Below are 222,119 nucleotides of genomic sequence, written 5' to 3' on the forward strand. Positions count from 1 at the left end.
CCGCCTGTCGGCAAATGCCCCTCTTCACTCGAACTCTCGGACCGGTCGCTATCTCACGACAGACCCGGCGCCGTTCCAGCTCTCAGATCCTCCCAACTAACCACCAGAATGGTTTCTGACCCGCTGCTATTGCCGGATAGCAGGACTTTCTTGGTCACGTCATCGACTACCGGAATCCAGGGCATCGGGGGCACGATACCCACAGCGATTTCTCCGCCCGCGCCAATACAGATACAGGGGTTCTTCTCTCCACGCCTACGGGCAGCAGCGATCTGTTGTTCGAGCCAGTCCCAATCATGGCCAATCGATGCCACGGGTGCCAATGTGTGGGCGAGTTGGGGGTGCCAACTATCGACGATCTTAGGGATTTCAATCAGCAACTTATCGATCAGAATCGCCGGGCTCAGCTTATCGACCGCAGCCAAAGCGGTGTCCTTCCCATCGCTCAAAGGCAGCAGATCGCCAAAGCTTGCGGTGATGGCTGTGGTCGCGGCTCTGCCATCTCGACCATCGCCGGTCGCCGCTACGACAGACCATTTCAACCAGTCTCGCGCCCTTGCCACCGCGAAATCACGAAGAGATGCGACCTGCGGATTGTCCTGCCTTGCGTCGAACTGCGGGTCGAAAATGGGATAAACCTGCCAGCCTACGGCAAATGCCGCATGCATCAATTCCTCATTGTCACCGATAAAGGTCCGCAAGATCCAGTCGGCAAAGGCTGACACCGACGCAAATGCCTCTTCTCCGGTTTCGGATCGGCGAACGGATATGGTGGGCGGGGCGTCATCCATATCTTCGGCAGACAAATAGCGGAGCGCAACCTCCTGCAACATGGCGGCCATGTCGACCTCCGCCCAAAATGAACCGGCTTGCAGCATGCGCTGTTGTTCTGGCTCGGCATCCGCAATCTGGGCGGAAAGCGAACCAAATCGGCCGAGCACTAATCCCAATCTGAACAGAGCCGAAAATGTCCACTGACCCTTGATCAGCGGTGGCGTAGACGCAATCTCGTCGAGCAGAAGCACGCCGAGGATCGGATGGCGCCAGTCCATGCCTGGTCTGGCGCAGCTCGACATGAAATTCCGCATGCGGTCAACTTGGCGAACGGCATCCCGCGCATAGTCACCCAACACGCCCCAGAAATCGACCGAAACCGGCATGATGTGGCGATCCAGCGTCAACCCCGGATAACGCCAGCGCTCGATGTTCCTGATGCCTTCCCATCCTTGGGCAAGCGCCCATTCCGGCGAGCCATATCCTTTTAGATACTCGACGGCAGCGCCGCCGTCACATGATAGCCAGTCCCAGGATGCCGACAGTTCGCCCGTCCGACCATCTTTCAGGATGAAATCGGATATGGGCGAACGGTTGTTCTCCATAAAGCCCTCAATTTGCGCCCTCTCCAAAAAACTGAATGGATTCACGACGCCGGCCAAGATCAGATAGGGCGAGGTGGCCATCCTAGGATAAAGATGGTTGTAGGCCACCATTGCAAAGCCAGAGCCCCCGGAACGCTCCGCCTCGCGGACCATCAGATTGGCAGCGGTCGAGCACACGTCATGAATATCGTCTTCGTCCAGGTCCTGCGATGGTGTGAAGGACAGTGTCGCTGTCACGATTCCATTGGCAGTCAGTTCTTTCTGGCCGATCGCGCTCCATGCGGTCGGAATATGGACGATCAGTCTAGGGCCTTCTTCGCCATCTTCGAAGCGTAGGCACAAAATGCGTCGCCGGGACCAGCTGTTGAGTCCGGTAACGGCATGATCGAGAAGCGTCGAAAAATTACGCGACACGATCACCATCATGATATCGTTCGCGCTGGAAAACGGCGAATGGTTCAACGCCTCATGCTCATAGGCCATGATCTCCGTCACCGCCTCGCGGGCGCTGCCATCCTGGTTCTTTACCTCGAACAAGACGAACCGGGAGGTATCCCGCGCACAGTAAAGCAGGTCGACAAAGAGGCTCTCTCCCTTCTCGCGAGAGATACTGCGGTTGTTTTTACTGACCAGCTCAAGCGTGTGAAACGCTCCGAGTACATGCTGGGCTGCCCTAAGGTTTCCCAGCCGCGTCAGATAATCGATGGGAAAGGGCGGCTTGATTTCGGGTGATCCGGTCCATGCCAGCGATTCTCGGACCTTATCGGTGCCGATAATGACGTCCGACAATCTGTCCTGCGCAATGATTAATTCGAGCCAGTCCTGAACCTGCTGCTCTTTGTCGAACTTCGGTTTGTTTAGCTGCCCCACCATCGCCCTTTCGATCGCTATTCCATAATGGGCCTTACGCATTTTCCAAAAAGAGCGTCCGCTTTCAAGCGGCAGACACGATGACCGGAACGACCGCAACGGGCGCTAACCTTCCGTTCGTTGGATAGGAAGGTGTTCGTTGCGTCAGTCTGCCTCTTCGTCTTGAGGGAGCGCGTTGTAAGGCCGGTATGGCCTCCATATGCATGGCTCTGCTTGGGGAGGCGTTTGCCGCGCTGCGGCCGCTTTCGCTCGCAAACCTCGCGCCGATACACGGCTTTTGGAGATCAGATCATGGCGTCGGAACGGGTGATCCGGAGCGGGCAGTGCCATTGCGGGGCGGTGCGTTTTGAGGCGGAGCTTGTCGATGATCTTGCGACGGCGCGGCGGTGCACCTGCTCTTTTTGCCGGATGCGGGGTGCGGTCGCCGTCTCGGCGGTGACGGGCGGTGTCCGGATTCTTCAGGGCGAGGCGTTTTTGACGCGTTATCGCTTCAACACTGGCACGGCGGAGCATTTTTTCTGTTCGCGCTGTGGGATCTACACGCACCATCAGCGCCGCTCCAACCCGCTTCAGTACGGCGTCAACGTCGCGTGTCTTCAGGGGCTGAGCCCGTTCGATTTCGCCGAGGTGCCGGTCACGGACGGCGTCGAGCATCCCTCCGACACCGGTCGGCCGTCGCGCCTCGCCGGCGTTTTGCGCTTCATTCCCGCGGAAGACGACGCGACGTCGTGAACGGGCGGCGAGCGAGATGAGAACTGACGCTGCGGCCTGACGGGGCCTCGGCGACCCCCCACCCACCGCGCCGGACGGCGCGTCGACCTCCCCACAAGGGGGAGGTGGGAGCGTGCGGCGCGGCCTTGCTGGAGAAGTGGGCGCCGAAGGGGGTGGAGTGGCGCCCGGACCGCGAGGGCGGCGGGAATGGATTTGAGAGTGGCACGGGTTTGAGCGTGGCACGGCCGTCCCCCTCCCCCTTGTGGGGAGGGGTTAGGGGTGGGGGTCCGCTAAGAAAACCGGCGCTGGGTGGTTGGAACGAATTCGGCGACCCCCACCCGCCGCTCCTGGCGGAGCGTCGACCTCCCCACAAGGGGGAGGTGGGAGTGCGCGGCGCGGCCTTGCTGGAGAAGTGGGCGGCGAGGAGGGTGGAGTGGCGCCCGGACCGCGAAGACGGCGGGAATGGATCCGCGTGCCTGGATTTGAGGGCGGCCCGGATATGAGAGCGGGCCCAGAGTTCAGAGGGGGCACGGGTTTGAGAGTGGCACGGACGTCCCCCTCCCCCTTGTGGGGAGGGGTTAGGGGTGGGGGTCCGCTGGAAGAAACAACGTCTGAGATCTGACGGGGCCTCAGCGGCCCCCACCCGCCGCTCCTGGCGGCGCGTCGACCTCCCCACAAGGGGGAGGTGGGCGTGTGCGGCGCGGCCTTTCGGGGTTATGCGGCGGCGGCGTTTGCGGGGCGGGGGTGGATGGCGATGCGGTTGCCCCAAGGGTCGGTGAAAGAGCGGTCGGTGAAAGAGGGGGCGGTGAAAGAGGGATCGGTGACGGTTTTTGCGCCGAGGCGGGCGGCTGCCTCCGGGGTTGCGGCGAGGGCGAGTTCGCTGAGGCCGGCCGCATCCGGGCTGCGCCGGCCGGCGCCGCGGCTGTTCCAGACATTGGTGCCGATGTGATGGTGGTAGCCGCCGGTTGAAAAGAAGCGCGCGGCGGGAAGCTCCGAGACGAGGTCGAAGCCGAGCTCGCCGGCATAAAAGGCTTCGGCCGCCGCGAGATCGCCGACCTGCAGATGCACGTGGCCGATGACGGTGCCGTCGGGCGCGCCGGACCAGCGGCCGGGGGCCTGGAGGAGGCTTTGGACGTCGAGCCGCAGCGTGTCCATCACGATCATCTGGCCCTCGAAGGTCCAGTCGGTGCGGGGCCGGTCGGCGTAGATCTCGATGCCGTTGCCTTCGGGGTCCCGGAGATAGACGGCCTCGGAGACGAGATGGTCGGAGGCGCCTTCGAGCCGTCCGCCGGCCTCGCCGAAATGCCGGAGCCAGCGGCCGAGATCGTCACGATGGGGGAGGAGGAAGGCCGTGTGGAAGAGGCCGGCCTCGAAGGGCAGGGAGCGCGCCTGCGCGTCGCGGCGGAGCTCGATCAGCGGCCGGTCGCCCTCGCCGAGGAGGCGGCTTTCGCCGTCGCCGGCGATTTTTTCAAGCCCTATGACGCGCTCATAGAAATCGCCGACCGTGTCGAGATCGCGGACGGTGAGGGCAATGTGGTCGATGGAAAGCGGGGCGTTGCTGGTCGCCATGAAACATCTCCTTGGGGCGCGCCGCGGAAGGGCGCGCCGGGTAATGGTGCGCGTGCTGGGGGGCGCGTGCTGGGTGCGCGTTCATGGACGGAATTTAGGGCGGGCGGTCTGTCGCGATAACGGGCTTGATGGGCGAATGACTGTCGCCGTATTGTGGACAATATGGATTATGCGGACGGGATCCGAAGCTTTGTCGCCGTGGTCGAGACGGGCTCCTTCACGGCGGCCGGAGAGCGGCTCGGCATCTCCAACAAGCTTGTCAGCAAATATGTCGCCGCGCTCGAAGAAAGGCTCGGGCGCGCGCTCCTCTACCGCACGACCCGCTCCGTCTCGCTGACGGAGGATGGCGAGCGCTGGCTGCCCTATGCGCGAAACGTGCTGGATTCGCTGGAGGCGGCGGATGCGGCGCTGATCGACAGCGACACCGGGCTCGCCGGGCGGCTGCGCATCACCTCCGGCACGACCTTCGGCGAATTGTGCCTGGCGGACGCCGCCCAGACCTTCATCGACACCTATCCCGGAATGCGTGTCGATCTCGTTCTGTCGGACGAGATGACGGATCTCGTCGCGGGCGGGTTCGACCTTGCGGTGCGCATCAGCGTGCCGCGGGATTCAAGCTACAGGATGCTGCGCATCGGGGCGATCACGTCGCAGATCGCGGCAAGCCCCGCCTATCTCGAAGCACATGGCACGCCGCGCCATCCCGACGATCTCGCCGATCACCAGGCGATCCTCGATTTGAACGACGACCCGCCGCGGCGCTGGCGTTTTCGCGACGGCAAGAAAGAGAAGGTTGTGGAGGTGGCGGGGCGGCTTGCCGTCAACAGCGCCTCGGCGGCGATCCGCCAGGCGATCGCCGGGCACGGGCTGGTGCGTGCGCCCGATATCTTTCTCTCACCGCATCTCGCGCGCGGCGATCTCGTGACGGTGCTCGATGCGTTTTCGGGAGGCGGGATGGCCGGCGGGATGGCCGGCGGTATGGGGGGCGCGCGCGCGATCCATCTCCTGACCGCACCGAGCGCCTTCCGCTCCGACAAGGTCGCGGCCTTTGCGTCCGTGCTCCGACAGCATCTCGACCGGCTGAGGGGGCGGGCGTGAGCGGAGAGGTGCGTCGTGCGCCGCGGCCTTGCTGGAGAAGCGGGTGCCGAAGGGGGGCGTTGCGGGGCAGGCTGTGCGAAAACTGTCCGTCACGGATCGTGGTCAGCTTCCGACCAAAATACGTTGTTGGTCGAACGACGAGGCAATGGCTGCTTTTGCCACAACCCGTCATGCGGCGATCGCCGCAGAGCGGGGGAACTTCGCGCCTCGTTCTCGGTCATGTGATCTCCTGGCGTGATCGGGAGCCGACGTGCGGCGGCGGCGGTGCCGCAGCCGCTGGCACGTCGCTGTCAGTCTTCGATCCGTATGCCCATCAGGCGATGCACGATCGCGAACACGTTCTTGCCGGGCGGCGCGGCGAAATCGGGCGCGGCCGTCATTAGAATGTCGGCAACAGAGGTGACGATCGCTCCCGCTCCTTCGATCCGGCGCAACGCGGCCGTTTCGGTTCGGTCGCTACGAGCCCCGCAGGCGTCGAGCGCCACGACGGCGCGATAGCCAGACTCGATTGCGTCGAGTACGGCGAACTGGACCACCGCCTCGGCGGAGTAGGCGGCAAGAACGAGCGTGCGCCGGCCGGTTGCTTCGAGCGCGGCGACGAACGCGTCGTCGCCGAACGGGCTCGCACAACGCCGCGTAAATACGCGATCCTCCGTTGCCCGGGAGGCAAGTTCGGGCAGCGGGATCGCCGGGCCGCCGTCCTCGGGCACCACGCTGAACAGGAGCGGCCAGCCGAGCAGTTCCGCCGCGCCGGCAAGCGCGGCGGCGCCGGCTGCGATCATCACAGGCGGGTTGGTCCGGCTGTTGCGGACCAGCGCCGGCTGCAGGTCGGCGAACAGCACGACCGCGTCGGCTGGATCGACGGTGCGAGTCAACGCGGTCACCAGGCGTAGGCCATGGGCGCCTCGCCGCCGGGGCCGGGCCAAATCTCGTCGAGGCGCTTCAGCGTGTCCTCCGACAGCGTGACGTCCAGCGCGGCGATGTTGTCGCGCAGCTGGTCGAGCGTGCGCGGGCCGGTGATCGCTGCGGTGACGACCGGATTGTGGAGCAGCCACGCCAGCGCCACGTGCTGGGGTTCGGCCCCGATCTCGCGGCAGAGTGCCTCGTACTGCTCGACCTGCGGGCGTAGCTTCTCGAGCTGCTGGGTCAGCCTGTCGCTCGACCGGCGGCCCTCGTCGTGCTTGGCCAGGATGCCGGTCAGCAACCCTTGGCCGACCGGGCTCCACGGGATCAGCCCGATGCCGAGCGCACGCAGCGCGGGGACCATCTCCAGCTCGATAGTCCGCTGGGTCAGGTTGTAGAGGCTCTGCTCCGACGCGAGGCCAAGCAGTCCGCGCTTCTCCGCCTCGTACTGCGCCTGCACGATATTCCACGCGGCGAAGTTGCTGGAGCCGACATAGGTGATCTTCCCCTCTCGGATCAGCTGCTCCATCGCCTGCCACACCTCGGCCCAGGGCGTGTCGGGGTCGACATGGTGCATCTGATAGAGGTCGATGTGATCGGTGCCGAGCCGCTCCAGGCTCGCCTCGCACGCGCGGCGGATGCGGTAGGCGGAGAGATACTTGTCGTTCGGCCCGGTTTCCATCGGCTGATAGACCTTGGTCGCCAGCACGATCCGGTCGCGCTTGCCGCTTTTCGCCAGCCAGCGGCCGATGATCTCCTCGGAAATGCCGTAGCCCTTTTCCATGTCGGGCTTCTGCGGCCCGCCATAGACGTCGGCGGTGTCGAAGTGGTTGATTCCGGCGTCCAACGCCTCGTCCATGATGCGGAAGGCCGTGGCCTCGTCGGTCAACTCGCCGAAGTTCATGGTGCCGAGGATCAGCGGGCTGACCCGGAGGCCGGTGCGGCCGAGATGGCGATAGTTCATGGTCATGCCTCCCCGGTCTGACGCTTCTTGCCGAACACGGGGAAGGCGGACGCCTCCCCGTAATTGTCGCTCGCGTCGATCGCCTTAAGCGTCGCCATGTCGTCGTCGGAGATAACGAAGTCGACCGCGGCGTTGCTGCGCAGGTGCTGCGGATTGCTGCTCTTGGGCAGCGGCAGGAGCCCCAGCTGGAGGCAGTAGCGGATGCCGAGCTGCGCGACGCCGACGTCGTAGCGATCGGCGATCCGGCGCAGCTCCGGATGGTCGAGGATCGCGCCGTGGCCGACGGGCGAATAGGCCTCGACCAGCATGCCCTTGTCGCGGCTGTAGTCGATCAAGTCGAACGGCGTGTTGCCGACATGCGCGAGGACCTGATTGACCATCGGCGCGACGCTGCCGTTCTCTGTTAGGTTGTCGAGATCGGCGCGTTCGAAGTTCGACACGCCGATCGCGCGCAGCTTGCCGGCCTTGTGCGCCTCTTCCATCGCGCGCCACGCCGCCAGATTGCCCTCGTCGAACCGCTCGCCCTGGCGAAACTCGGCCCAGGGCTGGGGGCTGTGGATCAGCATCAGGTCGATGTGGTCGAAACCGAGCGTGGTGAGCGACCCGTCGATGCGCGCCTTCGCCTCGTCATAGCTCTTGGCCTCGGCGACCAGCTTGGTCGTAACGAACAGTTCGTCGCGCGCAACGCCGCTGGCGCGCACCGCCTCGCCAACGCCACGTTCGTTCTCATAGGCCTGGGCGGTGTCAATATGGCGGTAACCTGCGTCGATGGCTGCACGGACCACCTGTCCGACGGCATCGTCGTCGATGCGCCAGGTGCCGAGCCCTAGCTTCGGGATCTGAACGCCGTTCGACAGGGTGTAGGTTTCTTGGAGAATCATGGTCTGTCTCGCTTGATGCTCGGCGACGACCGCAGCCGGTCGCGCGTGCCGATTGAAGGGGGATGGCTGGCCTCAGGACCTTGCTTGCCCTGGGCGCGGGCCATAGCCCGGCTCCTTGGCGAGCTGGTCCCACTTGCCGAGGATGTCGGGCTTGAAGACCTGCTCGGTCCAATCGGCCGACGCGACCTCCTCGAAGCCGACCGACACCGCGTCGTCGCCATAGCCGAGGATGCCGGTCACATCGCGCGTGATGGCGTCGGCAAGCAGCCGCTTCTGGTCGTCCGACTTGCCGGGCCAGAGCTTCACGATAACGTGCGGCACCGGATCACTCCTTGCCGAGTGGCGACATATACTGCTCGTCGCTCACCTTCTCCATCCAAGTCACGTTCTTGCCGTCGATCGATTCCTGGATCGCGACGTGCGTCATGCCCTCGTGCGGGGTGGCGCCGTGCCAGTGCTTGTGCTCGGCCGGGCACCACAGCACGTCGCCGGCGTGGAACTCGTACTTCGGGCCGCCCTCGATCTGCGTCCAACCGACACCCTCGGTCACGATCAGCGTCTGCCCGGCCGGATGCGTATGCCATGCGGTGCGGGCGCCGGGCTCGAAGTGGACGATCGCGCCCGTCACCCGCGACGGCGCCTCGCGCTCGAACTGCCCGGTGATGGTCGCTTTGCCGGTGAAGTATTCCGCCGGACCCTCGACCGTCTTCATGTTGTCCTTGCGCTCGATGCTCATGGTGCTGGTTCCTTCCTGCGCGTGCGCCGCGCCTGTTGCCGAGATCAGGACGGCCATCGCCGCTGCTTGGAGCTTGATCATCGTCGGTTCTCCCTCGGGCGGCGCGCCGGAATGGTTGCCGCTACACCTCGGAGATGGGGTGGCGGCCCACCCGGATTAGTATGCGCCTGATGGATGATCTGATGAGCCACGCTCAGCAATGTGCTAGGGCACTAACATGAGCCTGAGCCGTGCCGACTTGGCGGACTTCGCCTATTTCATCGCCATCGCGAAGCATCGCAGCTTCCGAAAGGCCGCCACGGAGATGGGGGTGTCGTCCTCCGCGCTGAGCCATGCCATGACCGCGCTGGAGGAGCGACGCGGGGTTCGGCTGCTCAACCGGACGACGCGAAGCGTGACCCTGACCGCCGCGGGCGAGGAGCTGCAGGCCGGCATCGCAGGTGCGTTGGATGTGATCGGGGAGGCGGCCGAGCGCCTCGACCGCTACCGCGACATGCCCGCCGGACGGATCAGGATCAACGTTCTCGAGGACGCGGTGCCGCTGCTGATCGAGCCGGTCATGCCGGTGTTCGTCGAGCGCTATCCGGAGGTCGAGGTCGATGTCAGCGTCAGCAATCGGTTGATCGACGTGGTCGACAGCGGCTTCGATGCCGGCATTCGCTACGGTGGCACGGTGCCGGAGGACATGATCGCCCAGCGACTGTCGCCCGACATCAAATGGGTCGCCGCCGCTGCGCCTGCCTATTTGGAACGGTTCGGCGAGCCAGCGACGCCTAACGACTTGGCCAACCATCGCTGCGTCCGCATCAAGCTCGGCAACGACCAGCTTTACCCATGGGAGTTCGAGCGCGATGGCGAGGAGTTGGCGATCACCGTGCCGGGTCCGTTGACTGCGGACGCGAGTCACACGGTCTTAGGCTTCGGGATCAGCGGTGCCGGTATCATTTACGGTTCAGAGCCGATGCTGCGACCACACGTCGCGCTAGGTACCCTGCAGATCGTGCTCGCAGAATGGGCTTCAATTGGAAGTGGATTCCACGCCTATTATCCGAGCCGGCGGCAGCTTCCGACCGGGTTGCGACTGTTGATCGACTTGATCCGGGAGCTTCAGCCGCTGAAATGATCGAACGATAAGTTTTATGAGGCGGAAATCGGACCGGAACACCGTTTCCTGTGTCTTCACGGCGTTGCAGCGAAGTGAACCTAAGTCTGCTTATTGTCCTTCGTCGGGCAAAACCCGTTAGTCGGAAATCGGCCCAACTCTAGGAGTTCTGCGCCACCGGTTGGGCAAACGCGAATGACCGCTCCTGAATGGAGCTGCCGTTTGGTATCCCGCTTGGGAATGGCAGCAAAGTCCCATTGTTTGCCTTCCGCGTCCTGACTCGATCCTGCGACCGTTGGTCGAATCTTTGGCAGGAAAAACTGTCTCCATGTGGTCGAAAACGCTAAACTCTCTCGGGCAGAAGGGAGTTCGGATGGGCTTTATCGAAGGCGTAAATCGTGGGCAGGCGGCTCTCCTGCCGCCTTGCGTTGATGACTATGTAGCGCCCGACGGGCCCTACGTTGAGAGATCACGAACCGCGACGGGAGCTCGATGAGATGAGGCCGGGCCGATGCTGACGATTGCCCAATTCGCCGAAGGCGTGATGCGCCACGGGGAGATGACGGTCCTGATTTATGAGCCGCAATCCGTGTGCTACCTGATGAGCGGCCAGCCAGTCTGCGCGAGAATCCACAATCGTGGCGAAACGACACGCGAACTTGCGCTCTCTCTTGTTTCAGCGCGCTTCGGCGAGATCGCCAGAAGCAATGTATCGCTTCCGCCGCGCCGAAGCGCGTATTTTTGGGGCCATCAGCCCGAGCTCGCCGAAGGCGACCGTATCATCCTCACCGTTGAGGCCGACAACCCGAGCGAGAGGCTGACGGCAACCACGACCGTCTACGCCCACGACCGCGCCCGTGTCGGCTCAGAACGGACGTTCCCCGGCGCGAGCGAAGCTGAGATCAGCGCATTCGAGGCGGCGGCGAGGATGCGCTTTTGCGACGACTACCGGGAGTTCCTTTCGACCCGCAACGCGCTTCGGCTGGTCTTCTTCCGCGGGGCGGACTGGCAACCGATCGAAGAGTGGGTCTCGGCGCTGAACAAGGCGGAAGAAAGCCTGCCGGACGAGCTTCAGTTCGAGGACCTCACCGACATCTTAGGCATCGGTACGCCCGATCTGGGCCTCAATCAGCCGGAGCCCGTGCGGGCCGACCCTCGGCTTCAGTTCTACGATCTGAGGCTCTACCCTTACGGCTATCTCCTGGGCGACGATGGGGGCGGCAATCCAGCCGTCCAGGTGCCGAGCGGCAAGCACGCCGGCACGGTGATGAAGATCGACCACGACGTGTCCGGGCTCATGACGGACCTTTTCGAGGAAGATCTCGCGGAGGGGATGCGGGAGGAACTGCCGTTCCAGAGCCTTGATGGTGTCTCCAGTGACGATTGGTGGGACGCGATGATCGAGAACGGGGTCGTGTATCAGACATTCCCGAGCTTCAGCGACTTTCTCGACCGCCACGTTCGCCGGCAGACGGTGCTTATGGAAACGCTATCCCAATTCCGCGTCTGAAAGCTCGGCCTGGGTCGCAGGGCCCGGCACGTGCCCGGGGTCGTCCAAGCTGCTATCGGCGCGCGAGGCGGGTCAGAAACTGCCAATCCCTCTCGAAAGATTTCAGGCCCTCCGAAAGATTTCAGGCATCGGGAGTGGGTATTAAACTGCACTCTTTGTCCGATGAGTGGCTGGTGCTCGCGGGGGAGGCATTCGAATATCGTGCGAGCCTGCCAAACCGCTCATTCGCTGCGAAAGCGGATGTGGGGGCGGCCGGTGTCGTCGGCGGGGCTTACCTCCGCCTTGATGCGGAAGACGTCGCGCAACAGGGGCTCGGTCAGGACGTTCGACGGCAGGTCGCAGGCGACGAGGGCGCCGCCCGCAATCACGGCGATGCGGTCGCAGAACATGGACGCGAGATTGAGATCGTGCAGCGCCACGACGCTGGTGAGGTCGAGATCGCGCACCATGCGCAGGATCTCGATCTGGTGGTGAATGTCGAGATGGTTGGTCGGCTCGTCGAGGAACATGATCGTCGGCGATTGCGCGAGCGCGCGGGCGATATGGACGCGCTGGCGCTCGCCGCCCGACAGCGTCTGCCAGGGCTGGGCGCGACGCTCGGCCATGTCGACGCGCGCGATGGCGGCGGCGACGGCGGCCTCGTCGGCGGGCGACCAGCCGGAAAGGGCCGAGCGATGCGGCGTGCGCCCGAGCTTCACCACGTCGCGCACGCTGAGATTGGTGTCCGATGCCGCACTTTGCTGAACGAAGGCGAGCTGGCGCGCGAGAGCGCGGCGCGACAGGTTTCCGATCTCGCGCCCCTCGATCTCGACTTGTCCCGAACGCGGCCGCTTCAGCCCGGCGAGAAGCCGCAGGAGCGAGGATTTGCCCGAGCCGTTCGGCCCGATGAGCCCGAGCGTCTCGTTCTTTTCGACGCGCAGGGAGACATCGCGCACGATGGTTTTTCGTCCGACGCCCCAGGTCAGATTGTCGGCGCGGATCGTCATGCGCGTCATGTCGTGGGCCGCGCGCGATAGAGGATGATGGCGAAGAACGGCACGCCGACGAGCGCCGTGACGACGCCGATCGGCACCGTCTGCTGCGTGGCGACGACGCGCGAGGCGATATCGGCGAGCACCATGAAGACGGCGCCAAGCGCGGCCGAGGCCGGCAGAAGGCGCAGATGCAGCGGGCCGACGATGTAGCGGGCCGCATGGGGAACGACGAGGCCGACGAAGCCGATCGCGCCGACCATGCTGACGATCGTCGCCGTGATCAGCGCCGTCACCGCGAAGAGAACGAGGCGGATGCGCGCCACGGGCACGCCGAGCGCCGCCGCATCCTCGTCGCCGAAGGTGAAGGCATCGAGCGAGCGGGCCATCCACAAACAGACGGCGAGGCCGAGTGCGATGACGAAGGTGAGAAGCTGAAAATCCGGCCAGCGCACGCCGCCGAAACTGCCGAGAAGCCAGAACATCACGTCGCGCGCCTGCTGGGCGTTGCCCGACGTCGTCACGATGTAGGAGGTGAGGGCGTTGAAGAGCTGCGCTGCCGCGACGCCCGCGAGGATCGTATGGTTCGGGCCGCTGGTGGCGCCGTTGGAGAGAAGCGCGACGAGGGCGAAAGCCGCAAAGGCGCCGGCAAACGCGCCCATCGACAGGGAGAGGCTGCCGGCCCCGATGCCGAGGACGATGACGCAGACGGCGCCGGTCGAAGCGCCCGCGGAGACGCCGAGAACGAAGGGTTCGGCGAGCGGGTTGCGCAGGAGCGCCTGCAGGATGGCGCCGCAGAGCGCGAGACCGGCCCCGGAGAAGGCCGCCACCAGCGCCCGGCTGAGGCGCAGATCCCAGACGACGGATTCCTGAATGGGCGGAATGTCGGCGCCGGTGAGCCCGAGACCGTTGGTGATCGCCAGAACCACCGTCCCGAGCCCGATCCTGAAGTCGCCGATCGTCGTCGCCAGGGCGACCACGAAGGCGAGCGCCACGAGCATGAGCGCGAGGAAGAGGGCGAGCCAGCCCGCCCCGTCTTCCGCGATCTCTGCCAGAGCCCCTTCTTTAGTCTCTGGCGCTGTCTCTGCCGTCGTCACTGGAGGTCAAGCGTCCGCAATTGCTTGGCGACCTCTTCGGCGCCGTAGAGGGTCTGGATGCTCGGATTCATGGCCGCGCCTCTCATGACGACGATGCGGCCCTTTTTGACCGCCTGCATCTGGCTGACGGTCGGGTCGGAGGTCAGATAGGCGATCTTCGCATCCGCCGCGTCGAGCGCCCAGCGCTTGCGATCGACCTGCGAGGCCACGATGACGGTCGGATCGGCGGCCATGATGCCTTCCCATCCGAGCGTCGGCCAGTCGGCTTCCGTCTCGATCGCATTCGAGCCGCCGAGGAGATCGGCGATATAGCCCGACGGGCCGTTGCCGCCGCCGAGATAGGCATCGTCCGCGGGCGACGGGCTGGAGAACCAGAAGACGAAGGTGGGGTTTGCGGGACCGGAGAATTCGGCACGCAACGCCGCCTCGCGCGCCTTCAGATCGGCGATGAGGGCCTCGCCGCGATCGGCGACGTCGAAGATCCGCGCCAGATCGTCGATCTCCTGATAGAGGAGATCCATGGTCCACAGCGCGTCGCGGCTGCCATAGGCGTCGTTGGCGTCGAGCGTCGTCGAACAGGCGCTCGACGCAAGATAGGTCGGGATGCCGAGGCGTTCGAAATCGTCGCGCTTGGCGACCTTGCTGTCCGGCCCGAGGAGCGTCGTCAGCATCGCGGCGACGAAATCCGGCTGTTTCGACAGGACGGATTCGAGCGTCGGAAATTCGACCGTCAGGACATCGACCTCGTCCTTCGCCGCGCGCAGCTCCGGCAGCACCTCGTTCGGCCAGAAGGCGGTGGCGGCCATGCGGTCCTTCAGCCCGAGGAGGAGCATGATCTCGGCGGTGTTCTGCCCGAGCGCGACGGCGCGCTCGGGCGCCTTGTCGAAGGTGATTTCCCGGCCGCAATTTTCGATCGTCAGGGGATAGCTCGTCGCTTCCGCCTGCGCCGACGCGCTGAAGGCGGCCATGAGAACGGCGAGCGAGAGCAGAATCCTGTTCGGCATGTTCGGGTCCATTGTGCACAGGGAAACGTGGCGCCTGCCTATTCGGACATGCTTCAGAAAACAAGACTCTCGCGTTCATGATTTTGTGGGGCGGCGCGGTGGTGGGGGCGCGCCGGGGCCCTGAGCGCGCGTGAGTGCGGACGACCCGGAGCACTATTTCAAGGTCTCCGTCATTGGCTGGGACATGAACATCGGCCGCGATGTCGGGCAAAGCCTGCCGGGCTTTCTCGGCTGCCAGTGGTGAGGGGGCGCGCAAGGGGGCTCGCTTTGATATCGCACCGCTTTCTAGGCTTTGTGGGGACTAAATGAGTTCGCCTGGCCGGAAGCGGGCTGGCCGGCCTGGAGGGAGTGAGGAGGATAGTTGACGCGTAGCCATCTGAGCCTGTGACAATTGCTCAACTCGCGGCGAGGGTGTGACAGAATCAAACTAGGCCCTGGTTGCCACTATCACTTCGAGGGCAGTGTGTACGCGACCGACAGCACCCTGGTACAAGAAAGAGTGCTATTGATTCTCAGTTTTGATGTGTGTGCATGTCTGAAAAACAGCGTCTACGCGACCCAATTCATGGCTTGATCGTTTTTCATAGAGACAACCCTGTCGATCAAGTCGTCTGGCAGCTTATCCAAACAGTTGAGTTTCAAAGGCTGCGTCGTGTGAAGCAACTCGGTGTCTCTGATTTTGTTTTTCCGGGCGCTACTCACACTAGATTTGCACACTCAATCGGGGTTTTTCATAACGCCAGAAATCTAATGGAAGTAGTGAAGCGAGAAGAGGGAAAGCTTGATGAGCGGCGCACACTGGTAACGCTAATTGCAGCCCTTCTTCACGATGTCGGGCACGGCCCTTTCAGCCATACATTTGAGGGTGCTCGTGAATTACTTGCGCAGAGTCGAGGCGACAAAGCGATCGATAAACACGAGAAATTCTCAGCTGCTATTATTCGTGCGCCAGAAGGCCAAATTAGACCGATCCTTGACCGGTGGGATGAGGGCTTGGCCGAAGATGTCGCCAGTTTGATTGAAGCTGAAGACCCCATCGACATTTATCATGCCGTCGTCTCCAGTTCGTTCGATGCCGATCGACTCGATTATCTTGTTCGAGATCGTTACATGACTGGCACCGGGGCGGGATCGATCGACACTGAGTGGCTGATCGACAATCTGACGAAATATGACATTAACGTTTCGCAAGATGATGATGAAGAAGTCCGGACGGTCCCGACGTTTGTTTTCCGAGCGAAGGGGCGGCAAGCGGCAGAAGATTTTCTACTTGCGCGTTATCGCCTCTATTCCCAGGTTTATCTTCATAAAACAACTAGGGGATTCGAGAAAATTCTGTCAGCTATATTTCAGAGGATTGGTAGTGATGACGTCTCGCATAGTCACGTGGGCCTTACGGAGTCCCATCCGCTCTGGCGCTTTTTCCGCATCGGTGGCGAAGAACTATCAACCTATCGCAGGTTGGACGACACCACCGTCTGGGGAGCGATGGAGCAGTTCGCGCATTGTGATGACGAACGAGTGAGTCTGTTGGCAAGGCGGATGCTCAATCGAAGGCGATTGTCTGTCGTTGATGTCTCTGCTGGCTTCGGTCATGACCCGGAACGCATGTTGAACGCAGAGAAACGGCTCGATGACTTCGCGCGGGATCGGCTGGGGATAACCATATTTAAGGACGAGGCGCCCTATAACCTCTACTCCCGAACAGGGGGAGAAATGACGAAGGCCCACAAGATGGTCAGGGTGCTCGCTGGTGATGGCGTCCCGAAGGAGATCACCGATTTTCCTGACACGATCATAAGCAAGGGCCTCGTTCCAAAGCGCAAGCTGTCACGGTACTATTTTTTGGACGAATCAGAGCGTGCGGAGGCCGACAAGGCGATGAGAGGAAGATGAATCATGGCTGATAAAGGTCAGATCCTTGTGCGCGAAGTTATAGAGGCCGCAGGCGGTGAAGTCGTGGGGCGAATTCGCTTGCAGAAAATCGTCTATCTTCTTGAGCAGCTCGGGCTCAAGAGCGGATTTAGCTTCTCCTACTACCATTACGGCCCCTATTCCGAGGGGCTGGCGGAAGCTGTAGAACGGGCGCAATTCTTTGACAAATCCGTCCGGGAGGACACGGGATACACCGCGTATGGAAATCCCTTTAGTATCTATTCAACCTCGAATACTAGCTCGCACGCCGAATTTGTCGGAGCTCTGAAGGCTGACGAAGCCCGACGACTTATCCAGCTTATGAAGGCGGAGCAGTCAGTTGTCATTGAGCTCGCGGCCACTATCCATTGGCTGAAGCATAAGGAGAAGATTACTAACTGGAAAGCTGAACTGAAGAGGCGTAAGGCGTCGAAGGCCGATGACGTAAAGATTCAGCAAGCGGAACGTCTTCTGGATGCGCTTCATCTTGATGTTTCTTAGGCGGGTAAATTTTATTTCTGCCGCGTTGTTAGGATCGCCTGCGCGGGATAGGTGCTAAGAACTGTCCGCTACCACCGTTCATTCGGTGGTCTTGCGATTCCGACTGTCGTCCCTTGTCCCTCCATGCGGGCAAGCTATCCAGCAGAAACGAGCTCGCAGTTGAATGGGCCTTTGGTGGCAACCTCTGTCCACGTCGAATGGGGTCCGGCAGCGCGCTTCGCTAGAGTACTCACATTCGCCCGCCAGAACGCTCCCATTGGCGCCTCACACCCTTTAGCAGGGCTTTCAAATCCAGAAGGACGGCTCCGGAAGGACGGCGGCGGGGAGATCGTGGTCTTCGGTGGGCTGGCCGGCGCGTGTCGCCGGGCGCTCCAGAGCTGCGACTGGGGGAAGGTTGACGTTCCGTGGGGAGGCTTCTCAGTCGCTCCCTCCCGCCTTTTTTGGGGGGGGGCTGGGGGCTCGAGGTGGAAAGGCCGTCGCTGTTGCGAGCGATGACCTATTCGGCAAGCCGACGCTTTGCCTCAGGAACGGCGAAATCGAGAAGGACCTTGAGCGACGTCCGCCAGGCTTCGGGATCATTGTAGCGGCCCGCAAAGGACGCAACGACGAGGCCGGGATCGGGCTGCACGGTCAGCCTCTGGCCCCCGTTTCCGACCGCAATGGCGATAATGCGATCCTTGCCGCCTGCAAGATACCAGAGATAGCCGTACCGCGTCGTTTCGTTGACCTGTGCGCGGGGCTGAAACGAGAGCGCCAGCCAGTCTGAGGGCACGATCTGCTTGCCCTTATAGCGGCCTCCATCGGCGACCATCTGCCCGATCTTCGCCAAGTCCGGCAAGGTCAAGCGCAGCCCTGACGCCGCCGAAGGTTCGCCGTCCGAGCCTGCGATCCATTCAACGTTCTCAATGCCCAAAGGAGCGAAGAGCTTTTCCTTGGCAAAGGCATCGAGTTTCATGGCGGTGCCGGTCTCGATGAGTTTGCCCAAAAGCGCAACCGCTCCACCGCTATAGATCCAGCTTCCCCCCGGCGGCTCGCGGATGGGTTGTTCCAGGACGTAGCGATAGCGGTCAGGCGCCATTTCCATCGCGACTTCGCTGTTGTGGGGGTCGTCGTAGGGCAGGTCTTCGTCCCATTCGAGCCCCATCTGCATGGACAGCGCGTGCCGGACCAGAATCCGGTCTCGTCCTTGTTGTTCAAGAAGGTCGGGGTACTGAGGAAAGTGAGCATAAAGCGGCTCTTCCGGCCCCGGAACCTTGCCCTCGGACAACGCAATTCCATAGAGCAGCCCGACCACGGACTTCGTCACCGAACGCAGATCGTGCAATGTGTCCGGCCCATGGGTCTGGAGCCCAAGCGGCCGGCCCCAGCGTTCGTCCTCGCCGGGGAAGTACACTTCTGCGAGCCTTTCGCCCTTCAAATCCACGATGGCGCCGTGGAGCCCCGGGAGGGCACCGGCCTCGAAGCCGGACCGCAGCTTCTGATCGAGTGACTGAGCGTGAACTGGCAGCAGAGCGCCGATCCATAGGACGGCCGCGGCGAGCGGCAAAATAGCTGACCTCTTGAGCATGCAGAAACGTCGCATCCTCTCCCGCGAAACACAATCGGGCAAAGAAGGGGCGGGCGGGCAAGAATGAAGGGTCTCGGCGCTTGCCATGCCGAGACCGACGATCCGATCCAGTTGCGGCGCCCTTTGGCAGATCTCTGAGAGGGATCTCAGATGGATTTCAGATGAATGTCAGTGGCAGCCGTATTTTTCGACGAGATGGTCGACGATCACGGGGGCGGCCTCCGTCTGCGTCCAGGTGGCGGTGTCGGGCGCGGCCTTCTGGAAAGCGGCGATCAGCTCCTGGGCGCTGAGGCTGCCGGAGATGTCCTGGCACAGGAACGGCTTTTCGCCGGCGGCGAGGCGGGCGCGCTCGGCCGCCGCAAAACCTTCCACGAGCCCGCTCAGATAGGCGACGACCTTGTCGCGGGCCTCCTTGGAGGTGTCCGCCTGCACGAGACCCTGGACGACGGCCGCGACCGTGACCCGCGCCTTGGGGGAGGGCGCGGCCGCGGCGGGAGCAGCACAGGCGAGAGTGGCCAGGCCTGCCGCGAGCGCAAGGCTGAGAGAGCGGCGGCCAAATGACATCGAGACGACCATCGGGAGCTCCATTGATTTGCCGATTCCTCCTTCTATAACAGAAAGAAATTTCTGTAAAACAATAAAATAATCTTGCCGCGCAGGGAAGCCTGCGCTAGAGACGACGCGTCTCTCGTTGCTGGAGGTTTCCATGCAAGCTGATCTCGATGCCTCTCTCGGGCTGGAGCCGGGGCGGCCGCGCGAGGCGGCCTGGCGCATCCGCCTGCTTTGCCGGGCTCTCGCCGCGACCTGCCTGATCGTTGCGGTCACGCTGCCCGCGACGATCCTCTTGATGTGGATGTTTCAGGACGGGGAAACGCTTTATCGCGCCGCCCTTTCGGACCCTTCGGCGCAGATCTCCGCCCATGTGCCGCACGATCTCGCGCTCTGGCAGCGGCTTGCCGGTGCGGCGCTGACGCTTATCCCCGCGGCCATCACGGCCGTGGGGCTTCTCAGGGCGCGGCGGTGTTTCCGCCTCTTTGCCGCCGGCACCTATTTCGACCCGGAGGTGGTGCGCGGGTTGCGCGGATTTGCCGGCATGACGGCGGTTTCCGTGGCGCTCGGGCTTTTGATGCGCGCGCCGGCGAGCGCCGTCATTTCGCTGTCGAACCCGCCGGGCGAGCGCTTCGTGACGCTCGGGCTCGCAAGCGGCGACCTGAGAGATCTCTTCTTTGCCGGCATGGTGTGGGCGATTGCGGCGGTGATGGCGAAGGCGGTCGTTCTCGCCCGCGAAAATGCCGCGTTCGTGTGAGCGGGGCGGGAGGAATGTCGATCGTCGTCACGCTGGATGTCATGCTCGCGATGCGCAAGATGAAGTCGAAGGATCTCGCCGAGGCGGTCGGCATCACCGAGGCGAACCTGTCGCTCCTGAAGCAGGGACGGGTGAAGGGCGTGCGCTTCGAAACGCTGGCCGCCATCTGCCGCGCGCTCGACTGCCAGCCGGGCGATCTCTTGCGATATGACGACGAGGCCGGCCCGGCTGGCTGAGAGGTTTTTCGGGTTTTTGGTCGCCAGGCGGGGCGGCAGCGGGGGAGCCCGGTGCCGCCCGGTCATGCGTGAGACGGCGTTCTAAGCGTCGAAGCTCGTCGAGCGGGAGAGGCCGTCCCAGGCGGCGAGCTCGGCCTGCATGGCCGTCAGCTTCTGCTCGACGAGCCCGAGCGCATCCTCGCCCAGAAACAGGCGCAGGGGCGGGGTCTCGGCCGCGACGAGAGCGAGGAGGGCATCTGCGGCCTTTTTCGGATCGCCCGGCTGGTTGCCGCTCTTGGCCTGGCGGGCGGCGCGGATCGGGTCCATCACCTCGTCATAATCGGCGATGCTGCGCGGTGTGCGGTCCATCGAGCGGCCCGCCCAGTCGGTGCGGAACTGGCCGGGGGCGAGCGCCGTCACGCGGATGCCGAAGCCGGCGAGCTCCTTGCCGAGCGCTTCCGAAATGCCTTCGAGGGCGAATTTGCTGCCGCAGTAAAAGGCGATCCCCGGCATGGTGATGAAGCCGCCCATGGAGGTGACGTTGACGATGTGGCCGCGCCGGCGCTGACGCATGCCGGGGAGCACCGCCTTGATCATGGCGACGGGGCCGAAGACGTTGGCCGCGAACTGGCGCTGAAGATCGTCGATGGAGGATTCTTCGAGCACGCCTTCATGCCCATAGCCGGCATTGTTGACGAGAACATCGACGGGCCCCGCTGCCGTCTCCGCGCCGGCAACGGCATCCGGGATCGCGGCATAATCGGTGACATCGAGGAGGAGGGGATGGGCGCGGCCGGGTGCGGCGGCGGCGAAGCGCTCGCCGTCTTCCGCGCGCCGCACCGTGCCGACGACGCGGTGGCCGGCGGCAAGCGCGCCCTCCGCGAAGGCGCGTCCGAGACCCGAGCTGACGCCGGTGATGAGAAAGGTTTTTGTTGCCATATGGCTCATGCTAGCTCCTGATCTGATCAACAGATTATATCATGATATAATTCCGCCATGCCCCGCCGCAAGTCCACACCCTCCCTCTCCGATGCAAAGGCCGGTCCGGCCGCACCCGCGGCTGCGCCTTCCGGGGCGAGCGCCTCCGGGGCCAAGACGTCCGCGAAACCCCGTCCGAGCGCGACCACCCGCGAGCGCGTGCTCGCGGCGGCCGAGCGACTGCTCGAGAAAGGCGAGCCCGCCTTTTCGATGCGCGAGCTGGCTGCCGAGGCGGGCGTGAGCTTTGCCACGCCCTTCAATCAGTTCGGCAGCAAGGCGGCGATCATGTACGCTTTGTCGGCGGAGCTGATCGCGGCGATGCATGCGCGCCTGGCGGCACGTGAACCGGGGGGCGACGCTGCCGCGCGCATTCTGGCGGCGGTTGCGATCGCCGCCTCCGTGATGCTGGAGCGGCCAGCGGTGAACCGAGTGATCATGGCAACGCTCGGTGCGCCCGAAGGCCATCCGGGGCAGGTTCTGGCGCTGTCGCGCGCCTATTGGGCGCGGGCTCTGGGGGAGGCCGAGGGGTTTTCAGATCCGCGGTTCGCGCGCGAGACCCTGCCCGATCAGCTGGCCTTCACGTTTCGCGGCATCCTGTCTTTCTGGACGGCGGGCGAAATTTCCGACGCGGAGCTTCGTGCCCGCACGGCCCGTGCTGCCGCAGCCTCGCTCCTGGGCTTCGCCGGCCCGGACCTGCACGACACGTTTCTGCGGGTTTTGACGCGTGCGGAGGTGTGAGGGCGCGCGATCGAGGCTCTGCGCCTGAGAGGGAGGACCGCCCGGATCGCCCCCGGGGAAGCGGCATGCATAAGACCCGCACCATGCCGGCCCGCCCGCTCAGAGCTCACCCGCATCCGTGCGCCTCACACCCGCAGCAACGCCTTCAGATCTGGGAGGCCGGCGGCGGGGAGGGCGTGGTCTTCGTCGGCCTGCCCGGCGCGGGCGATCCATGCGGTGCGGAAGCCATCGGCGGTGGCGCCGGCGATGTCCCAGCGGTTCGACGATTGAAACGAGATCGCTTCCGGATAGACGCGGAAATAGGTGGTGGCGAGCTCGCAGGCGCGTTCATCCGTCTTGTCGAGGCGGACGTCGTCGACGGTTAAGGCCCGTCCTCCTCGGCGATAAGTTCGATATCTCGCGCCCGAAGAGCCTTGAGGAGTTTGGCTCCAGGCTTGCTGTTTTCGAGCCCGCTGATCCGCTTGAGATTGGGAACGAGATCGAGATCGTTCGCGGCCTTCGCCGTGACCGGAACGGGGTCGTCTCCGGCTCCGGGGTCCCAGAACGGAAACAGGTGCTCGATGTAGCCCGGACCGCCATCGAGACCGCTCGATTGATGAAGCCTCTCGACCGTCGCGAGAAGGTCGTCGGGGATTGCGAGATCGCGGAAGTATCTGGCGACTTCGGGAATGATGGCATAGCCGTCGTCCTCGACGGAGATCTCGCGCTTGTCGAACTCTTCCGCGAATTCGTGAACATCGAAGCGCGGCCGAAGGTCGTCTCGGCGATACATCAGCTCCTCGATGACGAGAAGCTTGAACCCGAAATCCTTGAAGCGTTTGTCGGCAGGTTTGGGCATCGCAAAGCGCCGCGGTCGCTCGGCATAGGATCGGGCTTCGTCGAGGAGGGTTGCGATGGGCGCGGTGGTGTCCCCGGGCAAAAGCTTGACGACCGTCTGCAGCGCGCGGCGCGTGGTGTGAGACACTGCAACGCGGCGCACGGCCTTGGCGCGCCGCCGGGCGAGCCAGCCGTCGAAATCCTGGCGCACCGCGTCCAGCTCGCGCTCGGACTTGACCAGCCGTTCCTCGTCGTTCGCCTTTTCTTGCGCAGCGGAAAAGCCAAGCGTTCCCCGGTAGGTGTTGGTCTCGATGCGGCGACGTTGGCGCTCCACCTCCTTCGCTAGCCGGTCGATCGTGTCCTCTTGCGTCGTGGGTTCAAGTCCGAGCGCGGCAAGAACGAACTCTTCGACGAAAGGCACGGCACGTTCGCGGGGCCAGGATCGCCCGTCGTAGAGAGCTTTTGCGAGAATCGTCGGCGCCTGCGAATGGCGGGGATCGTCGCGGCGCGCATAAAAGCCGAGCATATCTTGCTGCATCCAACCCATGGCGCCTTCGGACACGCTTCGACGTTCCAGAACATAGAACCGGATGATCTCGGCAAAACGCTCGGCGCTTTCCGGCGCATCCGCCAGCAATGAGAGTGCTGCGATGCTATTCTGCCGCGGAAAGGCGCGGAAAAGCCTGGGTACGCGCAACGCCGCTTCCACGGCCTGCGGCCACGGGCGTCCTCCGAAAGGGCAGTGCCAACTGTAAATGTCGATCATGGCACCCGCGACATCGCCGAGGGTTCCGGTGTGGCGAAGCCGTGGCTTTGGGCACAGCCGCCGGTCGGGCATTTCGAGCGCACGATCGATCCAAGCGAGATGCTCCTCGTGGCGTGCCAAGAGGTGTTCAAAGGCTTCGGCGCGCCGACGCCCGAGAAAGGAACCCGACGAAAAGGCAAGCACGAAGCGATACTGATCGAGTGTGTCGGGCAGGAGCGTCGAAACGCCGTCCTCTTCCTTGAGGAGGGCGTGGACGGCTTGAAAATAGTGGCCGTAAAGCGCGGATATGACGCTCGCGTCCTTGGCAATCAGGTCGTTCAGCTCCGCACGAAGCTGCTGGACCGCATCGAAATCATCCGCGGGTGCGCGTAGGAACGACCGCACCGTCTCAACCAATGCTGCTTCATGATCCGCCAAACCGATCACTCCCCCGATACGCTGTGGTCTGCAAAACGACGATACGGGATACGCGTTGCGAAATCAGGCGCTCTTCCTGTGCTCAGCCTCAGTTTTGCTGTTGGGCGGCGACGAATTCTTCGAAGCGTTGCTGCTCAAGGTCGTTTCGGCCAGCACCGCTCAAACCCGCATCCGCGCGCCTTCACACCCGCAGCAACGCCTTCAGGTCTGGGAGGACGGCGGCGGCGGGGAGGTCGTGGTATTCGTCGGCCTGGCCGGAGCGGTTGATCCACACGGTGCGGAAGCCATAGGCGGTGGCGCCGGCGATGTCCCAGCGGTTCGACGATTGAAACGAGATCGCTTCCGGATAGACGCGGAAATAGGTGGTGGCGAGCTCGTAGGCGCGCTCATCCGTCTTGTAGAGGCGGATGTCGTCGACGGAGAGGACGGCATCGAAGAGGCCGTTGAGCCCGGCGGCCGCGATCGCCGCATCGAGCATGTCGCGCGTGCCGTTGGAGAGAATGGCGAGCTGGCAGCCGGCCGCGCGCAGACGGCTCAACGTCTCCGGCACCTCCGGATAGCAGTCGAGGCTGCGATAGGCGGCAAGAAGCGTCGGCTTCATGGAGGAATCGAGCGCGGGATAGGACTGGAAGGCGTGGTCGAGCGCGGTTTCCGTCAGCGTCCAGAAATCGACGTAGCGCCCCATCAAAGAGCGCACCCAGGAATATTCGAGCTGTTTGGCGCGCCAGTGATGGGAGAGTTTTTCCCAATCCGGCCCGACGGCTTCTGCATGCCGGCGCACGGCCGCATGCACGTCGAAGAGCGTGCCATAGGCATCGAAGACGAAGATCGATGGCTGCATGCGGCTTCCCCTTGTCTCGCGCCCCTTGTCTCGCGCGCCGTCGGCTTTCGGGCGCCAAATCGCCGGCGCGCCCGCATTCCGGGCCCGCCCGCAGATGCCGCCGGCCGGCGGCTTGTGACGAGATAGGGTCTAGCAAGACGGCGGCATTCAGGCTACCGCCAGGAGTTCATATTGGCGGCGACGGGCGTCTTCGCCGCGCCCCGGCCGTGCCGCGAAAGACGTGGCGCAACCTCGTTCAAACGGGGCCGGGACGGGCGTTTTTGAAGGCGCGGGCCGTTCGCCGCAAAAAGCGACAGACGAGAGGCACGACATGGCTGAGTGGTCGAAAACCTGGACCTTTGTGGATGGCGACTGGCATGAGGGGAATGTCCCGCTCATCGGCCCGCGCAGCCATGCCATGTGGCTCGCCTCGATGGTTTTCGACGGGGCGCGGCGCTTTGAAGGCGTGATGCCCGACCTCGAACTGCATTGCGCGCGCGTCAATGCCTCGGCCACGGCCTTGGGGCTCGAGCCGAAGGTCGACGTGGAGACGATGGTGGGGCTCGCCAAAGAGGGCGCCAAGAAATTCGACGACGAGACGGCGCTCTATATCCGCCCGATGTACTGGGCGGAGGAGGGCGGCTTCATGTCGGTGCCGCCGCTCGCCTCGTCGACGCGCTTTTGCATGTGCATCTATGAGACGCCGGTTCTGGAGCCGAAGGGCTTTTCGCTGACGCTTTCGCCCTATCGCCGGCCGACCATCGAATGCGCACCGACGAACGCCAAGGCGGGCGCGCTTTATCCCAACAACGGGCGGGCGATCTTGGAGGCGAAGTCGCGCGGCTTCGACAATGCGCTGGTGCGCGACATGCTGGGCAATGTCGCCGAGACCGGCACCTCCAACATTTTTATGGCGAAGGACGGGGTGGTCTTCACGCCGGCGCCGAACGGCACCTTCTTGAACGGCATCACGCGCCAGCGCGTCATCTATCTTCTGCGCCAGGCGGGCGTGGAGGTGCGCGAACAGGCGCTGACGATCACCGATTTCATGGCGGCCGACGAGATCTTTTCGAGCGGCAATTATTCCAAGGTCGTGCCCGTCAATCGCATCGAGGACCGCGATCTGCAGCCTGGCCCGATCGGCAACCGGGCGCGCGCGCTCTACTGGGAGTGGGCGCACGCCTGAGGCCGCCCCTGCTATTGGCGGCTGTCGTTTGCGACCGGTGTTGGAAGCGGCCGGCCAGAACCCCAGATAAAGCTGACGTCTGTTTTCAAGGGAGTTGTGTATGTCCCGCTTTCTGCCTGCCGCCGTTTCGGCCGCCGCCCTGTCCGGGCTTCTCCTTCTCGGCGGGACGGCGCCGGCCGACGCCACCTGGCTGCGTTTCGACGACGGCGTGGGGACCTGCAAGGCGCTGACGGCGCGCTATGATGCGAAAAGTCTGTGGTTCGGCTGGGTCGCCTCGCAGGGCCAGGGGCCGGCGGGCGGCGAACGCGGCAGCCGCCGCTTCTATGCCGAGGGCTGCTTCCGCACCAAGATCGAATGCCAGCGCTTCGTCAACGAAGGGCTGAGCTTCTCGCGCGGCCGGCTCATCGCCATGCAATGCGAGCCGGGCGTGCCGCCGCGCGCGCTCCGCTGAGGTTTTTTGGGGGCAGACTCCCACTTTTTGGGGGGACCCCCACCCCTAACCCCTCCCCACAAGGGGGAGGGGGACCGTGCGGCTGACGCCGGAGTTTTTGGTGCGCCGCTGCGGGCTTGCGGAGGGGCCGGCCCTCTGCCGGGTCGATCGACCCTCTTCTGGTTCGACCGACCCTCTTCGCGTGCGAGATGTCGTCGTTTTGGCGGGTGGTTCTGCCCGGCGGATGTGCGCTCCCCCACCTCCCCCTTGTGGGGAGGTCGACGCGGCGGCGAAAGCCGCAAGTGTCGGGGGACGGCGCTGATGGCCGTTCTCCGAAGTCAGTTTTTTGGCCCGATTGCAGGTGTTTTGGGCGGACTCCCACTTTTTGGGGGGACCCCCACCCCTAACCCCTCCCCACAAGGGGGAGGGGGACCTTGCGGCTGATGCCGGAGTTTTTTGGTGCGCCGCTGCGGGCTGGCGGAGGGGCCGGCCCTCTGCGGGGTCGATCGGCTCTCTTCTGGTTCGACCGACCCTCTTCGCGTTCGAGATGTCGTCGTTTCGGCGGGTGGTTCTGCCCGGCGGATGGGTGCGCTCCCCCACCTCCCCCTGTGGGGAGGTCGACGCGGCGGCGAAAGCCGCAAGCGTCGGGTGGGGGTGATGGCACTGATGGCCGTTCTCCGAAGTCTGCAGTCGGGAAGGCTCCCACTTTTTGGGGGGACCCCCACCCCTGTCCCCTCCCCACAAGGGGGAGGGGGACCGTGCGGCTGACGCCGGAGTTTCTGGTGGGTCGCTGGGGGCTTGCGGAGGGGCCGGCCCTCTGCGGGGTCGATCGACCCTCTTCTGGTTCGAGCGACCCTCTTCGCGTTCGAGATGTCGTCGTTTCGCCGGGTGGTTCTGCCCGGCGGATGTGCGCTCCCCCACCTCCCCCTTGTGGGGAGGTCGACGCGGCGGCGAAAGCCGCAAGCGTCGGGTGGGGGTGACGGCGCTGATGGTCGTTCTCCGAAGTCAGCAGTCGGGGAGGCTTCCACTTTTTGTGGGGGACCCCCACCCCTGTCCCCTCCCCACAAGGGGGAGGGGGACCGCGCGGGTGATGCCGGAGTTTTTGGTGCGCCGCGGCGGGCTTGCGGAGGGGCCGGCCCTCTGAAGTCAGCACTCGGGCAGACGCCCACTTTTTTGGGGACCCCCACCCCTAACCCCTCCCCACAAGGGGGAGGGGGACCGTGCGGCTGACGCCGGAGTTTCGTCGGTCCGCCCGGTCAAGGGGCGCATGATCAAGGGGGCGCATGATCAAGTGGCCGGATGATCAAGAGGCTGGCCGGTCAAGGGGATGATCCGGGGATAAGTCTCGCCTGGGCGCGGTTCAGCTTTCCGGGGCTGCCTTTCCGGTCCACGCCTTATCCTCCGGTGTTGTCCGCGCCGCTGCTCTGGCCGCTTTTGTCGGCGCCGAGGGGCGGGATGGCTTTGAGGTAGGCGGCGATGGCGGCGCGGTCTTCGGGCGGGAGTTTGGCGAGGTTTTCCTGCACCGGCACCATCGGCCCGCCGACGCTGTCGAAATCGGGCGTGAAGCCGCTTTCGAAATAATAGGTGAGGTCGGAAAGGCTCCAGCCGCCGATGCCGTCATCGGACGGTGTGATGTTGGGGATGCGGCCTTTGCCTTCCGGGTTCGGCGCGCCGGCGAGCCAGCGATCGGTCTCAAGCCCGCCAAACGCATCGCGCGGCGTGTGGCACTGGGCGCAATGGCCGGGCCCTTCGACGAGATAGCGCCCGCGCATGAGCTCGTCGTTGCCCTCATCGACGGCGATCACCGGCGCGTCGGAGAGATAAAGCCGCTTCCACAGGCCGATGCCGCGGCGCAGCGAATAGGGGAAGGGGAGGTCGTGGCCCGCGACCCGGTTGCCGCTCGCCGGAAGCGTGTCGAGATAGGCCTTGAGATCGAGAAGATCGGTGAGGCGCATCTTGGCATAGGAGGTGTAGGGAAAGGCCGGATAAAGATGCGCGCCGGACGGCGAGAGCCCGCGCTTCATCGCATTGACGAAATCGATGTCGCGCCATTGGCCGATGCCGGCCTCGGGGTCTGAGGAGATGTTCGGCACGCGGAAGAGGCCGAAATCGGTGTCGAGCTCGAGCCCGCCGGAAAGCACGAGCTTTGCCTCGCCTTCCGCTTTCGGCGCGGCATGGCAGGAGGCGCAGCTGCCCGCCAGGAACAGGCGCTCGCCATTGGCGACATCGGGCTCATGCGCGGGGAGCGCCGTTGCCGCAATCGGCTGCGGCATCGTTACGACATAGAAGCCGGCACATGCCGCGGCCGCCAGGACGACGACCGCAGCCAGAAGCTTTTTCGCCACGAAAGCCTCAGTCCTTTTCGACGCGATAATCTTCGTGACAGGATTTGCAGTTCTTCGCGACCTTGCCGAACGTCTCCTTGAAGGCGTCGAGATCCTGCGGCTTCGCTTTCACGGCCGCGGCGGTCGCCTCTTGCAGATCGCCGATCTTGGCGTGGAAGCCGTCCATATCCTGCCAGATCTTGGGCGAGGCTTCGGTGTCGCCCGTGTCGGAGCCTTCCGGGAAATAATGCCCGAATGTGTGGGCGCCGGCATCGAGCGTGGCGAGGACGAGCTGGCCGACCGCGGGATTGTAGGGGATTTCGCCCTTGATCATGCCGCCGCCGACCTTGGCGGAGGCCCCGAAGGATTCCATGATCGTCTGGCGCGTCTTGATGGGATCGTCGGTGCCGCTCGATGCCGCATCTTGGGCATGGGCGGCGAAGCCCGCGACAGAGGCCGCGGTGAGGGCGCCGGCGATGGCGAGGGAGATGCTGCGAAGCATGAGGCTGCCTCCTGTTTGTCTTGGACAGGTCTAGTTATAGGGGGCGGTTTCGCGGCAGCCAGCGGCAGAGACCGCGACGGCGCCCCTTCACGCAGGCGTGACGGCGCGCGAGCGATCGGGAGGGTTCGTGATGGCGGCATTGAGAAGCTTTTGGGCGGCGCAGGGGCGCGGGGCGCGAGGTGAACTGCGCGCGGCGGCGAAGGCCGGGGGCTTGGTCGGGGTCTCCGCCGCTGTCGGGGCGGCGGCTCGGGCGGTGGTCTTGGCGGGGGGCCTGGCGACCCTCGTGGTGGCGGGTGCGCTCACGGCGACGCCCGCGGCGGCCGTGGTCGGCCATCCGCCGGCACCCGAAGGCGGCGGCGCCTGCGAGGATGGCGGCTGGAGCTGGGTCGGGACGTTTTCGGGCACGAGGGAAGACCCGATGAACGACTGGCGCCGCCCGGTCTTCCTGCGCGCCTGCTTTCCGAACGAATACACCTGCCGCCGCTGGGTGAACTCGGTGCAGACCTGGGCGGAGGCGCCGGGGCTGATGCGGTGTGAGAGGCTGGGGCGGTAGGCTGATGCGCCTCGGAGCTTGATGAGCACCCGCTCGGACGCATCACCCCTAAAAACAATTTACCCCGGCCGCATGTCAGAGGCAGAGACGGTACCGGGGTTTACGGTAGATATATGTATCCGAGGTGGGGAGAGGTTCAAGTTTTTTTTTGGGGGGGGGGACAACTGACCCAGACCTGACTGTTCGGCAACCGGATCACGCATCCTGAGCCGATACTTCATCGGGGCGGCGATTGAATTTCCCGTTTTCGTCACCCGCCTGCCAGCCCACCTCTGAAACGGAATTACTCTTAAGTGACACCCCTTTGGCGGCGCGAAGGCTTACTTGGTCGTGCCTGCGTTCAATCGGGCCCCCCTCTTGGTCATCTCCTGGGTATCGGCTCAAAGCTTCCTTCGGTTGTCTGCGGATTAAATGTCAGTTCGAACGCCTCGAACGGCTGCAATCTTGGCGCCATGTCAGACCAGTCAAATTGGAGCGGGTCGCTATAGGTGATTGGGAAATAGCCCCCCTCCGGCTTCGGAAGCTGCGCTTCGCAACGAAAGCCAAGCCGACCAGCCTCCGGTACATGCGCATCCAGATCGTCAGAGTGCAGCCACACCTGGAAACACACTGATCCCGCCATCAGCAGGAAAATCATATAAGGCGATCGTGAGCCAATATCTCTTCGTCGCAGCAGGGTTCCGGCGAGCGCAGGCGGCGCATTACCCACAAAGGCATAAGAAAATCCGACCTGCAAAGGTCCACCATGCGGCTTGGCGTTTCGGTCCGCAAGGCTGTCGATAGCGCCTTTGAACCTAGGCAGTTCCTCGAAAGGAAGCATCGACAAACCAATCTTCATCAAGGCTTTGTAGGCGTAGAGAGGAACAAACACGTCCCCTTCGACAGGCATGGTCAACTTGATCAGGCCGGTAGCCTCGTTGATGCCCACCAGTCTATTAGCATCGCCCTCAGCCTTGATGCTGAGCTGCCGCTTCCCTTCTAGAATAGCGTGACGCATGGTCGATTTCGATCCGGATAGTCCTGTCTTTCGGACACCAGTGCGGCCTCGCACGCCACCAAGTGTCAGGAACGGGCCTACCGCTTTACACAAGGCATCCTCGTAGACCGAAAACTCGCCATTGCATGCCCGGCATTCATCGAGTGAGAATAATGTCCGGTTGCCAAGCGCAGCTGGGAACGTATGGGCATTCGTTCGCTTACCGAAGGCACTCAGGTCAGTCACGCCGCAATATCGGCAGCGTGTTCGCTCGCCGAGGAAACGCCGCACGCTGCCGGGCTCAACCATTTCTTGTGCAATTCGTTCATACATTCTGCGTCTGCCTTGATTTAATGATTAAGGCATAGACCGCCTAAAACATGATACGCTTTAATCTGCCCCATAATCGACCCGAAACTGCCCAGGAGATCGGATCGATGAAGGTTCCGCCCTTGCCAAAATATAGACTTGCTTTTAAGAATCGTTGTATTCTGGTTCATAGAACGAAGCCGGCTTTCTGGTCGTATCAGCAAAGGGTCGAGCGACCGAAAAAGATCGACTCTACAAAGACAGCTATCCAACATACCTTCCAGAAAGCTGCCATTCACCTTCCGGCCCATTTCGGCCACTTGCTAGGAAGTGCTGCCTTCGCCCCACGAACGCCCAACAACCACCGCGGCCTCACCCCTAGACTATATCGATGCAGTCGAAGGCGCCGAGCGCGTGGTCTTCGCGGGAATTCTGGTGGTCGGACGCGCGGGTTCGGGCCGAGCGTTCAGCGGATGGCAGCTTAGGCTAGGCACCGTAGGCGGTCGCGATGCGCGTCCGCAGCTGCTGGAATCCGGGGTCAGCCTCGCTGGCCCAGCGCGCCGAAAACCCAATGAACGATGTCGATCTGAATTCAGCTTGAGCGAGGCGTTTGCCTTGAGCTCGGCGCGCATCCGTCTTTTTCAGAGCAATTCGAGCGTTGGTCGAAACTCCTGCGCTGATGTTTCGGCGAGGGTGGCCGCGCAGCTGGAGGGGTGGTTTTGCAGGTAGTTTTCGATGAGGCGGAAGCCGAGGGAATAGCCGAGCCATCTTGGCAGGTCGCCTCGGCCGTAGAACCAGGCTTCATGGTTATAGTCTGTTCTGTCCCATTCGTCCGCCACGCGCGCCGAATGGGGGCGGATGTCGTCGTCTGGCAGCCGCTCCCAGGGTTCTGGCGGGCCGCCAAAAAGCTCTTGAACGAAATGGCCTGCCAGTCCTTCCGAGACCAGCGCCTCGCCCAATGACGAGCCATAGCCGGGTCCGTCCCAACGCGCGGCGTGATGAAGCTCGTGGGCGAACATGCGCTCCAGAGACATGTCCGCGTTGGGGAGGAGGGCTGGATTGCCGGGATCCACGGTGACGAAAATGACGCCAGGCTTGGGCGAGCGACCGACATGTCCCTTCTCGGGGATGACCCATGTCCCGCTTTGCACCACGACATCCAGGGGCCGGAGCGGCATGAGGGCCGCCGCCTTTTCGTGCGTCGCCGTCAGGGCGTCGCAAAGCCAGGCGCGGATGTCCGCGAGGGTGCCGCGCGCATCGAGGACATGGAGTGTGAGCGAGGACATGCCGGCAGCATAGCGCATCATCCTGCCCGGCGAACATTGGCTCTCGGATTGTCCGAATGGCGCCGGCTCGCTGGCGGACGTTCGTTGCCGCATTGGGGGGGGTCGAAAGCGGTCGGTTCGCGCGCCCCGAAGCCGATCCTGGGAAATCGGTCGCTCAGACGGCGATGTGATGGCTGACCAGGTCACGGCCGACAAGGCGGTGAACCATGATCATTGGAGGTTCGTGGACGACGGGCACATCCGGTCCGCCGAACCAGAGCGGATTGGCGGGGCAGATCGAGCCGCAGATATGCGCGGGAACTCCGCCGAGCAGGCTGGTCATAGGCCGGTGAACGTGGCCGGACGATATGGCGAGCGGCCGGCGCGGCCGTCGCTGAAGCAGGTCGCCGAACTCCCTTGCTCCTTGCGCCATGACCGCGTCCATCGGTGCGATGCCGCTGGCAAAAAGGTGATGATGCGAAAAGACGAGCGATGCATCGGCCCCCGGCGCGTCCAACACCTCTTCGATCCAGTTGAGGTGTGGGACGACATCACCCGCGGACGTGTCGTTCAATGTCGTATCGATGCCGATGAGCCGCACACCACCGATCTCGGCCACAAAGTGCATGGCATCGCCGCGCGCAACAGAACCGGGACGGTCGGAAAACACGGCACGCATGGCGCTGCGATCATCCGAGTTGCCGGGCAGGAGCAGGACGGGGCAGCGCAATTCGCCGAGGCGGGCAGCGATTTCCCTGTATTCTTCGCTTGAGCCGTCTTCGATGAGATCACCCGACATGACGAGCGCGTCCAGATCGAGCCCGTCGAGCCATGACAGCGCGCGGGCGAGCCTTGTCATGTTGTCATTGTCCGGCGCTGCATGGATGTCGGAGATCTGCGCTATGATCATCGGGGCGTCCTCCATCGGCGGCGGCAGGACGTTACCACATGGCCGAGGCCGGATGACGGAAACGCGAGGTTCCCTGAAACGCTCGCCAATCATACGCGGGCGCCTATGATGCGGAGGACAGGGGATCTGGATGACACGGGATGCGGACGCCAGGCGTCGGGTTTGTCCGGGGCGGCGGCTCCGCAACTGGCCGAGATGAGGGGCATTCGATCATGACCACGGGCGGCGCAGACGCGGCGGAGGGGCCGTTCGCGTTTCGGCTGAAACTTCCCGCGGGCATCGAGGCGTGGATCTATCCCTCCGCCTTGGTCGTGGCGGTGGTCTTCAGCGCGCTCGTTGCCTATCACCATGCGCATCAGCCCGTCGCGCTCGCGGTCATCCTTCTCGTCGGTCTCGTTCTGTCGGATCTCGCGCATGAGCTCGCGCATCTGATCACCGCGCGCGGCTTCGGGCTCGCCTGCGATCGGATCGTTTTGTCGGTCGACGGGGCCTTCGTTTTTCTCGAAGAGCCGAAGTCGCGGAGAAGTACCATCGCGATCGCCTTCGCCGGCCCGGCGGCGAACCTTGTCATTGCGGGCGTCGCGTTCGCGATCTGGGGCTTGAGCCCGTCTGCGCCGGTGCAGCATCTGCCGGGCTTCGCGACGCCGCTGCCCGCGTCCCCGACGCTCGCGCACGAGGCGGCGTTCTTTCTCGGCCTCTTCAATCTGGCTTTCGGGCTCGCCAATCTCGCGCCGGCCGTTCCAACCGATGGCGGCGTCATTCTCTGGTCGGTGTTGCCACGACGGGTGTCGGAAAGGACTGCGCGCCTGATCGTGTCAGCCCTCGGGCTCGTCTTTGCCGTCGTCTCGACCGTGGTGCTGATCGCGAGCGTTCTTGCGATGGTGCCGCTTTATCTGCCGCCGTCCTTCGGCGACAATTTCCGCGAGTTCCGCCGCGCCTGGCGGATGGTGCCGGCGGAAGGCGGCGCCTGAGCTTCCGCCGCGGCGGCCTTATGGCCGCTCTCTCCTCACCGATAGACCATGTCGATGCAGTCGAAGGCGCCGAGCGCGTGGTCTTCGCGGAAATGCTGGTGGTCGGCCTGGAGGCGGTCGGCGGCTTCTTCGGCGAAGCGCACGAGATCGGCGATGAAGAGTTTTCGCGGCGTGGCGGCGGCGATGATCGAGGGCTCGACGTCATAGTCGATCTGGCCGAGATCGTCTGAGAGCGCATGCGCCTTGGCGAGCGCCGCGCCGCAGACTTCGGCGTAATCCTTCCAGGTGCCGTAGCTCAATTCGTCGAGATCGATGTCGTCGCGGAAGGGGGCGCGCTCGCGGCTCATGAAGCTCTCGCCGTCGATTTCGACCGCGCCGTAAAAGATGTCGCCATGGGCGAGCTGCACGGCCTGGCCGTGGACGATGCGGTCGGCCTTGGCGCCGGCATGAAATTCGGAGGGCGGGGTGAGCCCGTCGAGGGCGGAGCGGCGGGCGCGCTTGAACTCGATGATGATGTCGTCGGTGGCGTTCTTCGACGGGCCCTCGATGAGGACGTAATAGCGGGGCAGGCCGAGCGAGGCCGTGCCCTGGCCGTGGCGCACGCACACATCCTTGACCTTGAGCTCGCCGGCGCGGTCGGGCGCGTCGATCCCGTTCGATTTCGCCAGATCGTCGACCGCCTTCTGGAATTTTGTCACCTGACCCGAGATCGGCTGCAGCTCGTCGCTCGCCTTGAAGCCGCGGCCGGAGCTTTTGAGGTAATCCGCCCACAGCCAGTCGTGGCGGTCCTCCCAGGCTTCCTTGAAGAGGCGGCGGATGACTTTCGGCGAATTGTCCATGCGGTAATCGTCGTTCTTCTCCGTCGCGTGCTCGGCATAGGCCTCCATCGCCTTGAGGTAGCCTTTGACGAATTTTGTCACGACCTTGCGCCGCTTCTTGCGGGTGAGGCCGCCTTCCTCGCGCGCGGCGATCCAGAAGCCGACGGCGCCGCGTTTGATGTCGAAGGTGAAGGGTGCGTAGATCGTCTCGTCGAAATCGTTGACGCCGAAGATGGGCGCGCCGTTTTCATCCGGCATGACGCCGAAATTCTCCGGATGCACGTCGCCGAGCGCCATGACGGAGGGCATGTTGGCATCCTGGCCCGCGAGATCGCGGTAGAAGAGAAGCGCCGTGCCGCGGAAGAACTTGAAGAAATCGTCGGCGAGCTCGTCGAATTTTTCCCGCGCGCCGTGGTTGCGCTGCTCGATGCGCTGGGCGTGGTCTTCCCGCAGGGTGGAGCGGACATGCTCGCGCCGCGCCTGGCCGGTGAGGAGCACGGGCGGGACGATATGCTCGCCGGAGGCGATGCGCTGGGCGAGGTCGCGAAAGGCGTCGCGCTGGCCACTCGCCTTGCGGGCGGGCTTGATGTCGGCGGATTGGGTTTCCGTATCCGCCGTTTCGGTCGCGGGCGTGTCGGTTGACGGCTTTTTCTTCGCTTCGGCCATGGTCGCTCTTTCCTCTGGCGTCAGCTTGAAAACGCAAACCAGGAGTTGCCGTTCCGAGGGCGACTTTCCGGGGGACCGTTCGGGGGGACTGTTCCGGACGCGGGCTCTCCAGGGTCGTGACGCTGCAGGCCTGTCTCTGAGGCCGGACCGTCGCGCCGGCTGTGGGCTTCCTGCACCAATCTCTCTGAAATGTGCCATTCCGCCGGGGAATGTCTGTCTGCCTGCGGCCTCTGCCTTGCGTTTTCAGCTTCAAGCAGGCTTTGGATGCTTTCCAGGTTCGGCGACCCCAGTTTGCACGTGCCGCTAGGTGTTGCCTACGGATTGCGTCTGCCCCCGCAGGAGGCGATGGGGGGTGGAGGTGAGAGCGGACATTTGGGTCGCGATGGTGGGCACGATCGCGGCGGAATGAAAGGCTGGAAGCGGCAGATCGGCATGGGCGGGCCGGATCGACCGGGACCGGATGCAGTGGGAACAGAATGTTGACGGGACCGAACCCGAGAATGTCGCCTCGCCTTATGGGGATTGTTCGAAGCAGCCTCGCGTTGATCGTGGCGGCGCTCATCGTCATCGCTTCGGGCGCGCCGGGCCGCGCCGTCGAATTGAGCGAGACCGAACGCCAATGGGTGGCCGAGCATCCGACCGTCACCGTCGGCGTCGTCGCCGACAACGAGCCCTATTCGTTTTTCCGCAACGGCTCGATGATGGGCTGGACGCTCGATGTGCTCGACCGCATCGAGGTGGAAAGCGGCCTCACCTTCGTGCCGCGCATGGGCACCTGGCCGGAGATTTACGGCAATTTCCGCGCCGGCCGGCTCGAGGTCGTTGCCGACATCTCCCTGACCGAGGCCCGCCTGCCTTTCATCGCCTTCACCGATCCCTATCACCAGCGCCGCACGGTGATCTTCCAGAACGTCGACCATCCGCTCGCGCCGCCGATCGATGTGGAGGCGCTGTCGAAGAAGCGCATCGGCGTCATCAAGGACATTTATTACGGCGGCGCCCTGCGCAAGGCGGGCATCGAACCCGTCGAATACGACACCTACCGCGATTTGATGGCGGCGCTCGCCTTCGGCTGGGTCGATGCCGTGATCGCGGCGGAGATGACGGGCAATTTCTTCGCCCGCGAGAACGGCTTTTCCAATGTGGAAGCGGTCGGGCCGGTGCCGATCGCCGGCGTGTCGCTCGAAGATTTCCGCCTGGGCGTGCTGAAGGCGGAAGCCGAACATGTCGGGGGAGATGCCGGCAACGCATCGCAGAGGGCCGCTGAGGGCGTGGCGGCCGAGGCCGCGCGCGACCGCGACCGGGAGATGCTGCACGAGATTTTGGCGAAGGCCGTCGCCGCGCTGCCGACGGAAGAGCTCGCCGCCATCACCGAGCGCTGGCTCAGCTATCGCAGCGGCCGGGTGTTTTCCGCAGGGCCCTTGCGGCTTCTGCCGGAGGAGCAGCAATTCGTCGCCAATGCGCCGCCTTTGAAGGTCGGCTTCATCAGCGATTACGAGCCTTTGAGTTTCTTGCGCGACGGCAGGGGGCAGGGGTTTGCGGTCGATCTGATGCATGAGATCTCCGCCGCGACGGGGCTTGCCATGATCCCCGTCTACGACAGCGGGGCGAACATTCTGCAGGCGTTTCGCGACGGCGACATCGACATCATGAGCAACATGTCGCGCACGGCCGAGCGCGAAGACTACACGCTCTTCACCCGCGAATATCACCGCATCCCGAATGCCGTCTTCGTGCGCTCCGGCTTCGGCCCCTATCGTGGTCTCGAATCGCTGGAGGGCCACAGCGTCGGCATCGCCGAAGAGATCTATTATGCCGACGCGCTGAAGGCGCGCGTCGCCGATGTGCGCACTTACGCGACGCAGGAAGAGATCCTGCAGGCGCTGGCGCGCGGCGAGGTGGATGCGGCGATCCTGGCGCTGTCCAACGGCAGCGCCATCATCCGGCGTCTCGGGCTCATCAACATCGATATCGGCGGCGAATTTCTGATGCCGGGGGTGGAGCGCGAGGATCTGCGCTTCGGCGTGTCGCCCCGCTATCCTTATGCGCGCAGCATCATCGACCGGGCGATGAGCGCCATGTCGGCGACGCGGTGGAACGAGCTCGAAACGCGCTGGCTCGGGCCGACCGTCGCCGGGATGGAGCGCCAGCGCCCGCTTCTGACGAGCGAAGAGCGCAGCTATCTCGATCGGAAGGGCGTCTTGAAGGTCTGCGTCGATCCTCTGACGCCGCCTTACACCTCCGTCGACACGGATGGCGATTTCACCGGCGTCGCCTCCGAGGTGATGGAGCGGCTCGCCCGCCAGGGCGGCTTTTCCTGGCAGGTGGTGCCGGTGCCGATCTGGGGCGGCGGCCTTAAGAAGGCCGAAGATTACGAATGCGACGTCCTGCCCTTCGTCACCGACAGCGCGGCGGCCGACGACCGCTGGACGTTCACGCTGCCCTATCTCGTCTTGCCGATGGCGGTGGCAAGCTCGCTCAACGAGCCGATCGTCAGCACGATGAACGATCTGGCCGGCAAGCGCGTCGGCATCGCCCCCGGCGAAAGCCCGCTGCGCGTTCTGCAGGAGCGCTATCCGAACGTCGACCTGGTGGAGGTGGCGAGCGAGGCGGCGGCTTTGACCGGCGTGCGCCGGGGCGAGCTCGACGCCGCCCTCGGCACGCTGCCGAGCCTCGGCTATCTCCTGGCCTCCAAGCGGCTTTACGACGTGAAGGTGGCCGGCCGCATTTTTGAGGATTGGCGCGCCTCGATCGCCACCCGCGCCGACGAGCCGATGCTGGCGGCGATTTTTGCAAAACTCGTCGCCGGCCTCGACGAGCAGGACGTGCAGACGATGCTGAGCCGGCAGATGCTGGTGCGCATCGACCAGCGCGTCGATTACAGCCGCCTGCTTCTCCTCGGCGGGGTGGCGCTCGTCACCCTCGTTCTCGTCGTTTACTGGAACCGCAAGCTGCGGCGCCTCAACGCCGCGCTCGAACGCGCCAACCAGAAGCTTCAGGACGTGTCGATCACCGATGCGCTGACGGGCCTATATAACCGCCGCCATTTCGACGCGCGTGCCGCCGACGAATTCGGCCTGTGCCAGAGGAATGGCTGGCTGTTTTCGGTGGCGATGATCGATGTCGACCATTTCAAGAGCGTCAACGATGCGCGCGGCCACCTCTTCGGCGATCAATGCCTGCGCCACATCGCCCGCCTGGCCCGCGAGATTTTCGGCGAGGACGGCGACATTCTGGGCCGCTATGGCGGCGAGGAATTCATCATCTTCACGCTCGGCGGCGCGAGCGAGGATTTCTTCGACCGCCTGGAGCTTCTGCGCCGGCGCGTGGAAGGAGAGCCGTTTTCGACCGGCGAGGAGACCTGGCGCCTGACGGTGAGCCTCGGCGGCTATGCGGCGATCCCGGCCCCAGAGGCGAAGCTCAGCGATTTCGTGCGCGAGGCCGATGCACGGCTCTACGAAGCGAAAGCGCGCGGCCGCAACCGGGTCGTCGGCGAGACACGGGCGGAGAAGGGCGCCGACGCGACGGCGGAAGGGCGCGGGGAGATGGAGGGGGCGGAGTAGGGGGAGCGGCTATGATGCAGCCGTGAGACGCGCGGCCGCTGTGTTGCGACTCGGGCGGTTTCCTGTGGGGCCGAGATCGGACTGTGTCGCCCGATCGAAGTCCGCGTCCTGCAATCAAGCGCCCCTGCGACCAGCTTCTATCGCAAGCACGGGTTCCAAGCGATTGGATGGGAAAAGACGGAGATCATGCCTGCGGTCGAAGAGGAATGCCTGGTGATACGCCAGACCGTATGATCCTTGGTTGCTTGCGAGTATTCGTGGGCGACGGTTGGGCGGGGAGCGACATAACGTTTTGAGAGAATGTCGCGCGAAGCCCGATGTTTGGAGGGGGTGAGATCACCCACCGGCGAGCGCTAAGCATCGTGCGTTGTCAACGTATTGAGAGAGTGGCCTAAAAAGTAGTTTAACCTGCGAGGGCGTCTTCAATCAGGGTTTTCAATTCAGGAGCTAGTACGAAGCCCTCCGGAATCGTGAAGCTATTGAGCAGACTCTCATCCCTTCCGGCTCTCTTGACGATAGGCTTCAGCGCGGCGTGCAGCATTTTTCCCTTTACCGTCGAGGGAGAAATTCCTCCTGCGGCCGTCCACAATGCTTCCGCATCCGGCGACCCACCGTTGGGCCATATCACGCGAACAACGTTCTGACGCTTAGCGAGGAAGGTCCGGTGTGCCCGACTTACCTTCTTGGCTGCATCCTGCCTCCAGTTTTCTGCGTCTTTTAGAGAAATTCCGTAGAGAGCTGCGAGATAAGTGGCCTGACAGAAATAGGCTTCGATGTCCGAGTCTGTTGTAACCCATGGGTATACGCCCGGTGTCTTGAAGCTTTGTCTCCAGCGCTCGGTCTCTTCGGGTGTCATGAAGTCCCCGTCGCGATGCAGAAGTGCCTTGATCTTAAGTTCACCGTCAACGAGCAGCCCCTCCAAAAACTTGTCTCGAGGTAAATTCTCAATTCCGAAGCACCTGCAGACTGCGACTTGCCGTGCAAGGTCAGGCCACTGTCGAAGAAGCGCCCTCAGCGGCTTGTCATCCTCGTCCTCAACGAAAAATAGCGCCCCCTTGTCGAGCCCGCCCCAGCCAAGCAATCTTCGTATCGCCGCGTCATCCCGGGTTTCGACCATCCCGTCTTTCATCCAAACAAGCTTCGCTGTTGGGCTCGCCGCTCGGACAATATGTGGGCTATGAGTAGTAAGGATGACCTGCGTGTCGTATTCAGGCGCCGCTCGCTCAAGCGCCTCGATCAGACGTTCCTGCTTGTCTGGGTGGAGATGCGCGTCCGGCTCGTCGATGAGCATCACCTTGGGCTCAAATAAGATCAGGTAAGCGAAGATCTGCACGACCTGGAGTACGCCCGTAGCAGCCGTTTCCAATGGACGGGTCTGGCCTGCGGAGCCGTCGGTCCGGATCGTCGCGGAGATATGATAATCCTCCCGTTCGTCGAACGCGACGGCTACCTCGACGCCTGGATGCACCTGCTGAACCAATCGGTTCAGTTTTCGCAGCCGCTTGACACCTTCCGTATCGTCGCTTTCGTCGAGCCGCCGGCTTCTAAGGTTTAGCAGAATGTTTCGAAGCACTCCGCCGGCATCGCCGCTAGCGGCCTGACGCCGGAGAGTTGGTTGAGCGAGGATAGATTCCTTCTCCGATAAGCCCGCAAGTCCAGGGATATAAGCTGTAATGAATTGGAAGCGTTGCTTGTAGGGGGTGACCGCGCCACCACCATCCATGTACGCCGTAATTCCGCCTCGGTTGCGAGCCGCGCGAATACGGATTGTGGCTGACGCAGCTTCTCCACCAATCGGGCGATGCGAGAACACGACCTCTACAGGCGAAGAAGTTGCATCCGACTTTAATTCACCTTTGTGGAGGGTCGATAGCGGCTCACTGGAAGGGAGATAGTCAAGTCGCTCAAACGAGATCATCTCTTTGGTATTTTTTGGCAGAACATAGCTCGCTGCGCGTGCGGCCCAGTGAATCGCCTGAAGAACGGAAGATTTGCCGCATCCATTTGGTCCCACGAGAATCGTTACACGGTCGAGTGGAATCGTCGCTGCCTTCGCAGCTTTGAAGCTGCGCACCGTAATCGACTCTAGGGTGCTCCAGCGTCGTGCCCTACTAGAGCGAGTGTCAGCCATCCCGATCGGAGTTGACGATACGTCTCCGGCAGCGGCAGAGAAGCCGGCATTTTCAGCCGCTACAGGTTTCTTCGGTACATCTTCGACATACCCTTGGATGCCGATGGCCTTCAGATATCCCTCAAGCGCAGGGGATGGTTCAGGTGATTTCTCCTTTTGCGAGCGGTCTGTCTGCGAAGTGGAAGAAGAGCTATCGTTCACTTGATCGCCGTCCGTCGTCATGCATAAAGTTTGGACGTATATTCTGGATAAGTAAACACTCCCCATATAACGCGAAATATAAGGTTTTTAAAGCAAGTCCAGTTTTATAGGGATTTCTATCGAGATAAGTTCTAAACTGATTTATCATTAGAAAGTGCTCGCCATTGGGGCTGGGCAGAGCTCATGCGTGGAGTTCCCGGCTTCGTAGAGCTCGGCGACGTCGTCCCAGGTGACGAGGCTGTCGAACCAGGCCTTGAGGTGTTTCGGCCGCGCGTTGCTGTCGTCGAGGGAGACGACGAGGATCACAGCTGCGATCGTCGCACCATCCGGACCCGGAGTGCGCAACGCGACTTCGCGGTTCGTCCCATCTCCCGTCGCCGTGCTACGGTCGATCACCGACGCGAATGCGGCGTTCCAGTTCTTCGTAATCGATCCGCGCCTCGGCAAGATGTTCCTGATCGTCTGCCTCCTCAAGACGTGCGATGCGCTCCAGCATCAACGCGCGCGCTTTCTCGGGGTTTCCACGTTCGTAGGCGAGCACTCCGCGCTGAAACAGCATGTCCTGGACGCGATCGAGGTCTTTGTCGTTTTCGCCGATCTCCTGGACACGGATGAGGTAGGGTTCGATGTTCTCGCGCCGTTCGAGCGCATGGAGGTTCTGGGCGATGTTGGTCAGAACGGACGCGAGAACGGAAGCGGTCGGCCCATGAAGCCGCTCACCGATCGCCAGCACGGAGCGATTGATGGCCAGCGCCTCCTCGTGGCGTCCCGCCTCGTGCAATTCGTACGCCTGACTTTGCCTGAGGCCCGCACTCTGGTCCTCCGAGAAGGTTGCGAGCGTGTCGGCGATCGCAGCGGCTGCGCCATATTGATCGGCGGCCAACGAATGCCATGCGTTGTTGCCAGGCAGCGTCGCATAACCGCTGGCGAGTTCCGCGTAGGTGAAATGGTCGTACAAGCGACGCTGAGGCGGACGGTCTTCGCCGATCCCGATCTCCATCAATTCGCCGAGCGGCTTGAGCCCGTCCTCGAATTCCATCAGCGGCGCTCTATTCACGATACGCCCCATCATGGACAGGATTTCCCGGCGCTGCCCAAGCAGGTCTTCGCGCTCGCCCGCATAGCTGCGTAGCACGCGCAGCGCCTGCATGGCCTCGGAGGCGCTGAAGCGTGCATCAGGATCGTCGAGGTGCCGACGCATGTCGGCAACGCGTTCCACGAAAACCTCGTCGTTGTGAGGCGATACCTGCTCGAATTCGACATTGGCCCCAGCGGTCATGGCATGCGTTCCGGGTACGGTTCCAAAGAGAAAAGCGGACAGAAGAAGGACGAAACGGATCCCCCCGGCGAGGAAACGCCGATCGCTGCGCGCCGATGCCGCCGGCTGCATGACGTTCGCTCCGGCCCGGTCTCGTCCGATCATACGGTGCTCCCCTATCTTGCCGACAGAACCTCGCGATCCAGACGATCCAACGGCGAGAAGACTTTGAATGATCGAGATGGGCGGTGCAAATTTTCAGCTTCGGGCGCGCGCGCTCTTTCATCGCTTTTCTGCCATCAATTCCGCGTCGCCGATCTCCAGGCAGATGGTGTCGTGGCGACGCTCGCCTTGAAGGCGCGTGCAAAATGGCTCTGGCTTGAGAAGCCGCAGGCTGCCGCGATTTGCACGAGAGGGTCGGTGCCGCGCAGCAGCTCCTTGGCACGGTCGATGCGCCGTTCGGTGATCCAGGCGTGCGGGGCCATGCCGCGCGAGGCGCGGAACATCCGGTGGAGGTGGAAAGGCGAAAGACCCGCGAGCGCGGCAAGGTCCGGCAGGCGGATCGTCGCGTCGAGATGTGAGCCGATATAATCGTCGATGCGGCGCAGGATATGGGGGGCGAGCCCGCCCCGCAGAGAAATCCGGCGAGAGCCGATCTGCGCAACGATTTCGGCCATGGCGGCGTCGGCGAAGAGGATGTCGCCGGCGTCGGCCGCGCGGGCAAGGGCATAGAGCGGTCCGGCCAGGGCCGGCATCTCGGCGAAGGTGATTTCCGGCAGGTCGAGCCGGCGGGCGTCGCAATCGTGAATGCGAGAGAAGTCGGCACGAAGACGGTCGTCGGGCAGGTAGAGATGCACGAAGCTCGAGTGCGTCGTGATCTCCCAGTCCGAACTCTGCCCATCGGGGAAGATGCAGACCGCGCCGGGCCAGCCGCGCGCGCCGCGCCCGTCGATGCGCCGCGTGCCGGTGCCGCCTTCGAGGTAGAGGCTGAAGGCATGGCCTCGCGCCCCATCGTAGGAGACGCGGTCGTCGTGGTTCTGCCAGATCGTGACGCCGCGGCCCCCGCCGAGATCGAGCGTGGCGGCCGCGCGGGCGACCGGAGAGCCGAGAAGGAAATCGCGAACAGAGGCCATGAGCTCCTCTAGGCCAGCCGTGCACGGCAGGGAATGGCTGGATCGCAATCCGCCGCAAGATCGTGCAAGAGGCCGGGCCCAGGACGGCGTAGATGACGCGCCACAGGAGCGTCAGATGACCACCCCATTCCTCTTCGTCGCGACCGTTCTCGTCTGGGGAACGACGTGGATCGCCATCGCTGCGCAGGTCGGCGACGTTCCCGTCACCGTCTCGATTTTTTACCGCTTCGCCCTGGCCGGAATGTTGATGCTCGCCGGCCTTGCGGTGATACGCCGCCTGCGAAGGCCGGCCGTCTGGCGGTTCGTCGTGGTGCAGGCGCTCTGTCTTTTCTGCCTGAATTTCGTGGGGCTCTACACCGCAACGTCGCTCGTGCCCTCGGGCCTCGTCTCGGTGATTTTTTCGCTGGCCTCGATCTTCAACGCCATCAATGCGCGGCTCTTCTTCGGCGAGAGGATCAGCCGGCAGACGGTGCTGGCCGGAGGCTTGGGCGTCACGGGCGTCGTCTGTCTCTTCTGGCCGGACATCGACATGGGCGGGGGCGCCGAGACTTTGCGCGGCATTGGCTGGGCCGTGCTCGGCACGGCGTTCTTCTCCTGGGGCAATATGGCCTCGCGGCAGAACACGCGTCTCGGCATCACCCCCGTCACCGCGAATGCCTGGGGCATGGGGATCGGGGCGCTGTGCCTTCTCGCGATACTGACCGCGACGGGAGAGCCGCTGGTCCTGCCTGCAGGAGGCGTCTACTGGACGGCGCTGCTCTATCTCGCGATTGTCGGCTCCATCGTCGGGTTCACCGCATATCTCATGCTGGTCGCCCGCATCGGATCGGCGAAAGCGGGCTACGCCACTGTTCTCTTCCCGATCGTCGCGCTCGCCGCATCGACCCTCTTCGAGGGGTATGCGTGGACCCCGATATCGATCCTGGGGATAGCGCTTGCCGTCGTCGGAAACATCGTCATGTTCTGGAGACGGTGAGCCCGGCATGACGGACGCGGGTTTTGCTCGCGTCGCTGACGACGTGCGACCGACGCCCCACCGACGCCCCCACCGACGCCCCCACCGACGCCCCCCACCGACATCCAGTGACGCGCGGCCGCTGTGAGCGGCGATGGCATGCCCGCAATCTCGCGCCTCGCCCACAAAAAAAGCCCCGGCCACATGGGCCGGGGCAGAGCTCCCGCAAGGAGCTTGAAGCGCATTGCGCCGACGGCCTGGTCGGCCGAAAAACCGATTTCGCGGCTTCGTAAAACCCGACGACGTCGTCCCAGTCGAGGAGGGCGTCGAACCAGGCCTTTCGGCCCTTTGCCGGGTTCCGTCTTTGCCACGGGCCGCGCCCGCCTGTCGGCCTGTCCGGTGGCCCCGACGCGGCGCGGAACTCGGCCGGGGAGCATGTGTTGAATGGGCGAGGACGGACGTCGAGACAGAAGTGGCATAAGATCGCTCTGACGGCCTCGGCCGCCGCGTGTCCGCCTCTCTCGCATCGAAGAAACCACACGCGACCATGACTGAAACACGCCGCCTTTTTTTGAGCCTTGCCGCTGTCTTCCTGGTGCCGCTCCTTGCCGGCTGTGACGGCTTTCCCAAAGACATCGCCGGGACCATGCAGAACGTGAAGGAGAGGGGCGTGCTGCATGCCGGCATCGTGGCCGACGGTCCGGCGGAGGGCGAGGAGCGCGCGCTCGCCGAACGGGTCGCGCAGGCAGCAGACGTCATGGCGGAGTTCGAGGTGGGCAGCGACGAAGTCCTTCTGCACCGCCTCGAGGACGGCGACATCGACCTCGTCCTGGGCGAGTTCGCCAAGGCCTCGCCCTGGAAGAAGCGGGTGGCCTTTACCGCGCCGGCGGAAGCGAAATCGCCGTCTGCGCATGAGCCTGTGCTGCGGGCCGCCGTGCGGCCGGGCGAAAACCGCTGGCTGATGTTCGTCCAGAAAACTTTGAGGCAGAAGACCTGAGACAGGAGGACCGCGATGCCGCCGGTGCCCGATAAGCTGAAGTCGGACCTGAACCGGGCCATTCACCTGGAATGGTGGACGCTCGGATGGCAGGCCTCGATCGTCGTCATCATGTTTCTCGTCATGGGATCGAGCCAGGCGATGAAATCGGCCTGGGCGGAGGATCTTCTCGGCCTGTTGCCCGCAACCGTGTTCCTGCTCGCCGTGCACTTCGAACGCAAAGCTCCGAACCGGAAGTTTCCCTACGGCTTCCAGCGCGTCAACAGCCTGGCCTTTCTCGCCTCGTCGAGCGTGCTCGCCTTCATGGGGCTTTATCTCCTCTACGATTCCGGCAGCAAACTCATCGCCATGGAGCATCCGACGCTTGGCCCCCTGGAGGTGTTCGGAGAGACGATCTGGATCGGCTGGGCGATGATGGCCGCTCTCGCCTATTCGGTCGTGCCGCCGGTCATCCTCGGGCGGCTGAAGAAGCCGATTGCCGAGCGGCTCAAGAACAAGGTGCTGCACACCGATGCGCTGATGCAGAAGGCCGACTGGATGACGGGCGTGGCGGGCATTCTCGGCATCGTCGGCGTCGGCTTCGGCCTGTGGTGGGCGGATTCCGCCGCGGCCGCTCTGATCGCCTTCGACATCGTTCACGACGGCTATCGTGCCGCGCGCGTGGCGATGGCGGAGCTCATCGACGGGATGCCGCGCGAACTCGGCAGTACGGCCATTGCGGACGACGCAAAGGCCCTGCGTGAGGGGCTCCAAGAGCGCTTTCCGGAAGCCGAGGTGCGGCTTCGCGAGACAGGGCGCTACATCGCCGCCGAGGTGGTCGGCGCAGAGGCGCCGGCAAAGGCGATGGCCCTGAAGGATTACTGGGCGGGAGACCCGGAGCGCGCATGGCGTCTCGCCAATCTCTCCTTTGCGCCCCGCGAGGGAGCCTGACGCCGGTCTCCCTGGGCTTGCGACCAAGCCGGAAGGACGACGCGCCGCCGGCGCGCCCGCAGCTCGTCACAAATCGGATCCCCACAAAAAAGCCCCGGCCACAGGGGCCGGGGCAGAGCTCCCGCAAGGAGCTTGAAACGCCTTAGAACGCATTGCGCCGACGGCGTTTTCAGCCGGCGGCCTGTTCAGCCGAAAAGCTTATTTCGCGGCTTCGTAGAGCTCGGCGACGTAGTCCCAGTTGACGAGGTTGTCGAACCAGGCCTCGAGGTATTTCGGACGCGCGTTGCGGTAGTCGATGTAATAGGAATGCTCCCACACATCGACGCCCAGCAGCGGCGTGGCGCCGTGGACGAGCGGGTTCTCGCCGTTCGGCGTGTTCATGACGGAGAGCTTGCCGTCCTTCATGGCGAGCCACGCCCAGCCGGAGCCGAACTGGCCCTTGCCGGCATCGATGAACTTGGAACGGAACTCGTCGAACGAGCCGAGATCGGACTGGATCTGCGAGGCAAGACCGCCCGGCAGGGAGGTGCCGCCGCCGCCGGCCTTCATCCACTTCCAGAAATGGATGTGGTTGTAGAACTGCCCAGCCTGGTTGAAGAGCTTCGGGTTGTCGGTGTGGCTCTTCTTGACGATCTCCTCAAGGTCCATGTTCTCGTATTCGGTGCCTTTGATGAGGTCGTTCATCGTCGTGCAATAAGCGTTGTGGTGCTTATCGTGATGATATTCGAGCGTCTCCGCCGACATATGGGGGGCGAGCGCGTCGTAGGAATAGGGCAGGTCCGGCAGGGTGAATGCCATCGATCCATCTCCTTGTCTTGAGATTGCAGTCGGGTGCGTAGTCAACACGACCGGCCCGGGGCCGGTTCCAGGCTACATAAGTGCGATGGCCTCTTTGACAACGGCTTTCCGCAAGGGAAGGCCTCTGATACCGGCCGCGGCCGCCTCTCGGGCCGCTTGTCCCGGCAGGGCCGCATCGCTAACGTCCCGGGCACCATCGAGCGGCCGAGGGAATCGAATCGAATATGGCGCAGAAATTCCACGTCCTGGGAGCACTCCTCGCTTCCGTGTGTTTTGCTGGAACGACACAAGCATCTGAGTTTACTGGGGTTTTGAGCGAGGCGACGAGCTTCGCCGGCGAGCGTCCCGGCGCGCCTCCGACCTTGGTGAAAACGCCCCTTCCGCGCCTGGCGCAGGCCGAGATCTCCGTTACGCCGGCGGACGAGAGCGAGGCCACGGGCGGCGAAACGGCGCCTGAAAAGGCCGCCGACACGGACAGGGATGCGGCCGGCGACGAGGTCGCCGAAGAGCCTGCCGACGAGATCAACGATAAGGGCGGCGCGGCCGATTCCGCCGGGGCGGAAAAAGGTGCCGCGGACGGCGCGAAAAGCGAGGTGCCCGAGGGCGAAGCCTCAGACAGTGAAGCCTCGGAGAGCGAGGCCTCCGGTGGGGCAGAGAGCACGCCGGCCGAGTTGAAGGCGGAAGACGCCTCCGAGGCCGGCAGTGCGCCCGCAGCGGCCGAAAGCCCGGCGGAAGACGGCCTTTCGACGGAAGACGGGGCGGCACCGGTCGACAGTGCGGTGCCGGCTGAGGGCGAAGGCGCGGATGCGGCCTGTGCCGGGGCGGAAGAGGCCTTTGCCAAGGCGATCGGCGCGGACGGCGCGGACGCGCTCGAAGCCTATGTGAAGGATTTTCCGGACTGCAGCCTGAGCGATGTCGCGCGCACGGAAATCGACCGGCGCGAGGCGGCGGCAGAAGAGGTGGAGCGCGTCTCGCGCGACGCCGAAAGCCGCATCTCCGACATGCAGAAAAAGCTCGACGAAGAAACCCGCAAAGGGGTCGCGGCCGCCGCGGAAAAGCAGGCGCCGTTCCTGGCGCTCGCCTGCGATACGCTCGCCGCCTCTCCGGAAGATCCCGAAAGGCCGGCGGATGTGCCGGGCGTGCCGTTCGCCATCCTCGATGCGCCGCGCGCGATCGAGGCCTGCGAGACGGCGCTTGCCGCCAATCCCGATGAGCCGCGGCTCGAGTTTCAGCTCGGCTACGCGCTCGACAAGGCCGGGCGCGACGATGAGGCGATGGCGCATTACCGCAAGGCGGCCGATGCCGATTACACCCACGCCTGGACGCTGATCGGCACGATGTACGATTTCGGCGAGGGCGTGCCGGAGGACGACGCGGAGGCGATCACCTGGTACCGCCGCGCGGCGGAAGCGGGCGATGCGCTGGCGCAGCGTTATCTCGGCACGAAGTATCGCAACGGCGAAGGCATCGAGGAGAATTGGGAGGAGGCCGCGAAATGGTATGGCCTCGCCGCCGAACAGGGTGATGCTTTTGCGCTGAACGAGATGGGCTGGCTCTATGAGACCGGTCGCATCGTCGAGCAGGACGACGTCAAGGCGGCGGCCTACTACCGGCAGGCGGCGGAGAAGGGCAACCGCACCGCGCAGCACAATCTGGGCCTTGCCTATCTCTACGGCCGTGGCGTGGCGCAGGATCCGGTGACGGGTGCCCTGTGGCTGTCGCGCGCGGCGGAAGCGGGCGACACGGATTCACAGAGCGAGCTTGCCGGCCTCTACCGCGAAGGCCGCGGCGTCGACAAAGATCCGGAACTCGCGCTCACCTGGCTGCGGCGGGCGGCTGACGCCGGCAACGCCTCGGCGCAGAACGAGCTCGGCCTTGCCTACGAGCGCGGCGACGGCGTGGAGAAAGACATGGTCCAGGCGGCGCGCTGGTACCGCAAGGCGGCGCTCGCCGGCGAGGGCTCCGCGCAGAACAATCTCGGCGTTCTCTACCGCGACGGCAACGGCCTGCCGCAGGACGACGAGAAGGCGGTTTCGTGGCTGCAAAAGGCGGCCGACCAGGGCAACGCCGTGGCACTCGCCAATCTCGGCTTCATGTACATGGAAGGCGGCAATGGCGTTGAGGCGGACCCGCTGCGCGCCGCCAATCTGATGCTGGAAGCCTTGGCGCAGGGCGAAGACAGGGCCGAAAGGCTCTTGATCGACGACAATGCCCGCGGCCAGCCCATAGCCTTCCGGCGCGCCGTGCAGGAGCGGCTGCAGGACAAGGGGCTTTATAACGGCCCGATCGACGGCATTCTGGGGCGCGGGACACAGGCGGCCTTGCGCCGCTTCCAGGAGCTGCGCGGCTGAGACGAATCCCGGGGCGCTTCGGCGCCTCGGGCTTTCTTGTGAGCCCCGGGGTCTTTTGTGGGCCCCGGGGTTTTTTGTGCCCCGGGGTTTTTTGTGCATGCGAGCGCTCGGGCGATCGCCCGTGTCAGGCCCCGTCGGCGGGGACAAGCCGTGTCGTGGCGACGCCGAAGATGGCGGCGATGAACATGACGAGGCAGATCGCGCCGAAGACGAGGCTGCCGGCAAAGAGGCCGAAGGCGTTCGACGCAAAGCCCATCGACAGAACGGCGAGCCCTGCCGTGCCGTAGCCGCCGAGGAAGAAGGTGGCGTTGACGGAGCCGAGGATCTCTTCCGGCGTGTGCCGATTGACGAGCTGGACGCCGGTATATTGCCCGACGCTCTGAGCGATGCCGGCCGCCGCCGCGGCGAGTGCGAAGAGCGGCAGCGACACGGAGACTTCGCTCAAGAGCACGAGCGCGAGGCTTGAAAGCGCCAGCGCCAGGCTGAGCCAGGCGGAGCGCCACACCGTCAGTTTGCGCGCAAAGACGCCGCCCAAACCGCCTGAGGCAAAGACCAGGAAGGCGGCGGCGCCGGCGACGATCGGACTTGCGTTGTGGAGAAGATCGGCGAGCATGGAGGGCGCGAGCGAGATGAAGAGCGCAGAGAGCGCGAACGGCCCGGCAAAGATGACGATCGCCGTCACGAGGATGGGCCGGTTCTCCGCCGGCAGGCGCGGCATTTGCCAGATGCGCGCGCTCTGAGACGGTCGCCGGAGCGGCGGCAGATTGCGGGCGAGGACGAGAAGGAGCGCCGCGAGCAGGCCGGCGAGGAGGACGAAGACGAGCCGGCTCGGCGCGGGGGCGAAGCTTGCTAGCGCGCCGGCCGTCAAGGGGCCGAGGCCGAAGCCGAGAACGACCGACAAAGTGGCATAAAGCGAGATATGGCCGATGCCGCGCCGGCGCCCGGCGAGGAGAATGGCCGCCGTGCCGGCACTGACGCAGCCGCCGGAGGCAAGCCCGATCAAAAAGCGCGCGACGCACAAGACGGCGACATTGGGCGCGAAGGCGAAAAGAAGCGCGGCCGCAACCGCAAGCAGGAGCGCCGGCAGAAGCACGAGGCGCGGGCCATAGAGGTCGGAAAGCCGGCCGCAGCACAACAGCGCGAGCAAGACGCCGAGATTGTAGAAGACGAAGATGACGCCGATCGTGCCCGGCGCGAAACCCATCGCATGCTGCCAGATCGGATAGATCGGCACCGGCGCATTGGCGGTCGCAAAGACGACGAGAACCGCCGCCATCAGGGCGAAGAGCGGCAGGGTGGGTTCTGCAGATGCGGCGGAAGGGGCGGCGGCACCGGCGGGGGGCGTGGCCGGCGGCTGGGACGAAGATGGCATGGCGGGATCGTGCTCTGGCGGAGGCGGGCGAACGGACGTCCGCGGGAGATACAGCGGAGTTAGGCGAAGACGCCGCTGCGGCAAGGTTTTGGGGTTGCGAGGCCTCGCGTGCCGGACCGGACGACCTCACTGGGCCGGCGCGCGCGCCCTGAAACGCGTGAGACCTTTCTTGCACGTATCGACGCGAGGTTTCGCGGCAGGCCTCCTGCGTGGCTGATCGAGGCGTGGTCTTTTATAGGCGAACTGCGGCGGGCGGAATTTATTCCTCACCTGCCGCCGTCAGCTCCCGTGGCGCCTTTTCGGCCGGCGCCTTGCGGGGCTGAAAGCTGAGCCGCAGGCCGAGCGCTTTGGCGACCTTCAGGATGGTGTCGAGCGTCGGGTTGCCTTCCCCCGAGAGAGCCTTGTTCAGGCCTTCGCGGCTGATGCCGGTGTCGCGCGCGAGCTGGCTCATATTGCGGGCGCGCGCGACGACGCCGAGGGCATGCGCGACGAAGGCCGGATCGTCGCCGCCTTCGTCCATGACGGCTTCGAGGTATTCCGCGATCCGAATCTCGTTCGTCAGAACCTCGGCAGGGTCGAACGGGCGCAGTGTTTCCACGGTCATATCTGATCTTTCCACTTGTGAGCCAAGGCCTTCGCCTTCTTGATATCGCCGGCCTGGCTGCTCTTGTCGCCTCCGCACAGGAGCAGGATCACGACGGCCGGTCCGAAAGGGCGCTGCACGGGTGGAAGTATCACTGTCGCCGCAACGATAGCGCCAACGCCCTTTTACTCATCGGCAGCTGTGTGACTTCGCCGGTGAACCGCTCATGCTGCGCGTATTGGCAGATTTGGCAATCATAATTACACTTGAGGATAATATAGAAGATCGATTCGCAGTAATGGCAATCAATTTTCATCCTCACGCTGGCACTGTCTTAATTTGCGATTTCAGGGGATACGAGGAGCCCGAAATATGCAAAAAGCGACCAGTCGTCGTGATTACGCCGAGACTGCCATACCGTAGCGGCTTGGCGACTGTAGTGCCGATCAGCCTCACTGCGCCAAAGCACGATCAACCATATGTCGTGCGGCTGTCCAAAAACTATCATCCCGAAGAATGCGACGAGCTGCCATGTTGGGCCAAGTGCGATCTGGTCGCGAGCGTAAGAATGCAGCGACTAGACCGCTTTAAAACAGGGCGTCGCAAGTGGGAAACGCCAAGGATGAGCGGAGAAGATCTGCAGGCCGTTCGTCTCGGAGTCGTGCATGGCTTAGGGCTCGGGGGCTTGCTTAAATGGCCCGATTCTACTAAATAAAACGCGTATCCCGTATATCGGGCTTTAAGACCTAGATCACTAGGCAGGCTGCCCACCGAACGATGACAAGTTCAGGGTAGCCTAGGTATTGTCACATGTCCCAGAACCCCGCTTCGGCGGGGTTTTGTGTTTCTGAGCTCATTTCACAATCTTACCTTTGCCTCGCCACCTGCGCATAGAACACGTTCCCCCGCTTGTCCCGCGACGGACGCACCACGCCCTTCTCCATCTGCTGCGGCAGAGCCCAGCCTACGCGCCCTGTGGCGCCGACGACCTGTCTCCGGTCTCGCTGGTTTCCTGAGGGGATGCTCTTTCATCTGATAGCCGTCGCGTGCAGGGCAGGAGTTGCCAACTGGAGTTATCAGACGCGGCGTGGTCGGTCTGCCGGGGCGTCGCCTGGCGTCGGCCCGCTCGCTTGACTTTGGGGGCGGAAGGCCTAGCCTGAGGGCATCATGATCCGAGCGCTTCTTTCCATTCTGCGAATGCTCCAAGGCCAGCCCGTCACGGGACTGTAGCCCGAAGCTCGGCCGTTGCGCCTTCCGAGCTTCGGGGGTGCGCAGCGATTTTTCATGATCCGTCATCTGTTTGATCTGTGACCCGGTCTGAGACCGGGACGATCCGCGATCTGAACGATCGGCGCGAAGGCGTTTCTTCCAAAACTCGTTTGCGTGGTCCGGCGAGAAAACTCGTCGGCCGAAGGGTCGTGCAACCATGTCTCAGATCGCCGAAAAAACTCAGATCGTCCAGAAACCTGTCGTCCAGAAACCTGTCGTCCGGAAACCCAAAGCCCTGCCGCGTCTCGTCATCGGCAGCGAAGATCATGCGCGCCTTTATGCGATCGCCAACAGCCTCGGCGGACCGCTCGCCGAGCTCGGCGAAAAGCTCCTGAGCGAGCTCGACCGCGCGCGGATCGTTCCTCAAGAGAAGGTCCCTGCCAAGACGGTGCGCATGGGCTCGACCGTTTCCTTCGCCACGAGCGACGGTTTCGAGCGGACCTACAAGCTCGTCTATCCCGAAGAGGCCGATGTCGCGCAGGCGCGCATCTCGGTGCTGACGCCGATCGGCGCCGCGCTCATCGGGCTCTCGGAAGGCCAGACGATCCCCTGGGAGGCGCGCGACGGCCGCGCCCTGTCGCTCACCGTCCTCAAGCTCGCGGACGAGGGGTGAGCCCGATGTTGTGCCGTGATGTCCGCGCCTGCCGCGGAGCGGAGGTTTTGAAATTCTGCACGTCTGGCCGGGCCGGCATCAGCCAGCCCGGCCGTGGGTCCTTCACGAAACGACATAACCGGGACACCAGACATGCCAGATGCGATTTTTCCCAAAGTTACTCCGCGTGATTTCTCCATCCTCGAGAACCTGCTCGAGGCCCGCCTCGGCAGCGACGAGCTTCTCGTGGCCGCATTGCGACGCAAGCTGCGCGAGGCGCAGCTCGTCTTCTCCGAGGATCTCCCTGCCGATGTCGCAACGATCGATTCGCGCATCCTATTGCGGGTCGACGAGCGGCTGCCGGAGGAACGAACCCTGGTGACCCCCGCCCATTACATCCCGGGCGTGGGTCATCAGTCGATCGCCACCCCGCGCGGCGTCATGCTGCTCGGACTCACGGAAGGCGAGAGCGTCGACGTCGATCACCTCGACCGGATCGAACGCGTCGAGGTCCTGAAGGTGCTGTACCAGCCGGAGGCGGAACGCCAGCGCTGGGCGCGCATGACGCGTCCGCATCTGGTGCCCGTGCGAAGCGCCGCGAGCAAAAGCGGGGCTGCAGGCGGGGTCACGGGCGGGATAGCGTCGGGCGGACGGCCGGGCGCTGCCAACACAACGCTCATGTCGTCGCATGACGACGATCCCGGGCCGGCAGCCGCCTGAACCCGGCCCGGGGGCAGGACCTCCCGGGTCAGGACTTTGCGGAGAAGCGCGCGAGGATGCGTGCGAGGAAGCCTGACAGCGTCGCCCGCATGCGCCGTTCGCGCGCATGGAGAAGATGGAAGGGCCGCGCCGGGCCTTCGTAATCCGGCAGGAGCCGCACGAGCCGGCCGGATGTGAGATCGTCGGCAACGGCGCTTTCATAGCCGAGCGTGATGCCGAATCCGTCGAGCGCCGCCTGGTGGATCGCCCGCCAGTCGTTGATCGACAGACGGCTCGCGCTCGGCACCCCGACCGTCTCTCCGCCCTTCGAAAAGGGCCATTCGCGCCCGAGCGCGCCGGACCAGGGGCTGAAGCCGAGGCATTCGTGGTTGCGCAGATCCTCGGGCGTTTCGGGCGTGCCGTGTTCGGCGAGATAGGCGGGCGCGGCGCAGGCGACGAGCCGGTAGGGCGTCAACGGATGGGCGAGAAGGGCGTGCGTCTGCGTCGACTGGCCGGCCAGTGGGCCGGACAGCTGGCCCGACAGCGGACCGATGCGGAAGACGAGATCGAAACCCTCTTCGATCGGATCGACATAACGGTCGCTCAAGACGAGGTCGCAGGTGACCTGCGGGTGGGCGCGGAGATAGGCGGTGACGAGCGGCACGAGCACCTGGGCGCCGAAGGTCACGGGCGCGTTGATCCGCAACAGGCCGCGCGGTTCCGAACCGGTTTCCGACGCCTGCGCTTCGGCGTCCGCGACATCGGCGAGGATCGCCTTGCAGCGGTCGCGGTATTGCCGGCCGAAATCGGTGAGGCTGTGGCGCCGTGTGGTGCGGTGGATGAGGCGGGTGCCGAGACGCTTTTCGAGCGCCTCGATATGCTTGGCGACCATCTGGGGCGAGATGGCGAGGACCGTCGCGGCGGCGGAAAACGAGCCGAGCTCGGCGACGCGCACGAAGACGGACATGCTTTCCAGCCGATCGGGCATTCACCACTCACACTTGGGACAGGAACAACCAGAGAGGCATTTATCACTCCTGGTTGGTCACCGAAACTCGGCGCCCTGATTTTCAGGAACCTGGTTTTCGAGGAGTGAGGCATGGCCTTTTACATCGTGACGATGACGCATCCGGACGGTCCCGGCTGGAACGAGCATGTGCTGGAGCATGTGGAATATCTGCTCGACCTGATCGACGAGGGCACCTTGAAGGCCTCGGGGCCGCTGAAGGGCACGCCGCTGCGCGCCGGCTTCCTGATCATGGTCGCCGACAGCCGCGAAGAGATCGAGAAGATCGTGGCGGGCGATCCGTTTGCGCGCGAGGATCTGATCGTGGAATTGACGATCGAGGAATGGGACCCGCTCTTCGGCGCATTCGGGGCGGAATCGAGCAAGGTGCTGCCGCCGGACATGAAGCCGCTGGCAGCCCGGCTCGGCTATCAATGATTGGCTATCAACGAGGTGAGGGCGCGACATGCTCTATGAACTTGCGACGCTCTCCTGCCCGGTGCTGGGCGTTACCAAGGCGGCCGAGGGCGCGCGGCGGTGGATCGGCGATGAGGATGCGCTCGGTGCGCCGCTCGGCATGTGGCGCTCCGACATCGGCACGATCGGCGAGCTTTTCGTGCTTCGCTCCTTCGAGGCGGAGGAGGAGCTGCGCGCCGAGCGCGAGCGCGCGCTGATGAGCGAGGACCCGTTCTTCGGCCGCGACACGGCGAAGGGGCTCCGGATGGAGAGTTTCGCGCCCTTTCCCTTCCTGCCGGCGATCAACCCCCGGCAATATGGCGGCCTCTTCGAGTTTCGCACCTATCATCTGCGGCCAGGCGGGCTGCCGCGGACGCTCGCGGGCTGGGAGGCGGCGATTGGCCCGGCTGCGGCCTATACCGATCACCTCGTGACGAACCTTTACGCCTTGGACGGGCCGCCGCGCATCACGCATATCTGGGGCTTTTCGAGCCTCGAAGAGCGCGCGCGCCTGCGCTCAGAGCACTACGCCGCCGGTCTCTGGCCGCCCAAGGGCGGGCCGGAGGAGATTGTCGAGGCGACCTCGACGATCGCCAAGGCGGAAGAGGGGTGGCCGATCGGGTAGCAGAACCGGGAGGCCGCCCGGTTCTGCCGTTCTGTCGTTCCCGAGACGGGAAAAGCGACCTCACACAGCCGGGAGCGGGGCTTTGTCGGTGAGGCCCATCACCTTGAGGGCGAAGGCGTATTCGATGGCGACTTCCTTCAAGGCGTCGAAGCGGCCGGAGGCGCCGCCGTGGCCGGCATCCATATTGGTGCGCAGGAGAAGGATGTTGTCGTCGGTCTTGGTGTCGCGGAGTTTGGCGACCCACTTCGCCGGTTCCCAATAGGTCACGCGCGGATCGGTGAGCCCGGCCATGGCGAGAAGCGGCGGATAGGCCTGCGCGGTGACGTTGTCATAGGGCGAATAGGCGAGGATCGTCTGATAATCGGCCGCGCTTTCGACCGGGTTGCCCCATTCGGGCCATTCCGGCGGGGTGAGCGGCAGCGTGTCGTCGAGCATGGTGTTGAGGACGTCGACGAAGGGCACGTCGGCGATGACGCCGCCGAAGAGATCGGGCGCCATATTGGCGACGGCGCCCATCAGCATGCCGCCCGCCGAGCCGCCATGGGCGACGATCCGGCCGCGCTTGGTCAAACCTTCGGCCACGAGATGCTCGCCGGCGGCGATGAAATCCGTGAACGTATTGGCCTTTTTGCTGCGCTTGCCCTCTTCGTACCAGGCAAAGCCCTTGTCCTTGCCGCCGCGGATATGGGCGATCGCATAGATGAAACCGCGATCGACGAGCGACAGGCGGGTCACGGAAAAGCCGGCCGGAATGGCGATGCCGTAGGAGCCGTAGCCGTAGAGAAGGCAGGGCGCGGAACCGTCGAGCGGCGTGTCGGCGCGGTAGAGAAGCGAGACCGGCACCTCCTCGCCATCCGGCGCTTGGGCGATGATGCGGCGCGAGACGTATTTCGCCGGGTCGTGGCCCGACGGCACCTCCTGCTCCTTGAGAAGCGTGCGGGCGCGGCTCTCCATGTCGTAATCGAAGATGCGCGAGGGCGTCGTCGGCGAGGAATAGGAGAAGCGGATCGTCGTCGTGTCGAATTCGTAGCCGGGATCGAGGCCGAGCGAATAGGCCTCTTCGGCGAAGGCGATCTCATGCTCCTCGCCGTCTTGAAGCCGCCGCACGACGATGCGCGGCAGCCCGGCCTCGCGTTCAAGACGAACGAGGTGGCCGGCAAAGAGGGCGTGCGACAGGAGAAGGCGCCCCGGCACATGGGCGACGAGCGGCTGCCAGTTCTCCGGCGAAGGCGACGCGACGGGCGCCGTCAGAATCTGAAAATCCTTGGCGTCACCGGAATTGGTGCGGATGAAGAGCGTGCCGTCCGCCTCGTCGACATAATATTCGATGCCGTCGCGGCGCGGCGCGATGAGGACGGGCTCCGCCTCCGGCCGGTCGGCCGGGATGAGGCGCGTCTCCGAGGTCTCGTGCGTGTGGCAGTCGATGAGGATGAAATTGCGCGACCGCGTCGCGCCGAGGCCGACGAAGAAACCGGGATCCGCCTCCTCATAGACGAGGACGTCGTCCGTGACCGCGGTGCCGAGCCTGTGGCGGAAGACTTTCGACGGCCGGTGATTGGCGTCGAGACGCACATAGAAGAGATGCGTGTTGTCGGCCGCCCAGACGGCGCCGCCGCTCGTATCGGGGATGACGTCGGCGATGTCTTCGCCCGTTTCCAGATTGCGGATGTGGAGCGTGTAGAATTCCGAGCCGGCATCGTCGAAGGCCCAGGCGAGGCGGGAATGGTCGGGCGAATGCGCCGCGCCGGCGATCTTGAAATAGGCATGGCCTTCGGCAAGCGCGTTGCCGTCGAGAAGGATGGTTTCTTCACCGCCCGAACGCTTCTGGCGCACGAAGAGCGGGTGCTGGCCGCCCTCGATGTAGCGGACCGCATAGGAATAAAGTCCGTCAGGCGCCGGAACGGAGGAATCGTCCTCCTTGATGCGCCCCTTCATCTCAGCAAAGAGCTTTTCCTGAAGCGCTTCCGTGTCGGCCATCTGGGCGGAAAACCAGGCGTTTTCGGCCTCCAGATAGGCGCGGATCTCAGGATCGAGCACGGAGGGATCGCGCATCACCTCCTGCCAGTTGTCGGCACGCAGCCAGTGATAGGGATCGTTGCGGGTGTGGCCGTGGCGGGTGATTTCATGCGGCCGCTTTGCGGCGCGCGGCGGGGAGGAAGGAATGTCGTTCATGGGCGCGAGGTAGGCTCGTTTGTTTTCCGGGGCAAGGGAATGGGTCGTGCGGCGTTAACCGAGGGCCTCGCAGGGACGGTGCGCGAACCTGCGGGAACCTGCATTGCCCCTGCGGCATCCGCGCACGGGGTGACGGCTGCAAGACAAAGCCGAGCGTTGCGTGTGGAGAAACAAGCGCTCGCATAAAAGACCGATGACCTCAGTGTTTCTGCCGTCAGGAATGGCTGAAGCTCCGCCAGAAGCGCGATGTCTTGTGCCGTCTCTGCCGCCCGACATACTTGCGATCGCGCGACTTCGACTGTGCTCGAGATCACACTTCTGCGAGGAAATGCGGCGGCGGCTGGACAAGGAAGGCGGCACCCGGTCTTTCTCCTGTCGCGATTTGCCGGAAAGCATGGGTCATGCTTGAAAATCGCCGCTCTCTAAGGATTGCCAGAAGCGCCCAAATGCTTAGCTTGTCCGGCTGAGGCGGCAAAGCTGGCAGCTTGCCCCGCTCTGGATCGCCCGCTATCCGTTCCTGGTCCCTCGAACGTCACCCCGCTGATGCAAGAATCCCAAATCGACTGGACTTATCTCGTCATGGCCGCCCCGTTTCTGGCGGCGTTCGTGGCGCCGCTTTTGAAGCGGCTGTTGGGTTCTGGCGCGTCCTGGATTCTGGCGGCGGCACCCGCGGCGATGTTTGTCTATTTCCTTGGCCTGATCGCGCCGATCGCGTCCGGCAGCGTCATCGCCAACGGCTTTGCCTGGGCACCGTCGCTTCAGATCAACTTTTCCTACCGCCTCGACGGGCTGTCGCTGCTGTTTGCGCTTCTCGTCTCGGGCATCGGCACGTTCATCCTGATTTATGCGGGCGCCTATCTCAAAGGCCATGCGCATCAGGGGCGCTTCTTCTCCTTCATCCTCCTCTTCATGGGGGCGATGCAGGGGCTGGTGCTCGCCGACGATTTCATGACGCTCTTCGTCTTCTGGGAGCTGACCTCGATCACCTCCTTCCTGTTGATCGGCTTCGATCACACGCGTGAGGCGGCAAGGCGCGCGGCACTGCAGGCGCTGGTGATCACGGCGGGAGGCGGGCTCTGCCTGCTGGCCGGGCTTTTGATCATGACCGGGCTCGTCGGCGTGCATTCGATGTCGGAGGCGATCGCGCTCGGCTCGAGCTTTGCGGAGAACCCCTATTATCTGCCGGTGCTGATCCTGCTTCTCGGCGGCGCCTTTACGAAATCGGCGCAGTTTCCGTTCCATTCCTGGCTCGCCAACGCCATGGAGGCGCCGACGCCGGTCTCGGCCTATCTGCATTCGGCGACGATGGTGAAGGCCGGCGTCTATCTGCTTTTGCGCGTCCATCCCTTCATGGGCGAGACGGTGCTGTGGACGACGATCCTGCCGCTCTTCGGCGGCGCGACGCTTCTCGCCGGCACGCTTCTGGCGCTCCGCCAGACGGATCTGAAGCTCATCCTCGCCTATACGACGGTCGCCTCGCTCGGCCTTCTCGTCATGCTGACGGGGACGAGCAACGAGACGGCGATTTTGGGTGCGCTCGTCTACCTTCTCGCCCATTCGCTCTTCAAGGGCGGCCTCTTCATGATGGCGGGCTCGGTCGACCACGAGGCGGGCACGCGCGATCTGCGCGAGCTCGGCGGTCTCGGGCTCAAAATGCCGGTCACCTTCCTTTCGGGCCTCGTTCTCGCCTGGGCGATGGGCGGGCTTTTCGTGACGCTCGGCTTCTTCGCCAAGGAGGCGATGTATGAAGGGCTTCTGCACGGAGAGGGCACGACGCCCGTAACGCTTGGCGTCGCCGTCTTCGGCAACGGTCTCATGTTCGCGGCCGCCTTTGCCGTCGGATTGCTGCCTTTCATCGGCAAGCGGCCCGAGAATCTTTCCGGCGCGCATGAAGGCCCGATCGGGCTGTGGATCGGCCCGCTCGTCCTCGCCTGTCTCAGCGTCGCCGGCATCGTCTTTGCGGCCTTCACGCAAGAGGCGCTGATCGGCCCGACGCTTGCCGCCGTCGCCGGGGCAAAGCCCAATCCGGATCTCTCCTACGCCATCCACGTGAACGAGGCTTTTGCCGCCTCCGGCGTCACCTGGGCGATCGGCATCCTGGCGCTTCTCGCCCTGCGGCCGGTGCGGCGCGGGCTCGCGGCGATCCTCGATGCGATCGGCTGGGGTCCCGACCGGGGCTTCGACCAGCTCGTGAACGGGCTCACGACCGGCTCGGCCGCGGTGACGCGCTTCATCCAGAACGGCGATCTGGAACGCTATCTTTCCATCACCTTCACGGTGCTGGCGCTCGTCCTGGTCGTGCCGCTTCTGGTCTTCGGCGAATGGCCGCATGCGCCTGAGACCTTCGCGCTCGCGCCGCATGAATGGGCGGTGATGGGGCTTGCGGCCGTCGGTCTCGTCGCCGTCATCGTGGCGGAGAACCGGCTGACGGCGATCGTCTCTCTCGGCATCCAGGGCTTTGCCGTGGCGCTGATCTATATGCTCTTCGGCGCGCCGGACCTTTCCTTCACGCAATTCATGGTGGAGACGCTTTCGGTCGTCATCCTGGCGCTCGTGATGACGCGTCTGTCGCTGATGACGGCCGACCGGCGCAATTATTTCCAGCGCGCCAAGGACGGAACGATCGCGCTCGCCTGCGGCATCGGCACGGCGGCCTTGCTGATCGCCGTGACGAACCAGCCCTTCGATTCGCGCCTGTCGGATTTCTTTGCGGAGCATTCGCGAACCATCGCCCATGGCCGCAACATCGTGAACGTCATCATCGTCGACTTCCGTGGTCTCGATACTTTGGGTGAGATCGCGGTCGTCATGATCACCGGTCTCGCCATTCTCGCTCTGCTGCGCTTCCCGGCGCCGTGGCGTCAGACGAGAGCCGTGGAGGAAGAGAAGTGAGCACCGTCATCTTTCGCGCGATCGCGCCTTATCTCACGGCCTTGATGGTGCTGTTTTCGGTCTTCGTGCTCTTGCGCGGCCACAACAATCCGGGCGGCGGCTTCATCGGCGGGCTGATCGCGGCTTCCGCCTTCGCGATCTACGGCATCGCCTATGGCGTGCCGCCGGTGCGCCGGGCCCTGCGCTTTCATCCGATGGGGATCGCCGCTTTCGGGCTCGTCGTGGCGACCCTTGCCGGGGTGCCGTCGCTTCTCGGCGGCAAGCCGTTTTTGACGGTGCTGTGGGCCTATCCGACGATCTTCGGCATGGAGGTCGCCGTCTCCACGGCGACGTTCTTCGATATCGGCGTCTATCTGGTGGTTCTCGGGACCATCACCTCCGTGGCGCTGTCGCTGGAAGAAAGGGAGCGCTGATGGAAGGCCCGCTTGCGCTTCTCGTCGGCTGCTTCTTCGCATCCGCCGTTTATCTGATGCTGTCGGATTCCCTGATCCGCATCCTGCTTGGCGTGACCATCCTCTCGAACGCCGTCAATCTTCTGATTTTCACGGCTGGGCGGATCGTCAAGGAAGTGCCGCCGATCATTCCCGAAGAGGCGATGGTGCCGCCGTTTGCGACCGCCAATCCGCTGCCGCAGGCGCTGATTTTGACGGCGATCGTCATCTCGTTCTCGTTCTTCGCCTTCCTGCTGGTTCTGGTGTTCCGCGCCTATCAGGGGCTCGGCACGGACAAAACCGGGAAGATGCATATGGCCGAGCAGCCGGGTGATCCGGTTCCGCCCAGGGGCTATTGATGGCAGAGAGTGCAGGCCATGCAGCGGTGGACGTCGCGTCCGCCATGGTGACGGCGCCGATCGCGCCCCTGGACGCGATCATCGTCGCGCCGACTTTGATCACCCTTCTTTTCGGATCCGTCCTGTTGATGGCGCGCAAGCGCCCGGAAACGCAGGCACCGCTCGGCATTGCCGGGCTCCTGTTTTTGACGGCGGCGACGGCCGGCATTCTGGCGCGCGTCGTGACCGGCGGGCCGCTGACCATGACGATGGGCAGCTGGCTGCCGCCCTTCGGCATCACCTTTGCCGTCGATGCGCTCGGTGCCTCCTTCGCCTTCGTGTCGTCGGTGGTGGCGCTCGTCGTCGGTGTTTTCGCAAGCCGCGGCCTGCGGCGCGTGGAGAGCCGCTACGGGTTTTATCCCTTTCTGCTGCTGATGATGACGGGCGTGTGCAACGCCTTCCTCACCGGCGACATCTTCAATCTCTATGTCTGGTTCGAAGTGATGCTGATCGCCTCCTTCGGCCTCATCGTCCTCGGCAATTCCAAAGAGCAGCTCGACGGCGCGGTGCGCTATGCCGTCCTCAATCTTCTGGCTGCGGCCTTCTTCCTGACGGCGACCGGCTATCTCTACGGCGCGCTCGGCACGCTCAACATGGCCGAGATCGCGATCAAGCTGCGCGAAGGCGTGCCCGGAATGCCGATCAACACGATCACGGCGCTTTATATTCTGGGCTTCGGCATGAAGGCGGCGGCGTTTCCGGTCGCCTTCTGGCTGCCGGCCTCCTATCACACGCCGTCGCCTTCCGCGGGCGCCGTCTTTGCCGGGCTTTTGACCAAGGTCGGCGCCTATGCGCTGTTGCGCACGCTGATCATGCTGATGCCCTCGGAAGAGGCGCTCTACGACACGTTTCTGACGGCGCTCGCCATCGGCACGATGCTTCTCGGCTCGCTCGGTGCGATGGCGCATTCCGATTTCCGGCGCATCCTCGGCTATCTCGTCATCTCCGGCATCGGCGTGATCCTGGCGGGGCTTGCGATCGGCACGGCGGAGGGGCTGTCGGGCGGCATCTTCTATGCCTTCCATTCGATGATCGTCATGTCGGCGCTCTATCTCGCCTCCGGGCTCGTCGGCCAGCTCGGCGGCAGCCAGGATCTGCGCAAGCTCGGCGGGCTCTACGGCGCGAGCCCGCTGTTGGCCGGGCTGACGCTGACCCTCGTCTTTTCCGTCTCCGCGCTGCCGCCGTTTTCCGGCTTCTGGGCGAAGATCCTGGTGACCGAAGCGGCGATGGTGGACGGGCGCTGGTGGCTTGCCGGCATCGTGCTCGGCACGGGCCTTCTCAACGCCCTCGCTTCGGGGCGCGCCTTCACGCAGATCTTCTGGCGCGGCGGACCGGTGGGGACGCCGGACGGCGCGGAAAAGAGCGTGCCCGGCGAGATCGTCGCTGAAGACCGGGCGGTGCTCTTCGGCTCGCTTGGCGCTCTCACCTTGATGAGCCTCGTCATCGGCCTGTGGCCCGCGCCGCTGATGCGGCTTGCGGAAGCCGGTGCGGCCGGGCTTCTTGATCCGACCCTTTATATTCGCGCGGTGTTTGGAGGCGCTTCCTGATGGTGCTGTTTCCCGTCAACGTGCTTCTGGCACTCGCCTGGGCGTCGATCACCGGCAGCTTCACGCTGCCGAACCTGCTGTTCGGCTTCGTGCTCGGCGCCATCGCGCTGTGGCTCATTCGCGAGCAGATCGGCACGCGCGGCTATATCGGCCGCTCGCTCAGGGTGATCAATCTGTTCTTCCTGTTCATCTACGAACTGGTCATGTCGGCGCTCAAGGTGACCTGGATCGTCCTGCAGCCGAAGATGCCGATTTCGCCCGGCCTGATCGCCTATCCGCTCAGGGTGAACCGCGATTTCGAGATCACGTTGCTTGCCAATCTCATCACGCTGACGCCCGGCACCTTGTCGGTCGACGTGTCGGAGGACCGGCGCACGCTTTACATCCATGCCATCGACGTGCCCGATCCGGACCAACTGAAACGCGATATCGCACAAGGCTTTGAGCGAAAGATACTGGAGGCGTTCCGATGAGTGCTACCGAGTTTCTCGAAATCTGTGTCGCGATTTCGCTGGCGCTTCTCGTGCTTTCGTTTGCGCTGATCACCATTCGGATCGTGCGCGGCCCGACCTTTGCGGACCGGGTTCTGGCGCTCGACATGCTGGTGTCCACCGGCATCGGTTTCATTGCCGTGATCGGCGTGAAAACTGGTTTTTATCTTTATATCGACATTGCAATCGCTCTTGGTCTCGTCGGTTTTCTTGCAACCGTAGCGTTTGCCCGCTTCGTGATGCATTGCGGAGACGTGCTCGGAGGCGAATCAGCAATGTGCTACGGCTCCGATTCGGAGAAGCAGCGATGAGCGGCTTTCTCGACGTCTTGGTCGGCGTGATGATTGTGATCGGCGCGCTTTTCGCAGTCGTTGCGAGCGTCGGCCTCTTGCGTTTTCCTGACCTTTACACGCGCATGCACGCGGCCAGCAAAGCGGGAACCTTGGGCTCCGGGCTGATGTTGTTGGCCCTTGCCTTAGAAGCGCCCCATTTAGACATCTTCACTCGCGCCGTGGCAGGTGTGGTGTTCTTCCTTCTCACCGCTCCGGTTTCCGCGCATCTTCTGGCCCGGGCTGCCTACCTCACTGGTGTAAAGCCGGTTCCTGAGACGGAACCCGACGACTATTCGCGGGCTATCGGGGTGACGCGCTCCGATCCGGAAGGCGAGCGCTGAAACAAAGACTGCCATCTTCCGTAAAAGCGGGGTGGCACTTTGTTGGCGAATTCCTATCTTTCCAGGAATGAGCAAGCGAGTGCTGACATATTTTCACACCTTCTTGTTGCGCGCGGTGAAACGCCGCTAAGATTGCTGTGATGTAAGGTTTTTTCTTCTTGTCAGACCGCGCCACCAGCAGTAGCAAGGCGCACTTGATGACTTGCAGTGTGTTGCTGCAAAGGTCACATAGCGAGGATTCAATGGCAGAGGCTATCCAGAACGACAACCTGATCGAGCTCACGGCAGACATCGTATCTGCCTATGTGAGCAACAACACAATTGCGGCTGGCGATATTTCCGGTCTGATCGGCAATATCTATCAGGCGCTGCAGACGACCGCCGATGGCGGCGCTGAGCCTGAGCCGGAGCCGCAGAAGCCGGCTGTTCCGGTCCGTCGCTCGATCAATCCGGACTACATTATTTGTCTGGAAGACGGAAAGAAGTTCAAGTCGCTGAAGCGTCACCTGCGCACGCATTACGACCTGTCCCCGGAAGAGTATCGCGAGAAGTGGGGCCTGCCGGCCGACTATCCGATGGTCGCTCCGAACTATGCAAAAGCCCGCTCGCAGCTTGCCAAGCAGATGGGTCTTGGTCAGAAGCGCGGCCGCCGCTGAACGACGTTTTCTTCCGAACGTGTCAGACGCCGGCCCTTATGCCGGCGTTTTACTTTTCCGGTCGGCGGCTCCCACGCCGGCGCTATGCTTTCCCCGGACGCCGGCTCCCAGGCCGGCGTTTTGCTTTTCCCAGACGCCGGCTTTCATGCCGGCGTTTTGCGTTTCAAGGTCTGGGCCTGGCAGAGCCGCGCAAGCTCGCCGCTTTCGACGTCGAGCGCTGTCTTGAGCGCGATGTGGCGATTGAGATCGTAGCTCCCATGGCCGGCCCGGCCTTTCCTGCGCTCCGCGCGCAGGGCGCATTTGAGACGCGCAACGATGCTGCGCGCGCGCTCCGTGTCATTCGTCCCGAGCTCTTCCGGCAGACGATGGATCAACCGCGGCAGGTCGCTGTCGCGGCAATAGGTGCCGGCGCCGCTTTTGGCCAAGCGGGGAGGCGCCGGGTTCTGGCGCCGTTGGCGGCGAGTGGGCCTGCCGGCCCCGCCTGAGATTTGGGGATCGTAAAAGCACTGCGCATCGACCATGCCGGGAGCTCCTGAAGCTTTCGCGGCACGATCGCAGCCCCCGGAGCGGCGGGGATAAGTTCGGCGCCTCCCGGCGCGACAAGGTGTGCGGTAAGCTTAAAAACATATCCCCGGTTGCGCTTCTTCGCGATATAGGAAAGAAATCCTATTATCGGAGGAGGGGCCATGCAGAACCATTTTTACGACGATTTGCGGGGGCCGCAGGGGGCTTTCGGGCCTTATCGGGGCGAGGGCGGCCGCGCCGTCGCCGGGCGTGCCGCTACCGGACGGGCCGCCGCCGGGCGTGCTGTCGTCAGGGATCGGGAGGCGGATGCGGAGAGTTCCGTCTGCCGCTTTGCCGAGGCGGCGCTCGGGGCGGTCTTTCGGGTCGGGCACCATGACCTGCGCAAGGCCGGACGGGGCGTCGCGCGGGTGGCGCAGACGCGGCAGGCGGCGATGTATCTCGTCCATGTCGGCTCCGGCCTGACGCTGACCAAGGTCGGCGCGCATTTCGGCCGCGACCGCACCACCGTCGCCCATGGCTGCCGGATGATCGAGGAACGCCGCGACGAGCCGGTCTTCGACCAGGTGATGGAAAGCCTCGAATTCGCGCTGCGGCGCTGGATGGAGGTTTTCGGCGAGGATGTGAGATGAGCCGCGGGAAGAGACGCGGCGGGGCGCTCGAAAGCCTGATCGAGATGCTGCTGGCCCATCGGGAGGCACAGCTGGTGGAGGCGGATGCGGCGACCTTCTGCTGCGAGGGCGTGCCGGGGCGGCGGCGCGAGATCCCGGCCGCCCTCGTCAAGAAGCTTCTGGCGGCGGGCCTCCTCTGCGAGGCCGGAGAGACGGGGCTTGTCGCGAGCGCGGAGGCCGCGGCATGGCTTCGGCGCCAGAAAGCTGGTGAGCCCGCCTTTCTGGCGCAGCACAAATGCCTGGAACGGCAGAAGGGCGGCTCATCCTCGGCGCCCGCGCCGCTCACCGATCTCGACGAGAGCCCGATCGGCCTCCTCGCCCGCAGGGGCGGCGAGGAGGGCGCGCCCTATCTCGGCGCCCCCCTGGTGGCGGCGGCGGAGCGGCTTCGCCGCGACTTCGAGCGCGCGAGCCTGCAGCCGCGCATCACCGCCAATTGGCAGGCCGACCTCAAGGCGCCGAAAGGCTCCCGTCAGCGGGGCGGTCAGGCGGATCTGACGGAGATGGCGATCGCCGCCCGCGCCCGCTTTCATGCCGCCATGGACGCGGTCGGCCCCGAACTCGCGGGCGTGCTTGTCGATGTCGCCTGTTTCCTCAAAGGTCTGTCGAGCGTGGAGCGCGAGCGCGGCTATCCGGCGCGATCGGCGAAGCTCGTCCTCAAACTCGCGCTGCAGGCGCTCGCCCGCCATTACGGCCTAGACGAAGAGGCCGAAGGCAAAGCGCATGTGGCGATGCGCCATTGGGGCGCCGAGGGCTATCGGCCCACGATCGGCGAGTGAGAGGACGAAGAGAAAAGAAATGCGCCGCGAGCGGGGGTGGCTATTGTGCGAGCCGGCTCTCCGCGTCGCGGCGGATGCGCTGCAGCATGGCGGAGAGGCCGTTGGAGCGCTGCGCCGTCAGATGTTCGCGCAGGCCCATGCGGGCGAAGACGGCTTCGGCATCGGTCTTCAGGATCTCTTCGGGTGTCGTGCCGGAATAGAGCGCGAGCACGATGGCGATGAGGCCGCGCACGATATGGGCATCGCTGTCGCCGCGGAAGACGAGGACCGCTTCGCCGTCCTTCACCGCGTCTTCGCTGACGAGCCAGACCTGGCTCGCACAGCCGCGGACTTTCGTGGCCTCCGTGCGTTCCTCGGCCGGCATCTCCGGCAAGGCCCGTCCGAGCTCGATCACGTACCGGTAGCGATCCTCCCATTCGTCGAGGAAGGCGAAATCGTCGATGATGGACTGAATGCTCATGAAGGCCTGTCGCGTTCTTGCGTGTCCGCCGGGAGGTGTGCCCCCCGACCGTCGCCGGGCGTCTCAAAAAAGGTGGTGCAAGGCAAAATAGGCATATGAGCCCGGGGCACAAGCGCCGAAGGCCGGATGCGGCCTTGATGCGCGGTCCTGACAAGCGGCCCCTGACACGCGGCTCTGTTTGCGCGAATGGGCCGCGTTAACGGCAATCCAAAACATGATTACCACTTTGTGAAGTTTTGGCTTATTGTTGAAGCTAAGTTCTACGTTTTGCTGGAGCGAAACCCATGCAAGAGCAGCGCGCCCTCAGACGGCACCATTTGGACAAACGGTCGACCGTCATGTCGCATCGGCTCTATGCCAATTGCCAGGTGCGCAACATCAGCCCGACCGGTGCCTGCATCGAGTTGGACAGCCGGGCCGTTCTGCCCGCGAGCGTGCGTCTGCCGATGCCCAATTGCGGCACTGCCTCGGCGAAGCTGGTGTGGCAGCGCGGCAAGCTCGCCGGCGTCGCGTTCGACCAGCCTTTGAACGGCGATGTACTGACCCAGTACATCGATGCGCGCGCCCCCGTCCGCCAGGAGCGGCAGGTGGCAAGGGATCTCGCCTCGACCATCGGCAAGCCGGCCGCACGCGCGCATCTGCGCCTCATCGATTGCTCGGCCGACTGAGCCTCGCCCAACAGGCTGTTCTCGCGCGGCGGCGTGTGGCTGCGCGCCGCTGAACGAATCCGGCCGTTTGAAAAGGATTGGCGGATGGAAGCCACATGCTCCGTCCGCAGTGTGAGCCGCGTTGTGCTTCAGCCGATGAGCAGCGCGAGCGCGACATAGGCCGCGAGACCGCCGCCCATCGTCACGACGACGTTGTTGGAAATCCGGGCGATGGCCACGGCGAGCGCCGCGGCGATCCAGGTTGTGGCCTCCGTGCCGGCGAGGGACGTGGCGACGAGCGCGACGACGATCAGGCCCGGCAGATCATCCAGAACGAAAGCGAAGCGGGACTGACGCAGGCGGTCGCCGGCGAGGAACCCGAGAAGGCGCGTCGCGAAGGTGGCGACCGCGAGCCCGGCGATCAAGATCCATTGCGCAGAGCTCATGCCGACCTCCGATAGCGGCGCAGGAGAGCCGCAAGGGCGAGGCCGGCGAGAGACGCGACGAGGATTGCCGACGCCCGCGAGATCCCTGCCGAGACGAGGCCGATCGCCAGCACGAAGGTCATTCCCCAGGGAAGAAACGCGGCGATGCGTCTGGGCGCCATGCTCCGCGCCATCGCAATGAACGCCGCGGTGAAGGCGAAGCCGAGCCCGGCCGCATCGAGGTCGGGCAGGACCGCGCCGATCTGCGCGCCGATCGCCGTCGATGTGAACCAGGTGACGAACATGACGCTGCCCGCCCCGAGGAGGAAGGGCGCGCCGATGCTCGGATCCTTGCCGCGCTCCGACAGGGTGAGCGCCCAGTTCTCATCGGAGGTGAGGTGCAGGGCGAGGAGACGCCGCCATGGCGGCAGGCGGGCCAGGAGGCCGGCGAGCGAAGCCGTGATCCCGAGATAGCGCAGATTCATGATCGCGCCCGCGACGATCGCTCCGCCGAGGCCGCTTCCCGCCGAGAACTGATCGACGGCGACGATCTGCGACGATCCCGCGTGAACGCCGGCACTCATGAGCCCGACGCCCCACCAGGGAAAGCCTGCCTGAGCCGCCAGGACCCCGAAGGCGAGGCCGTAAAGTGCGGCGCCGACGGCGAGCGGCAGGATGGAGAGCATGCCTCGTTTCATGCCATCGGTTTATCTGTCCGGGGCGAGACGATGAATGCGCCTGTTGCGTTTTCGGTGATAGGATCAGCGCATAATAGGCAACCTCTCGAGTGAAAAAGATCATGGATGACAAAGATCGTGCGCTGCTTGTCGAACTTCAGCGCAATGCCCGGCTGCCGATCGCCGAACTGGCCGATCGGGCGGGGCTTTCGAACGCATCCGTTCAGCGGCGATTGAAGGCGTTGCGCGAGGAGGGCGTCATCCAAAACGAGGTGGCGCTGCTCGACCGGCAGAAGCTCGGTCTCGGAGTGACCGCCGTGATTTTAGTCGACCTGGAGCGCGACCGGCTCGACCAGATCGACGCCTTCAAGCGCAAGGCGCGCGCCGAACCGCAGGTTCTGCATCTCTACTGTATCGCCGGCGAGATGGATTTCGTGATGATCGCCGTTGCGCGCGACATGGCCGATTACGAGGCCCTGACGCACCGGCTGTTCTTCGCCGATGCCAATGTCCGGAAGTTCCGAACCTCCATCGTGGTTTCGACGGAAAAGGCGAGCTCGGAATATCCGATTCTGCCGTGAGAAAGCGGGCGCGGCGTCAGTGGCCCTCGGGCGGACGGAGATCGCCGGCCGGCTGCGCGGCGGTCGCGCGCTAGAGAAGGCGTGGGCGGGGCTGCGGCAGGTCGATCTCCACGTGCCTGGCGCTCGGGGAGCCGTCGTCGCTCGATGCGGATTGCGAGCCGTCGAACCGCGCTTCGTTTGTTTCTTGGGTTTGAGCGTCGATGCCGTCCTCTGCCGGCTCCGACACGGGCAGGCGCGCGCTCGCCGGGATCGCCTCGATCGGGGGCGCGCCCCGGCCGCTCCACGGCACGGAAAGGTCGCTTGCGCTGAGGCTGCCGTGATCGACGTCGCCGTCATCGTTGCCGCCGGTGCTGGCGGAGAGGGCGGCGGAGGCCATGTCGCGCCCGGTGGCGATCTTGCGGCCGAGAAGGGTGAAGGTCTCGCGACTCGTGGCGCAGGCTTCCGGATGCCGATCGCACACGCCGCTCACATCCTTGGCGAGAACCTGGAAGGCGAGGGCGGATTCCAAAAGGGTGACGCGCGGAGGCGGACCGCCATCGGGCGACGGAGGCAGAACCAAGATCAGTGCCGTCAACCAGAAGATTGATCGGAACAAGAACATAACCTTACCCTGTTTGCGGATTCTTCCGATCCAGCGCCGCGAAGGAACCATGAAGGCTCCAAAATCGCGTTCATCCGATATCTACAATTCGACGCAAATCCGGCTCATTCCAGGCACTAAGGGGCTATTTCCTCGAGCTGTTCCCGAAAGCTTGCTGGGGTGGTTAATACATGCTTTGTGCCGGTGATCGGCGCGACCGCCAGCCGCGGTTTGGCAGAGTTCAAGTTTCCTTAAGCCAAAGCGGCGAAGTTGAGGCACGACAAGCCGGTCTGAAGGAGGCCGGTCGACGATGGGGTTGGTGTGTGAGTGTGATGGCCTCCGAGGCGGATCGACCGATGTCCCGGACGACGAGCCGGGCTGCAGGCGGACGCCGGAAGCGACAGACGCGGGGTGACAAGACCGCGGCGGCGAAGCCGGCAGCGACGAAGGCGTCCTCAGCCCTCGGCGAGCGGAGCCGGCTCGGCCTCGTCCTGCGCCATGGCCCGGCGGCCGCGCTCGGGCTTCTGGCCGTGGCCGCCATCGTCAATGCGCTCGTCCTGCAGCATGGGCGCCATCCCGATCCGCTCTTTGCCACGCGGGAGAGAGAGCCCGTCTCGACGCTCCAGGCGGGGGAGAAGGGCGATCTCGAAATGATCATCCGCACCGGCCTCGTCGTGCCGCGCGAACGCCCGGACGCGGTTGGGGCCGCAGAGACGGCCGCCCCTGCCGAGACTTCCTCGGAACGCCCCGCTTCGGACTCGGCCCCCGACCCGGTCGTCTTCGCCGTGCAGCAGGCCCTCGCCGATACTGCCTATGGCCCGGTGACGGCAGACGGTCTCAAGGGCCATGAAACGACCGAGGCACTGAGGCGCTTCCAGCTCGATCAGGGGCTCAAGGTGAACGGCGAGATCGATCGCGAGACGCTCGACCGGCTGGCCGCGATCGGCGCCATGCCGGACAATCCGTAAGCCCGTGTTTCCACTCATGTGGTTTCGGGCCGGCTGCGAAGCTGGACCCTCACGGCCATGGTGAGGCCATGGTGAGCCCATGGTGAGATTGCGCACCGACATCTTCGTGCAGGCGTTGATTCGCCGTGTCTCGGCCACGGGTGCCTTTGCCACCGTAGCGCGCAAAGGCGCGCTCGAAGCTGGCACGCTCTTCATCATCGTCGATCGTCTCGACGGACGTCTCGATCTCTATGGTCCTGCACCACAAAGCTTTTTCATGGATGAGACGGAGATGCCGGCCGATCGTTTCTTCACACCACTTGTGCGCGAGGGCGAACGCGGCAAGATTGAGGAAAGGTTGGTGAGCGAAAGCCGTTTCGATCCTGACTTATGGGTGGTGGAGATTGAGGATCGGGAAGGACGTTCCTTCGTCGCGGTGGCAGACAGCGACGCTTCGTCGGGGCGGCCATAACCCAGAATCGCTTTATCCCCGTTCAGCAGTTGTTAACCATACTGCGGCGACAGTGGGTTCGCCGGATCAACGGACGGCCCTTCTGAGGAGGTGGATATGGCCGAAATCCTGAACTTTCCGACGCTGAGCGAAAGCCAGGCGCGCAAGCCTGCACATAGCGGCCCGTGCCAGATTCTGATGTTTACCGGAGTGCGGGTGGAATACCGCGACGAGCCGGGCAGCGTGGCGCTTTCGCGTCGGGCGCGGGCGGCGACGAAGCCGAAGAAGCGCCGCGCAAGCTAAGACAATTGTGGCGGCGCCTGCGTTTCAGCCGGCCGGCTCAAGCGGGGCCGGCACGCATTCCGCCGCCTTGAGATGTTCGATCGCGACCTGGCGTTCGCGCGGGGTCGGCGCATAGAAACGCACGAGCGCGATGAGATCGGGCTGTGCCGCTTCCACGACGATGGTCTCATCGAGGGCTGCGGACGTGCTTTCCTTCAACTGAGCATTCTGAATCGGATCGACGATCAACATGTCGAGCCGTCCGTCGATCGCCGTGCGGTCGTTGACGGAAAAGAGGACAGTGCCGCGCCGCTGGTAGAGCGCCAGCGACCAGAAGCTGTTCGGCCCCGAAAAGGACAGAGACGCCGGCGCATCTTTCAGCGAGATGCGGCAGGCGCCGTGCACGAAAAGCGGATCGAGCCCTGCGATCGCCGGTCCCTTGCCGTCGGGCGGCAGGAGCGTGAAGCCGGCTTCCGTCGTGACGGCGGCAAGCTTCGACCAGCCGTCGCTCGAGGCGAGCCGCGGCACCAGGAAGATCACCACGATATGGATCGAGGCGGCGAGCAGGAAAATCGCGAGCAGCCAGGCGAGAAGGCCGCCGAAGAAGCCGGCCGGGACGAGCCGCCGACGGCGGCCGATGCGCTCCTCGTAGATCATCGGCAGCCCTTCGGAGTGATCGCCGGAACGGTGAATTGCGTGAGCGCCGTCACCGTGCGGGCTGTGGTGTCGTAGAGGCGCGCGGCGAGCCGGATCTGGCCAGCACCTTCCGAGGAGAGCCAGTTGCCCGGCTGCGGATCGGGCGCCAGCGTGATGGTGAAGGTGCCGTCCGCCTTGCGCACGATCTCGTCGCTGCCGAGCGCCCGGCCACCGCGTTCCGCCGGCGGCAGATGTCCGCCCGCAGCGGTTTCCACGGCCATCGTCCAAAGCCGGGCCGCCGGCATCTGGCCGGAAATTTCGTAGCTGCATGCGCCGTTGAGATCGCCGCCCGTATCGTCGGAGCGGGCAAGGAGTTTCAGGCCTTCGCTCGGGCCGAGCGCGAGCTCGCCGGTGCGTGCAAGACGGGCGCGCGAATAAGGATCTTCGTCCTCCGTGCCGGCGCGCGGCCAGCCCTTCCAGGCACCGCTTTCGATCGTGTCGATCGGCGTGAGGTCGCGCAGGCTCAAGAAAGCGCTGCCGACGCCCAGGACGAAGGCGATGGCGACGCCGAGAATGATGACGAGGGCACGCAAGGCAGTGGGCCTAGCGGGTGGCCGTGCCGCCAGACGCGGCGGCGGAGGCCTCGCGCTTCAAGGCGGGAGCTGCGATCTCGGCGGTTTTGGCGCGCTCTTCCAGACGATCGAGAATGTCTTCCGTCGGCGGGGCGAGGCGGCCCGAACCCAGAAGCTCGCCGCCCTCCGGCAGGCCCTCCGCGACCGGCACCTCGTCTTCCGCCGGCGGTGGCAGCGGGATGCCCGGAAGCGGCCGATGCTCGATATTGGCTTCCGCGACGCGCATGTATTTCTGCCAGGTCATGGCGGGCAGCGTGCCGCCGGTGAGACGGTTGGTGCTCTTGAAATTGTCGTTGCCGAGCCAGACGGCGGTGGAGAAATCGCCGGTGTAGCCGACGAACCAGGCGTCGCGATAAGCCTGGGTGGTGCCGGTCTTGCCGGCGACAGAGACGCCCGGAATGAGGGCGCGGCGGCCGGTGCCGTGCTCGGCGACGCTGTGCATCATCTTGACCATGCCGAGGGCGACCTCTTCCGACAGAACGCGTTTGGGTGGTCCGTTGGCGCGGTTGAAATCATAAAGCACCTCGCCCTCGGGATTGAGGATGCGTGCGACGCCGTGCGGGCGGGCGCGAAAGCCGCCGGAAGCGAAGGCGGCATAACCCGTCGCCTGGTCGAGCACCGTCACCTCCGACGTACCGAGCGGCAGGGAGCGGGTGACGCGGATCGGCGTCTGGACGCCGAGACGTTCCGCCATTTCCGCGATCGGCTGGCGGCCGAAGGCGATCGAAAGGCGCACCGGGATGGTGTTGATGGAATGGGTGAGGCCCTGCATCAAGGTGATGCGGCCGCGGTAACGGCGCGAATAGTTCTGCGGCGACCAATTGCCGATGGAGACCGGCGCGTCGAGGATGACGCTGTCGGGCGTATATCCGCGTTCGAGCGCGGCGGCATAGGTGTAGGGCTTGAAGGAGGAGCCCGGCTGGCGCTGCGCATTGGTGGCGCGGTTGAAAGTGGAGGCGCCGTAATCGCGCCCGCCCACCATGGCGCGCACGGCGCCCGACAGATCCATGGAGACGAGCGCCGCCTGTTTGACGCCGTAGGCATCGCCCGATTCCCGCAGCGAGGATTCCACCGCGAGCTCGGCCGCGCGCTGCAGGCGCATGTCGATCGTCGTGCGCACGATGAGATTGCGCTGGCCCGGAGGGGCGAGGCGCTTCACCTCCTCAAACACCCAGTCGAGGAAATAATCGGGCGAGGGCGTCGCCTCGCGCGAGACCGGCGTCGCCGGATGGCGCCTCGCGCTGATCACCTGGCCCTCGGTCATGAAGCCGGCCTGGACCATATTGGTCAAAACCTCGTTGGCGCGTCCGCGCGCCGCCGGCAGGTTGATGTGGGGGGCATAGCGCGTCGGCGCCTTGAAGAGGCCGGCGAGCATCGCCGATTCTTCGAGCCGGAGATCGGTGACGGGCTTGCCGAAATAGAACTCCGCCGCCGCCCCGACGCCGAAGGCGCCGCCGCCCATATAGGCGCGGTCGAGATAGAGCTTCAGGATCTCGCGCTTGGTCAGATTGGCTTCCAGCCACAGGGCGAGGAAGGCTTCCTTGATCTTGCGGTCGAGCGTGCGCTCGTTGGACAGAAAGACGTTCTTGGCGAGCTGCTGGGTGATCGACGAGCCGCCCTGGACGACCCCGCCGGCACGGGCATTTTCCACAAGCGCGCGCAAGGTGCCGATGACATCGATGCCGAAATGCTCGAAGAAGCGCCGGTCCTCGGTCGCGAGCACGGCCTGGATGAGATGGTCGGGCAACTGGTCGAGGGAGAACTGCACCTCCTGCAGGACGCCGCGCTTGCCGATCTCGTTGCCGTAGCGGTCGAGCATGGTGACGGAATAATCGGACTGGGCGCGCCAGTCGCGCTTGACCGCATCGAAGGCGGGGATGGCGAGCGCCAGCATGACGATGAGGCCGGCGCAGCCGAGGGTGACGCTCTCTGACAGGAGCTCGAAGACGGGCCGCTTCCAGCCGGTGGCATGGAAACGGCGAAAGAACAGAATGGTGCGCTCCCAGGCCATGCCGGAGCTTTGGCCGAGCTCGAAGAAGAAGGTGTCGATCGCGGAATCGATCTCCAGCGCACGCAGCCAGTGCGGAAGCTTCTTCTTCGGTGTAAACGGATCGCGCATCGGGTGTTTTCACAAGAGGCTCGGCCGCGAGCCTTGTCAGGCACGGTTCTAGCACGATTTGGGTCTTTGATAAGTGGCGGCAGGGCCTTGCCGCCGATCGGCAAGGAAGCGGTGCGCGATGGTCACAGGAGCAGGGATGCTCGAAAAAGAGCCGTTCTGGCGCCAGAAGGCGCTCGAAGAACTCACTGACAAGGAGTGGGAGGCATTGTGCGACGGCTGCGGCCGCTGCTGCCTCAACAAGCTCCAGGATTACGACACGGGCGAGATCTCGTGGACGAATGTCGCCTGCCGTCTCTACGACGAAGACGCCTGCCGCTGCCGCGATTACGAGAACCGCATCGAGACCGTGCCCGACTGCCTGCCGCTGTCGCCCGAGGCGGTGCGCGAGATTTCCTGGCTGCCGCCCTCCTGCGCCTATCGCCTCGTCGCGGAAGGCCGCGATCTCTATTGGTGGCACCATCTCGTCTCCGGATCGCGCGAGACCGTGCACGAGGCGGGGATTTCGACGCGTGGGCGCACGGTGTCGGAGAGGGACGTGCCGATCGAAGACTGGGAAGATTTTCTTGTCGAATGGCCCGTCGAGGAACCGGCGCGGTAGACGCGGGAACGCGTCCTGCGCGCATTTTTCGGCAGTGAGGCGGCGTTCTTCGGGCTGAAGTTGAAAAGCGGCCGTCGCATGGTCTGCGATGCTTGACCGCGCGCTGCGGGCTTCCATCTCCTCCGGAATGTCAGACAATTTGATGCTTTCCGTTCTCGATCTGGCGCCCGTGCCGGAGGGGACGAGCGCAGCGGAAGCGTTGCGCGCCACCGCGACCTTCGCCGAGGCCGCCGACCGTTTCGGTTATCACCGCCTGTGGTACGCCGAGCACCACGGCATTCCCAACATCGCCTCCGCCTCGCCGGACGTCCTGATCGGCCATGCGGCGGAGCGCACGACGCGCATTCGCGTCGGCTCCGGCGGCGTGATGCTGCCCAACCACGTGCCCTTGCGGGTGGTCGAAACCTACCGGACGCTGGAGGCGCTCTATCCGGACCGCATCGATCTCGGCATCGGCCGGGCGGGCGGCAGCGACAGCCGCACGCTGTCGGCGCTGCGGGCGGTCGACGGCGGCCAGTTCGCCCAGCAGATGGCCGAATTGATCGCCTTCGAGACGGGCGGTTTTCCCGACGGGCATCCCTTCCAGGCGATCGAGGTGGTGCCGGGCGAGGTGGCGCTGCCGCCGATCTGGCTCCTCGGCTCGTCGGGCGCGAGTGCGGAATTTTCAGGCCTCAACGGTTTCGGTTACGCCTTCGCCGGGCATTTTTCGCCGGCGCCGGCAGCCCCGGCCTTTCAGGCCTACCGCCACGCCTTCAAGCCCTCGGACGATTTTCCGGAGCCGCGGACGCTTCTCTGCCTCGCCGCCATCTGCGCGCCGAGCGAGGAGGAGGCGGCCTATCTCGCCGGGTCGATGGAGCTCGCCTGGCTGCGCCTGCGCCAGGGCGGGCTGCGCAAGCTTTCAAGCCCGGAGGAAGCGGCCAATTACGCCTTCACGCCGCAGGATCGCGCCACCGTGGAGGCCTATCGGCGGATTGCCATCACCGGCACGCCGGACGAGGTGAGGCGGGAAATCGAGGCGCGCGCGGCCGCCTGCGACGCCGACGAGGTGATGGTGACGATGAATGTCTGGGATCCCGAAGCCCGGGTGCGAAGCCTCGATCTTCTGGCACGCGCTTTCGATCTGCCGCGGCCTTCACTCGCACCGGTTAAGACCGAATTCGCTTGAGGGATGCGTACGACAATTTTTTCGCGTAAAAGGAGAGAATGACAGCGAAGATGAAAACTGTCCAAACGGCGTTCACCAATTGAGAACCGGATTGATGAAAGCGTAGGCGCCGACATGATGCCCAGTCCGAGAAAACCTTTTTCCGCGATTCTGCAGAAGGCGTTGGATGACGTCCTGAGCTGTGCCGAATTCTGGGCCTGGGCGACGGATAAAGATCTGCGCGTCACGTATCTCTCGGCGAATTTCGAGCGGATCACCTCACTCCCGGCGGACGATTTCGTCGGATTGTCGCGCTACGACATGATTCCGGCCGGGATGACCGACGCGATGGCACGCCGGCATCGCCACGAGCTTGAAAAGCGTCTTCCCTTCGTCGGCCTGCGCTATGAATTCAACGATATCCGCGGCACGCGCTGCTTCGAGACGAGCGGCACCCCCACCTTCGACCGGCGCGGCCGCTTTCGCGGCTATCAGGGCATTGCCCGCGACGTCACCGAAGAGGTGCGCGACCAGGAGCGGCTGGAGGAGCTCGGCCGCGAGCAGCGCATCTTGAACGTTCTCTTCAACCATGTGGAACGCATGGCCAATATCGGGGCCTGGCGCTACGACCCCGAACAAGACGTGCTGACATGGTCGGAACAGCTCTATCGCCTCTATGGCATTCCCCTCGGCGCCAGGGTGACGCTGAAGGAGGGGCTCAGCGTCTTCGCGCCCGATGTCGCCAAAGTGCTGCAGGCGGCGATGGAGGAGGCGATGGGCGGCGAGCGCGCCTTCGATCTGACCTTGCCGTTTTTGTCGACGCGCGGCGAGGAGCGCTATGTCCGCGTGCTCGGCGAATGCGAAAGGCGCAACGGCAAACCCGTCAGCGTTTTCGGCACGATCCAGGACGTGACGAGCGAAAAGCGCCGCGAAGAGGAGAGGCAGCGTCTGGCGGTGAGCGATCCCCTGACCGGGCTCGGCAACCGCAACGCCTTCCGCATGGAGCTCGCCGAGGCCTTGAAGAAGCTCGGCGCGCGCAAGCGCGAGGCGGCGTTGTGCATCTTCGATCTCGACGCCTTCAAGGACATCAACGATTTCTTCGGGCACGACATCGGCGACAAGGTGTTGCGCGAAGTCGCCGACTGGCTGCGGAACACGGCGGAGCCCGGCGATCTGACGGCGCGCTCCGGCGGCGACGAATTTGCGCTTCTGACGAGCGCGGCCACGGCCGCCGAGGCGGAAGAGGCGCTCCGCCGGCGTTTGCAGCCGCTCGTGCGCCGCAGCGATTTCGGCCATTCCATCACCTACAGCTTGAGCGCCGGCATCGCGGTCTTTCCCGATGACGGGACGACGGCCGAGGACCTTCTGCGCCATGCGGACCTCGCACTCTACGAGGCGAAGCGCGGCCGCCGATCCACGATCGAGCGCTATGAGCCGCAATTGCTGCGCGAAGCGCAGAACCGCTTCCGCCTTCTCGCCGATTTCCGCGAAGGGCTCGCTTCCGGCGAGATCGAGGCGTTCTATCAGCCGCTCGTCGAGTTTTCGTCGAACCAATTGTCCGGTTTCGAGGCGCTGATGCGCTGGCGCCATCCGGAGAAAGGCATTGTGCCGGCCTGCGAATTGATGCCGGTCTTCAAAGACAAGGTGCTGTCCGTCGAGCTCGGCGAATACATGCTGAGGAAAATCGTCGGCGATCTGAAAGCGTGGCGCGACGCCGGCATCGATTTCGGCCGGATCGGCTACAACGTCACCGCCGCCGATCTTCAGCAGGAGGGGTTCGCCCCGAGATTGCTCGGCGCGCTCGCCGGAGCGGGGCTCTCATCCGGCGACATCGTTCTCGAAGTGACGGAGACGAGCGTCATCGACGAGGACAACCAGGCGATCCGCGCGCATCTCGAAGCGCTGCGGGCGGCGGGCGTCGGCGTGGCGCTCGACGATTTCGGCACCGGCTTTTCCTCCCTGACGCATTTGAAGAGCCTGCCGGTCGGCGTGCTCAAGATCGACCGCAGTTTTGTGAAGGATCTGACGTTTTCGCCCGGCGACCGCGCCATCGTGCGCGCGCTCATCGGGCTCGGCAGCGAGCTCGGCTATCACATCGTGGCGGAAGGCGTGGAGACGGCGGCCGAAGCCGCCTTCCTGCACCGCGCCGGCTGCCGCTATGGCCAGGGCTATTATTTCGGCCGACCGATGCCGGCCGACGACGTGCCGGAATTCATCGCCGAATGGGATGCTGCTGAAGAGGCGGTGAGGAGGGCGTGAGGGGGCGAGGCTGCGGAACGCCGAAATCTCTCTGACTGGCGCCTATGAGAATGCTTCTTCCCGGCTATAGGGAATGTCCATGCGAATATGCATGGCATGCTCAGAGACATCCAATAGTTTGGCCATCTGAGACGGGCCGTTCACGCCGCTTTTCTGCAGGCTTTCGATCAATTTGTTCGGCATGAGGACAGATGCGGCGAATTTGTTGGCCTGCGTTTCCTCGCGTGGGCCAATGCGCCGGTTCCTGTACTTACCCGTATCGGTGCTTCGGTAAGCGCAGTCATCCCCGACGCCGGTCCCGATCAGGTGACGGTGGAGCATGTAGTGTCCGAGTTCGTGCGCGAGCGTGAAACGCTGGCGCGTGCGCGGATGGTTCGCGTTGACGACGATCTCAAATCTCCCGCCGTCTCTCGGCTCCACCATCCCGGAAATGCTTTCCGGCAAAAACGCATAATGAACAGGAACGCCGAGAGCATATGCCAAACCTTCCACGTCCACCGGGTGGCGCTCGCGGAAACGATTGATGACCTCGTACTGCTCAGAAAGTCTCATCTCTCCCCGTTCTCGTCTTCTTGAGCGGCGGCGATAGCGTCTGGATCGTCAACCGCGTCTCTCGCCAGCTCCAGATACGCGTCCATTATGGCCGGCATCTCGGCCTGCAGATATGCGACCGCCTCGCGCTCGGCAACGTCGCGCGCAATCCGAGTTGCGACCTCTTCGGCGGTTTTGCGCGCAGTTCTCTTTACGTCAATATAGGCGACGATGCCGCTGAGGGCGAGGAGGATGCCGACAAGACCGAGAAGAACCGAAACAATTCCGAAGAGGCCAAAATCATTCGCCAGCCGGATAATCGAATCTCCCGTTTCTTCCGTCATGGTGCGGCTTCACTCGTCCTTTTGCGCCTTTGTGCTCTTTTCGGAGGTCTCTGCGGCGCCTTTCGGATTTTTATAAAACGGCTTCGATGTGACAAGGGGAAGTATTGCTGTTGTCGCTGCGTCTCAAAGTGCGTGAAAACTGATCCTCTCGGCTGTGTTTTGCGGCAAGCTGAATAAGCGTGGTCTGTCCTCTGCGAGGCCGCCGCGTTCTTCCGCCGCTTTGCCTCGTAGATTCAGGTGCGGGGCTCTTTTGAAACCTGATCTGGATAGGCCTTCGGCGAGGACTCGCTGCTTGACGGGGCACTTCCTCAGAGCTAGGAAAAAATTCCTTGACGGCCGTACGGTGCTTTGCTAGGGTTCAGGCACGGTCGGAGATGTGCGGCTGACGCACGGTTTGGGGCCGATCGTTTTCCGAGATTTTTGGGGTTTGCGCGGCGCTGCTGGGGCGGGGCCGGGGAGTGCGCTTGTTCTCGTCGGCTTGCCCGCTTGCCCGCTTGCTCGCTTGTCCGCTTGCCCGATCGCGCTTTGTCGCTCGCTCATGGCTGGCGGGCTGCGGGTCCGGGCGGCGGTGTGACGAGCCGATCGGGCGGCGGGCCGGGCTTTTCAATACGTTCAGATGCGGAGGGGTTTTGGCCGAGGAAGCTGACTGGGCCGCGATCCGGGCCGCCTATGAGGCGGGCGCGGAGCCGCTCTCCGCTATCCGCCGGCGCTTTCATGTGAGTGCCGGGGCGATCGCCGAGCGCCGCCGCCGCGAGGGCTGGACGCCGCGCTCCAGCGATCTTGGGGAGATCAGCCGTCGGAGGGCAGTCGAGAGGGCGAAGGCCGAGAGCGAAGGCTGGTCTGGAGAGGGATCGACGAAGATTGCGGCCGGCGGGCATGCCGATGCTGCCGTCTCCAGGGCGCCCGGGACTGTGGCGCAGGGGTCCCGTCGTAAGGCGGGGGCGCGGGCGCGTCCGAGAACGCCGGAGCGGCCGCCGGGGCGGGTCGAGCGGCTCCTACGGCTCGTCGATGCCGAGCTTGGCCGGCTCGAACAGCGGTTTTCCGGGGAGGGCGAGGTGGACGAAAAGGATGTGCGGCTTTTGTCGGAGGCGGCGCGCATGCTCGACCGGGCCGAGGCGCTGGCGCGCAAGGGCGGCGACAAGGCGCCGAGCGAGACGGACGATCAGGATTGGCTGCGCGCCGAGCTGTCGCGGCGGATTGTGTCGTTGAAGAAGCGGGCCGAGCGGCGGTGATGCCGCGCAGAGGCCCCTGAGCGTCGCGACAACACGAAAAGGTGGCCTGGCCGCCGGGGAGGCGGCGATGCGGCAGAAATGTCCGCCGGGCCTGCGCGCCGAATGGACGGCGCTCGTCGGCGCCGAGGATCTCGACGCGGCGATGTCGGAAAAAAGTACGGACGAGCTTGCGCGGCTTCTCGACTGGCGGCTTTGGGCCCGGCCCGACCAGCTGCCGCCCGAGGGCGACTGGACGGTCTGGCTCTATCTCGGCGGGCGCGGCGCCGGCAAGACGCGCGCCGGGGCGGAATGGGTCAAAGGGCTGGCGCTCGGTCAGCGCCCGTTTGCCCGCGAGCCGCTGGAGCGCATCGCGCTCGTCGGCGAGACGCTCGCCGATGTGCGCGACGTCATGGTGGAGGGGCCGTCGGGGCTTTTAGGCCTTCACCGGCCGAGCGAGCGGCCGAGCTTTTCGACGACGCGGCGCCGGCTCCTGTGGCCGAACGGGGCGCAGGCGCTGATGTTCTCCTCGCAGGATCCCGAAAGCCTGCGCGGGCCGCAGTTTCACGCCGCCTGGTGCGACGAGCTCGCCAAATGGACCTATGCCGAGGCGACCTTCGACATGCTGCAATTCGGGCTGCGGCTCGGGCTGAACCCGCGCCAGCTCGTGACGACGACGCCGCGCAACGTGCCGCTCGTCAAACGGCTTCTGGCGGCGCCGCGAACGGCCGTGACCAAGGCGACGACGGCGATGAACGCCGACAATCTGGCGCCGGGTTTTCTGGAGGCCGTCGTCGGCCGCTATCGCGGCACGAGGCTCGGGCGCCAGGAGCTCGATGCGGAATTGATTTCCGACCGGCCGGACGCGCTCTTCAAGCGGGCCGATATCGAGGCGGGGCGGGTCGAGGCGGCGCCGGAGCTGATCCGCGTGGTCGTCGCCGTCGATCCGCCGGCCTCGTCCGGGCGCGAGGCCGATGCCTGCGGGATCGTGGCGGCCGGGCGCGGGGCGGATGGGTTCGGCTATGTGCTCGCCGACAAGACGGCGCAGGGGCTCTCGCCCGCCGGCTGGGCGGGGCGGGCCGTCGATCTCTTTCACGCGCTCTCCGCCGACCGGCTGGTGGCGGAGGCGAACCAGGGCGGCGACATGGTGGCCGCCGTCATCCGCCAGGCCGATCCGGGCGTCCCCGTGCGCCTCGTTCATGCAAGCCGCGGCAAGGTGGTGCGCGCCGAGCCGGTCGCCGCCCTCTACGAGCAGGGGCGCATCCGCCATGTCGGCGCACTGCCGGAGCTCGAAGACGAAATGGCCGATTTCGGCCTCGGCGGGCTCTCCTCGGGCCACTCGCCGGACCGGGTCGACGCGCTCGTCTGGGCGCTGACCGACCTGATGCTCACGGGCGGTGGCGAGGCGCGGGTGCGGCGGATTTGAGGGGGCGCGGAGGTTTTCCTTCCTCCTTGCGTGGAGGGTTAGGCGCCGGAGGGAAAAACGAAGTCTCGCGCCTGACGGATCCTCGGCGACCCCCACCCGCCGCTCCTGGCGGAGCGTCGACCTCCCCACAAGGGGGAGGTGGGCGTGTGCGGCGCGGCCTTGCTGGGAAACGAGCGCCGGGGAGGGCGGAGCGGCGTTGGAGGCGCGAGAGTAGCGCGACCGGATTCGAGGGCGTGCCTGGGTTTGAGAGCGGGCACAGATTTCAGAGCGGACACGGGTTTGAGAGTGGGCACGGGTTTGAGAGTGGCACGGACGTCCCACTCCCCCTTGTGGGGAGGGGTTAGGGGTGGGGGTCCGCTAAGAAAAACAAAATCTGAGATCTGACGGGTCCGCGGCGACCCCCACCCGCCGCGCCTGACGGCGCGTCGACCTCCCCACAAGGGGGAGGTGGGAGCGTGTGGCGCGGCCATGCCGGGAAACGAGCTTCGAAGAGAGCGGAACGGAGCCAGAGTGGCGAAACTGGTCTGAAACAGAGTTGAGGTGAGGGCACGGACTTTTCCCCTCCCCCTTGTGGGGAGGGGTTAGGGGTGGGGGTCGACCAAGGAAACTGACGTCCACCAAGAAAACCGGCATTGCCGTGACCGGATAGACTTCGGGTTGGTCAACGAAACCGCCGTCGCAGTGATTGGATCGACGTCAGCGACCCCCACCCGACGCTCCTGGCGGAGCGTCGACCTCCCCACAAGGGGGAGGTGGGGAGTGCGCGGCGCGGCCGTGTTGTCAGGCCGCTTCCGCCATTTTCTGGCGCGCTTCCACCACAGAGGCGAAGTTGGTTTCGGCCCAGTCGATGAGGGTCAGAAGCGGGCCGGCGAGGCTTTTGCCGAGGGGGGTGAGCGAATAGGTGACCTGCGGCGGGACGGTCGGCTGGACGTCGCGGTCGATGAAGCCGTCGGATTGCAGCCGGCGCAACGTCTGGGTCAGCATGCGCTTGGAGATGTCCGGCACGGCGCGGGCGAGCGCGCTGAAGCGTTTCGGGCCGCCGGCGAGCGCCGCCAGGATGAGGATCGACCAGCGGTCGCCGATATGGTCGAGGAGGTTGCGCACCGGGCAGCGCGTCGCGTCGAAATCGAATTGCATCCAGCTTTCGAATTTTTCACCGAGCGCGCGGTGCGGCTCCAGCTCTTGCGCCATCTCGACCTCCATAAGGGGCTTGTCGGTAACCTGGTGACGGGAAAGTGCCGTCTTCTCTGATCGATATACGGTCTCTAAATGAGACTATGTCAAGACAAGAGACCGGAGAATTCCGATGAGCACCAATCCACGTTATGCCGTCACCGGCGCGAGCGGCCAGCTCGGCCGCCTCGTCATTGCCGACCTCGTTCGCCGCGTCGGCGCCGAGGCGATTGTCGCGATCGTGCGCGATCCTGCGAAGTCCGCAGGGCTTTTCCCTCAGGGCGTCACGATCCGTGAGGGCGATTATGAGCGCCCGGAGACGCTTAATGCCGCCTTTGCCGGTGTGGAGCGGCTGTTGCTGATTTCCTCGAACGCTGTCGGACGCCGCGCGGGCCAGCACCGCAATGTCGTGGAGGCGGCGAAGCGCGCCGGCGTTCAGCGCATCGCCTATACGAGCCTGCTGCATGCCGATCGTTCGTCGCTCGGACTGGCCGAGGAGCACCGCGACACCGAAGCGGCGCTGGCCGCAAGCGGCCTCGCCGTCACGCTGCTGCGCAACGGCTGGTACACGGAGAATTACGCCGCCTCGATCCCGCCGGCGCTGGAGCACGGCGCCCTGATGGGGAGTGCCGATGGCGGCCGGATTTCAAGTGCTGCCCGCGCCGATTATGCGGAAGCGGCGGCGGCCGCGCTGGTCGATGACACCGAGCCGCGCCAAGTTCACGAACTCGCCGGCGACGAGGCCTATACGCTGACGGAGTTTGCTGCCGAAATATCGCGCCAGTCGGGCCAGACGGTCGCCTATGCCGACATGCCTGAGGCGGAGTATCGCGAAGCGCTCAAGAGCGCGGGCCTGCCGGACGCGATTGCCGCGATGCTCGCCGATTCCGATGCCGGCGCCGCGCGGGGCGATCTTTTCGACGATGGCCATGAATTGTCCCGGCTGATCGGCCGGCCGACGACGCCTTTCGCGGCAACGATCGAGGCGGCTCTGAAGGGCTGATCCGGCGGGATCTCCCTGTTTGGGCCATCCCGCAAGCTTATCCCTCACCCGGCCGGTTTCACCGGTCCCCCTCTCCCCGGCGGGGAGAGGACGGGTGCGGGGTTAAGCGTCGGGAGCGGCCGCGCGTCTCGAAATGCCGCCTGAACAAGGGAGACACGCATGCGCTGGTGGAGACAAGCGCCGGAGGCGAAAGCCTCGCGCACGGGACCGCTGATCGCCTTTGCACGCACCGGCGCGCCGGTGTGGACGCCGCGCCATTACGCGGCGCTCGCCCGGCGTGGCTATATGGAAAATGCCATCGTCTACCGCGCCGTGCGGCTGATTTCCGAGGCGGCGGCCTCCGTGCCGCTGCTTCTTTATGAGGGCGCGCGGGAGCTCGCCGAGCATCCGCTTCTGGCGCTTCTCGCCCGGCCCAATCCGCGCGAGGCCGGGGCGGAGCTGTTCGAGGCGGCCTATGGCCATCTCCTGACCGCCGGCAATGCCTATCTGGAGGCGGTGGCGGGCTCAGACGGTGAGATCCGTGAAATCTATGCGCTGCGGCCGGACCGGATGAAAGTGATTGCGGGACCGGACGGTTGGGCGGAAGCGTATGAATATACGGTCGCCGGGCGCAGCCTGCGCTTTCAGATGCCGGAGGAGGGGCTGTCGCCGATCCTGCATCTGACGCTCTTTCATCCGCTCAACGATTATTACGGCTTTGCCCCGCTCGAAGCCGCACAGAAGGCGCTCGACCTCCACAACGAGGCGTCGGCCTGGAACAAGGCGCTTCTGGAGAATGCGGCACGACCTTCCGGTGCGCTCGTCTATCAGGGGCCGGAGGGGGCGAACCTGTCGGAAGACCAGTTCGCCCGCCTGAAAGGCGAGCTCACAGAGAATTTCGAGGGCGCCGCCAATGCCGGACGGCCGCTTCTCCTGGAGGGCGGGCTTTCCTGGCAGGCGATGAGCCTGTCGCCGAGGGACATGGATTTTCTGGAAGCGAAGAACGCCGCGGCGCGCGAGATCGCGCTCGCCTTCGGCGTGCCGCCGATGCTTTTGGGGATTCCGGGCGACAACACCTATTCCAACTTCCAGGAGGCGAACCGGGCGCTGTGGCGCCAGACGGTCTTGCCACTGATCGGGCGGATGACGGGTGCGCTGTCGAATTGGCTGGCGCCGTCTTTCGGCGAGCGCCTGCGCCTTTCTTATGATGCCGATCAGATCGATGCGCTCGCCGCCGACCGGGCGGAACGCTGGAAGCGGCTGTCGGAGGCGAGTTTTTTGACCGACGACGAAAAGCGCGAGGCGCTGGGTTACGGGCCGCTCGAGGCGTGACGGTTTTCAGGCCTTCATCAGGGCGAGGCCGCAGGCGATGCAGGCGGCCGAGATCCATCGCCAGCGGCTGACGGGTTCGCGCAGGACGAAGGCGGCGATGAGTGCGGCAAAGAGGATGCTCGATTCCCGCAAGGCTGCGACGAGCGCGATCGGCGCCTGCGTGAACGCCCAGACCGCGATCCAATAAGAGCCGAGCGACATCGCCCCGGCGGCGACGCCGCTTGTCCAGGCGGGCCGGAGGCCGACGAAGGCGGCGCGGCCATGCCGGAGGGCGATGAAGGCCGTGAGGAGGGCGGTATCGCCGATGACCATCCACAGGACGAAGCCGGACGCTGTGCCGGCGACACGCGCGCCGAGGCCGTCGAGGAGCGTGTAGCTGGCAGTGAAGCCGGCCGTGCCGAGGGCGAAGAAGAGGGCATGCCCGTCCATGCGGCCGGAGGTCGAGCCCTTCGCCGCCATCAGGAGAATGCCGGCCGAGATGGCGCCGATGGCGACGAGAGCGGACGGCGCAAAGGAGGCTCCGAGGAATGCGACCGAGATGACCGTGACGAAGATCGGCGCGGCGCCGCGGGCGAGCGGATAGGCCTGGCTGAGATCGGCGCGCGCATAGGCTTCGATGAGAAAGAGCTTGTAGCCGGCATGAAGGGCGGCCGCAGCCGCGATCATCGGGAAGGCGGCCGCCGCCGGCCGGTCGACGAAGGGCAGCGCGACAGCGGCGATCGCCGCCTGCGCGATGGCGAGGAGCAGGATCGTGGAGACGCGGTCGAGCCCGACCTTCACCACGGAATTCCATCCGGCATGGAGAAGGGCGGCGAGGATGACCGCGGCGAAGACGTGATTGTCCATGCAGGCTTTCCAGGAGAGGGGTCTGCGGCCGCAGGCAGCGCGGCGTGATGTGTCGTTTCCTCTTCTGGATGATTGCGCTTTCTTAGAAAAACGATGATTTTTGGCGCTTGGTGTGAGGAAAACGCACATGAAGCGCGGTGCTCTTCCGCTCAATGCCCTGCGCGCCTTCGAGGCGACGATGCGGCATGGCCAGATGCGGCTTGCCGCCGACGAGCTCGGCGTGACGCATGGCGCCGTCAGCCGCCAGGTGCGGCTTTTGGAGGAGATCCTTGAGGTTCCGCTGTTCGAGGGGCCGCGCAACAAGCTGGTGCCGACGCAGACGGCGCTGGAGCTCGAACCGGCCCTGACCGAGGCCTTCGACGGCATCGAGGTGGCGGTCGCCCGCGCCATGCAGAGCGAGAGCCGGTTTCTCGACGTCTCCTGCACGGGCACGCTCGCCATGCGCTGGCTGATCCCGCGGCTCGTCGATTTCCAGGCGGCGCATCCGAAGATCGAGGTGCGGCTGACCGGCGAATACGGGCCGGTGGATTTCTCCCGCCATCGTTTCGACGTGGCGATCCGCGTCGGCCGCGCGCCCTGGGGCGACGCGGAGGTGACGGAGCTGTTTGCCGAGGCGGCCGGACCGGTGGTGAGCCCGAAATGTGCCGCGAGCGTCGATCTCGACGCGCCGGAGATGCTTCATGCGCTGCCGGTGCTCCATACGAAGACGCGGCCGGCGGCCTGGGCCGATTGGTGCCGTGAGATGGATCTGGCGCCGCCGGCGGGCGGGCGCGTCTTCGAGCATTTCTACTTCCTGCTCGAAGCCGCGACGGCCGGGCTCGGCGTGGCGATCGCGCCCGAAGTGCTGGTGCGCGACGATGTTGCGGCGGGACGGCTTCTGGCGCCTTTCGGCTTTGCCCCGACGGGACAGACCTATGTCGCACTGAGGCCGCGCCGGCCGAACCGCGATGCGCAGCTTTTCATCGCCTGGCTGGAAAACGCGGCGGTCGCGCCCGGCCCGGCAGGCTGATCCGGGCGCCGGCCGGTTCTCCGGCTGGGCGAACATGACAGGAAGCGAAGGGGTGACGATGCCTGAGCTCACCAAGACCTTCGCCGAACGGGGCGATCTGGCGCATCTGGCGCTGTTTCTGTGGGCGTCGGGCGCCTCCGGACTGCTCGTCTGGAGCCTGCGCGAGCTCGCCGCCTCCAACCGGCGTTTCAACGATTTCGTCAAGGAGATCGCACAGCTGAACCGGCTGTTCCGCGACCATTCCTGAACTTTCGAGGCCACGATGAAGAGACTTTGGAACGCGCTGTTGCCGGCGCGAACGGACCATCGCGCCGTCTTTTCGGAATTCGCCGTCAGGCTTCTGGGGGCGATCGCCGAGCAGAGAGTCGCGCGCCACGGAAACGGCGCTGCCGGCGAGACCGGCAGGCCGCGCTTCCGGGTGGTGCGATGAGGGCGCGCACCCGGCACGGGCCGGACATCCTCCCCGCCACCGCCGCTTTGCGGGAAAGCCTGCAGGAGATCGGCGCCGATGGGCGCTTCTCCGGCTATGCGAGCCTTTTCAGCCGGCGCGATCTGGCCGGCGATATCGTCATGCCGGGCGCCTTCGCGAGTTCTTTGAAGGCGCGCGGGGCGGCCGGCATCCGCATGCTCTTCCAGCACGATCCGGCCGAGCCGATCGGCGTCTGGGAAGAGATCGCCGAGGATCGGCGGGGGCTTTTCGTGCGCGGACGGCTGACGCTCGACGTGGCGCGGGCGCGCGAGGTGCATGCGCTGTTGAAGGCGGGCGGGCTCGACGGGCTGTCGATCGGCTACCGCACGCTGCGCGGTCGCAAGGACCGGCGGGCCGGCATCCGGCGCCTCTACGAGATCGACCTCTGGGAGGTCTCGATCGTCACCTTTCCGATGCTGACGGAGGCACGCATCGCCTCCGTCAAGACAAGCGAGGCGGGGCTTTCCGCAAGGTTTTTGGACGCCGCGCGGCGCCTGACACCCGCCCGGCCGAAAGCTGCTGGGCCGAAAGCTGTCAGGCCGCGGCGTGCGGCACCGGCCTTTTCCTGAAGACGCGAAACCAAGAGGACGAAATGACGATGTCTGCCCGAACGGCCGAGCTGCGCCCGGCGCTGGAAAACAAGATGCAGGGCGATGGCCTTGCCGAGACCAAGGCGGGGCTGACGCCTGAAGTGGGCGCCGCCTTCGACGAATTCATGAACGCCTTCGAGGCCTTCAAGGAGGCCAATGACGAGCGGCTCGGCGAGATCGAGCGGCGCCTTGCCCCCGATGTCGTCACCGAGGAGAAGGTGGCGCGCCTCAACGACGTGCTCGACCGGCAGGAACGGGCGATCGAACGCCTGACGCTCGAGGGGCGGCGGCCGCGGCTTTCCGGCGGCACCGGGGCGGAGCCGCGTCTGGAACGCGCCGGCGCCGATCTCTCCGGCCATGGCGCCGCCTTCTCGCGGTATCTGCGGGCGGGCGAGACCGCGGCTCTTTCACGGCTCGAGCGAAAGGCGATGGCGATCGGCACGTCCGATGGCGCGGATGGCGGCTATCTGGTGCCGGACGAGACGGAAGCGGAGATCGGCCGCAGGCTTGTCGAGGTGTCGCCGATCCGCGCCATTGCGAGCACGATCACCGTTTCGGGCAGCCTCTACAAAAAGCCGTTCGCGGTGAGCGGGCCGGCGACCGGCTGGGTCGGCGAGACGGATGCGCGGCCCGAAACCGACACGCCGGTTCTCGACGCGCTCGAATATCCGGTGATGGAGCTTTATGCGATGCCGGCGGCGACGGGCGCGCTTCTCGACGATGCGATCGTCGATCTCTCCGCCTGGCTGGCCGGCGAGGTCGACCAGGCTTTTGCCGAACAGGAGAGTGCGGCCTTCGTCAAAGGCGACGGCAACAAGAAGCCGACGGGATTTCTCGCCGTGCCGAATGTTGCCGAAAGCGCCTGGGAATGGGGCAAGCTCGGCACGCTTTCGACCGGCGTTTCCGGTGGCTTTCCGGCCGACATGCCGAGCGATCTTCTGATCGACCTCGTCTATGCGCTGAAGGCCGGCTACCGCCAGAACGCCCATTTCGTCATGAACCGGCGCACCGAGGCGGCGATCCGCAAACTGAAGGACGCCGACGGCAATTATGTCTGGGCGCCGCCGGCGGGGCTCGGCAGCCGCGCCACGATCATGAATTTCCCGGTCGTGGACGCCGAAGACATGCCCGACATCGCCGCAGGCTCCCTGTCGATCGCTTTCGGTGATTTTTCGCGCGGCTATCTGATCGTCGACCGCCAGGGCATCCGCATCCTGCGCGATCCCTATTCGGCCAAGCCCTACGTGCTTTTTTACACCACGAAACGGGTCGGCGGCGGCGTTCTTAATTTTGAAGCGATCAAATTTGTCAAGTTCAGCGCAAGCTAGGCGTGCGAAGAAGGGTCGTCACCGACCTGAGGATGCTGTCCTCACGAGACCCGGGGTCCCGCTCCTGCACCCCCATCCTCCGACGGGGCCCCGGCCTGCGGCCTGCCTTCGGGCAGGCCGCTCCTTTTTTCCAAGGTGACATATGCAACGCATTCTTCTGGAAGGCCCGGAGGTGGAGCCCGTGTCGCTCGCCGAGGCGAAGGCGCATCTGCGCGTCGAGCACGAGGCCGAAGACGAGCTCATCTCTGCTTACCTCGTCGCCGCACGCGTGGCGCTCGAAGGCGATCTCCGAAAAGTCCTGATCGCGCAGGCATGGCGCCTCGTCGTGACGGACCGGCCGCAAGCCGGGCGTCTGCGCCTGCCGATCCGCCCGCTTTTGTCGGTGGATGCCGCGCGGCTCATGACGGCTTCAGGCGAAAGGCTCCTCGAAGAGGATGAGATTTCGCTTGGGGGCGCGGCGGACGAGCTCCGGCTCGACACGCGGCTTTGGGGAATGATCCGCCTCGAAATCGACGTCACCGCGGGGTTCGGCGAGACCGCAGCCGAGGTGCCGGCGCCCTTGCGCCAGGCGATCCTGTTGCGTGCCGCCCATTGGTACGAGCATCGCGGCGCGGCCCTCGAGGCCGATGGGCCCGGCGCGCTGCCGGCGGGCTACGAGCGGCTGATTGCGCCGTTTCGCGAGCTGGTGCCGGCATGAGCGCGGCGCGCCGACGGTCGAGGCAGTCCGGAATGCAAGCTGTGACGCGACCTTTGACGAGGCCGGGCCGGCTTTCCCAGCGCATGGTCTGGGAACGGCCGGTGACCGCGCCCGACGGGCTCGGCGGCGAGAGCCTCGATTATCTGCCGATCGGGCATGTCTGGGCCGATCTCCGTCCCGGGACGGCGCGCGATGTGGCGCTCGGCGAAGGCCGGGTCGGCGAGGTGACGCACGAGATTTTCGTGCGGCGCGAGGTGGGGCTTCTGGCGGGCGACCGGCTGCGGCTCGGCGCGCGGCTGTTTCTCTGCGTCATCTGCCACGACCCCGACGCGAGCGGCCGCTTCACCCGCGCCGAAGCCGTGGAGGAAGTCTGATGGGCGCCGAAGAGGCCCTGCAGCGGGCGATTTATGAACGGCTTGCGGGCGATGCGGCGCTTGTCGCCCTGATCGGCGCCGACAAGGTCTTCGATCATGTGCCGCGGAATATGAGCGCGCCTTACGTGCATCTCGGCGAGATGGAGGTGACGCCTGTGGCCGCCGGCAGCGGTGCGGAGACGAAGCTCGTCGAGATCGTCTTCTCGCTCGTCGCCTTTTCGCGCGGCCGCGGCCGCCGCGAGACGCTCGGGCTGGCCGCGGCTTTGCGCGATCTGCTGCATGACGCCGAGTTCGCGCTCGCCGGCTTCACGCTCGTCGGCTGCCGCTTCGTCCAGATGAAGACGAGCGGCGCCGGCGAGGTCAGCGGCCGGCGCGCGGTGCTGAAATTTCGCGCCGTGATGGAGGAGGCGTGAGCCTCACTCGGCCTCCCAGGTGAGGCCGGTGAGGTGTTGGCTGAGGGTCCACAGGCGTTTGGCGGCGTCGGGATCGACGGCGTAGGCGCGCACGCCGGTCGTCAGACGCGTCGAGGGGTCTGAGGCGTTTTCGGCGGTTTCCGGCGCGATCGGTGCGATGTCGCAATCATCGCAATAGACGCCGCCCATGCCGTCGAGATCCGGGCTGACGGCGCACCAGACGGAGGTGGCCGCCCCCTGCGGGATCGTCTTCAGCGAGCGGGCCGGATCGATGACCGGTTCGCCGTTGTCGTCGATGGCGCCCATATCGCGCAGCCTCGACGGATCGAGATGGCGGCCGAGATCGGTCGCGACGATGCCGCCCGGATGCAGCGAGAAGGCGCGCACGCCATGGCTTTCGCCCCGCCCGTCGAGCTCCAGCGCAAAGAGGATGTTGGCCGTCTTCGACTGGCCGTAGCCGAGCCAGGGGTCGTAGTCGCGCCGCTCGAAATTGACGTCGTCGAACACGACGGGCGAGAAGCGGTGGCCGCGCGAGGAAAGCTCCACGACGCGTGCGCCGCCCGCTGCGCCGGCCGCCTTCAGGGCCGGCCAGAGCCGCGCCGTCAGCTGGAAATGCCCGAGATGGTTGGTGGAGAACTGGGATTCGTAGCCGCGCGCATCGCGCGCCAAGGGCGGCGCCATGACGCCGGCATTGTTGACGAGAATGTCGAGGGCCCGGCCGGAGGCGAGAAAGGTCTCGGCGAAGGCATCGATGGAGGCGGGGTCCATGAGGTCCATCGGCGCCGAGGAGACGCGCGCAAGACCGGCGAGGGCGCGCTCGGCCTTTGCCTGATCGCGCACCGGGACGACGATCTCGGCACCGGCGCCGGCAAGCACGCGCACCGTCTCGAGGCCGATGCCGGCATAGCCGCCGGTGACAATGGCTGTCTTGCCGGAGAGGCCGATGCCGGAAACGACCTCTTCGGCGGTGGAGGCGGCACCGAAACGGGAGCCGATCGGGGCCTGGGAACTGGGCATGGGGCGAGAACTCCGTTTGGGACGAGACCGGGAGATAGGGTCTCGTCCGGGCGGCGGCTTGCCTGATCCTGTCAATTGCTTGTCCGCTTGAGCGAAGCTTCTTCGCCGGCCTCCCCCGGGCGGCGCTCCGAAACGTCTGCCTGAAATCAGCGGGAGAACCCATCATGAGTGCCCAGAAAGGCAAGGACCTGCTCCTGAAACTGGAGCGGGAGGGACAATTCGTGACTGTCGCCGGGCTTCGCGCCAGGCGGATTTCGTTCAATCAGGCGAGCGTCGACATCACCAATACCGATTCCGCCGGGCGCTGGCGCGAGCTTCTGGAGGGCGCGGGCGTGAAGCGGGCGGGGCTTTCGGGCTCCGGCGTGTTTCGCGACCAGGCGAGCGACGCGACGATCCGCGAGATCTTCTTTGCCGGCACGATCGTCGCCTGGCAGGTGGTGATCCCGGATTTCGGCACGGTAACGGGGCCGTTTCAGGTGACGGGGCTTGAATATTCCGGCGAGCATGACGGCGAGGTCGCCTACGATCTGGCGCTGGAATCGGCCGGCGAACTCGCCTTTGCGGCGTTGTGAGCGGAGGCGGAGATGGCGAATTTCCATCGCGGCGAGATCGATGCGGTGCTCGGCGGCGAGACGCGCAGGCTCTGTTTGACGCTTGGCGCGCTCGCCGAGCTCGAAGCCGCCTTCAAGGCCGACGATCTGGTGGCGCTTGCGGCACGCTTCGAGACGGGCCGGCTGTCGGCCCGCGATCTCATCCGCATCCTGGGTGCGGGTCTGAGAGGCGCGGGCGAGGCGATCTCCGACGACGAGGTGGCGGTGTTGCGGTCGGACGGGGGCGCGGCCGGCTTTGCCAGGATCGCGGCGGAGCTTTTGCGGGCGACTTTTGGGGCGCCGCAGGAGGGTGGGGACGGCTCACGCGGGCAGGGCGACCCCCCAAAAAACCCTCTTTAGCCGCAGACGGCAGGACAGGCGGCGCAAAAGCCTTTCCCTGGCAGGAGGCGATCGCCTTCGGCCTTGCCGTTCTGCGGCTTTCTCCACGCGATTTCTGGGCGATGACGCCGCGCGAATTTTCGGCCTGCCGCACGGCTTTGTGCGGCAGAGGCGCGACCCCGCTCACAGCGGGCGAGCTCGCGCAGCTGATGGCGCGCTTTCCCGATCGGTAGGACATGATGGCAGACGATTTCGATTTCGGCTCGGACGAGTTGTCCGGGAGTGCTGAGGCACTGTCGGCGACGCTCGGCGACCTTCAGCATCTGGCGGACGGGTTCGGGCGCTCCATGACGAGCGCCTTCCGTCAGGCGGCGGTGGAGGGACGACGCTTCGACAGCGTCCTGAAGAGCCTGGCGCTCGGCCTGTCGCGCCGCGCGCTCAATGCCGCGCTCGCGCCGATCGCCGGCGGTTTGTCCGGCGCTCTAACGTCGGCGTTTGGCTCGTTTCTTGGTGGTTTCGCCAAAGGCGGCGTGTTTGCGGGCGGCAAGGTCACGCCCTTTGCTTCCGGCGGGGTCGTTGCCGCGCCGAGCTATTTTCAGACGGGCAGCGGCATCGGCCTGATGGGGGAGGCGGGGGCGGAGGCGATCCTGCCCTTGCGGCGCGGCGCTGACGGCAGGCTCGGTGTTGCGGCCGCGGGCGCCGGGGGGTCGCCGGTCCACGTCACCTTCAACGTGACGACGCAAGATGCGGCGAGCTTCCGCCGGTCTGAAGCCGAAATGACGGCGATGCTGGCGCGTGCCGTGTCGCGCGGCCGGCGGGGGCTGTGAGCCGCCATGTCCGCAGGGTTTCACGAGGTTTCGTTTCCGCTGGCGCTCGCCTTCGGTTCGTCCGGCGGACCGGAGCGGCGCACCGAGGTGGTGACGCTCGCCTCCGGGCGTGAGGAGCGAAATCAGCGCTGGGCCGATTCCAGACGCCGCTACAATGTCGGCTCAGGCGTGCGCTCGCGCGCCGATATGGAACGGCTGATCGCTTTTTTCGAAGAACGGCGCGGCCGGCTCTATGGATTTCGCTTCCGCGACCGCAGCGATTTTTCCTCCGCGCCGGTGCCGGCCGAGCCCGGCCCCTTCGATCAGCGGATCGGCACGGGCGATGGCGAGACGACAGAATTTCTCCTCGTCAAACGCTACGGCGACGGGCTCGCCCCGTGGTTGCGTGTAATCGAAAAGCCGGTGGCCGGCACGATCCGTGTTGGCGTCGGCGGGGTGGAGAAGGGGGCGGGAGCATTCTCGCTCGACGTCGCCACCGGGCGCATCGCCTTTTCCTCCGGCCATGTGCCGGTGGCAGGAGCGGCTGTCACCGCCGGCTTCCTCTTCGACGTGCCGGTGCGCTTCGACACCGACCGCCTCGACATCGATCTTGCCGCCTTCGAGGCGGGCGAGGCGCCCTCCGTTCCGATCGTGGAGATCAGGCCGTGAAGGATTTTTCTGCTGCGCTGACGGCGCATCTCGAGGCAGGCGTTACGAGCCTGTGCACCTGCTGGACGCTGATCCGCGCCGACGGGGTGAGGCTCGGTTTCACCGATCACGACCGGAGACTCGGCTTTGGCGGGGTGACCTATGAGCCGCAGAACGGGCTGACGGCTTCCGGCGGCGTCGCCCATGCGGGGCTCGAAGTCGGCGGCCTCGATGTCGCCGGGGCGCTGAGTTCCGAACGGCTGTCGGAGGAGGATCTCCTTGCCGGGCTCTATGACAATGCCCGAGTCGAGATGTGGCTCGTCAATTGGGCGGCGCCCGCGATGCGCCATCTGATGCGGATCGCCTCGATCGGCGAGGTGACGCGCGAGGACCATGCCTTCAAGGCGGAGCTGCGCGGGCTCGCGCACGCGCTCGACCAGGAGAGCGGCCGGCTCTTTGCGCATCTCTGCGACGCCGATCTCGGCGATGGCCGCTGTCGCGTCGATCTTGCGGCCCTGCGCGTCGAGGCGGTCGTGACGGCGACGGATGGGGCGGGCTGGATCGAGACCGGCGAGCTTGGCGCAGAGGGTGGCGCAGGAGAGGGGGTGGCGGATGGCAGCCTGGCGCGGGGGCTTCTGACGTTTCTCTCCGGCGCCAACGAGGGCCGCGCCATCGAAGTGGCACGCCACGCTGTCGAGGGAACGGCACACCGCCTGACGCTGTGGCAGAAGATGGAGCGGGCAATCGCCGTCGGCGACCGGTTTAAGGTGACGCCCGGCTGCGACAAGCGGCTTGCGACCTGCCGCGAACGCTTCGCCAACACGCTCAATTTCCGCGGCTTTCCGCATATGCCGGGCAACGATTTCGTCTGGTCGGTGGCAAGCGGCGGCGAGGTCAGCACCACGACGCCCTTCATCGGGCGCCCGGGCCCAAACGAATGAAGACCGAACGGGTCAGGGCCGGCGCATGGAAAAGGTGACCCGTGCGGCGATCGTGGGCGCGGCAAGGCGCTGGATCGGAACGCCCTATCGCCATCAGGCCGCCCTGCGCAGCGTCGGTGCCGATTGTCTCGGCCTCGTGCGCGGCGTGTGGCGCGAGATTTATGGCGAAGAGGCCGAGATGCCGCCCGCCTATACGCCCGACTGGGCCGAGGCGCGGGGCGAAGAAACGCTGAGAGACGCCGCGCGCCGGCATCTCTGCGAGATCGAGATTTCAGCGGCGCTGGCCGGCGATGTGCTCCTCTTCCGCTGGCGCAGGGGGCTGCCGGCGAAGCATGCGGCGATCCTTTCCGGCGAGACGACGATGATCCACGCGCATGAAGGGGCGGCGGTGGCCGAAGTGGCGCTGGTGCCCGCCTGGCGTCGGCGCATCGCCTATGCCTTCGCGTTTCCCAATCTCGACGGCAACGATGCGGAGAAGGGCTGATGGCGACGCTTCTGTTGAGCGCGGCGGGCGCGAGCCTCGGCAGCATTTTCGGCGGGGTGGGAGCGATCGCCGGACGCGCGCTCGGGGCGCTTGCGGGCTATGCGATCGACCGCAGCGTCTTTTCCACCGAGCGCAAGGCGGAAGGCGCGCGGCTTTCCGACCTGACCGTGCAGAGTTCGACCGAAGGCGCCCCGATCCCGCGCGTCTATGGGCGCGTGCGTCTGGCCGGCCAGGTGATCTGGGCGACGGATTTCGAGGAAGTCGCGACGACCGACACGCAGCGCGCGGGTGGCAAGGGCGGCGGCAGCAAGGTGACGACGACCACCTACAGCTACTTCGCCAATTTTGCCGTGGCGCTGTGCGAAGGCGAGGTGGCGCATATCGGCAGGATCTGGGCGGACGGAAAACCGCTCGATCCCTCGCTCGTCACCCTGCGCATCTATAAGGGCAGCGAGGACCAATTGCCCGACCCGCTGATTGCCGCGCATGAGAGCGACCCGCCCGCGTATCGCGGCACCGCCTATGTCGTCTTCGAGCGTCTGGCGCTGGCGGAATTCGGCAATCGCATCCCGCAGCTCTCATTCGAGATTTTGCGCCCCCTCGGCAGCATCGAAAAGGATATCCGCGCCGTCTGCGTGATCCCGGGGGCGGGCGAGTTCGTCTACGACACGGCACTTCGCCTCAGTGAGGGCGATCCCGGGACCTATGCCACCGCCAACACCTTTGCGCGCCGCGAGGAGGCGGATTTCGAGACCTCGCTCGACGAGCTCATGGATCTCTGCCCGCGCCTTGAATGGGTGACGCTGGTCGTCGCCTGGTTCGGCAACGATCTGCGCGCGCCCGAATGTCTGATCCAGCCGATGGTCGACGATGCCCATAAGCGGATCTCCGGCGGCGACTGGTCGGTGGCGGGGCTTACCCGCGGCGAAGCGGAGGTGGTCTCCTATATCGACGGACGTGCGGCCTATGGCGGCACGCCGAGCGACGAGACGGTCGTCCGGGCGATCCGCGAATTGAAGGCGCGCGGCCTGAAGGTGGCGCTTTTGCCTTTCGTGCTGATGGATGTGGCGGCGGGCAACGATCTTCCCGATCCGAGAAGCGGCGAGGCGGGGCAGCCGCCCTATCCCTGGCGCGGGCGCATCACGCTCTCCGTGGCGCCGGGGCGTGCCGGTTCGCCCGACAAGAGCGCGGCGGCGGCAGACGAGATCGCGGATTTTCTGGGCGAGGCGTCGCTCGGCCAGTTTTCGGCGGGCGCCGGGGGTGTTTCCTATTCCGGGCCCACGGAATGGCGCTATCGCCGCTTCATTTTGCACAATGCGTATCTGGCGAAGGCGGCGGGCGGGGTCGACGCGTTTCTCGTCGGCTCGGAAATGGTGGCGCTGAGCCAGATCCGGGCGGAGGCGAACCGCTATCCGTTCGTGGAGGCGCTGCGCGTGCTGCGTGGCGAATGCCGGCAGGTTCTGGGGTCGGCCACAAAAATCTCCTATGCGGCCGACTGGTCGGAATATTTCGGTCATCAGCCGGCGGATGGCTCCGGCGACGTCTTCTTCCATCTCGACCCGTTCTGGGCGGAGGCCGATTTCGTCGGCATCGACATTTACTGGCCGCTTGCCGACTGGCGCGACGAGCCGGGCCATGCCGACGAGGCAGCGGGGAGGTCGATCTACCGCTGCGATTATCTGCGCAAGAACCTCGCGGCCGGCGAAGGCTTCGACTGGTATTACGCCTCCGACGAGGACCGGAAGGCGCAGCGGCGCAGCAGGGTCACCGACGGGACGGCGGGAAAGCCCTGGGTGTTTCGCTTCAAGGACATCGAGAGCTGGTGGGAAAACCGGCATTACGACCGGCCCGGCGGCGTGGAACAGGCGACGCCGACGGCCTGGGTGCCGTTGTCGAAACCGATTTGGTTCACCGAATTCGGCTGTCCGGCCGTCGACAAGGGCGCGAACCAGCCGAACGTCTTTTACGATCCGAAATCCTCGGAAGGCGCGCTGCCGCATTTTTCCGCCGGCGAGCGCGATGATCTGATCCAGCGGCGCACCATCGAGGCGCTTCTGTCCGCCTATGACCCGAGCCATGCCGCGTATGCGGGGATGAACCGGGACGGGCCGAACGGTCCGATGGTCGATCCGGCGCATCTCACGCTCTGGACCTGGGATGCGCGGCCCTATCCCTGGTTTCCCGCGCTCGAGGATGTCTGGGGCGATGCGCCGAACTGGCGGTTCGGACACTGGCTCAACGGACGGCTCGGCGCCATGGACCTTGCCCGTCTGATCGAGGCGGTGCTGTCAGATCACGGTTTCGATGCGGCGGAAGTCGCCGATGTGCACGGGCTCGTGGAGGGGTTTGTCGTCGGCGAGCGGTCGTCGGCCCGCGCGACGCTCGAACCGCTTTTGTCCGCCTATGGTGTCGATGCGGCCGACGCCGGCACGACAATCCGGTTTCGCGGGCGGGCGCGGCCGCTCGATGCGAGCCTGTCGGACACGCTGCTGATCGATGCGGCTGAGACGCCTCTGACGACGCGGCGGCGGGCGCAGGAGACGGAGCTTGCCGCGGAAGTGGCGTTGCGCACCCTGTCTCCGGACAACGAGTACCGCATGGCGGCGGCGCATTCGCGCCGGCTCGCCGGGGGAAGCCGGCGCGTCCTGACGCTCGATCTGCCGATCGTGGCGCGCGATGCGGAGGCCGAAGCGCTCGCCGAGGCGATGCTCGCCGATCTGTGGCGGGGGCGCGAGGAGATCTCCTTCGCGCTGCCGCCGAGCTTTTCCGCGCTCGATGCGGGCGATGCGGTGCGGCTGACCCTGGAGGGGAGGTCCGACACGTTTCTGGTGACACGAATCGCCGATGGCGAGGCACGCGAGGTTGAGGCGCGGCGGGTGACGTTGCGGCGGAAGGCGATGGTGCCGGCCACGCCGACCCCGCCGGGGATCGTGACGCCGCCGGCCTATGGGCCACCGCTCGTCCATGCGATGGAGCTGCCGGCGCCGGCCGACGGCGAGAAGGCGCATCAGCCGCGGCTTGCTGCCTTCGCCGAACCGTGGCCCGGCACGCTCGCCGTCTATCAGGGCGAGGCGGGGGGCGGTTTTTCCTTTCTGTCGACGATCGCAACCCGGGCCACCTGCGGCCGGCTCGCGACGGCTCTGAGGCCCGGCCCGCTCGGCCGCTTCGACCGTGCCAATGCGCCGGAGGTGACGCTCTATGGCGGGGCGCTCGCCTCGCTGCCGGAGATCGATGTGCTGGCGGGCGGCAATCTCGCGGCAGTCAAAGCCGACGACGGGAGCTGGGAAATTCTGCAATTCGCCACGGCCGAGCTGATCGGGACCCGCCGCTATCGTCTCGCCCGGCTGTTGCGCGGGCAGGGCGGCAGCGAGACCGCGATGGCGGCGGGTGCGAGCATCGGCAATGCTTTCGTGCTGTTGAACGACGCCGTCGCCGTTCTGCCGATGGGGCTCGACGCGATCGGGCGGGACAAGCGTCTGCGCATCGGGCCGATCGCCGAAAGCCATGCGGCGGCGAGTTTCGTCGAGATCGCCGTCACTCCGGAGGGGCGGGGGCTGAAGCCGGCGAGCCCGGTGCATCTGCGGGCAAGGCGCGTTTCCGCGACGGGCGATGTGGCGCTGTCCTGGATCCGGCGCACGCACTTTGGCGGCGACAGCTGGGCGCTCGCCGACGTGCCGCTCAACGAGACACGCGAAGCCTATCGTCTGGAGATTTTGGACGGCGGTGCCGTGCGGCGCGAGTTGGAAACGGCAGCCCCGAATTTTGCCTATGCCGCCGCCGCGCAGCTCGCCGATTTCGGCGCTTTGCCGGAGGTGCTGACCGTGCGTGTCGCACAGCTCTCGGAGACGATCGGGCCGGGCTTTGCGGCCGAAGCGACGCTTCGCCTCTGACGGGCGGCGGCGCCGAGACAAGGCTTTTCAAAAACAGAGAGGGAGAGCGGCATGATCGCCGTCAAGGACCTGCGGACGATCGCGAGCGCGAGGGCGCGCACCGGCATTCTGGAAGGCGTGGCCGAGGGGCTTGCCCGGCACGGAGCCGCTTTCGGGCTCGACCGGCCGGAGATGCTCGCCGCGTTTCTCGCCCAGATCGGCCATGAGAGCGGGCGTTTTCGCTATCTGGAAGAGATCTGGGGGCCGACGGCAGCGCAGCGGCGCTACGATATCCGCGCCGATCTCGGCAACAGCCCGGAGACGGACGGCGACGGCTATCGCTACCGCGGCCGCGGGCTCATCCAGGTGACGGGGCGGGCGAACGTGGCGGCCTTTGCGGCCTGGGCGAAAGAGCGTTTTGCCGATGCGCCGGATTTTTTAGCCGAGCCGAACCGCCTGGCGGCTTTTCCATGGGCCTTCGTGTCGGCGCTCTGGTACTGGGAGAGCCGCGATCTCGGCCGGATTGCCGCGGCGGGCGATCTGATCGGCCTGACGCGGGCGATCAATGGCGGGACGAACGGCCTCGCCGACCGGCGGCGGCTTTATGTGCGCGCCGCGCTCGTGCTCCTCGGCCAGGAACTGACGAAGGGGGCGGTGAAACGCTTTCAGGCCGCGCGCGGCCTGACCCCTAACGACATCGCCGGAGCGAAGACGCTTCACGAGCTGCATGCCGCGCTCTCGGAACTGCCGGCGCTGAAGGCGGGCGCCGCGATGCGCCCGGCGCCTCAGGCGGGCCGCGCTGGTCCGCCCTGGGGCCTGATCTTTCTCACACTTTGCGTCCTGGCCGCTCTCGCAGCGACCATTTTTCTGTCTGGAGGAAAAATCTCATGACCACCGTCACTCAGCCGACGCTCCTGCCGACCAACAAGCTGACCGCGGCGACGTTTGCCGCCTCGCTCGCCAATCTCGCCCAGCTTCTCGTGGCGCGGCATTTTCCCGAATTCGCCGATCCGGAGATCTGGGCCCCGCTCGCCCCGGCGCTGGCGCTGATCGTCGGCTATTTCGTGAAGGACCGGGCGAATGTGTGAGGGGATGCGGAGACTCTCGAATGTTTGCATCCGGGAGCTGCACACAATCAACTTGAAATAGGCAGTCGCCCCGTCCACACTCGTGTGGACTTCCACAGTGGTGTGGCGGGCGATATGTTTCGATGAACTCTGCTGAACTCCGCAAGCTCTTGAAAGACCATGGCTGCAAGTTCGAGACTCATAAAGGCGGCAGCGGGCATCAGACCGTTCGGCGGGGTAACCGCAAGGCGGTCATTCCGATCCATGGCTCGAGCAAGGAACTCGGAAAGGGCCTCGTCGCCCGCATCCTCAAGGATCTCGGGATAAAGTGACGTGTCCATGTACTACGAAATCGCCATCGAAATGGACGAAGCCGAAGACGGGACTTTGAGTTGGCTCGTCTCGGTGCCTGAATTCCCCGAGATCACGACTTTCGGTGAGACGAAGGAAGAAGCCTGCCAGAGTGGTTTGAAGGCCATCGAGGAGGCGATCGCCGCGCGCATTGCAGATGGAGAGGCGATTCCTGCGCCGCATCACGAACCGAGCGGACATGGTTATCCTGTGCAGTTACCGGCGCTGATCTTTCTCAAGGCGCTGCTGTATATGCTCGCCAAGTCCAAGGGCGTGACCCGCGCGGAGCTTTCAAGAAGGCTCGGCTGGCATCGCGAGCAGGTGGACCGACTGTTTCGTCTGGATCACAAATCGCAGCTCGATCAGCTCGAGGCGGCTTTTGAGGCGCTCGGCGTACCGCTTGCCTTCGATATCTCGTTTCCGGAGGCCGCATAGGGCTGGATCTTCCCCAGAAACTCTCCGCCCCATTCAGCCCGCATTCAGCCGCTCGTGCTATGAGACAGGCATGATGATGTTGCGCCCCTTCCTGTCGGTTTTCGCCCTTCTTCTGTCGCTTCTGGTGGCCGGGGAGGCGGCTGCTGCCTGTCTTGGCCCCGGTGAGGCGCGCCAGGTGGTGGCGTCCGGCCAGGCCGTGCCGCTGTCGCAGGCGCTCCGGCGCGCCGGAATTTCCGGCGAGGTCGTCGACGTCAAATTGTGCGAGGCGGGCGGCGGCTATGTCTATCAGGCCTCCGTGCTCGGTCCGGACGGAAGGCTCCAGCGCGTCAACATTCCGGCGCGTTAGGCAAAGAGATAGGCTTTCGAAGACGAATCGCAGCCGATGAACATTGGCCGATGAACATTGGCCGGCGAACCCGGGCCGGAGAACACGGAACGGCGAAAATGGCCGGTCAAAAGAGGCGGTCGATAGCGGGCGCCAAATCCCGAGCAGAGACGAAAGGCGAAGGCTCTCATGCGCATTTTGGTCGTGGAGGACGACGAGAATCTGAACCGTCAGATGGTGAGCGCGCTCACCGAGCAGGGTTATGCGGTCGATGCCGCGCTCGACGGCGAGGATGGCCATTTTCTCGGCGAGACGGAGCCCTACGACGCGGTGATTCTCGATCTCGGCCTGCCGCAGATGGATGGGCTGTCGGTTCTGGAAGCCTGGCGCCGCGAGGGGCGCACCATGCCCGTCCTCATCCTGACTGCGCGCGACCGCTGGTCCGACAAGGTGCAGGGGATCGACGCCGGCGCCGACGATTATGTCGCCAAACCCTTCCATATGGAGGAGGTTCTGGCGCGCGTGCGCGCGCTGGTGCGGCGCGCCGCCGGCCATGCCTCGAACGACCTCACCGCCGGGCCCGTGCGCCTCGATCTGAGGGCGAGCCGCGTGACGGTCGACGGCAATCCGGTGAAGCTCACCTCCCACGAATACAAGGTGCTCGAATATCTCATGCACCATCGCGGCAAGACGATCTCGCGCACGGAGCTGACGGAGCATCTTTACGATCAGGATTTCGACCGTGATTCCAACACGATCGAAGTTTTCGTCGGGCGTCTCAGAAAGAAGCTCGGCATCGATCTGATCGAGACGGTGCGCGGGCTCGGCTACCGCATCGATCCGCCGGGGGGCGAGACCGACGGCGCCGATGCTTGAGAGGCTGCATCCGAGAAGCTGGAGCCTCAGGCGCAGCACGTCCGAGGGACGGGCCAAGGGGCAGGGCTCGCTCAGCCTGCGGCTCGCCATCATCGCGGCGGCCGGCACGACGGTGGCGCTGCTTCTTGCCGCCATTCTCTTCATTTCGCTTTTCCGCGACAGCCTGCAGCGCAGTTTCGATTTCCGCCTGGTGGCGCTGCACAAGGCGCTCGTCGGCGCCGTCGTCGCCTCGGGCGAGGGGCCGAACGAAACGCAGGTGGCACTCGGCGAGCCACGCTTTTCCCTGCCGCAATCGGGCTGGTACTGGCAGATCCGCGACATGGAGACGGGCGCTGTTCTGACCGCCTCGCCGTCGCTCTTCGGCGATCATCTCGCCGTCGACGATCTGCCCGACCCGGACGGGCGGCCGCGCCGCCTCTCTTTCGACGGGCCCGGGGGACGCGGCCTCAGAGCCGTGGAACGCCAGATCACCAAGCCGGACGGCAAGCGCCTTGCGGTGCTGGTGGCCGGCGATGCCCGCGGCGTGGCGCGCGATATTTCCAGATTCACCACCATCGTGGCGATCACGCTCGGCATCTTCGGACTGCTTCTCGCGATCGGCGCGGCCGTCCTGATTCGCTTCGGGCTTCGACCCTTGCGCGATGTGCGCGCCGCCTTGCAGGAGGTCCGACGCGGCGAACGGGTCAGCCTCGGGGGGCAATGGCCGGACGAAATCGCCCCGCTTGCCGAAGATCTCGATGCGCTCATCCTCTCCAACCGCGAGATCGTGGAACGGGCCCGCCGCCATGTCGGCAATCTTGCGCATGCGCTGAAGACCCCGCTCGCCATTCTGCAGAACGAGGCGGAGGCGGGCGAGCGCGAGCTTGCCGAGCGCGTCGGCCGCCAGGTGGAGGTGATGCGCGGCCAGATCGGCCATCATCTCGACCGGGCCCGCATCGCCGCGCAGACGAACGTCATCGGCGCGATGACGCCGGTGGCGCCCGTGGTGGAGGCCCTGGCGCGCGTCATGCAGAAGGTGCATGGCCGCGACCGTCCGCTCGAGATCAGCGTGCATTGTCCGGCAACCCTCGTCTTCCGGGGCGAGAAGCAGGATCTCGAAGAGATGGTCGGAAACCTCCTCGACAATGCCTGCAAATGGGCGGGCTCCGAGGTGACGCTCTCGTGCCTGCCCGCCGGCGACGGCAATGCGCGGCGCGCGCGGCTCATCATCACCGATGACGGGCCGGGGCTTGCGCCGGACGAGCGCAAGAAAGTGCTGGCCCGCGGCATGCGGCTCGACGAGACGAAGCCGGGCTCCGGTCTCGGCCTGTCGATCGTGGACGAACTCGCCCGCATCTATGGCGGCGCTTTGACCTTGGAGGCGGCGCCCGAAGGGGGCCTGAAGGCCGTGCTCGACCTGCCGGTGGCGGAAAAGAACGGATAGGCCGTCGGAACGTCTGCTCCTTGAAAGGTGAAGAGGCCTCCGACCGCAATTTTGCCATCCTGCTCTGGAACCGGTTCGCTCGATCTGCCATGGATTGGCCGAGGGGTTTTTTCGAGAGGATTGTTCAATGAGACTTGCAGTGACGAGTGCCGCGATCGGTGCTCTGTTTCTCACCGCTTGCCAGACCGAGCCCGGGGGGATGGGGCAGCGCGAAGGCATCGGAACCCTCGGCGGTGCCGTGGTCGGTGGCGTTCTCGGCAACCAGATCGGCCATGGTTCGGGTCGTGTCGCGGCAACCGCGATCGGCGCGCTCGCCGGCGGCCTGATCGGCAACCGCGTCGGCGCGAATATGGACCAGCAGGCCCGTCAGCAGGCGCTTGCCGCCGAATACCAGGCGCTCGAATACGGCGCGCCGGGCCGTCCGGTCCAGTGGCAGGCGAGCACGGGCAATTACCGCGGCGAGATCGTTCCGGGACAGACCTACCAGATCAATTCCGTCGATTGCCGCGACTATGCGCACACGATCTACATCGAAGGCTCGCCGCAGGTGGCCCGCGGCACGGCCTGCCGTCAGCCGGACGGCACCTGGCGTCCGGTGAGCTGAGCTCGGCAGATTTCAGTGTGATCACAGGCCGCGGTGTTGTGCCGCGGCCTGAAAAAGTGACCTGCCGCGAGGTTCTTGGGCATCCTATCTAGACGAAAGCGTGTTCGTCGCATTGTGACCTGGACTTTGGACGGGTACATCTAGCCCAAGTTAAGAGCTTGAGATCTCATGCTTCTCTGGTTGGCGATTGCAATCTTCACGGTCATCGCAGTTCTGGCCGTCGTTCTTCCTCTCCTGCGGGAGGGAAAACCCGTCGATTCGCGTGAAAACTATGATGCGGCAGTTTATCGTCGACAGCTCGACGAGCTCGAGCGCGATCGCGAGGCCGGACGGATCGGGCCGGAAGAGGCCGAAGCGGCGAGGGCCGAGATCGGCCGCCGGCTGATCGCTGCCGACCGCCGCGAGGCGGCGCGCACGGCCGCCGCAGGGGGCGGCTTCCGGCGCGCGGCGACGGCTGCCGTCGCACTCGTCGGCATCCCGCTCATTGGCCTCGGGCTTTATCTCGCGCAGGGCTCTCCGGGCCTTCCCGACGAGCCCTTGCGGGCGCGTCTCGGCGATGCGCCGGACAGCAAGAACATTTCGCTTCTCGTCGGACGCGTGGAAGACCATCTGGCGCGCAATCCCGACGATACACGTGGCTGGGAGGTGCTGGCGCCCGTCTATTCGCGTCTCGGCCGTCCGGTCGACGCCGCCCGCGCCTATCGCAACGTGATCCGCCTCGGCGGCTCCACGCCAGCGCGGCAGACGGCGCTCGGCGAAGCGCTCGTCATGGCCTCTGGCGGCATCGTCACCGACGAAGCGCGCAAAGCTTTTGAAGCCTCTGCCGAATCGGGTGCCGAGCTCGACAGCGATACGGCCAAGGCGCGTTTCTATCTCGCTCTCGCCATGGAGCAGGAAGGCAACAACGAGGGCGCGACGACCGCCTTGCACGCGCTTCTCGACGACGCGCCCGCCGATGCCGCCTGGCGTCCGGCGATCGAAGAGACGGTCGCCCGCATCGAGCGGGCGGAGAAGGACACGGCGGCAGCGCTCTTTGCCAAGCCGAACAAGCCGGCGCTCGGACCTTTGCGCGAGAACGCGCCGAGCGCGCGGGCGGACGCGGGTGCGCCGCCTGCTGCGACGCCCACGCGTGGGCCGAGCCAGGAGGAAATGGACGCCGCCGGCGCCATGGCTCCTGAAGATCGCATGGCAATGATCGAGGGGATGGTCGACAATCTGGCCGATCGTCTCGAGAAGAAGCCCGACGATGCGGATGGCTGGATGCAGCTCGTCCGCTCCTACGCCGTGCTCGGACGGCGCGAAGATGCCGCCGAGGCCGCACGCACGGCCCTTGCGTCGGTCTCCGACACGGAGAAGCGGCGTGAAATCGCTCAGCTCGCCCAGGACCTGCGTCTCCCGGGCATGGAGGAGATGACGCAATGACCCGCAAGCAACGCCGTTTGTCGCTCATTGCCGGAGCCGGATTGGTGCTTGCGAGCGCCCTCGGCCTGGTAGCCTACGCGCTCAACGACCAGATCGTCTTCTTCTATGCGCCGAGCGAACTCGCCGAAAAGAACATCGCCCCGGGCTCGCGCATCCGGCTCGGCGGCCTTGTCGCCGAAGGGTCGGTGAAGCGTGAGAAGGACGGCGAAGTCTTCTTCTCCATCACCGATACGGCGCAGGTCGTACCGGTCATGTATCGCGGCATCCTGCCGGACCTGTTCCGCGAAGGGCAGGGCGTCGTGGCCGAAGGCCGGATGGAGCCCGACGGCAGCTTCCATGCCGACAGCGTGCTGGCCAAGCACGATGAGAATTACATGCCGCGCGAGGTCGCCGATTCCCTGAAATCGCAGGGCCTGTGGCAGCACAACCAAGAGACAGCGACGCAGTGATGTCCTGGATGTCTGGCTTTTCGATCGCTGAACTCGGCCATTACGCGCTCGTCCTGGCGCTGGCGCTGTCGCTCATTCAGTCGACGGTGCCTCTGTGGGGAGCTGCGGCGCGCGACAACCGGCTGATGCGGGTGGGCACCGTCTCGACCCTCATCGGCTTTCTGTATGTGGCCTTTGCCTTCGGCGCGCTCACCGTCGCCTATATCAATTCCGATTTCTCCGTAGCGAATGTCTGGGAGAACTCGCATTCGGCGAAGCCACTTCTGTTCAAGATTTCCGGTGTGTGGGGCAATCACGAAGGCTCCATGATGCTGTGGGTCCTGATCCTGTCGCTCTTCGGGGCGCTGGTGGCGGCCTTCGGCGGCAATCTGCCGGTGACCTTGAAGGCGCGCGTGCTCGCCGTGCAGGGCTGGGTCGCGACGGCGTTTCTGCTCTTCATCCTGACCACCTCGAACCCGTTCCTGCGTATGATGCCGGCGCCGGGCGAGGGCCGCGATCTCAACCCGATCCTGCAGGATGTCGGCCTCGCCATTCATCCGCCGCTTCTCTATCTCGGCTATGTCGGCTTCTCGATCGTCTTTTCGTTCGCCGCCGCTGCGCTCATCGAAGGCCGCGTCGACGCGGCCTGGGCGCGCTGGGTCAGGCCCTGGACGCTGATGGCCTGGATCTTCCTGACGCTCGGCATCGCCATGGGCTCCTACTGGGCCTATTACGAGCTCGGCTGGGGCGGCTGGTGGTTCTGGGATCCCGTCGAGAACGCCTCCTTCATGCCGTGGCTGGCGGGAACCGCTCTTCTGCACTCGGCGATCGTCATGGAGAAGCGGGGCGCCCTCAAGATCTGGACGATCCTGCTGGCGATCCTCACCTTCTCGCTGTCGCTGCTCGGCACGTTCCTGGTGCGCTCGGGCGTGCTCACCTCCGTGCACGCCTTCGCGACGGACCCGACGCGCGGCGTCTTCATTTTGGCGATCCTGGTTCTTTTCATCGGCGGGTCGCTGGCGCTTTTCGCCTGGCGGGCGCCAGAGCTGAAACAGGGCGGCCTGTTCGCACCGATCAGCCGCGAGGGCGCGCTTCTCTACAACAATCTCTTCCTGGTGGCGGCAACGGCGACGGTCTTCGCCGGCACGCTCTATCCGCTCGTTCTGGAAGCGCTCACCAAGGACAAGATTTCCGTCGGCGCGCCGTTCTACAACATCACCTTCGCGCCGCTAATGGTGCCGCTGCTTCTGGCCGTTCCCTTCGGGCCGATGCTCGCCTGGAAACGCGGCGATCTATTCGCCGCAGCACAGCGCCTGCTTTTCGCCATGGTGCTGGCCGTCGTGGCACTGGTGGCGACCTTGATCATCGAGGGCGTGCAGCATCCGCTCGCACCGATCGGTGTCGGTCTCGGCATCTGGCTGATCGCCGGAGCCGCCAACGAGATCATCGACCGCTCTGGCATCGGACGCATGCCGCTGAAGACCTCCTGGGCGCGCTTTACGGGCATGCCGCGGACGGCCTTCGCGACGGCGCTCGCCCATGCCGGCCTCGGCGTGACGGTGATCGGCATCGTCGCCACGACGACCTATCAGACCGAGACGATCGTCTCCGTGAAGCCCGGAGAATCTCTGGAAACCGGCGGCTACACGCTGACCTATCAGGATTACGTGCCGCATACGGAGAACAATTACCGCGAGGAGCTCTACCGCTTCGTCGTGTCCCGCGACGGCGACGTTCTCCTCGCCATGGCGCCGGCGAAACGCTTCTATTCCACGCGTCAGATGTCGACCACGGAAGCGGCGATCAAGACCTTCTGGTTCTCGCAGCTTTACGTGTCGATCGGCGATCAGCACGATGACGGCTCGCTCACCGTGCGCGCCTATTACAAGCCGCTCGTCACCTTCATCTGGCTGGGTGCGGTTTTGATGGCGATCGGCGGGACGGTGTCCCTCTCTGACCGACGCTTCCGCATCGGTGTCGCCAAACCCGCACGCGCCAAGCGTCTGCAGGAGGCAAAGGCGTGAAACGCTTCTTGATTGCGTTTGCTCTTACGGTGCTGCTTCTTCCCGCAGGAGGGGCGCTGCAAAGTGGCGGCAGCTTCGACCTCGTCTCGCAGGCCTGGGCGGTCGAGCCCGACGAGATGCTGAAGGATCCGAAGCTGGAGGCGCGCGCGCGCGACCTTTCCGAACATCTGCGCTGCCTCGTCTGCCAGAACGAATCGATCGACGATTCCAATGCCGACCTCGCCAAGGATCTGCGCCTTCTCGTGCGCGAGCGCATCAAGGCCGGCGACACGGACGATGAGGTGAAGAAGTTCCTGGTCGATCGCTACGGCGAGTTCGTCCTGTTGCGACCCGTGCTCGACTGGAAGAACCTGATCCTGTGGGCGGCGCCGGTGATCGTGCTTCTGATCGGCGGCATCGCGCTCTTCATCCGCTTCCGCGGCACGCGCGTCCTGTCGGAATCGAAGCTCTCCGCCTCCGAGGAGCGGGCGCTCGCCGATATTTTGAAGAAATACTAGAGCCGCCGCACCTTCATCGTCTGGAAAGCGCCTGAGGCTCTTGTGGGCGGACTTTGCTCCGCGGCAAGTGTGGCCCGCGGGTCGCAGGGCGCCGTGAAAGCTTCCGGCCAGCCGCAGCAGCTGCAACAAGGACGCCCGCCGCCTTGCCGGAAGATCGCGGATCGATCAGAACTGCGATCGATTCCCGTATTTCGCCAGCCGCAATGGGCCTCCATGACCAAGCCCTGCCTCAGTCTCGTCATTCCGATGCACAACGAGGAAGAGTGCCTGGACGGCCTCTTTCGACGGCTCGAAACCGTGTTGGGCGAGCTTGGCATTTCCTACGAAATCGTCTGCGTCGACGACGGCAGCCGCGACCGGACGCTGGCGGCCCTGATCGAGCGCCAGAAACACGCGCCCTATCTGCGGGTGATCGACCTCTCGCGCAATTTCGGCAAGGAGGCGGCGCTGACCGCCGGCCTCGACGCCTCGCGGGGCGATTGCGTGGTTCCGATCGATGCCGATCTGCAGGACCCGCCGGAGCTCATCGGCCGCATGCTGGAGAAGTGGCGCGAGGGCTACGAGGTCGTCAACGCCGTGCGCTCCGAGCGCCAGACCGATACGCCGATGAAGAGGTGGACGGCGGGCCTGTTCTACTGGTCGGCGAACAAGCTCTCGGAAATCGAGATCCCGCCGAATGTCGGCGATTTCCGGCTCATGGACCGCAAAGTGGTCGATGCCATCTGCGCGCTGCCGGAACGCAGCCGCTTCAACAAGGGGCTGTTCGCCTGGGTCGGTTTCCGCCAGACCAGCATCGAATATTCCCGCGAGGCGCGCTTTGCCGGCGAGACCAAGTGGAAGTACTGGCGGCTGTGGAATTTTGCCCTCGACGGCATCACGTCCTTCAGCTCCGTGCCGTTGCGCATCTGGAGCTATCTGGGCGGAGCGATCGCGGGACTGGCGATCGTCTATGCCATCATCGTCATCGTGCGCACGATGCTCTTCGGCCGTGACGTGCCGGGCTATCCGTCCCTGATCGTCGCCATCATGTTCTTCAACGGCCTCACCATGCTGAGCCTCGGCGCGATCGGCGAATATCTCTCGCGCATCTTCATCGAGGCGAAGCAGCGCCCGCTCTACATCGTCCGCAAGATCTACGAGCCGGATGCTGAGCCCGACGAGGCGCCCGACGAGGCGCCCGACGAGGCGATGCGGCAGGGTGAGGCCGAAGCGTGACGGCCCGGCTCCGCGTCCCGGCGGCGCTTTTCCTTCTGCTCTGCATCCTGTCGGTCGGCGTCGCCTTTGCCTGGGCCAAGTCGCTCTACTCGTTTCAGTTTGGCGATCAGGCGCTGTTTTACGATTTCGCACGCTGGATCAACCACGGCGAAATCTACATTCGCGACTTCATCCATTTTCGCACGCCGGGGACTTACTATTATCTGGCGCTGGGGCAGCGGCTTTTCGGCGAGACGTTTCGTGCGACCTCGTTTGCGATCCTGCTGGGACCCTACCTGTTTCAGATCGCGGCGAGTTTCGCTCTGGCGCTGGCCGCGACGCGCGCCCTTCTCGGGCGTACTTCCTTCGCGATCGCGGTTTTCGTCGCCGCAACCTTCCTCTTCCTGACGCCGATCTTCCAGCTGCGCACGGCCATCCCGGCACTGGCGCTTGCTGCCTATCTCATGACGATGGGGGGAACGACGCCGCGCGCGGATCGGGCGTGGACCCTCGCCGCCGGCGTATTCCTCGGCCTCAGCTATTGGGTCGGCCAGGAAGTCTTCCTTCTTCTCGCCTGGGTGATCTTCTGGGTCGAGCTTGCCGCGCGCAAGGAGCCTTTTGGAGAACGGGTACGGCGCCTTGTGTGGATCGCCGGCAGCAGTTTTGTGGTCGTGGCGGGAGGCATTGGAGCGCTGGCGCTGCAGGGCATGCCGGTCGGCGAATATCTCTATTACACGTCGATCTACGCGCTCTTCATCCAGCCCGCCGGGATGGACCTGCCGTTCCCGCCCTTCGCGATCGAGAATTTCGCCTATTACGTCTTCTTCCTCGAGATCGCGCTGATCGGAACTCTGTTCGTTTTAAGCGGCGTCTTCGCCGAGCCCGCCGCGATCGCGTTCTTGAGCTACGCGATCCTGCGGTTGGTCTCCGCCCTCGGGCGTTCCGATTATCTCCATCTCGTCTTTTCGATCTCCGAACTCGTCGTTCTGACGCCGATCGCCATCGCCATGATCTGGGCGAGGCGGCGGGAGGTGGTTCGCGCGATCGATCGGCGCGCGCCGCGGCGCCTGATCGAGGCTCTCTTCGTCGCGCTTGCGATCCTCATTCTCTTCGCTGCCGCGATCTCGACCTCCTCCCTGGTGCTGCTTCTGGCGCCGCCGCTTTTGTGTCTCGGCGCGAGGATGCAAGGCTCGCCCGCGAATGAACCGGGAGGCGCATCCTCGGGCCTGACGAACCTCGTCGCCGGGGTGCTCGGATTGGTCGCGATGGTTGCGGTCTTCTATCCGAATTCGACGGCGGCGTTTCGCTTCGGTACCGACGCTCTCTTCTACTCCGTGCCGTCGCGCCCCCTCATCGGTGGCGTTCAATTTGCTCCGGACCAGGACCAGGAGCTGAAGGGGGTCGAGGCCTTCTTCGAGGAGCATCGCCCTCAGCGCATTTTCAGCTACCCGATCCGGCCGATCTATTATGCCTTCGCGCCCGAGCACGCGACGCGGCTCACCTATCTCGAGCCGCAGACGACGGAGGCGGAAGTCGCCGGCCTGATCAGCGATCTCGAGATCGCGCCCGCCGATGTGATCGTGCAGGATGTCGGCCAGATGCTGCGGGCGAGGCCCGTGCTTTATCCGCTCGCCGACTATATCGCCTCCAATTACCGCACCGCGCATGTCAACCGAGAGGGCCGGCTTCTGGAGCTTCGGCTGCCGCGCGATGAGATGCGCCCCACGATGCGTTTGATGGACCGCTATCGTCAGCTCGCCGGAGAGAATCGCGGCCGGGTCGGCTTTCGGGCGATCGATGGCCCCGGGAACAGTGCCGGGGCCGGTGGTGGTGACAATGAAGCGAGATTGGTCCTGGAGGCCAAGGGCCGGATTTCTCATCGCCTGGCGGTCGCCGACGACTGGGTCTTCACGACCGCGCTCCTGGAATGTGCAGACTGCGCCCGCGAGGCGGACGTGGAACTCATGCGCGGCGAGAAGGTGACGCGGATGCGCCTGAGCGCGGGCGCGGCGGCCGACACGATCCCCATGCCCGCGGGAACGGGGCCGGTGACGGTGATCTTTCAGCCGAACGCCGACGGCAAAAGAGCCGCCTGGATCGATCCTCGCTTCGAAGGGCCGGTGAAGTGACGGCGGGGAGGGGCGCGTGAAGCGGCTGCAACCGCGCCTCGATGCGCTCGTCGCGCGTCTGCCGCTGACGGCCGTGCAGTATCTGAAGTTCGGCATCGTTGGTGGCCTGGCGACCGCCTTTCACAGCGTCCTCTTCGTCCTCTTCATCGAGGTGTTCGGTGCCGAGCCGATGCTCGCCAATACGCTCGCCTTCGCCTGTGCCGTAATCGTCTCATACCTCGGCAATTACCGCTGGACCTTCGGCGCGACCCGCCGGAGCTGGGCGAGTTTTGTCAAATTCGCCGTCGTCAGCCTGATCGGCTTTGCGCTCAACAGTCTGGCGATCTTCATCATCGTCGAGGCGATGGCGCTGTCCTATCTCTGGGTGCTGCCGTTCATGGTCGGCGTCGTGCCGATCGTGGTCTTTGCGCTCAACCGCGGCTGGACTTTTGGCGAGGCGCGGCGCGTCGGCTGAGGCGCACGGCCGCCCGGGGATGCGGGCGGTCGCAGGCTGCGACGGCAGACGCGATCCCGGGAGATCTTCTCCGGATTACGAAGTTTTAATTCCAAGGTCACTGCGCGGTAAGCCGGGCTCACCTATCTGTGAGCGTGCAGCAGGACCTCATTGCCCCTGTCCCCTGCTGCGGCCTCCAGTCCGCTCCGCGCGCCCCCCCGCGGAGCGGACATCGAGTTAACGCCCTGGAGAACGAGCAATATGACGAACAACAAGAACCGCGTTTCGACACTTGGAAAGTTCCGGAATGCGCTTCTCGCCAGCGCTGTGACGCTTGGCGTAGCGGGTGTGGCTGCCTCCGGCGCCATCCTGTCCGACACGCAGCCGGTCCGCGCCGAGCAGGTGCAGGTTCAAAACCAAGGTCCGGCCGATTTCACCGGTCTCGTGGAGAAGGTGAAGCCCGCCGTCGTGAGCGTGCGTGTGAAATCCGAAGTCAATCCCGTGACCTTCCAAGGCGATGGTCGCCGCTTTTCCATGCCGGATCTGCCCGACGACAATCCCTTGAACGAATTCTTCAAGCGCTTCGGCCCGCGCGGCTTCGACTTTGACGACAACGACCGCGGACGCAGCCCCCACCATCGCAATCATCCGCGCTTTGGCATGAGCCAGGGTTCCGGCTTCTTCATTTCGCAGGACGGCTACATCGTCACCAACGACCATGTCGTCGAGGACGGCTCCGAAGTGACCGTCGTCATGGAAGACGGCAAGGAGCTGCCGGCCAAGGTCGTCGGCGTCGATGAGCGCACCGACCTTGCGCTCCTCAAGGTCGACGGCAACGATTACACCTATGTGAACCTTTCCCAGGACGCGCCGAAGATCGGCCAGTGGGTCGTGGCGGTCGGCAACCCGTTCGGGCTTGGCGGCACCGTGACGGCGGGCATCGTGTCCGCAGACGGACGTGACATCGGCGCCGGCCCCTATGACGATTTCATCCAGATCGACGCGCCGGTGAACCGCGGCAATTCCGGTGGCCCGACCTTCAACATGAAGGGTGAGGTCGTCGGCGTGAACACGGCCATCTTCTCGCCCTCCGGCGGCAATGTCGGCATCGCTTTCGCCATTCCGGCGAATGTCGTGAGCGACGTCGTCTCCGAGCTGCGCAAGGACGGCGCGGTGACCCGCGGCTGGCTCGGCGTGCAGATTCAGCCGGTGACGGAAGACATCGCCGAAGGCCTCGGGATCTCCTCCACCGAGGGCGCGCTCGTGGCCGACCCGCAGGATGGCGGCCCGGCCAAGCAGGCGGGTATCCAGGCCGGCGACATCATCACGCAAGTCGACGGCAACAAGGTCGACGGCCCGCGTGAACTCGCCCGCATGATCGCCGCCTACGATCCGGACACCAAGGTCGAGCTGACGGTTCTGCGCGATGGTCGCGAACGCACGATCGACGTGGAACTCGGCAAGCTCGGCAAGCAGACGGCGTCTGCCGACAGCCAGGACAGCGGCGATCAGGCCGCGCCGACGAGCCTTGAAGGCCTCGGTCTTGCGGTCGAGCCCAACCAGGATGGCGACGGCGTCGTCGTCATCGGCGTCGACAGCGGTTCGGCGGCCGATCAGAAGGGCTTCGAGGAAGGCGACGTGATCGTGCGCGCCGGCGGCAAGTCCGTGCGCAACGGCTCCGATCTCGAAGACCAGATCGCTGCCGTCAAAGAGCAGGGCCGCAAGGCGGTGCTTATGCAGGTCGAGCGCAACGGCAATTCGCGCTTCGTGGCTCTGCCGACCGACGACCAGGGCTGACGACAAGAAGCGGGGCCTCCTCTCCGGCCCCGACTTCAGAAACGGCCTTTCGGCGGTTAAAGTCGCCCCCACCGCCGGCCGTCCGGAGCGGCGGATCGCAGCGCGATCCGCCGTTTCGCGTCTCAGCCCCACCAAGGAGACGGAAAGGAAGCTCCCTCTCATGCGTATTCTCGTCATCGAAGACGATCAGGAAACGGCCGCCTATCTCGTCAAGGCGCTGAGCGAGGCCGGCCATGTCGCCGACCACGCAAGTGACGGCGACGAAGGCTATGCCATGGCCTCGCACGAGAATTACGACGTGCTCGTGGTCGATCGGATGCTGCCGAAACGCGACGGGCTCTCCGTGATTTCGGAACTGCGCGAGGAGGAAAACCGCACGCCCGTGCTGATCCTCTCGGCGCTCGGCCAGGTCGACGATCGGGTGAAGGGGCTGCGTTCCGGCGGCGACGATTATCTGGCCAAGCCCTACGCGTTTTCAGAGCTTCTGGCGCGTATCGAGGTGCTGGCGCGGCGCAACACGCCGAACGAGGCGGAAACCCGCTACCGGGTCGCCGATCTCGAGCTCGACCGTCTGGCGCGCACCGTGACGCGCGGCGGCGAGACGATCCTGCTGCAGCCGCGCGAATTCCGGCTTCTGGAATATCTGATGAAGAACGCCGGCACGGTCGTCACCCGCACCATGCTCTTGGAGAATGTCTGGGATTATCACTTCGATCCTCAGACCAACGTGATCGACGTGCACATGTCGCGCCTGCGCGGCAAGATCGACAAGAACTTCGAAAAGCAGCTCCTGCACACGGTGCGCGGCGCCGGCTACGTCATCCGCGACGATGGCTAAACGGTCTCCCGCGGGCAAGGCCGGCGGCCGGCTGCGCCTACTGCGCACCACGGCCTTCAAGCTCGCCGCCGTCTATCTCGCCGTCTTCACGATCTTCGCCGCCTTCCTCATCTTCTACATCGCCAAGAACACGACGCAGCTGTTGACGACGCAGCTCGCCGAGGCGGTGGATCAGGAAACGCGCGAGCTCGCCCGCCAGTACGAGGTGGGGGGCTTGAGCCGCGTCGCCCGCATCATCGACCGGCACAGCCGCCAGCCGGGCGCGAGCCTCTATCTCGTCACGGATCCGGATGGAGACATCATCGTCGGCAACGTGGCCGCGGTACCCCCGGAAGTGCTGACGCGCCCGGATTCCGATCTCCATCCGATCCCCTATCGCCGGCTGGAAGAGGATACGAGCGCCGACCATGTGGCGCTGGTGCGCGTCTTCGCGCTGCCCGGCGGTTTCCGGCTTCTCGTCGGCCGCGACATCGGTGAACGGCAGCGTTTCGTGGCGATCATCCGCCAGGCGCTGATCCTGACTGTCGGGCTGATGGTGGTGCTCGGGCTGGCGAGCTGGCTGTTCGTGTCGCGACGCGTCCTGAAACGCATCGATTCCATCTCCGCGACGAGCCGGCAGATCATGACCGGCGATCTGTCGGGGCGTCTGGAAGTGACGGGGACGGGCGATGAGTTCGACCGCCTGGCGCTCAGCCTCAACACCATGCTGGCGCGCATCGAAGCCTTGATGATCGGGCTGAAACAGGTCTCCGACAACATCGCTCACGATCTCAAGACGCCGCTGACGCGTATGCGCAACCGGGTCGAGGCGGCGCTGGCGCATCCCGATGACGGCGGCCGCGAGGCACTGGTGACGACGCTCGAAGACGCCGACCAGCTGATCAGAACCTTCGATGCTCTGCTGATGATTGCGCGCACCGAAGCGGGCTCGTCGGGGCTTGCCTTCGGCGAGATCGACGGCAGTGCCGTCGTCGCCGATGTGGTGGAGCTTTATGAGCCTCTCGCCGAAGATGCGGGCGTTTCGCTGAGTGCGGATCTGCCGGACGAGCCGGTGATGCTCTACGGCAACCGCGAGCTTCTGAGCCAGGCGCTCGCGAATCTCGTCGACAACGCCATCAAGCATGCCGGCGAGGTGGTGGAGGATGCGCATGTGAGGATCGGCCTGAAGCGCGGCAAGGCGGGCGTGGAGCTTTCCGTCGCCGACAACGGGCCGGGCATTCCCGAAGCCGACCGCCCGCGCGTCATCGAGCGCTTCGTGCGTCTCGACGAAAGCCGCACGCGCCCGGGCTTTGGCCTCGGCCTCGCTCTCGTTGCGGCCGTGACGAAACTGCATCATGGCGAGCTGAGGTTGGAAGATGCCGCGCCAGGCCTTAGAGCTGTCCTGGCCCTGCCCAACGAAAGAGCGCTCACCGATGATGCAAAAAGCTCTGAGGCAAAGGATCAAGCCGCTGCCGCCGTCTCCGGAGGCGGAAAAGGCGCTTGAGCGCCTTGCCCATGCCGCCGGACGCCAGGAGAAGGAGGCAGCACTTCAGGCGCTCCTCGCCGATGACGCTCTGAAAGCCTTCCTAGGGACGAGCCTCGGCGATTGTCCCTATCTCCTCGATCTGGCGGCAAAGGATATCGACCGGCTCGCCGAGATCATCGACGCGGCGCCGGAGGCGTTGCTCCAGGAGACGACGGCCGCTCTCTCCGATCTGGAGCCAGCGGATGAGAAGGCGCTGATGGCGGCGCTGCGGCAGGCGAAGCAGAAGGTCGCGCTGACGCTGGGCCTTGCCGATCTCGGCGGTGCGCTGGAGCTTGAAGGCGTCGTTGGCGCTTTGTCCGATTTCGCCGATCAGGCGATCGACACCGCGCTCGCCTTTCTCCTGCGCGAGGCGGAGAGGCAGGGCAAATGGCAGGGGGGCGGGCCGCGCGAATGTGGCCTCGTCGTGCTCGCCATGGGCAAGCAGGGCGCGCACGAGCTCAATTATTCCTCCGACATCGATCTGATCGTGCTCTTCGATCCGCAGACGCCGGGGCCGGCTGAGGGTGTCGAACGCTCCGTCTTCTGGGTCAGGATCGTGCGCCGGCTCGTCTCGCTCCTGCAGGAGCGGACCGCCGACGGCTATGTCTTCCGCGTCGATTTGAGACTTCGTCCCGATCCGGGGGCGACGCCCGTCGCGCTGTCGATCCCGGGCGCGCTCTCCTATTACGAGAGCATGGGCCAGAATTGGGAGCGGGCCGCGCTCATCAAGGCGCGGCCGGCCGCCGGCGACAGGAAGGTGGGCGAGGACTTTCTGCGCGAGCTCGGCCCCTATATCTGGCGCAAGCATCTCGACTTCGCCGCGATCGCCGACATCCATTCGATCAAGCGGCAGGTGCATATCCATCGCGGCCACGCCAAGGTGCGCGTCGCCGGCCACGATCTGAAGCGCGGGCGGGGCGGCATTCGCGATATCGAGCTCTTCGCCCAGACGCAGCAATTGATCGCCGGCGGCCGCGACGCCGATCTGCGCGGCCTGCGCACCCGCGACGTGCTGGCAAAGCTTGCCGAAAAGGGCTGGATCACCGGCGCGGAAGCCGCCGAGCTCGACCGCGCCTATGTGTTTTTGCGCGGCGTCGAGCATCGGCTGCAGATGGTGCGCGACGAGCAGACGCAGACCCTGCCACAAGACGGTGAAGGGCTTCAGCGCATCGCCAGGCTCTGCGGCTTTGCCGAGCTTGAGGATTTCGAGACGGAGCTTCTGAAACATCTCAACGCCGTCGCCGCGCGCTATCAGGAGCTGTTCGAGGAGGCGGCGCCGCTGTCGACAGAACTCGGCAATCTCGTCTTCACGGGCGGCGACGACGATCCAGGCACGCTTGAAACCTTGTCTCACCTCGGCTTCCGGCAGCCGGCGAACGTGACGGAGACCGTGCGCGCCTGGCATTTCGGCCGCTATCAGGCGACGCGGTCGACGACGGCGCGCGAAAGGCTGACGGAGTTCACGCCGGCCCTTCTCGCCGCCCTTGCCGAGACGCCGGATCCGGATGCCGCCTTCCGCGCCTTTGATGCGGTGGTGCGCAAATTGCCGGCGGGGGTGCCGCTGTTTTCGCTGCTTGCCGCCAATCCGGGCCTGCTCGAGCTTCTGGCGCTGGTGCTCGGCGCCTCGCCGATGCTGGCGGAAACGCTCGCCAAGCGGCCGCATGTCATCGACATTTTGACCGACCCGGAATTGCTGGCCGAGCCGATCGGACGCAAGGCGCTCGACGGGCAGCTTCGCACGAGCCTGGCCGATGCGCGCAGCTACGAGGATCGGCTCGACCGGGCGCGGATCTTTGCGCGCGAGATGCGCTTTCTGATCGGCGTGAAAGTGCTCGCGGGCGCGATGGATGCGCCGGAAGCCGGCAGTGCCTTTGCCGATCTCGCCGAGACGGTGATCACGGAGCTGTTCGTGGCGACGCGGCGGGAATTTGCCCGCCGTCATGGCGAGGTGCCGGGGGGCGATGTCGCGCTTCTCGCCATGGGTCGGCTCGGCAGCCGCGAGATGACGGCGACCTCCGATCTCGACCTCATCGTCGTCTACGATTTCGCCGCCGACGCGAAGGAATCCGACGGCGAGAAGCCGCTTGCGCCGAGCCAGTATTATACGCGGCTGACGCAGCGCTTCGTGACGGCGCTCTCCGCGCAGACGGCGGAAGGCGCCGCCTATGAAGTGGATCTGCGGCTGCGCCCGTCGGGACGCGCCGGGCCGCTGGCGACGCCGTTTTCGGGCTTTGAACGCTATCAGCGGGAAGAGGCCTGGACCTGGGAGCATATGGCGCTGTGCCGGGCGCGCTGCATTTTTGCCGAAGGCGACCTCGGAACGCGTGTCGAGACGGTGATTTCCGAGGTGCTCGCGACCCGACGCGAGGACGAAAAGCTCAGGGACGACATCGCCTCCATGTATGACCGCGTGCAGGCGGCCAAAGGCGGCACGTCGCGCTGGCAGCTGAAGACGGTGCCCGGCGGGCTGACGGCGCTCGAATTCCTGGCGCAGTATCTGATCCTGGCCGGACGGGCGGCCCCGCAGCCGGCGCCGCCTCACCGCATCTTCGAAAGCCTGCACGATGCAGGGGACGAAGAGCGGAGCAATGCGGGGGAAGACGGGACGTGGAAGGTGCTGGCCAAAGCCTCGCGCCTGCAGGCGGCTTTGCTGCAGGGGCTCCGGCTCATCGGCGAAGATGCGGCACGCGATCCGGATGCGACGGCGGAGGGCACGAAGCGTCTGCTCTTGCGGCTCGCCACGCAGGCGGAGATCGTCGCCGAAGCTGGCGACCTGCCGCCGAGCCAGGTGATGAGCGATTTCGACGGGCTGATTGCGCGCCTCGATCAGGCGCAGGCCGAGGTGCACAAGATCTTCGACGGGCTTTTGCGCCGGGAGGGCTCTCAGGCAGCCGACGAGGGCGACGGCGCCTGAAAGCGAGGCCTGACCTGAAAAAGAAGGCGGCGCCGGGGGTGAGCGCCGCCCAAGCCGAAGCCGTCAGCCGATCTTGATCGTCGTGTCGTCGACGAAATTGTTGATCGGAATATCCATGTTGCGCGGCGCCGGCCCATGACGGATGCGCCCGGCCGTGTCGTAGACGGAGCCGTGGCAGGCGCAGAACCAGCCGCCGAATTCGCCCGCTTCACCGGTCGGCACGCAGCCGAGATGGGTGCAGATGCCGATCATGACGAGGAATTCTTCGCGGCCCGCGGGGCTGCGGTTTTCCATCGTCGCCGGGGCGCCGGCTTCGAGATTTTCGTTGCGTGCCACCGGATCTTTGAGGTCCGAAAGCGGCGTGTCGCGCGCTGCCGCCACCTCTTCCGGGGTGCGGTAGCGGATGAAGACCGGCTTGCCGCGCCACATCACGGTGATCGACTGCCCGGCTTCCATGCCGGACACGTCGACCTGGATGGAGCCCAGCGCCAGCGCCGAACTGTCGGGGTTCATTTGGTCGATGAACGGCCAGGCGAGGCCGCCGACAGCCGCGACCGTCATGGCGCCGGTCGCGACGACGATGAAGTCGCGTCGCGTAGGCTCGCCGCCTCCGCTCGTTACAGCTGCGGTCATGGAAATTGCTCCCTTGCCGATAAAAAGGACGCCGGCCCTTCGGAGAGCATGTCAACGACGGTGTGGGGACGAGGTCGTGTCGGTACAGCCGCCGCCGCAGGCCACCCGATGGTCCGGCAAACTCAATGTAGGGGAGCGCTCACGACCGCAGAAATAGTAATATCAGAGGGGCATACTCAGCTTTTGCGAGGGTCTCGCCGAAGGCCGAGGCAAGGCGCTGCGCGCGACGTCGAGAAGGCCGGTGAGAAGCGCGTTCTGGGGTTTCCTGTCCGCATAGACGAGACGCTGCGCCGCCCGGCCTTCCATGTCGGAGAGCCAGGAGATGCCGGGCGTTTCGGCCGAGCAGGCGGAGATGTGCAGGAAGCCGCCGGCCATGCCGCCGGCGATGAGCTCGCGCGCCGTCTTTTCGGGGACCGTGCCGGCGATCGCCTGCGGGTGGATGCCGCGCCGCTCAAGGATCGCCTCGGCGAGCCTGCGGCACTGGGTGCCGGGCGGCGGCAGGAGCCAGGGTGTTTCGGAGAGTGTGTCGCTGTCGGCGCCGGCGAGCCGTTCCTGCCAGGCGCTCGGGATCGCGGCGCGTACCACGATCGTGTCGATCTCCACCGCGGCAAGCCCGGCTTCGAGATCAGGCTCGGTGGAGACGCAGCCGGCGAGAAGTTCGCCGGAGCGGATGCGCTCCAGGATCTCCGCCGAAGAGGCCTCGCAGATGTCGAGCCGGGTGAGGGGATGTGCCAGCGCCATGCCGGCGATGAGGCCTGCCAGACGATGCTCGCAGGCGCAGGGCGAGATGCCGAGGCTGATGACGCCCTTGAGAGTGCCGCCGAGCGAGCGGCCGTGATCGAGGAATTCGGCGCGGGCTTTGAGGACAGCACGCGCCCGCACCAGCATTTCGGCGCCTGCCGCCGTGAGCCGCATGCCCTGCGAGGAACGCTCGAAGAGGGCAAAGCCGAGCTCCTCCTCAAGCTGCTTGATATGCGCGCTGACGGCGGGCTGGCTGGTGGCGAGGTGCTCGGCCGCGCGCGAGATCGAACCGGTCTCGGCAACGCCGACGAGGCTGCGCAAATGGTGAAATTCCAACGGCCTGCCTTGCTGCTGCGGGGATCACATGATGCAACCTGCATATAAGGATCGCGGCCGCAGGATTAAGCCGTGATCGGCGGGCGGAACGTCGCGGGCGGACGGGGCCGTCGTGCCGGATGCTCAGGCGGCGTTCGCCGCCTGCTGGTGCAAGGGCAGGGACAGCGTGACGCGTGTGCCGACGCCTTCGGAGGAATCGATGCGCATATCGCCGCCGTGCAGCTGTACGATCGACTGGGTGATGGCGAGGCCGAGACCTGAACCCTTGTGGTCGCGGGTCATCTGGCGGGCCACCTGCTCGAAGGGCCGGCCGAGCCGCTCGAGAGCCTTTTTCGGAATGCCGATGCCGGTGTCTTCCACCGCAATCAGCGCTTCGCCACCGCGCCTGCGGGCGCTGATCTTCACCTTGCCGTCGGCGGGCGTGAATTTGACGCCGTTCGACACGACGGCGAGGAGCGCCTGACGCAGAGCCTTGCGGTCGGCATCGAGCCGGAAGTCCTTTTCCACCTCCAGGCGGATGTCGATGTTGTTTTCGGCGGCTTCCTTGCCGAGGCTCGCGACCACCTCTTCGGCGAGTTCGGCAAGATCGACCTCGCTCGGATCGAGCGAGATGTGGCCCGATTCCAGCCGCGTCATGTCGAGGATGTCGGAGATGACGCTGAGGAGATAGCCGCCGGAATCGCGGATATCGGCGCAGTATTCTTCGTACTTTTCGTTCCCGAGCGGGCCGAAGGCGCCCGATTGCATCATCTCCGAAAAGCCGATGATGGCATTGAGCGGCGTTCTGAGCTCGTGGCTGACATTGGCCATGAATTCCGATTTGACGCGGGAGAGCTCCTCGGCGTGCTCCTTTTCGAGCGCGTATTTCTCCGCGAGTTCGACGAGCTGCTGGGCCTGCTTTTCGAGCTGCTGGCGCGAGCCGCGGAGGTCGGCGACGGTGGCCGTCAGCTTGCGCTCGTTCTCCAGAAGCTGGGCTTCATGCTGCTTCAAGGCGGTGATGTCGGTGCCGACGGAGACGAAGCCGCCATCCTTGGTGCGCCGTTCGTTGATCTGCAGCCAGCGCCCGTCCTCGATGCGCGCTTCGACGGAGCGGCCGCCGAGCTGCGGGCTTTCGGCGGCGGGCAGGAGGCTTGCGAATTGCGGCCGCCGTCCGCTCGCCACGACATCGGCATAGGCGGTGCCCGGCCGCACCAGATTGTCCGGGAGCTGATAGAGCTCCTGATATTTGGAATTGCACAGGACGAGGCGGTTGGACGCGTCCCACAAGACGAAAGCTTCCGAGATCGCCTCCACCGCGTCGTGCAGCCGAAGATCGGCGGTTCGGGAGGCTTCCGCGGCGAGCTTCGATTCCGTCACGTCGACGGCGATACCGATCCAATGCGGCCCGTCGGCATCGCGCACGACCTCGCCGCGCACCCGAACCCAGATCCAGCGGCCGGATTCGTGGCGCATGCGGAATTCGCGGTCGATCTGCGCCCCCTCGGCCTGGATGAGGGCGTTCGCCATTTCGATGAGATCGCCGTCTTCCGGATGGATGCGCGACGACACATCCCCGGCGGAGAGGAGGTTGTTGATCGCGGGCAGGCCGACGATGTCGTACATCGAGGGCGACCAGAAGATCGCCCCGCGCGACAGATCCCAGTCCCACAGCCCCGAACGACCGCGCATCAGCGCCATATGCACGCGGTTCTGCGTTTCGCTGTAGATGTAATCGGCCTCCTCCGCGCGCGTCGTCTGTGCCTGATAGGCGAAGCCCAGGATCGACAGGATGATCGAGGTGCCGACGAAGACGGTGGCCTCACGGGACACGTTGCTGCGCCAGTTGGCGAAGACGGCGGACAGCGGCTGGTAGATGGCGACGGAGCCGGTCGCCTCGCCGATATGGTGGACGGTGGCGAGCACGTCGTTGCCGTCCGGCAGACGGATGGACAAAACGCCGGCGCGCTCGCCGAGCGTGGTGAGCGGCTGGCCGGGACCGAGAAGATCATCGAGCGAACGGCCGACGAGTTCGACCGCGTAAGGATCGACCGCGACGATCTTGCCGAGCGGATCGGCGAGCACGGTGACGCGGCCGGAATCCTCCGCGCCGGGCGGCAGCGCGTTGGCGAGGATGCCGTGATAGGTCTCCGACATCGCGGTTGCCGGCATCTGCCCACGCATCTCTTCGAGATTGGTGGCGATCGAGCTTGCGAGGAGGCCGAGCGTCAGCTTGGCCTTGTTCTCGATATCGCCGCGCGCATCGCTCAAGACGACGATCCGCATCATGCCGAGCGTGATGATGAAGAGGACGATGAGGAACGGGATGAGGCGGCGGATCAGCGGCTCCGCTCGCACCAGCCGCGCATAGGCAGGGTGGATGAAGAGGCGCGCATGGCCCGCCAGCGCTTGCCGGTCGAGGCGTCTTACGTTGGGTAGACGCCTGAACGCGGACGCGATGGCTTGATGAGCCCGCGCCATGCAGAACCTCCAGTGATTTGGGGGCAGCCGCACCCCCGAATCACCTCATTTGAATCTGAGCGAATCAGATTGTCCAGACCCGCAGGAAGATCGGCTTCTACCCCAGCGTACGAATGACGATATCGGCCACATCCGTGGAGAGGTCCGGACGGTCGGCGAGCGCCCGCAAGGCGGCCTCCGCATGCGTGCGGCGCCCTGGTTCGAGCAGCCGGTAGCTGCGGAAGCAGGTGGCGAGCCGCGAGGCGACGGACGGATTGCTCTTGTCGAGATCGGCAATCGCATTGGCGAGGAAATGATAGCCGGCGCCGTCGGGACGGTTGAAAGCCGTCGGATTGCCGGCCCCGAAGGTGCGCACCAGCGAATAGACCCGGTTCGGCGTCTTCCAGGAGAACGCCGGATTCTGGGTGAGGGCCTCGACCTTTTTCAGCGTCTCGTGGCCGGGCTGCATCGCCTGCACGGCAAACCATTTGTCGAGGACGAGCGGATTGTCGCGGTAGCGCTCGAAGAAGGCGTCGAGCGCGGCCGAGGCGCCGGTGAGGTTCTCGTGCACGAGAAGCCTGAGCGCCGCGAGACGCTCGGTGAGGTTGGTCGCCGTCTCGAAGGATTTGCGCACCTGCGTGCCTTCGTCCCGACCGCGCGCCTTGCCGGCGGCGATCTGATAGCGCCAGGCGGCGAAGGTGAGGGCGCGGCGTCCGGCATTGTCGGCATCGGGCGAATAGGCCGGCATCGCAGGCTCGCGCTTGGCCGCCTCGACGATGCGCTCGGCTGACTTCTCGCCGATGAAGCCGGCAAGCGCCTGCCGCGTTTCGTAGACGATGTCGGGATCGACATCCTTGGCGATCAGCTGAGCGATCTCGTTTTCCGACGGCAAGGCGAGGGCGAGTGCCCGGAAAGCCGGGTCGAAATCGGTGTTCTCGGCAAGTTCGGCGAAGGCCGCCGCGAGCCTTGGGTCGAACGAGGCGGCACCGCCGCTCGACAGCGCCTGATAGCCTGAGAGGATCGCCCGGCGGGCGAGGCTCTGCAGCGCCTCCCAGCGGTTGAAGGCGTCCGTGTCCTGGCGCGCCAGGAAGAAGAGGTCGTCGTCGGTGAGATCCGCCTCGAGATTCACGGGCGCCGAAAATCCGCGCAGCACCGACGGGACGGCTTCGGCACGCACGCCGCGGAAGGTGAGGTTCACTTCCTTCTCGGTGAGAAGAATGAGACCGCGCCCGAGCGCCTCCTTGCCGGCCTCGCCGAGGCCGGCCGGGGCATCGACGTTCTCCCAGGAGAGATCCTGACCGTCAGGGCCGACGAGACCGAAGGACAGCGGGATGAGCTGCGCCTCTTTCGGCTTGTTGTCCGGCGTCTGCGGCAGCTCCTGGGCAAGGCTGAGAGAGAGCGTTTCGCTCTGCGCATCATAAGCGTGGCGGAGCGTCACTTTCGGCGTGCCGGCCTGGTGGTACCAGAGCGAGAACTGGGTGAGATCTCTGCCGGTCGCATCGGCAAAGCACGCGATGAAATCCTCGATGGTGACGGCGCCGCCATCATGGCGCTCGAAATAGAGGTCCATGCCGGCGCGGAAGCCTTCATCGCCGAGGACGAGCTTCAGCATGCGGCAGATTTCGGCGCCCTTTTCGTAGACGGTCGCCGTGTAGAAGTTGTTGATCTCGCGGTAGGCGGTCGGGCGCACCGGATGGGCGAGCGGGCCGGCATCTTCCGGGAATTGCGCCTGGCGCAGGCCGATCACGTCGGAGATCCGTTTCACCGGACGCGAACGCATGTCGGAGGAGAATTCCTGATCGCGGAAGACGGTCAGGCCTTCCTTGAGGCAGAGCTGGAACCAGTCGCGGCAGGTGATGCGGTCGCCGGTCCAGTTGTGGAAATATTCGTGCGCGATCACGCCTTCGACATGGGCGTAATCCATGTCCGTTCCGGTCTCCGCATCGACGAGCACGTATTTGTCGTTGAAGACGTTGAGACCCTTGTTCTCCATCGCGCCCATGTTGAAATCGGACACGGCGACGATGTTGAAGACGTCGAGATCGTATTCGCGCCCGAAAACTTCCTCGTCCCAGCGCATGGAGCGCTTCAACGCATCCATGGCGTAGCGGCAGCGCTCTTCCTTGCCGTGCTCGCAAAAGATGCCGAGGCGCACGCGCCGGCCGGATGCGGTGACGAATTCGTCGTGGATGGAGCCGAGGTCGCCGGCGACGAGGGCGAAGAGATAGGAGGGCTTCGGAAACGGGTCGTGCCAGACGGCATAATGGCGGTCGGTGCCTTCCACCGGGCCGCTTTGGATGAGATTGCCGTTGGAGAGCATGACGGGCGTCGCCGCCCGCGGCGCTTCCATGCGCACGGTGTAGACGGAGAGCACGTCGGGCCGGTCGTAGAAATAGGTGATGCGACGGAAGCCTTCCGCCTCGCATTGCGTCGTGTAGACGCCGCTCGAGCGGTAAAGCCCCATCAGGGCCGTGTTGTTCTCCGGATCGATCTCGGTGACGATCTTGAGCGTGAAGGGCTCGTGCGGCGGTGTGGAGAGCGTGAAGCGGTCGGGCGTCGCTTCGTATTCGTCGGCGCTGAGCGTGCGGCCATCGACGAAGACCTGCTTCAGCTTCAGCCCGTCGCCGTTGAGAACGAGGGGCGGATTTTCAGCCGGGGAGGGCTCGCGGCGACGAAGTGCCAGAGACGCGGTGACCTGGGTCGCCGTCGGATCGAGGCGGAAATCGAGATCGACGGTGTCGATGGCGTAATCGGTCGGTCGGTAATCTTCGAGCCGCACCACTGCGGCGCCCTCACGTTGCATCATAGGCTCCTTGCATCTCGTTGCCGCATGTAGAGACGAAATGAGCCGACGGAAAGGCAGGAACCCGCGGTTTGCCTGCGATTTCGCGGAATTTGCTGCGCCTTTTCCGGCTTTCGTCCTTGCCGGCCTCTCTGCAATCGTCCATGCCGCCGCAAAAATCTCCTTCCGTCATAGCCGAGCTTCCGACCGCCATGAAGAAAACGCTGCCAGAAATCGTCGAACGTCGCCGCGTCTATGAGGGCTGGAACCGGATGGACGAGCTGACGGTGACGGGGCTCTCGTCAGAGGCGCACAAGCGCGAAGTCATCGACCATGGCGATGCGGCGAGCCTGCTTCCCTACGATGCCGAACGCCGCACGGTCCTCCTCGTCCGGCAATGGCGCGCGCCGCTTGCCGAGCGCCCCGAAGGCGGCTTCATCATGGAGGCCTGCGCCGGGATCATCGATCCGGGCGAGACGCCCGAGGAAGCGGCCCTGCGCGAGGCGGAAGAAGAACTCGGCGTGACGCTCGGCAAGGCCGAACATGTCGCAAGCGTCTACCCGGCTCCCGGCTGTCTCACGGAACTCGCGCATCTTTTTCTGGCGCCCTATCGGCCAGAGGACCGCAAGAACGCAGGTGGCGGCAAGGACGAGGAAGGCGAGGCGATCGAGGTCGTGGAGATCTCGTTCGATCGGCTTTTCGCTGTCGTGCGGGAAGCGGGGATCAACGACGCCAAAACGCTGATCCTGGCCCAGGCGCTGCTTTTACGCGGTCTGTGACACCTCGGCCTCTTGCGAGGCAGCAAACTTTTTCAAGCGTGCAATTGAACCGAACACGTTTCTGCGCGTTATCTGTCCCGAAAGCGCCAATTGGCGCAGAAGACAGGAGAGTTTGTCATGCTCGGTTGGGCATTAACCTTTCTCGTGATCGCGCTGATTGCTGCGGTTCTTGGATTTGGTGGTATTGCCGGCACGGCTGTGGGCATTGCCAAGATTATCTTCTTCGTCGCCGTGGTCCTCTTCCTTATCTCGGCCATCTTCGGCGGCATCCGCGGGCGTCGCATCTGACGCTCGCCTGAGCCAAATCTCCCGCTCGGGATCTTCGCCAAGATCCTCAGATCGGGGAGGAAAACCAGACAGGTCGCTGCCGGCAAAACGGCGGCGGCCTTTTTCTTTGTCTCTTATCGTTGTCCCCGCGACGTGGTTTGAGGTTCGGCAAAGCTCTGCGAACCTCGCCGAAAGGCCCCTTTGCGCTTGCGATCCGTGCACGCTATCAGGCCCGCACGCGCCTTGAGCGCGATCCTGACGGAGAAGCATATGTCCGAGCCCCAAGCGCGCCCCAAAGCTCACATCATCGACGGCAAGGTGATCGCACCGCAGACCATCGACAAGGTGAAGGCGGCGCGCGAGACGCTCGAAGCGGAAACCGGCGTGAAGCCGGGACTTGCCGTCGTCATCGTCGGCGAGGACCCGGCAAGCCAGGTCTATGTCCGCAACAAGGGCCTGAAGGCGGAGGAATGCGGCTTTCATTCCGAGACGCATCGCCTGCCGGAGGCAACGAGCGAGGCCGAGCTTCTCGCCTTGATCACGCGGCTCAATGCCGATCCGAAGATCCACGGCATCCTGGCGCAGCTTCCCCTGCCGAAGCACATTTCAGAGAAGGCGGTGATCGCGGCCATCGATCCGGACAAGGATGTCGACGGGCTTTCGCCGATCAATGTCGGCCGCCTCGTGTCGGGCTCGGCCGATGAAGCGCTCGTGTCCTGCACGCCGGCCGGCTGTCTCGTCATGGCGAAATCGGTGACGCCCGATCTGAGCGGGCTCAACGCCGTCGTCGTCGGGCGTTCCAACATCGTCGGCAAGCCGGTGGCACATCTGCTTTTGGCGGAGAACTGCACGGTGACGATCGCCCATTCGCGGACGCGCGATCTTCCTGCCGTCTGCCGCTCGGCCGATATCCTGGTTGCGGCCGTCGGGCGGCCGAAGATGATCAAGGGCGACTGGGTGAAGCCGGGCGCGACCGTGATCGATGTCGGCATCAACCGCATTCCCGCGCCCGAGAAGGGCGAGGGCAAGACGCGGCTCGTCGGCGATGTCGATTTCGACGAGGCCGCGGACGTCGCCGGGGCCATCACGCCGGTGCCGGGCGGCGTCGGGCTGATGACGATCGCTATGCTGATGGCGAATACGGTGATCGCGGCCTCGAGGAAGGCGGGACGCCCGGAGATTGGGGCGGGAATCTTTCAGGGCTGAGCCTGCCGCGACGGCGGGCCGTATGGCCGTGGGCGCCGGCCTTCTCTATTTTCCGGAGATGACCGATTTCATCCCTGGCCGTCAAAGCACGAGCCCCGTGGCCGCGGGCGACAAACGCCTCGACACGCGTTCGTTCCACAAGAACCATGTGCCGATCCGCGCGGCGCTGACGCCGTTTCTGGAGGGGCGCTCAGGCGATGTTCTGGAAGTGGGCTCCGGCTCCGGCCAGCATGTCGTGGGCTTTGCTAAGGCCTTTCCGCATCTCACCTTCTGGCCGTCCGACAAAGAGCCCATGCACCGGGCGAGCATCGCCGCCTGGGCGGCCCTCGACCCGCAGCCCAATCTGCGCGACGTCGTCGATCTCGATCTCTGCGAGACCTGGCGGCTCGGCGAAGAGGGTGGCGCGACGCGGCGGCCGCCGGCGAAGCTTGCCGCCATCCTCGCCATCAACATCCTGCATGTGACACCTTTCGCCGTGTCGGGACATCTGATGGCGGGGGCCGGCCGTCATCTCGCCGATGACGGCCTGCTCTTCATCTACGGCCCGTTCGCCCATGACGGCGCCATGAGCGAGAGCAATGCCGAGTTCGACGCGCAATTGCGGGCGGCGAACCCGGAATGGGGCCTGCGCGACGTGCAGGCGCTCTGCGTCCTTGCCGGCGCGAACGGGTTGAAGCCGCTCGACAAGATCGAGATGCCGGCGAACAACCACATTCTGGTCTACGGGCGCTGAGGCAGGCGAGCTCTCCTAGAAGCGCTGCCTGGCGAGAAGCGCGATCGTCTCCATGACCTCGCCGACGGCGTCGACGACGCCGCCGAGTTCCATGAAACCATGGACCTGCCCCGGGAAATGGCGGTGCAGGACTTCGACGCCGGCCTCGCGGAGCTTTTGCGCATAGGCCGCGCCGTCATCGAGCAGCGGATCGTGGCCGCCGGTGACGATGAGGGCTGGCGGCAGGCCGTGATGGTCTTCGGCAAGAAGCGGCGAGGCGCGCCAGTCGAGCCCTGCCTCGGCATCGGGCAGGTAATGGCGGACGAGCGCGATCATGTCTTCGAGCGTGAGGGGCGGGGCCTTCGCATTGGCGATGCGCGAGGGGCGCGCATTGGAGGCTTCGCTGTTGTCGGTCGCGGGATAGAGAAGCACCTGAAAGGCGATCCTCGGCGACTCTTGGCGCAGCGCCAGCGTGGTGACGGCGGCGAGGCTGCCGCCGGCGCTGTCGCCTGCGATGGCAATCCGGTTCGCATCGATGCCGAGCTCGCCGGCATGGGCGCCGATCCAGCGCGTGGCGGCGATCGCATCCTCAGGGCCGGCCGGAAACGGGTTTTCCGGGGCGAGGCGGTAATCGACGGAAACGATCCGGCAGCGGGCGGTGTCGGCCATGCGCCGGCAGAGCGTGTCGGCCGTGTCGAGCGTGCCGAGCACCCAGCCGCCGCCATGCAGATAGATGATCGCGGGTCCGGTGTCGTCGACGCCATGCGGTCTGTAGAGCCTGAGCCGGATCGGCCCGGCCGGCCCGTCGGCCGCCACGTCTCTCACCTCTGCCATATCGATGATCGGGCCGCCGAATGTGTGCTGCAGCACGCCCTGGGTGGCGCGCATCTCCGCGACACTCATCGTGTGCAGAGGCGGTCCGCCGGCCTTCGCCATGCGTTGGAGCACTTTTTCGACTTGCGGATCGATGGGCATGTTCGTCCTTTCCTGTCTGCCGACGCCTGGCGCGCGCAGAGGCGCTGCCTCCGGCTGCCAAGGGTCGGCCGTCAGATCGGATTTAGGTGGGTTCCGGAGCGCCGCGAGGAAAAACCCGGCGCGGCATAGGAGATGGCCGGCGAACGCATGGGCCGTGGGGGCGGATCGATCCGCCGCCCGCCTCAGATGACGAGCTTTTCCGTCGGCCCGGATTCAAGCTCCCACCAGGCTTCCCAGGCGCCGTGTCGGCGGGCGAGCCTCAGATAGTTTCGTTCCGCCGTGTAGATCGTGCTCTTGCCGGGGAGCGGCAGGAGTTTGATCGGATGCTGCTTCAAAGGGGCGGAGCCGAAGCTCGCAAGCGCGCCGAGGGTGGCCGCATAGGCTTTCGGTGGAGGCGGGTGGGTGATGCCGGAGGCGACGAGTTGATGGAGGTCGCCGGTATCGGAGGCGAGCGTGCCGCGCGTGGCGAGATGGATCTCGCCGGAAAGAACCGTGAGGCGCGTATCGTCCCGCTCATGCGCGGCGAGGAGTGTGCGCAGGAACTTGCACCATTCCTCGCGATGCGTTCGGCTTTGCCATTGATCGCGCAGATCGTCCTCGTATTTCTCCGCGATCGGCGTGATCCGCATCACCGCCTCGATCAGCGACAGACGGGGTCCGAGAGCCGGCACGCTCGACAACAGAAGGATGCGGCCGTCTTCGGCGTCGGCGAGCGCCGTTGCGAGCGCGCGCCAGCCCGCCGGTCCCATGACCCGGTCGCGCCGCCGCTCCGAGCGCAGATCGGGCGCGACCAGTGTCAGCCCCGGCATGTCGACGCGCCAGGTGAGCGAGGTGCCGGAGGGGTCGAGACAGGTTTCGGGCAGAGCCCCTTCGACGGCGCCCATCTGGAAGAGCAGAAATTGCTCGCGCGCGACGGCGAAGACGGCGTTGCCGACGGGTGAATCGAGTTTCTTGTCCGGAAGCGAGCCCCAGCCGTCGCAGATGTCGTGGTCGTCCCACATGGCGAGCGAGGGGACGCGGCAGAGAATGTCGGCAATGGCCGGCTGGCCGTAGAGTTCGAGATAACGCTGCAACAAAACCCGGCGCAGCGCGGCGACGACCTCCGGCACTTCCGCGCCGGAATTGGAGCCCGGATCGCCGCGATCGCGGCCCCATTCGCGCGTCAGCGGATGCGCTTCGAGGATCTCGTCGGCATAGATCTGGTCGCCGCCATGCAGAAGAAGATGCAGCGGCTCTCGCGCATGCGCCGCACCAAGCCGCGCCCAAAGCGTGTTGCGGCTTTCTTCCGGCCGTTCCCGGTCGCCTTCTTCCTGGCCGTTGCAGGAGACAAAGGCGAGCGCGAGGTCGCCGTCATAGGCCGTGTTGACGGCGTAGCGGGTGCCTTCGAGCTCGTACCAGGCGGCTTTCTGGACCTCGGCGCCGATCGGCAAGGCGAAGGTGTAGCGCAGCGCGAGGAGGCCATAGCGCGACAGGAGAAGCTCCGGCTCGACCGCACCGTTGCGCGTGACGAGGTTCGGAAGCTCCGGCGTGATCGGGCGGATGAGGAGCACGGCGAGGCGCACGCGGTTCCCCTCCATACCGCGCAGGAAGAGAAGCGGCTTCAGCCGTCCGGCGAGGCGCTGCAATTCGGCATTGTCGGCCATGTCTGTGACGCGGCCGGTCATGGGGTGTCGTCTTTCGGCGCGCCTGTTTTCGGCGTGCCCGTCGCGCGGGCAGATGTCACGGACGAATCGAGCATGGAACCTCGGCGGCTACGCGGTGACCGTGGTAAAACGCTGCGTGCGCCTGTCAACGGCGCCATCGTCGCGTGGAAGCCCGATCCTCAGCCCAGAATGTCATAGGCCGTGCGCAGAAAGATGCGCGCGCCGATGGCGATGAGGTCGTCCGGGAAATCGTATTCGGGATCGTGCAGGGGCGGATGGGTCTCGCCGGCGCCGAGGAAGAGGAGGGCCGATTTCGCGCTCGCGCCGAAACGCCCGAAATCTTCCGAGGCGCGCATCGGCTCGCCGGGAGAATGGAAGATCCGCTCATGGTCGAGTGCTCGGCGAAGATGCGCAACCGCGTCGGGATCGTTGTCTGAGGCGAAGAAGACGTCCTCATAGGCGATGTCGAAGGAGAGGCCGAAAGCGCCTGCCGTCTCCGCCACCAGCGCCTCGGCGCGGGCGACGAGCGCCTCCATGCGCGCGTCCTGAAGCGTGCGCAGGGTCGCAAAAATCTCCGCCTCGCCGGGGGCGATGCCGAAAGCCGGCTCGCCCATCGCCGCATGGGTGATGGTGACGAGCGAGAAATCCTCCACGAGTGCGTCGCCCGCCGCGAGCGCCGTCAGCTCCGGCATCAGCCGTGCGACGGCCGGCATCGGCGAGAGGCCGGTCTCGGGCTGCGAGGCATGTGCGGTGCGGCCGGTGAGGGTGATCTTCATGCCTCGCGAGGCGCAGGCGGCGGCGCCGTCCTTCAGGGCGACATGGCCGAGGCGGAGACCCGGAAAATTATGAAGCGCGAAGGCGAAGTCGGGCGCGATCTCGGCAAAGCGCGGATCGGCGAGAACGGACGCCGCGCCCGCGCCGGTCTCTTCCGCCGGCTGGAAGAGGAGAATGACGCGGCCGCTTTCGGGCCGGCGGCACGCAAGGCCGCGCGCGACGCCGGCGAGGATCGCCATATGCCCGTCATGGCCGCAAAGATGGCCCTTGCCGGAAATCTCCGAGCGGTGCGGTGCTTCCGTCCCTTCGGTGATCGGCAGCGCGTCGAGTTCTGAACGGAACATGAGCGTGGGGCCCGGCCGGCCGGATTCGTAAAGGGCCGCAAGCCCATGCCCGCCGAGCCCGGTGAGGAGCCGGTCGGGTGTCGTCGGTGCGAGGAAGGCGGCGACTTCCGCGGCGGTCTCCTCCTCCTCACCGGAGATTTCAGGGCGCTTATGGAGCTTTCGCCGCCATTCCGTCAGTTCCACGATGTCGCGATTTGAAAGGAGCATGGACGTGTCCGGGGGCTGAAAAAGACGAGGCGAGAGCGCTGAGCGAGGGAACGTTGGAGACCCTCGCCCGTTCGGCGTGCCAGGGCGCAAGGTGGCACGACCCGCTGAGGCGTGCCACCTTGCGCGCATGAGAACAAGTTCGGAGATCAGAATGAAGCCTGCCGCAGCCGCGACCTTTTTGAGCCTTTCCATGGCGATGTTTCCGGCATGGGCGGCGGCCCAGTCGACGCTCAGCGGGGCGCATGAAGTCGGCGAACTGACGAGCGTTCAGGCGACGCTGGAGGACACGCCCGATTCGTCCCCGGCGACGCTTCGCGTGCGCGGCCTGATCACGGCGCCGGAGCCCTGCCAGGTCGCGACGGCCGAGGCGGTCGGCGAGGGGGAGAGCGAGACGGCCGGAATCGCCCGCGTCCTGAAGATCCGCGTGACGACAGCGCGTGCCTCCGAGGACCAGGCGTGCACGCAAAAACTCACCGATCTCCAGTTCCAGTTCACGCAGGAGGTAGGCCTGCGCGAATTCGAGGAGGTCGAGGTCATCTCCGACAGCGATATCGAGCGCGCCTTGGTCGAGCTCGCCGAATAGGTCCGGCGCGCCGAATGGCCGGCGGACAGGTCGAACTTGCGCCACTTTGCAAATCCGTATACTTTGCATTGCAGAGTTGATTGGAGCCGCTGGTGCGCGACCTTCAGAAGGCCCTCGCCGATATCGATGAGATCCGCAACCAGATGGCGGCGGCGACGGCGTTTCGTGGTTTTGGGCCGGGCGCGCTCGCGACGACCGGGGTGCTCGCCTTTTTTATGGCGGCGGCGCAGCAGGCTTTGATCGGTGCACCGCTTGCGAATCCCATCGCCTTTTTCGGCGGCTGGATCGCCACGGCCGTGATTTCGGCAATCATCATCGGCGTGGAGATGGCGGTGCGAACCCGGCGCCATCATGCCGGGCTCGCCGACGCGATGCTCTACAATGCCGTGCAGCAATTTCTGCCGGCGGGCGCGGCGGGAGCGCTTCTGACGCTCGCCATCGCGCGCGTCGCGCCGCAGGCCCTGTGGATGCTGCCGGGCCTGTGGCTCGTCTTCGTCAGTCTCGGGGTCTTCGCCTCGGCGCGGTCGCTGCCGCGCGGCATCCACCTCGCTGGTGTCTGGTATTTCGTTTCGGGCTTCGTCGTCTTCGCGCTTGCGAGCGAGGGCCCGCATCTGTCGCCCTGGATGATGGGCATTCCCTTTTCGGTCGGACAGGTGGCGATCGCCGCGATCCTTTATTTCGCGCCGGGAGAGGCCGATGGTTGAGACGAAGGGCACGTCCGCCCCGCCTGCTGCGCCCTATTCCTATGAAGGGCTGGACCGGGTGATCCACGAAAAGGCCCGGCTCGGCGTTCTGACCTCGCTCGCCACGCATCCGAAGGGCCTTGCCTTCGCCGATCTCCGAAAACTCTGCGGGCTGACGGACGGCAATTTGAGCCGGCATCTGCAGGTGCTCGAAGAGGCAGGGCTCGTGCGCCTCGACAAGGGCTTTGAGGGCAAGCGCCCGCTCACCACCTGCCGCATGACGGGAGAGGGGCGCCGCCGTTTCGTGGAGTATCTCGCGGTTTTGGAGCGGGTCGTGCGCGATGCCGCGGGTGCGACGGGCGCGGCGGATGAGGAGAGAGACCCCGTCGATGCCGAGGACGCGAAGGGACGGCTTCGGCCGAAGCTCGCCTGATTTCTCTTTTTTGCCAGGAGGCTTTGTAATGCAAAGTGGTCGCGACGACAGACTTCATGTCGCCATCATCATGGACGGCAACGGACGATGGGCGACGGCACGCGGCCTTCCCCGGAAAGCCGGCCACGAGGCGGGCGTCGAGACGGTGCGCCGCGTGGTGCGTGCCGCGCCGGAGGAAGGCATCGGCACGCTGACGCTCTACGCATTTTCGAGCGACAATTGGCGCCGGCCGAAGGCGGAAGTGGCGGCGCTGATGCAGCTGTTGCGGCACTATCTCGCCGGCGAGGTGGACGAACTCGTCGAAAACGGTGTCCGGCTCTCCGTGATCGGGCGGCGCGACCGGCTTCCCTTCGGGCTTGGCGCCGCGATCTCGAGGGCGGAGCGGGCGACGGCGGCGGGCCGCAAACTCCATCTGCGCATCGCCTTCGATTATTCCGCCCGCTGGGCGATCGCCGAGGCCGCAAGAAACTGCGCCGCAGCGGGCGACATATCCGAGGAGGCGATCGCGAGCCGGATTTCGGGAGCCGCGGCATCGCCCGACGTCGATCTCCTTCTGCGCACCGGCGGCGAAAAACGCTTAAGCGATTTTCTCCTCTGGGAGTGCGCCTATGCCGAACTCGCCTTCACCGGGGTGATGTGGCCCGATTTTGCGGCCGGCGATCTCGCCGAGACCGTCGCTGCCTTCCATCGCCGCGAGCGCCGCTTCGGTGGTCTGCCGGGTGAGGCCGTCGAAGACCGCTCCGCCGCCTGAAATCCGTACATTTCGCGAGCCGACATTCTCGCCGCGCGTGCCCGCGTGCCTCACAGAGATTACGGCGTGTCGCGGAAGAGCCATGATCGCGCGATGACGCGCCCTAAGCTCATCTTTGAGGATCGGGACTTCAAGGGAGCGGGGAATGCGGGATAAAGCGCGCGTGGTGGTGATCGGGGGCGGCGTCGTGGGCGTTGCGACCCTCTATCATCTGGCGAAAAAGGGCTGGTCGGATGTCGTTCTGGTGGAGCGGCGCGAGCTCACCTCCGGCTCCACCTGGCACGCCGCCGGCCTCCTGCCGCTCTTCAACATGAGCTACTCGGTCGGCCAGATCCACAAATACTCCGTGCGCTTCTACCAGGAGCTGGCGGAAGAGACCGGCATGGATACCGGCTTCCGCAAAGTCTCCAATGTGCGTCTTGCCCGCACCAGGGACCGCTGGGACGAATATCAATATTATGCGGGCGTGGCGCGCACGATCGGCGTCAATGTCGTCGAGATGACGCCCGAGGAGATCAAGGAGCGCTGGCCCTACGTCGACACCGACGGGATCCTGGGCGCCATCACCCATCCCGACGACGGCTATATCCAGCCGGCCGACCTCACCCAGGCTCTCGCCCGCGGCGCGCGCAATTTCGGCGCCGAGATCAACCGCAACACCACCGTTCTCGGCCTTGAACAGCAGCCGGACAATTCCTGGCTGGTGAAGACCGACAAGGGCGACATCCATGCCGAGCATGTCGTCTCCGCCACCGGCAATTTCGTGCGCAAGACCGGCGAGATGGTGGGCCTCGAAATCCCCGTCATCCCGGTCGAACACCAGTATATCGTCACTGAGCCCATCCCCGCGATCCAGGAATTCCGCAAGAGCGGCGGCGCCGAGCTCTGCGTTTTGCGAGAATCCGATTCCTCCTGGTATATGCGCGAGGAGGCAGGCGGTCTGCTCCTCGGACCTTATGAGAAGGGCGCCCCGGTCTGCTATGTCGACGGCCCCGATCCCAATTCCGAATACGAGCTCTTCCAGGACGATCTCGACCGGCTGATGCCGCATGTCGAGACGGCGATCATGCGCGTGCCCTATTTCGGCGAGGTCGGCGTCAAGAAGGTCTATAACGGCGCCATCGCCTATACGCCGGACGGTTCGCCGATGGTGGGCCCGGCCTGGGATCTGAAGAATTTCTGGCTGAACGAGGGGCATTCCTTCGGCGTGACGGCGGCGGGCGGCGCCGGCTGGCAGCTCGCCGAATGGATCGTCGAAGGCGAGCCCTCGCTCGATCTGACAGGTGTCGATCCGCGCCGCTTCGGCCCCTATGCCTCGCGCGGCTATCTCAAGGCGAAGAACGAAGAGGCTTACGCCAACGTCTTCACCATGCACTATCCCGACGAGGAGCGGGCGGCGGGCCGGCCCCTGAAGACCGCGCCGTGCTATTCACGCATGGCCGACCTCGGGGCGGTCTTCGGCTCCGTCTATGGCTGGGAGCGGCCGAACTGGTTCGCGCCTGCGGGCTACGAGGTGCCGGCCGAAGAGCTCGACGTCGACGACACGCTGACGAACGACAACCATCCGCCCGCCGACCATACGGGAAAGATCCGCGAGCGCTGGTCCTTCCGCCGCTCCAATTATTTCCCCTTCGTCGGCGAAGAGGTGAAGAATGTGACGAACGGCGTCGGCGTGCTCGACATGTCGGCCTTCGCCAAGATCGAGGTCTGGGGACCGGGCGCGCGTGCCTGGCTCGAGACGATTTTTGCCAACCGCATTCCGAAGAAACGTGGGCGCATCGCGCTCTGCCACCTGTTGACGCCGTCTGGTGGCGTGCGCTCCGAATTCACCGTCTACGAATGGGCGAAGGACCGCTTCTATCTCGTCTCCGCGGGCGCCTATGAGCGCCACGACCACGATGTTCTGATGAAGTTCGCGCCGATGGACGGGACGGTCCGTCTGCGTCCCATCACGACGCAGATGGGGGTTCTGGTCGTCGCCGGCCCGCGCTCGCGCGAGCTGTTGCAGAAACTCACCGATGCAGATCTCTCCAACGCCGCCTTCCCGTGGCTGTCGGGCCGCTTCGTCAATATCGGCATCGCCCAGGCACATGCGCTGCGCGTCAACTTTGTCGGCGAGCTCGGCTGGGAGCTGCATCATCCGATCGAGATGCAGAACACGATCTTCGACCTTCTCATGCAGGCGGGCGAAGAGTTCGGCATCAAGCCCTTCGGCATCCGCGCGATGGACACGATGCGGCTCGAAAAGAGCTACCGGCTCATCCCGCGCGAGCTGTCGATCGAATACACCGCCTATGAGAGCGGCCTCGACCGCTTCGTGCATCCGAACAAAGGCCAGTTCATCGGCCGCGACCAGCTCGTGGAAGCGCGCGAGAAGGGCGACCGCTGGACCTTCGTGACGATGGAGGTGTCGGGCGTCACCGATGCCGATGCGCGGGGTTCTGAACCGATCTTCAAGCCGGGAACCGACGAACTCGTCGGCCGGGCCACCTCCGGCGGCTATGGCTGGCGGCTTGGTGCCTCGCTGGCGCTTGCGATGGTGCGGCCCGAAGAGGCCGATCTTGGCGGCGAGCTGGAGATCCAGATTCTCGGCGAGCGCAAGCGTGTCACGATCATTGAGGAGAGCCCGTTCGACCCGAACAATGAGAGATTGCGGGGATAGTCTGAGACACAATATATGATTGACTTGAGGTGATCTTCCGGCACCACCATGGGGTATGGTTCGGAAGAGGTCTCTGCTTGAGAAGATGAGAGCCAATCCGCGAGCGGATTGGCAGATGACGGATATTATGCGGGTTTGTGCGGAGCACGGGCTTGTCATTGTGCCTCCGACAAGTGGCAGTCACTACAAGATTTCTTCTCCTGCACTACCTGATATCCTGACCGTGCCGGCAAGACGGCCGATAAAGCCCGTTTACATACGGCATCTGGTGAGCCTTTGTGATGCTCACCGGTATTGGTCTGCCAACAGGGAAAATGGGCATGACTGACTACGCGATCGTGATTGCTCCCTTGTCGAACGAGGATGGAGGCGGCTTTGTCGGGCGTGTCCCTGATCTTCCAGGCTGCATGTCGGATGGCGCGAGCGCCGAAGAGGCGCTGAGGAACACTCAGCTGGCGATCGTGGAATGGATCGAGGAGTGCAGACGCCTCGGTCGCAGCTTGCCCGAGCCCGGGGCTGGTCGAAGCAATCTCGCCGTGTCGTTCGATCCGAACAATGAGAGGCTCAGGGGATAGGGCGGCGAAAGCGTCTTGCCGGGCTTTCTCGGGTGGCTGTAGAGAGGGCGCCATGACCTTCCCGACCGCTCAGACGCCCCCCGAAGACTGCACCACGATGGACGAGGTGCGCGCCGAGATCGACCGGCTGGACCGGATCCTCGTGACGCTCCTGGCCGAGCGCCAGCGCTACATCGAAGCCGCCGGGCGGATCAAACCGCGCGCCGATGAGGTTCGGCTGCCCTGGCGGATCGAGGATGTCGTCGCGAAGGTGCTTGCGGAAGCCCGCACGCAAGGGCTCTCGGAGAAGATCGCCGAGCCGGTCTGGCGCGAACTGATCGATCGCTCGATCGACCATGAGCACGAGGTCTGGGACCGCCACCGAACAGCGGCCGCGCAAAAGAGCTCCTAGAGCGCTTCTATCGGCCGCCGCATGCCGGCGACGCCGAGCCACCCTCAAGTCGAGCGCGAGGCGACCTCGTCGAGGTGATGGAGGAGGTCGGCCGGGTCTTCATAGACGCGGAGCGCGCCGGCGCGTTCGAGCTCGTTCTGCCCGTAGCCGCCGGAAAGAAGCCCGACGCCGAGTGCCCGGCAGCGCGCCGCCGCCAGCATGTCCCAGATGGAATCGCCGACGACGATCGAGCGTTCGATCGGGACGTCGAGACGGCGGGCGGCTTCCACGAAGAGATCGGGATCCGGCTTGGCGTGGCGCACCTGGTCGCGCGTGACGACGGTCGCTGTGTCGGGTTCGACGCCGAGCGCCTTCAAATTCGCACCGGCCGTCTCCATCCGCCCGCTGGTGGCGATCGCCCAGGGGATGTTCTGCTCGCTCAAGGTCTTGAGAAGCTCCGAGGCGCCGGGCAGAGGCACGACCGAATGCACGAGGCGCTGATAGGCCTCCGCATGCAGGACGCGCAGCCGCTCCGCCATATCCGGGCCGACATCCTTGTCGATCTCGCGCAGGAGCTGGTGGGTGAAGAGCCCGCCGCTCATGCCGATCTTGCGGTGAATGCGCCAGACGGAAAGCGCAATGCCTTCATGGTCGAGCGCTTCGCGCCAGGCGAGAACGTGCTGATAGACGCTGTCGACGAGCGTGCCGTCGAGATCGAAGAGGAAGGCGTTGGACAAGGAAATCTCCATGCTGCGCTCGCTTGGGGTAAGGGGCGCTGCAGGGGAAAGAGGGCGCTAAGCGGTCACGTCAATCGGTCGGAGCTCAGGCATTAGCAGCCATGCGCTGATCAACGCGAAAAGCAACCGATTAACAACTTTAGGTTATAGCTGCTGATGCGTTCTGTCGACCGAACCAGAGTGTTTGATGATTGGGGGTGTGCATGCGATTTCTATATCTTTGGTCGGTGCTCGCCCTGGCAGCGTGTACCTCGACGCAGTCGACGGTTCCGGGACCATCTGGCCAGCCGGTTCATCAAGCAAAATGTTCTGGTTCTTCTGACGCCTGTTTAAAGAAGGCGGCTGAAACCTGCGGTGGACCCTATCAGGTTCTCGACAGCCATAGCAGCCGTGGTGGGCTCATCATTGATGATGGCTCTGGGATCATCAGCTGGTATTACCTCACATATCAATGCGGAAAGTCAGATGGACGAATGCCAAGGTTTGAATACCGCGGCGGTCCATCGATTAATGTGAGTTCTGACCCGCCCGTTCGCATGCCGGTTACCACTCAGTGCCACAGGGTTGGCCAAATGGTTTCGTGCAGCTCGTTCTAGCGGATGGCGCGGCGTGTGCCAGCCCCAATCCGGCAAATGTGATTTGGACGGACGCGACCGATGCCGGATGCTTCTTGCATGCGGCCTCGTCCGATCCTGTCTCTGTGCCTGACACTCGCGCTGGCCGGCGCGGGCATGCGGGCCTTTGCGGCCGAGGACACGCCCGTCGATCTCGAACTCGTGCTCGCCGTCGATGTCTCCTGGTCGATGGATTACGACGAGCAGGTGTTTCAGCGCGCGGGCTATGTCGCCGCCTTCCGCGATCCGGAGGTGATCAAAGCCATCCGTTCGGGCGGCTGGGGGCGCATCGCCGTCACCTATGTCGAATGGGCGGGTTCGAGCCTGCAAGAGGTCATCGTGCCCTGGACCTTGATCGAAGATGCGGCGAGCGCCCATGCCTTTGCCGGGGCTCTCGATACCACGACGAGCGGCCGCCTGCGCCGCACCTCCATCTCCGGTGCGCTCGGCTTTTCCTTCTCCGCCTTCGACGACAACGGCTATGCGGGGCTGCGCCGGGTGATCGACGTGTCCGGCGACGGACCCAACAATCAGGGCCTGCCGGTGACGGTGGAGCGCGACCGTCTCGTTGCCGCAGGGGTGATCATCAACGGCCTGCCGATCCTCCTGAAAGGGTCGAGCGGCCGGGGCTTCATGTCGATCCCGAACCTCGACGCCTATTACGAGGATTGCGTCATCGGCGGCACCGGCGCTTTCGCATTGCCGATCCGCGACGTCAGCGAGTTTTCGACGGCCATCCGCCAAAAACTGCTGTTGGAGATCGCCGATTATCCGCCGGCAAAGCCCTCCGTGCAGACGGTCGAGGACGCCCCGCGCGTCGATTGCATGATCGGCGAGAAGATGTGGATGCGCTGGCGGCGCATGAACGACGATTACTGAGGCGAGCCATCGGCCTCATGGCATCACGATGTCGTCCGCAGCCTGCGGTGTGCTGGTGCCGCGTTCGATTTCTTCCTCGAGGCGTCGGGCCCGTTCCCAGCGCGCCTTGAGCCCCCATCCTTCGATGCCGGAATAGGCATTGGAATAAACCAGGTTTTCGGCCCGTGAGCTGGCGATGAAATGCATGCGTCCGTCTTGCGGCGGAGGCCAGCTCTCCGCCCGGCCATATTTTCCGTAGAAGATCCTCTGGATGCGCGCCGCCATTCGGCTGGTTCCGCTGTCGCCGGCAAAACTGATGAATCCCGTTGTGAGGAAGGCTGTGAGGGCACTCGCGACGGTCCCCATCGCTTCCTTCTCGAAAGGCGCCGTGCCTTCCGGCACGGCAAGCGCCAAAGCCACGAGGATAACGAGGCCGGAGGCGAGCGCTGCGAGGCTCGCTGGAGCGACGATCCAGAGCTCCAGGAAAGCGAGACCGGCGCGCGGATACCACGGCAGGAGAAAGCGTCCGCAGGCATCCATGATCGTCGCGATCAGAATCGCGCTGACGACGAGGAGAACGACGCCGGTCCAGTGCCCGTGCACCAGAAGATCGGCGACGGCGACGCCGAAAAGGGCGAGGGAGAGCCCTTTCGCCGGTTGCCAGAGATCACCGAAGAGATCGCCGAGAAAGGCCGAGAGCCGCTCCATCCGGCTTCAGCTTTCGTGGGGCGGGTCATGCAGGCAGCGCCAGACCATCGTCCCGTCTGCCTTTCGCACTCTCGCCATGGGCTGATAAGGCACGGCCTTCTGGCATTCGTCGATGAGGGCGAGCGCTGCCACCGCCCGGGTGAGCGCGGAAATGGCAGCCACGGCGTCCCTGGCCACAAGGGCGCCTTCGGATCCCACAAGATGCTGCAACTGATCGATGCTCGTGCGGGCTTCCAGGAGCCTTTCCGCGTTGGAGCGGAAAGCCAGCGCCTCTCCGGCGCTCTCCTCGTGCGCGCCCACGGCCGAAGTTTGCTCTGCACGCAGATCCACGAGCAACCGCGTCGCGGCCGTCAGCGTCTGCAAGATCAGCGGAAGAGAAGAGGAGGTTTCTTTCCGATAATCTTCTCGTACGATTTCATGAGCTTGCAGACGAGAAAGCTCTTCCAGTGCACCGCGAAGGATGTTTCCCAGAGATGCCTGCGAATCCTGATCCTGAAAGATTTCCGCCATCGCATTCCCCCGTGACGACAGGAGAAATATAGACGGATCTCAGTCGTCGACAAAGAGGATTACGAGAGCGGCTTCTCGCGCCCCTGGCGTTCCTGTTGCGGCGAGCGGCCGTAGAGCTCGCGGTAGCATTTGGAAAAATGCGAGGCGGAGACGAAGCCGCAGGCGACCGCGACCTCTACGATCGGCACGTCCGACTGGATGAGGAGATGGCGCGCGCGGTCGAGCCGGATTTCCAGATAATAGCGCGCCGGAGAGCGCCCGAGATTGCGCCGGAAGAGCCGCTCGATCTGGCGGCGCGACAGCCCGGCGTAACGGGCGATGTCGAGCAGAGACAGGGGCTCGGCGACGTTCGCCTCCATCAACTCGATGATGAAGAGAAGTTTCGAATTCTGCAGGCCGAGGCGGGCGCGCAAAGGCAGGCGCTGGCGGTCCTGCGAGCCGCGCATGCGGTCCGTCAAAGCCTGTTCGCAAACCTTGGTGACGGTGGTGTCGCCGAGATCGATGCCGATGCGATGCAGCATCATGTCGAGCGCAGCCGTACCGCCGGCGCAGGTGGAGATGTTGTCGTCGACTTCGAAGAGATCGGCGTAGGCTTCGGCTTCCGGAAACCGTTCCTGAAAGGCGGGAAGAGATTCCCAGTGGATGGCGCAGCGCTTGCCGTCGAGGAGGCCGGCATCGGCGAGCACCCAGGCGCCGGTGTCGAGGGCGCCGATGCCGATTTTCTGGCGGTGGAGCGTGCCGAGCCAGCTGTTGAGCTCGCGGTTGTGGAAACGCTCCACGCCGAGCGAACCGCAGACGAAGACGAAGTCCGGACGGTCGTCGGTGCGGGCCCGATCCTTCGCTTCCTTGAGCGACATGTCGGCGTTCACCGCAATGCCGTTGGAGGCGGCAACGGGGGTGCCGTCGAGCGTGATGACGCTCCATCGGTAAGGGGCGTGGCCGCTCATCCGGTTGGCGATGCGCAGGGGCTCGACCGCCATCGCGAAGGCGAGCATCGTGAAGTTCGGCAACAGGAAAAAGGCGTAGTGATGCGTCCGGGGCGCCGGTGAGACAGGCTTGTGCGGCTTTTCTTTCACCGACGGACCGTGCAATGGCACCTCCCACCGACCGACAAGGTCGGGCGCCTATGTCGCAAACGGGCCATTGGCCCAGATTGGAAACGCTAGTAGGTCTTTGCTCGCGTGACAATGGCATGACGCGCCCGCCGGCGGCTTTCCTTCCTTTTGAGGCAAAGCCGTTTCGATCGAACGAGGCAGACAGGCAAAGGGGAAGACTTTTGAAGAGCGACATCGAGATTGCGCGGGCGGCTGCGCGCCGGCCAATCTGGGAAATCGGCGAAGGGCTCGGTATTCCGGCAGAATTTCTGGAGCCCTACGGCAACGACAAGGCCAAGGTCGCCACCCCTTTCATCGAATCCTTGCACGAGCGGCCAGACGGCAAGCTCATTCTCGTGACCGCCATCAGCCCGACGCCGGCTGGCGAAGGCAAGACGACGACCACCGTCGGCCTCGGCGATGGCATCAATCGCATTGGCAAGAAGGCCGTGATCTGCCTGCGCGAGCCCTCGCTCGGACCCTGCTTCGGCGTAAAGGGCGGCGCGGCCGGCGGCGGCTATGCGCAGATCGTGCCGATGGAAGACATCAACCTGCATTTTACAGGTGATTTCCACGCGATCTCGACCGCTCACAATCTCCTGGCGGCGATGATCGACAACCACATCCATTGGGGCAACGAGCAGGGCCTCGATCCACGCCGCGTCACCTGGCGGCGTGTCATGGACATGAACGACCGGGCGCTGCGCGACATCGTCTGTTCGCTCGGCGGCGTGGCGAACGGCTATCCGCGCGAGACGGGCTTCGACATCACCGTCGCCTCGGAAGTCATGGCCATTCTCTGCCTGGCGGAGGACCTGGAAGATCTGGAGCGCCGGCTCGGCAACATCATCGTCGGCTATCGCCGCGACAAGAGCGCGGTGACGGCGCGCGACCTCAAAGCCGACGGGGCGATGGCGACGCTCCTGAAGCAGGCGGTGAAGCCCAATCTGGTGCAGACGCTGGAGAACAACCCGGCCTTCGTGCATGGCGGACCGTTCGCCAACATCGCCCATGGCTGCAATTCTGTCATCGCCACCAAGACGGCCTTGAAGCTTGCCGATTACGTGGTGACGGAAGCGGGCTTCGGGGCCGATCTAGGCGCCGAAAAATTCTTCGACATCAAGTGCCGCATGGCGGGATTGAAGCCCGATGCGGTGGTGTTGGTCGCGACCATCAAGGCCTTGAAGATGAACGGTGGCGTGGCGAAGGAAGATCTGGGCCGCGAAGATGTGGCGGCGGTGGAACGCGGCTGCGCCAATCTCGGCCGGCATCTTGAGAATATCGGCCAGTTCGGTGTGCCGGCGGTCGTTGCGATCAATCATTTCACCAGCGACACCGAGGCCGAGATCGATTTCGTCAAAGCCTATGTCGCCGAACTCGGCGCCAAGGCGATCGTCGCCCGGCACTGGGAAGAAGGATCGGCCGGCATCGAGGATCTCGCCCGCGAGGCGGTAATGCTCGCCGACAGCGGCACGGCGAGTTTTTCGCCGCTCTATCAGGACGACCTCTCGCTCTTCAAGAAGATGGAGGCGGTCGTGCGCCGCATCTATCGCGGCGCGAATGTCGCCGCGAGCGAGACGGTTCTGGCGCAGCTGGCCGAGTGGGAAGAGAAGGGTTTCGGCCATCTTCCTGTCTGCATGGCGAAGACGCAGTATTCCTTCTCCACCGATCCGCATCGGCGCGGCGCGCCGGCGGGTCATACCGTCCCCGTGCGCGAGGTGCGGCTGTCGGCCGGCGCAGGCTTCGTCGTCGCCATCTGCGGGGAGATCATGACCATGCCCGGGCTGCCGAAGGAGCCGGCGGCAGAAAAGATCCGCCTGAATGCAGAAGGGTTGATCGAAGGTCTCTTTTGAAGCTTTTAAAGCGGCTGGTGCGGACGCCGCACCAGCCAAAAGCAAGAACGACAAGAAACGATCATCTCAGGGAAGGAAACAGCATGGCGGAAGCCGCAAAGATCGCACTCGTCACCGGCGCCGGGTCCGGCATCGGCAGGGAAACCGCTTCGGCCTTTTTGATGGCGGGCTGGAAGGTCGTTCTGACCGGCCGGCGCGAGGCGCCCTTGAAGGAAACGGTTGCGCTTGCGGAAGCCGACGAGGGCGATGCGCTGGTCGTGCCGGCCGATGTCGCGGATCCGGAATCCGTCGATGCCTTGTTCGGGAAGATCGAGGAAGCTTACGGCCGGCTCGACCTACTCTTCAACAATGCCGGTGCGAATACGCCAGGGGCACCGATCGACGAAATCCCGGTGGCGGAATGGAAGAAGGTCGTCGACATCAATCTGACCGGCTCTTTCCTGTGCGCACGTGGTGCCTTCGCCCTGATGCGGCGGCAGAAGCCGCAGGGCGGCCGCATCATCAACAACGGCTCGATCTCGGCCTATGCGCCGCGGCCCGGCAGTGTGCCCTATACCGCGTCGAAGCACGCGATCACGGGTCTGACCAAAACGCTCGCTCTCGACGGCCGGCCCTTCGACATCGCCTGCGGCCAGATCGATATCGGCAATGCGGGAACCGATATGGCGGCGGCCCAGGCAAAGGGGGTGCCCCAGGCGAACGGCAGCGTCGCCGTCGAGCCGCTCATGGATGCGCGCGAGGTGGCTGATGCCGTCCTGCACATGGCGTCGCTGCCTCTGTCCAGCAACATCCTCTTCATGACGGTGATGGCGACCAAGATGCCGTTCGTCGGCCGCGGCTGACAGCGGCCATCGGGCGTCTTCGGAGCGAACGCGCGCTGTTCGGCAGTCCTCTCTGGTCCCGGCTCTGTCGGGGCCAGAGAGGACGCGCGTGGCCCCTCCCGGATGATGGCGTCAGGAGTGGAGGCTCAGGCCGCGCGCGAACCGGCCTTTGTTTCGGAAAGCGCGGCTTTCAGCGGCTCGAGATAGGCTTCGTAGGCGCGCCAGGCTTCGACACGCCTGGTATGCACGGGCTCTCGCACCTGCGCATGCGAGGCGGTCTGCGTGAGGCGCTTGCTTTCGTGGAAGGCGAGGCAGCGCGGATCCCAGGGGAGACCGGCCGCATCGACGAGTTTCGGCGCGGCGTTTTCCGGATCTCCGACGAGCTCTTCATAGCGGCATTCGAACACCGTCTGCGGCAGCACCGCCGTGATGTGCGCGGTGAGCTCTTCGTAGAGCCCATAATAGCGCCCGAGCGTGGTGAGATCGCGCCGATAGGCGTGCCAGTCCCCGAGATCGGTGGTGAAGCAGGAAAAGCACGTCGCCATCGGGTCGCGCCGGGCGTGAATGAAGCGCGCCTTGGGGAAGAGAAGGGCGATCAGCCAGAGATGCAGGAAATTGTGCGGCGTCTTGTCGGTGATGCGCGCCGCAGGTCCCGCGATCTGTTTGAGCCGCTCCAGGTAGAGGGGCGCGATGCGCGACAGCTGTGCCCCATCGAGGCTTTGCAGATGTGCGGCGAGCTTTTCCGGCGGCACGGCGTTGCGCTCTCGCGTGAAGCGGATGCCGAGTTCGGAGACGGCGCGCTGAAAGAAAGGAAGCTCGCCCGCAGCCGCCGCCTGCGGATGCGCGGTAACGATCTGCTCCATGAGGCTGGTGCCCGAGCGCGGCATGCCGAAAATGAGAACCGGCACCTCGCTGTCATGCCCGAGGCTGCGGCGCTCTGAGAAGAAGTCGGGCGTCACCGCCTCTTTGAAGGCCGCCACCATCTCGGCGAAATAGCCGAGATCGAATTCCGGCAGCAGGGCGTTGCCGGCAGTCGCATGGGCGAAGGATTTCTCCTCCCGCTTCAGCCGTCGGTCGAGGCCGGAGAGGCCGAAATGCAGCATGCGCCGCTCGACCTTTGGATGCTTTGCGTCCTCGGCCATCGCTTCGATGTCGGCATATTCCGGCGGTTCGGCCTCGAAGCGGCCGGCTTCCAGCAGGCCGGCATAGACGACAGGCCGTCTGTCGCCAGAGGCGAGCATGTCCCGGTAGAGTTTTTCGGCGTCTGCGTTGCGGCCGCGATAGAGCACAAGGCCCGCGAGCCTGAGCTTCGCCGTCGGGTCGCGCGGATTGAGCTCGGCCGCGCGGCGCAGCATCTCTTCCGCCTTGTCGGCGTCGCCGGCGCGCAGATAGGCGCTGCCGAGGGCGGAGAGAAGCGCCGGCGCCTTGGGCGCGAGCGACACCGCCTCCTTGAGCTGGCGGAGGGCGGAGCTGATATCGCCGCTTTCCAGATAGGCGAGGCCGAGAAGATGGCGCGGTTCCGGCTCCTTGCGTTTGGCCGCGACGGCCGTCTTCAGCGGTTCGATCGCATCGGCCGGGCGGCCGACACCGACGAAGATGCGTCCGATCGCAAAATTGATCTGTGCGTCGCGGGGCAGAAGCGTCTGGGCCTGACGATAATGGGCGAGCGCCGCATCGAGCCGCCCGGCGCGCTCAAAGCCCGCCCCTTTGGCGACGATGGAGGCGGCCATGGCACGCTTTTCATCCGGCGAGCGCCGCCGCTTGCCGTCGGCCGAATGCGAATTGTCGTGGGTCATGGATGTATGAAGATGAATCCCGGAATGCTTGTCAATCGACGGGCGGGAGGCCGCACGGGCTTTTTGGAAACCGTGCGTTTCCCCTCAGAAATAGTGATGGCGCCGGGGCCGGCTCAGTCCGCGGCGACCATCCCACCGCCGCCCATATGCTGCGGCCTGCGCATGAAGAGGATGAGCGGCAGCACGGCGAGCGTGATCAACATCATCAGTTTGAAGTCGTCGATATAGGCGATCATCATGGCCTGCTGGTTGATGCTCTGGCTGAGGACGGCGATCGCCGTCTCCTGGCTCGCCCCGAGCGAACTCGCCGCCTGATCGAGGATCGGGTTGAAAGGCGTGATATGCGCACCGAGTTCGGCGTGATTGATCTGGATGTTGTGGGCGAGAACCGTCGTGACGACGGAAATGCCGACGCTCGAGCCGATATTGCGCAACAGGCTGAAGAGGCTGGCGCCGTCCGTGCGGAAGCGCGGCTCCAGGGTCGCGAAGGCGACCGTGGAGAGAGGCACCATGACGAGCCCGAGCCCCAATCCCTGGATGATGCCGCTCGAGATGAGCAGATGGTTGTCCATGAGCGGGGTGAAGCTGCTCATCTGGTACAAGGAATAGGCGGTGAGACACAGGCCGCAGAAGATCAGGATGCGCGGATCGACCCGCTGCACGAGCCGCCCGACGACGATCATGGAGATCATCGTGCCGACACCGCGGGGGGCGAGGACGAGACCTGTCGTCACCACCGGATAACCCATGATGTTCTGGAGCATCGGCGGCAGAAGAGCGAGGGCGGCGAGCAGGATCATGCCGACCATGAAGATCAGCACGAGGCCGGTGACGAGATTGCGGTCCTTGAAGATCTTGAGATCGAGGAACGGGTGCTCCGTGCTCAGCGCGTGGATGACGAAGATCCACAGGCCGGAGATGGTGAGGCCGAGCTCGATCCAGATTTCGGGCGAGGAGAACCACTCCACCTGCTCGCCGCGGTCGAGCAGCATCTGAAGAGCGCCGATGGCGATGGCGAGCATCGCAAAGCCGAAGAAATCGAAGCCGCGATGCCGGCGCTCCGTCTCCGGCAGGAAAACGAGCATGCCGATGAAGGCGACGATGCCGACGGGCAGGTTGACGAAAAACACCCAGCGCCAGTCGAAAGTGTCCGTGAGCCAGCCGCCGAGTGTCGGGCCGACGATCGGGCCGATCATGATGCCGGCGCCCCAGATCGCCATCGCCTGGCCGTGCTTCTCCTTCGGATTGATGTCGAGAAGCACCGCCTGCGAGAGCGGCACGAGGGCGGCGCCGCACAATCCCTGCAGAATGCGGAAGACGACCATCATTTCGAGGCTGGTCGAGAGACCGCACAGCATGGAGGTGGCGGTGAAGCCGACGACGCTGCCGAGAAAGAGCTCGCGCGTGCCGTAGCGATCCGACAGCCAGCCCGTGACCGGCGTCATGATCGCGGCGGCGACGATGTAGGAGGTCAAGACCCAGGTGACCTGATCCTGCGTCGCCCCGAGGCTGCCGCGCATGGACGGCAGCGCCACGTTGGCGATGGTCGTGTCGAGGATCTGCATGATCGTCGCCAGCATGATGAACACCGTCACCATGGGGCGATTGATCTCGCGCGGCGCCGCAGGGGCCGCCGCGTCCTGGGTCGTGGAAGTGGCCATGGTCAGTGCTGCGTCATACCCTGCGCGGCAACGGTTTCATGCGCCTGTGCCGTGGCAGTGGGAAAATTGAAGCCGAGAAAGGCGAGACCTTTTTCGACGAACTCCGGCATCTCCGGCGAGCGGCCGGTATCGACGGTCGCGCTGACGCTCATGCCGGTGCGCAGGGGAACGTCTTTCGGCAGATCGGCGATGGCGATGCGCACCGGGATGCGCTGCACGACCTTCACCCAATTGCCGGTGGCGTTCTGCGCCGGCAGCAGCGAAAACTCCGAACCGGTGCCTGCGCCGACGCTCGCCACCCGGCCTTTCAGCGGATGATCGGGATAGGTGTCGACGTCGATTTCGACGGGCTGGCCCTCACGCATATAGGTGAGCTCGGTTTCCTTGTAATTCGCTTCGACCCAGACTTCGTCGGTCTCCACGAGGCTCAGGACCGAGGTGCCGGAGGTGACGTACTGGCCGACGCGCAGCCGGTCCGTCTGGCTGACGATGCCGTTTGCCGGCGCCGTCACCACGGTGTGATCGAGGTCGAGCTCGGCCGCTTCAAGCTTCGCGAGCGCCTGCATGACTTCGGGATGCTCGTCGGTCGCGATGTCGGGATTGCCGGCAAGCGCCGCCTTGGCGCTCATGACGCTCTGCTCGGCTGACCGGGCCTTCGCCTGCGCCTGCTGCAGATCGAGCCGCGCCTTGTCGAGGGCCGATTGCGAGACGAACCCGCGATCGTGCAGGCGGTCCTGGCGGTTGAACGTGTCCTCGGCGAAGGTGAGGGACTGATCCGCCGATTCCTTGTCCGCGACCGCCGAGGCGTAGGCGGCTTTCATGCGCTCCACCTCGAGGCGGGCAGAGGCGACCGCCGCTTTGGCCTGATCGACGGCGACGCGATACTGCGCATCGTCGATGGCAAAGAGGAGATCGCCGGTCGTCACGGGTTGGTTCTCGCCGGCCCCGACCTTGACGATGCGCCCGGCGACTTCCGGCACGACATTGACCTTGTCCTGCTGGACATAGGCGTCTTCGGTCGAGATGTAGCGGCCGGAGGTCAGCCAGAAATAGCCGCCGCCGACGGCAAGGACGAGCGGCAGCGCGATCATCAGCGCCACACGCTTCTTGCGCGGCCGCTTCTTTTCGGGGTCGGGCGGGGCAGGATTCTGCTCGCGACTGTCCAAGGCTTCCAGAACTTCGCTGGAGCCTTCGTCCTCGTCGCTGGTCTCGTCCACTCGGTTCTGTGCCGGAGCTTTGGATGGGCGCGCATCCGCGACGTCGTCGTCGGGGAAGAGCGGCTCCTCACGTGGCTTTAAATCTTCACTCATAGGCTTCAGGCTTCCACATGCTGACGCTGCGGCTCGACCTCTTCCCCGGGCCGTTCCGACAGGTTACTGACAATTCGTTCAAGCGCGGTAAGCAGGGTCGCGCGTGTCCCCTCCGAGAGTCCGCTTTGCGCTTCCTCGAAGATCTCGTTTGCGAGATTGCGCATGTCCGGCAAAAGCTCACGTCCCTTGTCGGTGATGTGCAGCGTGCGGACGCGCCGGTCGTTCGGATCCTGCCGGCGTTCGATGAGGCCAGCGGTCTCCATGCGATCGACATGACGGCAGACGGTGATCGGCTCCATGTCGAGGAGCGCCGCAAGACCGGCCTGGTTGATGCCTTCGATCTTGGAAAGGCGCCCCATGATGTGGAGTTGCGCCGCGGTCATGCCGAACTGCCGTGAATTCTGTTCGAAGCGCCGCCTGAGCAGGCGCGCCGCATCCGTAATCAGAAATCCGAGAGATGTTTTGTGCTCCATAGGCGGGCATATAATAAGCATGCTTATAATGTGCAAATGAAATGTCCGTAAGGGACCTCATCCAAATGGCTTAGTCGGAAGAGGTGAAAAGGGCGTAGAGCGACAATCGGACGTCGCTCGTGCATTTGCTCTTAAGGCCTGCGGCGGCTAAACGGCTCTCATGCAGCGCTACAACGTCGTCCGCCTCATTCGAGAAGGCCTGAGCGGCCACAAGGGCTGGCAGCCCGCGTGGCGCAAAGCGGAGCCTAAACCCTCCTACGATGCGGTGATCATCGGCGGCGGCGGCCATGGGCTGGCGACCGCCTACTATCTCGCCAAGCTCCACGGCATGACCAACATCGCCGTCGTGGAAAAGGGCTGGATCGGCGGCGGCAATTCCGGCCGCAACACCACCATCATCCGTTCCAACTATCTCTACGATGCTTCGGCCGCGCTTTATAACCACGCGCTGACCTTGTGGAAGGATCTGTCGCGCGAGCTCAACTACAACATCATGATGAGCCATCGCGGCGTTCTCAATCTCGCCCATGACGAGGGCGAGGCGCGCCAGCTGAAGCGCCGCGTGGAAGCGAACCGTCTGAACGGCGTCGAGGCCGAGTGGCTGGAAGCCAAGGAAGTGAAGGCCTTTTGCCCGCCGATTTCGGTGGCGGCCGATGCCCGTTATCCGGTGATCGGCGCGACCCTGCAGCGCGACGGCGGGGTCAATCGGCATGACGCCGTCGTCTGGGGTTTTGCGCGCGCCGCCTCCGACATGGGTGTCGACATCATCGAGCAATGCGAGGTGACGGGCATCGACACGGATAAGGACGCGATCACGGGTGTCCGCACGACGCGCGGCACGATCGCGACCGGAAAGGTCGCCTGTGTCACCGCCGGCCACACCTCGGTGATCGCCGGCATGCTCGGCCTGCGCCTGCCGATCGAAAGTCATCCGCTGCAGGCACTCGTCTCAGAACCTTTGAAGCCGGTTCTGCCATGTGTGGTCATGTCGAATGCCGTCCACGTCTATATGAGCCAGTCCTCGAAGGGCGAGCTCGTCATCGGCGCCGGCATCGATCCTTATCTGTCCTATGCGCAGCGCGGCTCCTTCGACATCATCGAGCATCAGATGGCGGCGCTGATCGAGCTCTTCCCGTTCGTTTCTCGGGTTCGGATGATGCGCCAGTGGGGCGGCATCGTCGATGTCTGCCCGGATGCCTCGCCGATCATTTCCAAGACGCAGGTGAAGGGCTTCTATATCGACGGCGGCTGGGGCACCGGTGGCTGGAAGGCGACGCCGGGATCCGGTCACGCCATGGCCGATCTCGTCGCCAATGACGAGCCGAACGCGATCGCCGCACCGTTCACGCTGGAGCGCTTCGTCACCGGCAACCTCGTGGCCGAGCACGGCGCGGCAGCCGTCGCGCATTAGGAGAAGCCCCATGTTTGTGATCTCCTGCCCCTATTGCGGCGCGCGCGACCAGTCCGAATTCTCCTATGGCGGCGAGGCCCATATCGCCCGGCCGGAATGGCGCGAAGATATGAGCGACGCCGAATGGGCCGATTTCGTCTTCATGCGGTCGAACCCGAAAGGCGTCCTCGCCGAGCGCTGGGTGCATTCCGCCGGCTGCCGCCGCTTCTTCAACATGCTGAGGAACACCGCGACCGACGAAATTCTCGCCGTCTACAAGATCGGCGAGAGGGCTCCGGAGGTGCAGGCGAAGCTGCCCGCGACGCCGTGCGGCGAAGCGCCGATCGGCTCGGGCAATGATGCCGTCAAGGTGATGCAGCCGGGCGAGGCCGAGTGATGTCGAAGCAGCCGTTCCGCACGCCACAGGGTGGTCTCGTCCAGCGTTCGCGCACCATCCGTTTCACCTATGACGGCATTTCCTATCACGGCCATCCGGGCGACACGCTCGCCTCGGCCTTGATCGCCAATGGCCGCCACATGGTGGCGCGGTCTTTCAAATATCACCGTCCGCGCGGCATCTACGCGGCAGGCTCCGCCGATCCGGCAGGCCTTGTCGCGATCGGCGTCGATTCCAAGCGCTTCGATCCCAACACCCGCGCCGCCGAGCAGGAAATCTACGACGGGCTGGTGGCGAGTTCGCAGAATTGCTGGCCGTCTCTCGGCACGGATATCGGCGGCATCCTCGATCCCTTCTGGCGCTTCATGCCGGCGGGCTTCTACTACAAGACCTTCAAGGGCCCTCCGGGCACCTGGACCGCGCTGTTCGAGCCGCTGATCCGCGCCTTCGCGGGCCTCGGGCGTGCGCCGGAGGCGGGCGATCCCGACCGCTACGAGACCGTGAACCGGCATTGCGACGTCGTTGTCGTGGGCGCCGGCCCCGCCGGCCTGATGGCGGCGCTCGCCGCCGGACGCTCCGGTGCGCGCGTCATCCTGGTCGAAGAGACGGACCGCCTCGGCGGCTCCATCCTGTCGCGCGATCCCGAGAGATTGTCTCTGGGCGGTGTGCAGCCGGCGCAATGGGTGGCCGACATCCAGAACGAGCTTGCCGCGCTGCCCGAGGTGACGATCCTCACCCGCACCAACGCCTTCGGATATTACGGCAACAATTTCCTCGGTCTTTGGGAGAAGGTCTCCGACCATCTGCCGAAGGAGAAGCGCCTCGGCCATCTGCCGCGCCAGCGCCTGTGGCGGGTGCGCGCGAAGGAGGTGGTGCTGGCGGCCGGCGCGCTGGAGCGCCCACTCGTCTTCCACGAAAACGACCGCCCGGGCATCATGCTCGCAAGTGCGGCGCGCACCTTCCTGCACCGCTACGGCGTGCTCGCCGGCAAGCGGCCTGCGATCTTCACCAACAACGATACCGGCTGGGTGACGGCCTTCGATCTGGCCCGCAACGGTGCGGAGATCGCCGGCATCATCGATGTGCGCTCCGATCTCTCCGGCGAGCATATGGCAGAGGCGGCACGGCTCGGCATTCCGATCCATGCAAGCTCGACGGTGGTCGGCACCTCCGGCCGCCACCGCGTCAATCAGGTCGAGGTGCGCCCGCTGCATCGCGACGGCAGCGTCGGCACGAGTTTTTCCCACATCGGGTGCGATCTTCTGGCGGTTGCCGGCGGCTATGCGCCGAACGCCGCGCTGTTTTCGCAATCGCGCGGCAAGCTGCGCTACGACCCCGAACTCGCTGCCTTCCGCCCCGGCCGCTCCTGGCAGAAAGAGCGTTCGGCCGGCGCCTGCAACGGCACCTATGCGCTCACCGACGTGTTGGCCGAAGGTGCCCGCGCCGGTGTGGAAGCGTCGGCGCAGGCGGGCTTTGATTCCGGCGATGTGACGGTTCCCGACGTCGATGGCGTGGAACTCGGCCAGGGCCATTTGAAGGTGATGCCGGAGATGCCCTCGCATCTGCCGCCGCACCGCCGCCGCGCCTGGATCGATCTCCAGGACGACGTGACCACGAAAGATCTGCGGCTCGCTCTGCAAGAGGGCTATCAGGCGGTGGAGCATGCCAAGCGCTACACCACCACCGGCATGGGCAACGATCAGGGCAAGATCGCCAACCTGAACGCCTTCGCCTTCATCGCCAACGAGCGCGGCGAGGAACTGCCGGCCGTCGGCACGACGACGTTCCGCCAGCCCTATAAGCCGGTGACGTTTGCGGCGATCGCCGGTCAGCATGTCGGGCCACATTTCGCCCCGCGGCGGACGACGCCGATGCATGGCTGGCATCGCCGCCGTGACGCCGTCTTCGAGCCCGTCGGCGACTGGCTGCGTCCGCGGGCCTATCCGCGCGAGGGCGAGGATTTCTTCCAGGCGGTGCAGCGCGAGGCCCGTGCGGCACGCACCGATTGCGGCGTTCTCGACGCCTCGACGCTCGGCAAGATCGACGTGAAGGGGCCGGATGCGCGCGAGTTTTTGAACCGCGTCTACACCAATTCCTGGTCGAAGCTCGCGCCCGGCCGCTGCCGCTACGGGCTGATGCTCGGTGAGGACGGCATGGTCGCCGACGATGGCGTGACCGCCTGCATCGCCGACGATCACTTCCACATGACGACGACGACGGGCGGCGCGGCTTCGGTCCTCGCCAAGCTCGAGGATTATCTGCAGACGGAATGGCCGGATCTGAAGGTCTTCCTCACCTCCGTCACCGAACAATGGGCCGTCGCCTCGATCTGCGGACCGAAATCCCCGGCGCTGATCGCCGAGCTTCTCGACGATTTCGATGCCGATCCCGAGCGCTTCAAGTTCATGGACTGGCGCGACGCGACCATGGGCGGCATCCCGGTGCGCGTCTTCCGCATCTCGTTCACCGGCGAGACCTCTTACGAGATCAATATTCCGGCGACCTATGGGCGCTGGATGTGGCGGCAGATCATGGAGAAGGGCGCCAGACACGGCATCACGCCCTATGGCACGGAGGCGATGCATCTCCTGCGCGCCGAAAAGGGTTTTGTCATCGTCGGCCAGGACACCGACGGCACGGTCACGCCCGGCGATCTCAGAATGGACTGGATCGTCAAGAAGAGCGGCGATTTCATCGGCCGCCGCTCGCTGTTCCGCACCGATACGGTGCGGACGGATCGCCGCCAGCTCGTCGGTATTTTGACGGAAGACCCCGATCTCGTTCTGGAAGAAGGCGCCCATCTGATCGAGCGTCGCAACGAGCCCGAACCGCCCGTGCCGGTTCTGGGGCATGTCACGTCGAGCTATTACAGCCCCAATATCGGCCGTTCGATCGCGCTTGCGCTCGTCTCCGGGGGCGGCGGGCGGATCGGTGACCGGATTTTTGCCACGCGCGGCGGCGAGCCGACCGTGCCGGTGCGCGTGACGGAGATCGACTTCCTGGATCTGAACGAAAAGGGCGCACTGCCGCAGGCCGTGCGCCGGGAGGGCGGCCATGGCTGAGAATGCGACGAAGTCGTCTGAAGCTGTGGCGCCGCCTGAAGGCCTGACTCCGCCGGAGCGACGCACGCCGCTGGCGCTGCGCCAGCCCGTGGAAGGAGCGCCGGGAACGCTGCGCCTTGCCGAAACGCCCTTCGCGGGCAAATTCATTCTGCGGCTCGATCCGGCGAGCGGGGGCGAGGCGTTTCGCGAGGCGGCGGGTCTCGATCTGCCGGCGGCACCATTGATGTCCGTCGTCAACGGCGAGCGGGTCGTCTTCTGGCTCGGACCCGACGAATTCCTGCTTCTGGTGCCGGAGGCGGAGGCTGCAGCCTTTGCCGAGGCGGTGGAGAAAGGCCTCGCGGGTCAGCACCACCAGCTCGTTGATGTGAGCGATTATTACACCGCGGTCGAGATCTCCGGCCGCAAGGCGCGCGAAGCCTTGATGAAGCTGACGACGCTCGATCTGCATCCGCGCGGCTTTCCGGTCGGGCATGTCGCGGGCTCCAATTTCGCGCGCGCCCAGGGCTGGCTGTGGCTGGAGCACGGGGAGGAGGAGACCGCACGCTTCCGTCTTTATGTGCGCTGGTCGATGGCGGATTATCTGTGGTGCGTGCTCGCCGATGCCGGACGCGAATGGGGCGTGCCGGAACAAATCCCGGCAGCCGACGAAACCTTCCTCACAGAAAGCGTGCATTCAAAGAAAGCGTGAGCGCCTCGGCGCCACAGCGTGATCGCGGCGGGGGCAGGCGATGACACAGACGGCACATGCGAGCTTCTGGGACAAGATCGCCGAGCGCTACGCGGCACGGCCGATCAAGGATCCGGAAGCTTATGAAGCGATGCTGGCCGATGCGTCCGGCCGGTTTGCGCCGACCGACCGCGTCCTGGAGATCGGCTGCGGCACGGGCGGAACGGCGATCCGCCTTGCGCCCTTCGTGGCGGAATGGATCGCGACCGATTTCTCGCCCGAGATGCTGCGCATCGCCAAGGCGAAGCCGGCGCCGGGCAATCTGCGCTTCGTCCTCGCCGATGCGCAAAGCGCTTTCGACGGTGGACCGTTCGATGCGATCTGCGCCTTCCAGGTGCTGCATCTGGTCGATGACCTCGAAGGCACGCTGGCCGCAATCCACGCGCATCTGAAACCCGGCGGGATGATGATCGCCAAGACCTGGTGTTTTGCCGATATGAGCCTGAAGCTGCGCGCCCTGTTCCTCGGGCTGCGAACCTTCGGGCTTTTCCCAAAGGCGAATGCGCTGACCAAACCGGCTCTGCGCGAGGCGATTCGCCAGGCGGGTTTCGAGATCGTCGACGAACGTGTCTTCGGCACGAACCCGCACGGCCCCTATATCGTCGCGCGGAAAGGCTGAGACGACCTCGCCAAAGTCGTCGATGCGCAGGCAGGGCGGCTGGCGCGCCAGCCGCCTCCTCAACAATCCTCGTTCGAGATCGACATTTCGGCGACGAGATTTTCGTCTGCATCCAGATACCGGAAGCGCGTCACCCAGCCGAATTCGGCCACGACCGGATCCTGACACGTTGATGGCGTGACGCGCGGTTTCATCGTATTCGCGAGCCAGGCTTGGATGGACGCGGCATCGATGTCGGACGACGCGAACGAATATCGGTAGACGATCTCCTTTTCGCTGGCATCGAAATTCACCTCTTCCAGCGTCGTCATCTCATTCAATTGCTTGGGCAGGCGCTCGTTCTGGATGGCGACTCGCTCTTCGACGCGATCGGCGACCTGTGCCTGGAAAAGCATGCGCGAGGCCTCGTCCTGCAACGTGCGCAATCCGACGCTGATGACGACCGCGGCGAGAGCGATGGCGATGCGCACGATGCGCCATGCCGGGACATAGGCCGGCCGTTCGGGAGCTTTCTTCGGGGAGGCAAAGATGAGCCAGAGATTGGCGATCGGCACGATCCCGAGAAGCGCGAAGCCGCGTGTCCGCCCCGCATCTTTTGCACGAAGCAGCGCGGCGTAGGCATAGGCGACGCCTGCCAGCGCAAACATGGTCGGCACGCTCCAGAAGGCGGCTTCCGGCGGATTGCCATCGAATATCCCGTAGATTTCGATCGTCAGAAGCGTCGCGCCGAACGTCAGCACGAGAGAAATCCCGGCCTGCCAGATCATGTAGATCATGATCGAGCCCTTATTCGACGTGATCGGCTCCTCATCGAGAGGGCCCGTCTTCTTGAAGGTGTCGTAGGCGATAAAAACAAGAAAGCCGATGACCAGCGACGTGAGCAGCGTAACCACGCTCATAGCTTGCTCAGAACTCAAGATTGTCTCCAGATCATGTCGGGATGTGTCGGCAGCCAGGTGCACCAGGCGAGCGAAGCGATCGAGCGCTGCCAGAGCGACAGCACCGCGCGAAATAAGTTGATTCTAAAGTGCGGGAAAGAGCAGCCGTTCATGCCGCGTGTCCGGACAGGCAAGACGGCTAAGAACGGTCCTGACGCAATCCTCCGAGATGCACCGAGCGACCGCGCAACGGGGCGATGCTGTTCGCTACTCTGCTGGTTGTTCTCACGCAGAAATTCTCAAGTGCCGCAGGGCGGCTTGCGACTTGCAGACGGCGCTGTGAATGAACTCGTGAATACTTGAGGAATCTTGTCGCAGGGGCAAATAGCTGATGGCGCAAATGGACGTCGATCCGCCCTAATACGACCATGATCGCCCGCAAATCTCCGCTCGTCGCCTAAGTGCGCAGGTCGGACCCCCCTCAACAGGGGCTAGTCGGGGTGGTCCTGGAGGAAGGCCAGTCAGCCATGAGTGCCATCGAGAAGATAAGTATCGCTCTTCCGCCGCAGCTCGCTGTGATCTTGCAGCAAGCCGTTCGGGACGGTCTCTATGAATCGATGAACGACGTGGTACGCGAGGCTCTTCTGGAATGGCGTGAGCGCCGCGAAACGGCCGGCCCGACGCGACATGCGATCCCGCGCCGCGCAGAGGGTTGACGCGGGGGCTGACGCGGAAGAGCGCTGACGCGCTCCAACGCTTCCAAGACACTCGATTTCGTCGCCGGCGATGCGGCTCTGCCGCATCGTCACGAGATGCGTATGTCCGGCTTTCGTGCCATGCGAGTTCTCTCGGCACGCGCGGGGCAGACGCAGAGGTGGCGGCTCAGCGCCGGCGCCCGCCGCGTCGGCGCGGACGTCCGTCTTCGCCTCCGCCGAGCACCTTGCGCGGCGGCAGCGTGACGGCTCCGGCAAGGTGGGGGAACGCCTCGACCTTGTTCGGGAACGCCATGGCCGCCACGAAATGCTCCTGGAAGCGCGGCTCCATCGCCGTTTCGATCTTTTCGATCCTTCTGACGACCTCCTCGATCTCGCGCCGGTAGGAGCGGTTGAGGAGGGCCATGCGCGCGCCCGTGCCGGCGGCATTGCCGACGCCCTTCACCTTGTCGATCGGGCAGTCGGGAATGAGGCCGATCACCATCGCGTAGGTCGGGTCGATATAGGAGCCGAAAGCGCCGGCGAGTTTGATCGCCTCCACCTGTTCAAGCCCGAGCCTGTCCATCAACAGACGCACGCCCGCATAAAGCGCCGCCTTGGCGAGCTGGATGGCGCGGATGTCGGTCTGCAGGATTTTGATCTCCTGGCTTTTGGCGGCCTCGTCGCCCCGCCAGAGGAGATAGGAGAAGGTGCGGCCCGTCGGCTGAATTCGCTCAGACTTCGCCGCAAGACTGCCGTCGATGACGCCGTCTTCGTCGATGATGCCGGCGAGATACATCTCGCCCACGACCTCGATGATGCCGGAGCCGCAGATGCCGGTGACGCCGACATCGCGCGCGACCTTCTCAAAACCTTCCTCGTTCGACCATTCGTCGCCGCCGATCACCTTGATCTTCGGTTCCAGCGTCTCGCGGTCGATCCTGACACGCTCGATCGCGCCGGGGGCGGCGCGCTGACCGCCGGAAATCTCCGCGCCTTCGAAGGCCGGTCCCGTCGGCGAGGAGGCGGCGACGAGTTTTTCCTTGTTGCCGAGAACGATCTCCGCATTGGTGCCGACATCGACGACGAGCGTCATCTCGTCGGCGCGGTGCGGGCCTTCCGCGAGCGTCACCGCGGCGGCATCGGCGCCGACATGGCCGGCGATGCAGGGCAGCACATAGACATGCGCGCCGTCGTTGATCGGCAGGCCGATCTCGCGCGCCTCCAAGGTGACCGCGTCGGAGACGGCAAGCGCGAAGGGCGCGCCGCCGAGCTCCGTCGGATCGATGCCGAGGAAGAGGTGGTGCATGATCGGATTGCCGACGAAGACCGCTTCGAGAACGTCGTCGGCGGTGATGCCGGCGCCCTGGACGAGCTCGGCGATGAGAACGCCGATCGCGTCGCGCACCGCCTTGGTCATCTGCGCCCGGCCTTCCGGGTTCATCATCACATAGGAGACACGGCTCATCAGATCCTCGCCGAAGCGGATCTGCGGGTTGGGCGCGCCGGCAGACGCCATCGTGCGGCCGGAGAGGAGAGAGGTGAGGTGGGCCGCGATCGTGGTCGAGCCGATGTCGACGGCAAGCCCGCAGCCGACATTGTGAAAGCCCGGGAAGATCGCCGTCACGATCGGTCCGCCGCCCTCGGCCCGCCCGTCGATATAGACCGCGCAGGTGACCTTCCACTCGCCCGCGCGCAAGAGCTTCTGTATCTGCGGCAACAGGCGGGAGGCGATGCGCGGCTTCTGAAAGCCCCATTCCTTCTCAAGCGCATGGAGGAGCCGGTCGGCATCGCCGAGCGGCTTTTCCATGTCGGGCTCCTCGACTTCGACATAACAGAGCTGGGTCGCCGGATCGCGCTCGATCACCCGCGTTTCGGCACGCTTTCGCACGATCTGGCGGTTGATCTGCACGTCCTGCGGCACGTCGACGACGAGATCGCCTTCGACGAGCGCCTGACAGGAGAGGCGGCGGCCTTTGGTGAGCACGCGCTTTTCGGCGTAGCGGTTCTCCGCCTCAGTGACGCCGGAGAGATGGTCGGCTGCGGAGGAGATGCCGTGCTTGGCGAAATGCCCTTCCTGCGCCTCGATCTGGCAGCGGCCGCAGATGCCGCGCCCACCGCAGACGCTCTCGATATAGACGCCGAGCTGGCGCGCCGCATCGAGGACGGGCGTGCCTTTCGGAAAACGTCCGCGTTTTCCTGACGGCATGAACAGGACGAGGGGGTCTTTTTGAGGTTCGGTCACGTTTCAGGATCGATTGGGCTGGATTGAGAATACACGGTCGTGCGGCTTGCGCTGTGCTGCCCGCGGTTGGCAGGGCGGGATTCCCCTCCCCGCAAGGGGGAGGGGAGTTGCGCCGTGTTCTTGTCAGTCACCCATCCGCGCGCGCCGGGCCTCACGGCCACCGCGGCGGCGGCCACCGCCGCCATCCGCCGGGGCGGGCGATGCGGCGGGCGTGCCGCCCGCGGCCGGCTGGTAGTCCTTGTAGGAGCGGATCCAGGTCATGCAGTCCTTGTCGGTGCCCATGAGGACGTTCGCCGCGCGCACCGCCTCCATCTCCTGCGGCCGGACCGGATTCATGATCGCCGACGTCATGCCGGAAGCGATGGCCATCGGCAGGAAGGCGGCGTTGATGCCGTGGCGATGCGGCAGGCCGAAGGAGACATTGGAGGCGCCGCAGGTCGTGTTGACCTTGAGCTCCTCGCGCAGCCGCCTGACGAGCGCGAAGACCTGCAGCCCGGCCGTCCCCATGGCGCCGATCGGCATGACCAGGGGATCGACGACGATGTCTTCGGGCTTGATGCCGTAATCGGCGGCGCGTTCCACGATCTTCTTGGCGACGGCGAAACGCACGTCCGGATCTTCCGAAATGCCGGTCTCGTCGTTGGAGATCGCCACCACCGGCACGTTGTATTTCTTGATGAGCGGCAGGATCGCTTCGAGCCGATCCTCCTCACCCGTCACCGAATTGACGAGGGGGCGGCCTTCGGCCACCTCGAGCCCAGCTTTCAGCGCGGCCGGCACGGAGCTGTCGATGGAGATCGGCACGGAGACGAGCGACTGCACGATCTTCAGCGTTTCGACGAGAAGCGGCGGCTCGGTCTCGTTCGGGTCGACGGCGGTGACGCCGGCATTGACGTCGAGCATCGTGGCGCCGGCGGCGACCTGGGCGAGCGCGTCGGCTTTCACCGTCTCGAAATTGCCCTCCACCATCTCCGCCGCGAGCTTCTTGCGGCCCGTCGGGTTGATGCGCTCGCCGATGACGCAGAAGGGCTGGTCGAAGCCGATCGCGATCTCCTTTTTGGCCGAAGCGACGATGGTGCGTGTCATGCCTGCTCTTCCTTCACTGGTCCCGTTGCGGGGCCCGTTTTCGGGCGGTGTCGCCCCTCGTTCCGGGCTGGTCTGTAGCGGCAGGCGCCCGGCGCGTCAAAAGCGCGCCGCCTGCGCCGTGCGATCTCAGCGCTCGAAGCCTTCCTGATCGACGAGCGCTTTGAGACGCTCGGGCGGATAATCGGCCTCGATCGCCGCCGCTGAGGCATCCGCCTCCGCCTCGAGATCGTCACCGCAGGGGGTCGGCTCGCCGCGGCGCCATTCCGCGAGATAGGCGTCGGAATCACGCGCGCCGACCTTCATGGCGCAGCGGTCGATCGCTTCCGTGAAGCGGATCGGCAATTCGCGCTTGGCGCTTTTCCGCCCCGCCTTGATGATCACCTGAGCCGGAATATCGCGCCATGACAGGATGATCCGCTGAGCCATTCGTTGTTCTCCTGGGTGATTGTTGCAGCGCCCTGGCCGCAAGCGAGCTTGGCCGCGACAAGTCGGCTCCGAATTGCGACTTTCTGCCGGCTTCTGCAACCTGGAAGGGGAAGAGAGGCGATCTCTCAGCCCGGCGCCGCGCCGAGGAAGCCCGCAAGATCGCCATAGCCGGTCACGCGCATCTCGAAGGCGAGATCGAGGCGCTCTGCCGCCTGGCGCGCTTTCGCTTCGAGGGCGGGGTCCGGCCGCTGCGCCAGATAGACGAGGCGGCGGTAATGCCCGAAATAGGCATCCCTGAGCTCCGGATGCCGGTCGAGGCCGAGCGGTTCGATGACGAAAGCCTCGAACTGACGGGCGAGGAAGTCGGTCAGGAAGAAGGCGTCCATATCGGCGTCGCCCCGCGCGGCGAAGTGGGCATTGCCGGAATAGAACGCATAGCAATGCGGCCCGTCGATGCGTGAGACGCCTTCGGCCGCGCAGACCGCATCGAGCTGCCCGCCCGTGCCGCAATCGCCATAGCCGACGAGGATGCGCTCAAAGCCTTGTGCGCGGGCCTTGCGGATCGCCTCTCGGACGGCCTCCGGGATCTTTTCCGGCCGGTTGTGCAGGATGGCGGGCAGGCAGGTGAGGCGGACATGGGCGAGGCCGTTCGCTTCGACGACGTCGCCGATCTCGCGCGCCAGCGCACCGCAGGCGATGACGAGGAGATCGTCGGCTTTCGCCGCGCCCGGCTGCGGCGCTCGGCCATCTGCGCGAATGTCGCTCATCGGGCTTTCTATAGAGCTCCTGAGCTCTGTCGGCAAAGTCTGCTGCTCTGTAGGCCTTACTGTGCTACAAAGTGTATATACATGAAGCGTGGCGATATCATCTTTGAGTGGGATGAGGCGAAGTGAGAGAGAACGCGGCTCGACAGAGGCCTCGATTTTGCCGATGCGCCCCTCTTCTTCGATGGCCGGAAAATCGTCGTCATTCCGTCTCCGCGAGATGGAGAAGAGCGCTGGCGGACGATCGCGAAGATCGAAGGAGCCTATTACGCGTTGATTTGGATGTGGCGCGGCGACGTGCTCCGCGTGATTTCGATGAGGAGAGCCATGCCGGAGAAGAAAGAGCGCATCGTACGATTCACGCCGAATGACCTGGAGGAGATGCGCAGCCGAGGCGAGGTCGGTTCGGATTGGAAACGGGCCGCCCGGCAGGGTCTGCCGGATGGAAATGATCCGGACGACGCGCTTAATGCGGTCTCGCCGGACTGGGTCATGACCGAAGTGCCGTTGCCGCGCACGAAGACCCACGCCTCGATCCGGATCGATGCGGATGTCCTCGAATGGTTCAAGTCGCGAGGGCGTGGCTACCAGACGCGCATCAATGCGGTTCTGCGGCAATACTACGAGCACCATCGCGAGCCTTGAGGGCATGTACGAGCCCGCATCGGAGCCGGAACCAATCGCGCTCAGGCGCCGTTGCACAGGAAAGCCGCCGGGGTGGCGGCCTCAGGGAGTTCTGTGATGAATCTTGTGCGTCGTGGTGTGTTCTTTGTGGTCCTCGCTTCGTTCGGCCTGAGCCTGGCCGCCTGCGAGCATACGGTGCGCGGTGTCGGGCGCGATGTTCAGGAAACCGGCAACGCCGTCGAAGACACGGTCCAGGGCAACCCGTAAGCCATTTTCCGGCTGGTGCGACCGCCCACGGGACGGGGCGGCCGTGCGGGCCGAGCAACCCCTTGAACGCAATGAGCGGCGCCCGGGCGCCGCTCTTTTTATGTAAGATCGTCCCGCAGCTCAGGCTTTTGAACCGGAGCTATCGGCCAGCACCTGCGAGGCTCAGCCGGCCGCGCTGGCCCGCTGATTGTGCCGGCGTTTGATGAGATCCGTGGCGGTCTCCACCGTTACGGCGGCATCGCGGCAATAGGCATCGGCGCCGATCGCGCGCCCGAATTCCTCGTTCAAAGGCGCGCCACCGACCAGAACGATGTAATCGTCGCGGATGCCTTTCTCTTTCAGCGTATCGATGACGACCTTCATATACGGCATGGTGGTCGTCAGAAGCGCGGACATGCCGATGATGTCCGGCTGATGTTCCTCGATCGCGGCGAGATAGTTCTCGACGGGATTGTTGATGCCGATGTTGATCACCTCGAAGCCGGCGCCCTCCATCATCATCGCGACGAGGTTTTTGCCGATGTCGTGGATGTCGCCCTTGACGGTGCCGATCACCATCTTGCCGATCTTGGGCGCGCCGGTTTCGGCGAGCAGCGGGCGCAGGATCCCCATGCCGGCCTTCATGGCATTGGCGGAGAGAAGCACCTCCGGGACGAACAGGATCCCATCCCGGAAATCCTCGCCGACGATGCGCATGCCTTCCACGAGCGACTTGGTGAGGACGTCATAAGGTGCCCATCCCCGCTCCAGGAGAATGTTCACACCCTCTTCGATCTCTTCCTTCAGCCCGTCGTAAAGATCGTCGTGCATCTGCGCGACGAGATCCTCATCGCTGAGTTCGGACAGGACAATTTCCTCTTCGGCCACAGACAGGCTCCTTGCCAAGCGTTTGCACGTGGAAGCGTCTTCGCATCATGCGGACATTTAGAGCAAGCCAATGCTTTGATCACGACCTGAGATGATTTTGTCTGCGACCTGGAATTTTTCGAGTTTTCCCGCCGCGTCACACTCTGCCGCAGGCGGAAGACCATGCGGGCAAGCGGCGCTCTAGCCTTCTCTGACGATTTCCGCTGAGGCAGGAGCGCTGAGGATGGGCACGACCGACGAAACGGCCGGTGTGGACGAGCGTGGCGGACGGCGCCGCCGGGCAAGCGGCGGAGCGGAGGCGAGGCGGGCGAAACGTTCCGGCTCGCGCTCTCTCCAGATGCCCTTCATTCGCCGCATCCTCCCCGAGCAGACGGTTCTCGACGAAGAGGGCCTGGCGCTCATCGAGCAGAACGCCGACACGGTGCTTGAGGAAATCGGTATCGAGTTTCGCGAAGATCCCGAAGCGCTCGAGATGTGGCGCGAGGCGGGGGCAGACGTCTCCGGCGAGCGCGTACGCTTTCCCAAGGGTCTGTGCCGCGAGCTTCTGAAGACGGCGCCTCAGACGTTTACGCAGCATGCCCGAAATCCCGAGCGTTCGGTCGAAATCGGTGGCAAGGCGACGGTGTTTGCGCCTGTCTATGGCCCGCCTTTCGTGCGCGATCTCGACAATGGCCGCCGCTACGGCACGATCGAGGATTTCCAGAACCTCGTGAAGCTCGCCTACCAGGCGCCGGCGCTGCACCATTCCGGCGGCACGGTGTGCGAGCCGGTCGATATTCCGGTCAACAAGCGCCATCTCGATATGGTCTATGCCCATATCCGCTATTCCGACAAACCCTTCATGGGGTCCGTCACGGCGCCGGAACGGGCGGCTGATTCGGTTGCCATGGCGCGCATGGTCTTCGGTGAGGAGTTCGTCGACCAGAACTGCGTTTTGATCAACCTGATCAACGTCAACTCGCCGATGGTCTTCGACGCGACGATGCTGGGCGCGCTCAAGACCTATGCGCGGGCGAATCAGGGCACGATCGTGACGCCCTTCATCCTGGCGGGCGCCATGTCGCCGGTGACGGTTGCGGGAACGCTCACCCAGATCCTGGCGGAGGTTCTCGCCGGCACCGCCTTCACACAGCTTTGCCGGCCGGGGGCGCCGGTGATCATGGGCACCTTCGCCTCGTCGATCTCGATGCAGTCGGGCGCGCCAACCTTCGGCACGCCGGAACCGACTTTGGTGCTTTACGGCGCGGCGCAGCTCGCCCGCCGCCTCAATCTGCCGTTCCGCTCCGGCGGCTCGCTCTGCGCCTCGAAGGTCTGCGACGCGCAGGCGGCCTATGAAAGCGCGCAGACCCTCACGCCGACGGTGATGGCCGGCACGAATTTCGTGCTGCATGCGGCGGGCTGGCTCGAAGGCGGGCTCGTCTCGTCCTATGAGAAATTCGTCATGGATTGCGACCAGCTCGCCATGATGCAGCAGCTCTCGCGCGGCGTGGACCTTTCAGAAAACGGCCAGGCGATGGACGCGATCCGCGAGGTCGGACCGGGCAGCCATTATCTCGGCTGCGCCCACACCCAGGCAAATTTCGAGACCGCGTTCTACCGCTCGCCCGTCGCCGACAACAATTCCTTCGAGCAATGGCTGGCGGAAGGCTCAAAGACGGCCGAGGAACGCGCCAATGGGCTGTGGAAGAAATGGCTCGCCGAGTATGAGGCGCCGCCGCTCGACGAGGGCATCGACGCAGCGTTGAAGGAGTTCATCGAGACGACGAAGGCCTCGATGCCGGACGCCTTTAGCTGATAACACACAATATGTGTTGACACGCGTATGATGTGTTATTTAGGTTTGTCGCATGACAGACCTCGATCCCACACGCCTCAAAAACCTCCGCAAGGAGCTGGGGCTGACACAGGCGCAACTCGCGGAGCGCCTTTCCACCACGCAGCAGACGATCGCCCGCTGGGAAGGCGGGCGCGCGCATCCGAGCATCGCCGCATTGCGTGATCTCGCCGTGATTTTCGGCGTCTCCGTCGATGATATTCTGGGCACCAATCCGCTCGGGACGAAGCCCGCCTCAAGCCATTATCAGCTGCTTCAAAACGACAGCGACGGCTATTGGGGCAATCTCGGCATCCGGTTGTCGGGATCAGATACGAGCCGCTGGTACCCGCTGAGCGCTGCGAACACGGAGCGCGTGTATGAGGGCATCGGGGTGAAAGAGTGGCTGAGCCTCGCCACTCTCAACAACCGCGTGCTTCTCATCAATCAGCCGAACATCAAGGCGTTGAGCCTTTTGCCGGAAGAGGCAGATGCCCCGGAAGGTGACTGGGACGTCGCCTATCCCGAGGTCGAAGGCGTGCCGCTGGAGATTTACCGGGCGCTCGCCGATGTCGCCGGATCTCTGGACGATGACCTGGGAGAGAGTTATTCGCCGGCGCTCATCGCGACCTGTCGCGACTTCATGAAGGAGATGAACATCGACGAAGAGAACGCCTACGGCTTCGTCTTCTTCACGCACGTCCATTTCACCGACGGCACGAGCCAGTCCGGCTATATCGAGGCGAACGAGGCCGCGCAGCTCTTCTTCGAAGCAGAAGAGGACATGCCCGCGACCCCGATCCTTTTACGCTTTGCCGAAAAAGGGCTCGATATGCTGCTGCCGGAAGAAGCCGTCGCCTTCATCGACATGCCGCTCATCGACGTCATCGACGCCATGAAGAAGATCAATGCCGCGAAGGCTGTTCAGACCGGCGCGTCGAAGGGCTGATAGATCGTCTTGAAGGCGGGCAGTGCCTCGAGCCGTTCCGCATGTGCTTTGAGCGCCGGATAGGTGGCCATATCGACGAGACCCGGATGCGCCTCGCTCAAAAAGCGCAAGGCGGTCGCGACGAAAATGTCGGCATGGCCGATCGAAGAACCGAGCCAGTAGGGCGCGTCGAGCCGCTTGCGGTCGGCCTCGAGGGCCGCGAGAACGCCCGAGATCTGGTTGCGACAGCGCTCCATCCAGATGTCGGATTTTTCCCCGTGCAGGCGCAATTCGTAGATGAGGCTGACGGCCTTGTCTGCGAGCCCTGAGGCGAGCGAGGCGATCTTGATCGCGCGGTGGCGCGCCGGCTCTTCGATCGGAAACATCGCCCGCTCCGCCCCGACGAGATTGTCGAGATAATCGAGGATGGCGTGGCTTTCGATGAGGACGTCGCCATTGTCGAGGACGAGGGTCGGCACCCGCATCAAGGGGTTGTACGCGCGGATCTTGTCTCCATCGCCGAAAACCGACCAGGGCCGGTGCTCGAAAGGCATGTCGTAGAGCGTGAGCGCCACGCCGACGCGCCGCACGAAAGGGGAATCGTATTGGCCGATGAGGATCATGCTTGCCCCCTGAAAAGGTCAGGAATACGTACCTGCGCAGCGAGAGGGAGACAAGCTGGTGCTGAGCGAGATCGCAGCGAGGCTGGGACGCCACGGCCTCATCCTGCGCGGCGGGTTTCACCCTGACAAGGACGAAGTGGGGCTCGACGGCTGCGGTACGCTCCTCCTCGTCGGCAATGCCGGGCCGGCGATGTGGCGGGCCTTCGCGCCACATGCGGGGGAGGGCCCTGACCCGCTCGACCGCTGGACTGAGCACGTGGTGGAGCCCGTTGCGGAAGCTTTCGGCGGCAAGGCGGTCTATCCGTTCGATCGGCCGCATCGCCCGTTCCAGCGCTGGGCGGGGAGAGCGGAAGGGCTCGGGCCGTCGCCGCTCGGCATTCTGATCCATCCCGAGTACGGGCTCTGGCACGCCTACCGCGCCGCTTTGCTCTTCGCCGAACGTTTCGATCTGCCGCCGCGTCCAGCTCCAGACATGCCGTGCGAGAGCTGCACCGAAAAGCCCTGTCTCAAAACCTGCCCCGCCAGCGCCGTCAGCGAAGCGGCCTATGACGTGGCGGCCTGCGCCGCCCATATCGTGAGGCGCGAGGCCGATTGTCTCGCCGTCGGCTGCCACGCCCGCAACGCCTGTCCGGTCGGCGCCGCTTACCGCTATCAGCCGGCGGAGACGGCGTTTCACATGCGGGCTTTTGCGCGCTTCCTGCCCCGCGCCGCCACGGCCTGAGGAGAGACGAGCACGCTGCGCCGGTTTGTCGGCGCTCCGAAGCCTGGTCGCGGACCGATGTGCGCGGTTGCGCGGGCGCGGTTTTGGCTCGCCGAGGGAACACCAGGAGAGGGGAGCGGTTTTTGTCCGGTCAGGCCGCGGCGCGTGACGAAGCCCGCGCGAGAATGATCGGATCCCCCTTGCCCGCTTCCCGAGAACGCCTTCTTCTCCAGATTGTCGTTGCGATCCTGTCGCTGATTCCGCTTTCCGCCGGCGCAGCGGGCGTCGTCCTCGGACCCGGCTTCCTGCAGGCGTCCGCCCCATGGCCGGTCGACCTCGACAGCCATCTGCGCTTTCTCTCCGGCGTCTTCTTCGGCGTCGGCCTCGCTTTTCTCTCCTGCGTCCCGGCGATCGAGAGGAAGGGAGAACGCTTCCGACTTCTTTCCATGCTGATCGTTCTCGGCGGCCTTGCCCGGCTTCTCTCGCTGGTGCTTGTGGGCTCGCCTTCGCCCGGTCATGTCGGCGGGCTCGTCATGGAGCTCGCCGTGGTGCCGTGTCTCGTCGTCTGGCAGAGGCGGGTGGCCCGCCTCAGATCCCGAACAGGATCTGCAGCGCAAACATCACCCACATGAGGAGAAGGACGAAGAGGCCGAAGGCGAAGATGCGGAAGCGGGACCGCAGTTCGTTGGAGCCGGTGTGGATATAGGCGTGCAGGATGCGGCTCGCGACGAAGACGAAGCTCAGGATGACGAAGACGAAGCCCGCCTTGTTGGTCAGGACCGCCAGCGCCGTAAGGGCATAAAAGAGGACCGGCAGCTCGAACTGGTTGCGATAGCAATTCGCCGCCTGCAGGGCTTTCGTCGGCCAGTTCGGCTCGTTGAGGGCGATCTCGTCGGGATTGACCTCGCCGCGGCGGATCGCGGCAAACCGCACCCGGCCCATATGGAAGGCGAGGACGAAGGTGAGACCGACCTGGATGAAGGTGGGCAAAAGAACGAGGAAGAGCGGCATTGAGGCTCCGGTTCAAAGGATGAGACAGCGTAAGGCGGGTGACGCGCAAGACCAAGGGGCGGGACCGCCCCTTGGCTTTTGAGATCGCGCACGGAAGGGCGCGTCAGGCCTGCGCCGACAACGGCTCCGCCACGTCTTCGAGACCACGCTGCTCGGCCTTGACGCCGAAGACGATGGCGATTCCGGCCGCCACGAAGAGGAGGGCGGCGGCGAAGCAATAGCCGTAGAAGACGTCCATCGGGTTGCCGGTCCCGATCAAGGAGCCGAAAATCCAAGGCGCCAACACGCCGCCTGTGGCCGTTCCGATGGCGTAAAAGAGCGAAATTGCCATGGCGCGCATCTCCAGCGGAAAAACCTCGCTGACGGTGAGATAGGCCGAGCTTGCTGCCGGTGAGGCGAAGAAGAAGATCACCGTCCACATCGCCGTCTGGGTCGCTGCCGTCAGCGCGTCCTGGACGAAGAGGATGCCGGTGACGACGAGAAGCGTCGCGGCGATACCGTATGTGGCGGAGATCATCTGCCGCCGTCCGATCGTGTCGAAGAACGAGCCGAGCACGAGAACGCCGAGGAAATTGCCGATGGCGAAGGGCAGAAGGTACATGCCGGTATCGCTCGACGGGACCTCGTAGAAGCGCGTCAGGACCATCGCATAGGTGAAGAAGATGGCGTTGTAGAGAAACGCCTGCGACACCATCAGCGACAGGCCGAGGACGGAGCGTTTCGGGTAGGTCTTGAACATCGTCTTGAAGATGATGGCAAAGCCGAAGACCCGGCGCGGATGAATGGTGATCGCCTGATCCTTCGACGGCCGCTCCAGCTTTTTGCCGGTCTCTCTTTCGATCTCCTCCTCGATGCCTTTGACGACCTTTTCCGCCTGCTCTTCGTAGCCATGGGTGGCGAGCCAGCGGGGGCTTTCCGGCACATAGCGGCGCACCAGGAGAATGCAGAGGCCGAGAATTGCGCCGATGCCGAAGCCGACGCGCCAGCCGATATCGGTCGGCAGAATGTCCGGATCGAGAAGCACGAGGGTGGACAGCGAGCCGACGGCGGCGCCGAGCCAGTAGGAGCCGTTGATGAAAAGATCGATCCGCCCGCGCACCCGCGCAGGAATGAGCTCGTCGATGGCGGAGTTGATCGCCGCATATTCGCCGCCGATGCCCGCGCCCGTCAGAAAGCGGAAGAGCGCGAAACTCCACCAGTTCCAGGAAAAGGCGGTGAGGAGGACGCCGACGAGATAGAGGGTCAGCGTGACGAAGAAGAGAACTTTTCGGCCGAAACGGTCGGTGAGATACCCGAAGACGATGGCCCCGACGACGCAGCCTGCCAGATAGAACGACGCGATCGCGCCGATCTGCGCGCTGGTGAAGTTGAGAGTTTCAGGTTCTTGCAGGACGCCGCTGATGGCGCCTTTGAGGGTGACTTCCAGGCCGTCGAGGATCCAGGTGATGCCGAGCGCGAAGACGATCAGCCAATGGAAGCGGCTCCATGGCAGGCGGTCGAGCCGCGCCGGGATCAAGGTTTCGATGGGGTCCGGTTTTTGGGTTTCCGCGTCGTCTCTCTGGGTATCCGCGTATCTGTCCGTCACGGCCTGTCACCTCCGTTCGATCGGAGATGCAAACCCCTGGTAGAGATCGGGGTTCCTCGTTTTGCGGCGCAAAAATGACAAAACGCCGGCAAAAACGCGGTGCAGAGGGCTTTCAGATGGGGGCGAAGAGGCGCCTTGCGCGACCGAGGCGTGGAAAAATACCCGTCAGAGGGGAGTGAGGCGCGCGTGGCGGAAGGACATCAAAGCCATCCGCGGCGCTTGAAATAGAGGAGCGGCAGACCAGCGGAGACGAGCATCAAAATGAGCGCGAACGGATAACCGAAGCTCCAGCCGAGCTCCGGCATGCCTTCGAAATTCATCCCGTAGATAGAGGCGACCAGCGTCGGCGGCACGAAGATGACGGCGACGACGGAAAAAATCTTGATGATCTGGTTCTGTTCCAGATTGATGAGGCCGAGCGTCGCGTCGAGCATGAAGCTGAGTTTGGTGGAGAGGAAACTGGCATGCTCGCTCAGGGATTGGGCGTCGCGCACCAGGATGCGGGTGCGGTTCCTGGCTTCCTTGTCGGCCTTTTCCGCCTTGTCGCCCTTGGCACGCGGCGACAGCGTGTGGTGGTAGGTCAGAAGGCGCGACAGCGAGACGAGGCTTTCCCGCACCAGCGACAGGAGATCGCCCTGCCGGCCGATCTCGCCCATGGTCGAGCGAAGATCGGCGGTCTTGCGGCTGACCTTCTTCACCTTGCTCTGAAAGACCCCGTGCGACATGGAATCGATGTCGTGGCCGATCAGCTCCAGAAGGTCGGCAAGCCAGTTCACCTGCGCTTCGAGGAGGCCGAGCATGATGGCCTCGGCCGTATCATAGCGTTCGCCCGTGCCCTTCTGAGCCTGTGCGAGGAAGGTGCGGAACTGACGCGGTTCGGCATAGCGCACGGTGACGAGATGGCCGTTGCGCAGAATGAAGGCGACAGGCGTCTTGGCCGGCTCGCCGCTCTGGACGCCGACGACCGTCGTGACGGTCATGAAGACGGCGCCTTCCTCCGCATAGAGGCGAGAGGACGGTTCGATCTCTTCGAGGTCGGCGACGGCCGGGATGTCGATGCCGATATAGTTTTCGACCGTTGCGGCCTCGGCCGCGGTCGGTTCCAGAAGATCGATCCAGAGAGGCGCGCGGGCGGTGTCTACGGAAGGCGGAGAGGTGAGGTCTGCGCCATCCACGGGCACGAGCCGGTCACCCTGGGTCTTGTAGATCTGCAGCATCCTGGCTCCTTCTGCGGACGGGGAAGGGAACGCCTAGCGCCCCGTTTCGATCCGCTCAAGAGCGTGGTGTGCCGGCCTTCCTTCCGCCGTTCTTGAACGGCGCCATGCCTTTGCGCGCAAGCGCGTCGGCCCGCTCGTTCATCTCGTCGCCGGCATGGCCGCGCACCCAATGCCATTCGACATCGTGCTGCTTGATCGCAGCTGTGAGCGCCTGCCACAGATCGACGTTCTTGACCGGCTTCTTGGCGGCTGTCTTCCAGCCGTTCTTCTGCCAGTTTTTCACCCAGCTGGTGATGCCCTGGCGCAGATATTCGCTGTCGGTGTGAAGCGCGATGCGCGAGGGCCGCTTGAGAGCGCCGAGCGCCTCCACCGCGGCGGTCAGCTCCATGCGATTGTTGGTGGTTTCGCCTTCGCCGCCGCAGAGCTCCTTTTCCACCCCGCGATATTGCAGGATGGCACCCCAGCCGCCCGGTCCCGGATTGCCGGAACAGGCGCCGTCGGTGTGGATGACGATGGCGTCTTTATCGGTGTCTTTATCGCTCAAAGGTCGAAGCCGTATTCGCTGCTCGAGCGGACGCTGCGGTGAAAGCGCAGCTTGCGCACGAATTCGCCCGGGTCCTTGCGCGTAACAAAGGCGCCGGGTGGTGTGGTGTTCCAGTCGTAGAGACGGGTGAGGAGAAAGCGCAGCGCCCCGCCACGCGCCAGAATGGGCAGCGCCTCGCGCTCCTCCTGGGTCAGTGGCCGGCTCTTTTCATAAGCCGACAAGAGCGCATGCGCCTTGGTGACGTTGAAGGTCGTCTCCGGCTCAAAGCACCAGGCATTGAGGCAGATGGCGAGGTCGTAGGCGAAGAAGTCGTTGCAGGCGAAATAGAAGTCGATGAGGCCGGACATAGCGTCGCCGAGGAAGAAGACGTTGTCTGGGAAAAGATCGGCATGGATGACGCCGGACGGGAGATCTTTCGGCCAGTTGTTTTCCAGAAAATCGAGCTCGTCGGAGAGGAAGGCGTGCAGGCTCTCGTCGGGTTCGCTCGCCGCCTCGTAAGCGCGTTCATGCAGTGGCCGCCAATCGGCGACGGTCAGCGCATTGGCGCGATGCATCGGAAAATCGCGGCCCGCCTCGTGCATCTGGGCGAGCGCCCGCCCGAGCTCGGCGCAATGAACGGTCTGCGGCCGGCGGACCCACATCCCGTCGAGGAATGAAAAGATCGCCGCGGGCCGTCCGCCGAGTTCGCGCAGCGCCACCCCGTCGCGGCCCTTGAGCGGCGTCGGACAGACGATGCCGCGGGCCGCCAGATGTTCGAGGAGCGACAGGAAAAAGGGCAGATCCTCGGCTTTCACCCGCCGCTCATAGAGCGTCAGGATGTAGAAGCCGGCATCGGTGTGCAGAAGGTAATTCGAGTTCTCGACGCCCTCGGCGATGCCCTTGAAGGCGAGCAGCGTGCCGAGCTCGTAGTCTTTGAGGAACGCCTGAAGCTCGCCGTCCCCAATCTCCGTATAGACTGCCATCCGTGGCGTTTACGCTGCAGCCTGGTCGCGCAGGGCCCGCGGCAGCAGGAAGGTGATGTCTTCCTCCGCCGTCGTCACGAGCTCGATCTTGAGATCGAAGCGCTCGCGGAAGGCGGCAACGACTTCCTCCACCAGAACTTCCGGGGCCGAGGCGCCGGCCGTCAGCCCGACGCGGCTGATGCCGTCGAAATCGGCCCAATCGATCTCCGCGGCGCGGTTGATCAGCATGGCCTTGGGGCAGCCCGAACGTTCGGCGACTTCGCGAAGGCGCCGGGAATTGGAGGAATTCGGTGCGCCCACGACGAGCATGCGTTCCACCGTCGGGGCGACGGCCTTCACCGCCTCCTGCCGGTTGGTCGTGGCGTAGCAGATATCGCCCTTCTGCGGGCCGGCGATCGAGGGGAAGCGCTCCTTCAGGATATCCACCATCTCGGCCGTATCGTCGATCGAGAGCGTCGTCTGGCTGATCCAGGAGAGGTTCTCCGGATCCTTCGGCGTGAAGGCGCGCGCATCCTCCGGCGTCTCGATCAGGGTGACCGTGCCAGGCTCGAGCTGGCCCATCGTGCCTTCCACCTCCGGGTGGCCGGCATGACCGATGAGCACGATCTCGCGGCCGCGGCGCTCATGCAGGATCGCTTCCTTGTGCACCTTGGAAACGAGCGGGCAGGTGGCGTCGAGATAGAAGAGGTTTCGGGCGGTCGCCGCTTCCGGCACGCGTTTGGCGACGCCATGCGCGGAAAAAATCACCGGCTGCTCGGTCTCCGGAATCTCGTCGAGCTCTTCGACGAAGACGGCGCCCTTTTCCTTGAGCGTCTCCACGACGAAGCGGTTGTGCACGATCTCGTGGCGGACATAGACCGGAGCGCCGTAGCGCCTCAGCGCTTCTTCCACCACCTGGATGGCACGATCGACGCCGGCGCAGAAACCGCGCGGGGCGCAAAGATGAAGTGTGATCTGAGGTTTGGTCATGGGTCGTCCCGTTCAGGGCGAGGTAGGTCCGAGGGTGGGGTGAAGTCAAGCGTCGCCATCACCGCAGGCCCGATTGCATATCGTTTTCAGCCCTTTCGGCGCGCAGACGCGGGGCGGCAAACATGAGGAAAACCGCAACGAGCGCGATCGCGAGCCCATACCAGGTGAGCGCATATTGCAAATGGTCGTTGGGGAAAGACATGCGCGTTTCGCCTGCCTGAGGCAGGGCCGGCCCGTCGGGCGAGGCGAGAAGGTCGAGCGTCATCGGCGCGACCGGCCCGGCGAGGTCTTTGGCCGCCGAGATCGCGGCGATGGAGCGGGAGAAGAAGAGATCCTCGCCAGGCTTGTTGTCGGGAGTGAGCCAGGTCGGCGGATCGTCGGGGCGGATGAGGCCCGAAATCTCGACGGTGCCCTCAGGTGGCGGCGCCCATTCCGCCCGATCCGGCACGAAGCCGCGATTGACGAGAACCGTGCCTCCGGCATCGAGGGCAAACGGCGTCATGATCCAGGCGCCGGGGCCGGAGGCGGGTCCGCGCGCATCGCCGAGCGGCAGGCTCGTGAAGACGCGCACTTCCTTTTCCGGCAGGTAATGGCCCGACAGCTCTATGCGGCGGTAATGCAGATCGGCGATGTCGCTGGTGAAGATCGCCTCCTCCGGCACGGGCGGCAGCGAGGGCCGCTCCGCCACCTGCGCGATCAGGTCTTCTTTCCAGGCGAGACGCCGGAGCTGCCAGTTGCCGAGCGAGACGAGGATGGCGACAGCGACGATCACGAGAACGCCGGGGACGAGGAGGCGGCGGAGGCTCCTCATTGGCCGCTGCGGTCGATTTCGCCTTCTTTCGCCTTGTTGGCGTATTGCAGCGCCACGGCCAGACCTTTCAGGGGCCTGAGCAGGATGAGGCAGAGAACGAGAACGATCGGCAGCCACAAAACGATGTGCACCCAGAAGGGCGGGGTATAGGCGAGCTCCACGATGACGGCCGCACCCGCCACCAGAAAGCCGACGAACGTCATGGCGAAAAAGGCTGGTCCGTCGGCGGAATCGGCAAAGCCATAGCTGAGCCCACAGGCGGGACACGTCTCCTTGAGCTTCAGGAAGCCGTCGAAGATGCTCGCCTGACCGCAGCGCGGGCAGCGCCCCCGAAGTCCGGCCGAAACCGGATCGGGGGATTTGGTCGGGATCGCCTCGGACGTCATGACATCAAAGGATGGTCCGGCGGACCATCCCTCCTTGCGTGTGAATTCAGTGCGTGACCGCGCCGGCCGTTCCCCACACATAAATGCAGGCGAAGAGGAAGAGCCAGACGACGTCGACGAAATGCCAGTACCACGCGGCCGCCTCGAAGCCGAAATGCTTCTCCGGGGTAAAGTCGCCGCGCATCGCCCGCCACAGGCAGACGGCGAGGAAGATGGTGCCGACGATGACATGGAAGCCGTGGAAGCCGGTCGCCATGAAGAAGGTCGCGCCGTAGATGTTGCCGCCGAAGGAGAAGGCGGCCTCGGAATATTCGTAGGCCTGCACGCAGGTGAAGAGGACGCCGAGGACGAGGGTGGCCGCGAGGCCCCATTTGAGCCCGCGCCGATCGTTCACAAGCAGCGAGTGATGCGCCCAGGTGACGGTCGTGCCCGAGGTCAAAAGGATCAGCGTATTGAGAAGCGGCAGATGCCAAGGATCGAAGACTTCGATGCCTTCCGGCGGCCAGGTACCGCCGGTCAGTTCCGCGCGCATCGGCTGAACGGCTTCTCCGGCATAAAGGCTCGCATCGAAGAAGGCCCAGAACCAGGCGACGAAGAACATCACCTCCGAGGCGATGAACAGGATCATGCCGTAGCGCAGATGCAGGGACACGACGCCGGTGTGATGGCCCTGATGGCTTTCCTTGATGACGTCGCCCCACCAGCCGATCATCGTGATCAGGACGCCGAGCAGCCCTGGAGCGATCCAGTAGACGCCCGCTCCTTTCATCGCGGCGATGGCGCCGAGTGCGAGTGCGAAAGCCGACACGGAGCCGACGAACGGCCACGGGCTGGGGTCCACCAGATGGTAGTCGTGGTTCTTGGCGTGGGCCTCTGCCATCGTTTCCTCTCTTGCAGGATCGCCGCTTCGGGCGCCCGATTGGTTACAGCTGTGCCGACGGGTTGTCGGCAGGCGCCTGCGCCACCGGCTCCGTCGGATTTTTCTCAGGGTAGAAGGTGTAGGACAGGGTGACGGTCGTGATCGGATCCATGTCCGTGTCTTTCACGAGCGCCGGGTCCAGGAAGAACTGCACCGGCATTTCCGCCTCTTCGCCCGGTTCCAGCCGCTGCTCGGTGAAGCAGAAGCAGGCGATCTTGTTGAAATAGGCGCCGGTCTGATCGGGAGCGACGTTGAAGGCCGCCGTGCCGACCGTGGTGCTGTCTGAGAGATTCTTGGCGCGGTATTTGATGAAATAGGTCTCGCCGACCTTGGCGCGGATCGAAGCCTGCTCTGGCTTGAAGCTCCACGGCAGCCCGACGACATTGGAATCGAAGCGCACGGTGATGACGCGGTCGACGATCTCCTTCGACCCGGCGCTGGCGCGCTGCGTGGTGCCGCCATAGCCGGTGACGGAGCAGAAGATGTAGTAGAGCGGTACGGCCGCATAGGCGGCGCCGACCATCCCCACTGCGACGCCGGCGAGAATGACGCCGACGAAGAGGTTGCCGCGATTCTTCTTCTTGTCAGCCATCAGCCGCCTCCCGTGAGGTTGGGGCCGATCCGAATGATGGTGATGGCGTAGAAGACGACCACGAGAGCCGCCAGAATGAGGCCGATGGCGACCGAACGGCGGCGCCGGCTGCGCTTTTGTTCTTCGGTGAGCTGGATGCGGTCTTCGGACATGGACATGTTGCTCATGCGCTTACGAGCCTCTCGAGTGCCGGGGCGAGCGCCGCGTCGAGCATCAGCATGGCGAAGAGAACGAAGAGATAGACGATCGAATAGCCGAAGGCCTTCTTCGCCGCTCCATGCTCGGCTTCCTTTTCGCGCAGCACCTTGAAGGCGTGGAAGATGAAGAGGGCGCCGAGAACGATCGCCGCCCCGCCGTAGAAGGGGCTTGCAAAGCCGAGCGCGAAGGGGGCGACGCCGAGCGGCGCGAGAATGAGGGTATAGGCGAAAATCTGCCGCCGCGTGGCGCGCTCGCCATGCGTGTTGGGCAGCATCGGGACGCCGGCCCGTCCGTAATCCTCCTGCACGAAGAGGGCGAGCGCCCAGAAATGCGGCGGCGTCCACAGCAGGATGATGAGGAAGAGAAGGACGGGGTAAAGCGTGACGTCGCCCGTCACGGCCGCCCAACCGATCATCGGGGGGAGGGCGCCCGCCGCACCGCCGATGACGATGTTCTGTGCGGTAAACCGCTTCAGGAACATCGTGTAGATGACGCCATAGAAGAAAATGGTGAAGGCGAGGAGCGCCGCCGCGAGCCAGTTGACCGCGAGCCCCAGCGTCATCACGGAGAAGATCGAGAGCGTGAGGCCGAACGTATAGGCTTCCGCCGTACTGACGCGGCCCATCGGGATCGGCCGTGAGCGCGTACGCTTCATCAGCCCGTCGATATCGACCTCGTAGGCCATGTTGAGGACACCGGAGGCGCCGGCGCCGACCGCGATGGCGACGACCCCGATCGCGGCGAGGACCGGATGCAGATGCCCCGGCGCGACCACCATGCCGGTGAGCGCGGTGAAGATCACGAGCGACATCACCCGAGGCTTCATCAGGGCGAAGTAATCGCCGGGCTCTGCCGTCATCACAAGGGCGGGATCGACCGCCGGGCTCATCTCGTTCGCTGCTCTGGCCACGCATTCCTCGTCGTTTCTTGCTGGTGCCGGCCCCGCGGTGTTGCCGGGCCGGTCCATTCGCAAGGCAGAGGCGGTTCGCCCGCTTGCCGGAGGTCTGGCCCTCAGCCCCGCGAGGGGGCGGGCCGGACGCTCATGCCGTCATTTGATCCGCGGCAGTTCTTCCCACTGGTGGAAGGGCGGCGGGGACGGCAGCTGCCATTCCAGGGTCGTCGCGCCCGGTCCCCACGGATTGGGTCCTGCGACCCGCTTCTTGGAGAAGGCTTCGAAGATCCCATAGAGGAAGATTAGGACGGCGATGCCGGAAAGGTAGGAACCGATCGACGACACGTAGTTCCAGCCGGCGAATGCGTCCGGATAATCGATGTAACGGCGCGGCATGCCCGCAAGACCAAGGAAATGGTGCGGCATGAACACCATGTTGACGCCGATGAACGTCACCCAGAAATGGGTTTTCGCGATCACCGAATTGTACATGTAGCCGAACATCTTCGGGAACCAGTAATACCAGCCCCCGAAGATGGCGAAGACCGCGCCGAGCGACAGCACGTAGTGGAAGTGCGCGACGACGAAATAGGTGTCGTGCAGCGAGCGGTCGAGGCCGGCATTGGCGAGCTGCACGCCCGTCACGCCGCCGATGGTGAAGAGGAAGATGAATCCGACCGCCCACAGCATCGGCGTGCGGAACGAGATCGAGCCGCCCCACATCGTCGCGATCCAGGAGAAGATCTTCACGCCCGTCGGCACCGCGATCACCATCGTGGCGAAGGTGAAATAGGCCTGCGTGTCGACGTCGAGACCGACCGTGTACATGTGGTGCGCCCACACGATGAAGCCGACCGCGCCGATCGCCACCATGGCATAGGCCATGCCGAGATAGCCGAAGATCGGCTTGCGCGAGAAGGTGGAGACGATGTGCGAGACGATGCCGAAGCCCGGCAGGATGAGGATGTAGACCTCCGGGTGACCGAAGAACCAGAAGAGATGCTGGTAGAGGATCGGATCACCGCCGCCCGACGGATCGAAGAAGGTGGTGCCGAAGTTGCGGTCCGTCAAAAGCATGGTGATGGCGCCCGCAAGCACCGGCAGCGACAGAAGCAGGAGGAACGCCGTCACCAGCACCGACCAGGCAAACAGCGGCATCTTGTGCAGCGTCATGCCCGGGGCGCGCATGTTGAAGATGGTGGTGATGAAGTTGATGGCGCCGAGGATCGACGAAATGCCGGCGATGTGGAGCGCCAGAATGGCGAAGTCCATGGCCGGTCCCGGCGAGCCGTAGGTGGAGAAGGGCGGGTAGATGGTCCAGCCCTGACCGGCGCCGTAGCCGCCCGGATTTCCCGGCACGAACATGGAGATGAGCAAGAGGATGAAGGCCGGCGGCAGGAGCCAGAAGGAGATGTTGTTCATCCGCGGGAAGGCCATGTCCGGCGCGCCGATCATGATCGGCACGAACCAGTTGCCGTAGCCGCCGATCATCGCCGGCATGACCATGAAGAAGATCATGATCAGGCCGTGCGCGGTGGTGAAGACGTTGTACATCTGCTTGCCGCCGTCGAGGGCGGCACCCGCGTCGTAGCCGTAGACCATCTGGGCGAGACCGTGGAAGATCTGGATGCCCGGCTCCTGCAGCTCCATGCGCATGACGACGGAAAGGCCGCCGCCGATGATCCCCGCCATGATGGCGAAGATCAGATACATCGTGCCGATGTCTTTGTGATTGGTGGAATAGACGTAACGTTTCCATCCGGTTGGATGGTCGTGCGCCTCATGTACCGCAGCAGCGTTCGCCATAGGGGTCGTATCCTCTGATAGGTTCGCGGGCGCGCCTCAGCGCAGCGCCACCTTGTCGTCGTTGTCTTGGTTTTCCTGTTCGATCGCCTGGGCGAGAGACTGGTTGGCCCCCTCGATGTCATCCACAGCCTGGCTCGCCCATTGCTGGAATTGATCCTTCGAGACGACGCGCATGGCGATCGGCATGAAGGCGTGATCCTTGCCGCAGAGTTCCGAGCACTGGCCGTAGAAGAGGCCTTCGCGGTTGGCCTTGAAGTAGGTCTCGTTGAGGCGCCCCGGCACCGCATCGATCTTGATGCCGAAGGGCGGCATGGCGAAGGAGTGAATGACGTCGGCCGAGGTCACCTGCACGCGCACGAAGGTGTCGACAGGCACCACCACGGGATTGTCGACGGAGAGGTTGCGCACACCGTTTTCCGGCAGATCCTCATCGGGGATCATGAAGGCCTGAAAGCTGATCTCGTCGGTGATGCCGTTCGACTTGCTGTCGTCGTCGATGCCGTATTCGTAGCCCCAATACCATTGGTGGCCGGTGACTTTGACGGTGAGGAACTTGTCCGTCTCGGGGTTGTATTCCGAGTAGATTTTGGAGGGATCGAACTGGCCGTAGAGCAGCCGGAAAGACGGAACGGCGATCAGAACGAGGATCAGAACCGGCAGCACCGTCCACAGAACTTCGATCGTGGTGTTGTGGGCGAAGCGGGCGGGTTCGGGATTGCGCTTGGCGTTGAAGCGGACGGCGCACCAGGCCATCAGCCCGAAGACGAAAACGCAGACCGCCAGCATGATGGCGAGCGTGTACCAGGCAAACCAGTCGACATATTGTGCGACTTCACTCGCGGCTTCCTGCAGATTGACCTGCCAATTGAATGGTCCGCTGTCGACCGGCTGCGCCAGCGCTTGGGAACCGAGGGCGAAAAGCCCCGACAACGCGCCGAAAGTTCGAGCCAGAGCTCTCATGAACACCTCTTCATCTTTCTCCGCCACAGAAAGACCATCTAGGCGGGGTCCGTTCACCAGCCAGTGCAAGAAACGGCCTCGGCTGCAAGGTTTGTTTGGAACAGACCTAAACTCCGTCAATGCCAGGGAGGCCAACTTCCGCACATCTGCGGCATTTTCGCCATCATGTGCGGCATTTTGGCCTGCGGCTCAAGAGGCGATGCTGCGTGCAGCCATTTCTTGAATGGCCATCGGCGGTCTGGTACCGCTCAATCCCGATTCGGAACCGGCGGTCGGGGCCCGCCACCTTGAGAAGGTTGATCTCAGTTGCGCTTTCCCGCTTTCCTGCTGTCCGCCCTTATTCTTGGGGCCGCCGTCTTGCTTCCGGCCGCGGCCGAAGCCCAGGGCACCGTCAAATCCAAGCATGGCGACTGGGAGGTGCGTTGCGACACCCCTCCCGGCGCGCAGAACGAGCAATGCGTCGTGATGCAGTTCGTCACCGCCGAAGACCGGCCGAATGTCGGCCTCACGGTGATCGTGCTGAAGACCGCCGACAAGCAGGCGCGCATCCTGCGCGTTCTGGCGCCGCTCGGCGTTCTCCTGCCGCGAGGTCTCGGCCTCAGGATCGATGACGATGATCTGGGCTCTGCCGGTTTCGTGCGCTGCCTGCCCAATGGCTGCGTGGCCGAGGTCATCATGGACGATGATCTGTTGAAAAAGATGCAGAGCGGCACGAACGCGACGTTCATCATCTTTCAGACGCCGGAGGAGGGGATCGGCATTCCGATCGCGCTGGCCGGCTTCAAGGACGGCTACGCCGAGCTTCCCTGAAGATCTTGGGATTTCCGGAGGCCGCCGACAGGTGCGGGGGCTCAAACGGTGATTGAGGCGTCGCTCCAAACGACGCCTCTTTTTGTATGATCCGAGAGCGGAGCGACGTCAGGCGCGTTCGCGGCGGCCCGTGCGTTTCCGGCCTTCCCCGCCTTCCTCACGCGGCGGAGCAACCAGCGGACCGATCAGCTCTTCGATATGGGCGCGGTCCGGCCGCTCGCCGCGATTGTGGCTGTCGATGGCCGTGCGGATCGCAACGAGATGCTCCGGCGTGGTGCCGCAGCAGCCGCCGACGATGCGCGCGCCGGCGTCCATGGCGAGATGGGTGTAGCTCGCCATCAATTCCGGCGTGCCGGAATAATGCACATGGTCGCCCTTCACCTGCGGGATGCCGCAATTCGCCTTGGCGATCACCGTGAAGCCGTTCTTCTGGGCCTCCATGGCGAGAACGGAGACGAGAAGATCCGAGGCTCCGACGCCGCAATTGGCTCCGAAAGCCTCCGGCGCCTGTGACAGACCGTCGAAGACTTTTGCGAGATCTTCCGGCTTCAGCCCCATCATGGTGCGTCCGGCCGTGTCGAAGCTTGCCGTCGCCGTGTAGGGCATGCCGGCGTTGATGGCGCCCTCGGCCGCAGCGCGGATTTCTTCCACGGACGACATCGTCTCGATCCAGCAGATATCGGCGCCGCCGGCCTTCAGCCCCTTGGCCTGCTCGGTGAAGGCTTCGATCGCCGCGTCCATCGTCAGCTCGCCGAGCGGGGTGAAGAGCTCGCCGGTCGGGCCCATCGAACCCGCGACGACGATCTCGCGGCCCGTCGCGTCGGCGGCTTCGCGCGCGATCTCGGCCGCCAGCTTGTTGAGCTCGAAGACGCGGTCCTGAGCGTCGTGCAGCTTCATCCGGAAGCGATTGGCACCAAAGGTATTGGTGAGGATGATGTCGGAGCCCGCGCCGAGGAAGCCGTCATGCAGCTTGCGGATTCGGTCGGGATGGTCCGCGTTCCACAATTCCGGCGGATCGCCGGCCGTCAGCCCCATCTGAAAGAGGTTTGTGCCGGTCGCGCCGTCCGCCATGAGGACGTCTTTGCGGGCAAGAAGCTCTTGCAGTTTCGCCATCTTCGATCTCACGCTTGCTTTGCGGACCGCATGAAACACCTCCGCCCGCCGCCGGCAAGGGGCGCCCCGCCATATTTGATCCCGCGTTGGGTCTCAAATCGCTCTGGAACGGTGCGCGCCGGGCTGCGTTGGCGCAGCGACGGGCGCCCTCCGGCGGTGCCGTATCTCAAGGAGATTTCATCAATGAAGAAGATTCTGACAACGCTGGCGATCGCTGCGGGTCTGGCCATGCCGACGGCCGCCCTCGCGCAGGATGGCGTCGAAATTGGCTCGCTCGATTGCCTCGTCGAAGGCGGTGGCGGTTTCATCATCGGCTCGACCAAGAATCTCACCTGCACCTACACGCCGACGGATGGCAGCCAGAAGGAGAGCTATGCCGGCACGGTGAAGAAGTTCGGTCTCGACGTTGGCGTCACTGAGGAGAGCTTCATCAAATGGCTCGTCTTTGCTCCGACCGGCTACGACTACGCGCAAGGCGCGCTCGCCGGTGATTATGCGGGTGTCGGCGCCGAGGCGACCGTCGGCGGCGGCGTCGGCGCCAATGTTCTGGTCGGCGGTTCCGAGAAGAGCATCACCCTGCAGCCGGTCAGCGTGCAGGCACAGAAGGGCCTGAACCTCGCAGTCGGGTTCCAGTCGTTCACGCTGCGTCCGCTCATTCAGTAATCTTTCGCGCATCGTTTCGGCGCACTGCTTTTCGAGGCCGCCGGGGTCGTTCCCGGCGGCCTTGCCATGTCTGCTGCGACGCTTGACGGGGCTGACATCTCCCGCGCCCTATGCTGAGGCGGTGGCAGAGATGAGACGCGCCGAGGACGGACCATGCGGAAAATCGTCGTGCTTTTTGCGCTTCTGGGCCTGGGGATAGGTCGGCCGGCACTCGCCCAGCAGGTCGATCTTGAGGGATATTTCATCGCCTTGAACGCCTGCGAGGCGACGCAGAAAAAGACGAGCGACAATCCGGGCGGGATCCGGCTCGAGATCATGCGCGCCTACAAAATGCTCGCGCGCAACGATACGCCGGGCACGCATTACCGCGTCGAGGTGCCGCGAGCGCCGGAGAGCGAGGCGCGCTGGGTGCCGATGGATTGCGGAGTTTTCGCGCCCGAGACGGCTCTTGTCGGTGAGCCTCAGCCTTCTCAAGACGGGACCGAGACCGCAAAGGACACGACCGCGGGAGACGAGACGGCCGAGCAGGTGCAAAGCGGCTTTGCCCCCGACAGTCTCGGATACGTGCTGGCGGCCTCCTGGCAGCCGGGTTTCTGCGAGACCGAGGCAGGGCACGACAAGCCGGAATGCCTGCTTCTGCGGCCCGGGCGCTTCGATGCCCTGCATTTTTCTCTGCACGGCCTGTGGCCCGACGATCTCTCCGACAAGGCGATCTATCCCTGCTATTGTGATCCGGGTCCTGCCGTCGCCTGCACGCAGAACCGGCCTCCGGCCGAGACGATCGAGCTCGATCCGGATCTCCTGGCGGCTCTTGCCGTGGTCATGCCAGGGGTTCAATCGGGCCTGCATCGCCATGAATGGAGCAAGCACGGCACCTGTTACGAGGACGACGTGACGGGTGACGACCAGGATTCAAACCCCAACGAGTATTACCGCGAATCTCTTTCGCTGATGGCGCAGCTCAACAATTCGCGGGTCTGGGAGCTGTTTGCCCGAAATGCCGGCAAAGAGCTCTCGCGCGATCAGATCGAAGAGGCCTTCGACAGCTCGTTCGGCGAGGGCGCCGGCCAGCGCGTCATCGTGCGCTGCGACGAGGCGACCGGCGACATCACCGAATTGTGGATCTCGCTCAAGGGCCGGATCGACGAGAGGCCGGATCTCGCAAAGCTGATCGACGCGGCGCCGCCGGCGGCGAACTCGAACCGGGAAGAAAGCTGTGCGAGCGGCCTGGTCGTCAAAGTGGAATGATCAGCTCACGCCGACATACCGCCCGGGCCGGTGGTTGATGGCGAGGATGAAGTTGAGCACGGCGGCGCCGAGGAGCGAGAGAAGCACGCGATCGGCATCGACGACGAAAAGCGCGATGACCATGATCGTCGCGTCGATGGCAAGCTGCACATAGCCCGCCCGCAGCCCGTAATTGTCCTGCAGATAGACCGACAGGATGTTGACGCCGCCGAGCCCGGCGCGGTGGCGAAAGAGTGCCAGAAGCCCCATGCCGATGAGAATGCCGCCCATGATCGCGGCATAAAGCGAGTTGATCTCGCCAAGCCCGATCCATTGCGGTGTCAGGCGCGCAAACAAGGAGACGAGGCCGACGGCGATGAAGGTGGCGATGGTGAAGCGCCATCCCATGCGCCCGACGGCAAGTGCGTAAAACGGCAGGTTGACGACGAAGAAGGCGATCGGGAACGGAATCCCCGTCGCATACTGGATGAGGAGCGAGATGCCTGCCGTGGAGCCCGTCAGAAGCGTCGCCGTCGAATAGATCGAAAGGCCGAGCGCCACGAGCAGCGTACCGATGAGAAGTGCCAGAGCATCTTCGTAGAGCCGGTGCTTATGGGCGGGAGGCTGATCGGTCATGTGAGGTTCTGAGCCGTGTTTCGAGACAGAGGAGGGTGGTCGCGTTCTCTCGGTCAAGCAAGCGACGTGCCGGTCCGCTCCTGCCGTCTCCAGTCCGAGTTCCCCGTCCGCTGCGGGGCAAGGATGCACGTTTTTGCGCTAGACGTGATGCGGGAAGCGGGCAAGAACCTTTCGCGCCGAGACGCCCCATTGCGGCCGTGCCTTGCTCGTAACTTGCCGGCTGTCATGGCGAGCTAGGTGATTCCCGTCACAGCCATGCTAAATTTGCTGTCCAGGAAGACTTCTGCGCGTTGGGCCGGCCGGTTGCCGCCCGCGCGCTTTTGCCGGGCGCCGTCGCCCGAAGGATATGTGCCGCTACGGCGGAGAGAGAGTGAGCATTGTCATGACGCGTGAGACCGAGATGCGGCCCCACCCCAAGGCTTTGGAAGCGCAGGAGCTGATGGCGCGCGGACGCCTGAGCCGTCGCGCCTTCATCCGCATCGCCGCCTTGACGGGAATGTCGGCGGCCGCTGCTTACGCCGTGGCGGGCCTGCCGACGCCGGTCTATGCGCAGACGATCGGCAACGTGCCCTTTCAGAATCCGGACGACGACCCGCAGGAAGGCGGCATCATCAAGGTCGGCATGCAGGTCCAGAAAATGGACGATCCGGCCATCTATGCGTGGACGGAGGCGTCCAACCAGACCCGGCATATTCTCGAATATCTGACCTATACGACGCCGGACAACGTCACCCATCCGATGCTGGCGGAAAGCTGGGAAGCCTCCGACGATCTGACCGAATGGACGTTTTACCTCCGCCGCGGAGTGCGCTGGCACAACGGCGAGGAGCTTGTCGCCGACCACATCCGCTTCAACGTCGAGCGCTGGTGCGATCCGGCGCTCGGCTCCTCCAATCTCGGTCTCGCCTCGATCGCAGCGATGCTGGAAGAGGTGGAATCCGACGAGAAGGCTGAAGGTGAAGAGGCCGCTCCGAAGCGCGTGAAGAGGCTGCGCGAGGATGCCGTCGAGGTGGTCGACGACCACACCATCCGTTTCAAGCTGTCGCGGCCCGTGCTCTCCTTCCCCGAGGATATGTACAATTATCCGACGGCCATCGTGCACCCGAGCTTTAAGGCGCCTTTTTCGGACAATCCGATCGGCACCGGTCCGTTTACTCTGGCAGAGCTTGTCGTCGGCCAGCGCTGCATCCTGAAGCGCGTGCGCGAGATCGGCGAGGAGCCGTTCCAGTATTGGGGCGGGGCGGTCTTTCTCGACGAAATCCACTATTACGATGTGCCGGAAGAGACCCAGCTCACGAGCTTTGCCTCCGGCGACATCGACGCGATCTTCGAATTCGGCGTCGAGCAGATGGAACTCGCCCAGGCGCTCGACGGGAACATTCTCTCGACTCGCACAGCGCAAACGCTCTGCCTGCGCTTCCAGGTCGACCAGGAGCCCTGGACTGACAAAAGAGTGCGCCAGGCGTTCGTCAAAGCCTGTGACAATGCCGCGATGCTTCCACAGGTTTTTCCCGAGAGCGGCGATGTCGGCTGGAACCACCATGTCTCGCCGCTCCATCCGGAATATTTCCCGCTGCCGAAGCTCGAGCGCGATGTCGAGGCAGCGAAAGCTCTCCTCGCGGAGGCGGGGCAGGAGAGCCTCGAAGTCACCGTGGCTTGCGGCAAGACCGACGGCCCCTGGCAGCAGACGGTCTGCGAGATCGTCCGCGATCAGGTGAAGGAAGCCGGCATCACCTTGAACATCAACATCATGGCGACGGCGAAATACTGGGAGATCTGGAAGGACACGCCCTTCGGCGCGACGCAATGGACGCACCGCCCGCTCGGCACCATGGCTCTGTCTCTCGGCTACCGAACCGGCGTGCCCTGGAACGAGACGCATTATTCCAATCCGGAATTCGATGCCGCGCTCGACGAGGCGGAAACGATCCTGGATGCGCAGAAGCGCAAGGCCGCCATGGAGAATGTGGAAAAGATCCTTCAGGACGACGCAGTGATGGTCCAGCCGATCTTCCGCCCGGTCTACACGATCTCCTCCAAGAAAGTGCACGGCTACCCCGCGCATCCGAGCCAGTACCATCAGTTCAACAAGGTCTGGATCGAGCGTTGAGGCCCTGAGGCGGCGACCTGCGGGCCCCGCTCGCCTCGGGTTGCGTCTCCCTCTCTCGGGCCTGGTGAGATCTGCCATGCGCTGACGGCGTATCTCGGCATCGAATGCCGCGGTGCCTGCGGTGGCAATCTGCGCTATGCGGCCGCCTTCGAAGGGTTTGAACGGGCAGCCGGACGCCGTTCCCGCCGTGAACCTGCAGCAGCGCGGCGTGAGGGCCGCATCGACGCTCCCGAAATGAGGATTGCAATGCTATCCTGCCAGAATGTCGCATCAGACGACGATGGGAGGGGCACCAATGCTGGGAACCACGATGAATCAGGTCGCCGATTTTGCTGACATTCCGGTCGTCTTCGGCCAGGGACGTGCGATGCGGATCGCGCAGGACGTGTCGGCGCTCGTCGGTGAGGCTGCGAACGTCCTGCTTGTCGCCGATTCCGGCCTGCGTCCGCACGGCCATATTCTCTGCCTCGAAGAGGCGCTCCTGGGCGCCGGCCATCAGCTGGCGATTTACGACGACGTCTCCGGCGAGCCGACGGAAGCTCAGGTGGCCGAAGCCGTTGCTGCCGGGTCCGGCGATTGGACGAAGCTCGTCATCGCGCTTGGCGGCGGTTCGGCGATCGATCTCGGCAAGATCACCGCGGCGATGCTCGCCAATCCGGGCGAGGTGACGCGCTACCGCATGGCGGAGATGCCGTTTGCCGCCAAGGCCATTCCTTTGATTGCCATGCCCACCACCTCGGGCAGCGGTGCCGAGTTCACCGCGACAGCCGATCTTCTGGCGAGTGACGGCACCAATTACTGGTACCGCGCGCCGGAGCTGATGCCCGCGCTCGTGCTTCTCGATCCCGAACTTGTCTGCACGCTTCCGGGGCTTCCGACGGCGACCACCGGCATCGATGCCCTGGTGCATGCGGTGGAAGCGGCGACCGGCCGGAGGGCGAGCCGCGAAAGCCAGGCGGCTGCGCTCTCTGCCATCTGGCTCATTTGCGAGAACCTGCCCGTCGTGATGAGCGAGCCCGACAATCTCGCAGCCCGCGCCGGCATGATGCAGGGAGCGGCATTGGCTGGGATCGCGATCGAGAAGACGGGAACCGGGCTTGCCCACAATATCGGCTATGCGCTGGGCACCCTCGCGCCGATCCCGCATGGCCTTGCGGTCGCCATCGGCATGGCGGCGACTGCGGATTGGGCGGTGGAAGGAAACCCGGAGGGTTTTGCAGCAGTGGCGGAGGCCATGGGGAGCGAGCGGAAGCCAGAGGCCTTTGCGCCGGCCTTTCGTGCCCTTTGCGCCGAGATCGGCTTGTCGCTCGACCCGCCGGCTTTGTCCGGCATTTCCGTCGAAGCGCTTGTTGCGCGCATGGGGGCTGAGGAAAATGCCCCGATGTTGGAGGCGAACACCCGCTTCATCGGCGATCGCGACCTGCCGCAGCTCGCGGCGCGGGTGCTTCACAAGGCGGCCCGAAACGCGGCGTGACGTGTCAGAAGCGCGGGAGCTGCCTGCGCCTCACTTCGCGCTGAGTGTGAGCTCCCAGGCCTTGCCGGCATCGACGAGCCACTCGACCATCGCTTCGCCGTAGCTGCGCGCGACCGCGATGTCGAAGCAATCGTCCGCCTGGCGCAGCACGAGGACATCGAAGGCGGCCATCTTGGTCTGGGCGGCACCGCCCGGCGGCAGCGTGTCGAAATCGAGCGCGATACCGTGGGCGAGGAGGCTTGCCGCAGGCGCTCCTGCCAGACGCACGATGCTGAAGCCGTGGCTGAGATCGGTCAGAGTGCCGGATCTTCCGATCGCCTTCTTGAGCTGATCGGCGATGCCGTCGGTATCGCTCAGCAGCATTAGCCGGCCGACGCCGAGCGACACCAGCATGCCATGGGCATTGTCGACAAACGTGCCGTTGTCGGGCATCGGCAGCTCCGTCACCTCCGACAACGCGTTGGCGAAGTCGATCGCGGTAGAAAGCCAGGCCTGCATCTGCACGATGACGGCCGGGCGAAATTCGGTGAGCGTGAGGGCCGCAGACGTCGCCGGCTTGCCGCGTGCCAAGGCGTGAAGCGCCGATTGCCGTTCGATCGGCGCCGGCTTTTTGGCGGTGTTGGTTTCCTCAGCCATTGGAGCGGCTCCCGTCGGGATCGTAGAATTGCGGGTCCACGACCCGCACCCGGTTATGTGTCCCGCGCAAAGGATCGGCCGCGTAGAGAACCTCTTCGTGCCGCTCCCGTCCGCCGCGCAGGAGCGCCAGCGCGATGTGGCTCTTCATCGCCGGGCTGTAGGTCGCCGAAGTGATGTGCCCTTCGGACTCGCCCGGCTTCTCCGCACTCGCGCCTTTGACGAGATGCGCGCCGGCCTGGACGGTCGCGCCGTCGAGCGCCAGGAGGCCGACGACCTGCAGGCGGTCTTGCGAGGTCAGGGCCTCGCGCAAGGCGAGCGGCCGGCCGACGCAGCTCTTCTTTTTCGACAGGATTTTTTCCATACCGAAATCCTCAAGGCTGCGCCGCCCATCGAATTCCGCCGCGCCGGGATAGCCCTTCTCGATGCGCAGAATGTCCATCGCCTCCATGCCATAGGGCGAGACGCCGAGATCCTTGCCGTCCTCCAGAAGACGCTTCCACAGGAAGGCGCCGTGATCGGCACCGATATAGATCTCGTAGCCGTCTTCCCCGGATGAGGAGAGCCGCGCCACGATGACGGGGAGGTCCTTGACCGTGGCACGATGCACGTCCCGGTACGGGAAGGCGCGATTGTCCATATCCCGGCCTTCGACGATGCGGCTCACGAGCGTGCGCGATTTCGGTCCGGAGACGGCGATGCCGGCATATTGCTCGGTGACGGACGTTACGGTGACGCGCAGATCCGGCCAGGCGATGGCGAGAAGATATTCCAGATGCGTCACCACCATCTCCGCCTTCGCGGCCGCAGTGGTAAGCAGGAAATGGTCCTTGGAGAGACGCAAGGCGGTGCCGTCGGCGAAGATCAGCCCATCCTCGCGCAGCATGACGCCATAACGCGTCTGCCCGGTCGTCAGATTGGAGAAGAGATTGGTGTAGACGCGGTCGAGGAAGGCCGCCGCATCGGGTCCCGCGACATCGATTTTGCCCGTGGAGGAGATATCGGCGATGCCGACGGCGTCGCGCGCATGTGCGGCCTCGCGCAATGCGGCCTTCTCCGCGGCTTCGCCGGGCCGCGGATAGGCGCGGGGCTCCATCCACAAGCCTGACGCTGCCATCGGCGCTCCGGCCGCGACATGCGTGGCATGCAGTGGCGATCGTCGCACCGGGCGCATCTGTGCGCCGCGGGCGCGTCCGGCGAGCGTGCCGAGCGGCACGGGGACGAAAGGCGGGCGGAAGCGCGTCGTGCCGGCCTCGGACATCGGCACCTCGCGGGCCTCCGCCAGAATGGCGAGGCCGGTGACGTTCGAGGTCTTGCCCTGATCGTTCGCCATGCCGAGCGTCGTGTAGCGCTTCACATGTTCCGGGCTCTCAAAACCCTCGCGCGCGGCAAGCCGGATATCCTCTGCGGTGACATCGTGCTGAAGGTCGACGAAGGCCTTGTCGAATTTGCCGAAGCGGCGACCTGCCGGGGTTTTTACCTCAAACAGGGGTTTGAGCCCGCCATCCTCGACCGAGGCCCGCAGATTGCCGCCGCGGCTGTCCACCTTGAAGGAGGGGAGCGGACAGCGCAGGCCGAGGAGTTCGCAGGAGGCCTGGCCCGCGACCGCGCCCTGTTTCAAAACTTCGCCGAGGCGCGCTGCGCCGATCATCGCACCCGCCGGCACCCAGGCTTCGCGCTGTGTGCCGGGCACGAAAGCGGCGATGTCCTCGTTCCATGTGGGGGCGCCGCCGGCCTGGCTTGCGAGATTGATGACGGGATTGCTGCCGCCGGAGACAAGCAGGGTGTCGCATTCGAGCGTAGTCGTCTCGCCGCTGCCGTCGGCGGCCATCACGACCGCCTTCTCGACGGCCTTCTTGCCCTGAGCCGCGATGACGACATGGCCGGTGAGGAGGCGTGCGCCCGCCTGTTCGAGCGGCTCCGTCAGCTCAGCCGGCAAGTCCTCGCGCGGATCGACGATGGCTGCGATCTGCAGCCCCTCTTCGGCAAGGGCGGCCGCATTGAGCCACGCCTGATCGTTGTTGCAGAAGAGAACCGCCTGCCGGCCGACCATGACGCCGAAGCGGCGCGCATAGGCGAGCGCGGCGGAGACGAGCATCACGCCCGGTCGGTCGTTGCCGGCAAAGACGATCGGACGTTCGTAAGAGCCGGTGGCGAGCACCACCTGCCGGGCCTGCAGCCGCCAGTGGCGCGCCCGTGTCAGCCCGCTGGCGCTGCAATCCTCAAACGCTGCGAGAACGTTGGCGTCGTAATAGCCCCAGACAGCGGTCTGCCGCAGAACGCGCACATTGGGCATGACGTCGAGCTCGTCGGCCGCTTCCTTCGCCCAGTCGAGTGCCGCCGTGCCGTTGATGCGCGCATCGTCGAGATCGATTGCACCGCCGAGCACGTGCCCTTCATCGGCGATGAGAACGCGGGCGCCGACGCGTCCCGCCGTCAGCGCCGCGGCAAGCCCGGCCGGACCGCCGCCGACGACGAGAAGATCGGCAAAGGCATTGGCGCGCTCGTAGCGTGCCGGGTCGGGTGACAGGCTCGCGCGGCCCATGCCGGCCGCGGCGCGGATCGACGGCTCGTACCACATCCACGAGCGCTTCATCGGCCCCATGAAAGTCTTGTAGTAGAAGCCGGCGCCGAAGAAGGGGGCGAGAACCTGGTTGATGGCCCCGACATCGCGGTCGACGGACGGGTAGGCGTTCTGCCCGGTGACGACGAGCCCATCGGAGACGAGCCGGGTCGTCGCCTGCACATTGGGCTCCGTCTCGCCGCCCGTGCCAGTCGTCACCAGCGCGTTCGGCTCTTCGCTGCCAGCGGCAAAGACGCCGCGGGGCCGATGATATTTGAACGAGCGCGCCACGACCGTGCGGCCGGAGGCGAGAAGTGCGGACGCGATCGTGTCGCCGGAAAACGCCTCCACCGGCTTGCCGTCAAAGGTGAAACGAAGCGGCTTGTCGCGGTCGATGCGCGTGCCGAATGTGTCTGTGCGAAAGCCCGCCATCACTCGTCTCCCCCGAACGGGCCGGCGAGTTTGGTGTCCAGCACTTCATGCGTCTCGGTGTTGCGCGTGGCGATCAGGAACTGTCGGCATCCGTGTTCGTGCTGCCAGATTTCCTTGTGCTCGCCGCGCAAATTCTTGCGCTCGTAGACATAAGGGATCCACGGTCCGGCTTCTTTTTCCCGGTGCGACGGGCGCTTTGCGCCCGCATCGCCCCAATAGGTGAATTCGCCGACATCGCGCAGCCCGCAGACGGGACATGGGATCAGCATGGCACGCTCCCGCGCCGCGTTGAGAGAGGGCGGCGCATCAATGCAATCTCGGGGTTGGGCCGACGCCGGCCTCGTCGAGCACCCGGCCGTCCTTGAAGCGGTCGAGGCGATAGGCGGCGTTGAGCGGGTGCGGCTCGTCATTGGCGATCGTATGGGCAAAGCACCAGCCGGCCGCGGGTGTCGCCTTGAAGCCGCCATAGCACCAGCCGCAATCGAGGTAGAGGCCGGGCAGGGGCCCCTTGTCGATGATCGGGCTGCCGTCCATCGACATGTCCATGATGCCGCCCCAGGAGCGCAGGAGCTTGAGGCGCGAGACATTCGGGAAGAGCGCCAGAAGCTGCTCCGTCATCTCGTGGACGGCCGGCAGATTGCCGCGCTGGGCGTAGGAATTGTAGAGATCGAGACCGCCGCCGAAGACGAGGCCGCCCTTGTCGGATTGCGTGACATACATGTGCCCGCAGCCATAGGCGACGACCGTGTGGATGAGCGGCTTCACCGGCTCGGTGACGAAGGCCTGCAAAAGATGGCTTTCGATCGGCAGATTGTCGACGCCGGCAAGCCGCATCACGTCGGATGTCATGCCGGCGACGGAGACGCCGACCTTGGCGGCCTTGATCTGTCCGCGCGGTGTCTCCACGCCGACGACCTTGCCGGCCTCCTTGATGAAGCCGGTGACGGGTGTGTTCTCGATGATATCGACGCCGAGGCGGTCGGCGGCGCGGGCATAGCCCCAGGCGACGGCGTCGTGGCGTGCGGTGCCGCCGCGCTTCTGCAAAAGCCCGCCGACAACCGGAAAGCGGGCGCCGGGCGAAATGTCGAGGCCGGGGCAGAGCCGCGAGACGCCTTCGCGAGAAACGAGCTCTGCATCGATGCCGGCGAGCCTGAGCGCATTGCCGCGCTCTGCAAGACGATCGAGCTGTTCGGGCGAATGCGCGAGATTGAGGACGCCGCGCTGCGAGAACATGACATTGTAGTTGAGCTCCTGCGACAGGCCCTCCCACAATTTCAGGCTCCAGTCGTAGAAGCGGTGGTTTTCCGGCAGGAGGTAATTGGAGCGCACGATGGTCTGGTTGCGCCCGACATTGCCCTGGCCGATCCAGCCGCGCTCGACGACGGCGATATTGGTGAGCTTGTGGTTCTTGGCGAGATAGAAGGCCGTGGCGAGACCATGGCCACCGCCACCGACGATGATGGCGTCGTAGCGCGGCTTCGGCTCCGCCTTCCGCCAGGCCGGACGCCAGCCGCGATTTCCCGTAATGCCCTGGGTCAGGACCCGCAGGGCCGAATATTCCGCCATCGCCATTGATCCGGGCTGTTGCCGCACGCTTTCGGAGAGCGCCCCCTCCAACAAGGTTAAAGCTTTGACTCAATCGGCGGCGTTTCGAAAGCGGCGCGAGCGGTTTTCTCCACCGACAGATTGCCGCCCGGCCGGCGCCGGCCCGGGTTTTCGTCGGGCGTTGAGGAACTTGCGGAAGTTGTGGGCGATGGGGGAAAACTCAGATGTCGCGACCGCCCGCGGCGTCTTCGTCCTCGTCGTCGGCAGGCGCGTCGCCATCGGGCGTCGCGGGAAGCAGCGCCCGCTCTTTGAGCCAGGGATTGATGGCGACGGCCTCGCGCAACGCCTTGTGAGCAAGCCGCGTGCGCCCCTGGTGCAGGAGGATGAGGCCGCGTCCGGAGAGTGCCGCGAAGTGCTTGGGCTCGAGCTCCATGACGCGGTCGATATCTTCGAGCGAGCCGTCGAGGTCGCCTTTCAGGAAACGCAAGGTGGCGCGCTGATTCCAGGCCTCGGCGTAATCGGGCGCCTGGGCGATCACGTCATCGAGGATCGCCGTTGCCTTGTCGTAATCGGCGACGCGGCGGGCGGTGAGCGCCTCCTGCATCATCTGCGAAATCTCTGCGGTCGGGCCGACCATCCAGGCCTGCCAGATCAGGTTCTCGATGCGCCGGCCTTCCGTTTCGCTCCGGGCGCCTTTGAGCTCATCGTAGAGACGGGAGAGTTCCGTCCTCCGCTCGGAGGCGGAAAGATGCCGGCTGGTGTCGTCGTCCATGCCGGCGGCGCGGCTCGGGTTCGAAAGGAAGAGAAGCGCGAGAAGGGTAAGCGCCAAGGAGAAGAGGAGGTTGCCGGCGCGCGCCATACCCCGGCGCCTGTCGCAAGCGAGCGGAGCCGGAGCTGCGGAGACGGTTATCACCGGCAAGGCAATCGGCATCGTGTCCTTCTGCGCGCCAAAGCGCACGGATTGGCCTCGTTGACCGAATAGTTAGGCCTGATGCCGGGGCTGACCAGCGCCTCGCCGCAATCCGCGCAAACCATTCGCTCAACAAGGCTTGAAAACCGTCCTCCGCCTCTTCCGGCGTGCGAGCCAGGATGGCATGGTCGCGCGCAAGCGACCACAAAGCGCCGCCGGGGAGAGGAAAGGCATGACGACATCGTGAGCGGAGGGATTTTTCCCGAAGCCGAAGCGCGCGTCGGCCGCCTCGTCGGTGGGCTCTGTGCTGCTCTTGCCATTCTCGGCGGTCTCGTCCTCGTCGTTTTGACGGTGATGACCGTTCTCTCCATCGCCGGCCGCGCGCTGGTGCCTTTGGGGCTTGGTCCGGTCCCGGGCGATTTCGAGCTCGTGGAAGCGGGGGTGGCCTTCGCCGTCTTTTCCTTCCTTCCCTGGTGCCAGTTTCGCCGTGGCCACGTCACCGTCGACCTTCTGGCGGAGCGATTCGGGCCACGCGGCATGGCGGCTTGTGCGCTTGCGTCCAATCTCGTCATGACGGCGATCGCCGGTCTTCTCGCCTGGCGCCTTGGTCTCGGCATGCAGGACAAGAGGCTCTACCCGGAGACGAGCTTCATCCTGCAATTCCCGATCTGGTGGCCCTATGCGGCCTCTCTCGCCGGCGCCTGGATGTTCGCCGTCGCCTCGGCCTACACCGTCTGGCGCGCCTTGAACGAGACGCTGACGACAGGCGAACAGGCGGGTCTGCGCCCGCGCGGCACGGAGTCCGGCGAGTGAGCGATGTGGCGCTTGGCGGCTGGTCTTTCGCCGTCCTCCTGCTTCTCATTTTCCTGCGCATGCCGATCGGCCTTGCGATGCTCGTCGTCGGTCTCGTTGGCAACGTCCTCGTCAACGGTTCCTGGACGCCGCTTCTGGCGCAGCTCAAATCGCTCACCTATGAGAGCTTTTCGAGCTATTCGCTGTCGATCGTGCCGCTCTTTCTCCTGATGGGGCAGTTCGCGACGCGCGGAGGCATGTCGCGGCAGCTCTTCGATGCGGCGGCGGCACTGCTCGGCCACCGCAAGGGCGGCGTCGCCATGGCGGCGGTCGGCGCCTGTGCCGGTTTCGGGGCGATCTGCGGCTCGTCCCTCGCCACCGCCGCCACCATGGCCAAGGTGGCGATCCCGGAGATGCGCCGCTTCGGCTATTCGGGGGCGCTTTCGACAGGCTGCCTCGCCGCGGGCGGCACGCTCGGCATCCTCATTCCGCCCTCTGTCATCCTGGTGATCTATGCCATCCTGACGGAGCAGAACATCGCCAAGCTCTTTCTCGCCGCCGTCCTGCCGGGGGTTCTGGCGGCACTTGGCTATATGCTTGCGATCGCAATCTATGTGCGCCTGCGGCCGGACGCGGCGGGGCGTCGCGACAAGGCCACGCGGGAGGAGAGGGTCGCCGCTCTCATCGCCGTCTGGCCGGTCCTTGTCGTTTTCATCGCTGTGATCGGCGGCATCTATCTCGGCATTTTCACGCCGACGGAAGGGGCGGCCGTCGGAGCTCTGGGCACCGGCCTCATCGCACTCGCGAACGGTGCCCTCGGGCCTCGCGCCCTGATCGAGGCGCTGCTGGAGACGGCGGTCGCCACCGCCATGATCTTTTTCATCGTTTTCGGCGCGGCCGTCTTCAACACCTTCCTTGCCTTCTCTCAACTGCCGCAGGAGCTCGCGCAAAGCGTGATGGAGGCGGGGCTCGATCCGTGGACGGTGCTTGCCGCGATCCTGCTTTGCTACCTCGCTTTCGGATGCGTGATGGATTCGCTGTCGATGATCCTCCTCACCATCCCGATCTTCTTCCCGCTCGTGAGTGGTCTCGATTTCGGCCTCGGCCCAGAGGAATTCGCTATCTGGTTCGGTATCTTAGTCTTGATCGTCGTAGAGGTCGGGCTGATCACGCCGCCGGTTGGCATGAACCTCTTCGTGATCAACTCGTTGTCGGAAGATGTTCCGATGAGCGCCACTTTCCGTGGCGTCATTCCCTTTGTCGCCAGCGACATTTTGCGCATAACAATTTTAGTTGCCTTCCCTTCGATCACCCTCGTTATGCTTCGAATTCTCTATTGAGACGACGAACGACAACCATATGTGGGAGGGGGCGCCGCCGCGCGGTCCCCGAATTCGCGAGGCTTGCAACCCGGTCGGTCCGGCCGCGTTTGCACCGCATGCATTGAGGAGCAAGACATGTCTTTTCGCGCCCGTTTCATCACTCGCCCGCTCTTCGGCTGGGCGCGCAACATTCTGCCGCCCATGTCGGAGACGGAGCGTGAAGCCATCGAGGCCGGAAATGTCTGGTGGGATGCTGAACTCTTCACCGGAACGCCGGACTGGGAGAGGTTGCTCGCCACGCCACCGGCGACGCTGACGGAGGAGGAACAGGCCTTCCTCGATGGGCCTGTGGCCGAGCTCTGCGAGAAGCTCGACGACTGGCACATCAACTGGAAGCTCCATGACCTGCCGCAGGAGGTCTGGGACTTCATCCGCGAGAAGCGCTTCTTCGGCATGATCATCCCGAAGGAATATGGCGGTCTCGGCTTCTCCGCCTTCGCCCATTCGGAGGTGATCCGCAAAGTTTCGACCGCGAGCGTGACAGGGGCCGTTTCCATCATGGTCCCGAATTCGCTCGGACCGGGCGAGCTTTTGATGCAGTTCGGCACCAAGGAGCAGCGCGATTACTGGCTCCCGCGCCTGGCCCGTGGCGAAGAAATTCCCTGCTTCGGCCTGACGAGCCCTGACGCCGGGTCCGACGCTGCCGCCATGACCGATACCGGTGTCGTCACGCGGGGCATGCACGACGGCGAGGAAGTGCTCGGCATCCGCCTCAACTTCTCCAAGCGCTACATCACGCTGTCGCCGATCGCGACGGTCATCGGCCTTGCCTTCAAGATGAAGGACCCCGACCATCTTCTGGGCAAGAAGGAGGATCTTGGCATCACCGTCGCCCTGATCCCGGCCGACACCCCGGGCGTGACGCGCGGCAAGCGGCATATTCCGGCGATGACTTTTTTCCAGAACGGTCCGGTCCACGGCGAGGACGTCTTCGTTCCTTTGTCTGCGATCATCGGCGGCGAGGAGCAGATCGGCAAAGGCTGGAAGATGCTGATGTCGGCGCTGGCTGCCGGCCGCGGCATCTCGCTTCCCTCGCTCTCGTCGGCCGCAGCCTCCTTTGCGGCGCGCACAACGGGCGCCTATTCCAGGATCCGCCACCAGTTCAATCTGCCGGTCGGCAAGTTCGAAGGCGTGCAGGAGCATCTCGCCCAGCTCGCCGGCACGGCCTATCAGCTCGACGCGGCCCGCCGCATGACCTGCGCCTCGCTCGACCAGGGCTACAAATCGGGCGTCATCGCCGCGATCATGAAGGCCCATGCGACCTATCGCATGCGCGAATCCGTCAACGACGCTTATGACATCCATTCCGGCAAGGCGGTGATCGACGGGCCGAAGAACTATCTCGGCAATCTCTATCGCGCCGTGCCGGTCGGCATCACGGTGGAGGGTGCGAACATCCTCACCCGCAATCTGATGATCTACGGTCAGGGAGCGATCCGCGCCCATCCCTTCATCTTGAAGGAGATGATGGCGCTGTCGGAAACCGACCGCGACAAGGGCATCAAGGAGTTCGACGAGGCCTTCTGGGGCCATGTCGGCCATGCCATCAAGAACGCCTTCCGTGCGATGGGCCGCGGCTGGACGTTTGGCCGCTTTGCGCCGGCGCCGGAGGAGGCGGGCGATCTCGCCGTGCATTATCGCCAGCTGTCGCGTTACTCGGCCGCCTTTGCGGTCGTGAGCGATCTGGCGCTCCTCACGCTTGGTGGTTCGCTGAAGCGCAAGGAGCGCCTGTCGGCCCGCCTCGGCGATATCCTGTCGGAGCTCTATCTCCTGTCGGCGACGTTGAAGCGCTTCGAGGTCGACGGAAAACCCGCAGCCGACCGGCCGCTCGTCGATTACACCTTTGCGCGTGGCACCAAGGCGATCGGCACGGCCTTTGCCGAGCTTCTCGACAATCTGCCGTCGCGACCGGCGGCGTGGCTTGCGAAATTCATGCTCTTCCCGTTCGGTGCCCGTCGCTCCGGCCCGTCCGACAAACTCGCCCAGACCTGTGCGGAAATTCTGCTCGAGCCTTCGGAGACGCGCGAGCGCCTGACCTCCGGGCTTTATCTCGGCGAGGGACAGCCGGACGCGGCGATCTCGCATCTGGAGCGGGCCTTCAAGCTCGTCGTCGAGGTGGAGCCGCTGCGTCGCAAGCTGCGCGAAGCCAAGGTGAGGAACCCCGACGAAGCCGCGAAGAAGGGCCTCATCTCCGAGGAAGAAGCGAACCGCCTCAAGGAAGCCGAGGCCGCGGCCGATCTCGTGATCGCCGTCGATGCCTTCCCCGGCGAAGCCTTCACCCACGGCAGCGCACTGCCGGACGAGCGTGACAACACGCCGTCCGCGGCTGCCAGCAACGTTCACGACCTGAAACGGACCGCTTAATGACCCAGCCAGTTTATCTGGTGGACGGCGCCCGAACCCCGTTCATCAAAGCCCGGGGAAAGCCCGGGCCGTTCACGCCCGTCGACCTCGCCGTGCAGGCGGGGCGGCCATTGCTCATGCGCCAGCCTTTCTCGCCGAAGGAATTCGACGAGGTCATCCTGGGCTGCGTCAACGTCATTGCCGACGAGATGAACCCGGCGCGCGTCGCAGCCCTTCGTCTCGATATGGGCGACGAGATGCCGGCCTTCACCGTGCAGATCAATTGCGGCTCCGGCATGCAGTCGATCGACACGGCCTTCCGCTATATCCAGGACGGCACCCGCGACATGATCCTGGCCGGCGGCACGGAGGCGCTCAGCCATTCGCCGATGATCCTGAAACGCGATGCGGTGGAATGGCTCGGCGAGTTCAATTCCTCGAAGTCGATCTGGGACCGGCTCGGCAAGACGACCTCGTTCCGCCCGGGCGATTTCAAGCCGCAGATCGGCTTGGAGCGCGGCCTGACCGATCCGATCACGGAACTCAATATGGGTCAGACCGCGGAGATCCTGGCGCAGATCTTCGACATCAGCCGCGAACAGGCGGATGAATATGCGACGGAGAGCCATCACCGGCTCGCCCGGGCACAGAATGAAGGCTGGCTCGCCGACGAGGTGACGCCGGCCTTCGATCGCGACGGCGTCGCCTATGATCACGATGACGGTGTGCGCCCGGACAGCTCGGTGGAAAAACTCGCCAAATTGAAGCCCGCTTTCGAGCGGCCTTTCGGCAAGGTGACGCCCGGCAATGCCTCGCAGATCACCGATGGTGCCTGCTGGGTCATTCTCGCCTCCGAACGGGCGGTCGAAAAATGGGGCCTGAAGCCGATCGCGAAGATCGTCGATTCCGAATGGGGGGCGCTCGATCCCGCCATCATGGGTCTCGGGCCCGTCGTGTCGTCGACGAGGCTCATGCAGCGCCATGACATGGGTCTCGACAATGTCGATCTGTGGGAGCTGAACGAAGCTTTCTCCGCGCAGGTTCTCGCCTGTCTCGCCGCCTGGGAAGACGAAACCGTCTGCCGCGACGTTCTCGGCCTCGACCATCCGCTCGGGCGTATCGAACGCGACAAGCTCAACATCGACGGCGGTGCCATCAGTCTCGGCCATCCGGTCGGCACCAGCGGCAACCGCATCGTGCTGCATCTCGCCAACGCTTTGAAGCGCACCGGCAAGAGCCGCGGAATTGCAACCGAATGCATCGGCGGCGGCCAGGGCGGCGCCATGCTCATCGAACGCGTAATGTGAGGACGGAAGACATGGGACGCATGCTAAGCGCGCTGTCGCCGCGCCTTATGGAAACCGGGCCCGTCGATCTGAAGATGGCGCCCGCCGACAAAATGTGGAAGCGCGGCCGTGACGCCGACAATGTCGAATGGCTTCTCCTCGACATGCCCGGCCGCTCCGTCAATGTCGTCGACGAGGCGATGCTGACGGAACTCGATGCCATTCTGACCGAGCTCGAGGCGAACCCGCCGAAGGCGCTCGCCATCCGCTCGGCGAAGAAATCCGGCTTCATCGTCGGCGCCGACATCAACATGTTCCGCAATCTGACGAAGGCGGAAGAGGTGGAGGCGGCGCTGAGGCGCGCCCACAAGGTCGTCGATCGGCTCGCCGCCGTGCCTTATCCGACCGTTGCCGTCATTCACGGCAATTGCCTTGGTGGCGGTCTCGAAATCGCGCTTGCCTGCAAGCGCCGTGTCGCGGTCGGCGAGGCAAAGCTCGGCTTTCCGGAGGTGATGCTCGGCCTGCATCCGGGCCTCGGCGGCACCTTCCGCTCCACCGAGCTCATCGACCCGACCGAGGCGATGACGATGATGCTGACGGGCCGCAACAAATCGGCCCGTTCGGCAAAGCGTCTGGGGCTCGTCGATCTTGCGACGGAAGAACGCCATGTGGCGGCGGCCGTTGCGGCGGTCGCCAAGGGCGAGCTTCATTCCGCCGCCCATGAGGGGCTGAAGGACAAGGCGCTGAGCAGCGGCCCGGGCCGCCGCTTTGCGTCCAACCGCATGCGGGCGAAGGTCGAGGAGCGGCTGCGCAAGGAGCATTATCCGGCGCCCTACGCGCTCATCGATCTGTGGGAGACGTCCGGCGGCGACGTCGACAATATGCGCGAAGGCGAGATCAAATCCTTTGCGGATCTTCTCGTCACGGATACGGCGCAAAGCCTCATCCGCGTCTTCTTCCTGCGTGAGAAGATGAAGGGTCTTGCGCCGAAGAAGAGCGATATCGGCCATGTGCATGTGGTCGGCGCCGGCATCATGGGCGGCGAGATCGCCGCCTGGTCGGCCCGCAGCGGCATGCGCGCGACGCTCGCTGACCTCGCCATCAAGCCGATCGCCAAGGCGATGAAGCCCGCCTGGAAGATGATGGAAAAGACGCTCAAAGACAGCGTCAAGGCGCGCGACGCCTGGGACCGCCTCATTCCGGACCCGAACGGCTACGGGCTCAAGGGCGCGGACCTCGTCATCGAAGCGGTGCCGGAAAAGCTCGATCTGAAGAAGAAGATCTACGCGGGTCTCGAAGAGGGCATGAAGCCCGGGGCGATCATCGCCACCAATACCTCGTCGATCCCGCTCGAGGATTTGCGGGCGGACCTGAAAGATCCCTCCCGCTTCGTCGGCATCCACTTCTTCAACCCGGTGTCGAAGATGCAGCTCGTCGAGGTGGTGAAACACGATCGCCTGTCGGACGAGACGCTTTCGGCCGCGATGTCCTACGTCACCTCGATCGACCGCCTGCCGGCGCCGGTGAAATCCTCGCCGGGTTTCCTCGTCAATCGGGCTCTGACGCCGTATCTCCTGGAAGCCATGCTCCTGCTCGACGAAGGCGTCGACAAGGAGGTGATCGACGAGGCCGCGAAGGATTTCGGCATGCCGATGGGCCCGGTGGAGCTCATGGACAACATCGGCCTCGATGTCGGCCTCGCCGTCGCCGACGAGTTGCGCAACCGCCTGCCGGTGCCGATTCCCGAAGCGCCCCAATGGCTGAAGGACAAGGTCGAAAAGGGCGAGCTCGGCCGCAAGACCGGCAAGGGGCTCTATTCCTACGACAAGGACGGAAAGCCGCAGCGCGGCAAGAAGCACGAGGCCATCCCGCCGGCGGATCTTCAGGATCGCCTGGTCCTGCCGATCCTCAACACCTGTGCGGCATGTCTGCGTGAGAACGTCGTGGAGGACGAGGATGTCCTTGACGGCGCCATGATTTTCGGTACGGGCTTTGCTCCTTTCAGGGGCGGACCGCTCCATTACGCCCGCGCTCGTGGCGTGGACGATGTTGTGGCGGCGCTCGACAAGCTGGCCGAAAAATATGGCGATCGCTTCAAGCCGGACGACGGCTGGACAAAACTCCGACAGGAACAGCGTGCGGCCGCCTGAGGTTTCCTCGGACGCAGACGCTCTCGCCGACAGGGTTATTGAGCATGTAGGCCGAGACATCGTTCTCGGCCTGCCGCTCGGCCTCGGCAAGGCGAACCTTTTTGCCAATGCGCTTTACAGGCGGGCCGAAGCCGATCGCTCGATCCGCCTGACGATTTTCACTGCGCTGACGCTGCAGCCGCCCTCCGGCTCGTCGGAGATCGAGAAGCGGTTCATGGGACCGCTCGCCGAGCGGCTCTATGCAGGCGTGCCGCGCCTTGCCTATGCGCGGCCGATGCGGGCGGGCACCCTGCCGCCCAATATCGAGGTCAACGAGTTCTTTTTCCTTGCGGGCAAGTACCTGTCGAGCCCGCACGCGCAGCAGACTTACATCTCCGCCAATTACACCCATGCCGTCGGCTATCTTCTGGAGCGCGGCGTCAATGTCGTCGGCCAGATGGTGGCGCGCGAAGGTGAGGGGGAGAGCGCGCGTTACAGCGTTTCCGGCAATACCGATGTGACGCTCGACATCCTGTCGACGATCCGGGCGCGGCGCGCCGCCGGTGAAAAGCTCGCCCTTGTCGGCGAGGTGAACAACGAGCTCCCCTTCATGCCGGGCGCGGCCGAACTGGCGCCGGAAGAGTTCGATTTTGTCCTCGAACGCGGAGATTACCCGCTCTTCGTCACACCGAAACCGCCCGTTTCGCTCGCGGATTATGCCATCGGACTGCATGCGGCGAGCCTGGTGCCCGATGGCGGGACGCTGCAGATCGGAATCGGCTCGATCGGCGACGCGCTCACCCATGCGCTCATCCTGCGCCATCGCTACCCGGAGGTTTTCCGCGCTGCGCTCGACGCGCTCGGACCGACGCCTGCGGGGCGCGAACGCCATTGCGAACCGTTTCGCGAAGGCCTTTATGCCGCTTCGGAAATGTTCGTCGACGGCTTCCTCGATCTCTTCGAGGCCGGCATCCTGAAGCGGCCGGCCGAGGATGGCGCCGTCCTGCATGCCGGGTTCTTTCTCGGGCCGCAGAGTTTTTACGACCGCTTGAAGGCGCTGCCGGAGGGGGAGCGGGCGAAGCTCTCCATGCGCGAGATCTCCTTCGTCAACGATCTCTACGGTGACGAAGAGCAGAAGCGCCGCGACCGCCGCGATGCCCGCTTCGTCAACAACGCCATGATGGCGACGCTCCTCGGTGCGGTCGTCTCAGACCAGCTGGAGGACGGGCGCGTGGTCTCGGGTGTCGGCGGCCAGTACAATTTCGTTGCTCAGGCTTTTGCGCTCAAAGGCGCGCGCTCCATCATGGCGCTCCGGGCTGCGCGGATGGCCAAGGGCGCGCCGCGTTCCAACATCGTCTGGACTTACGGCCATACGACCGTGCCGCGGCATTTGAAGGATGTCGTCATCACCGAATACGGGATCGCGGAACTGAAAGGGCGCAGCGACCGCGACACCGTCGCCGCCATGCTGGCGATCACCGACGGCCGTTTTCAGGATGGGCTCGTGAAGCGTGCTCGCAAGGCCGGCAAGATCGAGCGCGATTTCAAGCTTTCCTCGGCGGAGAATACACCACAGCGTATCGTCTCGGCTCTCTCGCCTTTCCGCCATGCAGGGCATTTGCCGCGCTTCCCGCTCGGCACGGATTTCACCGAAGCCGAACAGACGCTGCTTCCGGCGCTCTCGCTTCTGAAACGGCAGCAGGGGGCCTGGCTCGAGCTCGCCCGCACCTTCCGGGAGGGCTGGGGAGCCGGCGAGACGAGCCCTGCCGAAAAGGCGGCTCTCGATCGCATGGGGCTCGCCAAACCGAAGAGCCTCAAAGAGACGGCGCTCGCCGCCCTCGTTCTGGGCGCACTCAGGCGCAGCTGATTTACGCCACGGCGGTGGCAACCAGCTCCGGATTGCGCATGATCACGCGAACATAGGCGATCGCAAAGTCCGGCGGTGTGACTCGCGCCTGCTCCCAGTCCCGAAGAGTCCCGAGCGGAACATGAAACCGCTTGGCGAACTCGGCCTGGGTGAGGCCGAGCTGGGTGCGTGCCTTGCGCACGATACGCGCTTTCTGCCCGCGCTCCAGGGCTTCGGCCGAGACATCGAAGTCCTCGGGATCGTTCGAGTCAGAGGGCAGAACGATACGATCTTTCTTCACCTTTGTTGCTCCTTCTGACGGAGATGAAACGCGGCTGCCCGTCCCGCCAGACGAATATGGCCGTGTGAATCTTTTCGCCGACGCAGCCGATGGCCTTGAAGCGTTCCTCGCCATCCTTTGGGCGTATCGATGGAAGGATAAGAAGGTCCTCATCCTCCATGATCGTGTCGCCGAAGATCAGCGGCAGACCGTGGCGCTCCCGGTTGCAAACATCCTTGGCGGGATCGAACCTGTCGGTCATGAAAAGAGCATATACCGAAATTCAGTAGAAATACAGATTTGAAGCGTGGCGGGCGCTCTCGACTCGCTCACCATTCTCGTCGATGGTCGGATGCGGAAGAGGGCGGGATGCTTCGAACGAGCGTCGATACGAGTGATAGAGCCAGCGCGCCTGCGCGCCTCCAGCGCGTCGAGGCGGAGGCGCGGATTGCCTTCAAGCGCGCGGGCGGGGTGACGCGCCTCGACCGGCTGTTCCACCAGGGATCTGTCAAGTGGCGCCTGCCGCACGTGCCGGCGGGCATGCCGCCCGAAGCTGTCGTCATCAATACCGCGGGCGGTCTCACCGGCGGTGACCGGTTTTCCGTCACCGTCGAGATGGGCGAGGGGACGACTGCGGTTGTGATGACACCCGCCTGCGAGCGGCTTTACCGCGCGGCGGGCGGGGTTGCCGAAATCGACGTGCATCTCGATCTCGCGGCAGGCGCGACCCTCTACTGGCTGCCGCAGGAGACGATCGCGTTTCAGGGTGCGGCCTGTCACCGGCGTATCACGGCCGAGCTTGGCGAAGGCGCCCGGCTTCTGGCGCTGGAATCCACGCTTCTTGGGCGCCGCGCCATGGGCGAACGCGTGACGCGGGCCGATCTGCGGGAAAGCTGGCGGGTGCGCCGCGCGGGACGTCTCGTGCACGCCGACGAACTGGCGTTGCGCGGCGACGTCGCGGCGCTCGGCGGCGCACGTGCCACCTTGGCGGGCGGCAGCGCTTTTGCGAGCCTTCTCCTCGTGGCGGAGGATTGCGAGCCTCTCGTCGATCATTTGCGCGCAGCACTCGAACCCGGAGGCGGGGCCAGCGTCTTCAATGGCAAAATACTTGCTAGGCTGGTGGCGGAAGACGGCCTTGCGCTGCGGCGCCACCTTGTGCCCGCGCTCAGAATTCTATTAGCGGATTGTCCGCTGCCCAAAATCTGGACGCTTTGAGATAGGATCATGCAGCTCACCCCGCGCGAAAAGGACAAACTGCTTGTTGCCATGGCGGCCGAAGTTGCCCGAAAGCGGCTTCAGCGAGGCGTCAAGCTCAACCATCCCGAGGCGATCGCCCTGATCACGGATTTCGTGGTCGAAGGTGCGCGCGACGGGCGCGCCGTTGCAGATCTCATGGAGGCAGGCGCCCATGTCGTCACCCGCGACCAGGTGATGGACGGCGTGGCGGAGATGATCCACGACGTTCAGGTGGAGGCGACGTTTCCGGATGGGACCAAGCTCGTCACGGTCCACCAGCCGGTGCGTTGAACCCGGTGTGGGAGAAGGATTTCCGCGAGAAGAGAGGTATTGGTGCCATGATCCCTGGAGAGGTCATTCCGGCGGCGGGCGACATCGTTCTCAATGAAGGTTGCGAGACCGTCAGCCTTGAGGTCGCCAATACGGGCGACCGTCCCGTTCAGGTGGGCTCGCACTACCACTTCTATGAAACGAACGAAGCCCTGGCGTTCGACCGCGAGAAAGCCCGGGGCATGCGCCTCGATATTGCGGCCGGCACGGCCGTGCGCTTCGAGCCGGGCCAGAGGCGCGAGGTGACGCTCGTGCCGCTTCGTGGCGCCCGCAAAGTGTACGGCTTCAATCAGAAGGTCATGGGTGCGCTGTAAGCGCGACCGGATATTGGGCTGCTGACGTGCCCCAGCCGATAATCGCCGCCGGATCGAATTGCATGGAAGAGGGCGCGGTCGCTCAGGCGGCCGCGCCCTTTTATGCTCCCGTCAGCTGCGCACGAACAGCAGAAGGTCGCCCGAGGGCATCATCTGCGCGGCGACTACTTTCGTCACATCGAGCCCACCCTCGCGAAGCCGTGGTCCGAGCTGCTGATGGTGCGAGAGGGTGTCGCGCAACTCCGTCACCTTGTCCTGGTTGTCGGCCACGGCCTGATCGACGCGTGCGGCCGCATCCGCGCCGGCACGTTCATCGATGGTCACGACGCCGACCTGCTTGATGTCGGTGTCGGAGATGGCATCGGCGGCGTTGCCGGAATCGGCGACCGAAGCGACGACGCTGTCGACGGTAATCGGCGTGCGGCCCTGTTCTCCCGGCGCCGCCGGCTGGGCGGCCTGCGTCTGGTTCGGTTTGGCCGCGGGCGTGCCGGCATCTTGCGCGAAGGCGACGGGCGCCAGAAGCGGGAGGGCGAAAGCGGCTGCAGCTGCTGTTGAAACGATCTTTCGCATCGGTCTTTCCTCTTCATCAGAGTTGGGACAGGCCCGCCATGCGGCGGGCGCGTCGGAAGCTCCGCCAGTCTGCGTTTCGAGGGGCCGAAAATGTGATCATTCAGGGACCATTTCGCGGTGCCTGCGGCTGTGCCATCTTCTCTTTCATGATGTTTCGAAGCCGTCGCAGCGCGGCAAGTGGAGAAATTGTTTGATGGCGCGATCCAATATGTTCATGGCCGCCCTTGTCGTCCTTCTGACCCTGTCGGCCGCGGGTGCGGCACGGGCGGCCGAATGCGCCGATCCACAGACGCAGACCGACATGAATGCCTGCGCAGCGCAGAAATTCGAAGCGGCCGACGCCGCTCTCAATGAGGCGTGGCCGAAGGTTCTCGAGTATTACCGTGCGGTCGACGCCGAGCTTTCGGATGATCTGAAGGGTGCGGAAGACGCACTCCTTGAAGCACAGCGCACCTGGATCGTCTTCCGTGATGCGCATTGTGCGTCTGTCGGCTTCGCTGCGCGTGGCGGCACCATGGAGCCGCTTCTTGTGACATCGTGCAAGGCCGACCTGACGCGCGAGCGGACCGATCAGCTTCTGGCACTGTTGGGAGACAAATAGACGGAAAGTCGGCGAAAGTGGGCGCGGTCGGCAGATGTGCGAAATGTAAGCTGGTCGGCTATATGTAAGGCAGTGCGCTGTTTCGGAGCTTTTCATGGGTGCCGCAGCAAAGGTTTCCGGCAAGGGCCAGATCACCATCCCGAACTCGATCCGGGAGGAGATGGGCATCGAGAAGGGTGACGAGCTCGTTTTCTACGAAGGTCTCGATGGCCGTATGCGCGTAAGGGTGCGCAAGCTGCGTCGTGGCGCGGGCCGCGCCATGCTGCATTGGCCAAACGCTCCGAAGACTTCCGAGGAGGTTCGAAAAGCGGTGAAAACGGCCGTCGGCGAAGCTCGGAGTCATGGGTCTTCTGGGGCAGATGCGTGATCGCGCTCGATACGAATGTGCTTCTCCGTTACGTGCTCGATGACGATGATCGTCACAGCGAGGCGGCGCGCCACCTCATTGATGATCTCTGCGATCCTGACGCGCCTGCTTTTGTGCACGAGGTTGCCATGGCGGAGTTTGTCTGGGTGCTGACAGGACGAAGGGGGACGAGCCGTGCCGAGATCGCTGGCATTTGCCGCACCTTGATGGACAACTCCCATCTCAGCTTCCGAGACGTGACCGGCCTTTCAGCAGCACTCGACGCCTATGAGGACGGTCCCGCGGATTTCGCCGAATACCTGATCGCAGCTCAGAGCCGGAATTTGGGTGCAGCCCCGACTTTCACCTTCGATACGGCCGCTCTCAAATCGCCTGGCTTTGCCAAAGTGGAAAGCTGACCATGCCCGCCACAATTTCGCGTGCCGCCTATGCCGACATGTTCGGCCCCACCATCGGCGACAAGGTTCGCCTTGCCGATACCGATCTCGTCATCGAGGTGGAGAAGGATTTCACCATTTATGGCGAGGAGGTGAAATTCGGAGGCGGCAAAGTCATTCGCGACGGCATGGGCCAGAGCCAGCATGCGCGCGGAGACGGCGCCGTCGACACGGTCATCACCAATGCGCTGATCGTCGACCACACCGGTATCTACAAGGCCGATATCGGCCTGAAAGACGGGCGCATCGCGGCGATCGGCAAGGCCGGCAATCCCGATACGCAGCCGGGCGTCGACATCATCATCGGCCCGGGAACCGAGGCGATTGCGGGCGAAGGCAAGATCGTGACCGCCGGCGGCTTCGACAGCCATATCCATTTCATCTGCCCGCAGCAGATCGAAGAGGCGCTGATGTCGGGGGTCACGACGATGCTCGGCGGCGGCACCGGCCCGGCGCATGGAACGCTCGCGACGACCTGCACGCCGGGCCCCTGGCACATGGCGCGGATGATCGAGGCGGCAGACGCCTTTCCCATGAACATCGGTTTTGCCGGCAAGGGCAATGCCTCGCTGCCGGCTGCGCTCGAGGAGATGGTGAAGGGCGGCGCCTGCGCGCTCAAGCTGCACGAGGATTGGGGCACGACGCCGGGCGCCATCGATTGCTGCCTGTCCGTCGCCGACGATTACGATGTGCAGGTGATGATCCACACCGACACCCTCAACGAATCGGGTTTCGTGGAGAACACGATCGCCGCCTTCAAGGATCGCACCATCCATGCCTTCCACACCGAAGGGGCGGGTGGCGGCCATGCGCCGGACATCATCAAGGTCTGCGGACTGGCGAATGTCCTGCCGTCCTCGACCAATCCCACCCGGCCCTATACGCGGAACACGATCGACGAGCATCTCGACATGCTCATGGTCTGCCACCACCTCGATTCCAACATTCCCGAAGATGTGGCCTTCGCCGAAAGCCGCATCCGCAAGGAAACGATCGCGGCGGAAGACATCCTGCATGACATGGGCGCCTTCTCCATCATCGCCTCCGACAGCCAGGCGATGGGACGCGTCGGCGAGGTTTTGATCCGCACTTGGCAGACGGCGCACAAGATGAAGGTGCAGCGCGGCCGTCTTCCCGAGGAGACGGGCGACAACGACAATTTCCGTGTGCGCCGCTACATCGCGAAAGTGACGATCAATCCCGCGATTGCGCACGGCATGGCCGACGAAATCGGTTCGGTGGAAGCGGGCAAGCGCGCCGATCTCGTTTTGTGGGATCCGGCGTTTTTCGGCGTGAAGCCCTTCATGGTGCTGATCGGTGGCTCGATCGCGGCCGCGCCGATGGGCGACCCGAACGCCTCCATCCCGACGCCGCAGCCGGTGCATTACCGCCCGATGTTCGGCGCCTATGGCAAGGCGCGGACGAATTCGTCGGTGACCTTCGTCTCCAGGGCGGCGATCGACGATGGTCTTGGGGCGCGGCTCGGCGTGGCGAAGGAACTCGTGCCGGTCAAAAACACCCGCGGCGGCATCTCCAAGGCCTCGATGCTCTTGAACGACGCGACGCCGGAGATCGTGGTCGATCCGGAAACCTACGAGGTGCGCGCCAACGGCGACCTCCTCACCTGCGAGCCGGCCGATATTCTGCCGATGGCGCAGCGGTATTTTCTGTTTTGATCGCTTTCGGAGGCAAGTTCCTATGGTCGTGAGCTTCCGCGAAGCCGATCCGGCCTTCGATCGCTGGGACGAACTTCATCGTCTTTTGATGGATTGCTTTGCCTATATGGCGGCGCGGATCGATCCGCCGTCCTCGCTTCTGCGCATGGGGCCGGCGGAGCTTGCCGAAAAGGCTGGGAGCGAAACGCTTCTTCTGGCTGAAGAGGATGGACGCATCGTCGGCTGCGCTTTTCTCAGGCTCGAGCCGGACTGCCTTTATATCGGCAAGGTCGCCGTCGATCCGGCGTTTCGCGGGGCGGGGCTGGCGCGACAGCTTTTTGCTCTCGCTGAAGAGTGGGCGCGGGCGAACGGTCGCTTGGTCCTCAAGTTGCAGACGCGCGTCGAACTCTCCGAGAACCACGCCACGTTCGCCCGTCTCGGGTTTGCGAAGGTGGGTGAAACGGCCCATGACGGCTATGACCGTCCGACGAGCATCACCATGACGAAGCCGGTCGACCCTCCATGGCCAGATCGCGCCTTCTCGGCTGCCGTTCCCGAACAAGCCTGACTTCCTTCCGCAGCGCCGCATTTTTCTCTAGGGTTCCGTCTGAAACGCCTTGAGAGCTTTGCGATGATCGCCTGGAGCCTTTTCATTCCCGCCTGCTTTGCCGTGAATTGCGCGCCCGGGCCCAACAACATGCTGGCCTTCGCCAATGCGGCGAAGGTCGGGCCGCTCTACGCTCTTCTGGGGGGCCTCGGCCGCATGCCGGCCTTTGCCATTTTGATCGGTGTCACCGTTGCGGGGCTTGGCGCGATCCTGTCCGCTTCCGCCGAGGCGTTCGTCGTCATCAAGCTCCTGGGCGCCGCCTATCTCATCTATGTCGGCGTCAGGATCCTGCGCCATGCGCGGCATCTCGCACGGGTCGACCCGTCCTCGGTCAACCTGAAGACGCTGATGCGCCGCGACTTCACCATCGCCATCACCAATCCGAAGGCGATCGCGGTTTTTACGGCTTTCTTCCCGCAGTTCATCGATCCGGCCTTTCCGGCCTGGTCGCAGCTTGCGCGGCTCGGCGGCGCCTTTCTCGTCATGGAGGTTGTGGCGGTCGCGCTCTATGTCGCCGCCGGCGCCCTCCTCAAAGGTCTGCTGCGCTCGGAGCGCATCTTCGTCTGGCTCAATCGTTTCGTCGGCTCGGCGCTGATCGTCTCGGGTGGTTCGATGGCGGTGTCGAGCCGATGACCAGCGAGCAGATGTCCGGTGATCCGCACACCTGGCCGCGCGCCACCGCCGTCGAAGAGGCAGGTCTGCCCTCGGAAGGGATGACCGAAACCGTCTGTCTCACCTCGGATGAGCGCCACCGCCGCCGTCTGGTGATGACGACGGAAACCGGGCTGACCTTTCTGCTCGACCTTCCCGAAGCGCGGCTGCTGCGGGAGGGCGACCGCCTGGTTCTGGAAGACGGACGCCGCATCGACGTGCGGGCAAAGCCTGAGCCGCTGCTGGAGGTGCGCGCGCCCGACCGAACCACGCTTTTGCGGCTCGCCTGGCATCTCGGCAACCGCCACACGCCCGCCGCCCTTCAGGAAGAGCGTCTTCTCATCCGCCGCGATCACGTGCTGGCGGAGATGATCCGCAGGCTCGGTGGAGAAATTTTCGAAGTGGAGGAGGCGTTCGATCCGGAAGGTGGCGCTTATGGCGATCCGCACCATCACGGCCATGGTCATGGCACCGAGCCGCCCCATTCTCATGGGCCAGGATGAACAGTACGGACCGCGAGGCAGAATGGCTTTCTTCGACCCGCAGAACAACACCCAGACCGCGCGTCACCGCAGGCTCTACGCGCTCTACGAAATCGCCTTCACGACCGTGGATGTGAGCGCGGCGGTGCTCTTCGTGGTCGGCTCCGCGCTTTTCTTCTATCCGGAGCTGGAAACGCCGGCGATCTGGTGCTTTCTCATCGGGTCCATCTGTTTTGCCATGAAGCCGACGATCCGCATCGTGCGGGAGCTGCATTATCTCTCGCTCGGAGATTTTGACGATGTCGACAAGGCGGCGCATGGCTGAGGGCGCGACCGAGGTCGAACGCGGCAGCAAGGGTGCGGCCGCTGCTCTGTTGACGCTCCAGTATTGGCTGTCTCCTGCATTCCCGGTCGGGGCGTTCGCCTATTCGCATGGGCTCGAGCGGGCTGTCGCTGCCGGCTGGGTGCATGACCGAGAAAGCCTGAAGGCGTGGCTCGATGCTCTTCTGCTCTGCGGCTCGTTTCGTGCTGATGCTCTGCTCTTCGCAGCAGCCTTTCGCGCGCATTCGGTCGGAGATGAACAGGAGCTCGCCGAGATAGCCGAGCTTGCCGAGGCTCTGGCGCCGTCGCAGGAGAGGCATCTCGAAACGATGGCGCAGGGGCGCGCCTTCGCCGCGGCGACGGGCGGCCTGGAAAGGCCCTGGCCGGTTGCGATCGGGACGGCCGCCGCTGATCTCGATATTGGACTTGTGACCGCCGTTGCGAGCTTCCTGCAGGCTGCCATCGTCAATCTCTGTTCGGCGGCGCAAAGGAGCGTTCCGATCGGTCAGAAGGACGCGCTGGCGGTTGTCACGGCGCTGCGCGAGGGCGTTCTTGAAACTGCCGCCTGGGCGGCCGCCGCAGATCTCGCCGAGCTTGGCAGCGCGACGTTTTTCTCCGATATCGCTTCGATGCAGCACGAGGTGCAGGAGACGAGGTTGTTCCGCTCATGACGATGACCGCCGAGCCTGCTCCCGTGAGGCAACGTTCGCCGCACGGCCCCCTTCGCGTCGGCATTGGCGGGCCGGTGGGCTCCGGCAAGACGACGCTTGCCGAAAAGCTCTGCAAGGCGATGCGGGAGCGCCATTCGCTCGCCGTCGTCACCAACGACATCTATACGAAGGAAGACGCGCTCATCCTCAACCGGCTGCAGGCCCTGCCGGAAGATCGGATCGTCGGGGTGGAGACGGGCGGTTGCCCGCATACGGCGATCCGCGAGGACGCGTCCATCAACCTTGCCGCCATCGCCGATCTCAACGCCCGCCATCCGGATCTCGATCTCGTCTTCATCGAATCGGGCGGCGACAATCTGGCGGCGACCTTCTCGCCCGATCTCGCCGATTTGACGCTTTACGTGATCAGCGTCGCGGAAGGTGAAAAGATCCCGCGCAAGGGCGGGCCCGCCATCACGCGGTCCGATCTTTTGATCATCAACAAGACCGATCTCGCCCCCTATGTCGGTGCGGACCTCGATGTGATGGCCCGCGATGCGGAGCGGGTGCGCGAGGGAAGACCTTTCGTCTTCACCGATCTTTCCCGCAACGAAGGCGTCGATCGGATCGTCGATTTCCTGGCAAAGACCGGCGGGCTGCCGGGCTGACGCCTTGTCACTCGCCGCTTGCCTCTTCGTAGAGCTTTGGAAAATGCGGCAGGAATTGCGTGCCGGAATGCACGACGAATTGCAGGAAGGCGCGTGCGCCTGGCGAGACGGATTTGTCGCTGCGGCGCACGACGAACCACTGTCTGCGGATCGGTAGCCCTTCCAGATCGAGTGCCACCAGGCGGCCGGCGGCGATTTCGACAGCGACGGTATGTGCGGACAGGAAGGCGATCCCGAGCCCGGCAATGACGGCCTGCTTGATCGTTTCGTTGCTGCCGAACTCCACGAAATGGATGGACGGATCGGCGAGAAGATCGCCGAGATAGATTTCCATCGACGTGCGCGTGCCGGAGCCTGGCTCGCGCACGAGCAGGGTCTCGCCGGAGAGCTCGTTGCGGCTGAGATCGATCTGACCGGCCAGCCGGTGGGCGGGCGAGGCGATCATGATGAGGGGATGGTCCCCGAACACCGCCGCCTCCACCGGCACGGTCTTGGGCGGTCGGCCCATGATGGCGCAATCGACATCGAAGTCTGTGAGCGCCTGCACCACCTCCTGGCGATTGCCGACGGTCAGCCGCACATCGATCATGGGATGCTCATGCTTGAAGCCGACGACGAGGGCCGGCGCGTAGTATTTCGCCGTCGAGACGACGCCTACATGCACCGCGCCGGTGCCGAGTCCCTTGACCTCGTTGATGGTGTCGGAGAGCCGGAAGATCGATCGCTCCACCTCGGCGGCGGTGTTGCGCACCGCCTCGCCAGCGTCAGTCAGTCGCATGCCATGGGCGGTGCGGTCGAAAAGCGGCAGACCCAGCGCGGATTCGATCTGTTTCAGCGTCAGAGTGACGGCTGGACCCGTCAGTCCCAAGGCCTTGGCGGCACTCGCGATTGTTCCGTGTCGTGCAATTTCTGTGACGGCGCGCAGCTGCCGAAGGGTGAGCCAGTCCATGTCGCTCATTAGAATTCCTAACTGTGCGCCTTACAAGAATTAAATTTACTTAGTCTCCCCAGGGTGTATCTCACACCCAATCAAGACCGACAGGGAAACCTCGGTCAGGGGGGAGGGCAGCATATGGCCGGCCTGAGCACGCTCGAGGCTTTTCTCAGAGCATATAGCAGCACAGAAGATCCGCAGCGTCTTGCGGTGGTGGAAACGGTCCGGGCTCTCGCCCGCGCCTCGCGACAGATTCGTGATGTCGTATCCCAGGGTCAGCTCGGCGGCGACATTGGCGCCGCGCGCGGTTCCACCAATGCCGATGGCGATCGGCAGCGCTTTCTGGATGTGCGCGCCGACGAGATCGTGCTTGCCGAGATGCGGGAAGCCCCCGTTGCCGCCTATGCGTCGGAAGAGATCGGCTCGCCGATCCTCCTCAACCCCGAAGGCGTTCTCGCGGTCGCGACCGATCCGCTCGACGGCTCATCCAACATCGACACGAACGTCTCGATCGGGACGATCTTTTCCATCCTGCCGCATGTGCCGAATGCGGCCGATGGTGTCGGTACGGATTTCGCCCAGCCGGGGCGCAATCAGCTCGCCGCGGGTTTCTTCATTTACGGCCCGCAGCTCGCCATGGTGCTCACGGTGGGCGAGGGCACGCATGTCTTCGTCTATTCGCACCGCATCGGCGGCTATCAGCAGATCCTCGACGGGGTGCTGATTTCTCCCAACACCAATGAGTTCGCCATCAACATGTCGAACTATCGGCATTGGGACGAAGCCGTGCGCATCTATATCGACGACTGCCTGCAGGGCTCGGCAGGCCCGCGCGCCCGCGATTTCAACATGCGTTGGATCGCGTCGCTCGTCGCCGATACCTACCGGATCATCGCGCGTGGCGGCGTGTTTCTTTACCCGCGCGACAATCGCCGTGGCTACGGCGACGGCAGGCTGAGGCTCGTCTACGAGGCAAATCCGATCGCCATGCTGATCGAGCAGGCCGGCGGCCTTGCCAGCGACGGCGGTTTTCCGATTCTCGATCAGGTCCCCACGGGCCTGCACCAGCGCACGCCTTTGATCTTCGGTTCGAAGAAGGAAGTGGAGCGCATCCTTCGTTACCACGAGGCGCCGAGCCTGATCGGCGAGCGCGCACCTTTGTTTACCCACCGCGGCCTGTTTCGCGTTTGAGGCCAGGACATGTCAGCCAAGCACCCAATCATTTCAGTCACAGGTTCGTCCGGCGCAGGCACCACATCCGTGCGCCGGACCTTCGAGCAGATTTTCCGTCGTGAAGGGGTCAACGCCGTCTTTATCGAAGGCGACGCCTATCACCGCTACAACCGCGTGGAGATGCGCGAAGAGACCGAGCGTCACAAGGCGGATGGCGATTACTCCTTCAGCCATTTCAGCCCGGAAGCGAACCTCCTCTGCGAGCTGGAGGAGATGTTCGAGGAATACGGCCGCAAGGGCACCGGCAAGACCCGGCATTACGTCCACGACGACGATGAGGCCAAATGCTACGGCTGCCCGCCGGGCGAGTTTACCGACTGGGAGCCGTTCCCGGCCGAATCCGATCTTCTCTTCTATGAGGGGCTGCACGGGGCCGTCGTCACCGACGATTGCAACATCGCCCAGTATCCGGACCTGAAGATCGGTGTCGTGCCGGTCATCAATCTGGAGTGGATTCAGAAGATCCACCGCGATCGTTCCACGCGCGGCTACACGACGGAAGCGGTCACCGACACGATCCTGCGCCGGATGCCCGACTACGTGCATTACATCTGCCCGCAGTTTACCGAGACGACCATCAATTTTCAGCGCGTGCCGATCGTCGACACCTCTAACCCCTTCGTGGCACGGTGGATTCCGACAGCAGACGAATCCATGGTGGTGATCCGCTTCGCGGATCCGCGCGGCATCGATTTTTCGTATTTGCTGTCGATGATCCACGATAGCTTCATGTCGCGGGCGAACTCGATCGTGATCCCTGGAGGCAAGCTCGACATCGCCATGCAGCTGATTTTGACGCCGCTGATTTTGCAGCTCATCGAGCGAAAGCGCCGCGTCTCTTAAACGAAAGGTTTCTTGATGGCCCCTTTGCAGACGACCGTACTGGCCGCTTCGACGAACGCTGAGGCCGCTGATCTCAAGCCGATGGCAAATGCCATCCGCGCTCTCTCCATGGATGCGGTGGAGAAGGCGAAGTCGGGACATCCGGGCATGCCCATGGGCATGGCCGATGTGGCGACCGTCCTCTTCAGCAAGTTCATGCGCTTCGACCCGCAGGACGCCGCCTGGCCGGACCGCGACCGCTTCGTGCTGTCGACCGGTCACGGCTCGATGCTGCTCTACTCGCTGCTTTACCTGACCGGATATCCGGAAGCGACGATCGACCAGTTGCGGAATTTCCGCCAGCTCGGCGCACGCACTGCTGGCCACCCGGAATACGGGCATCTGGCGGGTGTCGAGGTGACGACCGGCCCGCTTGGGCAGGGCCTCGGTGCCTCCGTCGGCATGGCTATCGCCGAGCGGCTGATGGCGGCGCGCTTCGGTGATGAGATCGTCGACCATTACACCTACGCGATCGCCGGTGACGGCTGCCTCATGGAAGGCGTCAGCCATGAAGCGATCGATCTCGCCGGTCATCTGAAACTGCGAAAGCTGATCGTTCTCTTCGACGACAACCAGATCTCCATCGACGGGCCGACATCGCTTGCGACCTCCGTCGACCAGCTGAAGCGCTTTGAGGCGGCCGGCTGGTCGGTGCGCCGCGTCGACGGCCACGACATGGCGGCGGTCGAGGCCGCCATCGAGGCCGAGCGCCAG

At 64.8% G+C, this 222,119-nt stretch carries 223 protein-coding genes and 2 pseudogenes (1 of these 225 cut by a window edge); 135 read left to right on the top strand and 90 right to left on the bottom strand.

Annotation, left to right across the window (positions count from 1 at the left end):
- Positions 1-53 precede the first annotated feature (53 nt).
- Positions 54-2,252, bottom strand: a complete 2,199-nt coding sequence (locus L0F51_RS17545) for a hypothetical protein (RefSeq protein ID WP_234630480.1) — start codon at positions 2,250-2,252, stop codon at positions 54-56.
- Positions 2,253-2,540: 288 nt separating this feature from the next.
- Here L0F51_RS17545 and L0F51_RS17550 point away from each other — a divergent pair, with 288 nt between their 5' ends.
- The gene (locus L0F51_RS17550; RefSeq protein ID WP_234630481.1) at positions 2,541-2,981 is read left to right on the top strand and encodes a GFA family protein; all 441 of its coding nucleotides are present in this window, start codon (positions 2,541-2,543) and stop codon (positions 2,979-2,981) included.
- Positions 2,982-3,674: 693 nt separating this feature from the next.
- Here the strand turns inward: L0F51_RS17550 and L0F51_RS17555 are convergent.
- Positions 3,675-4,529, bottom strand: a complete 855-nt coding sequence (locus tag L0F51_RS17555; protein WP_234630482.1) for a VOC family protein — start codon at positions 4,527-4,529, stop codon at positions 3,675-3,677.
- Between the two features lie 162 nt (positions 4,530-4,691).
- Here L0F51_RS17555 and L0F51_RS17560 point away from each other — a divergent pair, with 162 nt between their 5' ends.
- Positions 4,692-5,627, top strand: coding sequence for a LysR family transcriptional regulator (locus L0F51_RS17560; protein ID WP_234630483.1), 936 nt, complete (start codon positions 4,692-4,694; stop codon positions 5,625-5,627).
- A 290-nt stretch (positions 5,628-5,917) separates the two neighbouring features.
- Here the strand turns inward: L0F51_RS17560 and L0F51_RS17565 are convergent, their stop codons facing one another.
- The 5 genes from L0F51_RS17565 to L0F51_RS17585 form a co-directional block, all read right to left on the bottom strand.
- Positions 5,918-6,502 (bottom strand): isochorismatase family protein, encoded by a 585-nt coding sequence (locus L0F51_RS17565; protein WP_234630484.1) that lies wholly within the window; start codon positions 6,500-6,502, stop codon positions 5,918-5,920.
- A gap of 5 nt (positions 6,503-6,507) precedes the next feature.
- Positions 6,508-7,500, bottom strand: coding sequence for an aldo/keto reductase (locus L0F51_RS17570; RefSeq protein ID WP_234630485.1), 993 nt, complete (start codon positions 7,498-7,500; stop codon positions 6,508-6,510).
- Positions 7,497-8,375 (bottom strand): aldo/keto reductase, encoded by an 879-nt coding sequence (locus L0F51_RS17575; RefSeq protein WP_234630486.1) that lies wholly within the window; start codon positions 8,373-8,375, stop codon positions 7,497-7,499. The genes L0F51_RS17570 and L0F51_RS17575 overlap by 4 nt, the downstream gene beginning before the upstream one ends.
- 72 nt (positions 8,376-8,447) lie before the next feature.
- Positions 8,448-8,696, bottom strand: a complete 249-nt coding sequence (locus L0F51_RS17580; protein WP_234630487.1) for a tautomerase family protein — start codon at positions 8,694-8,696, stop codon at positions 8,448-8,450.
- 4 nt (positions 8,697-8,700) lie between these two features.
- Positions 8,701-9,111, bottom strand: coding sequence for a cupin domain-containing protein (locus L0F51_RS17585; protein ID WP_234630806.1), 411 nt, complete (start codon positions 9,109-9,111; stop codon positions 8,701-8,703).
- Between the two features lie 217 nt (positions 9,112-9,328).
- On the opposite strand from L0F51_RS17585, the gene L0F51_RS17590 reads away from it, so the two are divergent.
- Positions 9,329-10,234: a LysR family transcriptional regulator gene (locus L0F51_RS17590; protein ID WP_234630488.1), complete on the top strand. Its 906-nt coding sequence runs from the start codon at positions 9,329-9,331 to the stop codon at positions 10,232-10,234.
- Positions 10,235-10,724: 490 nt separating this feature from the next.
- Positions 10,725-11,723 carry an SMI1/KNR4 family protein gene (locus L0F51_RS17595; RefSeq protein WP_234630489.1) on the top strand — a complete coding sequence of 333 codons (999 nt, stop codon included), beginning with the start codon at positions 10,725-10,727 and terminating at the stop codon, positions 11,721-11,723.
- Between the two features lie 221 nt (positions 11,724-11,944).
- Here the strand turns inward: L0F51_RS17595 and L0F51_RS17600 are convergent, their stop codons facing one another.
- From L0F51_RS17600 to L0F51_RS17610, 3 genes are all read right to left on the bottom strand, one after another.
- Positions 11,945-12,709, bottom strand: coding sequence for an ABC transporter ATP-binding protein (locus L0F51_RS17600; RefSeq protein ID WP_234630807.1), 765 nt, complete (start codon positions 12,707-12,709; stop codon positions 11,945-11,947).
- Between the two features lie 5 nt (positions 12,710-12,714).
- Positions 12,715-13,695, bottom strand: a complete 981-nt coding sequence (locus L0F51_RS17605) for an iron ABC transporter permease (RefSeq protein WP_234630808.1) — start codon at positions 13,693-13,695, stop codon at positions 12,715-12,717.
- 92 nt (positions 13,696-13,787) lie between these two features.
- Positions 13,788-14,795, bottom strand: coding sequence for an ABC transporter substrate-binding protein (locus tag L0F51_RS17610; protein ID WP_370642445.1), 1,008 nt, complete (start codon positions 14,793-14,795; stop codon positions 13,788-13,790).
- A 531-nt stretch (positions 14,796-15,326) separates the two neighbouring features.
- Between L0F51_RS17610 and L0F51_RS17615 the strand changes: the two genes are divergently transcribed.
- Positions 15,327-16,691 (top strand): HD domain-containing protein, encoded by a 1,365-nt coding sequence (locus tag L0F51_RS17615; RefSeq protein ID WP_234630490.1) that lies wholly within the window; start codon positions 15,327-15,329, stop codon positions 16,689-16,691.
- 3 nt (positions 16,692-16,694) lie between these two features.
- Positions 16,695-17,210, top strand: a complete 516-nt coding sequence (locus tag L0F51_RS17620; RefSeq protein ID WP_234630491.1) for a hypothetical protein — start codon at positions 16,695-16,697, stop codon at positions 17,208-17,210.
- A gap of 496 nt (positions 17,211-17,706) precedes the next feature.
- Here the strand turns inward: L0F51_RS17620 and L0F51_RS17625 are convergent, their stop codons facing one another.
- Positions 17,707-18,777, bottom strand: a complete 1,071-nt coding sequence (locus L0F51_RS17625) for a serine hydrolase (protein ID WP_234630492.1) — start codon at positions 18,775-18,777, stop codon at positions 17,707-17,709.
- 168 nt (positions 18,778-18,945) lie between these two features.
- Complete coding sequence (locus L0F51_RS17630; RefSeq protein ID WP_234630493.1) at positions 18,946-19,365, bottom strand: hypothetical protein; 420 nt, start codon at positions 19,363-19,365, stop codon at positions 18,946-18,948.
- A 118-nt stretch (positions 19,366-19,483) separates the two neighbouring features.
- On the opposite strand from L0F51_RS17630, the gene L0F51_RS17635 reads away from it, so the two are divergent.
- Positions 19,484-20,083 (top strand): DUF2975 domain-containing protein, encoded by a 600-nt coding sequence (locus tag L0F51_RS17635; RefSeq protein WP_234630494.1) that lies wholly within the window; start codon positions 19,484-19,486, stop codon positions 20,081-20,083.
- Between the two features lie 14 nt (positions 20,084-20,097).
- Positions 20,098-20,319, top strand: coding sequence for a helix-turn-helix transcriptional regulator (locus L0F51_RS17640; protein WP_234630495.1), 222 nt, complete (start codon positions 20,098-20,100; stop codon positions 20,317-20,319).
- Positions 20,320-20,400: 81 nt separating this feature from the next.
- On the opposite strand, the gene L0F51_RS17645 is transcribed toward L0F51_RS17640, so the two are convergent.
- Positions 20,401-21,246, bottom strand: a complete 846-nt coding sequence (locus L0F51_RS17645; RefSeq protein WP_234630496.1) for an oxidoreductase — start codon at positions 21,244-21,246, stop codon at positions 20,401-20,403.
- A 48-nt stretch (positions 21,247-21,294) separates the two neighbouring features.
- On the opposite strand from L0F51_RS17645, the gene L0F51_RS17650 reads away from it, so the two are divergent.
- Complete coding sequence (locus tag L0F51_RS17650) at positions 21,295-22,014, top strand: TetR/AcrR family transcriptional regulator (protein ID WP_234630497.1); 720 nt, start codon at positions 21,295-21,297, stop codon at positions 22,012-22,014.
- A 65-nt stretch (positions 22,015-22,079) separates the two neighbouring features.
- Positions 22,080-22,379 carry a hypothetical protein gene (locus L0F51_RS17655; RefSeq protein WP_234630498.1) on the top strand — a complete coding sequence of 100 codons (300 nt, stop codon included), beginning with the start codon at positions 22,080-22,082 and terminating at the stop codon, positions 22,377-22,379.
- Here the strand turns inward: L0F51_RS17655 and L0F51_RS17660 are convergent.
- Both L0F51_RS17660 and L0F51_RS17665 read right to left on the bottom strand, forming a co-directional pair.
- Positions 22,376-24,013 carry a hypothetical protein gene (locus tag L0F51_RS17660; protein WP_234630499.1) on the bottom strand — a complete coding sequence of 546 codons (1,638 nt, stop codon included), beginning with the start codon at positions 24,011-24,013 and terminating at the stop codon, positions 22,376-22,378. The two genes, L0F51_RS17655 and L0F51_RS17660, sit on opposite strands and share 4 nt — an antisense overlap.
- 181 nt (positions 24,014-24,194) lie before the next feature.
- Positions 24,195-24,854, bottom strand: coding sequence for a haloacid dehalogenase type II (locus L0F51_RS17665; RefSeq protein WP_234630500.1), 660 nt, complete (start codon positions 24,852-24,854; stop codon positions 24,195-24,197).
- A gap of 310 nt (positions 24,855-25,164) precedes the next feature.
- Here L0F51_RS17665 and L0F51_RS17670 point away from each other — a divergent pair, with 310 nt between their 5' ends.
- Positions 25,165-26,019, top strand: coding sequence for a branched-chain amino acid aminotransferase (locus tag L0F51_RS17670; protein WP_234630501.1), 855 nt, complete (start codon positions 25,165-25,167; stop codon positions 26,017-26,019).
- A 100-nt stretch (positions 26,020-26,119) separates the two neighbouring features.
- Positions 26,120-26,470: a hypothetical protein gene (locus L0F51_RS17675; protein ID WP_234630502.1), complete on the top strand. Its 351-nt coding sequence runs from the start codon at positions 26,120-26,122 to the stop codon at positions 26,468-26,470.
- Positions 26,471-27,843: 1,373 nt separating this feature from the next.
- Here the strand turns inward: L0F51_RS17675 and L0F51_RS17680 are convergent.
- Positions 27,844-28,794 (bottom strand): cytochrome c, encoded by a 951-nt coding sequence (locus L0F51_RS17680; RefSeq protein WP_234630503.1) that lies wholly within the window; start codon positions 28,792-28,794, stop codon positions 27,844-27,846.
- 7 nt (positions 28,795-28,801) lie between these two features.
- A complete protein-coding gene (locus L0F51_RS17685) occupies positions 28,802-29,275 on the bottom strand; it encodes a cytochrome c (protein WP_234630504.1) in 474 nt (157 codons plus the stop codon).
- A 130-nt stretch (positions 29,276-29,405) separates the two neighbouring features.
- Here L0F51_RS17685 and L0F51_RS17690 point away from each other — a divergent pair, with 130 nt between their 5' ends.
- Positions 29,406-29,828: a hypothetical protein gene (locus tag L0F51_RS17690; RefSeq protein WP_234630505.1), complete on the top strand. Its 423-nt coding sequence runs from the start codon at positions 29,406-29,408 to the stop codon at positions 29,826-29,828.
- A gap of 361 nt (positions 29,829-30,189) precedes the next feature.
- Here L0F51_RS17690 and L0F51_RS17695 read toward each other — a convergent pair whose 3' ends face one another.
- The 3 genes from L0F51_RS17695 to L0F51_RS17705 form a co-directional block, all read right to left on the bottom strand.
- Entirely contained in the window at positions 30,190-31,137 is a 948-nt protein-coding gene (locus L0F51_RS17695) for a hypothetical protein (RefSeq protein ID WP_234630506.1), read from the bottom strand.
- Positions 31,138-31,754: 617 nt separating this feature from the next.
- Positions 31,755-32,420, bottom strand: a complete 666-nt coding sequence (locus L0F51_RS17700; RefSeq protein ID WP_234630507.1) for a DUF2268 domain-containing protein — start codon at positions 32,418-32,420, stop codon at positions 31,755-31,757.
- A gap of 133 nt (positions 32,421-32,553) precedes the next feature.
- Positions 32,554-33,288 (bottom strand): metallophosphoesterase, encoded by a 735-nt coding sequence (locus L0F51_RS17705; protein ID WP_234630508.1) that lies wholly within the window; start codon positions 33,286-33,288, stop codon positions 32,554-32,556.
- Between the two features lie 212 nt (positions 33,289-33,500).
- Here L0F51_RS17705 and L0F51_RS17710 point away from each other — a divergent pair, with 212 nt between their 5' ends.
- Positions 33,501-34,259, top strand: a complete 759-nt coding sequence (locus tag L0F51_RS17710) for a site-2 protease family protein (RefSeq protein ID WP_234630509.1) — start codon at positions 33,501-33,503, stop codon at positions 34,257-34,259.
- 35 nt (positions 34,260-34,294) lie between these two features.
- Here L0F51_RS17710 and L0F51_RS17715 read toward each other — a convergent pair whose 3' ends face one another.
- Positions 34,295-35,743 (bottom strand): DUF2252 domain-containing protein, encoded by a 1,449-nt coding sequence (locus tag L0F51_RS17715; protein WP_234630510.1) that lies wholly within the window; start codon positions 35,741-35,743, stop codon positions 34,295-34,297.
- A 500-nt stretch (positions 35,744-36,243) separates the two neighbouring features.
- On the opposite strand from L0F51_RS17715, the gene L0F51_RS17720 reads away from it, so the two are divergent.
- A complete protein-coding gene (locus tag L0F51_RS17720; protein ID WP_234630511.1) occupies positions 36,244-39,306 on the top strand; it encodes a transporter substrate-binding domain-containing protein in 3,063 nt (1,020 codons plus the stop codon).
- 403 nt (positions 39,307-39,709) lie between these two features.
- Here the strand turns inward: L0F51_RS17720 and L0F51_RS17725 are convergent, their stop codons facing one another.
- The 4 genes from L0F51_RS17725 to L0F51_RS17740 form a co-directional block, all read right to left on the bottom strand.
- Positions 39,710-41,659, bottom strand: a complete 1,950-nt coding sequence (locus tag L0F51_RS17725) for an ATP-dependent endonuclease (RefSeq protein ID WP_234630512.1) — start codon at positions 41,657-41,659, stop codon at positions 39,710-39,712.
- Between the two features lie 126 nt (positions 41,660-41,785).
- A complete protein-coding gene (locus L0F51_RS17730; protein WP_234630513.1) occupies positions 41,786-42,034 on the bottom strand; it encodes a Fe-Mn family superoxide dismutase in 249 nt (82 codons plus the stop codon).
- The gene (locus tag L0F51_RS17735; protein ID WP_234630514.1) at positions 42,021-43,061 is read right to left on the bottom strand and encodes a tetratricopeptide repeat protein; all 1,041 of its coding nucleotides are present in this window, start codon (positions 43,059-43,061) and stop codon (positions 42,021-42,023) included. The genes L0F51_RS17730 and L0F51_RS17735 overlap by 14 nt, the downstream gene beginning before the upstream one ends.
- A 134-nt stretch (positions 43,062-43,195) precedes the next feature.
- Positions 43,196-44,029, bottom strand: a complete 834-nt coding sequence (locus L0F51_RS17740) for an AraC family transcriptional regulator (protein WP_234630515.1) — start codon at positions 44,027-44,029, stop codon at positions 43,196-43,198.
- Positions 44,030-44,144: 115 nt separating this feature from the next.
- Here L0F51_RS17740 and L0F51_RS17745 point away from each other — a divergent pair, with 115 nt between their 5' ends.
- The 3 genes from L0F51_RS17745 (at position 44,145) to L0F51_RS17755 (ending at position 46,911) form a co-directional block, all read left to right on the top strand.
- Entirely contained in the window at positions 44,145-45,005 is an 861-nt protein-coding gene (locus tag L0F51_RS17745) for a DMT family transporter (RefSeq protein WP_234630516.1), read from the top strand.
- A 526-nt stretch (positions 45,006-45,531) separates the two neighbouring features.
- Positions 45,532-45,981, top strand: coding sequence for a hypothetical protein (locus L0F51_RS17750; RefSeq protein ID WP_234630517.1), 450 nt, complete (start codon positions 45,532-45,534; stop codon positions 45,979-45,981).
- Positions 45,982-45,996: 15 nt separating this feature from the next.
- Positions 45,997-46,911, top strand: coding sequence for a cation diffusion facilitator family transporter (locus tag L0F51_RS17755; protein WP_234630518.1), 915 nt, complete (start codon positions 45,997-45,999; stop codon positions 46,909-46,911).
- 198 nt (positions 46,912-47,109) lie between these two features.
- Here L0F51_RS17755 and L0F51_RS17760 read toward each other — a convergent pair whose 3' ends face one another.
- Positions 47,110-47,709, bottom strand: coding sequence for a superoxide dismutase (locus L0F51_RS17760; RefSeq protein ID WP_234630519.1), 600 nt, complete (start codon positions 47,707-47,709; stop codon positions 47,110-47,112).
- Positions 47,710-47,933: 224 nt separating this feature from the next.
- Here L0F51_RS17760 and L0F51_RS17765 point away from each other — a divergent pair, with 224 nt between their 5' ends.
- Entirely contained in the window at positions 47,934-50,060 is a 2,127-nt protein-coding gene (locus L0F51_RS17765; protein WP_234630520.1) for an SEL1-like repeat protein, read from the top strand.
- A 124-nt stretch (positions 50,061-50,184) separates the two neighbouring features.
- Here the strand turns inward: L0F51_RS17765 and L0F51_RS17770 are convergent, their stop codons facing one another.
- Positions 50,185-51,432 (bottom strand): MFS transporter, encoded by a 1,248-nt coding sequence (locus L0F51_RS17770; protein ID WP_234630521.1) that lies wholly within the window; start codon positions 51,430-51,432, stop codon positions 50,185-50,187.
- Between the two features lie 259 nt (positions 51,433-51,691).
- Positions 51,692-52,036, bottom strand: a complete 345-nt coding sequence (locus L0F51_RS17775; RefSeq protein WP_234630522.1) for an addiction module antidote protein — start codon at positions 52,034-52,036, stop codon at positions 51,692-51,694.
- Between the two features lie 277 nt (positions 52,037-52,313).
- On the opposite strand from L0F51_RS17775, the gene L0F51_RS20225 reads away from it, so the two are divergent.
- The 3 genes from L0F51_RS20225 (at position 52,314) to L0F51_RS17785 (ending at position 54,596) form a co-directional block, all read left to right on the top strand.
- Entirely contained in the window at positions 52,314-52,730 is a 417-nt protein-coding gene (locus L0F51_RS20225) for a type II toxin-antitoxin system PemK/MazF family toxin (RefSeq protein WP_370642458.1), read from the top strand.
- A gap of 711 nt (positions 52,731-53,441) precedes the next feature.
- A complete protein-coding gene (gene rnk / locus L0F51_RS17780) occupies positions 53,442-53,897 on the top strand; it encodes a nucleoside diphosphate kinase regulator (RefSeq protein WP_234630523.1) in 456 nt (151 codons plus the stop codon).
- Positions 53,898-54,029: 132 nt separating this feature from the next.
- Positions 54,030-54,596 (top strand): nucleoside-diphosphate kinase, encoded by a 567-nt coding sequence (locus tag L0F51_RS17785; protein ID WP_234630524.1) that lies wholly within the window; start codon positions 54,030-54,032, stop codon positions 54,594-54,596.
- A gap of 28 nt (positions 54,597-54,624) precedes the next feature.
- Here the strand turns inward: L0F51_RS17785 and L0F51_RS17790 are convergent, their stop codons facing one another.
- Complete coding sequence (locus L0F51_RS17790) at positions 54,625-55,563, bottom strand: LysR family transcriptional regulator (RefSeq protein ID WP_234630525.1); 939 nt, start codon at positions 55,561-55,563, stop codon at positions 54,625-54,627.
- 111 nt (positions 55,564-55,674) lie between these two features.
- On the opposite strand from L0F51_RS17790, the gene L0F51_RS17795 reads away from it, so the two are divergent.
- Positions 55,675-56,019, top strand: a complete 345-nt coding sequence (locus L0F51_RS17795; protein ID WP_234630526.1) for a YciI family protein — start codon at positions 55,675-55,677, stop codon at positions 56,017-56,019.
- Between the two features lie 28 nt (positions 56,020-56,047).
- Complete coding sequence (locus L0F51_RS17800) at positions 56,048-56,662, top strand: NIPSNAP family protein (protein ID WP_234630527.1); 615 nt, start codon at positions 56,048-56,050, stop codon at positions 56,660-56,662.
- Positions 56,663-56,722: 60 nt separating this feature from the next.
- Here the strand turns inward: L0F51_RS17800 and L0F51_RS17805 are convergent, their stop codons facing one another.
- Positions 56,723-58,834, bottom strand: a complete 2,112-nt coding sequence (locus L0F51_RS17805) for a S9 family peptidase (RefSeq protein WP_234630528.1) — start codon at positions 58,832-58,834, stop codon at positions 56,723-56,725.
- A 543-nt stretch (positions 58,835-59,377) separates the two neighbouring features.
- Here L0F51_RS17805 and L0F51_RS17810 point away from each other — a divergent pair.
- The 8 genes from L0F51_RS17810 (at position 59,378) to L0F51_RS17845 (ending at position 65,922) form a co-directional block, all read left to right on the top strand.
- On the top strand, positions 59,378-61,726 hold the full coding sequence (locus tag L0F51_RS17810; protein WP_234630529.1) for a putative monovalent cation/H+ antiporter subunit A: 2,349 nt from the start codon (positions 59,378-59,380) through the stop codon (positions 61,724-61,726).
- Positions 61,723-62,139: a Na+/H+ antiporter subunit B gene (locus tag L0F51_RS17815; protein WP_234630530.1), complete on the top strand. Its 417-nt coding sequence runs from the start codon at positions 61,723-61,725 to the stop codon at positions 62,137-62,139. The genes L0F51_RS17810 and L0F51_RS17815 overlap by 4 nt, the downstream gene beginning before the upstream one ends.
- On the top strand, positions 62,139-62,516 hold the full coding sequence (locus tag L0F51_RS17820; protein WP_234630531.1) for a Na+/H+ antiporter subunit C: 378 nt from the start codon (positions 62,139-62,141) through the stop codon (positions 62,514-62,516). The genes L0F51_RS17815 and L0F51_RS17820 overlap by 1 nt, the downstream gene beginning before the upstream one ends.
- Entirely contained in the window at positions 62,516-64,102 is a 1,587-nt protein-coding gene (locus L0F51_RS17825; protein WP_234630532.1) for a Na+/H+ antiporter subunit D, read from the top strand. Before L0F51_RS17820 ends, L0F51_RS17825 begins: the two co-directional genes overlap by 1 nt.
- Entirely contained in the window at positions 64,102-64,575 is a 474-nt protein-coding gene (locus L0F51_RS17830; RefSeq protein WP_092809369.1) for a Na+/H+ antiporter subunit E, read from the top strand. The genes L0F51_RS17825 and L0F51_RS17830 overlap by 1 nt, the downstream gene beginning before the upstream one ends.
- The gene (locus tag L0F51_RS17835) at positions 64,572-64,904 is read left to right on the top strand and encodes a cation:proton antiporter (RefSeq protein WP_234630533.1); all 333 of its coding nucleotides are present in this window, start codon (positions 64,572-64,574) and stop codon (positions 64,902-64,904) included. The genes L0F51_RS17830 and L0F51_RS17835 overlap by 4 nt, the downstream gene beginning before the upstream one ends.
- Positions 64,901-65,266, top strand: a complete 366-nt coding sequence (mnhG, locus tag L0F51_RS17840; protein ID WP_234630534.1) for a monovalent cation/H(+) antiporter subunit G — start codon at positions 64,901-64,903, stop codon at positions 65,264-65,266. The genes L0F51_RS17835 and mnhG overlap by 4 nt, the downstream gene beginning before the upstream one ends.
- Positions 65,267-65,508: 242 nt before the next feature.
- Entirely contained in the window at positions 65,509-65,922 is a 414-nt protein-coding gene (locus tag L0F51_RS17845; protein WP_092809372.1) for a MucR family transcriptional regulator, read from the top strand.
- Between the two features lie 143 nt (positions 65,923-66,065).
- On the opposite strand, the gene L0F51_RS17850 is transcribed toward L0F51_RS17845, so the two are convergent.
- Positions 66,066-66,347 carry a DUF6477 family protein gene (locus L0F51_RS17850; RefSeq protein ID WP_370642446.1) on the bottom strand — a complete coding sequence of 94 codons (282 nt, stop codon included), beginning with the start codon at positions 66,345-66,347 and terminating at the stop codon, positions 66,066-66,068.
- Positions 66,348-66,608: 261 nt separating this feature from the next.
- Here L0F51_RS17850 and L0F51_RS17855 point away from each other — a divergent pair, with 261 nt between their 5' ends.
- Both L0F51_RS17855 and L0F51_RS17860 read left to right on the top strand, forming a co-directional pair.
- Positions 66,609-67,076 (top strand): helix-turn-helix domain-containing protein, encoded by a 468-nt coding sequence (locus L0F51_RS17855; protein ID WP_234630536.1) that lies wholly within the window; start codon positions 66,609-66,611, stop codon positions 67,074-67,076.
- A complete protein-coding gene (locus L0F51_RS17860) occupies positions 67,073-67,891 on the top strand; it encodes a DUF6456 domain-containing protein (protein WP_234630537.1) in 819 nt (272 codons plus the stop codon). Before L0F51_RS17855 ends, L0F51_RS17860 begins: the two co-directional genes overlap by 4 nt.
- Positions 67,892-67,931: 40 nt before the next feature.
- Here L0F51_RS17860 and L0F51_RS17865 read toward each other — a convergent pair whose 3' ends face one another.
- Positions 67,932-68,351, bottom strand: a complete 420-nt coding sequence (locus L0F51_RS17865; protein ID WP_234630538.1) for a SufE family protein — start codon at positions 68,349-68,351, stop codon at positions 67,932-67,934.
- A 284-nt stretch (positions 68,352-68,635) separates the two neighbouring features.
- Between L0F51_RS17865 and L0F51_RS17870 the strand changes: the two genes are divergently transcribed.
- Positions 68,636-69,019 (top strand): hypothetical protein, encoded by a 384-nt coding sequence (locus tag L0F51_RS17870; protein WP_234630539.1) that lies wholly within the window; start codon positions 68,636-68,638, stop codon positions 69,017-69,019.
- Positions 69,020-69,147: 128 nt separating this feature from the next.
- Here L0F51_RS17870 and L0F51_RS17875 read toward each other — a convergent pair whose 3' ends face one another.
- The gene (locus L0F51_RS17875) at positions 69,148-69,444 is read right to left on the bottom strand and encodes an AzlD domain-containing protein (protein WP_234630540.1); all 297 of its coding nucleotides are present in this window, start codon (positions 69,442-69,444) and stop codon (positions 69,148-69,150) included.
- A complete protein-coding gene (locus tag L0F51_RS17880) occupies positions 69,441-70,109 on the bottom strand; it encodes an AzlC family ABC transporter permease (RefSeq protein ID WP_234630541.1) in 669 nt (222 codons plus the stop codon). Before L0F51_RS17880 ends, L0F51_RS17875 begins: the two co-directional genes overlap by 4 nt.
- Before the next feature lie 113 nt (positions 70,110-70,222).
- On the opposite strand from L0F51_RS17880, the gene L0F51_RS17885 reads away from it, so the two are divergent.
- Positions 70,223-70,681, top strand: a complete 459-nt coding sequence (locus tag L0F51_RS17885; RefSeq protein WP_128292577.1) for an Lrp/AsnC family transcriptional regulator — start codon at positions 70,223-70,225, stop codon at positions 70,679-70,681.
- Positions 70,682-70,751: 70 nt separating this feature from the next.
- Here the strand turns inward: L0F51_RS17885 and L0F51_RS17890 are convergent, their stop codons facing one another.
- Positions 70,752-71,276, bottom strand: a complete 525-nt coding sequence (locus L0F51_RS17890; RefSeq protein ID WP_234630542.1) for a DUF5330 domain-containing protein — start codon at positions 71,274-71,276, stop codon at positions 70,752-70,754.
- Positions 71,277-71,617: 341 nt separating this feature from the next.
- Between L0F51_RS17890 and L0F51_RS17895 the strand changes: the two genes are divergently transcribed.
- The 3 genes from L0F51_RS17895 to L0F51_RS17905 all read left to right on the top strand — a co-directional run bounded on the left by L0F51_RS17895 (position 71,618) and on the right by L0F51_RS17905 (position 72,962).
- Positions 71,618-72,229 (top strand): peptidoglycan-binding domain-containing protein, encoded by a 612-nt coding sequence (locus L0F51_RS17895; protein ID WP_234630543.1) that lies wholly within the window; start codon positions 71,618-71,620, stop codon positions 72,227-72,229.
- 79 nt (positions 72,230-72,308) lie between these two features.
- The gene (locus L0F51_RS17900) at positions 72,309-72,680 is read left to right on the top strand and encodes a DUF1491 family protein (protein WP_255701524.1); all 372 of its coding nucleotides are present in this window, start codon (positions 72,309-72,311) and stop codon (positions 72,678-72,680) included.
- Positions 72,681-72,776: 96 nt separating this feature from the next.
- The gene (locus L0F51_RS17905; RefSeq protein WP_128292580.1) at positions 72,777-72,962 is read left to right on the top strand and encodes a hypothetical protein; all 186 of its coding nucleotides are present in this window, start codon (positions 72,777-72,779) and stop codon (positions 72,960-72,962) included.
- A gap of 24 nt (positions 72,963-72,986) precedes the next feature.
- Here the strand turns inward: L0F51_RS17905 and L0F51_RS17910 are convergent, their stop codons facing one another.
- Genes L0F51_RS17910 through L0F51_RS17920 form a run of 3 tightly spaced genes read right to left on the bottom strand, consistent with a single transcriptional unit; the run spans position 72,987 to position 76,328 of the window.
- Positions 72,987-73,598 (bottom strand): hypothetical protein, encoded by a 612-nt coding sequence (locus L0F51_RS17910; protein WP_234630544.1) that lies wholly within the window; start codon positions 73,596-73,598, stop codon positions 72,987-72,989.
- Positions 73,595-74,170 (bottom strand): DUF1214 domain-containing protein, encoded by a 576-nt coding sequence (locus L0F51_RS17915; protein ID WP_234630545.1) that lies wholly within the window; start codon positions 74,168-74,170, stop codon positions 73,595-73,597. The genes L0F51_RS17910 and L0F51_RS17915 overlap by 4 nt, the downstream gene beginning before the upstream one ends.
- A gap of 10 nt (positions 74,171-74,180) precedes the next feature.
- Positions 74,181-76,328, bottom strand: coding sequence for a transglycosylase domain-containing protein (locus L0F51_RS17920; RefSeq protein ID WP_234630546.1), 2,148 nt, complete (start codon positions 76,326-76,328; stop codon positions 74,181-74,183).
- Between the two features lie 136 nt (positions 76,329-76,464).
- On the opposite strand from L0F51_RS17920, the gene L0F51_RS17925 reads away from it, so the two are divergent.
- The 3 genes from L0F51_RS17925 (at position 76,465) to L0F51_RS17935 (ending at position 80,329) form a co-directional block, all read left to right on the top strand.
- Entirely contained in the window at positions 76,465-76,926 is a 462-nt protein-coding gene (locus tag L0F51_RS17925; protein ID WP_234630547.1) for a YcgN family cysteine cluster protein, read from the top strand.
- A gap of 142 nt (positions 76,927-77,068) precedes the next feature.
- Positions 77,069-78,091 (top strand): LLM class flavin-dependent oxidoreductase, encoded by a 1,023-nt coding sequence (locus L0F51_RS17930; protein ID WP_234630548.1) that lies wholly within the window; start codon positions 77,069-77,071, stop codon positions 78,089-78,091.
- Between the two features lie 162 nt (positions 78,092-78,253).
- Positions 78,254-80,329 carry a bifunctional diguanylate cyclase/phosphodiesterase gene (locus L0F51_RS17935; RefSeq protein WP_234630549.1) on the top strand — a complete coding sequence of 692 codons (2,076 nt, stop codon included), beginning with the start codon at positions 78,254-78,256 and terminating at the stop codon, positions 80,327-80,329.
- 42 nt (positions 80,330-80,371) lie between these two features.
- Here the strand turns inward: L0F51_RS17935 and L0F51_RS17940 are convergent, their stop codons facing one another.
- A complete protein-coding gene (locus L0F51_RS17940; RefSeq protein WP_234630550.1) occupies positions 80,372-80,881 on the bottom strand; it encodes an ImmA/IrrE family metallo-endopeptidase in 510 nt (169 codons plus the stop codon).
- On the bottom strand, positions 80,878-81,204 hold the full coding sequence (locus L0F51_RS17945; RefSeq protein ID WP_234630551.1) for a hypothetical protein: 327 nt from the start codon (positions 81,202-81,204) through the stop codon (positions 80,878-80,880). The genes L0F51_RS17940 and L0F51_RS17945 overlap by 4 nt, the downstream gene beginning before the upstream one ends.
- A gap of 629 nt (positions 81,205-81,833) precedes the next feature.
- On the opposite strand from L0F51_RS17945, the gene L0F51_RS17950 reads away from it, so the two are divergent.
- Both L0F51_RS17950 and L0F51_RS17955 read left to right on the top strand, forming a co-directional pair.
- Positions 81,834-82,436, top strand: a complete 603-nt coding sequence (locus L0F51_RS17950) for a hypothetical protein (protein ID WP_234630552.1) — start codon at positions 81,834-81,836, stop codon at positions 82,434-82,436.
- A 142-nt stretch (positions 82,437-82,578) separates the two neighbouring features.
- Positions 82,579-83,838: a DNA-packaging protein gene (locus L0F51_RS17955; RefSeq protein ID WP_234630811.1), complete on the top strand. Its 1,260-nt coding sequence runs from the start codon at positions 82,579-82,581 to the stop codon at positions 83,836-83,838.
- A gap of 780 nt (positions 83,839-84,618) precedes the next feature.
- Here the strand turns inward: L0F51_RS17955 and L0F51_RS17960 are convergent.
- A complete protein-coding gene (locus L0F51_RS17960; protein WP_370642447.1) occupies positions 84,619-85,029 on the bottom strand; it encodes a winged helix-turn-helix transcriptional regulator in 411 nt (136 codons plus the stop codon).
- A gap of 115 nt (positions 85,030-85,144) precedes the next feature.
- On the opposite strand from L0F51_RS17960, the gene L0F51_RS17965 reads away from it, so the two are divergent.
- Positions 85,145-86,014 carry an SDR family oxidoreductase gene (locus tag L0F51_RS17965; protein WP_234630553.1) on the top strand — a complete coding sequence of 290 codons (870 nt, stop codon included), beginning with the start codon at positions 85,145-85,147 and terminating at the stop codon, positions 86,012-86,014.
- Between the two features lie 159 nt (positions 86,015-86,173).
- Positions 86,174-87,325: a phage portal protein gene (locus L0F51_RS17970; protein ID WP_234630554.1), complete on the top strand. Its 1,152-nt coding sequence runs from the start codon at positions 86,174-86,176 to the stop codon at positions 87,323-87,325.
- A gap of 6 nt (positions 87,326-87,331) precedes the next feature.
- Here L0F51_RS17970 and L0F51_RS17975 read toward each other — a convergent pair whose 3' ends face one another.
- A complete protein-coding gene (locus L0F51_RS17975) occupies positions 87,332-88,171 on the bottom strand; it encodes a DMT family transporter (RefSeq protein WP_234630555.1) in 840 nt (279 codons plus the stop codon).
- Between the two features lie 127 nt (positions 88,172-88,298).
- On the opposite strand from L0F51_RS17975, the gene L0F51_RS17980 reads away from it, so the two are divergent.
- The 8 genes from L0F51_RS17980 to L0F51_RS18015 all read left to right on the top strand — a co-directional run bounded on the left by L0F51_RS17980 (position 88,299) and on the right by L0F51_RS18015 (position 93,051).
- On the top strand, positions 88,299-89,180 hold the full coding sequence (locus tag L0F51_RS17980) for a LysR family transcriptional regulator (protein ID WP_234630556.1): 882 nt from the start codon (positions 88,299-88,301) through the stop codon (positions 89,178-89,180).
- Positions 89,181-89,238: 58 nt separating this feature from the next.
- Positions 89,239-89,427: a hypothetical protein gene (locus L0F51_RS17985; protein WP_092810102.1), complete on the top strand. Its 189-nt coding sequence runs from the start codon at positions 89,239-89,241 to the stop codon at positions 89,425-89,427.
- 15 nt (positions 89,428-89,442) lie between these two features.
- Positions 89,443-89,610 (top strand): hypothetical protein, encoded by a 168-nt coding sequence (locus L0F51_RS17990; RefSeq protein WP_234630557.1) that lies wholly within the window; start codon positions 89,443-89,445, stop codon positions 89,608-89,610.
- On the top strand, positions 89,607-90,218 hold the full coding sequence (locus tag L0F51_RS17995) for an HK97 family phage prohead protease (protein WP_234630558.1): 612 nt from the start codon (positions 89,607-89,609) through the stop codon (positions 90,216-90,218). Before L0F51_RS17990 ends, L0F51_RS17995 begins: the two co-directional genes overlap by 4 nt.
- A gap of 74 nt (positions 90,219-90,292) precedes the next feature.
- Positions 90,293-91,567 carry a phage major capsid protein gene (locus L0F51_RS18000; protein WP_234630813.1) on the top strand — a complete coding sequence of 425 codons (1,275 nt, stop codon included), beginning with the start codon at positions 90,293-90,295 and terminating at the stop codon, positions 91,565-91,567.
- 142 nt (positions 91,568-91,709) lie between these two features.
- Positions 91,710-92,264 (top strand): head-tail connector protein, encoded by a 555-nt coding sequence (locus L0F51_RS18005; RefSeq protein WP_234630559.1) that lies wholly within the window; start codon positions 91,710-91,712, stop codon positions 92,262-92,264.
- A 32-nt stretch (positions 92,265-92,296) separates the two neighbouring features.
- On the top strand, positions 92,297-92,638 hold the full coding sequence (locus tag L0F51_RS18010; protein WP_234630560.1) for a head-tail adaptor protein: 342 nt from the start codon (positions 92,297-92,299) through the stop codon (positions 92,636-92,638).
- Positions 92,638-93,051, top strand: a complete 414-nt coding sequence (locus L0F51_RS18015) for a DUF3168 domain-containing protein (protein WP_234630561.1) — start codon at positions 92,638-92,640, stop codon at positions 93,049-93,051. The genes L0F51_RS18010 and L0F51_RS18015 overlap by 1 nt, the downstream gene beginning before the upstream one ends.
- Positions 93,052-93,054: 3 nt before the next feature.
- Here L0F51_RS18015 and L0F51_RS18020 read toward each other — a convergent pair whose 3' ends face one another.
- Positions 93,055-94,068: an oxidoreductase gene (locus L0F51_RS18020; protein WP_234630562.1), complete on the bottom strand. Its 1,014-nt coding sequence runs from the start codon at positions 94,066-94,068 to the stop codon at positions 93,055-93,057.
- A 164-nt stretch (positions 94,069-94,232) separates the two neighbouring features.
- Here L0F51_RS18020 and L0F51_RS18025 point away from each other — a divergent pair, with 164 nt between their 5' ends.
- The 27 genes and pseudogenes from L0F51_RS18025 to L0F51_RS18155 all read left to right on the top strand — a co-directional run bounded on the left by L0F51_RS18025 (position 94,233) and on the right by L0F51_RS18155 (position 122,006).
- Positions 94,233-94,640, top strand: a complete 408-nt coding sequence (locus L0F51_RS18025) for a phage major tail protein, TP901-1 family (protein ID WP_234630563.1) — start codon at positions 94,233-94,235, stop codon at positions 94,638-94,640.
- A 12-nt stretch (positions 94,641-94,652) separates the two neighbouring features.
- Complete coding sequence (locus L0F51_RS18030) at positions 94,653-95,018, top strand: gene transfer agent family protein (protein ID WP_234630564.1); 366 nt, start codon at positions 94,653-94,655, stop codon at positions 95,016-95,018.
- A gap of 44 nt (positions 95,019-95,062) precedes the next feature.
- A pseudogene (locus L0F51_RS18035) lies at positions 95,063-95,230 on the top strand (phage tail assembly chaperone); the annotation flags it as partial.
- A gap of 6 nt (positions 95,231-95,236) precedes the next feature.
- A complete protein-coding gene (locus L0F51_RS18040) occupies positions 95,237-95,824 on the top strand; it encodes a phage tail tape measure protein (protein WP_234630815.1) in 588 nt (195 codons plus the stop codon).
- A 6-nt stretch (positions 95,825-95,830) separates the two neighbouring features.
- Positions 95,831-96,472: a DUF2460 domain-containing protein gene (locus L0F51_RS18045; RefSeq protein ID WP_234630565.1), complete on the top strand. Its 642-nt coding sequence runs from the start codon at positions 95,831-95,833 to the stop codon at positions 96,470-96,472.
- Complete coding sequence (locus L0F51_RS18050; protein ID WP_234630566.1) at positions 96,469-97,392, top strand: DUF2163 domain-containing protein; 924 nt, start codon at positions 96,469-96,471, stop codon at positions 97,390-97,392. Before L0F51_RS18045 ends, L0F51_RS18050 begins: the two co-directional genes overlap by 4 nt.
- 25 nt (positions 97,393-97,417) lie before the next feature.
- A complete protein-coding gene (locus L0F51_RS18055; protein ID WP_234630567.1) occupies positions 97,418-97,876 on the top strand; it encodes an NlpC/P60 family protein in 459 nt (152 codons plus the stop codon).
- Complete coding sequence (locus L0F51_RS18060) at positions 97,876-101,766, top strand: glycoside hydrolase/phage tail family protein (RefSeq protein ID WP_234630568.1); 3,891 nt, start codon at positions 97,876-97,878, stop codon at positions 101,764-101,766. The genes L0F51_RS18055 and L0F51_RS18060 overlap by 1 nt, the downstream gene beginning before the upstream one ends.
- 51 nt (positions 101,767-101,817) lie before the next feature.
- Entirely contained in the window at positions 101,818-102,636 is an 819-nt protein-coding gene (locus L0F51_RS18065; RefSeq protein ID WP_234630569.1) for a glycoside hydrolase family 19 protein, read from the top strand.
- Positions 102,633-102,833, top strand: coding sequence for a hypothetical protein (locus L0F51_RS18070; RefSeq protein ID WP_234630570.1), 201 nt, complete (start codon positions 102,633-102,635; stop codon positions 102,831-102,833). Before L0F51_RS18065 ends, L0F51_RS18070 begins: the two co-directional genes overlap by 4 nt.
- Before the next feature lie 122 nt (positions 102,834-102,955).
- Entirely contained in the window at positions 102,956-103,144 is a 189-nt protein-coding gene (locus L0F51_RS18075) for a type II toxin-antitoxin system HicA family toxin (RefSeq protein WP_234630571.1), read from the top strand.
- A 31-nt stretch (positions 103,145-103,175) separates the two neighbouring features.
- The gene (locus L0F51_RS18080; RefSeq protein ID WP_234630572.1) at positions 103,176-103,598 is read left to right on the top strand and encodes a type II toxin-antitoxin system HicB family antitoxin; all 423 of its coding nucleotides are present in this window, start codon (positions 103,176-103,178) and stop codon (positions 103,596-103,598) included.
- Positions 103,599-103,668: 70 nt separating this feature from the next.
- Positions 103,669-103,944 carry a PepSY domain-containing protein gene (locus L0F51_RS18085; protein WP_205649906.1) on the top strand — a complete coding sequence of 92 codons (276 nt, stop codon included), beginning with the start codon at positions 103,669-103,671 and terminating at the stop codon, positions 103,942-103,944.
- Between the two features lie 168 nt (positions 103,945-104,112).
- Entirely contained in the window at positions 104,113-104,799 is a 687-nt protein-coding gene (locus L0F51_RS18090) for a response regulator transcription factor (RefSeq protein ID WP_128292609.1), read from the top strand.
- A complete protein-coding gene (locus tag L0F51_RS18095; RefSeq protein ID WP_234630573.1) occupies positions 104,792-106,222 on the top strand; it encodes an ATP-binding protein in 1,431 nt (476 codons plus the stop codon). The genes L0F51_RS18090 and L0F51_RS18095 overlap by 8 nt, the downstream gene beginning before the upstream one ends.
- A 127-nt stretch (positions 106,223-106,349) precedes the next feature.
- Entirely contained in the window at positions 106,350-106,826 is a 477-nt protein-coding gene (locus tag L0F51_RS18100; protein ID WP_234630574.1) for a glycine zipper 2TM domain-containing protein, read from the top strand.
- 168 nt (positions 106,827-106,994) lie between these two features.
- The gene (gene ccmI, locus L0F51_RS18105; protein WP_234630575.1) at positions 106,995-108,248 is read left to right on the top strand and encodes a c-type cytochrome biogenesis protein CcmI; all 1,254 of its coding nucleotides are present in this window, start codon (positions 106,995-106,997) and stop codon (positions 108,246-108,248) included.
- Positions 108,245-108,697, top strand: a complete 453-nt coding sequence (ccmE, locus tag L0F51_RS18110) for a cytochrome c maturation protein CcmE (RefSeq protein ID WP_234630576.1) — start codon at positions 108,245-108,247, stop codon at positions 108,695-108,697. The genes ccmI and ccmE overlap by 4 nt, the downstream gene beginning before the upstream one ends.
- A complete protein-coding gene (locus tag L0F51_RS18115) occupies positions 108,697-110,700 on the top strand; it encodes a heme lyase CcmF/NrfE family subunit (RefSeq protein WP_234630577.1) in 2,004 nt (667 codons plus the stop codon). Before ccmE ends, L0F51_RS18115 begins: the two co-directional genes overlap by 1 nt.
- Before the next feature lie 32 nt (positions 110,701-110,732).
- The gene (locus L0F51_RS18120) at positions 110,733-111,197 is read left to right on the top strand and encodes a cytochrome c-type biogenesis protein (RefSeq protein ID WP_370642459.1); all 465 of its coding nucleotides are present in this window, start codon (positions 110,733-110,735) and stop codon (positions 111,195-111,197) included.
- 213 nt (positions 111,198-111,410) lie between these two features.
- On the top strand, positions 111,411-112,412 hold the full coding sequence (locus L0F51_RS18125) for a glycosyltransferase family 2 protein (RefSeq protein WP_234630578.1): 1,002 nt from the start codon (positions 111,411-111,413) through the stop codon (positions 112,410-112,412).
- Positions 112,409-114,520 (top strand): hypothetical protein, encoded by a 2,112-nt coding sequence (locus tag L0F51_RS18130; protein WP_234630579.1) that lies wholly within the window; start codon positions 112,409-112,411, stop codon positions 114,518-114,520. The genes L0F51_RS18125 and L0F51_RS18130 overlap by 4 nt, the downstream gene beginning before the upstream one ends.
- A gap of 16 nt (positions 114,521-114,536) precedes the next feature.
- Complete coding sequence (locus tag L0F51_RS18135; RefSeq protein ID WP_234630580.1) at positions 114,537-114,974, top strand: GtrA family protein; 438 nt, start codon at positions 114,537-114,539, stop codon at positions 114,972-114,974.
- A gap of 240 nt (positions 114,975-115,214) precedes the next feature.
- Positions 115,215-116,750: a Do family serine endopeptidase gene (locus tag L0F51_RS18140; protein ID WP_234630581.1), complete on the top strand. Its 1,536-nt coding sequence runs from the start codon at positions 115,215-115,217 to the stop codon at positions 116,748-116,750.
- A gap of 160 nt (positions 116,751-116,910) precedes the next feature.
- Complete coding sequence (locus L0F51_RS18145; protein ID WP_092809500.1) at positions 116,911-117,588, top strand: response regulator transcription factor; 678 nt, start codon at positions 116,911-116,913, stop codon at positions 117,586-117,588.
- Complete coding sequence (locus tag L0F51_RS18150; protein ID WP_234630582.1) at positions 117,581-119,071, top strand: ATP-binding protein; 1,491 nt, start codon at positions 117,581-117,583, stop codon at positions 119,069-119,071. The genes L0F51_RS18145 and L0F51_RS18150 overlap by 8 nt, the downstream gene beginning before the upstream one ends.
- A complete protein-coding gene (locus L0F51_RS18155) occupies positions 119,001-122,006 on the top strand; it encodes a bifunctional [glutamine synthetase] adenylyltransferase/[glutamine synthetase]-adenylyl-L-tyrosine phosphorylase (RefSeq protein ID WP_234630583.1) in 3,006 nt (1,001 codons plus the stop codon). Before L0F51_RS18150 ends, L0F51_RS18155 begins: the two co-directional genes overlap by 71 nt.
- 63 nt (positions 122,007-122,069) lie before the next feature.
- Here the strand turns inward: L0F51_RS18155 and petA are convergent, their stop codons facing one another.
- The 4 genes from petA to pepN form a co-directional block, all read right to left on the bottom strand.
- Positions 122,070-122,639 (bottom strand): ubiquinol-cytochrome c reductase iron-sulfur subunit, encoded by a 570-nt coding sequence (gene petA / locus L0F51_RS18160; protein ID WP_128292621.1) that lies wholly within the window; start codon positions 122,637-122,639, stop codon positions 122,070-122,072.
- Between the two features lie 162 nt (positions 122,640-122,801).
- Positions 122,802-123,716, bottom strand: coding sequence for a LysR family transcriptional regulator (locus tag L0F51_RS18165; RefSeq protein WP_234630584.1), 915 nt, complete (start codon positions 123,714-123,716; stop codon positions 122,802-122,804).
- A gap of 123 nt (positions 123,717-123,839) precedes the next feature.
- Complete coding sequence (locus L0F51_RS18170; protein ID WP_234630585.1) at positions 123,840-126,173, bottom strand: ATP-binding protein; 2,334 nt, start codon at positions 126,171-126,173, stop codon at positions 123,840-123,842.
- A gap of 97 nt (positions 126,174-126,270) precedes the next feature.
- Positions 126,271-128,958, bottom strand: coding sequence for an aminopeptidase N (gene pepN / locus L0F51_RS18175; RefSeq protein ID WP_370642448.1), 2,688 nt, complete (start codon positions 128,956-128,958; stop codon positions 126,271-126,273).
- Positions 128,959-129,146: 188 nt separating this feature from the next.
- Between pepN and L0F51_RS18180 the strand changes: the two genes are divergently transcribed.
- The 4 genes from L0F51_RS18180 to L0F51_RS18195 all read left to right on the top strand — a co-directional run bounded on the left by L0F51_RS18180 (position 129,147) and on the right by L0F51_RS18195 (position 131,919).
- On the top strand, positions 129,147-129,713 hold the full coding sequence (locus L0F51_RS18180) for an NUDIX domain-containing protein (RefSeq protein ID WP_234630586.1): 567 nt from the start codon (positions 129,147-129,149) through the stop codon (positions 129,711-129,713).
- A 117-nt stretch (positions 129,714-129,830) separates the two neighbouring features.
- Positions 129,831-130,001, top strand: coding sequence for a DUF1328 domain-containing protein (locus L0F51_RS18185; RefSeq protein ID WP_092809512.1), 171 nt, complete (start codon positions 129,831-129,833; stop codon positions 129,999-130,001).
- 249 nt (positions 130,002-130,250) lie between these two features.
- The gene (gene folD, locus L0F51_RS18190) at positions 130,251-131,186 is read left to right on the top strand and encodes a bifunctional methylenetetrahydrofolate dehydrogenase/methenyltetrahydrofolate cyclohydrolase FolD (RefSeq protein ID WP_234630587.1); all 936 of its coding nucleotides are present in this window, start codon (positions 130,251-130,253) and stop codon (positions 131,184-131,186) included.
- Positions 131,187-131,208: 22 nt separating this feature from the next.
- Positions 131,209-131,919, top strand: coding sequence for a DUF938 domain-containing protein (locus L0F51_RS18195; RefSeq protein WP_234630588.1), 711 nt, complete (start codon positions 131,209-131,211; stop codon positions 131,917-131,919).
- 15 nt (positions 131,920-131,934) lie between these two features.
- Here the strand turns inward: L0F51_RS18195 and L0F51_RS18200 are convergent, their stop codons facing one another.
- The 3 genes from L0F51_RS18200 to L0F51_RS18210 form a co-directional block, all read right to left on the bottom strand.
- Entirely contained in the window at positions 131,935-132,873 is a 939-nt protein-coding gene (locus tag L0F51_RS18200) for an alpha/beta hydrolase (protein ID WP_234630589.1), read from the bottom strand.
- Positions 132,874-133,055: 182 nt separating this feature from the next.
- Positions 133,056-134,537: an alkaline phosphatase D family protein gene (locus tag L0F51_RS18205; protein WP_234630590.1), complete on the bottom strand. Its 1,482-nt coding sequence runs from the start codon at positions 134,535-134,537 to the stop codon at positions 133,056-133,058.
- A gap of 158 nt (positions 134,538-134,695) precedes the next feature.
- A complete protein-coding gene (locus tag L0F51_RS18210; protein ID WP_234630591.1) occupies positions 134,696-135,841 on the bottom strand; it encodes an amidohydrolase in 1,146 nt (381 codons plus the stop codon).
- Positions 135,842-135,992: 151 nt separating this feature from the next.
- Between L0F51_RS18210 and L0F51_RS18215 the strand changes: the two genes are divergently transcribed.
- The 7 genes from L0F51_RS18215 (at position 135,993) to L0F51_RS18245 (ending at position 141,919) form a co-directional block, all read left to right on the top strand.
- Entirely contained in the window at positions 135,993-136,424 is a 432-nt protein-coding gene (locus L0F51_RS18215; RefSeq protein ID WP_234630592.1) for a hypothetical protein, read from the top strand.
- 92 nt (positions 136,425-136,516) lie between these two features.
- On the top strand, positions 136,517-137,128 hold the full coding sequence (locus tag L0F51_RS18220) for a hypothetical protein (RefSeq protein WP_234630593.1): 612 nt from the start codon (positions 136,517-136,519) through the stop codon (positions 137,126-137,128).
- Positions 137,121-137,540 carry a transcriptional regulator gene (locus L0F51_RS18225; RefSeq protein ID WP_234630594.1) on the top strand — a complete coding sequence of 140 codons (420 nt, stop codon included), beginning with the start codon at positions 137,121-137,123 and terminating at the stop codon, positions 137,538-137,540. Before L0F51_RS18220 ends, L0F51_RS18225 begins: the two co-directional genes overlap by 8 nt.
- A 28-nt stretch (positions 137,541-137,568) precedes the next feature.
- Positions 137,569-138,291: a di-trans,poly-cis-decaprenylcistransferase gene (locus L0F51_RS18230; RefSeq protein ID WP_234630595.1), complete on the top strand. Its 723-nt coding sequence runs from the start codon at positions 137,569-137,571 to the stop codon at positions 138,289-138,291.
- 145 nt (positions 138,292-138,436) lie between these two features.
- Entirely contained in the window at positions 138,437-140,953 is a 2,517-nt protein-coding gene (locus L0F51_RS18235; RefSeq protein WP_234630596.1) for an FAD-dependent oxidoreductase, read from the top strand.
- A 320-nt stretch (positions 140,954-141,273) separates the two neighbouring features.
- Positions 141,274-141,528 carry a type II toxin-antitoxin system HicB family antitoxin gene (locus tag L0F51_RS18240; RefSeq protein ID WP_234630597.1) on the top strand — a complete coding sequence of 85 codons (255 nt, stop codon included), beginning with the start codon at positions 141,274-141,276 and terminating at the stop codon, positions 141,526-141,528.
- Positions 141,529-141,580: 52 nt separating this feature from the next.
- A complete protein-coding gene (locus L0F51_RS18245; protein ID WP_234630598.1) occupies positions 141,581-141,919 on the top strand; it encodes a chorismate mutase in 339 nt (112 codons plus the stop codon).
- 44 nt (positions 141,920-141,963) lie between these two features.
- Here L0F51_RS18245 and L0F51_RS18250 read toward each other — a convergent pair whose 3' ends face one another.
- On the bottom strand, positions 141,964-142,647 hold the full coding sequence (locus tag L0F51_RS18250) for an HAD family hydrolase (RefSeq protein WP_234630599.1): 684 nt from the start codon (positions 142,645-142,647) through the stop codon (positions 141,964-141,966).
- 662 nt (positions 142,648-143,309) lie between these two features.
- On the opposite strand from L0F51_RS18250, the gene L0F51_RS18255 reads away from it, so the two are divergent.
- The gene (locus tag L0F51_RS18255) at positions 143,310-144,128 is read left to right on the top strand and encodes a DUF1194 domain-containing protein (protein ID WP_234630600.1); all 819 of its coding nucleotides are present in this window, start codon (positions 143,310-143,312) and stop codon (positions 144,126-144,128) included.
- Between the two features lie 15 nt (positions 144,129-144,143).
- Here L0F51_RS18255 and L0F51_RS18260 read toward each other — a convergent pair whose 3' ends face one another.
- From L0F51_RS18260 to L0F51_RS18270, 3 genes are read right to left on the bottom strand one after another with little or no spacing between them, the layout of a single operon-like run.
- Positions 144,144-144,815: a hypothetical protein gene (locus L0F51_RS18260; protein WP_234630601.1), complete on the bottom strand. Its 672-nt coding sequence runs from the start codon at positions 144,813-144,815 to the stop codon at positions 144,144-144,146.
- Between the two features lie 6 nt (positions 144,816-144,821).
- Positions 144,822-145,325, bottom strand: coding sequence for a hypothetical protein (locus L0F51_RS18265; RefSeq protein ID WP_234630602.1), 504 nt, complete (start codon positions 145,323-145,325; stop codon positions 144,822-144,824).
- A gap of 59 nt (positions 145,326-145,384) precedes the next feature.
- Positions 145,385-146,320, bottom strand: coding sequence for a GlxA family transcriptional regulator (locus L0F51_RS18270; RefSeq protein ID WP_234630818.1), 936 nt, complete (start codon positions 146,318-146,320; stop codon positions 145,385-145,387).
- Positions 146,321-146,601: 281 nt separating this feature from the next.
- On the opposite strand from L0F51_RS18270, the gene L0F51_RS18275 reads away from it, so the two are divergent.
- Both L0F51_RS18275 and L0F51_RS18280 read left to right on the top strand, forming a co-directional pair.
- Positions 146,602-148,272, top strand: a complete 1,671-nt coding sequence (locus L0F51_RS18275) for a formate--tetrahydrofolate ligase (RefSeq protein ID WP_234630603.1) — start codon at positions 146,602-146,604, stop codon at positions 148,270-148,272.
- 83 nt (positions 148,273-148,355) lie between these two features.
- On the top strand, positions 148,356-149,114 hold the full coding sequence (locus tag L0F51_RS18280) for an SDR family oxidoreductase (RefSeq protein WP_234630604.1): 759 nt from the start codon (positions 148,356-148,358) through the stop codon (positions 149,112-149,114).
- Positions 149,115-149,239: 125 nt separating this feature from the next.
- On the opposite strand, the gene L0F51_RS18285 is transcribed toward L0F51_RS18280, so the two are convergent.
- From L0F51_RS18285 to L0F51_RS18300, 4 genes are all read right to left on the bottom strand, one after another.
- Positions 149,240-150,889, bottom strand: coding sequence for a sulfotransferase (locus L0F51_RS18285; RefSeq protein WP_234630605.1), 1,650 nt, complete (start codon positions 150,887-150,889; stop codon positions 149,240-149,242).
- Positions 150,890-151,002: 113 nt separating this feature from the next.
- Positions 151,003-152,550 (bottom strand): DHA2 family efflux MFS transporter permease subunit, encoded by a 1,548-nt coding sequence (locus tag L0F51_RS18290; RefSeq protein WP_234630606.1) that lies wholly within the window; start codon positions 152,548-152,550, stop codon positions 151,003-151,005.
- Positions 152,551-152,552: 2 nt separating this feature from the next.
- Positions 152,553-153,860 carry an HlyD family secretion protein gene (locus L0F51_RS18295; protein ID WP_234630607.1) on the bottom strand — a complete coding sequence of 436 codons (1,308 nt, stop codon included), beginning with the start codon at positions 153,858-153,860 and terminating at the stop codon, positions 152,553-152,555.
- 5 nt (positions 153,861-153,865) lie between these two features.
- Entirely contained in the window at positions 153,866-154,243 is a 378-nt protein-coding gene (locus L0F51_RS18300) for a MarR family winged helix-turn-helix transcriptional regulator (RefSeq protein ID WP_234630608.1), read from the bottom strand.
- Between the two features lie 250 nt (positions 154,244-154,493).
- Here L0F51_RS18300 and L0F51_RS18305 point away from each other — a divergent pair, with 250 nt between their 5' ends.
- From L0F51_RS18305 to L0F51_RS18325, 5 genes are read left to right on the top strand one after another with little or no spacing between them, the layout of a single operon-like run.
- Positions 154,494-155,744: a sarcosine oxidase subunit beta family protein gene (locus L0F51_RS18305; RefSeq protein WP_234630609.1), complete on the top strand. Its 1,251-nt coding sequence runs from the start codon at positions 154,494-154,496 to the stop codon at positions 155,742-155,744.
- Between the two features lie 10 nt (positions 155,745-155,754).
- Positions 155,755-156,120 (top strand): sarcosine oxidase subunit delta, encoded by a 366-nt coding sequence (locus L0F51_RS18310; protein ID WP_128292645.1) that lies wholly within the window; start codon positions 155,755-155,757, stop codon positions 156,118-156,120.
- Positions 156,120-159,182: a sarcosine oxidase subunit alpha family protein gene (locus L0F51_RS18315; protein ID WP_234630610.1), complete on the top strand. Its 3,063-nt coding sequence runs from the start codon at positions 156,120-156,122 to the stop codon at positions 159,180-159,182. Before L0F51_RS18310 ends, L0F51_RS18315 begins: the two co-directional genes overlap by 1 nt.
- Positions 159,175-159,870 (top strand): sarcosine oxidase subunit gamma, encoded by a 696-nt coding sequence (locus L0F51_RS18320; RefSeq protein WP_234630611.1) that lies wholly within the window; start codon positions 159,175-159,177, stop codon positions 159,868-159,870. Before L0F51_RS18315 ends, L0F51_RS18320 begins: the two co-directional genes overlap by 8 nt.
- A 40-nt stretch (positions 159,871-159,910) precedes the next feature.
- Entirely contained in the window at positions 159,911-160,528 is a 618-nt protein-coding gene (locus tag L0F51_RS18325) for a class I SAM-dependent methyltransferase (RefSeq protein ID WP_234630612.1), read from the top strand.
- Between the two features lie 59 nt (positions 160,529-160,587).
- Here the strand turns inward: L0F51_RS18325 and L0F51_RS18330 are convergent, their stop codons facing one another.
- Positions 160,588-161,445 (bottom strand): hypothetical protein, encoded by an 858-nt coding sequence (locus L0F51_RS18330; RefSeq protein WP_234630613.1) that lies wholly within the window; start codon positions 161,443-161,445, stop codon positions 160,588-160,590.
- 488 nt (positions 161,446-161,933) lie between these two features.
- Between L0F51_RS18330 and L0F51_RS18335 the strand changes: the two genes are divergently transcribed.
- Positions 161,934-162,122, top strand: a complete 189-nt coding sequence (locus L0F51_RS18335; RefSeq protein WP_092809560.1) for a ribbon-helix-helix protein, CopG family — start codon at positions 161,934-161,936, stop codon at positions 162,120-162,122.
- 166 nt (positions 162,123-162,288) lie between these two features.
- Here L0F51_RS18335 and L0F51_RS18340 read toward each other — a convergent pair whose 3' ends face one another.
- The 4 genes from L0F51_RS18340 to L0F51_RS18355 form a co-directional block, all read right to left on the bottom strand.
- A complete protein-coding gene (locus tag L0F51_RS18340) occupies positions 162,289-164,307 on the bottom strand; it encodes an ASKHA domain-containing protein (protein ID WP_234630819.1) in 2,019 nt (672 codons plus the stop codon).
- Positions 164,308-164,466: 159 nt separating this feature from the next.
- Positions 164,467-165,429 carry a methyltetrahydrofolate cobalamin methyltransferase gene (locus L0F51_RS18345; RefSeq protein WP_234630614.1) on the bottom strand — a complete coding sequence of 321 codons (963 nt, stop codon included), beginning with the start codon at positions 165,427-165,429 and terminating at the stop codon, positions 164,467-164,469.
- 126 nt (positions 165,430-165,555) lie between these two features.
- The gene (locus tag L0F51_RS18350; RefSeq protein ID WP_234630615.1) at positions 165,556-165,855 is read right to left on the bottom strand and encodes a virulence factor; all 300 of its coding nucleotides are present in this window, start codon (positions 165,853-165,855) and stop codon (positions 165,556-165,558) included.
- Positions 165,856-165,980: 125 nt separating this feature from the next.
- A complete protein-coding gene (locus L0F51_RS18355; protein WP_234630616.1) occupies positions 165,981-166,622 on the bottom strand; it encodes a DUF1638 domain-containing protein in 642 nt (213 codons plus the stop codon).
- A 192-nt stretch (positions 166,623-166,814) separates the two neighbouring features.
- Here L0F51_RS18355 and L0F51_RS20230 point away from each other — a divergent pair.
- The 3 genes and pseudogenes from L0F51_RS20230 to L0F51_RS18365 all read left to right on the top strand — a co-directional run.
- Positions 166,815-166,889: pseudogene (locus tag L0F51_RS20230) on the top strand (BrnT family toxin); the annotation flags it as partial.
- 57 nt (positions 166,890-166,946) lie between these two features.
- Entirely contained in the window at positions 166,947-167,264 is a 318-nt protein-coding gene (locus L0F51_RS20030; protein WP_255701526.1) for a BrnA antitoxin family protein, read from the top strand.
- A gap of 96 nt (positions 167,265-167,360) precedes the next feature.
- Positions 167,361-167,510 (top strand): entericidin A/B family lipoprotein, encoded by a 150-nt coding sequence (locus L0F51_RS18365; RefSeq protein ID WP_128292653.1) that lies wholly within the window; start codon positions 167,361-167,363, stop codon positions 167,508-167,510.
- A gap of 162 nt (positions 167,511-167,672) precedes the next feature.
- Here the strand turns inward: L0F51_RS18365 and L0F51_RS18370 are convergent, their stop codons facing one another.
- A complete protein-coding gene (locus tag L0F51_RS18370; protein WP_234630617.1) occupies positions 167,673-168,377 on the bottom strand; it encodes a B12-binding domain-containing protein in 705 nt (234 codons plus the stop codon).
- Between the two features lie 223 nt (positions 168,378-168,600).
- Between L0F51_RS18370 and L0F51_RS18375 the strand changes: the two genes are divergently transcribed.
- Positions 168,601-170,172 carry a trimethylamine methyltransferase family protein gene (locus tag L0F51_RS18375; RefSeq protein ID WP_234630618.1) on the top strand — a complete coding sequence of 524 codons (1,572 nt, stop codon included), beginning with the start codon at positions 168,601-168,603 and terminating at the stop codon, positions 170,170-170,172.
- Between the two features lie 52 nt (positions 170,173-170,224).
- Positions 170,225-171,139 (top strand): helix-turn-helix transcriptional regulator, encoded by a 915-nt coding sequence (locus L0F51_RS18380; protein WP_234630619.1) that lies wholly within the window; start codon positions 170,225-170,227, stop codon positions 171,137-171,139.
- On the opposite strand, the gene L0F51_RS18385 is transcribed toward L0F51_RS18380, so the two are convergent.
- A complete protein-coding gene (locus L0F51_RS18385; protein WP_234630620.1) occupies positions 171,115-171,741 on the bottom strand; it encodes a glutathione S-transferase family protein in 627 nt (208 codons plus the stop codon). The two genes, L0F51_RS18380 and L0F51_RS18385, sit on opposite strands and share 25 nt — an antisense overlap.
- Positions 171,742-171,799: 58 nt before the next feature.
- Between L0F51_RS18385 and L0F51_RS18390 the strand changes: the two genes are divergently transcribed.
- On the top strand, positions 171,800-172,462 hold the full coding sequence (locus tag L0F51_RS18390; RefSeq protein ID WP_234630621.1) for a hypothetical protein: 663 nt from the start codon (positions 171,800-171,802) through the stop codon (positions 172,460-172,462).
- Positions 172,463-172,641: 179 nt separating this feature from the next.
- On the top strand, positions 172,642-173,073 hold the full coding sequence (locus tag L0F51_RS18395) for a DUF4345 domain-containing protein (RefSeq protein ID WP_234630622.1): 432 nt from the start codon (positions 172,642-172,644) through the stop codon (positions 173,071-173,073).
- Here L0F51_RS18395 and L0F51_RS18400 read toward each other — a convergent pair.
- From L0F51_RS18400 to coxB, 14 genes are all read right to left on the bottom strand, one after another.
- Entirely contained in the window at positions 173,030-173,452 is a 423-nt protein-coding gene (locus L0F51_RS18400; protein ID WP_234630623.1) for an MAPEG family protein, read from the bottom strand. The two genes, L0F51_RS18395 and L0F51_RS18400, sit on opposite strands and share 44 nt — an antisense overlap.
- Before the next feature lie 103 nt (positions 173,453-173,555).
- On the bottom strand, positions 173,556-175,037 hold the full coding sequence (locus L0F51_RS18405) for an MFS transporter (protein ID WP_234630624.1): 1,482 nt from the start codon (positions 175,035-175,037) through the stop codon (positions 173,556-173,558).
- A gap of 200 nt (positions 175,038-175,237) precedes the next feature.
- Entirely contained in the window at positions 175,238-176,254 is a 1,017-nt protein-coding gene (locus L0F51_RS18410) for a magnesium transporter CorA family protein (protein WP_128292661.1), read from the bottom strand.
- A 55-nt stretch (positions 176,255-176,309) separates the two neighbouring features.
- On the bottom strand, positions 176,310-176,798 hold the full coding sequence (gene rnhA / locus L0F51_RS18415) for a ribonuclease HI (protein ID WP_205649910.1): 489 nt from the start codon (positions 176,796-176,798) through the stop codon (positions 176,310-176,312).
- A complete protein-coding gene (thrB, locus tag L0F51_RS18420; RefSeq protein WP_234630625.1) occupies positions 176,795-177,760 on the bottom strand; it encodes a homoserine kinase in 966 nt (321 codons plus the stop codon). The genes rnhA and thrB overlap by 4 nt, the downstream gene beginning before the upstream one ends.
- Before the next feature lie 9 nt (positions 177,761-177,769).
- Entirely contained in the window at positions 177,770-178,729 is a 960-nt protein-coding gene (ispH, locus tag L0F51_RS18425) for a 4-hydroxy-3-methylbut-2-enyl diphosphate reductase (protein WP_234630626.1), read from the bottom strand.
- Positions 178,730-178,787: 58 nt separating this feature from the next.
- On the bottom strand, positions 178,788-179,540 hold the full coding sequence (locus tag L0F51_RS18430) for an SURF1 family protein (protein ID WP_234630627.1): 753 nt from the start codon (positions 179,538-179,540) through the stop codon (positions 178,788-178,790).
- Complete coding sequence (locus L0F51_RS18435) at positions 179,537-179,926, bottom strand: DUF983 domain-containing protein (RefSeq protein WP_234630628.1); 390 nt, start codon at positions 179,924-179,926, stop codon at positions 179,537-179,539. The genes L0F51_RS18430 and L0F51_RS18435 overlap by 4 nt, the downstream gene beginning before the upstream one ends.
- A 46-nt stretch (positions 179,927-179,972) precedes the next feature.
- Positions 179,973-180,806, bottom strand: coding sequence for a cytochrome c oxidase subunit 3 (locus L0F51_RS18440; protein WP_234630629.1), 834 nt, complete (start codon positions 180,804-180,806; stop codon positions 179,973-179,975).
- Between the two features lie 43 nt (positions 180,807-180,849).
- The gene (locus L0F51_RS18445) at positions 180,850-181,437 is read right to left on the bottom strand and encodes a cytochrome c oxidase assembly protein (protein ID WP_234630630.1); all 588 of its coding nucleotides are present in this window, start codon (positions 181,435-181,437) and stop codon (positions 180,850-180,852) included.
- Positions 181,437-181,604 (bottom strand): hypothetical protein, encoded by a 168-nt coding sequence (locus tag L0F51_RS18450; protein WP_234630631.1) that lies wholly within the window; start codon positions 181,602-181,604, stop codon positions 181,437-181,439. The genes L0F51_RS18445 and L0F51_RS18450 overlap by 1 nt, the downstream gene beginning before the upstream one ends.
- Positions 181,601-182,524 carry a heme o synthase gene (locus L0F51_RS18455; RefSeq protein WP_128293390.1) on the bottom strand — a complete coding sequence of 308 codons (924 nt, stop codon included), beginning with the start codon at positions 182,522-182,524 and terminating at the stop codon, positions 181,601-181,603. Before L0F51_RS18455 ends, L0F51_RS18450 begins: the two co-directional genes overlap by 4 nt.
- A 159-nt stretch (positions 182,525-182,683) precedes the next feature.
- Positions 182,684-184,333, bottom strand: coding sequence for a cytochrome c oxidase subunit I (gene ctaD, locus L0F51_RS18460; RefSeq protein ID WP_092809604.1), 1,650 nt, complete (start codon positions 184,331-184,333; stop codon positions 182,684-182,686).
- Positions 184,334-184,369: 36 nt separating this feature from the next.
- Positions 184,370-185,293 (bottom strand): cytochrome c oxidase subunit II, encoded by a 924-nt coding sequence (gene coxB, locus L0F51_RS18465; protein WP_234630632.1) that lies wholly within the window; start codon positions 185,291-185,293, stop codon positions 184,370-184,372.
- Between the two features lie 306 nt (positions 185,294-185,599).
- On the opposite strand from coxB, the gene L0F51_RS18470 reads away from it, so the two are divergent.
- On the top strand, positions 185,600-186,103 hold the full coding sequence (locus L0F51_RS18470) for an invasion associated locus B family protein (RefSeq protein WP_370642451.1): 504 nt from the start codon (positions 185,600-185,602) through the stop codon (positions 186,101-186,103).
- Between the two features lie 108 nt (positions 186,104-186,211).
- Here the strand turns inward: L0F51_RS18470 and bmt are convergent, their stop codons facing one another.
- Positions 186,212-187,216: a betaine--homocysteine S-methyltransferase gene (gene bmt / locus L0F51_RS18475; protein ID WP_234630633.1), complete on the bottom strand. Its 1,005-nt coding sequence runs from the start codon at positions 187,214-187,216 to the stop codon at positions 186,212-186,214.
- Positions 187,217-187,399: 183 nt separating this feature from the next.
- On the opposite strand from bmt, the gene L0F51_RS18480 reads away from it, so the two are divergent.
- Both L0F51_RS18480 and L0F51_RS18485 read left to right on the top strand, forming a co-directional pair.
- Positions 187,400-187,879 carry a DUF992 domain-containing protein gene (locus L0F51_RS18480; RefSeq protein ID WP_234630634.1) on the top strand — a complete coding sequence of 160 codons (480 nt, stop codon included), beginning with the start codon at positions 187,400-187,402 and terminating at the stop codon, positions 187,877-187,879.
- 153 nt (positions 187,880-188,032) lie between these two features.
- Positions 188,033-189,127, top strand: a complete 1,095-nt coding sequence (locus tag L0F51_RS18485; protein ID WP_234630635.1) for a ribonuclease T — start codon at positions 188,033-188,035, stop codon at positions 189,125-189,127.
- Here L0F51_RS18485 and L0F51_RS18490 read toward each other — a convergent pair whose 3' ends face one another.
- Positions 189,128-189,742: a YitT family protein gene (locus tag L0F51_RS18490; RefSeq protein WP_234630636.1), complete on the bottom strand. Its 615-nt coding sequence runs from the start codon at positions 189,740-189,742 to the stop codon at positions 189,128-189,130.
- Positions 189,743-190,112: 370 nt separating this feature from the next.
- On the opposite strand from L0F51_RS18490, the gene L0F51_RS18495 reads away from it, so the two are divergent.
- On the top strand, positions 190,113-191,852 hold the full coding sequence (locus L0F51_RS18495) for an ABC transporter substrate-binding protein (RefSeq protein ID WP_234630637.1): 1,740 nt from the start codon (positions 190,113-190,115) through the stop codon (positions 191,850-191,852).
- 295 nt (positions 191,853-192,147) lie between these two features.
- Positions 192,148-193,326: an iron-containing alcohol dehydrogenase gene (locus L0F51_RS18500; RefSeq protein ID WP_234630638.1), complete on the top strand. Its 1,179-nt coding sequence runs from the start codon at positions 192,148-192,150 to the stop codon at positions 193,324-193,326.
- Between the two features lie 30 nt (positions 193,327-193,356).
- On the opposite strand, the gene L0F51_RS18505 is transcribed toward L0F51_RS18500, so the two are convergent.
- From L0F51_RS18505 to L0F51_RS18525, 5 genes are all read right to left on the bottom strand, one after another.
- Positions 193,357-193,962, bottom strand: coding sequence for a hypothetical protein (locus L0F51_RS18505; protein WP_234630639.1), 606 nt, complete (start codon positions 193,960-193,962; stop codon positions 193,357-193,359).
- Positions 193,955-196,954, bottom strand: a complete 3,000-nt coding sequence (locus L0F51_RS18510; protein ID WP_234630640.1) for a sarcosine oxidase subunit alpha family protein — start codon at positions 196,952-196,954, stop codon at positions 193,955-193,957. Before L0F51_RS18510 ends, L0F51_RS18505 begins: the two co-directional genes overlap by 8 nt.
- Entirely contained in the window at positions 196,954-197,223 is a 270-nt protein-coding gene (locus L0F51_RS18515) for a sarcosine oxidase subunit delta (RefSeq protein WP_234630641.1), read from the bottom strand. Before L0F51_RS18515 ends, L0F51_RS18510 begins: the two co-directional genes overlap by 1 nt.
- Before the next feature lie 37 nt (positions 197,224-197,260).
- Complete coding sequence (locus L0F51_RS18520; RefSeq protein WP_234630642.1) at positions 197,261-198,520, bottom strand: sarcosine oxidase subunit beta family protein; 1,260 nt, start codon at positions 198,518-198,520, stop codon at positions 197,261-197,263.
- A gap of 199 nt (positions 198,521-198,719) precedes the next feature.
- Positions 198,720-199,430, bottom strand: coding sequence for a tetratricopeptide repeat protein (locus tag L0F51_RS18525; protein WP_234630643.1), 711 nt, complete (start codon positions 199,428-199,430; stop codon positions 198,720-198,722).
- Between the two features lie 222 nt (positions 199,431-199,652).
- Between L0F51_RS18525 and L0F51_RS18530 the strand changes: the two genes are divergently transcribed.
- The 6 genes from L0F51_RS18530 (at position 199,653) to L0F51_RS18555 (ending at position 209,208) form a co-directional block, all read left to right on the top strand.
- Positions 199,653-200,222, top strand: coding sequence for a TRAP transporter small permease (locus L0F51_RS18530; RefSeq protein ID WP_234630644.1), 570 nt, complete (start codon positions 199,653-199,655; stop codon positions 200,220-200,222).
- A complete protein-coding gene (locus L0F51_RS18535; protein ID WP_234630645.1) occupies positions 200,219-201,541 on the top strand; it encodes a TRAP transporter large permease in 1,323 nt (440 codons plus the stop codon). Before L0F51_RS18530 ends, L0F51_RS18535 begins: the two co-directional genes overlap by 4 nt.
- Positions 201,542-201,658: 117 nt before the next feature.
- Complete coding sequence (locus L0F51_RS18540) at positions 201,659-203,947, top strand: acyl-CoA dehydrogenase (protein WP_234630646.1); 2,289 nt, start codon at positions 201,659-201,661, stop codon at positions 203,945-203,947.
- Positions 203,947-205,233, top strand: a complete 1,287-nt coding sequence (locus tag L0F51_RS18545) for an acetyl-CoA C-acetyltransferase (protein WP_234630647.1) — start codon at positions 203,947-203,949, stop codon at positions 205,231-205,233. Before L0F51_RS18540 ends, L0F51_RS18545 begins: the two co-directional genes overlap by 1 nt.
- A gap of 11 nt (positions 205,234-205,244) precedes the next feature.
- The gene (locus L0F51_RS18550; RefSeq protein WP_234630648.1) at positions 205,245-207,362 is read left to right on the top strand and encodes a 3-hydroxyacyl-CoA dehydrogenase NAD-binding domain-containing protein; all 2,118 of its coding nucleotides are present in this window, start codon (positions 205,245-205,247) and stop codon (positions 207,360-207,362) included.
- A complete protein-coding gene (locus L0F51_RS18555) occupies positions 207,349-209,208 on the top strand; it encodes an acetyl-CoA hydrolase/transferase C-terminal domain-containing protein (RefSeq protein WP_234630649.1) in 1,860 nt (619 codons plus the stop codon). The genes L0F51_RS18550 and L0F51_RS18555 overlap by 14 nt, the downstream gene beginning before the upstream one ends.
- Before the next feature lies 1 nt (position 209,209).
- On the opposite strand, the gene L0F51_RS18560 is transcribed toward L0F51_RS18555, so the two are convergent.
- Positions 209,210-209,488 carry a DNA-binding transcriptional regulator gene (locus tag L0F51_RS18560; protein WP_128292706.1) on the bottom strand — a complete coding sequence of 93 codons (279 nt, stop codon included), beginning with the start codon at positions 209,486-209,488 and terminating at the stop codon, positions 209,210-209,212.
- Positions 209,457-209,729: a BrnT family toxin gene (locus L0F51_RS18565; protein ID WP_234630650.1), complete on the bottom strand. Its 273-nt coding sequence runs from the start codon at positions 209,727-209,729 to the stop codon at positions 209,457-209,459. Before L0F51_RS18565 ends, L0F51_RS18560 begins: the two co-directional genes overlap by 32 nt.
- Positions 209,730-209,836: 107 nt before the next feature.
- Between L0F51_RS18565 and L0F51_RS18570 the strand changes: the two genes are divergently transcribed.
- The 3 genes from L0F51_RS18570 to L0F51_RS18580 are packed head-to-tail and all read left to right on the top strand — an operon-like array spanning position 209,837 to position 211,347.
- Positions 209,837-210,682: an urease accessory protein UreD gene (locus L0F51_RS18570; RefSeq protein WP_234630651.1), complete on the top strand. Its 846-nt coding sequence runs from the start codon at positions 209,837-209,839 to the stop codon at positions 210,680-210,682.
- A 9-nt stretch (positions 210,683-210,691) separates the two neighbouring features.
- On the top strand, positions 210,692-210,994 hold the full coding sequence (locus L0F51_RS18575; RefSeq protein ID WP_128292714.1) for an urease subunit gamma: 303 nt from the start codon (positions 210,692-210,694) through the stop codon (positions 210,992-210,994).
- Positions 210,995-211,041: 47 nt separating this feature from the next.
- Positions 211,042-211,347, top strand: a complete 306-nt coding sequence (locus tag L0F51_RS18580) for an urease subunit beta (protein ID WP_234630652.1) — start codon at positions 211,042-211,044, stop codon at positions 211,345-211,347.
- 111 nt (positions 211,348-211,458) lie between these two features.
- On the opposite strand, the gene L0F51_RS18585 is transcribed toward L0F51_RS18580, so the two are convergent.
- Positions 211,459-211,917, bottom strand: coding sequence for a hypothetical protein (locus L0F51_RS18585; protein WP_234630653.1), 459 nt, complete (start codon positions 211,915-211,917; stop codon positions 211,459-211,461).
- A 193-nt stretch (positions 211,918-212,110) separates the two neighbouring features.
- On the opposite strand from L0F51_RS18585, the gene L0F51_RS18590 reads away from it, so the two are divergent.
- The 10 genes from L0F51_RS18590 to ureG all read left to right on the top strand — a co-directional run bounded on the left by L0F51_RS18590 (position 212,111) and on the right by ureG (position 218,356).
- On the top strand, positions 212,111-212,518 hold the full coding sequence (locus tag L0F51_RS18590) for a lysozyme inhibitor LprI family protein (protein ID WP_234630654.1): 408 nt from the start codon (positions 212,111-212,113) through the stop codon (positions 212,516-212,518).
- 94 nt (positions 212,519-212,612) lie between these two features.
- On the top strand, positions 212,613-212,885 hold the full coding sequence (locus L0F51_RS18595; RefSeq protein ID WP_234630655.1) for an AbrB/MazE/SpoVT family DNA-binding domain-containing protein: 273 nt from the start codon (positions 212,613-212,615) through the stop codon (positions 212,883-212,885).
- The gene (locus L0F51_RS18600; protein WP_234630656.1) at positions 212,882-213,283 is read left to right on the top strand and encodes a PIN domain-containing protein; all 402 of its coding nucleotides are present in this window, start codon (positions 212,882-212,884) and stop codon (positions 213,281-213,283) included. Before L0F51_RS18595 ends, L0F51_RS18600 begins: the two co-directional genes overlap by 4 nt.
- Positions 213,284-213,285: 2 nt before the next feature.
- Positions 213,286-214,998, top strand: a complete 1,713-nt coding sequence (gene ureC / locus L0F51_RS18605; RefSeq protein ID WP_234630657.1) for an urease subunit alpha — start codon at positions 213,286-213,288, stop codon at positions 214,996-214,998.
- A gap of 22 nt (positions 214,999-215,020) precedes the next feature.
- Positions 215,021-215,545, top strand: coding sequence for a GNAT family N-acetyltransferase (locus L0F51_RS18610; RefSeq protein ID WP_234630658.1), 525 nt, complete (start codon positions 215,021-215,023; stop codon positions 215,543-215,545).
- A 63-nt stretch (positions 215,546-215,608) separates the two neighbouring features.
- Positions 215,609-216,217 carry a LysE family translocator gene (locus tag L0F51_RS18615; protein ID WP_234630659.1) on the top strand — a complete coding sequence of 203 codons (609 nt, stop codon included), beginning with the start codon at positions 215,609-215,611 and terminating at the stop codon, positions 216,215-216,217.
- Positions 216,214-216,738, top strand: coding sequence for an urease accessory protein UreE (locus tag L0F51_RS18620; protein WP_234630660.1), 525 nt, complete (start codon positions 216,214-216,216; stop codon positions 216,736-216,738). Before L0F51_RS18615 ends, L0F51_RS18620 begins: the two co-directional genes overlap by 4 nt.
- A 22-nt stretch (positions 216,739-216,760) precedes the next feature.
- Entirely contained in the window at positions 216,761-217,042 is a 282-nt protein-coding gene (locus tag L0F51_RS18625; protein ID WP_234630661.1) for a YrhK family protein, read from the top strand.
- Positions 217,017-217,709 carry an urease accessory protein UreF gene (locus L0F51_RS18630; protein ID WP_370642452.1) on the top strand — a complete coding sequence of 231 codons (693 nt, stop codon included), beginning with the start codon at positions 217,017-217,019 and terminating at the stop codon, positions 217,707-217,709. Before L0F51_RS18625 ends, L0F51_RS18630 begins: the two co-directional genes overlap by 26 nt.
- 2 nt (positions 217,710-217,711) lie before the next feature.
- Positions 217,712-218,356, top strand: a complete 645-nt coding sequence (gene ureG, locus L0F51_RS18635; RefSeq protein ID WP_234630823.1) for an urease accessory protein UreG — start codon at positions 217,712-217,714, stop codon at positions 218,354-218,356.
- Positions 218,357-218,363: 7 nt separating this feature from the next.
- Here the strand turns inward: ureG and L0F51_RS18640 are convergent, their stop codons facing one another.
- A complete protein-coding gene (locus tag L0F51_RS18640; RefSeq protein WP_234630824.1) occupies positions 218,364-219,305 on the bottom strand; it encodes a LysR family transcriptional regulator in 942 nt (313 codons plus the stop codon).
- A 123-nt stretch (positions 219,306-219,428) separates the two neighbouring features.
- Here L0F51_RS18640 and L0F51_RS18645 point away from each other — a divergent pair, with 123 nt between their 5' ends.
- The 3 genes in view from L0F51_RS18645 to tkt are tightly spaced (at most 15 nt apart) and all read left to right on the top strand, a layout consistent with a single transcriptional unit that may run on beyond the window.
- The gene (locus tag L0F51_RS18645; protein ID WP_234630662.1) at positions 219,429-220,481 is read left to right on the top strand and encodes a class 1 fructose-bisphosphatase; all 1,053 of its coding nucleotides are present in this window, start codon (positions 219,429-219,431) and stop codon (positions 220,479-220,481) included.
- Between the two features lie 9 nt (positions 220,482-220,490).
- Positions 220,491-221,366 (top strand): phosphoribulokinase, encoded by an 876-nt coding sequence (locus L0F51_RS18650; RefSeq protein WP_234630663.1) that lies wholly within the window; start codon positions 220,491-220,493, stop codon positions 221,364-221,366.
- A 15-nt stretch (positions 221,367-221,381) separates the two neighbouring features.
- On the top strand, positions 221,382-222,119 hold the beginning of the coding sequence (gene tkt, locus L0F51_RS18655; protein ID WP_255701528.1) for a transketolase. 1,305 nt of this gene lie beyond the right edge of the window; the window shows 738 of its 2,043 coding nt (coding positions 1-738); the start codon lies at positions 221,382-221,384; its stop codon lies off the right edge, out of view.

It is taken from the genome of Afifella sp. H1R, from assembly GCF_021462425.1.
Classification (GTDB): Bacteria; Pseudomonadota; Alphaproteobacteria; order Rhizobiales; family Afifellaceae; genus Afifella; species Afifella aestuarii.

Excerpts from the sequence above, each read along its gene's own strand:
- L0F51_RS17545 (WP_234630480.1), bottom strand. The coding sequence starts at position 2,252 with ATGGTGGGGCAGCTAAACAAACCGAAGTTCGACAAAGAGCAGCAGGTT.
- L0F51_RS17550 (WP_234630481.1), top strand. The coding sequence starts at position 2,541 with ATGGCGTCGGAACGGGTGATCCGGAGCGGGCAGTGCCATTGCGGGGCG.
- L0F51_RS17555 (WP_234630482.1), bottom strand. The coding sequence starts at position 4,529 with ATGGCGACCAGCAACGCCCCGCTTTCCATCGACCACATTGCCCTCACC.
- L0F51_RS17560 (WP_234630483.1), top strand. The coding sequence starts at position 4,692 with ATGGATTATGCGGACGGGATCCGAAGCTTTGTCGCCGTGGTCGAGACG.
- L0F51_RS17570 (WP_234630485.1), bottom strand. The coding sequence starts at position 7,500 with ATGACCATGAACTATCGCCATCTCGGCCGCACCGGCCTCCGGGTCAGC.
- L0F51_RS17575 (WP_234630486.1), bottom strand. The coding sequence starts at position 8,375 with ATGATTCTCCAAGAAACCTACACCCTGTCGAACGGCGTTCAGATCCCG.
- L0F51_RS17585 (WP_234630806.1), bottom strand. The coding sequence starts at position 9,111 with ATGAGCATCGAGCGCAAGGACAACATGAAGACGGTCGAGGGTCCGGCG.
- L0F51_RS17590 (WP_234630488.1), top strand. The coding sequence starts at position 9,329 with ATGAGCCTGAGCCGTGCCGACTTGGCGGACTTCGCCTATTTCATCGCC.
- L0F51_RS17595 (WP_234630489.1), top strand. The coding sequence starts at position 10,725 with ATGCTGACGATTGCCCAATTCGCCGAAGGCGTGATGCGCCACGGGGAG.
- L0F51_RS17600 (WP_234630807.1), bottom strand. The coding sequence starts at position 12,709 with ATGACGATCCGCGCCGACAATCTGACCTGGGGCGTCGGACGAAAAACC.
- L0F51_RS17605 (WP_234630808.1), bottom strand. The coding sequence starts at position 13,695 with ATGCTCGTGGCGCTCGCCTTCGTGGTCGCCCTGGCGACGACGATCGGC.
- L0F51_RS17610 (WP_370642445.1), bottom strand. The coding sequence starts at position 14,795 with ATGCCGAACAGGATTCTGCTCTCGCTCGCCGTTCTCATGGCCGCCTTC.
- L0F51_RS17615 (WP_234630490.1), top strand. The coding sequence starts at position 15,327 with ATGTCTGAAAAACAGCGTCTACGCGACCCAATTCATGGCTTGATCGTT.
- L0F51_RS17620 (WP_234630491.1), top strand. The coding sequence starts at position 16,695 with ATGGCTGATAAAGGTCAGATCCTTGTGCGCGAAGTTATAGAGGCCGCA.
- L0F51_RS17625 (WP_234630492.1), bottom strand. The coding sequence starts at position 18,777 with ATGCTCAAGAGGTCAGCTATTTTGCCGCTCGCCGCGGCCGTCCTATGG.
- L0F51_RS17630 (WP_234630493.1), bottom strand. The coding sequence starts at position 19,365 with ATGGAGCTCCCGATGGTCGTCTCGATGTCATTTGGCCGCCGCTCTCTC.
- L0F51_RS17635 (WP_234630494.1), top strand. The coding sequence starts at position 19,484 with ATGCAAGCTGATCTCGATGCCTCTCTCGGGCTGGAGCCGGGGCGGCCG.
- L0F51_RS17640 (WP_234630495.1), top strand. The coding sequence starts at position 20,098 with ATGTCGATCGTCGTCACGCTGGATGTCATGCTCGCGATGCGCAAGATG.
- L0F51_RS17645 (WP_234630496.1), bottom strand. The coding sequence starts at position 21,246 with ATGAGCCATATGGCAACAAAAACCTTTCTCATCACCGGCGTCAGCTCG.
- L0F51_RS17650 (WP_234630497.1), top strand. The coding sequence starts at position 21,295 with ATGCCCCGCCGCAAGTCCACACCCTCCCTCTCCGATGCAAAGGCCGGT.
- L0F51_RS17655 (WP_234630498.1), top strand. The coding sequence starts at position 22,080 with ATGCATAAGACCCGCACCATGCCGGCCCGCCCGCTCAGAGCTCACCCG.
- L0F51_RS17665 (WP_234630500.1), bottom strand. The coding sequence starts at position 24,854 with ATGCAGCCATCGATCTTCGTCTTCGATGCCTATGGCACGCTCTTCGAC.
- L0F51_RS17670 (WP_234630501.1), top strand. The coding sequence starts at position 25,165 with ATGGCTGAGTGGTCGAAAACCTGGACCTTTGTGGATGGCGACTGGCAT.
- L0F51_RS17675 (WP_234630502.1), top strand. The coding sequence starts at position 26,120 with ATGTCCCGCTTTCTGCCTGCCGCCGTTTCGGCCGCCGCCCTGTCCGGG.
- L0F51_RS17685 (WP_234630504.1), bottom strand. The coding sequence starts at position 29,275 with ATGCTTCGCAGCATCTCCCTCGCCATCGCCGGCGCCCTCACCGCGGCC.
- L0F51_RS17690 (WP_234630505.1), top strand. The coding sequence starts at position 29,406 with ATGGCGGCATTGAGAAGCTTTTGGGCGGCGCAGGGGCGCGGGGCGCGA.
- L0F51_RS17695 (WP_234630506.1), bottom strand. The coding sequence starts at position 31,137 with ATGTATGAACGAATTGCACAAGAAATGGTTGAGCCCGGCAGCGTGCGG.
- L0F51_RS17700 (WP_234630507.1), bottom strand. The coding sequence starts at position 32,420 with ATGATGCGCTATGCTGCCGGCATGTCCTCGCTCACACTCCATGTCCTC.
- L0F51_RS17705 (WP_234630508.1), bottom strand. The coding sequence starts at position 33,288 with ATGATCATAGCGCAGATCTCCGACATCCATGCAGCGCCGGACAATGAC.
- L0F51_RS17710 (WP_234630509.1), top strand. The coding sequence starts at position 33,501 with ATGACCACGGGCGGCGCAGACGCGGCGGAGGGGCCGTTCGCGTTTCGG.
- L0F51_RS17715 (WP_234630510.1), bottom strand. The coding sequence starts at position 35,743 with ATGGCCGAAGCGAAGAAAAAGCCGTCAACCGACACGCCCGCGACCGAA.
- L0F51_RS17720 (WP_234630511.1), top strand. The coding sequence starts at position 36,244 with ATGTCGCCTCGCCTTATGGGGATTGTTCGAAGCAGCCTCGCGTTGATC.
- L0F51_RS17725 (WP_234630512.1), bottom strand. The coding sequence starts at position 41,659 with ATGACGACGGACGGCGATCAAGTGAACGATAGCTCTTCTTCCACTTCG.
- L0F51_RS17735 (WP_234630514.1), bottom strand. The coding sequence starts at position 43,061 with ATGATCGGACGAGACCGGGCCGGAGCGAACGTCATGCAGCCGGCGGCA.
- L0F51_RS17740 (WP_234630515.1), bottom strand. The coding sequence starts at position 44,029 with ATGGCCTCTGTTCGCGATTTCCTTCTCGGCTCTCCGGTCGCCCGCGCG.
- L0F51_RS17745 (WP_234630516.1), top strand. The coding sequence starts at position 44,145 with ATGACCACCCCATTCCTCTTCGTCGCGACCGTTCTCGTCTGGGGAACG.
- L0F51_RS17750 (WP_234630517.1), top strand. The coding sequence starts at position 45,532 with ATGACTGAAACACGCCGCCTTTTTTTGAGCCTTGCCGCTGTCTTCCTG.
- L0F51_RS17755 (WP_234630518.1), top strand. The coding sequence starts at position 45,997 with ATGCCGCCGGTGCCCGATAAGCTGAAGTCGGACCTGAACCGGGCCATT.
- L0F51_RS17760 (WP_234630519.1), bottom strand. The coding sequence starts at position 47,709 with ATGGCATTCACCCTGCCGGACCTGCCCTATTCCTACGACGCGCTCGCC.
- L0F51_RS17765 (WP_234630520.1), top strand. The coding sequence starts at position 47,934 with ATGGCGCAGAAATTCCACGTCCTGGGAGCACTCCTCGCTTCCGTGTGT.
- L0F51_RS17770 (WP_234630521.1), bottom strand. The coding sequence starts at position 51,432 with ATGCCATCTTCGTCCCAGCCGCCGGCCACGCCCCCCGCCGGTGCCGCC.
- L0F51_RS17775 (WP_234630522.1), bottom strand. The coding sequence starts at position 52,036 with ATGACCGTGGAAACACTGCGCCCGTTCGACCCTGCCGAGGTTCTGACG.
- L0F51_RS20225 (WP_370642458.1), top strand. The coding sequence starts at position 52,314 with ATGGCAATCAATTTTCATCCTCACGCTGGCACTGTCTTAATTTGCGAT.
- rnk (WP_234630523.1), top strand. The coding sequence starts at position 53,442 with ATGTCTCAGATCGCCGAAAAAACTCAGATCGTCCAGAAACCTGTCGTC.
- L0F51_RS17785 (WP_234630524.1), top strand. The coding sequence starts at position 54,030 with ATGCCAGATGCGATTTTTCCCAAAGTTACTCCGCGTGATTTCTCCATC.
- L0F51_RS17790 (WP_234630525.1), bottom strand. The coding sequence starts at position 55,563 with ATGCCCGATCGGCTGGAAAGCATGTCCGTCTTCGTGCGCGTCGCCGAG.
- L0F51_RS17795 (WP_234630526.1), top strand. The coding sequence starts at position 55,675 with ATGGCCTTTTACATCGTGACGATGACGCATCCGGACGGTCCCGGCTGG.
- L0F51_RS17800 (WP_234630527.1), top strand. The coding sequence starts at position 56,048 with ATGCTCTATGAACTTGCGACGCTCTCCTGCCCGGTGCTGGGCGTTACC.
- L0F51_RS17805 (WP_234630528.1), bottom strand. The coding sequence starts at position 58,834 with ATGAACGACATTCCTTCCTCCCCGCCGCGCGCCGCAAAGCGGCCGCAT.
- L0F51_RS17810 (WP_234630529.1), top strand. The coding sequence starts at position 59,378 with ATGCAAGAATCCCAAATCGACTGGACTTATCTCGTCATGGCCGCCCCG.
- L0F51_RS17820 (WP_234630531.1), top strand. The coding sequence starts at position 62,139 with ATGGAAGGCCCGCTTGCGCTTCTCGTCGGCTGCTTCTTCGCATCCGCC.
- L0F51_RS17825 (WP_234630532.1), top strand. The coding sequence starts at position 62,516 with ATGGCAGAGAGTGCAGGCCATGCAGCGGTGGACGTCGCGTCCGCCATG.
- L0F51_RS17830 (WP_092809369.1), top strand. The coding sequence starts at position 64,102 with ATGGTGCTGTTTCCCGTCAACGTGCTTCTGGCACTCGCCTGGGCGTCG.
- L0F51_RS17835 (WP_234630533.1), top strand. The coding sequence starts at position 64,572 with ATGAGTGCTACCGAGTTTCTCGAAATCTGTGTCGCGATTTCGCTGGCG.
- mnhG (WP_234630534.1), top strand. The coding sequence starts at position 64,901 with ATGAGCGGCTTTCTCGACGTCTTGGTCGGCGTGATGATTGTGATCGGC.
- L0F51_RS17845 (WP_092809372.1), top strand. The coding sequence starts at position 65,509 with ATGGCAGAGGCTATCCAGAACGACAACCTGATCGAGCTCACGGCAGAC.
- L0F51_RS17855 (WP_234630536.1), top strand. The coding sequence starts at position 66,609 with ATGCAGAACCATTTTTACGACGATTTGCGGGGGCCGCAGGGGGCTTTC.
- L0F51_RS17860 (WP_234630537.1), top strand. The coding sequence starts at position 67,073 with ATGAGCCGCGGGAAGAGACGCGGCGGGGCGCTCGAAAGCCTGATCGAG.
- L0F51_RS17865 (WP_234630538.1), bottom strand. The coding sequence starts at position 68,351 with ATGAGCATTCAGTCCATCATCGACGATTTCGCCTTCCTCGACGAATGG.
- L0F51_RS17870 (WP_234630539.1), top strand. The coding sequence starts at position 68,636 with ATGCAAGAGCAGCGCGCCCTCAGACGGCACCATTTGGACAAACGGTCG.
- L0F51_RS17875 (WP_234630540.1), bottom strand. The coding sequence starts at position 69,444 with ATGAGCTCTGCGCAATGGATCTTGATCGCCGGGCTCGCGGTCGCCACC.
- L0F51_RS17880 (WP_234630541.1), bottom strand. The coding sequence starts at position 70,109 with ATGCTCTCCATCCTGCCGCTCGCCGTCGGCGCCGCACTTTACGGCCTC.
- L0F51_RS17885 (WP_128292577.1), top strand. The coding sequence starts at position 70,223 with ATGGATGACAAAGATCGTGCGCTGCTTGTCGAACTTCAGCGCAATGCC.
- L0F51_RS17895 (WP_234630543.1), top strand. The coding sequence starts at position 71,618 with ATGTCCCGGACGACGAGCCGGGCTGCAGGCGGACGCCGGAAGCGACAG.
- L0F51_RS17900 (WP_255701524.1), top strand. The coding sequence starts at position 72,309 with ATGGTGAGATTGCGCACCGACATCTTCGTGCAGGCGTTGATTCGCCGT.
- L0F51_RS17905 (WP_128292580.1), top strand. The coding sequence starts at position 72,777 with ATGGCCGAAATCCTGAACTTTCCGACGCTGAGCGAAAGCCAGGCGCGC.
- L0F51_RS17910 (WP_234630544.1), bottom strand. The coding sequence starts at position 73,598 with ATGATCTACGAGGAGCGCATCGGCCGCCGTCGGCGGCTCGTCCCGGCC.
- L0F51_RS17920 (WP_234630546.1), bottom strand. The coding sequence starts at position 76,328 with ATGCGCGATCCGTTTACACCGAAGAAGAAGCTTCCGCACTGGCTGCGT.
- L0F51_RS17925 (WP_234630547.1), top strand. The coding sequence starts at position 76,465 with ATGCTCGAAAAAGAGCCGTTCTGGCGCCAGAAGGCGCTCGAAGAACTC.
- L0F51_RS17930 (WP_234630548.1), top strand. The coding sequence starts at position 77,069 with ATGCTTTCCGTTCTCGATCTGGCGCCCGTGCCGGAGGGGACGAGCGCA.
- L0F51_RS17940 (WP_234630550.1), bottom strand. The coding sequence starts at position 80,881 with ATGAGACTTTCTGAGCAGTACGAGGTCATCAATCGTTTCCGCGAGCGC.
- L0F51_RS17945 (WP_234630551.1), bottom strand. The coding sequence starts at position 81,204 with ATGACGGAAGAAACGGGAGATTCGATTATCCGGCTGGCGAATGATTTT.
- L0F51_RS17955 (WP_234630811.1), top strand. The coding sequence starts at position 82,579 with ATGTCGGAAAAAAGTACGGACGAGCTTGCGCGGCTTCTCGACTGGCGG.
- L0F51_RS17960 (WP_370642447.1), bottom strand. The coding sequence starts at position 85,029 with ATGGCGCAAGAGCTGGAGCCGCACCGCGCGCTCGGTGAAAAATTCGAA.
- L0F51_RS17965 (WP_234630553.1), top strand. The coding sequence starts at position 85,145 with ATGAGCACCAATCCACGTTATGCCGTCACCGGCGCGAGCGGCCAGCTC.
- L0F51_RS17970 (WP_234630554.1), top strand. The coding sequence starts at position 86,174 with ATGCGCTGGTGGAGACAAGCGCCGGAGGCGAAAGCCTCGCGCACGGGA.
- L0F51_RS17975 (WP_234630555.1), bottom strand. The coding sequence starts at position 88,171 with ATGGACAATCACGTCTTCGCCGCGGTCATCCTCGCCGCCCTTCTCCAT.
- L0F51_RS17980 (WP_234630556.1), top strand. The coding sequence starts at position 88,299 with ATGAAGCGCGGTGCTCTTCCGCTCAATGCCCTGCGCGCCTTCGAGGCG.
- L0F51_RS17985 (WP_092810102.1), top strand. The coding sequence starts at position 89,239 with ATGCCTGAGCTCACCAAGACCTTCGCCGAACGGGGCGATCTGGCGCAT.
- L0F51_RS17990 (WP_234630557.1), top strand. The coding sequence starts at position 89,443 with ATGAAGAGACTTTGGAACGCGCTGTTGCCGGCGCGAACGGACCATCGC.
- L0F51_RS17995 (WP_234630558.1), top strand. The coding sequence starts at position 89,607 with ATGAGGGCGCGCACCCGGCACGGGCCGGACATCCTCCCCGCCACCGCC.
- L0F51_RS18000 (WP_234630813.1), top strand. The coding sequence starts at position 90,293 with ATGCAGGGCGATGGCCTTGCCGAGACCAAGGCGGGGCTGACGCCTGAA.
- L0F51_RS18005 (WP_234630559.1), top strand. The coding sequence starts at position 91,710 with ATGCAACGCATTCTTCTGGAAGGCCCGGAGGTGGAGCCCGTGTCGCTC.
- L0F51_RS18010 (WP_234630560.1), top strand. The coding sequence starts at position 92,297 with ATGCAAGCTGTGACGCGACCTTTGACGAGGCCGGGCCGGCTTTCCCAG.
- L0F51_RS18015 (WP_234630561.1), top strand. The coding sequence starts at position 92,638 with ATGGGCGCCGAAGAGGCCCTGCAGCGGGCGATTTATGAACGGCTTGCG.
- L0F51_RS18020 (WP_234630562.1), bottom strand. The coding sequence starts at position 94,068 with ATGCCCAGTTCCCAGGCCCCGATCGGCTCCCGTTTCGGTGCCGCCTCC.
- L0F51_RS18025 (WP_234630563.1), top strand. The coding sequence starts at position 94,233 with ATGAGTGCCCAGAAAGGCAAGGACCTGCTCCTGAAACTGGAGCGGGAG.
- L0F51_RS18030 (WP_234630564.1), top strand. The coding sequence starts at position 94,653 with ATGGCGAATTTCCATCGCGGCGAGATCGATGCGGTGCTCGGCGGCGAG.
- L0F51_RS18040 (WP_234630815.1), top strand. The coding sequence starts at position 95,237 with ATGGCAGACGATTTCGATTTCGGCTCGGACGAGTTGTCCGGGAGTGCT.
- L0F51_RS18045 (WP_234630565.1), top strand. The coding sequence starts at position 95,831 with ATGTCCGCAGGGTTTCACGAGGTTTCGTTTCCGCTGGCGCTCGCCTTC.
- L0F51_RS18055 (WP_234630567.1), top strand. The coding sequence starts at position 97,418 with ATGGAAAAGGTGACCCGTGCGGCGATCGTGGGCGCGGCAAGGCGCTGG.
- L0F51_RS18060 (WP_234630568.1), top strand. The coding sequence starts at position 97,876 with ATGGCGACGCTTCTGTTGAGCGCGGCGGGCGCGAGCCTCGGCAGCATT.
- L0F51_RS18065 (WP_234630569.1), top strand. The coding sequence starts at position 101,818 with ATGATCGCCGTCAAGGACCTGCGGACGATCGCGAGCGCGAGGGCGCGC.
- L0F51_RS18070 (WP_234630570.1), top strand. The coding sequence starts at position 102,633 with ATGACCACCGTCACTCAGCCGACGCTCCTGCCGACCAACAAGCTGACC.
- L0F51_RS18075 (WP_234630571.1), top strand. The coding sequence starts at position 102,956 with ATGAACTCTGCTGAACTCCGCAAGCTCTTGAAAGACCATGGCTGCAAG.
- L0F51_RS18080 (WP_234630572.1), top strand. The coding sequence starts at position 103,176 with ATGGACGAAGCCGAAGACGGGACTTTGAGTTGGCTCGTCTCGGTGCCT.
- L0F51_RS18085 (WP_205649906.1), top strand. The coding sequence starts at position 103,669 with ATGATGATGTTGCGCCCCTTCCTGTCGGTTTTCGCCCTTCTTCTGTCG.
- L0F51_RS18090 (WP_128292609.1), top strand. The coding sequence starts at position 104,113 with ATGCGCATTTTGGTCGTGGAGGACGACGAGAATCTGAACCGTCAGATG.
- L0F51_RS18095 (WP_234630573.1), top strand. The coding sequence starts at position 104,792 with ATGCTTGAGAGGCTGCATCCGAGAAGCTGGAGCCTCAGGCGCAGCACG.
- L0F51_RS18100 (WP_234630574.1), top strand. The coding sequence starts at position 106,350 with ATGAGACTTGCAGTGACGAGTGCCGCGATCGGTGCTCTGTTTCTCACC.
- ccmI (WP_234630575.1), top strand. The coding sequence starts at position 106,995 with ATGCTTCTCTGGTTGGCGATTGCAATCTTCACGGTCATCGCAGTTCTG.
- ccmE (WP_234630576.1), top strand. The coding sequence starts at position 108,245 with ATGACCCGCAAGCAACGCCGTTTGTCGCTCATTGCCGGAGCCGGATTG.
- L0F51_RS18115 (WP_234630577.1), top strand. The coding sequence starts at position 108,697 with ATGTCCTGGATGTCTGGCTTTTCGATCGCTGAACTCGGCCATTACGCG.
- L0F51_RS18125 (WP_234630578.1), top strand. The coding sequence starts at position 111,411 with ATGACCAAGCCCTGCCTCAGTCTCGTCATTCCGATGCACAACGAGGAA.
- L0F51_RS18140 (WP_234630581.1), top strand. The coding sequence starts at position 115,215 with ATGACGAACAACAAGAACCGCGTTTCGACACTTGGAAAGTTCCGGAAT.
- L0F51_RS18145 (WP_092809500.1), top strand. The coding sequence starts at position 116,911 with ATGCGTATTCTCGTCATCGAAGACGATCAGGAAACGGCCGCCTATCTC.
- L0F51_RS18150 (WP_234630582.1), top strand. The coding sequence starts at position 117,581 with ATGGCTAAACGGTCTCCCGCGGGCAAGGCCGGCGGCCGGCTGCGCCTA.
- L0F51_RS18155 (WP_234630583.1), top strand. The coding sequence starts at position 119,001 with ATGATGCAAAAAGCTCTGAGGCAAAGGATCAAGCCGCTGCCGCCGTCT.
- petA (WP_128292621.1), bottom strand. The coding sequence starts at position 122,639 with ATGACCGCAGCTGTAACGAGCGGAGGCGGCGAGCCTACGCGACGCGAC.
- L0F51_RS18170 (WP_234630585.1), bottom strand. The coding sequence starts at position 126,173 with ATGGCGCGGGCTCATCAAGCCATCGCGTCCGCGTTCAGGCGTCTACCC.
- pepN (WP_370642448.1), bottom strand. The coding sequence starts at position 128,958 with ATGATGCAACGTGAGGGCGCCGCAGTGGTGCGGCTCGAAGATTACCGA.
- L0F51_RS18180 (WP_234630586.1), top strand. The coding sequence starts at position 129,147 with ATGAAGAAAACGCTGCCAGAAATCGTCGAACGTCGCCGCGTCTATGAG.
- L0F51_RS18185 (WP_092809512.1), top strand. The coding sequence starts at position 129,831 with ATGCTCGGTTGGGCATTAACCTTTCTCGTGATCGCGCTGATTGCTGCG.
- folD (WP_234630587.1), top strand. The coding sequence starts at position 130,251 with ATGTCCGAGCCCCAAGCGCGCCCCAAAGCTCACATCATCGACGGCAAG.
- L0F51_RS18195 (WP_234630588.1), top strand. The coding sequence starts at position 131,209 with ATGGCCGTGGGCGCCGGCCTTCTCTATTTTCCGGAGATGACCGATTTC.
- L0F51_RS18200 (WP_234630589.1), bottom strand. The coding sequence starts at position 132,873 with ATGCCCATCGATCCGCAAGTCGAAAAAGTGCTCCAACGCATGGCGAAG.
- L0F51_RS18205 (WP_234630590.1), bottom strand. The coding sequence starts at position 134,537 with ATGACCGGCCGCGTCACAGACATGGCCGACAATGCCGAATTGCAGCGC.
- L0F51_RS18210 (WP_234630591.1), bottom strand. The coding sequence starts at position 135,841 with ATGCTCCTTTCAAATCGCGACATCGTGGAACTGACGGAATGGCGGCGA.
- L0F51_RS18215 (WP_234630592.1), top strand. The coding sequence starts at position 135,993 with ATGAAGCCTGCCGCAGCCGCGACCTTTTTGAGCCTTTCCATGGCGATG.
- L0F51_RS18225 (WP_234630594.1), top strand. The coding sequence starts at position 137,121 with ATGGTTGAGACGAAGGGCACGTCCGCCCCGCCTGCTGCGCCCTATTCC.
- L0F51_RS18230 (WP_234630595.1), top strand. The coding sequence starts at position 137,569 with ATGCAAAGTGGTCGCGACGACAGACTTCATGTCGCCATCATCATGGAC.
- L0F51_RS18235 (WP_234630596.1), top strand. The coding sequence starts at position 138,437 with ATGCGGGATAAAGCGCGCGTGGTGGTGATCGGGGGCGGCGTCGTGGGC.
- L0F51_RS18240 (WP_234630597.1), top strand. The coding sequence starts at position 141,274 with ATGACTGACTACGCGATCGTGATTGCTCCCTTGTCGAACGAGGATGGA.
- L0F51_RS18245 (WP_234630598.1), top strand. The coding sequence starts at position 141,581 with ATGACCTTCCCGACCGCTCAGACGCCCCCCGAAGACTGCACCACGATG.
- L0F51_RS18250 (WP_234630599.1), bottom strand. The coding sequence starts at position 142,647 with ATGGAGATTTCCTTGTCCAACGCCTTCCTCTTCGATCTCGACGGCACG.
- L0F51_RS18255 (WP_234630600.1), top strand. The coding sequence starts at position 143,310 with ATGCGGCCTCGTCCGATCCTGTCTCTGTGCCTGACACTCGCGCTGGCC.
- L0F51_RS18260 (WP_234630601.1), bottom strand. The coding sequence starts at position 144,815 with ATGGAGCGGCTCTCGGCCTTTCTCGGCGATCTCTTCGGTGATCTCTGG.
- L0F51_RS18265 (WP_234630602.1), bottom strand. The coding sequence starts at position 145,325 with ATGGCGGAAATCTTTCAGGATCAGGATTCGCAGGCATCTCTGGGAAAC.
- L0F51_RS18270 (WP_234630818.1), bottom strand. The coding sequence starts at position 146,320 with ATGCTCGCCTTCGCGATGGCGGTCGAGCCCCTGCGCATCGCCAACCGG.
- L0F51_RS18280 (WP_234630604.1), top strand. The coding sequence starts at position 148,356 with ATGGCGGAAGCCGCAAAGATCGCACTCGTCACCGGCGCCGGGTCCGGC.
- L0F51_RS18285 (WP_234630605.1), bottom strand. The coding sequence starts at position 150,889 with ATGACCCACGACAATTCGCATTCGGCCGACGGCAAGCGGCGGCGCTCG.
- L0F51_RS18290 (WP_234630606.1), bottom strand. The coding sequence starts at position 152,550 with ATGGCCACTTCCACGACCCAGGACGCGGCGGCCCCTGCGGCGCCGCGC.
- L0F51_RS18295 (WP_234630607.1), bottom strand. The coding sequence starts at position 153,860 with ATGAGTGAAGATTTAAAGCCACGTGAGGAGCCGCTCTTCCCCGACGAC.
- L0F51_RS18300 (WP_234630608.1), bottom strand. The coding sequence starts at position 154,243 with ATGACCGCGGCGCAACTCCACATCATGGGGCGCCTTTCCAAGATCGAA.
- L0F51_RS18305 (WP_234630609.1), top strand. The coding sequence starts at position 154,494 with ATGCAGCGCTACAACGTCGTCCGCCTCATTCGAGAAGGCCTGAGCGGC.
- L0F51_RS18310 (WP_128292645.1), top strand. The coding sequence starts at position 155,755 with ATGTTTGTGATCTCCTGCCCCTATTGCGGCGCGCGCGACCAGTCCGAA.
- L0F51_RS18315 (WP_234630610.1), top strand. The coding sequence starts at position 156,120 with ATGTCGAAGCAGCCGTTCCGCACGCCACAGGGTGGTCTCGTCCAGCGT.
- L0F51_RS18320 (WP_234630611.1), top strand. The coding sequence starts at position 159,175 with ATGGCTGAGAATGCGACGAAGTCGTCTGAAGCTGTGGCGCCGCCTGAA.
- L0F51_RS18325 (WP_234630612.1), top strand. The coding sequence starts at position 159,911 with ATGACACAGACGGCACATGCGAGCTTCTGGGACAAGATCGCCGAGCGC.
- L0F51_RS18335 (WP_092809560.1), top strand. The coding sequence starts at position 161,934 with ATGAGTGCCATCGAGAAGATAAGTATCGCTCTTCCGCCGCAGCTCGCT.
- L0F51_RS18340 (WP_234630819.1), bottom strand. The coding sequence starts at position 164,307 with ATGCCGTCAGGAAAACGCGGACGTTTTCCGAAAGGCACGCCCGTCCTC.
- L0F51_RS18345 (WP_234630614.1), bottom strand. The coding sequence starts at position 165,429 with ATGACACGCACCATCGTCGCTTCGGCCAAAAAGGAGATCGCGATCGGC.
- L0F51_RS18350 (WP_234630615.1), bottom strand. The coding sequence starts at position 165,855 with ATGGCTCAGCGGATCATCCTGTCATGGCGCGATATTCCGGCTCAGGTG.
- L0F51_RS18355 (WP_234630616.1), bottom strand. The coding sequence starts at position 166,622 with ATGAGCGACATTCGCGCAGATGGCCGAGCGCCGCAGCCGGGCGCGGCG.
- L0F51_RS20030 (WP_255701526.1), top strand. The coding sequence starts at position 166,947 with ATGCCGGAGAAGAAAGAGCGCATCGTACGATTCACGCCGAATGACCTG.
- L0F51_RS18365 (WP_128292653.1), top strand. The coding sequence starts at position 167,361 with ATGAATCTTGTGCGTCGTGGTGTGTTCTTTGTGGTCCTCGCTTCGTTC.
- L0F51_RS18375 (WP_234630618.1), top strand. The coding sequence starts at position 168,601 with ATGGGCACGACCGACGAAACGGCCGGTGTGGACGAGCGTGGCGGACGG.
- L0F51_RS18380 (WP_234630619.1), top strand. The coding sequence starts at position 170,225 with ATGACAGACCTCGATCCCACACGCCTCAAAAACCTCCGCAAGGAGCTG.
- L0F51_RS18385 (WP_234630620.1), bottom strand. The coding sequence starts at position 171,741 with ATGATCCTCATCGGCCAATACGATTCCCCTTTCGTGCGGCGCGTCGGC.
- L0F51_RS18400 (WP_234630623.1), bottom strand. The coding sequence starts at position 173,452 with ATGCCGCTCTTCCTCGTTCTTTTGCCCACCTTCATCCAGGTCGGTCTC.
- L0F51_RS18410 (WP_128292661.1), bottom strand. The coding sequence starts at position 176,254 with ATGCTGCAGATCTACAAGACCCAGGGTGACCGGCTCGTGCCCGTGGAT.
- thrB (WP_234630625.1), bottom strand. The coding sequence starts at position 177,760 with ATGGCAGTCTATACGGAGATTGGGGACGGCGAGCTTCAGGCGTTCCTC.
- ispH (WP_234630626.1), bottom strand. The coding sequence starts at position 178,729 with ATGACCAAACCTCAGATCACACTTCATCTTTGCGCCCCGCGCGGTTTC.
- L0F51_RS18430 (WP_234630627.1), bottom strand. The coding sequence starts at position 179,540 with ATGAGGAGCCTCCGCCGCCTCCTCGTCCCCGGCGTTCTCGTGATCGTC.
- L0F51_RS18435 (WP_234630628.1), bottom strand. The coding sequence starts at position 179,926 with ATGACGTCCGAGGCGATCCCGACCAAATCCCCCGATCCGGTTTCGGCC.
- L0F51_RS18440 (WP_234630629.1), bottom strand. The coding sequence starts at position 180,806 with ATGGCAGAGGCCCACGCCAAGAACCACGACTACCATCTGGTGGACCCC.
- L0F51_RS18445 (WP_234630630.1), bottom strand. The coding sequence starts at position 181,437 with ATGGCTGACAAGAAGAAGAATCGCGGCAACCTCTTCGTCGGCGTCATT.
- L0F51_RS18450 (WP_234630631.1), bottom strand. The coding sequence starts at position 181,604 with ATGAGCAACATGTCCATGTCCGAAGACCGCATCCAGCTCACCGAAGAA.
- L0F51_RS18455 (WP_128293390.1), bottom strand. The coding sequence starts at position 182,524 with ATGAGCCCGGCGGTCGATCCCGCCCTTGTGATGACGGCAGAGCCCGGC.
- ctaD (WP_092809604.1), bottom strand. The coding sequence starts at position 184,333 with ATGGCGAACGCTGCTGCGGTACATGAGGCGCACGACCATCCAACCGGA.
- coxB (WP_234630632.1), bottom strand. The coding sequence starts at position 185,293 with ATGAGAGCTCTGGCTCGAACTTTCGGCGCGTTGTCGGGGCTTTTCGCC.
- bmt (WP_234630633.1), bottom strand. The coding sequence starts at position 187,216 with ATGGCGAAACTGCAAGAGCTTCTTGCCCGCAAAGACGTCCTCATGGCG.
- L0F51_RS18480 (WP_234630634.1), top strand. The coding sequence starts at position 187,400 with ATGAAGAAGATTCTGACAACGCTGGCGATCGCTGCGGGTCTGGCCATG.
- L0F51_RS18485 (WP_234630635.1), top strand. The coding sequence starts at position 188,033 with ATGCGGAAAATCGTCGTGCTTTTTGCGCTTCTGGGCCTGGGGATAGGT.
- L0F51_RS18490 (WP_234630636.1), bottom strand. The coding sequence starts at position 189,742 with ATGACCGATCAGCCTCCCGCCCATAAGCACCGGCTCTACGAAGATGCT.
- L0F51_RS18500 (WP_234630638.1), top strand. The coding sequence starts at position 192,148 with ATGCTGGGAACCACGATGAATCAGGTCGCCGATTTTGCTGACATTCCG.
- L0F51_RS18505 (WP_234630639.1), bottom strand. The coding sequence starts at position 193,962 with ATGGCTGAGGAAACCAACACCGCCAAAAAGCCGGCGCCGATCGAACGG.
- L0F51_RS18510 (WP_234630640.1), bottom strand. The coding sequence starts at position 196,954 with ATGGCGGGCTTTCGCACAGACACATTCGGCACGCGCATCGACCGCGAC.
- L0F51_RS18515 (WP_234630641.1), bottom strand. The coding sequence starts at position 197,223 with ATGCTGATCCCATGTCCCGTCTGCGGGCTGCGCGATGTCGGCGAATTC.
- L0F51_RS18520 (WP_234630642.1), bottom strand. The coding sequence starts at position 198,520 with ATGGCGGAATATTCGGCCCTGCGGGTCCTGACCCAGGGCATTACGGGA.
- L0F51_RS18525 (WP_234630643.1), bottom strand. The coding sequence starts at position 199,430 with ATGCCGATTGCCTTGCCGGTGATAACCGTCTCCGCAGCTCCGGCTCCG.
- L0F51_RS18540 (WP_234630646.1), top strand. The coding sequence starts at position 201,659 with ATGTCTTTTCGCGCCCGTTTCATCACTCGCCCGCTCTTCGGCTGGGCG.
- L0F51_RS18545 (WP_234630647.1), top strand. The coding sequence starts at position 203,947 with ATGACCCAGCCAGTTTATCTGGTGGACGGCGCCCGAACCCCGTTCATC.
- L0F51_RS18550 (WP_234630648.1), top strand. The coding sequence starts at position 205,245 with ATGGGACGCATGCTAAGCGCGCTGTCGCCGCGCCTTATGGAAACCGGG.
- L0F51_RS18565 (WP_234630650.1), bottom strand. The coding sequence starts at position 209,729 with ATGACCGACAGGTTCGATCCCGCCAAGGATGTTTGCAACCGGGAGCGC.
- L0F51_RS18570 (WP_234630651.1), top strand. The coding sequence starts at position 209,837 with ATGCTTCGAACGAGCGTCGATACGAGTGATAGAGCCAGCGCGCCTGCG.
- L0F51_RS18575 (WP_128292714.1), top strand. The coding sequence starts at position 210,692 with ATGCAGCTCACCCCGCGCGAAAAGGACAAACTGCTTGTTGCCATGGCG.
- L0F51_RS18580 (WP_234630652.1), top strand. The coding sequence starts at position 211,042 with ATGATCCCTGGAGAGGTCATTCCGGCGGCGGGCGACATCGTTCTCAAT.
- L0F51_RS18585 (WP_234630653.1), bottom strand. The coding sequence starts at position 211,917 with ATGCGAAAGATCGTTTCAACAGCAGCTGCAGCCGCTTTCGCCCTCCCG.
- L0F51_RS18590 (WP_234630654.1), top strand. The coding sequence starts at position 212,111 with ATGGCGCGATCCAATATGTTCATGGCCGCCCTTGTCGTCCTTCTGACC.
- L0F51_RS18595 (WP_234630655.1), top strand. The coding sequence starts at position 212,613 with ATGGGTGCCGCAGCAAAGGTTTCCGGCAAGGGCCAGATCACCATCCCG.
- ureC (WP_234630657.1), top strand. The coding sequence starts at position 213,286 with ATGCCCGCCACAATTTCGCGTGCCGCCTATGCCGACATGTTCGGCCCC.
- L0F51_RS18610 (WP_234630658.1), top strand. The coding sequence starts at position 215,021 with ATGGTCGTGAGCTTCCGCGAAGCCGATCCGGCCTTCGATCGCTGGGAC.
- L0F51_RS18615 (WP_234630659.1), top strand. The coding sequence starts at position 215,609 with ATGATCGCCTGGAGCCTTTTCATTCCCGCCTGCTTTGCCGTGAATTGC.
- L0F51_RS18620 (WP_234630660.1), top strand. The coding sequence starts at position 216,214 with ATGACCAGCGAGCAGATGTCCGGTGATCCGCACACCTGGCCGCGCGCC.
- L0F51_RS18625 (WP_234630661.1), top strand. The coding sequence starts at position 216,761 with ATGGCTTTCTTCGACCCGCAGAACAACACCCAGACCGCGCGTCACCGC.
- L0F51_RS18630 (WP_370642452.1), top strand. The coding sequence starts at position 217,017 with ATGTCGACAAGGCGGCGCATGGCTGAGGGCGCGACCGAGGTCGAACGC.
- ureG (WP_234630823.1), top strand. The coding sequence starts at position 217,712 with ATGACCGCCGAGCCTGCTCCCGTGAGGCAACGTTCGCCGCACGGCCCC.
- L0F51_RS18640 (WP_234630824.1), bottom strand. The coding sequence starts at position 219,305 with ATGGACTGGCTCACCCTTCGGCAGCTGCGCGCCGTCACAGAAATTGCA.
- L0F51_RS18645 (WP_234630662.1), top strand. The coding sequence starts at position 219,429 with ATGGCCGGCCTGAGCACGCTCGAGGCTTTTCTCAGAGCATATAGCAGC.
- L0F51_RS18650 (WP_234630663.1), top strand. The coding sequence starts at position 220,491 with ATGTCAGCCAAGCACCCAATCATTTCAGTCACAGGTTCGTCCGGCGCA.